The organism is Bacillus sp. DX3.1, from assembly GCF_030292155.1.
Classification (GTDB): Bacteria; Bacillota; Bacilli; order Bacillales; family Bacillaceae_G; genus Bacillus_A.
In genome coordinates, this window is record NZ_CP128153.1 from 1058187 (window position 1) to 1288872 (window position 230686).

A 230686-nucleotide genomic window follows, 5' to 3' on the forward strand; every position below is an offset into this window, starting at 1 on the left:
TTGGCCACATTTCCATTATGGTGAACGAAATTGGAAAAGCAGCAGATGAGTTGCAAATTGAAGGAGAAGAAGTATTAATTCTTCAGCATATCGTGCTTTCTCATCACGGAAAAGCAGAGTGGGGTAGTCCGAAACCACCGTTAGTGAGAGAAGCAGAGATTCTACATTACATCGATAACTTAGATGCGAAGATGAACATGATGGACCGTGCGCTTGGACGCACGAAACCAGGCGAATATACAGAGCGTGTCTTTGCGCTTGATAATCGTTCGTTTTATAAACCGACGTTTCATAACTAAATAAACTCTTATAAGGCAAGTGGTTTTAGTGTATAGCTGAGATCACTTGCCTTTGTTATTTTCAAAACTGAGGGTTGATGCAGTTTTTGTGAAGGGAAATATAAAAGCCATCTCTTATGAGGTGGTTTTTAATTGTGTCTAAACAAAAGAATATTCCGACAATTATTTTTCAATTAACTTAAAAGAGGGATTTGATATACAATTTGTATAAGTGTATTAATATTCAGAGTATTGCAGATGAAAAATAAGGAGGGGGAATCTTTATGAGCGCACATGTAGTAACGAAAGAGCAGATTCAACATTCGTTGGATAATTGGTATCGTTCGATGTTACAACAACAAGTAGAAAAAGCGACACGATTTAAAGAGGAAATTGCTGGGAAGATTGCTAAGATCGAAGAAGATCAAAAATTATTGTTATATTACGCTTTACTAGATTTTAGATATAAAGTGTTAACAGATGGTTTAAGTATCAAAAAGGAGAGTTTTAATAAAATTGAATCTTTTGATATACCAACCGATAACTTTCTATCTTACTACTACCATTTCTTCAAAGCTATTCATGCAACTCTACTTGCGAATCATAATGAAGCTAAAGAACATTATGAGAAAGCAGAAAATCTTTTAAAACCCATCTCTAATGAACTAGAACAAGCTGAATTTTATTATAGAATTGCATCTTTCTATAATATTACTTTTCATTCGCTTATGGGTATCAAATGTGCATCTAAAGCAGAAGAGATATTTTCTAAGCACACTGGTTGTGAAATTAATGTAGCTTTATGTAAGAATATTTTAGGAGGAGCTTGTGTACAGCTACAACAATTTGAATTAGCAGAAGAATATTTCACTTCTGCAATAGATATTTTACAGAAGCAAAATGAAGAAACCTTAATCTTAAGAGTTAGAAATAATTTAGGTTGGTTATATGCAAGCCAAAATCTTCCAAGTTTGGCTATTCGCCATTTGTCAGAAGTTAATCAAAAAATCCCTAACCACTTTAAAGCTATTTTCTTACAAGCAAGAGAACATTTTAAACTTGGAGAAAAAGAAATAGCAGATGAATTTATTAGAAAAGGTTTAGATGTTTGTAAAAAAATAAAAAATGAAGAATACAAGCATCACTTTGCAATTTTAAGAGGAATGAATGACAACATTCCTTTAACAGAATTAGAGACTTTAATTATTTTAGGAACTGCTTATTTTAAGCAAGAGAGGTTATTAGGGTACGTACAAGAATATGAAGAAATATTGGCAGTCAAATTTCATGAGATGGTAAACCTTGAAAAATCGGCAAAATACTTCTATTCAGCTTATAAAGCTAAACAAAAATTATCAGAAAAAGGAGCGTTAAAGTGATGAAAAAGTTTTGTTCCATTATGATAGGGTTAGCTATGATTGGTATTATTTCTTTTGGATTAAATAGTTCTGTAGAAACTTTACAGTCTGCTCATGGAGACTATCCTGCACCTGCAAAACCTGGTTATTTTAATATTAACATCGGGGATGGTGGCTCTCCTGAATATACACATGGACATACTGGTATTGTAGGAGAAGATGGTCACGCAGATTTACCAGCACCGCAAGAAAATTAAGTAAATTTACAGCAAAAACAGAAGAACGTTTATCCTCACTAAAAGGCGTTCTTCTTTTATTTTTTTCTTTATTCTTCGTCTTCAAAATCGCGTAAGCTATCAAGTAATTCCTGAAATGATGAACAAACAGGATAAATTGCTTTTTCCATATCTTCTTCGTGTTCCCAAAATACAACGGTTGGGGCTTCGGGATTATTTCGGTAATCAAAGCATAAGAAGTTTCCAAATGAATCTCTGCCAAAAGGATATACCTTATCTACTAATCGATCTTTTATGCCTTCATATGCCCGAAGAATGGAGTACTTACTTTCTGAATCTAAAGTTAATAGATAACTGAATGCATTCTTATCTTGTCCCTGTACATCAAATATTTTTGGATGAGGATAACCTCCATCATATTTCTTCACACATTCAATAAAATCATTAGGGAATTTGACACCCAAATACTGTTCTAATTGCTGAATTTGTTCATCTGTAATTTTCTTTTTTCTTACATTAAACCATGTAATATGTTCATTTTAATGCACCATACTAAAGAAGATGATCTTGTAATGCCGCCTCAATCATCGTATTGAAATCATTATATATTTCCATTACTGTACCAGATGGTTTATCAAGTTCCACATATGTACCGTCAGATAAGTTTTTACAAAACCATGCTATATCTGAATCCCCAAGAAATAGATATATCTTTTGCCACTCATTTTCATACCAAATCTCATTCGTGTCTATAAGCCCACAAATCAGTTCGTCCATTTCTATGTCTAGTAAAGAAGGGTCAACTCCATAAATCACTAGCCCGTTAAAATCTAAACCATTTACAGTTTTAAGAAACTCTTCATATTCACTCGGTAAGTCAATATTAAAACTCTCTTTAGCACGTTCTCTTAATTTCTGAACTTCAGTATCTGTTGCTGGTGTATTCAGTTTATCATTATAGCTTTTCTCTTTTTTTTCAATTTCTAAAATTAGATTTTTCCACATAAAAAACACCCCACTGATCAAATTTTCACTTTATTAAGTTTACACAATAAACTCAAGGTATTCCGGGAAATCTATATTATTCATATCTTCCATACCACCATTGTCTCTTACGTGAACATATATTTTGTGAATACATTTATATAACAAGGGAATATGTTTCTTAGGCATATCATCTAGTAAAACAAATGCTTCATCAGGGTTAGTTGCATTCTTTATAACTTTAAAATTCCATCTACTATAAAGATCTGGATCCAACATACAAGATTCAGTATCTGGACCGAAACTGTAAATTACATTTTCTTTATCCTCATTCTCTTTTGTTATTACGATTGTTGGATATCTGCCCATTGTTTTAAACACTCCTTACTTCTTGGGTAAGAGGGAATGGAAGGGATTCATCTATTCTATATAGTAGTCAGGCTGCTCATTCATTTTGATTAAAAATTCTTCTAAAGAATCTGCTATCTTTGTTTCACCATAATATATAGGACATTGACCTAATGCATTTTCCTCTTTAAATTTAATTGTTAAAAAACTCAATTCCGTTACTTCAAAAAATACGAATGATTCTTCATCGTCTACACCATCTAAGTCTGGGTCATATTCATAAATATCTTGTCTCATACGGAAATCTGCAACTGAGATCGGGTCCATAAATCTGTTGAAAAATGTTCTTTTACTAGACTTCAAAAACCCACACCCTATTTCTTGATAAAAGCAGCTCAATTCTTTTGGGAGTTGCATTTGCAATAGGCTTTCTGCTTCAGCTATTTCTTCTTGATATATAGGATAGAAAATAGGTGTTTGGTTAGAACGGACAATTCTGTCTGCTACAGCATACTTTTTCAAAAAATCAAACATCGTTTTACAACCTCCGCTTTATTTTTAACTAAGGATTAATACCTATTAATGGGGATTATATTTAGCGCGACACGAACCGTTTCTAATTTTTGAATTAATTTTTTCGCCTTACCATACGGGAAATTCGTTACTACTGTAAAAGGAAGATTTTTGAACCCTTTAATAAATCTGCTGCTGGTATATCAATTCCTAATACACTTTTTATTTTTACCAAGTCTTTCAACCCGCCATTTGGTGACTCTACTAGCACTATATTGCAAATGTCAGGAATTCTATTAGTTGTTATATTGAAACACCCAAAATTTATCCACTCACTAAAATCTAAGGTGATGATCGTAGCATGATTTGGATTCATATCTCCAGAATCAACAAGCAGAAATTCTGTGCTATCCGTACTTTGTAACATTAAGAAAACATTACCATTACCATCATCACCAATCGCAACATATCCATTCGCATACTCATTTACTTCCCAAGTCTTATTTCGTTCTACAATTTCATCTGTACCATAAATTGTTATCCCTCCATTGATTGAAAAGCCATTGGTGTATGTTAATAAATCTTTATATACATGGGGGAATTTTATTTTCATCAATTCTTCTAATTCTTGAATTTCAATATCATTTCCTGGTTTATTTTTGATGAAACCAGGAATGTTAGATAAATCTATCATTGGATAAAGCCTCCTAGATATTATCATCTTCTTCCACTAATAATGCATCAAATCGTTCTATATCCGCTGCAATTTGACGTGATAATTCAATCCCATTCATAAATCTTGTAAAAGTTATTTCTCTAATATCTTCATAAGTTTGTTTGAAAATCTTAAACAACAATTTATTTGAAGATAAATCTTCAATTAACTCTTTCATATTTTTCATTTCTTCTTTATTCCGGCGGTTAACGATCAGTATTGGAGACTTATGTTTAATATTAGATTGAATTTCAGCTAATGATAAATTTGTATACTTTTTTATTTTCATCAACAAACTTCCTTTAACATCAGATTTAAGTACGACAGAATAGATAGCCAAATTTTATCCCTCCAACAATATTTCTAAATCTATCAAATGCAAAAATGGAAATTAAATCAATAGGATGATCTAAACATTAGAAAAGTCTTTAAGGTGGTTTTTAGTAGGTAGTATATTTTTATCTCCAACGCCATGCGACCGTTGTATCTTCAATATAAACGGCTGGTATATCGATTCCTAAGTATTTCCCTTCACCTTCATCGAAAACAGACCAATTCCTATCGTCTAAAAATTCTGGATCTGCGCTTTCAAAATCAAATGCATTGTCCTCATCAATCATCCCACGAAAATATTCGTAAAATGGCTTACTATTCTCATTTAAGTGGATACTCTCGTACATCCACGGGTAGTCTGTGTACACTTCCGAAATTTCACCTAATGCAATATCTTTAAAGTATAGTTTCATATAGGCACCTGCTTACTCATGTATTTTATATACTCCTTTAGTAGTTCGGCTTTAATGAAATACTTATTATCTATTTTTATTCTACTTTTATCTAGGGGATAAGAGAGGCGCAGGTTAATAGGGAGGGGGGATATGCTAGTATGGTTCATAAAAAAGCCGAATTGTATAGATCGCCGTATATATAAATCCATTTTGATTTTTCGACATATAAGCCGCGGCTGTGGATAACAAAAGGTGACCTGCACTCGTTTTCTCTCTTTGTTTTCACTGTGTCTGGGGCAGGAAAAGGATCTGACCGCTTCTATGCATGGCCGGATGCTCTCTCACACCTAAAAAGAAGGGTTTTATGTCGGTTTTTTAATTTGTATTTATATTTTATACTTGGCTACATTTAGAGTTTTTAGAGATTTGAATGGACCACAGCATCTATTCAGTAGACTCATCACCGAACATCAACTCATCTAATTCTTCTATATCTTTTTCTATGCCTTTATTTCTTTCAATCAAATTTTTAATCATTTCTAATGAAATTATATGATTGTTTTGATAAAATCTTAATTCTGCTCCCAAGTTTATTAACTTTTCAGCAGTACGTTCTAAGGAGGTTAAACCATCAGTATCGTAACTTTCTTCTATCATTACTGGTTCTAGTGTTTCGATATTCTTTTTGATTTCACTAATTGACTGGGAAGTGACTTTTCTTAACAAAGGGATATATTTATTAATATTTTTATCAGTTACTATTATTAATTTAACGATGGCCATATTAGTCTCTCCTATAAAGACAAGATAGTATGATTTAAGTGGTCTTTTACTTTTATATTAATTAATTCATTCTGGATATTTTCTAAAGCGAGAATATTAGCTATTATTTTAAATGGTACAACTAAATTCGATTAGAAGTATGCCATTAGATTTTAAGGTTTTGGTAAATAAAGTGTGTGCTACTTCAACTATGACAATAGTTCTCTTATTCCTATACCATCTACTAACAGTGCTTTTAAAGAAGGGGATATTTTAATCGCTTCCTCAATGTCTAAATCTCCAAAATCCACTATATAGAATCCAAATCCTTCTTTTCCATCTGCATATAATAATGCTTTTCCACCCTCATCATCGCCAATTGCCAGTGAATTCGGTATATAATTTTGGACATTATGTGCTTCATTTATCTCTATACAGTCAGTTGGACCCAAAATCCGTATATATATTTCGTTATTTACATTAATTTCTGCATTTGTACTATGTTGAATTACCTCTAAATAATCAAGTGGTACATCTATTGATGAAAAAACTTGTAATTCTTGAATAGCTTCTTCAGTTGCTGGTAGTTCCTGAGTTTCTAATGTGAAGATCTCATTTAATTTTTTTAGTATATGCATTAAAAATCAACCCTTTCAAAAGCTACTCTTTTAACATACTTAAAAAACTACTAAAATTATCAGCAACTTCACTAGTTACAGGATTAAGCTCTTCTGATTCTTCATGATCCCAAACCACAACAGATGGTATTTCTTTTTCTCTAAAATCTAAGCAAAGAAAATCACCTGCAAATAAAGCTGCAAATGGGATAATGTGTACTCCTGTTACATCTTCGTCATCAGTTAAACGAGTATCAATTTGGGATAATACGACCTCTATATCATACCAACCATTTTCAGTATCTTCCTCTGGATTACTTAGCAAACATAAAAAACGTTCAATTAAAAATTCGTGGTTTTCATGTGTAAAAACGTTAGTAATAGGAATAGAACCATTATATGTCTTCAAAAAATCTATAAAATCATCTGGTAATTTTATTTCACAATACTTTTCAAATGATTGAATCAATTCGTCACTTGGTGGTTGCAGTTTACTATCATTGTTAGTCTTCATTTTAGTACCTCCAATTTTGTATCATCAATGAGTTCTATAAAAGCATAAATTTTCTATTTTGCACGACCCTCAGCATCAAGCGTTGTATATAGGATATTACCTTAATCCATTTACTTCTTTGAATTTTATTGTTAAAAGCTTAATTCGATTATTTTAAAGGACAATAGTGATTCTTCATTGTCTACGCCATCTATATTTTACGCCAAAAAATTTGGTAAATCTTCTATCCATGTTTTAAAGGTATCGCAATATTCTTTGAAACTCTCTGTATCATGATAGTAATAATAAACTTTTGATTCTAATATATGTAAGCAAAAATAGTCTCCATTTCCGATACCATAGAATGGCATCATATTTGAATCCCAATTCCCACTATTCATTTCGTGATTATATACTTCTTCTATTGTATCATTTCCGTTTGTTTTACCTTTTGACACATTATAAATATCACCTGGAAATGCCCATAATGACATTAATTCTGTAAAATACTTAAATTCGTCATTAAATGAGTAATTAAACTGATCACTTAATTTTTTCCATTCTTTATCGGTTGGCTTATCCAATGTTTCTGTTTCTCTTTCTAGAATAGTTGATAATATAGACTCTATTTCAGTATATTCCATTCTTTTTCACCTTTATTTTTAAATTTAATTTCCTTTTTCTGATAACATACACCTCATGACTACGTATTTTCAAGTGTACTAGAAACACAATTTAAAGCAGATGTACAGTGGGCGTATATTACGGGATATGAAGTGTGATGTGAAATAGATGGGGGGGCGGAACTGATGGAAGTTACACTTTATTTTAACATATTTTAGGGAGATAAAGATGTCGTTAATGCTGCAGAGGTAGAGGAGGCTAATTGATGAGAAGCTTATGGTGAATAGCTTGCTAGAATGTAAAATAAACAATTATAGTTATATTAAAAGTATATAAAGATAATCAAGGTTTAAGGTTGAGCGTATAGCGACTATTATTTATGATTTTCCATTTCCCATACTCTCTTTCTGTTAGCTAAGAATATTGCACTTGGTGGATCATCATAAAGAGAAATTTCAATTAGCGAACTTTCCTCTTTTTTTAACCAATTATATATACTACCTTCGTCATCAGTAGGAGGGACCAATGCATTATTCACTTTAATTACGGCTGCATCATATTCCATGTAATTGCTGTCATCCTCGTCTAACCCATTACTTGTTTCAAAGATTGTATCTAGTGTACCAGTAATTTTAAATCGACTATTCCATTCTATTATCAATTCTCTTTCTTTAGATACATTGATTAATGCATCTATTAAAGAATCATATCTCATGTTATATTACACCTTTTTTATTATGGAGTTGCCGGTATAATATGAGTACCATCTTTTCTATAATGTATAATTCCTTTAGTTGTTTCTATCCCAATATCTTCTTTTCAAACATTCTATCTTTGCCCTCAGAATCTAGCAAAATAGCAATTAATTATTTTCCGGTAATTCTTCTGAATCAGGTTTCCGTACTTTGTTAATAAATTTTTTTTCTGAAGCTCCGTACTTTTTGTAATTTCTTATTGCTTGGTTTAAAGAAACAGAATTGGGCCCTATCGCAATATCAGGATTATTTTGAGCTGTTAGATCATATGCCCAATAACACACTTCACAAATATCAAAATCATCTTCTATCGTAAAAAAGTCACAACATGGGCATTGTTTCATATTCACTTACCCTTTCTTTTTTTCTTTCTTAAATTCTTTTCGTTTTTCTAGCCAAATATGAATCAAATGTACTAATTCAACCGTTTCTATCTCACAAAATTCACCTTTACCATCTTCAGCTAAATTGTCTAAGACAGTAGTTGTATCTTTTCGAATTTCTAAACCACAAATGTTGCCATTTACTTCTCCATAATCCTTTTCCCCGTTTAAAACACTATGTATCTCTTCTAAAATCCAATCTCCAAATGCAGAAACTTCAACATATAAAAAGGTTCCAACAAGTTTAATTTCCTTTGGTACCCTCATGATTAATATTTCATCATCAAGCACTTCAAAACTATATTGATATTTCATTATTATTGTACTCCTTTATGCTAAAAAAATTTTATTCTGATGGGAAAGCAGAGATGATTGTCCGCTTACCATATTAAGACTAATGCTCTTAACTCAGAAGTTTCAATTATGCATTTATAATACATTCTTTATTGCTTGTTCAATCATTTCATTAAAACTATGATATTCCGCCATTATATCTCCACTTGGTTTATCTAATTCTAAAAAAAGATGACTATCAACATCAAAACAAAACCAAGCTATACATGAATCCCCAAAAAACAAATAGTTATTGTCCCACTCAGTTTCTCTCCATATTTCATTTGCTGCGATAAATCCATTATTATCATCATTAGGATTCGTATTATAGATAAATAAACCATTAAAATTTAATCCATTAGCAATCTTTAAAAAGTTTTCATATTCATTTACCCATACATTCTTTTTTACATTGCTGGATATCCAATTTTTAATGTTTTGAATTGATTCATCACTGGCAGACTGTATTATTGATTTTCCTCTTTTATTTTTTATTTTTTCTATACTTGAAAGTAAATCTAAAACCATGCTAACACCTCTATCTTTATTTTTTAATGGATAAACAAAAACATCTAGTATAAGGTCATTGGGTTGAGGGAGTAGCGCATGTTAGAAGAGAGGGTAGGGGAGTTATAAGTATAATATAGTTCAGTAAAAGCTGAATCATTAGAGTCGACTTATATATTGGTTCATATAATTAAGCTTCATATGCCATGCTATCAGGAAAGTCTTCTTTCCTTTTAATACATCGTACAATCCTAGTACATGCACAATCAAAATAATGTTTTCTCATTGCTTCTGAGTTCACTAGAGCTTGCTCTAAATCATAAAACATTCTTTCTTTTTTATTATAATACATTTTTCCTACCTTATCGGGTGATTCAGAAGGAGAGTATTGATAAACAACTATCTCTTCATCTTCAAATTCTTTAGTCATTAATAAACATACCGCCATATATAAAGGCCTCCCTTATTATATTTAATTCCATTTTTCCCCCTCAATTATTTTAATGTTCTCCCAAGAGTTTTTTTGTTTTTTCAATATTAATATTTCCATATAAATCTAACACAGCACAGAGGTTTCGTATTGAACTTTAAGAACTAAATATAAATAGACACATAAAAACCTTAAAAGACTAAAAAGCCAAACAAGGTTAATTACTTATTTTTAAATAATATCAATGGGATCCTTAATTAGGTTAATATTGTATAACTCTTAGAGATCTTCTTTTTCAATAAATTCTGCATCAATTACCTTATAACTCTTTTGGACTGGTGCTCCTATAAAAATTCCTTCAACTTATTAACATCATTAGTAAACTCTGCAATCTCATCCTTTAACTCTATTCTATGAATTTCCATTCTTTTGCTGTCAAGTAATTCATTTAAACGAGTTTTCATAAAATCAGTATTTTTATTTTTTTCAATAAGTAACAATGCAAAGCTAACGTAGATACAGTATTCCTCCGTTTCAGTATATTCTTCTGAGAGTTCATAATCATTTAGTAACGCATAAAAAGTATCTCTTATTTCATATTTTGCTCTAATATGAAGGCGGCTATATGTATCAATAACATCTTCCTTTATCTCATCATACCGTAAATTCATTCTCTCTCCTCCAAATTTCAATTTTTTGTGTGTATATTAAGCTGAATATTAGGATATTTCTTCCTAAATTCTAAAATAATATTACTACAACTTTGACAAACTATATCTTCTAGTATTTTTGCCTCTGTATCATGAAATCTATCAAATTTAGTCGCAACCGGTCTAGAAGCAGATGGCCCATAGCTTTTAAAAAATACGTTCTGATACTTTCACGACATTTTCATTCTTCTCTAGTTGTTTCATTTGCATTTCATTAAAAATAATTGTACTTATTTCCCGTACCACACTTTTATCATTGTTTACATTCTAACGGGGAATGAGTGCAAAACACACAAAAATCCCAAATCATGGCCTTTTTTAGTGTCCATGATTTGGGGTTCACTTCGCCCGTTAATCCGGGATAAATTTTTGAAAAGAATACCATGCTCCGTTTCGCCAAGACCAGAAGAATTCATGGAATATGTCCAAGCCTTTTTGAAAAACATGCTGTATCTATCGATGAATAGAATTTTTTAATCATAAAACCCACCTTCCTTTCATACAGTGAAACTAACAAGGCTTGTCTTAGGAAAGGAAGGAAACCAAGTGGAAATTTTACCATGGTGGGTTTATCTTATTATTATTGGGATTGTTGTGAGCGGTTATATGGTGTTATATACTTCAAAAAAAGAGCAAGAGATGGATAATGAGTTTATCGAAAAAGAAGGCGAAATATATATGAAGCGCTTAGAAGAAGAGCGGGAACGACGCCATCAAGATAAGGATGAGGACTCTGTTTTACTTTAATTTTAGTAAAGGGTGAGTAACTGATAAGTTATTCACCCTTTTTTATATCAGCGCTTTTTGTGATATATCGGCGCTTCGACATAGGGTATCGACCTTTCGACAAGATGCAACATTAAGGAAACTAAAAATTTCTCCTACTCGCTTTTCTTTTCCTTTAAATTGTGTACTATAAAGGATAGAGACGTTATAAAGAAGGGGAATTTTAAATGGAATTTCATGAACAAAGAATTTTACCAGCTGTTCGGCAAATAAAGGATTTAGAGAAGTTAATACATAGTTCTTATGAATATATTGTTATTTTAGACATTCATATTGGTCAATTGAAAAGTGTGGTTGCGCTAGCAAAGCAGCATTGTAAAAAAGTATTTTTACATGTTGATTTGATTCACGGGTTACAAAGCGATGGACATGCAACTGAATATATATGTCAAGAATTTAAGCCATACGGTTTATTATCTACGAAAGCAAATGTGATTTTAAAGGCGAAGCAAAAAGGTGTCGTTGCGATTCAACGGATTTTTTTAATCGATTCTAGCGCGATGGAAAAAAGTTGTGCGCTTTTAGAAAAAACGAAGCCAAATTACATTGAAGTACTTCCGGGTGCTTTAACAGGTGTGATTGCAGAAGTGAAAGAACGGACAGGTGTTCCGATTTTAGCGGGTGGTTTTATTCGCACAGTTGATGATGTTGAGAGAGCGTTAGCTGCTGGCGCAACAGCGATTACAACTTCGAAAAAAGAACTATGGAAACATTACCAGAAAAAGTGACGGAAATGTGAAAAATCTTGTTGACAACGCTTTCATTTGAGGTTAACATTATAGATAAGTTAATAAACGTGACGGAGAAAAGAAGAGATCCACATTTCATTGTTTCTATATAACTTATATAGAAACGTGTTAGTTGTGGGTCTTTTTCTTTCGAAAAAAACGAATGGCCATTCATTTTATCTCCATCACAATATAAGCGTGTAAATTGAATGTGGAGGAATGTTATGACAGCGTTTTTAGGAGAATTAATAGGGACAGCGTTGCTGATTGTTCTTGGTGGCGGTGTTTGTGCAGGTGTAAGTTTAAAGAAGTCGTATGCAAATGGTTCAGGTTGGATTGTTATTACAATGGGATGGGGCTTAGCGGTTGCCATCGCAGCATATGCAGTTGGGTCGATTAGTGGAGCACATTTAAATCCAGCGTTAACAATTGGACTTGCTTTCAAGGGAGCGTTCCCATGGAGCGATGTACCTGGATATATTGTTGCGCAAATGATTGGCGCAATCATCGGTGCAATTATCGTATATTTACATTACTTACCTCATTGGAAAGAAACAGAAGATCCTGGTACAAAATTAGGTGTATTTGCAACAGGGCCAGCAATTCCGAATACATTTGCAAACCTTTTAAGTGAAATGATTGGAACTTTCGTCTTAGTATTTGGTATATTAGCAATTGGTGCAAATAAATTTGCAGATGGTTTGAATCCATTTATCGTAGGTTTCTTGATTGTAAGTATTGGTTTATCATTAGGTGGAACAACTGGTTACGCAATTAATCCAGCACGTGACTTAGGTCCTCGTATTGCGCATTTCTTCCTTCCAATCGCAGGAAAAGGCGGTTCGAACTGGAAGTATGCATGGATTCCGGTTGTAGGTCCAATTTTAGGTGGATCACTTGCAGGTTTATTCCATCAAGTGGTATTTGAAGGTAAACAGAATGTAGCACTTATTTATGTGATAATTGCAACTGTGATTGTACTAGCAATCTCTTATATGACAAGCAAAAAGAGCGGAAATAATAAAAATAGTAGAAAAGTAGCATAAGGGGGAACCGAATATGAAAAAATATATTCTTTCATTAGACCAAGGAACTACAAGTTCACGTGCCATTCTTTTTAATAAAGAAGGAAAAATTGTTCATGTAGCACAAAAAGAATTTACACAGCATTTTCCAAAGCCAGGCTGGGTAGAGCATAATGCACAAGAAATTTGGGGATCGATTTTAGCAGTTATTGCAACTTGTTTGAGCGAAGCAGATATAAAGCCAGAACAAATTGCTGGTATCGGGATTACAAACCAACGTGAAACAGCAGTTGTATGGGATAAAGAAACAGGTAAACCAATCTATAACGCAATTGTATGGCAATCTCGTCAAACAGCTGAGATTTGCGATGAGTTAAAAGAAAAAGGCTATAGCGACATGGTTCGTGAAAAAACAGGTTTGTTAATTGATGCATACTTCTCTGGTACGAAAGTGAAATGGATTTTAGACAACGTAGAAGGTGCAAGAGAGAAAGCAGAACGCGGTGAATTATTATTCGGAACGATTGATACATGGCTTGTATGGAAATTGTCTGGTGGTAAATCGCACATAACAGACTATTCAAATGCATCACGTACATTAATGTTCAATATTCATGATTTAAAGTGGGACGATGAACTTCTAGAGATGTTAACAGTACCGAAAAGCATGCTGCCAGAAGTGCGTCAATCTTCTGAAGTATATGGTCATACAGTGGACTACCATTTCTTTAACCAAAACATACCGATTGCAGGTATTGCAGGTGACCAACAAGCAGCGTTATTTGGACAAGCTTGCTTCGGTGAAGGTATGGCGAAGAACACGTACGGAACTGGTTGCTTTATGTTAATGAATACAGGCGAAAAAGCAGTTGCTTCTGAGCATGGCCTATTAACAACAATTGCATGGGGCTTAAATGGGAAAGTTGAATATGCGTTAGAAGGTAGTATTTTCGTAGCAGGTTCTGCAATTCAATGGTTACGTGACGGAATGCGCATGTTTAAGGATGCAAGTGAAAGTGAAGTCTATGCATCACGTGTTGAATCAACAGATGGTGTCTATGTTGTTCCAGCATTCGTAGGACTTGGAACACCATATTGGGATAGTGAAGTACGCGGAGCGGTATTTGGCGTAACACGCGGCACAACGAAAGAGCACTTTATTCGTGCAACGCTAGAATCATTAGCATACCAAACGAAAGATGTATTATGTGCAATGGAAGCAGATTCAGGTATTGAATTGAAAACATTACGCGTTGATGGCGGAGCAGTTAAGAATAACTTCTTAATGCAGTTCCAAAGTGATATGTTAGATGTTCCAGTAGAGCGTCCAGAAGTGAACGAAACAACTGCTTTAGGAGCAGCATATTTAGCAGGTCTTGCAGTTGGATATTGGGAAAACCAAGAGGAAATTAGAGCGCAGTGGAATATGGATAAAAGCTTTACACCAGCAATGGAAGCGGAAACAAGCGAAGAGCTATACGCGGGCTGGAAAAAGGCAATTGCAGCAACAAAAGCTTTTAAATAATCATAGACAGTGTTATAATGATAACAAGTTAATAATTCGGTAGGAGATATGGAGAGACCACAACACGCTATAGAAGCAATTTCTATAGTGATGTTCGTGGTCTCTTTTTCGTATCAAAGGGAGGAATTACCATGAAATTTTCAAGCAAACAACGTAAAGACGTATTAAACGAAGTGAATAAACAAGAGTTAGATGTGATCGTAATTGGTGGCGGTATTACTGGTTCTGGTATTGCATTAGACGGAGCAACACGTGGATTATCAACAATTGTGTTTGAAATGCAAGACTTTGCAGCAGGTACATCAAGTCGTTCAACAAAGCTTGTACACGGCGGCTTACGTTATTTGAAACAATTGGAAGTGAAGATGGTAGCAGAGGTTGGGAAAGAACGTGCGATTGTGTATGAGAACGGTCCCCATGTGACAACACCAGAGTGGATGTTACTTCCATTCCATACAGGTGGTACATTTGGTGCATTCAGTACATCAATTGGTCTTCGTGTATATGACTTCTTAGCGGGGGTAAAACGAAGCGAGCGTAGAAAAATGTTTAACCGTGAAGAAACGATGAAAAAAGAACCGCTTGTGAAACAAGAAGGATTAAAAGGCGGCGGCTATTACGTAGAATATCGTACAGATGATGCTCGTTTAACAATTGAAGTGATGAAAGAAGCGATTGAACACGGTGCAAAAGCAGTAAACTATGCAAAAGTAGACGGGTTCTTATATAAAGATGGAAAAGTATGTGGTGTACGTGTTATCGATTTATTAGACGGAGAAGTATATGAAGTGTACGGTAAGAAAATTGTAAATGCAGCGGGTCCTTGGGTTGATACGCTTCGTGAAAAAGATAATTCGAAAAAAGGAAAAGTACTACAGTTATCAAAAGGTGTTCATTTAGTAATCGATCAAAAACGTTTCCCACTTGGGCAAGCAATCTATTTTGATACGCCAGATAAACGTATGGTCTTTGCAATTCCACGCGGTGGAAAAACGTATGTAGGTACAACAGATACATTCTATGATAAAGATGCGGCAGTACCACAAATGACAACAGAGGATCGCGCATATATTATCAATGCGATCAACTATATGTTCCCAACTGTAAAGATTACAGAGAAAGATATTGAATCAAGCTGGGCTGGTGTACGTCCACTCATTTATGAAGAAGGAAAGAATGCTTCTGAAATCTCTCGTAAAGATGAAATTTGGACTTCTGAATCTGGCTTAATTACAATTGCTGGTGGGAAATTAACAGGCTATCGTAAAATGGCAGAGATGGTAGTAGATTATGTAACGAATTTATTACAAAAAGAAGGTCATGGCTCATATCCGAAAAGTGAAACGAAACATATGCCGATCTCTGGCGGTCATGTAAGTGGATCTAAACAATTTCCAACATTCGTTGCAAAAAAAGCACAAGAAGGTACAAAATATGGTTTAACGACAGAACAAGCAGAGCAATTTGCAAAATTCTATGGCTCTAACGTTGATGTTCTCTTTAACTTAGCGAAACAACATAAAGAAGAAGCAAAAGAGTATAATATGCCATTAGACGTGCTTGTACCGCTTGTATACGCAATGGACTATGAAATGACAGCGAAACCAGTGGACTTCTTCATCCGCCGCAGAGGGGCTGTATTCTTCAACATTCATTGGGTATATGATTGGAAAGAAACAGTGATTGAGTATATGGCAGTGAAACTAGGCTGGAGCAAAGAAGAACAGATGAAATATACAGCTGAGTTAGAAAAAGCGTTAATGGATGCGGTAGTACCTGTAGATCAACAAGAACAAGCAGCAGCATTAGCATAATAAGAAGCCCCTGAAGGAAAACTTCAGGGGCTTTTGTTTATAGAGAAACTTGGTAATAAGAAAAATTCAAATTAAAAAACGATATGGATTTCATTTCTAAAATAAAAAGGCTGTCAGGAAAGCACCTGACAGCCTAAAAGACTGGTAAACACCAGGCTTTTACTTATACATTATTGTTGTGGAGCTGCTGCTTTTTGAACATCAAAAATATTTTTTAAATCTTTATCTTCGACTTTTACATCAGCCTTTTTCATTTCTTTTGCTACAAACTCACTCATAAATGCAGCATCTTGTGATTTACTTTCAGCAAGTTCTTTTTTAATTGTTTCTTTTTCTTCATTGAATGGTTTTGATTCTTTTACATCAGTTACTTTAATGATGTGGTAACCAAATTGAGATTTAACAGGCTCACTTACTTCATCTTTTTTCATTTTGAAAGCAGCATCTTCAAATTCTTTTACAAGAGTGCCAGGCTTTAATTCACCAAGGTCGCCACCGTTTTGGGCAGATCCTGTATCTTGAGATTCAGCTTTTGCTACTTCTTCAAATGATTTACCTTGTGCAAGCTCTTCTTTTACCTTTTTCGCAGCTTCTTCATCTTTTACAAGAATGTGTTTTGCGAAGACTTTTTTATCACGATAGTTCTTTTTCGCGTCATCGTCGCTAATTGTTTTTGCAATTGCAGCTTCCATCGCTAATTTGCTACGAATGCTGTTTTTGATTGTTTTTTCATCAGTTTTATATTGTTTTAATACTGATTCAAATTGATCACCGTATTGCTTTTTGAAAGTAGCAAATTCTTCATCTACTTTTTTGTCATCAACTTTGTAGTTTTTAGTAAAAACTTTTTCCATAACAAGGGTACGTAATACGTTTTCACCTTGTGTTTTTTTCATTGCATCGTAAAATTCGTCTTTCGTTACATCACCAGCTTTTGATGTGGCAACTTTATCAGATGTTCCACATGCGGATAAGGCAATCAAACTTGTTGCTGCTAAGGCAAGCATAGCTTTCTTCATTCAATAAACACTCCTACTATTATGTATTTTTAATTTATCCCGTACGAATGAGCAACTCTCTCATTTGAGATTGTGCTTACTCATAAGAGCCCGATTAAGTCTTACTGATTCAGCTCTCATGTAAGGGGATTTTCTCTCCTGAAAAGCTGATGTAACAGGGCTTACCGTAACTAGGGATAAAATCTAGCTGAAGGTAATTTTATTCTATAGTATAGGCAATATGTACAAAATTTAATATATCATATTTCGACGTCTTTTCCTATTGATAAAGAAAAATTACCCATTTGTTTGATGGAGATTGTCAGATTGGAGAAAGGTACCATTTTGGGCGGATGTGCATATAAAGGAAACAGGAGGGATATGGTGTATGAATTCGTATCTTATTTTATTACTTGTACTGTTTATTTTATTAGTTATAATAGGTATAATTTGCTTATAGAGGAAAAAAGTGAGGAAAGGACTTTCCTCACTTTGCCTGAAATAAAATTTCAATATAACTAGAAATTAATAGAATGGTAATACATACATTAATAACCCGAAAGACGCTCTTTTGGCGGTGCTCGGACATTTGTTTCCGTTCGCACAGTGTATGTGTCAGGAAATTCGTGTAAAATAGAACAATAAGTGCAAATGTGACAAAAACAATTTCTATGAGAGTCACGAGGATATACCCCCTTTTGGCCAAAATACATATACTTTTATATATTGTATCATACGATATTTTGTTCGTGTTATAAAATTCAGAAATAGAAGACTTTGTGTTAGAAAGTGAGGGGAGAAAGTGGACGTTGTAAAACGATTAGAGCAAGCTGAATATTATGTAGAACTTCTTTTCAAAATGGTCGACGAAGATAAGTGTCCATTTTATTCTTTAATTATAAAGAATAAAGTTCGAAAAAAGGATATTGAACGTGTGCTTACTCTTTGTGAAGAACTAAATAAACAATACATACTGGAAAAGCAAGAAGGTTTACTTTTGTTTGATGCTCTTTTAGAACAATTTAAAAAAGCGCTTCCACATCAGCTCGAGGTAAACGAGACTGCAGAAGCGCTAGAAAGACAAGGTTTATTTCAGCCAATCATGCAGGAATTTTTACGTATGACTGCATGATTGGTAATTTATTTCTTAATCAATTTTTGGTCTTGTTCTGTGAAATTCTCCTCAATATTGTCCAAGGACTTTTCAAAAATATCGATAAAATCTTGTCCGTAGATATTCCTTAAAATAGCGATTAATTCAATATTTTCTGGGAATTTACCATAAAAATTGCGAAGAGCAAGAGCGCCATTAAAGACGGAATTATTTTCAGGGTCATACTCCTCCATTAATTGAAGTAGTAATTCTTCCCCTTTTTCTGTAATTTCAATATACGTATTTCGCTTATCATCTTCTTTTTTTGAAAATACAAGAAAGCCGCGCTCTTCAAGCTTTTTAGAAAAGTTAAATGCTGTAGATACGTGCATAACACCAAACTTTGCAATTTCAGAAATCGAAGCCCCTTTTAAATGATAAGCAATTGATAAAATATGATGCTCATTAATATTTAAATCATATGGTTTAATCCACTGCTGCCAATCTTTTTCTACACATTTCCATAACGCTTTCGATAATTGAGCAATGCGTTGGCTGAAAATCATTGCTTCTTTTACCGAATAATCTTTTTCCCCACTTTTCATTTACTCACCCACTTTTCCATTCTTATTCATTAATATCTATTATGCCAGTAAAATAAAAATTAATAAAGTGTTTTTGTGAGAATTATTAAAATTTTTTGGTAAAACTCCACTCTTATACAAATCATGCATAATAGTGGAAACGCTTTAGTTGTGAAAACCACAAGTGTTATCTTTAAAGAAGAGGGTATAACATATATTGTAAATGCATAAAAACACGACACATCTATGTGATATGTCGTGTTTAGAGGAATATTTATAAAAAATATTTGTTATACGCAAAAACTAAGGATGTAAACTGTTTTACGCTTTTTCGGGAACTGCTTGCTGCAATTTCTCAATTGATTTTTGAATGTCTTTAATTTCTTTTTCAATATGATGTTTGTTTTGAGAAATATCTTGTTTCCATGTAGAAAGTGTATCGTGCATATCATTTTTTAATTCTTGAAAGACTTCTTTACCTTCTGATGCTGTTTCAACGATCTGACGTTGTAACAGTTTCGTATCAGCAGTAATATCCGCCAATGTCTTTTTAATGTCAGTTCCTTTTTCTTTTAGCTTGCTACGCATATCTTTTCCAGAAGAAGGAGTAGAGAAAAGAACGGCAAGTCCAGCGACAGCACCACCACAAATTACACCTGTTACAAAGGATTTAGCTTTTGACATAAAAGGAAACCTCCTTATTTTTTGTTTGTATTCATGATGTATAAAACAGTGCATATGCTTAAGACAAGGGGGGAGAAAAGTGAAACTTGTAACAACAATTTGCTTTATTGTAAGTCTTTTCTTTCTTGTACGTGCCATGCATTTACTGTTATTTGTAAAACAAAAAAGATCGTATCCTCCAGCGTTTTGGGTCAAGAAACAAGCAATGCAGTGCGTTTCTTTTGGAGGCATAGGCTTGTTATGTACGATCTTATTTTATATGTTGCAATAGGTATATTCGTCCCATTCTAATAGTGGATAGGTATAAGCTTGATTGAGTTAATTAAAAATCATGCCTTATTTTATTTTACACTATTTGCAATGGTACTCGCGATGTTTTGTAAATTTTCCGTTGTGTATTCATTTTGATGCGATTTCCAAACCGCACCAAAACCATCGTTTTCACCGTAGCGTGGAATTAAATGAAGGTGGAAGTGGAATACAGTTTGTCCAGCTTTTTCACCATTGTTGTTTAAAAGGTTAAAGCCAACTGGGTTGTATTCAGCTTTAATTGCGTTTGAAATTTTAGGAACGACAGAAAAAATATGTGCTGCAATTTCTGGTGTTAAGGCAAAAACATCTTGTTTATGTACTTTTGGGATAACAAGTGTATGTCCTTTTGTTACTTGACTAATATCTAGAAATGCGAGTACATGTTCGTCTTCATATACTTTTGAGCAAGGAATTTGTCCTTCAATAATTTTACAAAAAATACAATTATCCGCTGTATGATTCATATCTCTCACCCTTTCAGTGGTCTTAGCCGTATTTTAACATAATTACATAGGAGAACAAACACGAAAAACAGGAAGCTGACTTAGCTTCCTGTTTTCTGAAGAAGGATTGAAAAAGCATTTAGTTGATTTACCTTTAGCAGACACCTCATTTATTTAGGAAATGCGTGGTAATTCGACTGTATTCTGCTGTCGACACCCCATTTACAATGAAATGATGTTGCAATCCTTTATGAAATGAAATTGTTTATTTTATAAAACAGTATATACTCTCCTCGAGACACCCCGTTTCTAAAATAGAACAAACTATCTGACTTCTTGTAAACTGTCCTTGTCCATGATAGACACCCCGTTTCATGATGATTTCGCTAGGCTATACTCATCACTATTGGTGGTTGCTTTTTCAATGTGTTCCTTCTTCATTCATTATCATGTCCCGTTTTGTAAAAGATATGCAAAGAAATTATTTTTTTTGAAGAAATTCGATACGATATAAATCCATTTTGATTTTTCGACATATAAAAGGTGACCTGCGCTCGTTTTCTCTCTTTGTTTTCACTTGGCACGGGGCAGGGACCGCTTCTATGCATGGCTGGATGCTCTCTCCCACCTAAAAAGAAGGGTTTTATCCCGCTATTTGCGGACAGTAATACCCCCACCTCAAATTTCTGCAGAAAGCAAAGAAGTTAGGTGGGGGATAAACTGCCCATAAAAGCCCGATTGGTGAGGGCTAATAATCAGTGGGGCATGAAGAAAACCCCCACTGATTAAAGTTTCACTTTATATCGGTTTGTTAATTTGTATTTATATATGTAGTGTCTTTCATTTTTTGGTAAGATGAGTATACATAAAAATTAACAAAAGGTACGCTTGATTAAAGGCGGAAGAATATGAGGAAGAAAGTGGTGTCATATGGAACAGTTATTACGAGTGGAAAATGTCACAGGAGGATATACGAAGCGGCCTGTATTGCAAAATGTTTCATTCTCTGTCAATAAAGGAGAACTTGTCGGCTTAATTGGTTTAAATGGTGCCGGTAAAAGTACAACCATTAAACATATTATTGGTTTAATGGAACCGAGAAAAGGAACAGTAACCATTAATGGAAAAACAATTCGAGAGGATATGACAGCGTATCGCTCTAGCTTTTCATTTATCCCTGAAACACCCGTGTTATATGATGAGTTAACATTAGAAGAGCATTTAAAGTTAACAGCGATGGCATACGGCGTGGGTGAGAAGCAATATGAGGAACGTGTACAGCAGTTGTTAAAGGAATTCCGAATGACGAATCGCTTAAAATGGTTCCCAGCGCATTTTTCAAAAGGAATGAAGCAAAAAGTGATGATCATGAGCGCATTTCTTGTTGAACCATCCCTATATATTGTAGACGAGCCGTTCGTTGGGCTTGATCCGTTAGCGATTCAATCGCTCCTGCAAATGATGAATCAAATGAAAAAGAGCGGTGCGGGTATTTTGATGAGTACACATATTTTAGCAACAGCGGAGCGTTACTGCGATTCCTTTATTATTTTACATCAAGGTGAAATTCGAGCACAGGGAACATTAGCAGCACTGCAGGAACAATTTAACCTGCCTGGAGCAGCGCTTGATGACATTTATATTGCGTTAACAAAGGAAGAAGATTATGAATAGTAAGGTGTTATGGAAAGAAAGATTTAGACATTTTTTAAAAGAAATTCGTACATATAGTAAATACGTATTTAATGATCATTTGAAATTTATTTTTGTGTTTATCATTGGTGCGGGTGCATTTTATTATCAGCAATGGTTACAGACCCTGACACCTTCATTTCCCACGGCATTCGTAATTGCTGTGTTGTTTGGATTCGTATTAACAGCAGGATCGATTCAAACATTATTAAAAGAAGCGGATCTCGTGTATTTGCTTCCTGTTGAAGAAAAGTTAAAACCATATTTTACAAAAGCATTTCTATTTACGTTTATCATTCAGCTATATGCTGTAGCGATGGTGGCGGCAGCACTTGCTCCGCTCTATTTCCAACAAATGAAGCAAACAGGAGCAACTTATATATGGATTGTGCTCGCTGTTGTTTTCGTGAAGGGCTGGAATTTATTTATAACGTGGGAAAAGTCATCTATGACAGATGGACGATTTCACCGCGTTGATTGGTTTATCCGGTTTGTACTAAATGCATTTTTTGTCTATTTTCTTGTAGAACGAGCTTCTGTAATTTATGTAGGAGTAATCGTCTTTGTGATGGCGATCTATCTTGTGTTTATACATCAAAACGGAAAAGGAAAACCGTTAAACTGGGAATACTTAATTGCAGAAGAAGGAAAAAAAATGATGTTCCTATATCGCATTGCAAACATGTTTGTCGATGTGCCGGCATTAAAAGAACGAGTATCACGCCGAAAATGGCTTGATTTTATTCTTAAAATAATTGGTGAAAAGCGTACATATTTATATTTGTATACACGCACATTTTTACGGTCTGGAAACTATTTCGGGTTATATATCCGCTTGCTTGCCATTGGCGGTGTCATTCTTTACTTTATTCCATTTTTATATGGACGTTTTATTGTAAGTCTTGTGTTTTTATACTTAATTGGCTATCAGCTGTTAAGTCTTTGGAAGCATCACCGTTTGAAACTATGGCTTGATTTATATCCGGTGTCCTCAGAAGAAAAGAAAAAGGATTTTCTTAGCCTGTTAAATGCGTTACTTTGCATCGGCGGTGTCATTTTCACAATCGTATTTGCTGTCGCAACAAAAGATCTGATCATGACATGTATTTTATTTGCTGGCAGTATATTATTTAGTATCGGCTTTGTGTATCAATATGGAGCAAAGCGTATCGATCGTCTAAATTGAAGAGGATGTTCAAAAAGTCCGGTAAAGATAGCTGTCGCATTTCTTTGTTACGTTGCCAGTCCGGTACTCGTGTAGTTCCATCTACACTCCGTATCCTCCTGGCTTCCGTGCCTCGAACTGCTCGGCTCTCTTTATCCTCCTTTTTGAACACGAACTAGAGGATGTTCAAAAAGTCCGGTAAAGATAGCTGTCGCATTTCTTCGTTACGTTGCCAGTCCGGTACTCGTGTAGTTCCAGCTACACTCCGTATCCGCCTTTTTGAACACGCACTTGAAAGGAAGGAACTTATGACTGATTATGAAAAGAAGGTCATAATAGAAGTGCAACAGTGGAAGAATACCATCACGAAAGATTCTTCTATGATGACGCGTTTATCCAAAAAAGTACAAACGAAAGTGCAACAGCTTATTCCCGAAAAAGTACAAAGCGTGTTAACGGAAACGATTAAAAAAATGGTGCAGAGCATTAGTGCTGGTTCCAATTTTATAAAACCAAAATTAAAAGAAACAGATTGGTCATTGCAAAGAAGAGATGAAGAAGTGTTCAAAAAAATGGACGAGTATAAAAAGATTGCAGCGGCAGAAGGGGCAGGAACTGGAGCAGGTGGTATTTTACTTGGACTGGCTGATTTTCCGCTTCTACTTAGCATTAAAATTAAATTTTTATTTGATGCAGCTACCATTTATGGATTTGATACGAGTAAAGAAGAAGAGCGTCTTTTTATTCTTCATGTCTTCCAACTTGCTTTTTCAAGCGATGACCACCGCAGAGAGATATGGAAAGCGATTGAAACGTGGGATACAAATAAAGAAAACCATGTCGACTGGGAGAAATTTCAGCAGGAGTATCGTGATTATATTGATTTAGCGAAGATGTTACAGCTCGTACCAATCATAGGAGCCCCGGTTGGAGCTTATGCCAACTACCAATTATTGCAGCGACTGGGAGAAGTGACGATGAATTGTTATCGTGTTCGGTTGCTACAGCAACAGGGAATATCTATTTAAGGACTAAGCTTTCACAAGATGTGAAAGCTTTTCTTTCGTTTGTGATATATACAAAAATACAAACGATTGGTGAGAGCTCTCCATTCATGTGGCAAGGATGGAAGTTTCACTTGTATTTCTATATAAATCTATTTTGATTTTTCGACATATAAGCCACGGCTATGGATAACAAAAGGTGACCTGCACTCGTTTTCTCTCTTTGTTTTCACTTGGCATGGGGCAGGAAAAGGATCTGACCGCTTCTATGCATGGCCGGATGCTCTCTCCACCTAAAAAGAAGGGTTTTATATTTATATATAAAACATTTTTTCTAGTATTTTCTTGTTTTACCATTAGGGTTTTTGTATGATATTGGTATATTTTACAACAAGGTAGTAGACTACTAGATTTCAAAATTTGGAGTGATTAGATGCAGCCATTGGAAAAAGAAATTCATCCCGATATGGTTAAAGTGTGGCAAATTCGTGCATTGATTGGAGCTGGGATTGGGTTAGTTGTTGTGATTGCTTATTTTTTCTTTATGATTCAGTTTAATTGGTGGGGTTGGCTTTTTGGTGTTTTATTTATTTCCTTTATTGTATATGCACCGTTTGACTATTTTATATTTCCGAAACTACGTCAACGTTATCACAGTTATCAATTAAATGAAGAGGAACTAGAAATTCAACATGGAATGTTTGTTGTAAAACGTGTATTAGTCCCAATGATGCGTGTGCAACACGTTACGATTGAACAAGGACCAATTATGAGAAAGCACGGGTTAGCAGAATTACAAATTTCAACTGCGGCTACCTCTCATAGTATTCCAGGTTTAAGGATGAGAGAGGCAGAGCAATTAAAACAGCAAATTGCAGAGCTTGCGAAAGTGAGTGATGAGGATGTATAAGAGGCAGCATCCGATTACCATTTTGCTAGAATTAAAAATATCTCACCTATTACCAGGGATTATTCCATTAATTAGTTTAAAGGGAGAATTTCCATTTTGGTACATGATTCCCATTGCAATTTTTGTTGCAATTATTTTGTTTGCAGTTATAAATTGGTATTATAAAGTATATTGGATTGAAAATAATGTACTACATATAAAACACGGAATGTTTGTAAAAAAGGAAAGTTATTTAAATAAAGAGCGTGTGCAAACAATCAACACAAGTTCAAATGTACTGTATCAGCTATTAGGATTAACGAAGCTTAAAATTGAGACAGCAGGGGGAGGGAATGAGCCTGAAATAAGTTTAGCAGGTGTGACTCAGGAAGAAGCAAGAGAACTTATTTCTCTTTTAAATGAGGAAACAGTTGAGCAGAAAGAATATCAGGAAAGCGTAACAAATTCTACTTTTCAAGAAGAAGCGAAAACAACTGAATATAAATTAACATGGAAAGAAATCATATTAGCTTCTATCACGTCTGGCGAATTTGGGGTAGTATTCTCTGTATTATTGTTTATCTATTCTAAAGTGCAAGATCATATTCCAAAATGGATTGTGGAAAAAGCAGAAAAGTATATTATGAATATTGATGTATACGCTTGGGCATATGGTGTTGCCATATTGCTTGTGCTTTCGTGGATCTTATCAACGATTCGATATGCAATGAAACATGCAAACTTTACTGTACATCGAAAAGGGAATGAAGTTCGAATTTCGCAAGGTCTCTTTGAGAAAAAAGAAATTGTTTTAAAAACGCATCGTATTCAAGGAATAACGATTAAAGAAACGTTGTTACGCCAATGGTTGGGATACTGCTCTGTTCATGTTGAAGTCATTCAAAATGCGGAAAAAGGTGAAACAAATGTAACACTTCATCCGCTCATGAAAAAAGCACATGTATCGGGCTTATTACAATACTTAGGGCTTCCATATGAGATGGAAACAAAACTTATAGGGTTACCGAAGACGGCATTAAGACGTTATTTACTTGGAAGTTGGATTTTATTTGCCGTATTAACTGTTCCAATTGCAGGGGCAGCGATATATTTTGAAAAATATATCGCACTAGTGGTATTGCTACCACTCTTTCTTTTCCTTACATGGTTTGGATATATATCGTATACAGCCGGTGGTTACGCGCTGCATGGTGAACAACTGACCATTGTAGCGAGAAGAGTTGGCAAATATACAGGTTTAGTACGAAGAAGACATGTGCAATCACTATCGAAGAGTCAGACATTCTTCCAACGTAAGGATCAACTCTGTACATACACGTTTATTATTGCTTCATCAGGGGGCGGGCATCATTACAAGCTAGAACATACGACGATGCAAGATGCAGAAGCAATGCACAGTTGGTTTAAGCGAAAAAATGAAAAAATCACCTTATCGTAGGGGATAGCCATCAAGTTAACATAAACAAACTAGCAACTGTTTCTCTTGAGGAGTTCCTAACACGACTTATTCGCCACTATGGTGTGTATGCGAGACGGAGTCAGAAGCTGTGTAAGAAAATGATGACGGCGTGGCAACGAAAAACGGTTAGATGTGCTATATTTTAGTCACCTCATTATCAAACATTCATGATGTGCCGTTTTTGCTAAAGTAAAAAGACACCATTTCTTGTTATCTGCTACGATGAAGTGACCTTCATGTACAACAAGAGTGGTGTCTTTTTTACATATACTTAAAATTTCTAAAGGTTTTTCGTTAAGGTTTGCCGTATGGGCTTCTTGAATAGAGCGATTTAATTCAAATGAAGCTGTTTTTTCTTCGTCTGTTGCATTATAGAAACGCAATACAAATTGGTCATCCTTTTCAGCTTTTTTCAAAGTGCTTAAAACGATTTCTGGTTGTGCTTCTTGTAAGAAACTGAAATGAACGGGTGTTTTAACATCTGCATTGTTTAACTTCATTGCATTAAATGGAATCTTGTTATGCCGCAAAAACAAAGGTAAACCCGAGGGACTATCACGACTCTGTTAAGCTGTATATTGCTCTTTTACTTCAAACTCTTTAGTTTGAAGTATTTTGTTATGCATAACAAAATACTTCTCTATCCTTTGTTACTTAGTCCATTACATCTCCGCTTTTTCACCTTATAATCAAAGATAAATAAAGGAGGTCCTAAAAATGAAGGTTTTAATTGCGATAGATTCATTCAAAGGAAGTATCTCTTCAGCAGATGGCAGCAAAGCTATTTCTTTAGGAATAAAAGATGTCTATCCGAATGCAAAAATTGTAACCTTGCCTTTAGCAGACGGGGGCGAAGGTACTGTGGAAGCGTTGGTTCAAGCAACAGGCGGACAATTCATCAAAAAAGAAGTAACTGGACCGCTAAACAAAAAAGTAGATGCTGTATATGGTATTTTAGGAGATGGAAACTCTGCGGTTATTGAAGTAGCAGCAGCATGTGGTTTACCGCTTGTTCCTTCTGACAAACGGAATCCATCCGTGACAACCACATATGGCGTTGGGGAACTTATTTTTGATGCTATAGAAAAAGGGTGTCGTGAATTTATTGTTGGGCTTGGTGGTAGCGCCACAAACGATGCAGGCATTGGGATGCTTCAAGCATTAGGCTTTCGCTTCTTAGATCAACACAATGAAGAAGTAGGTTTAGGAGGTAAAGAGTTACGAAACATTCACAAAATTGATGTGACTCATGCCCACCCTGTACTAAAAGATTGTACGTTCAAAATCGCCTGTGATGTCAACAATCCTCTTTACGGACCAACCGGAGCCGCTTATGTTTTTGCTCCTCAAAAAGGAGCAACTGCAGAAATGGTAGAAGAGCTCGATAAAGAGATTGAAAACTTTGCACAAGTTGCTCTTCAGGAGCTAAATATGGATATTCATAACATTGCTGGTGCAGGAGCTGCCGGTGGACTTGGATATGCATTTGCAGGCTTCTTACATGCACGCCTTCAGTCTGGAATCCAGTTGGTTTTAGATTTAATTGGAATGGAAGAAAAAATGCAAGGTGTTGATTTTGTCATTACAGGCGAAGGAAAGTTGGATGGGCAAACTTCAATGGGGAAAGCTCCTTTAGGCGTAGCACAACTAGCACAAAAGTACCATATTCCGGTAATTGCGCTGGCAGGTGGTGTTACAGAAGAGACATCCATCTTGAACGAGCTTGGCATAACTTCTTACTTTTCTATTGTGAATGAACCGATGTCGCTTGAAAAAGCGATGGATTCGAAAGTTACTTTTAATAATTTAAGAGTAACTACAAATCAATTATTTCAATTGATTCAAGCAATTCAGCCAAAACGCTAAATGTAAACAAAAAGTATATAAATACAAAATAAAAAACCGATATAAAACCCTTCTTTTTAGGTGGGAGAGAGCATCCGTTCATGCATAGAAGCGGTCAGATCCTTTTCCTGCCCAGACATAGTAAAAACAAAGAGAGAAAACGAGTGCAGGTGACCTTTTGTTATCCATAGCCGCGGCTATATGTTGAAAAATCAAAATGGATTTATATATGTAAACAAAAGGTTTCTCCCGCAAAAGCGATTGGTGAGGGCTTTTGCGGAAGATGAACACAATTTTACTCTATGCTTGTACGTCAAACGTTGTGACAAAAGATGGTTTTGAAAAAATACTTTTTTGTGGCTCTGCACTAGCTTGTGCAGGGCGTTTTTTGTGTGCTCTTTCAAAAGACTGTGATTCCTGCCAATCTTTGAAGTTTTGTTCGCTTTCCCACATTGTCAAAATGACATATGTATCATTACTTAATGGGCGAAGGACGCGGATAGCTTGGAAGCCAGGTTCATTTTCAATAAGCCCCGCTCGGTTTTTAAAGCGGTTTTCAAAAATCGGACGGCCTTCGTCTGTAACTGAGATGTTATTACAGACGATAAATCCAGGTTGTCCTTTAAATTCTCCTACAGCATCTAATACATCATATTGAAGTAGTCCTTGCACACCTTTTTCAATGTTCTCTTTATAAAACATGTCTTTTTCATTACTTTTTGCTATGAAATGTGGTTGTTCTAGAGGTGTTTCGTATGAAATGATCGCTTTCATTTAGTTGCCCCCTTTATTATTTTGATTCTATTATAACAACTTCTGTAAAAAACTTCGAAGATTATACATAAAGATAATTGTTTTTCAAATAATAAACGTACCATCATTTGGAAAGAAGGCCGATGTATGAAGAAAGCAAAGTGGGTCCTAATTAGCGGCGTAGCAGTATTTGTAGTTGCGATCGTTTTATATAAACTGATTGTATTAGCTGGCGGTTATATGATGGATGAAAAAAGGCTTGTTTTCCACTCTTCATCACGTATTGTTGATCAGCAAGGAAAAGAAATTACAAAGCTTTACATCGAAAATAGAGAGCTTGTACCGGTAGAACAAATTCCGAAGCATGTACAACAAGCGTTTGTAGCGGTGGAGGATTCTCGTTTTTATGAACATCATGGCATTGATTTTCCATCGGTCTTCCGTGCGTTATATAAAGATGCTTTAGCTGGTGAGAAGGTAGAAGGCGGAAGTACGATTACACAACAGCTTGTCAAAAATGTTTTTTTAACACGCGAAAAAACGTTGAAACGTAAATTGAAAGAGGTAGCGATTGCTCTTCAATTAGAACAAAAATATACGAAGCAGCAGCTTCTTGAAATGTACGTAAATCATATTTATTTCGGTCACGGTGCATATGGGATTCAGGCGGCAGCAAAGCTATATTTTAATAAAGATGTACAGCAATTGACAGTTGAAGAAGGGGCGATGCTTGCTGGCCTGCCGAAAGCCCCAAATGGATATTCTCCATTTCTATATCCAGAAAAGAGCAAAGCGCGCCGAGATTTAGTGTTATCTCTTATGCATCAGCAAGGATATGTATCAGCAGAGGATACAGTCCGCTATCAAGGAAAAACAATCGCTCTTCATAACAATCAGGATGAACGTGAACTTGCCTATATGCCATACGTTGATATGGTAGTAGATGAAGCGGCGCGTCTGTATGGGTTATCGCATCAAGAGGTGCTCCGCGGCGGATATACATTTGTTGTACCTATGAATGAAAAGATACAAAAGGTAGCGTATGATCAATTTCAAGATGCACGTAACTTCCCAGGAAAAGGCGATGGTGCACAAGGTGCTTTCTTGTTAATGGATAATGAAACAGGAGGGATTAAAGCGGCGATTGGTGGCCGACAATACGTTTCAAGAGGATTTAATAGAGTGTATGCAAAAAGGCAGCCAGGATCTGTTTTAAAGCCACTCCTTGTGTACGCACCAGCCCTTGAAACAAAAAAGTATAATCCTTATTCTTTATTAACAAATGAACGGATATCGTTTGAAGGATATGAACCGCGAAATTATAATCACCAATATTCAAAAGAAGTAACGATGTATGATGCGTTGTTAGAATCCACAAATGTACCGGCTGTATCTCTGTTACATGAAATGGGTGTAGAGCAAGGAAAGCAATATTTAGAGAAAGGAAATATTCGTATTCCAGAATCCGGTTTAAGTACAGCGCTTGGTGGTTTAAAAGAAGGCGTTTCTCCTTTTGAACTTGTGAAGATGTATCGTGCTTTTTTAGCTAATGGAAAAATTATTGAACCACATGTCATTGAAAAAGTGTTCAATCGACACGGAGAAGTGATTGGAGAATCGTCTAAGAGTGAAACGAAAATTTTCTCAAAACAAACGGCTTGGTATATGACCAAAATGTTAGAAGGTGTTGTAAAAGAAGGAACAGCAAGAGCAGGACAATATAGTGGTGCGCTAGCTGGGAAAACAGGAACAACATCGCTTTCGAATCAAGATGCAGGTGCACGAGACCTTTGGTTTGTCGGGTATACACCAAGTTTAGTAGGAGCGGTGTGGATTGGGTATGATCGTACGGATAAAGAGCATCAGCTACATGATGGAAGTTCGTCGGCGACACAATTATTTAAAACGATTTTAAAGAAAGCAAATGTACAGGATAAGCAAAGTTTTAGCCAACCAAAAGGTGTTGAAACCATTGGAAGGCCAATTCGTTTACGTAAACTTGACAAGGTAGAAGTGAAGTTATCTTTTAGTCCATTTGGTTTGTTTACCGCTAAGTTACAATGGAACTCACTTTCTGATAAACGGATCGCATACCGAATTTATAAAGTAGAGCAAGGCAAGGCAGTTCATGTTGGGACAGTGAAAGGTACAGGAGAGTACGAGGTAAAGTTTATTAATGTCTTTTCTAAACCGAGCTTTTATGTTGTTCCGTACAACCCACAAACAGATCGAGAAGGAGAAAAAACAAAAGTTAAACCGTAGTTTTTGCTTATGATATAATAAGAATGTTGCGAAAAATGACAAGTTTTTTACGAACGTTTGTGTCAATTTCATGAACAACGTACATAATATTGTGCATTTTGTTTTTACAAGCTGTATAGTAAAAAAAGATAAATAGGATAGGGTTTGTTAGATGCATGGGTAAGGAAGGGAGCAAGGGTCTTGGTAAGAAATATAAATGAGACATTTTTAAAAGCATGTAAAGGGGAACGAACGGAATATGTACCAGCATGGTATATGCGACAAGCAGGTCGTTCACAGCCTGAATATAGAAAGATAAAAGAGAAATATTCTTTATTTGAAATTACACACCAACCAGAGCTATGTGCATATGTAACAAAGCTTCCAGTTGATCAATATAATGTAGACGCGGCGATTCTTTATAAGGATATTATGTCACCACTTCCAGCGATTGGTGTTGATGTTGAGATTAAATCAGGAATCGGACCGGTTATCGATAATCCAATTCGCTCTTTACAGGACGTAGAGAAGCTTGGTGAAATTCATCCTGAAGAAGACGTACCGTATGTATTAGATACAATCCGATTATTAACAACAGAAATGTTAGATGTTCCGCTAATTGGTTTTTCAGGGGCGCCATTTACATTAGCGAGCTATATGATTGAGGGTGGGCCTTCTCGTAACTACCATAAAACGAAGGCATTTATGTATACAGAGCCGAAAGCTTGGTTTGCTTTAATGGATAAGCTCGCAGATTTGGTTGTTTCTTATTTGAAAGCACAAATTGGAGCGGGAGCAAAGGCAGTTCAAGTCTTTGATTCGTGGGTTGGAGCGGTAAATGTAGCAGATTATCGTATGTTTATTAAGCCAGCAATGGAGCGTATTTTCACTGAACTTCGAGGTATGAACGTTCCGATGATTATGCACGGCGTAGGAGCAGGTCATTTAGCAAATGAATGGCATGATCTACCTCTTGATGTAGTTGGTCTTGACTGGCGCTTGCCAATTGAAGAAGCACGTGCTCGCGGTATTCATAAAGCGGTACAAGGGAATATGGATCCTTCTATATTACTTGCGCCATGGCATGTCATTGAAGAACATGTGAAAGGTATTTTAGATCAAGGAATAAAGCAGCCTGGTTACATATTTAACTTAGGTCACGGCGTGTTCCCAGAAGTAAACCCAGAAATCTTAAAACGTTTAACAGCATTTATTCATGATTATTCTAAAGGGAAACTAGCGAAATAAAGGAGAATACGCGTATGAAAAAGAAAATCGGATTGCTTGTGATGGCATATGGAACGCCGTATAAAGAAGAAGATATTGAGCGTTATTATACGCACATTCGCAGGGGACGAAAGCCGAGCCCAGAAATGTTAGAAGACTTAACGGAACGCTATCGTGCAATCGGCGGTATTTCTCCTTTAGCAACAATTACGCTAGAACAAGCGAAAAAAGTAGAAAAACGTTTAAATGAAGTACAAAATGATGTTGAATTTCACATGTATCTCGGTTTAAAACATATTGAACCGTTCATTGAAGATGCGGTACAAGAAATGTATAAAGACGGGATTGAAGAAGCGATTGCTCTTGTTCTTGCGCCGCATTATTCTACATTTAGCGTGAAATCATATGTCGGACGAGCACAAGAAGAAGCGGGAAAACTAGGGGATTTAACGATTCATGGTATTGATAGTTGGTATAAAGAACCGAAGTTTATCGAGTACTGGGTAGACGAAGTGAAAAAAATATATGATGGCATGACAGTAGACGAACGTGAAAAAGCAGTTTTAATTGTGTCTGCTCATAGTTTGCCAGAGAAAATTATTGCTTTAGGTGACCCATATCCAGAGCAGGTAAATGAAACAGCTGACTATATTGCACGTGGTGCGGAAGTTCGTAACTATGCAGTTGGTTGGCAAAGTGCAGGAAATACACCGGATCCATGGATTGGACCAGATGTACAAGATTTAACGAGAGAGTTACATGAAAAGTATGGTTATACTTCATTTGTATATGCACCAGTTGGTTTTGTAGCTGAACATTTAGAAGTATTATATGACAATGACATTGAATGTAAAATCGTTACAGAAGAAATTGGGGCAAAATATTATCGCCCAGAAATGCCAAACGCATCAGACGCATTTGTTTCTTGTCTAGTAGATGTAGTATTACAGAAACAAACAACTGTTTCGTAATTTTAGGAAAGGAGGAACCATTTTGAAGAAGAAAGTCGTTATCATCGGCGGTGGAATTACAGGTTTAACAACTGCGTATTACTTACAAAAGGAAATTCGCGAAAAAGGATTGCCGATTGATACAATGTTAATAGAAGCATCAGGCAAACTTGGAGGAAAAATTCATACCGTTCAAAAAGATGGATTTACAATTGAACGTGGTCCAGATTCTTTCTTAGAAAGAAAAGAAAGTGCAGCTAGATTAGCGTGCGATTTAGGACTTGGAAATCAACTTGTAAATAATGCGACTGGTAAATCATTCGTTCTTGTTAACAATCGATTACATGGCATGCCAAGCGGATCTATGATGGGGATTCCAACGCAGATTACTCCGTTTCTATTTTCAGGATTGTTCTCTCCGATTGGGAAGCTAAGAGCTGGTTTTGATTTTGTGTTACCTCGTTCCAAACCCGTTTCTGATCAATCGCTTGGTCAATTTTTCCGCCGCCGTTTAGGAAATGAAGTGGTAGAAAATTTAATTGAACCATTGTTATCTGGCATATATGCAGGTGATATTGATCAAATGAGTTTAATGGCGACGTTCCCACAATTTTATCAAGTGGAGCAAAAGTATCGTAGTATTTCGCTCGGCATGCGTACGCTAGCGCCGAAAAAAACAAAAGATGTAGAGCCGAAAGGGATCTTTTTAACACTGAAAACCGGCTTGCAATCGATTGTGGAAGCGATTGAAGATAAGCTCGAAGATGGGACGGTCATGAAGGGCACTCGCATTGAGAAAATTTCCAAAGTGGGCGACGGTTATAATATTACGCTTAGCAATGGAAAAGAAATAGTGGCGGATTCTATCGTTATTGCTGCGTCTCATAAAGTATTGCCGTCCATGTTTGCTCAGTATAAGCAGTTCCGCTTCTTCCGTAACATTCCATCGACATCGGTTGCCAATGTTGCGTTAGCTTTTCCAAAGGAAGCGATTCAGCGTGATATTGAAGGGACAGGCTTCGTTGTATCACGAAATAGTGACTTCACAATTACAGCGTGTACGTGGACACATAAGAAGTGGCCACATACAACGCCGGAAGGAAAAGTGCTTCTTCGTTGTTACGTAGGTCGCCCAGGTGATGAAGCAATCGTGGAACAAACGGATGAAGAAATTGTGCAATTTGTATTAGAAGACTTGAAAAAAACAATGGATATTACAGCAGATCCAGACTTTACAGTTGTAAGCCGCTGGAAAGATGCGATGCCGCAATATACAGTAGGCCATAAAGAACGCATAGCAGAGCTGAAAACATTTATGGACAAAGAACTACCAGGTGTTTATGTAGCTGGTAGCTCTTACGCTGGAACTGGTCTTCCGGATTGTATTGACCAAGGCGAGGCGGCAGTGAAGCATGTATTATCTCATTTAGAAAAAATAGATGAAACAGAATTAATTGCACAATGAGAAAAGCATCCCTATGCGTAAGGGATGCTTTTTATCTCGCTATTTGCGGGCAGTAATACCCCCACCTCAAATTTCTGCAGAAAGAAAAGAAGTTAGGTGGGGGATAAACTGTCCGTAAAAGCCCGATTGGTGAGGGCTAATAATCAGTGGGGGATGAAGAAAACCCCCACTGATTAAAGTTTCACTTTATATTGTAAGAAAATAGTTCGAGAACAATATGAAAATCTTCTACAGAAGTAGGGGATTAATTTTGTGTAAATTTTGTCAAACAAAACGTTCTTTATAACGAACTTTTTGTTATGATAATACATGTTAAGAAAATATGTTGAATTGGGGAGGTAGATGGATGTGAAGAAGATAGCAATTATTTTTTTGTCATTGGCACTGATGGTTTCGTTTACAGGGATAGTGGCCAAGGCGGAAGAAAGCGGTACACTGTCAGTAAATGAAGCGATTCAACTGTTTCAAAATCATGGGACAAGCAAAGGGATTGTAGAGGGGTATATTGTTGGATATACACAAAGTCCTTCTAAGTATACGAAAGATCCAGCAAAGTTTGGAGATACGAATGTCGCGATTGCAGATTCTCCAAATGAGATAAATCCAGATAAGATTATGCCTGTTCAATTGCCAAAAGGTGAAGTGCGAACGGCAGTCAATGTGAAAGATCATCCCGAAAATATCGGGAAGAAGGTTCGTTTAACTGGTACGCTTGAATTGTATTTTAGTAGCCCGGGCTTAAAATCAGTTACAGCATACAAATTCCAAGATGAAACGGAAAATCGTGTTAGTGATGTAGTCGCGTCACCAAACGGAGGGGAAATTGCGAAAGGAACAGCGGTCACATTAACAACAGATACGGCACAAGCAGAAATCTATTATACGTTAGATGGATCGGCTCCAACGAATAAAAGTATTCGTTATAATGAACCGATTGTTTTAAATGAAAATAGTGTCATTACAGCGATTGGTGTAAAAGAAGGGCTTGAATCGTCACCTGTGTCTACCTTCTCATTTACAGTTGTAAAATATGAGCCAATTCGTATTCATGATATTCAAGGGAAATCTCATGTGTCTCCTTATAATGAGAAGGAAGTACGAAATGTAGAAGGTATTGTAACAGCGTTAGACAAAAATGGTTTTTATATGCAAGATCCACAGCCTGATCATGATCCTGCAACATCAGAAGGTATTTATGTATACCAGAAAGGTGCCACTGTTGCGGTAGGAGATCTTGTTCAAGTTGATGGAGAAGTAGAAGAATACATTGGAGCTGGATATGCTGAGCGATTTGAAACAGATCTAGCTATTACGGAAATTAAAGCAAACCGTGTTGCAGTAACAGCGAAAAGCCAACAGCTACCAGAAGCGATTGTATTAGGGGAAAAAGGTTTGAAAATACCAGATCAAACCATTGATAATGATGCGTTTAGTATATTTGATCCAGAGGAAGATGCAATTGACTTTTATGAAAGTGTAGAAGGAATGCTCGTAACAACACCGACACCAACGATTGTTGCACCGCAGAAAAATGGAAATCTATATGTAACGGTTGCAAATGGTGGGAATAAAGTAACAACGAAATATGGAACACCGTTGCTGGAGGAAAATCAATTAAATCCAGAACGTCTGTCTTTAAAAGTCTCGCGTGACTATGTGGCAAAGGTTGGGGATACGTTTACTGGAGATATAACAGGTGTAGTCGGATATGATTACGGTGCGTATCGTATTTCTCCAACGACAGAGCTACCAGTTGTAGCAGATGGTGGATTTAAACAAACTGGTGCAAATATTCAGCCGCGTCTAGGAAAACTAACAGTAGCTACATATAACATCGAAAACTTCTCAGCGAATAAAAAGCAAACATCGGATGAAAAAGTAAAAGAGCTTGCTTATTCTATTAAATATAACTTAAAGATGCCTGATATTATTGGTGTACAAGAAATGCAAGATAATAATGGAACAATCGATGATGGAACAACGGATGCTTCTTTAAGTGCAAAGCGAATTATTGATGCCGTGCAAGAAATTCATGGACCTGAATATAAATATGTAGAAATTGCACCACAAAATAATCAAGATGGCGGAGCGCCGGGAGCGAATATTCGCGTGGGCTTTTTCTATAATGCATCACGTGTGAAACTAGCGGATAAACCAAAATTACTTGAAAATAACGTTGTACGCATCGGTCAAGATAATTCATTATTTGATAGTACGCGTAAACCGTTAGCTGCTGAATTTACATTCCAAGGACAAAACATTGTCGTTGTTTCGAATCACTTAAATTCAAAAATAGGGGATGCAACACCGTTTGGAAAAATTCAACCGCTTGTATTAAAAAGCGAAGAAAAACGAATCCAGCTTGCACAAGAAGTGAATGGTTTTGTAAAAGGTATTCAAAAACGAGATACAAATGCACCTGTTGTTGTACTTGGCGATATGAATGACTTTGAATTCTCTAAACCACTGCAAGCATTAAAAGGTGATACAATGCAAGATATGTTAGAAACGGTTTCTAAAGAAAATCGTTACACATATATTCATGAAGGCAATGCACAAGTATTAGACCATATTTTAGTTACGAATAATATTGCGCCGCATACAATTGTCGATCCTGTACACTTAAACTCAAACATTATGAAAGAACACGGTCGTGTAAGTGATCATGATCCAGTATTAGCTCAAATCGATTTGAAAAAAGCTTCTTAATTAATAAAGTAAAAAATATCCCTCAGTAATCATGCTGAGGGATATTTTTTATAGCATCATAAGCCGATAGATTGTGATTGTTGAATAGCTTTTTTACATCTCATTCTTTTTTGGAGCCTACGCATATATTTTTTTTTATCTTTTTGGATACCTTTTATATAGAGAAATAGACTGAGTCCAAAAAACAGGAGACATTCTACAGTTAAAATAGTAGGTGATACCCCTTGCAACGGTTGCTTCGGATCATATAAATGAATCGGAGCTCCAGCAACGGTAGGAAATACGATGTTTAAAATCACGTAGGGTAGTGAGCTAATGGCAAACGGAAATAAAAGTGCCATATAATCCTTTTGTGACCATATAGATGCTGCTAATCCTAAAACTGCCATAAGGCCTGCGAATAAAAAATTAATACCAATATAGAGAGAAATATAAAATAGTGGAGAACTATAATATAGTGATGAAAACATACCGTTGTTACTTACAATTCCTGAAGCGGTCGTTGGAAGACCGTCTGGTAAAGTGAGTTTACATAGTAAAAAAGAAAATAAAAATGGGAAAATATAAATAAGTCCTCCACTGATAAAAGTGACAATATATTTCGTAAATACATAAGGGCGAAGAGGAATTTCTTTACTAATAAAAGGTTTAAAGCCATCCGATTTATCAGCATTATAGCTTGTGCTAAAAGGTAATGTTGCTAATACAGGCATTAATAGTAAATAAACAGTCATCTCATTATCACGAAAGCCAATCCACTTATAGGACGTCGTAAAAAAATCATCTTGTATAATCCCCATGTACTGGATAACGTAGTAATAATGATAGCCGGAGACAAGAGCGAGTCCACTGAGCAGGATGATAAACGAAATCCGATTGAAAAAGGCATGCTTTATGTTCAAACTAAGTGCACGTACCATAAGTAATATAGCCTCCACTATTTTTAATAAAGTGAAACTTCCATCAGTGAGGTCATTCCTCAATGATGGAAATCTCTCACCAATCGAGTTCTTATGGGCAGTTAACCTTCAACTAACTTCTTTGATTTCTTAGAATTTTGAGGTGAAGATCTTACTGCTCATTAGAACGGGATAAACACATCTACTTCTATCTTACTATTAATTGTAAAAATTTTCTTGTTTTTTCATGGTGTTTATATATAAATTCATTTTGATTTTTCGACATATAAGCCGCGGCTATGGATAACAAAAGGTGACCTGCACTCGTTTTCTCTCTTTGTTTTCACTATGTCTGGGCAGGAAAAGGATCTGACCGCTTCTATGCATGACCGGATGCTCTCTCCCACCTAGAAAGAAGGGTTTTATATAAAAAAGGATTCCTTTTATTCCATGCTAATGGACAGTAAGAGCGTTCTGTCAACTAGAGATAAAGAAATGTTCTACTGATGGAAGTTACACGAATCAATTGTTTCAAAGTATGGAGCCGTAAATATATCTATTCAGCATATATGATTATTCAAGCGTTCTTTGTCTTTTCATTTTAGTTCTTTTTTTGATACAATATGACGGAATTATAGTAAAAAGTTTGCTACGAAAAAATTGCTTGTTTATCCCGCTATTCGCGAGCAGTAATCCCTCACTGATTAAAGTTTCACTTTATAGAGAGGAATTTCGTCTACTGGGAATTAATAAAAAGAGAACTTGTAAAGAATGGAAACCTGTGGTATCATCAAAAATGTACTAATTGACTGCATTGTTCATATAGTCATTTTGGAGGTGAAGATGTGGCGGTTGATCGAAAACGAGCAATTATTGAAGCTGCGACAAAATCTTTTTCAGCATTTGGTTATAAGGCAACGACAATGGATCAAGTTGCAAAATTAGCGAATGTAGGAAAAGGAACAATTTATACTTTTTTCAAAAATAAAGAAGAACTGTTTGGGGAAATTATTTCTAACTTAATTACAGAAATGAAGCAAGTTGCAAAAGAAGCAATTCGTTCAGACGTTTCATTTTTTGAAAATGTACATAAAGCATTATACAGCATCTTAGAATTTCGAAAAGAACATCAGCTTATGATTAAACTCATTCAAGAAGAGCGAGATATGGGAACAAAAGAAGTGCAAGATGTGATGCATCAAGTTGATGGTGAAATTGTTTCCGTTATTCAGTCTTATTTAGAGATTGCAATTGAAAAAGGTGAGATTAGTAAATGCGATCCGGAAATTACCGCATTTATTATGCTACGTTTATACGTATCACTTATCTTTGATTGGGAAAAAAATCATGAACCGCTAGAAAAAGAGCGGATCGCAGAACTTTTTGAACTTTATTTATTAAAAGGATTGTCAAATTAAGATAATCCTTTTATTATAGTAAAATGTGACTGGCTGAATGAAATGGTCAATAATTTAATTAGAGGGGGATATAAATCAACAACAGATAATGTATGTGAGGTTATCAGAGGATAATCTTTTTATTTTGCATCGTTTGACCAAATGGATAAATTAGTCATTTATAGTAAAAAGGAGCATAGTATAGAGATTAGAGAATGAAAGTTAGGGTTAGGTCATATGCATACCAATATGATAGCCTTTTTATTTGTTAAAAAATGACTAATTGAATAAAATGGTCAAAAATTAAGGAGGAGAAACAATGAGAGGTTTTACACTGCTTGGTAAGGAATTTAAAGAGATTATAACAAGCAAAAAAATCTTAATTCCAATTATTGCAGTATTATTTGTACCGCTCTTATATGCTGGTATGTTCTTATGGGCGTTTTGGGATCCATATGAGCAGTTAGACGATTTACCAGTTGCGGTCGTCAATCTTGACAAAGGTGTAGTTTATGATGGAAAGCCACTGGAAGTCGGTCAAGGATTAGTCGATAAATTAAAGGATAATAAGAGCTTTAAATGGGAATTTGTAAGTGAAAAAACAGCAAAAGAAGGAATGGAAAATCAAAAATACTACATGTTGGTTCGTATTCCAAAAGATTTCTCCGATAATGCAACAACGCTGTTAAAAGATCATCCAAAACCATTAAATTTAGAATATATTCCAAATGAAAGCTTAAACTTCTTATCTTCACAAATCGGTGGAACAGCTATTGAAAAGATCAAAGGTGAAGTATCTAATACGTTAACAAAAACGTATGCAGAAAAAATGTTTGATTCCATAAGAGATGTTTCACAAGGATTTGTTGATGCAACAGATGGAGCAAATAAACTACATGACGGAGCTGGAGAATTACACGATGGATCCGGTCAAGTAACAGATGGTTTGCATACATTGCAAGGGAAATCTGGCGAGATGAAGAATGGTGTTGGCCAGCTATTAGATGGATCTGGTAAAGTAACGAATGGTTTAAATACGTTAAATGGAAAAACCGGTGAAATGCAGATCGGAGTCGGGAAATTATTAGATGGCTCAGGCAAAGTAACGAATGGTTTAAATGTATTAGCGAGCAAATCGCAAGCTGGTATTGGGGAACTTTCAAATGGTTCTTCGCAAATTTATCAAAACTTACAAGTGTTAGCTAGTAAGTCGTTAGTATTTGATAATGGTTTACAAAAGGCTTCTGATGGATCAGCTAAACTAGCAATAGGGCTTGGTCAAATTTACGATGGACAAAACGAGTTAACTGGTGGAGCGCAAAATATTCAAAATGGTATCGATGAGTTACACGATGGTTTAAAAAAATCATCAGATGGTGTAACAATGATGCAAAATAAATTACCGGAATTAACAAAAGGGACTGAGGACTTCAGTTCAAAGGCTTCTGAATTTGCCCAAGGTGTATCAAAATGGCAGGAAAAAGCAAATGAGCTAAGCGAAGGTTCTAAAAAAACAGTAACAGGTGCTCAAAATATTGATGCAGGTTTAGTGGCTTTAAAAGAACAAATTAAAAATTTACCTGATGGAGAAACAAAACAGCAGTTACAAGCCACTGTAGAACAGCTAAGTGCAGGTAGCAAAGAATTAGCAACAGGTACTAAAACAGTTATGTTGGGCGTACAAGGACTTGCTGGGAAATCTGATGAAATTCAAGGTAGTGCTACAAAACTTGCTGGTGGTGCAAAAACTATACATGCTGGTCAAGTAGCACTGCAAACCAGTGTTGATACATTACAAGATGGTCAAAAGGCACTTGTAGCAGGTGCTGGCAAACTAGCGGATGGGCAGCAATTATTTATGACAGGTTTCCAAACACTTGGGACAAAGTTAGGAGAGGCACAAAAAGGTGCTACTGAATTAAATAAAGGTGTTAATCTACTAGCAACAGGTAGTCCGCAATTAGTTGATGGAGTTAATAAATTGACAACGGGTGCTGGCAAGCTCGATGGAGGGTTAGAGAAATTATCATCTGAGTTGAATAGTGGAGTAAGCCAATTAGCAGATGGCTCAAATCAAGTAACAGGTGGACTAGGTACACTATCTACCGGAGCAAACCAAATGGCAGGAGGAGTCGGACAGCTGGCAGACGGTTCTAATCAAGTAACCACTGGTTTAGGCAAAATGTCAGATGGCTCTGGACAATTAATCGACGGAGTAAACAAACTAGCAGACGGTTCTGGGAAAGTAACAGACGGTTTAGTGAAAGTAAATGATGGATCTGGTGAACTTGCTGAAAAACTTGGCGAGGGTGCTGAGAAAACAGGCGAAGTAAAAGGTAATGACAAAACATATAACATGTTTGCAGATCCAGTGAAAGTACAAACTGAGAAACTAGCAGAAGTTCCAAACTACGGAACAGGATTTACACCTTACTTCTTATCTCTTGGTTTATTCGTTGGGGCACTTCTACTATCTATTGTGTTCCCATTACGTGAAACTGTAGGTGTACCAAAATCAGGATTTAGTTGGTTTATTAGTAAATTTGGTGTTTTATTAACAGTTGGTATTATTCAAGCAATCGTTGCTGATTTAGTATTACTGTTAGGTTTAGGTGTTGAAGTACAGAGTGTTCCATATTTCATTCTGTTTAGTATTTTGACAAGTTTATCATTTATTACGTTAATTCAGTTCTTAGTAACTGCTTTCAGCGATGCAGGACGTTTTATTGCGATCTTAACATTAATTCTGCAATTAACAACAAGTGCAGGTACATTCCCACTTGAGTTAATTCCAAAACCATTACAAATCTTTAATGCGTGGTTACCAATGACATATTCTGTATCAGGATATAAAGCAGTTGTATCAAGCGGAGACTTCAGCTTTATGTGGCAAAATGCAGGTATTTTAATGATCTTTATTGTTCTGTTATCACTTGGAACAATTGGAACATTAACTTGGATGCATAAGCGTCAGTATGGAAAATTTGCAGAAGAGCAATAAATAAAAAAATCCTAGTGGGCACAGTCCACTAGGATTTTTTTATTTATTGTACAATTTCACTTTGTTTTTTACGAAAACGATAGATGCCGTACCAAATGAGGAAAGCGGTACTGATTCCCCAAACAGTAGGGCCATATTTCTCTGTGGATACATCTGCTTGCATCTTTTTAATCATCTCTTCTTTAGATGTCCCAATTAAAAGTTTTTCTCCCTTATATCCTTCAAGAGTATTGCCCTTTTTCAATCCAAAGATAAGAGCTTCTCCGTGATTCTCGATGCCTTTATAGCGGAAACCTTCTCTATTAACAACTAATAGCGTGTCATTATAATCAAAATTGTAATCAGCTGAAGTAATGTCTGATGTAAAGAGTGTAAGGGGTTCCATCAAAAACCTAGCTTCTGCAAATGATGGGAGAAACTGATCATTTATAGAAAGATGTTTAGCAACCTTTTTTTCTGTATTACTCAGCTTCCAACTATTTTTATCTTTCGTATACCTGCTTTTTTGGAAAAAAACAAATTCTTTCTTTATCTTTGTTTCATCTGTAATTGGTTGTTCGGTGGCTATATTCCCTTTCAATAAAACGACACCATCTTTAGCAGATTGAAAGAGTGTGCTTTCCTGTGTTTTATTCAGTTTGTTTACAATATCAGTATAATTGGTTTTTCCGAAAAGTACTTGCATGGTTTCTATAGTTATGAATACATATATAATGCCGATTACTATAAATTGTTTTTTCACTACAAATCCTCCCTAAATGTTTGGCGATACTAAAATTGTTTCATTTATAATAAAGTCATTTAAAAATTAATAAAGTTATTCAATTTCTTCTGACGGTAATAATAAAGTAATTTTAAAGTGAAAGTATTTGTTTGAAAAATACGGTTACTCATTTGCGGTATTTACGTACCATGAAACAACTAACTACACTGTCTACAACGGAAATTCTCTTTGATTTTGAATGTCCTACAAACAAAATATTATTACAAATGTTCGTATGAAGGTATAATTATAAGTATCTTAAAACTAAAGGAGGTCTTGCCTTATGAGTCAAAGAATTTCCTACTATGATGTTGCACCTGATGGCATGAAAATTATGATGGATATGGAGAAGTACACTAAGAAGTCTACAATTAATCGAATTACTAGAGAACTTATAAAGATTAGAGTCTCTCAAATTAACGGTTGTGCTTTCTGCATAGATATGCATACATCCGATGCTCGTAAGATAGGTGAAACCGAACAACGAATTTATTGCTTGAATGCTTGGAATGAATGTGATTTTTATACACCTGAAGAGAAAGTTGCTCTTGAACTATCTGAGCATATTACTCTAATTCCTACTAAAAGAGTTCCTGAAGACCTATATAAGCGAGTACGTGAACACTATGACGAGAAACAATATGTTGACCTTGTTCTGATAATCAATCAAATCAACAGTTGGAATAGAATTTCTATTGCCATGGGGAATACAGCAACTAAAAAATAAGTGCTCTTAACGAACGGTAAATAAGAATGAAATTAAACAACTTTATTATTCTGTAACACTAGATGCGATTAAAAATAAAAAGTGAACTATGATATGTATAGAGGTACACTTAACCTTTTTTGTAAAAATAAGAGCGGTTTTCTCTGTTAATTATATACAAAAAAGTCACAGTATTTCTACAATGGAAGCAGAGAAATACTGTGACAATGCTTTTAATTTTGAACAAAACATGAATTGGACTTTATTTGATCGGGAGCACTTCCTCCAACCTTTCCTTTTGACGAAGATGATGTGCAAAGTGCATATAAATTAGCTGAAACCATTCCACAGCGTTTAAATAACCGAGCCCAGGGTGCTCCACTTTATGATTGCTTGGAGAAGAAGATAGCGTGAGTTCAACTTCTTTCATTTGTTCAATCAACTGTAGCAAGGCTTGTTTTATTTCTTCTTTATTGGTTGGATTGTTTGGTGTGTATCCAGGGCGATTAGGTAATTTTATTTGTATTGGAGGAAAAGCGCCCATCCCATATACTTTTTCACCCATTTCTGTTTTCTTACCATCTACAGTTGCAGATTCAGTTGTACATGTCTTAATGGCACCTAACTGCATATATGCAGATGAAAGTAAATGATTATACATTTGTCCTAGAGACCATTCATCTTCGGAAGGTTTTTCTGTAAATTGTTTGAGGGAGTACTTTTCTAACTCGTTAACGTAATACATTGCTAAGCTCTCAAACTTCTCTAACATTATTTTTGTGTTCATAGGATACTTCCTTTCTTTCTTGTTTTTTGTTCTTTATCACTACTATAAAGGGGTATTGTTGACACCATTATGTCAGTAATAAAATAAAAAATTATACGTTTAACATTTTTTTAGCCTCTTCTTGAATCCTTTTGAAAAGAGCGGTTGGTTGTAACACTTTTACATAACTTCCCCAGCTTAGTACCCATGGGAATACATCCTCTATTTGTCTTGCCTTCAAAAAAACATGAAATCCATCTTCTTTTTGTTCATATGTATCTATGTAAAAATAGTGTGATTCAATGACTTTATGAGAAATAGACTGTGGAAACAACAGATGAATACGTAAGGTACGGTCATTATTTGGTTGATAGTCTGGCAAATAGAAGTCTTCTGGTTTTTGAAAGAAGTCTTGCTCTTGTCGTAAGTGACGCATTCGCTCTAAACGGAAATGGCGTAGTTGTTGCCGAAGAAGACAGTGGGCGACCATGTACCAAATTCCTGATATGTTGACTAAACCATATGGGTTGACGGTGCGATTTGTTGGCCCAGCTTGATCTTGATTTGGTTTTCGATAAGAAAAGGAAACACATTGCTGTTGTTGAATGGACTCTTGTAATAGAGAAAGTTTTTCTTCTAACTGCTCTGGATCAAAGGTTTGATGAGAAAAAGATCCTGAGAGAAAACGGAATGTTTCCCGTAGTTCCTTGACTTTTTTCTGCTGTTCAGAAGAAAGAATTGCTTCCAGCTTTTCTTTGGCAGAATGAGCGTGTACAGAATAGGTCGAGTCAAGGCTTTGTTCTACATAATCACTTCCTAATAAAAGAGTAACGGCTTCTTCTGCTTTTAGTTGAATAGGGGGTAAGAAATATCCATCCATTAATGAATAGCCTTGTCCTGGCATAGAGAATATTGGGACACCAGATTCACTTAATGCTTGCATATCTCGGTATATCGTTCTTTTGCACGTTTCAAATTTTTCAGCTAAGCTTTTGGCTGTAACAATCTGCTTTCTCTGTAATTCTATAAGAATAGAAAGTAAGCGATCTGTTCGATTCATTACGTATCATCCTTTTTCATATGGTAGGCGATCTTATATTAGGGACAGTTCGGACAATTGAGCTGTATCTCCTGCAACTATAAAAATACAAATTAAAAAACCGACATAAAGTGAAACTTTAATCAGTGGGGGTTTTCTTCATGCCCCACTGATTATTAGTTGAACCAATCGGGCTTTTACGGGCAGTTATCCCCCACCTATCTTCTTTGTTTCTCTCTGAATCTTGAGGTGGGGGTATTACTGCCCGTTAATGCGGGATAAACCCCTTCTTTTTAGATGGGAGAGAGCATCCGGCCATGCATAGAAGCGGTCAGATCCTTTTCCTGCCCCATGCGAAGTGAAAACAAAAAGAGAAAACGAGTGCAGGTCACCTTTTATTATCCATAGCCGCGGCTTATATGTCGAAAAATCAAAATGGAGTTATATAGCATTCCTAACCGAAATGCTAGTTCATATAACATGTCGTTATAATTATATAAATACAAATTAAAAAACCGACATAAACCCCTTCTTTTTAGGTAGGAGAGAGCATCCGTCCATGCATAGAAGCGGCCAAATCCTTTTCCTGCCCCATGCCGAGTGAAAACAAAAAGAGAAAACGAGTGCAGGTCACCTTTTGTTATCCATAGCCGCGGCTTATATGTCGAAACATCAAAATGGATTTATATAACGAGGAGAATACATACTTTTTCCTATGAATAATATTAATATAGTAAAATCCTAATAACTCGTATTGCAGTTTCCAATTATATACTATATAATCAAGTTAAGAAAACGTTTTCATACAAAGGGGGAGAATTTCGTGTCAACGATCGAGGACGTGGCGAAATTAGCGGGGTTATCAAGAACAACGGTTTCTCGGGTGATTAACAACCATCCGTATGTATCAGACGAGAAGAAAAAGAGAGTACAATTAGCGATGAAGCATCTTGGTTTTGTACCAAATTCTGCAGCGAGAAGACTTCGTAAACAGAAAACAGAAACAATTGCGGTGCTTGTTCCAAGGATTACAAATCCTTTTTTCAGTAGATTTATTGAAGCGATTGAGATTGCGGCTTCTGATCATAAATATAAACTGATTATTTGTCAAACGAGATATTTACCAGAAAAAGAAATGGAGTACTTACAGTTGTTATCAACGAAGCAAGTGGATGGGATTATTTTGTGTTCACTTGAGAATCCATGGGAAGAAGTAGAACCATATTTACAGCACGGTCCAATCGTGTTATGTAATGAATATATTGAGGAAGCAAATATTCCAACGGTGAAATTTGATCATGCACAAGGGGCTTACATAGCTGCAAAACATGTGTTAGAACAAGGGTATCGCAACCTTATTTTTTGCCATGGAAGAGAAACAAAAGTAGTGAGCCAGCAGCGTAAAATGGGATTTTTACGTGCAATTACAGAAAAAAGTAAACAAGTTGAAACGATAGATTTTCTTGAAAACGCTTTCTCTTGGGATGATGGAAAAAGAATGTTTCATGAAATATTAATAGACAAAAAAAATCCTACCGCTATTTTGGCAGGAGGAGATGAAGTAGCAGCAGGAATAATCGCAGAAGCAAAACGTCACGACTGGAGCATTCCTGATGATTTAGCTGTTGTTGGCTTCGATAATCAAATTTTATCGCAAATTACAGAGCCAGGTATTACGACAATTGAACAGCCAATTGATGAAATGGCCCGAAAAGTTGTCGATTTGATGATGGATAAAATCCATACGAAAAATTATAGAAAAAAAGAATTGTATGAGTTTGAATTGGAGCTCTTAGTGAAAGGGTCAACGATGAAAAACACGATGTTACTAGCCTAGTAGACGATGTCTGCTAGGTTTTTCTTATGTTTACAAACTACTATTCTTCGTGAACGCAATCGTCACATTTATTATGATATGCTTCGTGCTGTTCATCAATTTCCTTCCCGCAATGTGCACAAGTTTTCGTCGGTAAATTTCTGAAAAATTCCATTGGTTGATCTATCATGTAAATCCCTCCATTTCCATTTCTTACTAACATTGTATTAGTACAAAAATAAAAAGTCAACAACTGTTTTATAACAAAGTGAAAAATAATGAAAAAGTTTAGGAAATGAATTATAGTTAAGAATGTAAGTAAAAACCTTTCTCAATTGAGAGGAAATATTACATTTCTAGTGTGTTTAGAAAGGATGGATACATATGAAAATGACAGTTGTTGGCTTTTGGGGCGGCTTTCCAGAAGCGGGAGAAGCAACGTCGGGGTATTTGTTTGAATACGATGGTTTTCGTTTACTTGTTGACTGTGGCAGTGGTGTACTAGCACAGCTTCAAAAATATATAACACCATCTGATATAGATGCAGTTCTGTTATCACATTATCATCACGATCATGTTGCAGATATTGGGGTGCTGCAATATGCTCGATTAATTACAAGTGCTATAAAAGGGCAATTACGAGAATTGCCGATTTACGGACATGGATTTGACGAGAAAGGGTTCGCATCTTTAACACATGAACCGTATACGAAAGGAATTGTATATAATCCAGAAGAAACACTTCAAATCGGTCCGTTTTCTATTTCATTTTTAAAAACAGTACATCCTGTTATATGCTATGCGATGCGTATTACCGCAGGGAATGAAGCGATTGTATATAGTGCAGATTCTAGCTATATTCCTGAGTTTATTCCGTTTACAAAAAACGCAGATTTATTCATTTGTGAGTGCAACATGTATGCACATCAAGAAGCTGCAAAAGCAGGGCATATGAATAGTACAGAAGTAGCGGGTATTGCAAAGAATGCAAATGTAAAGGAACTCTTGTTAACGCATCTGCCGCACGCAGGAAACACAGCTGATTTAGTAGAAGAAGCAAAACAAATTTTCGGCGGCCGCATTACGCTTGCGCATAGCGGTTACGTTTGGAATTCATGAGGTGAAACAAATGTTATTTATTGACAATAAAGGAATTACAGATCCTACAATTAATTTAGCAATTGAAGAATACTGTGTGAAAAATTTAGATATTAATGAGACGTACTTATTGTTCTATATTAATGAGCCTTCCATTATCATTGGGAAAAATCAAAATACGGTGGAAGAAATTAATGCAGACTATGTAAAAGAAAAAGGCATTCATGTCGTAAGACGTTTGTCTGGCGGCGGTGCTGTGTATCATGATTTAGGAAACTTAAATTTTAGTTTTATTACGAAAGATGATGGAGATAGTTTTCATAACTTTAAAAAGTTCACAGAACCTGTTACAAAAGCACTTGGGAAATTAGGTGTAAATGCAGAGTTAAGTGGTCGTAATGATATTTTAGCTGAAGGTAGAAAAATTTCAGGTAACGCACAGTTTTCCACGAAAAGTCGTATGTTCAGCCACGGTACATTATTATTTGACTCTGAAATTGATCACGTTGTCTCTGCATTAAAAGTGAAAATGGATAAGATTCAATCAAAAGGAATTAAATCAATCCGTAGCCGCGTTGCAAACATTACAGAATTTTTAAATGAAAAAATGACGACGGAAGAATTTAAACAGCTTCTTCTTGCAACGATTTTCGAAGGAGCAACAGAAGTTCCAACGTATGAGTTAACAGAAGAAGATTGGAAAGAAATTCACAAAATTTCTGAAGAGCGCTACCGTAATTGGGATTGGAACTACGGTAAGTCTCCGAAATTCAACTTACAGCATTCCCACCGTTTCCCAGTTGGACAAGTTGATGTTCGTTTAGAAGTGACAAAAGGAACGGTAACAGAGTGCAAAGTATACGGTGATTTCTTCGGCGTAGAAGATGTTCATGATATTGAAGAACGTTTAACAGGGATACAATTCGATAAAGAAGCATTTTCTACAGTGTTAGAAGATGTAGATGTAAAACGCTACTTTGGTAATATAACAAAAGAAGATTTCTTAACTTTATTCTTTTAAAAGGGAAAAACAGTCATATTCCACATATGACTGTTTTTTATTTTAATGTAAAAAAGCGTATAAAAACAATGGATACAATCTCTTTTTGAAAAATGAATGAATGCTCATTTATATGCGGTTACTTGAATGTTACTTGCTACTTTAATTTTCTTTTAATATAATGTATTTAGAATTTTTAAATTTTCAAAATTTTATAAAGGTGGGGTTTGTGTGAATCTCGTTCAATCTTTAGCTGAAACGGCACGAAAGAAAGGAGAGAAACCGGCGTATATTTTTATGGATCAGTCGGTCTCTTATGACCAGTTAAACAAAATGGTCACAAAGTTTTCTAGTAGTTTAGCAAACATGGGCATTGGAAAAGGGGACAATGTCGCATTAATTGTAGGAAATTCACCGCATTTTTTAATTGGTTTATATGGAACGATGAAAGCAGGGGCAACTGTCATTCCAATTAATCCGATTTATACAGCAGACGAAATGCACTATATTTTACAAAATGGAGATGTAAAAACAATCATCACACTCGACATCCTTCTACCTGTTATACAGTCTCTTACAACAAGAATTCCTTCTCTCGAACATATCATCATATGTGAAACCTCATCAGAACTTAACCATACAGAAACTGAAAAAATGAAAACGTTTACGGATTTTGTGGCAAGCGGCGACTTATCTTTTGAAGGTCCTGAACTAGATGAAGAGGACGTAGCTGTTATTTTATATACATCTGGTACGACTGGAAAACCGAAAGGTGCTATGCTGACACATAAAAATTTATATAGTAATGCCGGGGATGTAGCCGCGTACTTACAATATACTGGAGAGGATCGTATTGTTGCCGCACTTCCAATGTTTCATGTGTTTTGTTTGACGGTAGCAGTCAATGCTCCAATCGTAAACGGTGCGACAATTTTAATGTTACCAAAGTTTAGCCCGAAAGAAGTATTTCGCATTTGTCGTACGTATGAGCCGACAATATTTGCTGGAGTACCGACGATGTATAACTATTTATATTTATATGAGGATGCGGGTGCAGAAGATGTTCATACGCTTCGCCTTTGTATTTCCGGCGGTGCATCGATGCCTGTTGCTCTTTTGAAAAACTTTGAAAAACGCTTTGGTGTTATTGTTTCAGAAGGGTATGGATTATCTGAGGCTTCACCAGTTACTTGCTTTAACCCGCTGGATCGTCCTCGTAAACCAGGTTCGATCGGAACGAACATTTGGCATGTGGAAAATAAAATTGTGAATGAGCTTGGTGAAGAGGTACCTATCGGTGAAGTAGGAGAGCTAATTGTTCGTGGACCAAATGTTATGAAAGGCTACTATAAGGCACCGGAAGATACAGCGGCAACGCTTCGCGACGGTTGGCTATATACAGGAGATTTAGCCAGGGCGGATGAAGAAGGCTACTTTTATATCGTAGACCGGAAAAAGGATATTGTTTTAGTTGGTGGTTATAATGTATATCCGCGTGAAGTGGAAGAAGTGTTGTATCAACATGATGCAGTCGCGGAAGTGGTTGTTATTGGGGTACCAGATGAAAGGTTAGGAGAAGCTGTACGCGCATACGTTGTTCTGAATCATACAACTGTAACAGAAGCGGAACTGGTGCGGTATTGTTCCTTACATCTTGCAAAATATAAGGTGCCAAAGAGCATCGAGTTTTTGGAGGAATTGCCAAAGAATACAACCGGTAAATTACTGAGAAGAGCGTTAAAGGAAAAGGCGATGCAATCATAATAAAAATGAACAGAATACCCTATTTCCATATATATTTAGAATAAATGTGTATTCTAGAGGAAGTAGCTGTTATGAAAATGTAAATGAACCATCTGTAGGTGATGAATCACTTTACGGATGGTTCATTTTGTTTTACTTATTCTCTACTAATACAAAATAATTGCTAGTAGTTAGAGAGACATAATATTCACAGTATGAATAGGTTAAGAGTTATAATGAAATGAACAGAAAAGGAGGCATGCCTTGAAAATACGTCGATATTTCAACATATTTACTATCTTTACAATATACACATTACTGATGTTTTACATTGGATGGAACGGATGGATTTGGCTAAGCGCGACTTTTAATATTCAAACGTGGGGATATTATGCGGTGTTGGTCGGATTATTTTCATATGCGTATTTAATTGTACAAGTTTTTAAATTCATTCCTTTCCTTAGAACAATTGGTTCTTACTGGTTTGCAGTTATACAATATGCATTGATATTGCTGCCATTAGCTGATGTAACGGTGTTTATCTTATACTTACTATCAATACCGAGAGAACCAGCTATTATTTGGACTGGAATCGTTGTTCTTATTACATTTGTTGTTATTTTTGGTTATGGAACATTTAATGCCTATAGTCCGATCGTTCGCAAATATGAGATTAACATACCGAAAGAAGCGAAAAATCGTAAAACGCTTCGCATTGCGATGGCTTCAGATATGCATTTTGGTAAACTGTCAGGATTGTCCCATTTGAAACGATTAGTGCACCATGTGAATGAAATGAAACCAGATATTATCTTGTTACCTGGAGATATTATTGACGATCATCCAAGGGAGTTTATTAAGAAGGATATGGGACAAGTTATGAAACAAATGCATGCTCCTCTTGGCGTTTATGGAGTGCTAGGGAATCATGAATACTATGGCGGAGCAATTCCTGAATTCCTGCAAGAAATGAAGAAAATTGATGTTAATATATTATTGGATGAGGTACTAAAAATTGATGATAGTTTTTATCTTGTTGGAAGAAGAGATAAGACAGAAAGAGATCGTCAAAGTTTCGAAGAGTTAATGAGTACAGTGGACCTGCGTCTTCCAATCATTGCGATGGATCATCAGCCGTTTGAACTAAAACAGGCTGAAGCGTCTGGTGTTGATTTGTTATTATCCGGACATACGCATAGAGGACAAATGGCACCGAATCACATCATTACAAGAAGAATGTATGAATTAGATTGGGGCTATGTACAGAAGGATTCCTTCCATACGATTGTATCTTCAGGGTTTGGATTTTGGGGGCCGCCTTTACGACTTGGTAGTCGATCAGAGATTATTCAAATAGAAGTTACATTTGGATAATTAGAGAAGAAACGAATAGTTATATAAATACAAATTAAAAAACCGACATAAACCCCTTCTTTTTAGGTGGGAGAGAGCATCCGGTCATGCATAGAAGCGGTCAGATCCTTTTCCTGCCCAGACATAGTGAAAACAAAGAGAGAAAACGAGTAAACGTCATCTTTTGTTATCCATAGCCGCGGCTTATATGTCGAAAAATAAAAATGGATATATATAGAAAAGAAGCTGCCATATTATATTGGCGGCTTCTTTTAATATACTGAACGACTAGCTGGACGATTCAACCAATTCCATAATTCCACATCACCAAGCGAAGCAAAACGAATGTTTTTCGCGTTTTGTAATTTTAACAGTCTTCCCCCCTCACTTATAACAACGAATTTTATTTATCCCGCATTAACGGGCAGTAAGACCCCCTCCTCAAGATTCAGAGAGAAACAAAGAAGATAGGTGGGGGATAACTGCCCGTAAAAGCCCGATTGGTTCAACTAATAATCAGTGGGAGATGAAGAAAACTCCCACTGATTAAAGTTTCACTTTATAAAAGTTACAGATTTCTGTAAAATAAAAGCAAAAAACGTCAAGAAAATAATGGTATTCTCTTTTATCATAATACATATAAGGCAGGTGAACGGAGATGGGAAGCTATGAAGTACAAATTCAAAGAGCAATTGATTATATTGAAGAAGATGTAATGGAAAAGCAAACGTTAAGCAATTTAGCTCATATTGCAGGATTTTCGGAGTATCATTTCCACCGCGTTTTTCAAACAATGGTAGGGGATTCGGTGATGGAGTATGTACGGAAGAGAAGGCTAGCCCGGGCAGCTTATCAGCTTTCTCATACAGAAGAGAAAATTCTCGATATTGCACTAGAGCACGGCTTTCAATCTCATGAAACGTTCATTCGAGCCTTTAAAAAGCTGTTTCATATGACACCGAGTGAATATCGAAAACAAGAGATACAAACACCAATGTATAACAAAGTAAATGTGAAACAACGGAAGTGGAATCCATATTTAGGGGGAATACAGATGGAATTTCGTATAGAAACAAAGCCAGCTTTTCATGTAATTGGATATGAACTCAAGACAACGAGTAGAGAAGGGCAAAATCAAAAGGACATTCCTATGTTTTGGGATAACTATTTAAAACAAAATCTTGCAGATAAAATTCCAAACCGTAAGTATACAAATGAGTGTGTAGAGCTCGGGATGTGTACGGATTTTCAGTTAGAAACAGGAGACTTCACTTATATCATTGGAATGGAAGCAACGAGTTTAGAGAATGTACCAGATGAAATGGCGTATCGTACATTTCCTGAAGCAACGTACGCTGTATTTACCACACCAAAAGTGCCGCATCAAGATATGGTAGCGTCGATCCACCAAACGTGGAATGCGATTTTTTCAGAATGGTTCCCACATTCAGAGTATGAGCATGCTGGCGTGGTAGAGTTTGAGTTATACGATGAACGCTGTCATGAAGATAAGAATGAACTTGCTCAAATTGAGATTTGGTTGCCTGTACAAAAGAAACAGTAAGAGAACTATATAAATACAAATTAAAAAACCGACATAAACCCCTTCTTTTTAGGTGGGAGAGAGCATCCGGCTATGCATAGAAGCGGTCAGATCCTTTCCCTGCCTCATGCGAAGTGAAAACAAAGAGAGAAAACGAGTGTAGGTCACCTTTTGTTATCCATAGCCGCGGCTTATATATCGAAAAATAAAAATGGATTTATATAACTTGTATGGTGCAGAAAAATAGTAAAAGAGCTTCCTAGATTTGACTAGGAAGCTCTTTTATTCCTCTATTCGCGGGCAGTAACCCGCACCTCAAGATTCTAAGGAAACCAAAGAAGATAGGTGGGGATAAGCTGCCCGTAAAAGCCCGATTGGTGAGAGCTAATAATCAGTGGGGGATGAAGAAAACCCCCACTGATTAAAGTTTCACTTTATCATTAGGAGAAGGGAATACCATGATAATGGTTGTACCTTTTCCAAGATCACTTTCAATTGAAATTGTACCGTTATGAGCGAGAACAAGTTGTTTTGTAATCGCTAAGCCAAGGCCGGTTCCAGAATCATTTTCTTCCGTATTTGTACCGCGGTAGTATCGTTCAAACAAGAGGTCTTTCGTTTGCTCGTCCATTCCTTGTCCATTATCTGAAATCGAAAGTGTAAACGAATCTTTGTCTTGTTCCAGTTTGACAATAACGTTTGTTGTTTCATTATTATGCTTCACCGCATTGGCTAATAAGTTTTCGATAATACGCTGAAACCATTTTTCCTCAATTTCATAATGGATAGCGTGTGAACTTGAGACAAATTCAATGTTTTGGTTTCGGATAGTCGGGTTGTTAATGAATTGCAATAATACTTTTTGGACAAATTGATTCATCTCAACTTGGACGTGTTGAGAGGGAATTGCTTTATTTTTTAATTGGTAGGTTAAGCTTAAATCGTCAATAAGCGTTGTCATGTATTGTGATTTTTCTCGGATAATGTGGCCGAATTTTTGAATGTCGTTATCATTCCAGTTATATTGCTTTGATTCTAATAAAAGAGAGTAACCGTAAATGGAACTTAGCGGTGTTTTTAAGTCATGTGTGAGACCAGTAATCCAGTCTTCACGTGTCTTTTCAATGAGCTGACGCATTGCTTCGTTTTTTTTGAGTGTAATTGAAAGGTGTTCTAAAGTATTTGTTACATCTTTAAAAAGACGGAATGACCATTTTTCTTTACCAGAACGTCGAAAACGAATTGGTTTTCCTTTTCGGTTTACTGGTTCTTCGTATTTTCCGCCAGCAATATTTTTGAGCCAACGCATCGTATGTAATAACGGCTTTCCAAATTTTCTTCCATACCAGATAGAGATGATGACTAAGTAAATAAACAGAACAAACAAAATAAAACCAAAGCCTGTAAACAGTTTTTTGATGAATAAGGTTTCAGTTTCGGCATCTGGATTGTAATGATCATTTTTGGCTGTCACTACAAATAGAAGTTGATGATCTGAATTGTAAAAACTTGAGATGTTTTCTTTATGATTCCATGGCTCTTTTTCAGCAAGTGCTGTTCTAATTGCTGAAAGTGGCTTTCCTTTTTTGTCTGGATAAGAAAAAATTTCTTCTCCTTGTGCATTAAACACTTGTAAAATGGCACTTTCTTCCATGATGTGTTTTTTTTCTTTTTCTGTTAAAGAAAATTCAGGTGTTAACGGGGAAGTGCGTTCTTTTTGTAATCTTTGAAATAATGCATTACTTTTCATCCTTCCACCGTAAATTACAATTACTTTCTTTTCTTCTAATTCAGTTTCCCAGTAAGTGAATTTATAAGGGCTTTGTATATGATGTTGTAAATACGCGACTAATGATGTTTTTGTATAAGAATTTGGAACATCTTCTGGTGTATTTAAGCCATATAGTACTTTTCCACTTTCATCTACAATTTGCAGCCAATCATTTTTGTCTTTAATTAATTCCTTTACGTCAGAGTTCAATGTAATGCGGCCATCTTCTGAGGAAACATATTGGGAAATGGTAAAGCTATCAGATTTTGGAATATTCGGCTCGTACAAGGTAGTACCGACAAGATAACCTAAATAACCAAAAGCAATTAATAAACCAATCAGTAAAGTGAACAAAACAAAAATATGCTGCATAATGAATTGAATAATTAATCGTCTTCGTAAGTTCATGACCACTACCTGCCCGGAAGGAACTTATAGCCAAGTCCACGAATAGTTTTAATATACTCTGGGTTACTTGGATCGAGTTCAATTTTTTCTCTTAATTTACGAATATGGACCATGACAGTATTATCATCACCATTATAGGCAGGTGCACCCCATACTTTTTCGTACAACTCTTCTTTTGAAAACACGTAATTTGGGTGCTCGCAGAAAAAGAGTAACAGTTGAAATAGTTGGGCTGAGCACTCAATAATTTGACCGTCTACTTGTAGCTCTGCTGCATTTTTATCGACTTGGAACCTTCCAAATGAAGAAATATGTGTTTCTTTCATAGGTTGCTCTATTTGTTTCATATGTCTTCGAAGTTGTGCTTTCATACGTGCGACAACTTCTAACGGGTTGAACGGTTTGGTAATATAGTCGTCCGCTCCGTATAAGAAACCGGATACTTTATCTAAATCAGATGTTTTTGCTGTCAGGAAGAAGATAGGACACTCTGTCTTTTGACGAATCAGTGGACAAATATCAAAACCAGATTGTCCCGGGAGCATCACATCGAGAATGATAAGATCATAGTTATGTTTTTCTACGAGTAATACAGCTTCTTCAGCTGATATTGCAGTTGTAATATGAGTAAATCCTTCTTTTTGGAGAATAGTAGTTAGTAATTGTAAAATTGCTGTTTCATCATCAACAAGTAAAATATTTGCATTGTACATTATAAATCGCCCCCTATTTTCATCGAATATCATATCATTTTCCTGTAATTTATGGAATTCATTAGAAATTTTAAGGAAAATTTAAGGTTTTCTTTGCTTAGAAGTAAGATTGAAATGATATGATAAAAGTAACATAGGGGAGGAGATAGCTTGAATCCATTTTGCTACATGCAAGCTCGATATTTTTTGATTATATTTGCGCTTCTTTTATTCATTGGTAGCGTTATTAAATTTTTGTTAGAAAATACATTTAATCTATCAATCCAGTTATCTTATTTTATAGATATATTTACGCTTTATATATTCCCATCTTTTTGGTTATGGTATCAATACAAACGTCATGATATCTCACTCGCTGTATTTATTAATCGAAGAGAACCATTTAAGCTATCGCAGGTATTACTGATTACAGGAATGTTGTGTATGTTTAGTTACGGATTCCTTGTTCTTTATATGTATAGTTTCTCATGGATTACACCACATTTTATTATGAATCTATTACATAAACCAATTATAGGGAGTACAGGCGAATACGTTTCTCAAATTATAATTACGATATTTGTAGCTCCGATTATAGGAGAATTATTATTTCGAGGCTTTCTCTTTCAACGGTTTGCAGCGAAATGGGGAACTGGAAAAGGCATGATTGTTGTAGCGCTTATTTTTGGTTGTTTTCATGTTGATTTTCTCAGTGCTGTTATGTTCAGTATTGTGTTGTCAATTGTATACATTCGTACAAAAAGCTTACTTATGCCAATTAGCATTCACATGTTAAATAATCTTGTTTTCTTTACTGTAACCTTTATGCTCAGTAAAGAAAAAATGGTGAGTCTAGCAGATTTTACAAATTATACGACGTTTTTCACAGGTCTTATTTTATTTATCATTGGACTGAATTTACTGCTTGTCTTTCTGTTTGCAAACCGTCGATATCTGAATAAGGGGATGCCTGGATTATATTCAGATAAAGTGAGAGAGTTGTAGAAATATCGGAATATTCAGGGGTTAGTAAGGTTTTATTTTATTTTTAGAATTTAAGGGGACGGAGGTCATGAAATAAATAAATTCAAATTAAAAAAACGACATAAAACCCTTCTTTTTAGGTGGGAGAGAGCATCCGGTCATGCATAGAGGCGGTCAGATCCTTTTCCTGTCCCATGCTAAGTGAAAACAAAGAGAGAAAACGAGTGCAGGTCACCTTTTGTTATCCATAGCCGCGGCTATATGTCGAAAAATCAAAATGGATTTATATAAATTGAAAAATAATAAAAGAGAGGGTGTGTAGTATTCTATGAATCGAACGATGCAATCAAATAAAATATTTTATTTGATTATGGTAGGTCTTATTTTCATAACGACAGTGAATGTTATTTTCCACTGGAATGAAACATACTTTTTTGTTTATTTGGCTCTTCATCTCCTTGGGCTGCTATGTATTGGTGGTGGGATTGTAGTAGAAAAAGGAGACGAAGATGGAATCAATTATATATGTGTTCTCGGTTTAATACTTCTACTTGTCGTACAAGGGATTATGAAATATAGTGTAATTTCTTTTCGAGATTTCAGTTTCTTTGTCGACATAATTCAATAGAAAGGGATAATAGAATGGAACATGCTAAAAAACGTACTGTAATTGAATTTTTCGTTATGATTGCGATGTTTGGGATAATACAAATAATTGTGAGAGGGTGTCCTGATCAACAAGTGGAATGGTTACATTTTACGACGGAATGTTTTATTTTTACAATTGGATTAGGTTTTGTTGCATTATTTACATATAAAATAAAAGAACGACAAGAACAGTGAAACTCTTCCGATGCAGAAGAGTTTTTTATATTGCCGTTTTCATGAAGCGTGATAATCACTTTTGGGCCATTTTACAATAAAAAGATTCCACTTCATTTTATTAGCTTGGTCTATTTTAGAAAGAACGAACTTACAATAATAATAGACAGGCAGCATAGAGGAGGAGATAACGTGAGAAAGGTTATTGGATGGTCACTTTTCTTGTACGTTGGTTTTGCATTATTTATATATTGGTATTTATTTGGCTGGAATCATGAAATCATTCCGGATATGTATAAAGGAACGAGTGCGGATCCACAAACGTTTATGAATGCGAAGGAACTGACATTAAGTCAAGATTACTCACGAGTGAAAAACTTACTATTTTTTTTAGCAACGCCCCTTGAATGGATCATTTTATTATTTGTTCTCGTTCTTGGTATATCAAAGCGTTTTGAAAAGTGGTCAAAGGAGACGACAAAGGTACGGATTATTCAAGTTGCGATTTATTTATTTTATTTAGCATTACTTACAACGGTACTTTCATTACCACTACAATGGATTGGCCATCAAGTGTCAATCGATTATGGTATTTCAACGCAAACAACTGCGAGCTGGATAAAAGATCATGTCATTGATTTTTGGGTGAACTTTATTATGATGTTTCTCGTTGTCTCTGTGCTCCTATGGCTCATTCATAAATTCCCAAAACGATGGTGGCTATTTGGATGGGCATTGTCTGTGCCATTTACAATTTTTTTAACATTTGTGCAACCGGTAGTGATTGACCCGCTATATCATGAATTTTCTACGCTGCAAAATAAAGATCTAGAGAAGAAAATTTTAGCGATTGCTGACCGGGCACATATCCCAACAGAGCATGTATATGAAGTGAATATGTCTGAGAAAACGACCGCATTAAATGCATATGTGACGGGGATTGGATCGAATTCTCGTATTGTATTATGGGATACGACGCTCCAGCAGCTGAAAGATAAAGAAATTTTATTTATTATGGCTCATGAAATGGGACATTATGTTATGAAACATATATATTGGGGCGTAGCAAGTTATATTGTTTTAACGTTTGTTGGTATGTACCTCATAAGCCGTATTATAAATGCGTGTGTACGAAAATGGGGAGATACACTGCAAATTTCAAAGGTGGCATGTTTTTCAATTATTCCATTGTTTTTTCTTATCTCTTCGGTACTGTCCTTTGCAGTGAGCCCGGCATCTAACTATGTATCTCGTATAGAAGAGAGGGCGGCTGATCAATATGCACTGGATATGACGAAAGATGGCCGTTCTGGTGTGAAAACATTTCAATATTTATCAAAAACAGGATTAAGTCAAGTAAATCCCCCGGCGTTAGTGAAGTTTTTCTTATATACGCATCCACCAATTTTTGAAAGAATTCATAAATTTGAAGAGTATGGTAAGCAAAAGAAGTGAGGAGCAGCACATGTGCTGCTTCTTTATTTATATCAATGCAGTTTTAAAAATGGAAATAGTTATCATTGGTTTTCATTGCGTTTTCTCCTTTCTTTAATATTTAGATGTAAATAAACAGGTTGCAAGTCTACTACACAATATACAAATTTGTTTCTCAAATTTTAATAGAAAATAAAAATATTTAGTTTTTTAAGTTGCAACCAAACTACAAAAATAGGGGTATTTTTGCAACTGATTGTAAGGGGTGGAGTATGTCACTTAGAAGAATAGTTACTTATTTGTTAGATGTTTTGTTTACTTCTTTAGTTGCTACACTGATTTTTTTAACGACATCAAAATTATTTGTGTCTACGCAATATATAGTGTGGACGAATCCGCATGAGGTTTTACATTTAATGGACACTCGTTTTATTTCAATTGGTGTAATGGCTCTAGTATTTTCGTTTCTTTGGTATTCGGTGAAATGGTTTGTGAAAACTGAAAAGCAGACAAAAGGGCAGTCTAATGAAATAAAATAAAGAATGCTATTATATTGAGAAATATTATTTAGTTAAAATTTTCAGAAAGGGGCTTTAAAATGAAAAGGATTATAACTAGCTCAATTGGGCTAATAATGACAGTTGTATTATTAAGTGGAGTAAACGTTTCAACGGATCAACAAAAGGATAGCACGACAAGCGTTATACAATATACGCATGGGGAACCGTGGGGTTGACTTGTTATAAGCCATGATTATTTAGTTAAAATATTGTTTTACTCTCACTACGAAAAACCTTGCTATCAAGAGTAAGGTTTTTTTACTTTTTTAGGAAACTTCCTTACAAATCTTATATTACAAATTTTGTCCTGGCTTGCTGAAGAAGAACGAACGAAGATCAATACCCGTCAACGTGAAGGGATTGATCTAGCCAAAAAACATGGGAAGCATTTAGGAAGATCTAAAAAAAATTACAGATGAATTTATTGTTGCCTATGCGGATTGGAAAAAGGTGATATTTCAGCGTTAGAAGCGATGAGAAGATGTAGTATGACAAGTCCAACATTTTATAGGGTTGTAAAAAGGGAGGAAGAATAAGAACTCAATGACTACCGATAACACTGATTATGTAAAAGAAAAGTACCTTCAGATCTTCTGAAGGTACTTTTCTAGGTTTCTAGATACATTGAATACCGATAAGTGGTGTTATGTTAACTCTCTATGAATACAATATTCATAGTGTAGCTTTAAAAATTAAGTTTGATTAAAAACGTTCGACAAATCCTTATTTTACGGTAAAAGAGACAAATCTATTTTGAAAAAGATTGATCACAATGGATTCGTCACTTTTTGAATAAACCATTTTGTTTGATAAAAAAGTTTGATTAAAACTCACTTAGAATTCTTTAATCGAAAAAAGCTAAAACATCACAACTTTTTTCCGAACATTGCGTCTCCTTTATAAACCTCGTGTATTTCAAATTCACATATGGGGTGGAATTCCTAATTTAACTATATTTATTTTTATTGCTGTTCTTTAAAAAATAGTAAAAGCCGGAAAGTATTTTTATACTCTCCGGCATTAATATAAAAAGATTAAGAACTTGAAACCTTATTTGCTAACCATAATTTTCTCAAGTTCATCTAACATTTTGTTAGCTGCAATTACACCGCCAGCAGTATTCCATACTGCATCACTAACTTCATATGCATTTCCATTTTTAACCGCATTTAGATTTTTCCAAAGAGGATCGCTTGTCATTTCTTTTGCTCTATCTAAAGCTTTTTGATCATTTTCTGGAGCATATGTAAAGTAAAAAAGAACATCTCCATCCATTTTAGGAATCATTTCTTTCCCTACATCTATAGCAAGATTGCCAAATTTACTGTTAGCAGTAAAAAGCTCTTTTTGCTGTTTCACACGTTTAAAACCTAATTGATCAAAAATAACTCCAGAAAAAGAATCTGTGTAATAAATACGAGAAGTTCCAGCCATGAAACGGACAACAGAAACTTCTTGATTTACTTTATCACCTAATTTTTGTTTTATATCTTCTAGGTGTGCATCAAATTTACTTAATACTTTGTTGCCTTCTTCTTCACGATTTAAAGCTTTTGCATATAATTTAAAGTTTTCCTTCCAATCGCCGCTTAGTGTATCTGAAAATACTGTTGGAGCAATTGCGCTTAATTTATCGTACACCTTTTCTTGGCGTACCTTATTACCAATAATTAAATCAGGTTTTAACGATGCAATTTTCTCTAAGTTGACTTCATGTTCAACCCCTACAACTTCAACGCCTTTCATATCGCTTTCAATATGATCGTACCATGGATTTCCTAGCCAAGATTTCACAGCACCAACAGGCTTTACTCCCATTGATAAGATCGCTTCTGTTCCTTCGTTAGTTAAAACAACAACACGTTTAGGAGTTTTTGTGATCTTTGTTTCACCCATAGCATGTTTAACTGTATAAGCTTGTTCTTTGTTTGATTTTGAATCTGTTTTTTCTTTTGACACTTCATTGCTACCACAAGCAGCTATGAACACTAAAAAAAGAGCCGACAATAAAGCAAGTGTCGTCTTGAAATATGTACGCATAATAATTCCTCCGATAGATTAGATAATGATTCTCATTATTAATAATGCTGTATAAACTAATAAACTGTCAATAATATTTTGTAAGTTAAAATCCTAAAATTAATATAATTTACTAACTTCTGATAATACTGATTATGTGAACGAAAAGCCCCTTCATATTTTGAAGGGGCTTTTCTAAGTTGGTAGATACTTTAATTAAATAGTCTTGAATTTGTATTCTAGCGGGATATATAGTAACTATGTTTTTAAGTTGAAATTAGAGTGAGATAAAAAAAGTCGAAATTATAATAATTTTGTGATTTTTTGTTGATTTATTTTATTTTTAATGTTAAACTCATAACAACAAAGAAAGAGTAAACGAAAACCCTTAGCGATTAAATTTTCTGAATTTTTAGTTTTATCGGTTGGTTTCCTCCATGTGATTTACATGTTTGTGTATTGCTTTTCCACTCTTTCTTTGTTTTTCCTTCCGTTACTTTTAACTCTTTTCTACGTTTTCGTTTTAACTTCAAAATCATATTTGTTTCTAGGTTTAATAAATCACTTACTCGCAAACCTGTATTGATCCCAATAATAAATAAGATATAGTCTCTTTTTGAACAGTGACGTTTAAGAGCCCATTTCATATCTTCAATCTGTTCTTTACTTCGGATGGGTTGGACATCAATGAGATGTGATTTTTTGTTCATGGGTTTCTAGACCTCTTTATTTATAGTGTTTTGAATGTATACTTTTCTTGCTAATTTTGAGGATATCAAGGGAATTGAGATAAAGTTAATGTTTTCGGGGATTTGAATGTAAACAAATATAGTAAAGTTTACATTCAATTATTGAAAAAAAACAACATAAAAATTGAACATATCATATAGTAAAATGAATAGTAAGCTTACTAACTAGAATGGAGGACTTGAACAAAAAATGGATGAGAAAAATCGAGACTTTTCAGAAGCTAATCTTAGTGGCCAAAATCCCTGGACTTCCTCTGGCACAATTCATAGTGATCTTCTTGCAACGAAGGATCTTGTCTATAGTCCGTGCAGGTTTGAGTGCTCTCAACCACTAATAGAAGCACAAAACGCTGAATACGGAGCTTATGTATTTAAATTGAATACTCTTTCTATTAGATTTCGTATAGCTAAAATCACTCCTACAAAGGTTGGGCAATTTGTGACTTTATGGGAGAGAATTGAAGATGGATCGATTCAACCATATGACGTATCAGATCCAATTGATTTGTTTGTTATTAGTACTCGTAAAGGTAATAACTTTGGTCAGTTTGTATTTCCAAAAGCTGTTTTATGTGATCAAAATATAGTATCTAGTAAGGGTAAAGGTGGTAAACGAGCAATACGCATTTACCCGCCTTGGGACAAGCCTACGAGTCGTCAGGCTCAAAAAACTCAGATATGGCAGCTAGAATATTTCTTAGAGATACCTGTAAATATGCCAATAGACTGTGATCGTGTTCAAATGCTCTACAGTCTAAATCAGGCAAGTCAAATAGTAAAATAATTATGTTCCCTATGAAAGTAAATAAATATCTAAAAGTTTACTTTCGGATTTGATTTCTAAAATTCACACAATTATCAATAATACAATTCTATAAATGTTAATATATGATATATACTGGAATTGTCATGTCAGTCTCTAAAGATACCTCTCCGGTATCCATGTTTAGAATATTGTCTATGTTCCCTTTTGTTAACATTATTTCAAAAAGAACTTGTAGAGATACTACAAGTTCTTTTTGTATGTAAAAACGAATGTAAACTTTTTTAATAAAGATTTACTTTATTTTTCCTTTGTAATTTCTGGATTTACCTTATATGTGTAACCTTCGTTAATCGATCTGCCATTTTCATCAACAAGTTTTACATTCCGTTTGTTCTATTGTATAATTGAAAAACTAAAAGTAAGAATATTAAGAAAAAATAATTAAAGTTGAGTCTGTTACATAAAGTGAAACTTTGATCAGTGGAGGGTCTTCATCTCCCACCTAACTTCTTTGCTTCCTGCCAAATTTTGAGGTAGGGGTATTACTGCCTGTTAATGCGGAATAAACTATTTTTTGTTTTAATGGAGGTCGTTTATATTGTTTCAAAAGAACAACACAAATATATTGTTTAATACAAAGTCGATGCCTGCTATAAAAATGATAATCTCTATGTCTATCTTTGGTTCCATTGGATTTTTCTCAACAAAAACGAATTTGCCATCATTTGAATTGGTTTTTGTACGCTGTATTTGTGCAACCATATTTTTAACACTATGTTGGATTGCAACTGGTCAGTTTAAAGAAGAAAAGTGGAACCGTAAAGAAGTGTTGCAAGTATTAGCCTGTGGTGTGTTTCTTGTCTTCAACTGGGTGTTCTTATTTAAAGCCTTTGAAGTGATGTCAGTGACAATTGCGATTTCAGTGTATCATCTCGCGCCGATTATTGTATTGATGATTGGCAGTGTGATGTTTAAAGAGAAATTAACGATATTATCTGTTATTTCGATTGTTGTTTGCTTTGTTGGAACAGCTTTAGTAGCAGGGATGGATGGAAGTGTTTCCTTTGGCAAACTCATGTCTTCCGGGATGGTCTGGGCGCTTTTAGCCGCAGTGTTTTATGCTTTTACGACTTTATTGGGAAAGGGAATTAAACATATAAGTGCATATGCGATGACATTTTTGCAAACATTTTTAGGGGTTTTTCTTTTACTACCTTTTGTTAATTTTGATGCATTTACAGGTCTTACGCAAAGTAACTGGATCGCGATTACAGCGACAGGACTCATTCATACAGGTTTTGTCTATTATTTATTTTTTGATAGTTTACGAGATTTACCAACAAGATTAATTTCCGTATTAGTATTCCTTGATCCAGGTGTAGCTATTTTACTCGATACGGTATTTACCGGTTTTCGTCCGACTCCGATACAAATTGCAGGAATTATTCTTATTTTTGTTGGTATGGCGCTGACTTTTCGAAAGTCGAAAACAGAAGTGCAAACGGAGAAAAGATTAAAAGAAGGTGCAATGTAATACAGAGCTAAGTTGTTTGGGGGAAGAAGAGAACAAAAAAGAAAAGGAGCTTATGACGTTTCATTCCGCTCGAAGGGGAATGGACGTCGGCTCCTTTTTATTTTTTATCCCGTATTAATGGGCAGTAAACCCCCCCACTGATCAAAGTTTCACTTTACTGATGAATCCTCAAGCCTTCCGTTTTTGGATGCAATTAGGTTTTTTGTAATGTAATTTTCAAATAAGCGGATATCTTATAATTGATTAAATTTTCTAAAAAGTTCTTCCTTTTCTCATTATTTGTTATATAATATAAAACATAAAATCAAATCTGTTATAAAACAGTTTAAAGAAAAGGAGATGCTAATATGTCGACACAAACTTCACGGGTTACACTCGTTGGAGAAGTATTACCGGCGTATGTAGAAATTTTGACACCGGAGGCGCTCACTTTTTTAAAAGAGCTGCATGAGAATTTTAATGAACGCCGTAAAGAACTGCTGCAAAAACGGGTGGAAAAACAAAAACGAATTGATGCAGGGGAGTTTCCAACATTCTTAAAAGAAACGGCACATATACGTACAGAAGATTGGACAATTGCACCGCTGCCGAAAGATTTAGAGGATCGTCGTGTAGAAATTACAGGACCTGTTGACCGAAAAATGGTTATTAATGCTTTAAATTCTGGAGCGCATGTCTTTATGGCAGACTTTGAAGATTCAAATTCGCCGACGTGGCAAAATGCAATGGAAGGACAGATTAATTTACGAGATGCAGCTAAGAGAACGATTTCATATAAAAACCCCAGTGGAAAGGAATATCGTTTAGGTAGTAAAACAGCTGTACTTCTAGTGCGTCCACGTGGGTGGCATTTAGAAGAAAAACATATGCTCGTTGATGGGGAAATGATGTCAGGTAGTCTTGTGGATTTTGGTTTGTACTTTTTCCATAATGCCAAAGCATTGTTAGAAAAAGGAAGTGGACCATATTTTTACTTACCGAAAATGGAAAGTCATTTAGAAGCTAGATTGTGGAATGATGTTTTTGTTTTTGCACAGAAGTATATAGGAGTTCCAAATGGAACGATTAAAGCGACCGTTTTAATAGAAACCATCCATGCTTCCTTTGAAATAGATGAAATTTTATATGAATTACGTGATCATTCAGCTGGACTTAATTGCGGGCGCTGGGATTATATTTTTAGTTTTTTAAAGAGCTTCCGCAATCATAACGAATTTTTACTTCCAGACAGAGCACAAGTTACAATGACAGCTCCGTTTATGCGTTCATATTCCTTGCGGGTTATTCAAACGTGTCATCGTCGTAATGCGCCAGCAATTGGCGGGATGGCAGCACAAATTCCGATTAAAAATGATGCAGTTGCCAATGAGGCTGCTTTTGAAAAGGTGCGTGCTGATAAAGAACGTGAGGCTTTAGATGGGCATGATGGGACTTGGGTTGCCCATCCGGGACTTGTACCGGTTGCGATGGAAGTGTTTGATCACATTATGAAAACATCAAATCAAATATACCGAAAACGAGAAGAAGTTCGCGTAACCGAAAGAGATTTGTTGGAAGTACCGGTGGGAACGATTACAGAAGGAGGACTTCGTACGAATATTAGTGTCGGTATTCAATATATTGCATCGTGGTTAAGTGGCCGCGGAGCAGCACCAATTTACAACTTGATGGAAGATGCAGCAACAGCGGAAATTTCACGGGCACAAGTGTGGCAATGGATTCGCCATGAAGGTGGAAAGCTAGAAGATGGCCGCAATATTACATTTTCTTTAATGGAAGAACTAAAGGCGGAGGAGCTAGCAAAAATAGAACAGGAGATTGGTAGCGAACAGTTTGAGAAAGGTAGATTCAGTGAAGCGACAAAGTTGTTTACTGATTTAGTTCGTAATGATGAATTTGTACCGTTTTTAACATTACCGGGGTATGAGATTTTATAAAGTGACGTTTCTTTTTGAAAATAATTAAAGTTTACCGACTATTACTGAATAAAAGGAAAAGGGGATGGAAGAAATGAAAAACGAAAGAATTGGAAAATTACAAGAGAGCTGGGCGTTAGATGAACGCTGGAAAGGGGTAACACGTCCATATTCTGCCGAAGATGTTATTCGTCTTCGGGGATCAATTGATATTGAGCATTCGTTAGCACGCTACGGGGCAGAGAAGCTGTGGAAATCGCTTCATACGGAAGACTATATTAATGCACTCGGTGCGTTAACAGGAAATCAGGCGATGCAGCAGGTAAAAGCTGGATTAAAAGCAATTTATTTAAGCGGCTGGCAAGTGGCGGCAGATGCAAATCTATCAGGGCATATGTATCCGGATCAAAGTTTATATCCAGCAAACAGTGTACCAGCAGTTGTAAAACGAATTAACCAAACGCTGCAACGTGCGGATCAAATTCAGCATATGGAAGGCAGTGGGGATACAGATTATTTCGTACCGATTGTTGCTGATGCTGAGGCAGGATTTGGCGGACAATTAAACGTGTTTGAATTAATGAAAGGTATGATTGAAGCTGGGGCATCAGGCGTACACTTTGAAGATCAATTATCTTCAGAAAAGAAATGCGGACATTTAGGTGGAAAAGTATTATTACCAACGCAAACGGCGGTACGTAATTTAATCTCTGCGCGATTAGCTGCGGATGTAATGGGCGTACCAACAATTATTGTTGCCAGAACAGATGCGGATGCAGCGGATTTAATTACGAGTGATATCGATCCTGTTGATCAAGAGTTTATTACTGGAGAAAGAACACCAGAAGGTTTCTATCGCACAAAAGCAGGGCTTGATCAAGCAATTGCACGCGGTTTAGCATATGCACCATATGCAGATCTTGTTTGGTGTGAAACGTCTGAACCATGTTTAGAAGATGCGAAGCGCTTTGCCGAAGCGATTCATGAGAAATACCCAGGGAAATTACTAGCGTATAACTGTTCACCATCATTTAATTGGAAACAAAAGTTGGATGAAAAAACAATTGCAAACTTCCAAAAAGAAATTGCATCATACGGATACAAATTCCAATTCGTAACGCTTGCCGGATTCCATGCGTTAAACTACGGAATGTTTGAACTTGCACGCGGCTATAAAGAGCGTGGGATGGCAGCGTATTCTGAATTGCAACAAGCAGAATTTGCAGCAGAAGAGCACGGCTACTCTGCAACACGTCACCAACGTGAAGTAGGAACAGGCTACTTTGATGAAGTAGCGCAAGTGATTACAGGTGGAACATCTTCAACAACGGCGCTGAAAGGGTCTACAGAAGAGGCGCAGTTTACGAAATAAGTGAGGAAGCAGGTGTCTTTTTGGAGACACTTGTTTTTATCCCACTATTCGCGGGCAATAATATTCCCACTGATTAAAGTTTCACTTTATTTGATTGTCGTTATTTTTGCTGAGAAATAGCGACAATCATAATTTTGATAATAATATAGGAGGAAATCGATAATAAATCTTGAAATTGTTATAGGTATCATTTGGTAATATGGAAGAAATAGAAAATAGATTTCAAAAAAGATTGTACATTCTATTTTAGTATGGTATGATTACTCCTAGTTGAATAATTAAATCAAGCAATCCATATATTATCAAGTGCTGAGAACGAACGAGAAAAGGTATGTGAGAACTGTTGTATTTTCGTATTTGATAATGTGTGGATTCTTTTTTTATGTATGCAGACTAAAAAAAACTTTTATTTTCTTTAGGAGGAAATTATTATGACAGTAACAGGACAAGTAAAATGGTTTAACAACGAAAAAGGTTTCGGTTTCATCGAAGTTCCAGGCGGCAACGATGTATTCGTTCACTTCTCTGCAATCACTACTGAAGGTTTCAAATCTTTAGAAGAAGGCGAAAAAGTTAGCTTCGAAATCGAAGATGGCAACCGTGGACCTCAAGCTAAAAACGTTGTAAAACTATAATTTTATAGATATAACGGAAAAAAGGATGGCATATGCCATCCTTTTTTTATTGAGTTCGTTTGTTATTTATCCCGCTATTTGTGGGCGATAATACTCCCACCTCAAAGTTTGGCGGGGGATAAACTGCCCGTAAAGCCCGATTGGTGAAGGCTAATGATCAGTGAAGGATGAAGAAAAAACCTAATGATCAAAGTTTCACTTTATTCATTGGAGCTGTTAATAAAGAAATAGGATTTCAAATAAAGCTCTTCACTATTCTAGCTGTTTGTTATGTTACAAATATTTCAAAAAGGGAAGAATGTATTTTTCTATAGCAATCCATCGTTTTATGTAGGTAAATGATTGGTTTTTGTCTAGAAATTTGCATAGAGAAATATTATGAAATTTTGAAGTTTTATAATTGTTTGTAAAATATTTGAAAATATTAACTTTTTTATTTTTCAAATGGTACAATTATCCATGTAACAGCTGTTATATATTGTAAGTTAAATAATAAAGGAGCGAGTTAAAAATGGGTGAAAAAATGGAACACTATGTCGAAAACTATGTTGTGAACAAGAAAACGATGGCCTTACTTCCAGTTATTTTAGGGGACAAACGTATTGTAACGCGAGTGATTGAAGTAGAAGATTCCTTTTTTGTGTATCAAAAACCTCTTGATATTGTAGAAAGAAGTTGCCGCCGGCATGGATCTAGTTTTTTAGGTCGTAAAGAAGGCACAAAAGAATTAGCAAATATCACGCACAAAGCACCCATTGCCATTAGCCCTACCGACCAGCTTTATTTTTTTCCTACTTATTCATATTCTAGAAAGGAATGCGCTTGGCTATCCCACTTCCATATTGCAAATAGTAAAGAACTTGCAGATGGAAATCTTATCATTCGATTTATTAATGGTTTTGCAGTGAAAATAGAAATGTCAAAGAGTAGTTTTGAAAATCAACAAAATCGAACTGCAAAACTGCGGACGGAATATGAAGATCGAAAAGATAAACAAGGGAGACTTCTTTTTAAAAAGGTTGATAAAAAAGAAGAAGCTGAACTGAAACCAGCTTATGAGCGAGTATATCTTGTAAAAGAAGAAGACTAAATATAATGTGACAGTATAAAGGATGGGTGACCATCCTTTTTTTATTTCTCAATATAATAGAGGATGTTCAAAAAGTCCGGTAAAGATAGCCGCCCTATTTCTTCGTTACGTCGCCAGTCCGGTACTCATGTAGTTCCATCTACACTCCGTATCCTCCTGACTTCCGCGCCTCGAACTGCTCGGCTCTCTTTATCCTCCTTTTTGAACAATCACTATAAGGTAGTACCAAATAATTATAGATTGCCATACAATAATAATGCAGGATTTCTAAGTGAAAACATGGAACACTAATAAATACATCTTCATATGTCATATCTACCATTTCCTCTTCACGTCAAGCAGTGATAAAGTAAGGATAGGACTATAGCAAAGGGGCAAATAGTAGAATGGATTTTCAAACGATCAAAGAGTATTTTTCAGAAGAAAATATGGACCAGATTGTGGAGAGCTATCGGGCTTTTGGACCCCTTCTTGGTATCGGACTGCCAATGGTGGAAGCTCTCATTCCGGCACTCCCACTTATTTTGTTTGTGATGGCGAATGCAGTTGCTTTTGGTTTATGGCTTGGGTTCTTGTATTCATGGATTGGATCGGTTGTTGGTGCATTAATCGTATTTTCGGTCATTCGTCGTTTTGGGCGGAGTCGCTTTTTTTCTTTTGTGAATAAGCATCCGAAAGTACGCAGCGCGATGGGATGGATTGAACGAAAAGGATTTGCGCCGATTTTTGTACTATTTTGTTTTCCGTTTACGCCGTCTGCACTTATTAATGTTGTAGCGGGTTTATCACGTATTAGTAGACGCCAGTTTGTTTTAGCATTGGCACTTGGGAAACTTGTGATGATTTTTGTATTAAGTTATATCGGATATGATTTAACCTCTTTTTTTCATAAGCCAGTGAAAACAATTATTGTAATTGGCGTCATCTTTATTTTATGGTATGTCGGCAAGAAAATTGAAGTAAAGTTAGAACTACATTGAGACTAGTCTTCACTGTGAATGCAACTCCATTATAGAAAAAAGTAAGGGGAGATGCAGATGAAGCGAACGTTGAAAAAGGAAAGCTTAGAGTGGATGAGAACCATTTTTATAGGTGTGTTATTAGCTGTGTTTTTCCGAGCGTTTTTCTTTTCAACGTATGTGGTAGAGGGGAAGTCGATGATGCCGACCCTTCAAGATGGCAATATGCTTGTCGTTAATAAAGTGAGCTACCAAGTAGGGGAATTGAATCGATTTGATGTTGTGGTGTTTCATGCGAATAAGAAAGAAGATTACGTCAAGCGGATTATTGGTTTACCAGGCGATCATGTTGCATATAAAAATGATAAGCTCTACATAAACGGTCAGTTTATTGAAGAGCCCTATTTAGAAACATATAAGAAACAAGTGGAAGGCAGACGGTTGACAGGGGATTTCACGTTAGAAGAACTAACGCGGGAAAAGGTTGTCCCGAAAGGATACATTTTTGTTATTGGTGATAATCGTTTAGGGAGCTGGGATAGCCGTCACTTCGGCTTTGTAAAAGCGGATACAGTTGTCGGGAAAGTGGACTTGCGATATTGGCCAATTAATGAGGTGCAAACTAATTTTTCCAAAGGGTAATTAGAATTGCTTTTTATAATAGAGGAAGTTCAAAAAGTCCGGTAAAGATAGCAGTCGCATTTCTTCGTTACGTCGCCAGTCCGGTACTCATGTAGTTCCAGCTACACTCCGTATCCTCCTGGCTTCCGCGCCTCGAACTGCTCGGCTCTCTTTATCCTCCTTTTTGAACACGAACTAGAGGAAGTTCAAAAAGTCCGGTACCCATGTAGTTCCAGCTACACTCCGTATCCTCCTGGCTTCCGTACCTCGAGCTACTCGGTTCTCTTTATCCTCCTTTTTGAACATGTACTTATAGGGAAAAAAAGACAAGCAGTCGCTGTTTGTCTTTTTTCTTGTCGTATAATACAATGATGACAGCAAACTAACGTTCGTTATAGGTGAAAGGTGGGGATTACATGTCGCTTCGATTTGTGATTGGACGAGCTGGAAGTGGAAAAAGTGCATTTTGTTTACGTGAAGTGCAAGAAGAACTTAAACAGTGTCCAAGAGGTGAAACAATTTTATATCTTGTGCCAGAGCAGATGACGTTCCAAACGCAGCAGGCGTTAATCGGTAATGGGGACGTAAGTAGCTCGATTCGGGCGCAAGTTTTTAGTTTTTCACGTTTAGCGTGGAAGGTTCTGCAAGAGGTTGGTGGTGCAAGTCGTCTTCATATTGATGAGGCGGGTGTGCACATGTTGCTTCGCAAAATTGTTGAGGCACGTAAAGAAGGATTATATGTGTTTCAAAAAGCCGCGGAACAAAATGGCTTTTTTGAGCACCTTGGCAGCATGATTGCTGAATTTAAACGTTATAACTTAACACCATCTAATGTATATGAAATGTGGCAGCAGTTAGATACTCATAGCAATGGCAATGAGCAAAAAATATTAGCGAATAAAATGTACGATCTTCAGATTTTGTACGATGATTTTGAACGAGCTTTAATAGGTAAATATTTAGATTCTGAAGATTATTTACAGTTGCTTGTGGAGAAACTTCCGCATTCTGATTATGTAAATGGTGCTGAGATTTATATAGATGGATTTCATTCGTTTTCACCGCAAGAATTAGAGATTATTAGGCAGCTTCTTAGATGCGGGGCAAGAATAACGATTACATTAACATTGGATGAAAAAACATTGTCTGGGCCGGTGAGCGAACTTGATTTGTTTTATCAAACAATTCTTACGTATGAAAAGATAAAACAGCTGGCACACGAGGAGAAAATTACGATTGAAAATACGATTCCGATGCGAGAGCAACCGCGGTTTCGTTCAGCTGCATTGGCGCATTTAGAAGCACAATATGAATCTCGTCCAAATGCAAAATTTCAAGGTGAACCTAATATTACACTGTATACAGCGGCTAACTTACGAGCAGAAGTCGAAGGGGTTGCCCGTGAAGTGCGAAGACTTGTTGCAGAGGAGGAGTATCGCTACCGCGATATTGCTGTTCTTCTTCGTAACGGAGAAAGCTACTATGATGTGATGAAAACCCTTTTTACCGATTATAATATTCCACACTTTATTGATGAAAAGCGTCCGATGTCCCATCATCCGCTCATTGAATGCATTCGTTCTGCGCTGGAAACCATTAGTGGAAATTGGCGCTATGATGCAGTATTTCGCTGTGTGAAAACGGAGTTGTTATATCCGTTAGATGTAAGAAAAGAAATAATGCGTGAAGAGATGGATGAATTTGAAAATTATTGTTTAGCGTACGGTGTGCAAGGAAAGAGATGGACAGCGGATGAACCGTGGACATATCGCCGTTACCGTTCGTTAGATGGAGTAAATGGAATGCAAACCGATAGCGAGCGCGAGATGGAAGAAAAAATAAATCGTCTTCGTGATGTTATACGGACACCAATTATTCGTTTGCAGAAGCGTTTAAAACGTGCTGGAACGACAATGCAAATGTGTGAAGCGGTTTATTTATTTTTAGAAGAACTGGACGTTCCGAAAAAACTGGAAGACTTACGCATGCGGGCCGAAGCAGAAGGAAACTTCTTATTTGCAAATGATCATGATCAAGTATGGGAAGAAGTGATGAAGCTTCTTGATACATGTGTGGAAATGATCGGTGAGGAAAAGATGTCATTGGCTATGTTTATCGATGTGATGACAACTGGTTTAGAGGCGCTTCAGTTTGCCAATATCCCGCCATCTTTAGATCAAGTACTAATTGCCAATATTGATCATTCTCGTTTATCGGATATCCGAGCGGCCTTTGTTATCGGGGCCAATGAAGGAATTATTCCAGCAGCGCCTTCAGACGAGGGTATGTTATCAGATGAAGAGCGAGAGGTTCTCGTTTCAGCTGGTGTAGAATTAGCACCGACAACAAGACAGACTTTATTAGAAGAACAATTTATCATTTATCAAACGGTGACACGTGCATCCGAAAAGTTATATATTTCTTGTCCACTTGCCGATGAAGAAGGGAAAACATTACTCTCATCTAGTTTTATTAAGAAAGTAAAAAGAATGTTCCCTTTTGTCAAAGAAGTATTTATAACAAATGATGTGAACGATTTGTCTCGTCATGAGCAAATTTCGTATGTAGCAACGCCGGAGGTTACGCTGTCGTATGTGACGCAGCAGCTGCAAAACTGGAAGCGATACGGATTTGAAGGGAATTTAGACTTTTGGTGGGACGTATATAATTTCTATGTTACAACACCTGCGTGGAAGCAAAAAAGTTATCGTGTGTTATCCAGTTTGTTCTATCGAAACCAAGCACAGAAATTAAGCGCGGTTGTGAGCCGAGACTTGTACGGTGATACAATTAAAGGAAGCGTTTCTCGTATGGAATTATTTAATCGCTGTGCCTATGCTCATTTCGCGCAGCATGGGTTATCGCTAAGAGAGCGGGATATTTTTAAACTAGATGCACCGGATATCGGTGAACTATTCCATGCGGCATTAAAGAAAATTGCAGACAAGTTATTGCGTGAAAATCGCACTTGGTCTGATTTATCCATAAAAGAGTGTGAGCATCTTTCTGTCATGGTAATAGAAGAAATTGCACCGCTACTACAAAGGCAAATTCTATTAAGTTCAAATCGTCATTATTATTTAAAGCAAAAACTGCAGCAAATCATTTTCCGGACGTCTCTTATCCTTCGTGAGCATGCAAAATCAAGCGGGTTCGTACCGGTTGATTTAGAGGTGCCATTTGGTATGGGGGGGACAGGATCATTACCACCGATGGAGTTTTCATTGCCGAACGGAGTGAAAATGGAAGTTGTTGGCCGCATTGACCGCGTAGATAAAGCGGAAGACGAGAGCGGTACGTTCCTGCGCATTATTGACTATAAGTCAAGTGCCAAAGCATTAAATCTAACAGAAGTGTATTATGGTTTAGCGCTACAAATGTTAACGTATTTAGATGTTGTTATTTCTAATGCAAATACATGGATGAAGAAAGATGGGACGGCATCACCTGCTGGGGTCCTTTATTTCCATATTCATAATCCAATTGTAGAAATGAAAGGCGACGCTTCTGAGGAAGAAATTGAGCGAGAAATTTTAAAGAAATTTAAAATGAAAGGACTTGTGCTCGGAGATACAGATGTTGTGCGTTTAATGGATAACAAACTTGTGACAGGAAGCTCTGATATTATTTCTGCTGGTTTGAAAAAAGATGGAAGCTTTAGTGCTCGTTCTGATATTGCAAGTGAGCAAGAGTTTACGGTCTTGCAGCAATATGTGCATCATACATTTGAAAACATCGGAAAAGACATTACAGAAGGTGTAATTGATATTGCACCGTATAAAATGGGGAATAAAGCAGCTTGTACGTTTTGTAATTTCCGCTCTGTCTGTCAGTTTGATGAATCGCTTGAAGATAATCAGTATCGTACGTTAAAAGATATGAAAGATAGTGAAGCAATGGAGAAAATGAGAGAGGAGGTTGGAGAATGATGCAAAATTGGCCAGTAAAACCAGAAGGTAGTCAATGGACCGATGATCAATGGAAGGCAGTTGTTGCGAATGGTCGTGATATTTTAGTGGCAGCGGCAGCCGGATCAGGAAAAACGGCTGTACTTGTAGAGCGGATGATCCGTAAAATTATTTCTACTGAGAATCCTGTGGATGTAGATCGCTTACTTGTTGTGACGTTTACAAACGCAGCAGCACAAGAGATGAAAAACAGAATCGGTGAAGCATTAGAAAAAGTATTGATTGATGATCCAGCGTCACAACACGTCCGTAAACAACTGAGTTTATTAAATAAAGCATCGATTTCAACAATTCATTCATTCTGTTTGCAAGTCATTCGAACGTACTATTATATGCTCGATATTGATCCGCGTTTTCGCATTGCCAACCAGACAGAAAACGAATTATTAAAAGAAGAAGTACTAGACGATATATTAGAAGAAGAGTATGGAATCGAAGGAAATGACATCTTCTTTGAACTTGTCGATCGTTATACGAGTGATCGAAGCGATGACGATTTACAGCGCATGATTTTAGCGCTTCATACAGAGTCTAGAGCGCATCCGAATCCAGCGCTTTGGCTTGATAAACTTGTAGAAGCATATGATGTAGAAGGAAAATCAATTGAAGACTTGACCTATGCCTCTTATTTATTAGAAGATGTGAAGTTTCAGCTTCGGGCGGCAGAGCAACATGTTCGAAAAGCAATTGAGCTAGCGATGCTGCCAGATGGTCCTGCACCACGCATTGAGACATTGCAAGCGGATCTTGCGCTACTCACGACGTTGTCTGCAGCGTCACATCAGTCTTGGACAAGTGTATATGAAGCAATGCAAACTATTTCTTGGCAAACATTAAAGCGCATTAAGAAGAGTGACTATAATGATGATGTTGTGAAACAAGTAGATTCATTACGGAATAAAGCAAAAGATGAAGTGAAGAAGCTGCAAGAGGAGTTATTTAGCCGTAAACCAGAAAGCTTTTTACGTGATTTTCAAGATATGCACCCTGTGCTGCAAAAGCTTGTTCAGCTTGTAAAAGTATTTACAGGGCGTTTTCAAACGATAAAGCGTGATAAAGGAATGGTTGATTTTACAGATTTAGAGCATTTTTGTTTGCAGATTTTAAGTGAACACACTGAGAACGGTGAAATGTATCCATCGCCAGTTGCGCTTCAATATCGTAATAAGTTTGCGGAAGTTCTTGTTGATGAATATCAAGATACGAACTTTGTGCAGGAGTCGATTATTAAACTTGTAACGAAAGATTCAGAGCGAGAAGGTAATTTATTTATGGTCGGCGACGTAAAGCAATCTGTTTATCGGTTTCGATTAGCAGAACCTGGCTTGTTTTTAGGAAAATATAAACGTTTTACGTCTGAAGGAATAGACGGCGGTATGAAAATTGATTTAGCGAAAAACTTCCGAAGTCGTCATGAAGTGTTAGCTGGCACGAACTTTATTTTTAAACAGATTATGGGCGAAGCAGTTGGGGAAATTGACTATGATGCGGATGCAGAGTTAAAGCTAGGAGCGAGTTATCCAGCAGGTGACGATGTCGCAGCCGAACTGTTATGTATTCATCAATCTGATAAAGAAGTGTCAGATGGAGAAGAAGGTGTGGAAGTCGAAAAAGCGCAACTAGAAGCACGTCTCATTGCACAAAGAATAAAGGCGATGGTTGATTCCGGATATGAAGTATATGACCGTAAAACAGATAGTATGCGCCCTGTGAAATATCGTGATTTTGTTATTTTACTTCGTTCGATGCCATGGGCACCGCAAATTATGGAAGAGTTGAAATTACAAGGTATTCCTGTTTATGCAGAACTAGCGACAGGTTATTTTGAAGCGACAGAAGTGAACATCATGATGAATATCTTTCGGGTGATTGACAATCCGATGCAAGATATTCCGCTTGCAGCTGTACTGCGCTCGCCGATTGTCGGATTACATGATGAGGAACTCGCGATGTTACGTGCTCATGAAAAGAAAGGTTCGTTTTATGAAGTAATGCGCTCGTTCTTACAAGGTGCACCGCTCGAGGAAGAGGCAGAGTTACACAGGAAATTACAATGGTTTTATGATCTCCTGCAAGGCTGGCGAGAATTTGCCCGTCAGCAGTCGCTTTCTGATCTCATTTGGAAAGTATATCGTGAAACAGGTTATTATGATTTTGTCGGTGGTCTTCCAGCAGGAAAGCAGCGTCAGGCCAATTTACGTGTGTTATATGATCGTGCTCGTCAATATGAAGCAACGTCTTTCCGCGGGTTATTCCGTTTTCTGCGTTTTATTGAACGGATTTTAGAGCGCGGTGATGATATGGGAACAGCAAGAGCGCTTGGTGAACAAGAAGATGTTGTCCGCATTATGACCATTCATAAAAGTAAAGGGTTAGAGTTTCCGGTTGTATTCGTAGCGGGACTAGGGCGCCGCTTTAATACGCAAGATTTAATGAAGCGCTTCTTATTACACAAAGATTTCGGTTTCGGATCGCAATTTATTGATCCGCGTAAACGAATTAAATATACGACGCTATCGCAGTTGGCAATTAGGCGGAAAATGAAGATGGAACTGATTGCCGAAGAAATGCGAGTATTATATGTTGCGTTAACACGTGCAAAAGAAAAACTCATTTTAATCGGTACGGTGAAGGATAAAGACAAAGAGATAGAAAAGTGGCTGGATGCACGGGAACATACCGATTGGTTGTTACCAGATTATGTTCGCGCGGGAGCATCTTGTTATTTAGATTGGATTGCACCATCATTATATAGGCACCGTGATAGTGAAATGCTTCTTGAACTTGGACAGGGAAACATTCCAAATGATATTTATCAGTATGACGCAAGCTGGAAAGTTGAGGCTATTGATGGTGCAAGTTTGCAGGCGCCAGAACCAATTCAAGAAGAAAAACAAGAACTATTAGAAGCACTTCGTGAGAAGAAGCCTGTTCCAGTAGAGAGCGAACGAAAAGAAGAAGTATACGCGCGGTTAACATGGCAATATGCATATGGAGAAGCAACAGCACATCGAGCAAAACAGTCTGTCACGGAAATTAAGCGAAACTATCAATCGGAAGATGGAAGTGATCATGCTTTTATTAAAAAGATACGTGCGCCTATCCAAACGCGCCCGCGGTTTATGGAGAAAAAAGGACTGAGTTATGCGGAACGTGGAACAGCTGTACACGCTGTGATGCAGCATGTGAATTTGAAAAAGCCAATTACAGCAGAAACAATTCAAGAACAAATTGCTGAAATGGTGAATAAAGAATTGTTAACATTTGAGCAGGCAGAAGAGATTGCAGCTGAGAGAATCGTTGCTTTCTTTGATACGGAGCTTGGGAAACGGGTACTGGCTGCGAAAAGTGTAGAACGCGAAGTGCCATTTACAATGATGTTATCAGCAGAGGAAGCGTATCAAAATTGGCAAGGAGAGCATGAAGAATCTGTGCTTGTGCAAGGTGTCATCGATTGCATGATGGAAGAGGAAGACGGCGTTGTATTAGTTGATTTTAAAACTGATACCATTGAAGGGCGTTTTCCAGGTGGATTTGATCAGGCAAGACCTGTTTTAGAAGATCGCTATAAAGTACAGCTTACATTGTATGGAAAGGCACTGGAGAAAAGTTTAGGTCAGCCTGTGAAGGGAAAATATTTATACTTTTTTGATGGAAATCATGTGCTACGAGTAGATGAGTAACTACTTCGTTCTTAAAATGGATTCGAAGATAGCCATCATCAAAGTTTGTTAGAATAAAAAAATCAAAACAAATAAAAAAGTAGGGGGCTTCCTCCTACTTTTTTATGCTGTTCCAATTTGATCTTGATCGGCAACGTCCGAATCAAATGTATTTGTTGCACTGACACCGTTGAATGTACTGACAACAAAACCAACATTTGATGCGCCTGATCCGTTATAGGCTTTCGTATTTTCTTTCGGGGATACGTTATAAAAATCACCTAAATTGAAAGAACCGTTGCTATTTTGAACGATAAGGTTTCCAACGACAGAGGGCATGTTTTTCACCTACTTCATCAGTCTTCTTTAACATTATTATATGATTCATTTTTATAAAGGTTCATCAGTGATGTATTGACGAATTTGAAGGAGGCGTGCGTTGTTAAAAGCATAATCAACTGAACCAATGTGAAAACAAGCGGAATTTAAAAGGGCACGAATAGTAACATCATTTACTTCAATAAAAGGGCATTCATTGATGACGTTCATTTTGATATCGGTTGATCGAGATGGAATTGTGATTTCATTATCTGTAAAGATAGCATAAGCATCTAATTTACCTTCTTGTTCTAAGAAGTAAGGAATTTCACGATGTACGGCAAGTGATCGGCTTATTAATTCCATCTGATTGGAATCACCGACTTGAAAAACTCCAGAAATCCCCATAGAGATAACAGAGGAACGATGAACAACTGAAATATGTCGAAACATTAAGAACCCTCCTTAACCTCGAGCGGTAGGAACATCGGTAACTAGAGGTACAAAAGCTCCCTCTATCACAGATTCCAAAGGCGTATCGAGAATTGAAGAAAGAATGAGAAGGTTGGCATCACCAATTAAAAATAGCGCTGAGGAAGAGATACCGTTCATTTTTATCGTACCAACTTTTATTTCACGATTTACAACAGTAAAATTCATACATACTTACTCCTTTCGGAAGTTGCTTGGTATGTGCTGAATAAAGGAAAGGAATGCTTTATCAATATCTTGTTTCATAGCTTGAATGATTACATCTTTCATATACTGGGGATCTGATGCAATGTCTTCATACGGCTGTACTTGTGATAAGTAGTAAGGAAGGCGATGCTCCATTTGTTTTTTTATATCGTCAATCATCATTTGTCGATACATATTATCCAGTGGTGTCCGTTCTTCTTGTTCAAAATGAAGAATGCGTTTATATGCTTCTTCGTCTAAATAGCGATGCATCTCTTGAATGATGTCTTGATAAAAATCAGGATTTGTTTGTGTTTCTGGATTTACTTTTAATGTTTCGGTATCTACTTGAAAATCTTCAATCTGTTGGTCTTTGCTTGTAAATGGATTTAAGCCGATGTTTAATGTACCATTTAAATTTTCTACTTTTAGTTGGTCAAATTTGTATTCTACTTTTCCTATAGAAGAGGAGGGACGGCTTTTTAGTTCATCAAGCTCTTCCGTTAATAAGCGTACTTTTTCTTCTAAAGCATTGATTGTTTCTTGTTGTTTTTGAAGAACTTGTTGGAATTGTTGTAAGTACGTGTATATATCTTGATTCACTGCGTGAAACCTCCTTTTCAACAGGGAGGGTGTGTTGAGCTGCTCTATATGTTTATGACAAAAACAGCTTAAGAAGAACTAGACGCCGGCTTAATAGAAATAATTTGTCCTTTTGCTGTAAGGGGGCGAAGTGGCTCTGTAAATCCACCAGTATTTGAGAACTTAGATAAAGCTTTAATGCTTCCGGCACTTCCAATTTGAAAAACCGATGATGTTGTAATGCTATCTATTTTTATACTGTTAATGATAATACTTTGATGTACGTAGAAATTCATTTTCCATTCGCCTCCTTTAAGTGGACCCGATGATGGCCTGATCGACTACGTCTTGATCATTGACATTTGTTGAGCTTTCATAATTGTACACAGAAACAGCTTCACCAACATTAAAAGAACCAGCTCCTGCAAAGGCGCGAGAATAACTAATCGGCCGAATCGCAAATACATCTCCTATATGAAAAATACCACTTGATCCAATGTTAGCGATATGGATATGTCCAACCATTGCTGGCATAGAAAACACCTTTCATATTAAAATTTTCATATTTGTCCGTTTTTAAAGGACTATTTTAGAATAGAAATTTCCTTATAGAGTGCGTGTTCAAAAAGGAGGTAAAGAGAGCCGGGTAGTTCGAGGTGCAGAAGCCAGAAGGATACGGCGTGTAGATTGAACTACATGAGTACCGGAGTGGCGACGTAACGAAGAAATAGGGCAGCTATCTTTACCGGACTTTTTGAACATCCTCTTATAGTATTGTATGGGCATTTTTACTAAAATGTGTCTTTTTTTAAATAAAAGACACACACAATTTAGTGTGTGTCTGTATCTGTGTTTTGAGTGGGGAGACAATATGCGTCTATAACCAGAACAACGTTTAAGAGCCTGTCCAGTTCTTGACTACAAATAACTGTTTTTTGAGAGGTTATTCCATAGCGTTCAGCAAAATACATCATTTTTTCACGCTTCTTTTCAATTGCTTGCTCAAACATAGAATCGGCTCCATCTCCTTATAGATTTTAAGAGTATCTGTAGTACATATTATACAAACTTTCCATAAAAAAGAAATACATTCGCTAAAAATAGTAAAAATTCTACATTTTTTCCTAAAGGAGTTCATGAATAAACAAAAAACGCAAAGAATATTGTGGAAACTCGAATGTGTTAGCAGGTTTTTTTTCAGGCGATGCGAATACAATTATATTGTATGAGTTTTAGGATGGAGAGTGGAAATGATGCGGTTGGTTACAGTGAAGAAAGAAGAAAAGATATTTGTCGGTGTTGTGGATGATTATGAGCACACGGTGCTGCATATAAGAGAGGCACAGAAACAAAAAGGGGAAAAGGTTACAGTTCCTATCACGATGTTAGAATGCATTGAGCAAGGAAATGCATTTATTGAAAAGGTAAATGAGATTGTAAGATGGGCAAAAGAGAATGAAACGACGGCGTATTATCTATTATCAGATGTCAAAATATTAGCTCCTATTCCTCGGCCGAGAAAGAATATTCTTTGTGTCGGAAAAAATTACCGAGATCATGCGATAGAAATGGGTGGAGAGGAAGCGGTACCTAAGGATATTATGATTTTCACAAAGGCGCCAACAACTGTCATTGGAGATGGGGAGCAGATTCATAGTCATCCACATGCAACGAATGAACTGGATTATGAGGGAGAACTTGCGATTGTTATTGGGAAACGTGGGAAACAAATCGCGAAAAATAAGGCTCTTGAACATGTTTTCGGTTATACAATTTTGAATGATGTAACGGCTCGAGATATTCAAAGAAAGCATAAACAATTTTTCTTAGGAAAAAGTTTCGATACATTTTGTCCAATGGGACCATATTTAGTGCATAAGACGTATATTGAAAGTCCAAATGAGTTAAACGTTGAGACAAAAATTAATGGGGAAGTGCGCCAATCCTCGAATACTGCAAATATGATGTTTTCTATAGAAGATATTATTTCTATCGTAAGTAAAGGGATGACGTTAGAGCCTGGAGATATAATTGCAACAGGAACACCAGCTGGAGTTGGGAAAGGTTTTACACCCCCAAAGTTCCTGCATGCTGGCGATGAGGTAATGATAACAGTGCAACATATTGGAACTCTCCACAATACAGTCAAATAGTAGCGTGCGTGTTCCTTATATTTGGCTCATCCCTATATTATTTGCATTGCATAACGCTGAAGAGTATTATTCTTTTCCTGAAATGAAATATGTACAACCAATTCGTATGGAATAAAACAAGCTGCCTCCAGTGAGGCAGCTTGTTTGTATTATGATAATACCGCTTTAATTTTTTGGAACGCCCATTCTAAATCTTCTTCAGAAATGACAAGAGGCGGTGCGATACGAATTACATTTTCGTGTGTTTCTTTACATAGTAACCCTGCTTCTTTTAATTTTTCACAGTATGGACGAGCAGATTCGTTTAATTCGATTCCGATAAATAATCCTTTACCACGTATTTCTGTAATCATCGGATTATCGATTTCTTTTAATTGTCCTACTAATTTTTCTCCTAATTGAAGAGAACGTTCTGTTAATTTTTCATCTAATAATACGTCAAGAGCTGCGATAGAAACAGCACATGCAAGTGGGTTACCACCAAATGTAGAGCCGTGAGAGCCTGGTTCAAATACTTCTAAAATATCGCGGTTTGCTGCAACACAAGAGATTGGGAACACGCCTCCACCTAATGCTTTTCCAAGTATGTACATGTCAGGAATTACGTTGTCCCAATCGCATGCGAATAATTTCCCAGTACGCCCTAAACCAGTTTGGATTTCATCAGCTACAAATAAAACGTTTTCTTTTTTACATACATCAAATGCTGCTTGTAAGAAACCTGCTGGTGGAATGTTAATTCCTGCTTCTCCTTGAATTGGCTCTAAAATAAATGCTGCTGTATTTGGTGTGATCGCAGCTTTTAATGCATCTAAATCGCCGTAAGGAATGACAACAATACCAGGAAGCATTGGTCCAAAGCCGCGTTTGTATTCCGGATTAGATGACATGGAAACAGCACCCATTGTACGACCGTGGAAGTTATCTTCACAAACAATAATTTCAGCTCTATTTTCTTCTACTTTTTTTACGTCATATGCCCAGCGGCGTGCTGTTTTGATTGCAGTTTCAACAGCTTCCGCACCTGTATTCATTGGAAGTACCATATTTTTATTTGTTAATTTCGCTACTTTTTCATACCAAGGACCTAATTGATCGCTATGAAATGCACGTGAAGTTAATGTAACACGGTTCGCTTGATCAATTAATGCATTGATGATTTTTGGATGACGATGACCTTGGTTTACTGCGGAATATGCACTAAGCAAGTCCATATAGCGATTGCCTTCAGGATCTTCTACCCAAACACCTTCTGCTTTGGCAATTACGATTGGTAGCGGATGATAGTTATTTGCCCCGTATGTGTCAGTTAGTTCGATAATATCTTTTGTTTGAATCATGATAGTTCCCCCTTTTGTTATTACAAGAAGTTTGTAAATACTCTAAATATTATATCATTTAAACTGGAAAAAGCGAAATATTTCCTGAAAAGAAATGGACATGGTATCATATAAAGTGAAAAAGTGTGAATAGAGGAGGGGGATTACATGACAACACACATGCATATTACCGCATGGGCGTTAGGGCTTATTTTATTCTTCGTGGCGTATTCAATGTATACGGCAGGAAGAAAAGGTAAAGGCGTACATATGGGGCTTCGTCTTATGTATATTATCATCATTGTAACAGGGTTCTTACTGTATCAAAGCATTATGAAAACAGCAACAGGTAATGCACATATGTGGTATGGCTTAAAAATGGTAATTGGCGTTTGGGTCATTGCTGCAATGGAAATGATTCTTGTGAAAACAAGTAAGCAAAAACAGGCAGGAGCATTTTGGGTTCAATTTATTATCGCGTTTGTCGTTGTGCTATATTTAGGCTTACGATTACCGATAGGATTTTCACCATTTGCGTAAAAGACAACCGTCTTATTTCTCTATAAAGGGGAGTAGGATGGTTTTTTTAATCTCCTGTTTAACTTGAAAAAGGAATAAAGTTGTAACTAAAACGGTTACGTGTATAGATTGATGTCAGAGGAGAGAGAAGTATGAAAACATATATTGGACGTACAGTTGAAGTGAGATATGAAAATGGCCTTGTGTTTCGAGTTACTTATCAGAATGAAACGACTTTAAGATGGGAAGCTGTAGCTGGTCCGAAAAAAGGACAAACTGGAGAGGAAATCATTACCGCGATGGAAGTTGCCTCAGGTATTTATTTCTTGAACTGGATTGAAAACGATGGCTTAACAATTAGTCAAATATTGAACTTGCATGAAATGAAAATGAATACATTTATGACGTTTGAGAATGGTGAAGATAGACAAAGTCTGTTTGAAACAGCTACAGTTACAAATGTTCCGACAAAATAAAAAAAACGCTTATTCACTTGCGAATGAGCGTTTTTTTTATTTTGTACTCAAGTTGCATCTACATGTAATTGTTCCCCGTTTGTTTTTGTGAATTGAAATATATTTTTATTACATGTAGAAAATCGAACATAGTGATGATGTAAAGCGCAAATCATTTCTTCATTATCAAATAAGAGAATATTTACGCCTTCGCAATGCTGCTCCTTCGGCTGGAACGATAAGAAATTATGACAGTATATACAGTCATATAAAGAATAACCCAGTGACTGTAATGTTTCTGTCAATAATGAAAAAGTAGTATCAGGTAGTTCTTCTAGCCACTCGTGATAACTCAGCAGCAACTTTTTGCGAATACGCACTGTTTCACCGTCTTGTAATGGGTGATGCTCATTGGCGACTTGTAAGATATTTTGTTCATAAAATCGTGCCGGTAGCCAATTGTTGTTATATAAAACTTCAAATCCATCTTCAATGATATCCTCTAATAAAAATGCCTCGTCATTTTCATCATCAAAGAATATCCATTCGTCGTTTATATACTCCACGTTTCCGATTGTATGCGCACGCGGTTGATTATACAAAATATGTTTGCGTTGTTTCATTTGTGATTTCTCCTTTTTTATAGAAGTGTCTGTTCTTGTTATAGACAGTTCCGCCTTTCTTTATAACAAAGGAACATACAATGGAATTTGGGCATAGAATAAGAACGGGTTTCGTAAAGTTATACGGATATAAGATAGGAAGGGTGATTCGCATGTGTGGGATTACAGGATGGATTGATTATAAACGTTCATTAGAGCAGGAAAGAGAAACGGTTACAAAAATGGCAGAAACACTTGCAAAACGGGGGCCAGATGATACAAATGTATGGATAAAAAGGCACGTTGCTTTCGGACATAAACGGTTAATTGTGGTGGATCCTGAAGGTGGAAAGCAACCGATGACGTGTTTGAAAGAAGAGAAATATTATACGATTTGCTATAATGGTGAGCTCTATAATACAGAAGATATTCGCAAAGAATTGTTGCAGAGAGGCTATACATTTAAAGGACATTCTGATACAGAAGTATTATTAGCTTCTTATATAGAATGGAAAGAGGAATGTGTTGATCATTTAAATGGGATATATGCATTTGCGGTTTGGGATGAGAAAAAAGAGCAAGTATTTATTGCGCGTGATCGATTAGGCGTGAAGCCATTATTTTATAAATACGATAATGGAAGGCTACTATTTGGTTCAGAGCTAAAAGCCATTTTAGCTCATCCAGATGTGAAGGCAGAAGTTACGAAAGAGGGACTTGCGGAAGTGTTTGGTTTAGGACCATCTCGAACTCCTGGACATGGTATATATGCGGGAGTACAAGAGCTTCGTCCAGGACACGTCCTTACATTTTCGAAAAATGGTTTGTGTATATGGCGATATTGGAATGTTGAGAGTAAAAAGCATGAACATTCATTTGAGGAAACAGTAGAGCAAGTAGGTTTTCTTTTGAAGGATGCGATTACAAGGCAATTGGTTTCGGATGTTCCGTTATGTACCTTTTTATCCGGCGGAGTAGATTCGAGTGCGATTACAGCTTTCGCTGCAATGGCATATGAACGAGAAGGGAAAGGGCGGCTTCATACGTATTCGGTTGATTATGAAGATAATGAAAAATATTTTAAAGCGAATGCCTTTCAGCCAAATTCTGATGCACCATATATTGATTTGATGACAGATACATTCCATACGATTCATCACCGCTGCGTGATTTCCAATGAACAATTAGCGCAGTATTTAACAGAGGCAGTACTTGTTCGTGATTTACCTGGTATGGCAGATATCGATTCGTCACTATTATGGTTTTGTCGAGAAATTAAACAAGATTTTGTCGTAGGTTTATCAGGAGAATGTGCCGATGAAATTTTTGGTGGTTATCCTTGGTTTTACCGGGAAGATGATTTACAATCAAGTGCATTTCCGTGGATGCGTTCAACAGAGGCGCGTGAACAACTCCTAAAAAAAGAATGGCGCGATAAATTACAGCTTCAAAAATATGTGCAGCAGCGCTATGAAGAATCTATACAAGAAGTACCCGTTTTAGAGGGAGAAAGTATGATTGAAGCAAAGAGACGCCAACTATTTTACTTAAATATGATTTGGTTTATGACAACGCTGCTAGATAGAAAAGATCGGATGAGTATGGGAGCAAGTCTGGAAGTGCGTGTTCCATTTGCAGATCATCGTCTTGTCGAATATGCGTGGAATATTCCGTGGGAAATGAAAATGTATAAAAACCGTGAAAAAGGTCTATTACGTAAGGCGTTAGAAGGAGTTTTGCCGAATGATGTCTTATATAGAAAGAAAAGTCCGTATCCAAAAACTCATAATCCGCATTACACAGAAGCGGTAACGATATGGTTACAGGATTTATTAACGGATAAAAACTCCATATTGCATGAGTTGTTTGATAAAGAACAATTACAAGGTCTAATTCAATCAGGTGGAAGTGCATTTCAAACACCATGGTTTGGTCAGTTAATGACAGGACCGCAATTGTTAGCGCATTTGGCACAAATTCATGTATGGTTTAAGGAATATGGTGTGAATATTAAAGAATAGTAAAAAGCGGCTTACAGTATAATTGTAAGTCGCTTTTTTTAGATTATGAATTTGTATCCTATTTAGGGCTTAAGCATATTGCACCATTTCTTGATTGCTTAGCTGAGGTTGTCATGAATAAAGTGGAAAAATCCCAATAAATATATTGACATGTAAGCAATTTTTAAAGATAATTAAATTATAATAATTTTAATTAAGTAATAAATATAAAGAACAAAGAGGAGGCTCCCCCTTTTATGAATCCAAATAATCGCTTAACAACAAACCAAGGTGCTCCTGTAGGAGATAACCAAAATTCTCGTACGGCAGGTCGCCGTGGACCGGTATTATTAGAAGATTATCATTTAGTAGAAAAATTAGCTCATTTTGATCGTGAACGTATTCCAGAACGTGTTGTGCACGCACGTGGTGCAGGTGCACATGGTATTTTCGTAACGAAAAATAGTATGAAAAACTATACAAAAGCAGCATTCTTACAAAATGAGGGAACAGGAACACCTGTGTTCGTTCGTTTCTCAACTGTTATTCATGGTCAAGGCTCTCCTGAAACAGCTCGTGACCCACGTGGTTTTGCTGTGAAATTTTATACAGAAGAAGGAAACTATGATCTCGTTGGTAATCATTTACCTGTTTTCTTTATTCGCGATGCAATTAAATTCCCTGATATGGTGCACTCTTTAAAACCAGCACCAGATACAAATATTCAAACACCAGATCGCTACTGGGATTTCATGACATTATCACCAGAGTCTACACACATGATGACGTGGGTATTCTCTGATTACGGGACACCTGCAAACTATCGTCAAATGGAAGGTTTCGGTGTGCATGCATTCAAATGGATTAATGCAGAAGGTAAAATTGTTTACATTAAATATCATTGGAAACCACAGCAAGATGTACGTAACTTCAGTGCGAAAGAAGTGGAACAAGTACAAGGAAAAGACTTCAATCATGCAACGCGTGATTTATTCGATGCGATTGAGCGTGGCGATTATCCGAAATGGGATCTTCATGTGCAAGTAATGCAATTAGATGAAATGGATTCTCTAGATTTCGATCCATTAGATCCAACAAAAGTATGGTCAGAAGAACGTTTCCCATTAATCGAAGTGGGCACAATGACGTTAAATCGTAACCCAGAAAACTTCTTTGCGGAAGTAGAACAGGTGGCATTTACACCAAGTGCGACTGTACCTGGTATTGAACCATCAGAAGATAAATTGTTACAAGGTCGTTTATTCTCGTATCCAGATACACAACGTTACCGCCTTGGTGCGAACTACTTACAAATTCCTGTAAACTGCCCGTATGCAGCTGTTCGTAACCAACAACGTGATGGTGCGATGCAAATGAACAAACAATCATCTACAATTAATTATGAACCAAGTCGTCATGCGGAAAATCCAGTTGAGGATGCTGCATACCGCGATTCAACTATGAAACTTGAAGGTTATGTATCTCGTGAAAAAATTGAAAAACCAAACGATTTCCAGCAAGCTGGTGAGCGTTACCGTTCATTCTCTAAAGAAGAGAAAGACAACTTAATTGCGAACTTAACAAATGACTTAAAAGGTGTGCATGAGCAAACAAAACTGCTTGCAATTTGCAACTTCTTCCGTGCAGACCGAGAGTACGGTATGCGTTTAGCGCAAGCGTTAAACGTTGATATTTCAGCATTTGTAGGAAATCCTAAAAAATAAAAACATTCTCAATTCCATTTTATTCTTAAATTTATTACAATGAATGTAAAAAAAGACGACTGTGAATTAGTCGTCTTTTTTCATCATACAGAGTATCTTGTTCATGAATGTTTAAAGTTGTTTTTACGATGAGTAACCACTTGTTTTGTTGCTTTAAATCTTTGCTTTTCATAGAAAGATACTAGCTTTTCACCACAAAACAAATTTACAACATCTATATAAATCCATTTTGATTTTTCGACATATAGCCGCGGCTATGGATAACAGAAGGTGACCTGCACTCGTTTTCTCTCTTTGTTTTCACTATGTCTGGGCTGGAAAAAGGATCTGACCGCTTCTATGCATGGCCGGATGCTCTCTTCCACCTAAAAAGAAGGATTTTATGTCGGTTTTTTAAGTTGTATTTATATATTTCACCTTTACACTTATATTAAAGTTATCAAGTTTAACAAAAGTAAACGACAATCACTATATTTCGGATTTGTCACCTTCATTACTGCTGGTAGTCTTTGTGCCAGTCGATTTTTTAACACCTTTGCTTGTATAAGGTTTGGCGTTCTTTTTCTTCTTGGCACTAGCTTTCCAGCGATTCCAGCCTTTACTACCTGTTCCTCTACCTGTTCCGCCTTTACCCTTGGCTTTACTCATATAATCACTCCATTATTATTGTATAGCAAATCTGCTTCCGCAGTAGTCAATACATCTGTGAAATAAAATCCTCGTCAATGAATTTCTTCCTTCCCGACAGTTGCTCATAAAAATGAACAGCAGGATATAATAGTATATCATAGAATGGACAGTAATACGCAAATCTCTCAGGTTTATTCCGCCTTAAAAGGAATAAACTTTTTTGTTATGCAAGTTATATACACATATTTACAAAATGTTAATGTAACAACAATTTTACGTACGGTAATTATTGATTTTTCATTTGAGTCTTAATGAATGGGATTGAAAATAATAAAGTGAAACTTTAATCAGTGGGGGTTTTCTTCATCCCCCACTGATTATTAGCCCTCACCAATCGGGCTTTTACGGGCAGTTTATCCCCCACCTAACTTCTTTGCTTTTTGCAGAAATTTGAGGTGGGGGTATTACTGCCCGTTAATGCGGGATAAATAGGATCTCTTACTATCATTAGCCTTTGGTTTAGCGAGCATACTAAATACTACAGTGGATAGCCTGTTTTCAAAACAAAATAATCAATAAAAAGAAAAGCTCGCTTATTAAACTGTTAATAAGCGAGCTTTTCTACTTAAGTCCTATTTTGTAAGGGTTTCATATCGTATCTCTTGAAGTATGCATATATTCCCCCTCACTCAGTGGCTTTTCACTATACTCATAAGCTTTTTCCCCATGCATGGAAATATCCAGCCCCATTTGTTCTTCGTGTTCATATGCACGAACGGGAAGGAAGAAGCTAATTCCTTTAATGATGGCGTATGTCATAACGATTGTGAAAGCATATGTTGCTCCAATTGCGGCAAGTTGTTTCCAAAGGAGTGCAGCGTTTCCGTAAAACAATCCATCAGCGCCGCCACTATTAACGGAAGTTGTTGCGAATAGTCCAGTTGCAATGCCGCCCCATGTTCCGCCGATGCCATGACAGCCAAATGCATCAAGTGCATCATCATATCCGAGCTTATGTTTTAAAAAGAATACCGATCCGAAGCACAGGACGCCGCCAATGGCTCCGATGAGAAGGGCGGAGAATGGAGTGACAAAGCCGCAAGCTGGGGTAATGGCAACGAGTCCTGAAACGGCTCCGCATGCTGCTCCAAGTACAGTTGGTTTTGATTGAAAGAACCATTCTGCTAGTATCCATGTTAAGGCAGAAGCAGCAACTGCGGTATTGGTATTAATGAATGCAGTGAGTGCGACGTCGTTCAGTGTAAGTGCACTACCGACGTTAAATCCAAACCAGCCAAACCATAATAAGCCTGCGCCTAAAATTGTGAATGGCAGATGGTGAGGGGATGAACCGTTTATGTCTTTTCGTTTGCCGAGAAAAATAGCTAATACAAGCCCAGCAACTCCAGATGTAATATGGACAACGTTACCGCCAGCAAAATCTAATGCACCGAGTTCACGGAGCCATCCTCCGACGCCCCATACCCAATGTGCAACTGGGTTATAGACAATTGTTGTCCATAGAAGGATGAAAATGAGAAAAGCAGAAAATCGCATTCTTTCAGCAAAGGCTCCTGATATTAATGCTGGAGTTAAAATTGCGAACATGAGCTGGAACATCATAAATAAATTGTGGGGAATTGTAGAGGAGTAATCTGGATTTGGTGTGAAAGTTACGTTTTGTAAACCGAACCAATCTAACGTACCGATGATTCCGTTCCAATCTGGGCCGAATGATAAAGAATAGCCGATAAAAATCCATTGAATAGACACAATCGCCATAGCGCTATAGCTATGCATCGTTGTACTTAGTACGTTTTTGCTGCGAACCATTCCTCCGTAAAAAAGTGCCAAGCCTGGTGTCATAATCATAACCATTACCGTCGCCAAAAATAAAAAAACAGTATCTTCCATATTCATTTTTATCCCTCCTGTAATGTCAGAAAACGTTACATTTAATGTTATGTTACATATCATATTCAAAAAATTAGAGAAAATCAACACAATTTTTAGAAAATTTAAAAATCAATGTAAGGAAACCTAACATTGTACTTGTAGACATGCGATGTGTAAATAAAATTGGTATACTATTCTTACAATTAGAAAAAAACTGGGGGATACATGTGAATAGAATATGGAAACGAGGCGTGTTGGTTTGTTTTTGCATGATGTTTGTACTTTTAGTACCGATGCAGGCATTAGCAGAGGAGAAAAGGAAATGGCAAGATGAAGTTGTATATTCTATTATGATTGATCGTTTCAATAACGGTGATGCGAAAAATGACAAACAGCTTGATGTGAATAATTTGCAAGCGTATCAAGGGGGCGATATACAGGGGATTATAAAGAGGCTTGATTACATACAAGAGATGGGTTTCACCGCAATTATGCTTTCGCCGCTTGTGAAAAGTGAAACGTATGATGGATATGGTGCGGGCGATTTACAAAAAGTGAATGAACATTTTGGGTCGTTGCAAGATGTAAAGCAGCTTGTCCGTGAAGCGCATAAACGAGATATGAAAGTGGTGTTTCAATTTGTAGTGGAAAAAGAGGAAGAAGCGCTTATTGATTCTATAAATTGGTGGATCAAAGAAGCGGATATGGATGGAAGTTATTTCATACATAGTGAAGAAATTTCTCCTGCTTTTTTAAATGACATGAAACAAAGTGTCCAAGTAATGAAAAAAGATTTTTTTATTATGAATGAAGGAGAAACAGATTTGTCTGCGGTACAAAATGATTACTATAAACGGATAACAGATGTGTTTTCAAAACCGAGTATGTCTATTCAACCGCTGTATGATGTGAGTTTAATAGATGAGGATAAAGTAAGAAGTACGTTTATAGACAATCAGGAAACAAAGCGATTTGTTCGTGTTGCGAAAGAAAATTTGTACTATCCGCCAGCGCGTTTGAAACTTGCGCTCACGTATTTATATACATCGCCGGGGATGCCAATTGTATACTATGGAACGGAAATCGCATTGGATGGCGGGGGAGTGCCTGATAATCGCCGTTTAATGAATTTTAAAACCGATGAAAAGTTTTTACAGTATGTAACGAAGTTAGGTGAGTTGCGTCAAAGAATGCCATCTTTACGCCGTGGTACATTTGAACTGTTATATGATAAAGACGGGATGAGTGTACTGAAAAGAACGTATAAAGATGAGACGGCACTTATTGCGATTAACAATACGAAAGAGACACAAAAAGTTTCTTTTTCCGCTAATGAAGTTGGTGATAATCGTGAATTACGAGGATTGTTGGAAGATGAAATTATAAGAGAGGAAGATGGGAAGTATTATATAGTGTTGAAGCGTGAAACGGCAAATGTGTATAAGGCGCAGGAACAAACGGGGATTAATTGGCTGTTTGTATCTATAATGGTCGGTATAAATGTTTTGTTTATTACTTTTTTAATGACTGTAAAGAAAAAGAAAAAATCCTCAAAATAGAGGATTTTTTTCTTTTAGAGGATGTTCAAAAAGTCCGGTACTCATGTAGTTCAATCTACACTCCGTATCCTCCTTTTTGAACACGCAATTTTAGCGATAGTTAATGAACTGTACGTCAATTGGTAAATCAGCACTGCGAACGGCTGCGATTACTGCTTGTAAGTCATCGCGGCTTTTTGCTGTTACGCGTACTTGGTCGTCTTGCACTTGTGTTTTCACTTTTAATTTTAGGTCTTTAATGATTGTGTTGATTTTCTTAGCGTTATCTTTATCGATACCTTGCTGCAGTGTTGCGCGTTGACGTACTGTGTTACCAGTAGCATTCTCTACTTTTCCGTAGTCTAAATTTTTGATCGGTACTTCACGTTTAACTAGTTTTGAAATAAGAACGTCTTTTACTTGGTCTAATTTAAACTCGTCATCAGAAGTTAAAATGAGTACTTCCTTCTCTAATTTAATATCACTTTTACTTCCTTTAAAGTCATATCGGTTTTGAATTTCTTTTAATGCGATGTTAATAGCATTTGTTACTTCTGGTAATTCTACTTTTGAAACGATGTCAAAAGAACTGTCTTTTGCCATGGTTAGCACCTCCAAATTAAATTCCATCTTCTACCCCGCTATTCGCGGGCAGTAATATCCCACATTAAAGTGTAGCAGAAAACACAGTAGTTAGGTAGGGGATAAGCTGTCCGTAAAAGCCCTCACTTTATTATAGTGAATTTTGGAGAGTTGGACAAATAAAGGAAAAATCGTGTTATAATGAACCTTTCTTTGGAATGATAAAAATATACTTTATATATAGAAGGGAATTAAAAATATGTATTTGCAACCAGGAGCAATTGAACAGGTAACTGTTTTGCGAGAAACAGAAATCGGATATATGGTCGGATATGATGATGAGGATGGTTATGAAGAAGTATTCTTACATAAAAATGAAGTAGCGGGGAAAATTGAAGAAGGTGATACAATTGATGTGTTTTTATATCACGATCATCAAGAACGCCTGACTGCTACGATGAAAACACCGCTTATTACAACGAATGATTGGAACTGGGTAAAAGTTGTAGAAATCATACCTCATTTAGGTGTGTTTGTTGATATCGGTGTTTCGAAAGATATATTAATTCCAGCTGATGAGTTTCCGATCTATACACCTGTTTGGCCAGTAGAAGATGACGAACTATATTGTACATTAAAATTAACAAACCGCGGGCGATTAATTGCGCTACCGGCAAGAGATTCAGATATGCAAGAGATTATCGTAGATGCAACGCCATCTATGCGTAACAAAAATGTGAACGGACGTGTATACCGCTCACTTCAAGTTGGTTCATTTGTACTAACAGATGAACATTTCCGTGCCTTTTTACATCACACAGAAAGAAAAGAGCAAGTGCGTATCGGTGAACGCGTGACAGGTCGTATTATCGATGTGAAAGATGATGGTACAATTAATATTTCCCTACTTCCACGAAAAGAAGAGGGGATGGAAGATGATGCACAAGTAGTTTATGCCTATATGGAAGAACGTGGCGGAGCAATGCCGTTTTGGGATAAGAGCCATCCAGAAGATATTCAGGAACGTTTCAGTATGAGTAAAGCAGCATTTAAACGTGCTCTTGGTAAACTGATGAAAGAAGAAAAGATTTATCAAGAAGAAGGCTGGACGTACTTTAAGAAGTAATAAAAAAAATCCGAACAAATTTAATTTGTTCGGATTTTTTATTACTGTTGTTGGGATAAGCGAGAGAACGTATCTTTTAAATCCTTATCTGTCACTTTAATATCGGCTTTCTTTAATTCGTCTAGTAATATTTCTTGACCTGCTGTGTTATCTGCTAAGCGTCGTTCTTCTAAATCTTTACGAATGGAATCTTTTACTTCGTCGTATGGTTTTAATTCTTTTTTATCGGTAAGTTTAATAATATGGTAGCCGTTTGCTGATTTGACCGGTTTGCTAATTTCACCCACATTTAATTTATAGGCAGCTTCTTCGAATTCAGATACCATTTTACCTGGACCGAAATATCCAAGATCACCACCATTTTCTTTTGAACCTGGATCTTGAGAATGTTGTTTTGCTAACTCTTCAAATGAAGCACCTTCATCAAGTTGTTTTTTAATATCATTTGCTGTTTTTTCATCATCTACTAAAATGTGGCTCGCTTTAATCTCAGGTTTATAGTTTGCTTTTACATCTTTATCCGTAATGCTTTTCTTAATGGCTTCGTTTATAGCTAATTTGAATCTGATTTGATTTTTTAAGTCGTCTTCATCTTTTAAATTATTGCTGTCCAATACCATTTGGAATTGATCACCAGCTTGATCTTTTAACTTTTTCACTTCTTTATCGACTTCATCATCAGATACTTTATATTTTTTTGTGATGATATCTTGTGCCATCATCTCATATAGCATATTTTTTCCGTAGCGATCTTTTAATTGCTTGTCAAAATCGCCTTTTGTAATGGTTGAGACCTTTGATGTTGCGATAGCCTCTGAGCTATCTTTTGGACCACAGGCAGACAGCATTAACGTTCCGAGTGCAGCTGTTGCAATCAATAATTGTTTTCTTTTCATATGAACACCCCATCTAAAAATCGTTATTGCTATTGTAAAATAGCGAAGTGAACATGAAGTGAATTTGAGATGTTTTTGGGAAGGAAAGCGTATTTGTTTCATGAAATGAAAAAAGTACATCAACTATAATGTTGATGTACAGAGTGCTTATAGTGCTTGTTCAAAAAGGAGGATAAAGAGAGCCGAGCAGTTCGAGGCGCGGAAGCCAGGAGGATACGGAGTGTAGATGGAACTACATGAGTACCGGACTGGCGACGTAACGAAGAAATAGGGCAGCTATCTTTACCGGACTTTTTGAACATCTTCTTATAGGTGATCTGTTTTTTTAGAGTAGGCACGCTTTCCTTGCTGAATATTTTTTTGTTCTTGTTCATTTTTTTGTGTGCGTTTTGCATTATTATCGCGTGCTTTTTTATCGTTGTCACTTGTATACGGCATATGTATCAGCTCCATTTCTAAACAGTTGTACGTTTATCATTTCCGTTTTCGTTAAGACTATGTATACAATGGGAGTGAACTCATTATATATAAAGGTGGGCTGGGATATGGATTTAAAATTAAATTATGCAGAATTAACGAAAAAGCTGATTGTTGTCATCGTTGCAGGTTTGTTGAATGCGATTGGAATGAACCTATTTTTAACACCGGCAAAAGTATATGCGAGTGGTTTTGCTGGATTAGCACAATTACTTTCACAAGTATTAGGGGATTTTGCATCGATTCATGTATCAACAGGGGTACTTTTTATTTTATTTAATATTCCGGTTGTTATTTTAGCGTGGAAAAAGGTAGGGAAAGCTTTTACGTTATTTAGTTTTTTATGCGTCATATTTATGACACTATTTTTAGAAATCATACCAGTAAAAGCGGTGTCGAATGATATTATATTAAATGCTATCTTTGGAGGTCTCATTTCTGCGATAGGAGTCGGGATTGCCTTGAAATGGGGAGCATCAACAGGTGGATTAGATATTGTTGCGATGATTTTATCGAAAATAAAAGATAAGCCAGTGGGGACATATTTCTTTTTCTTTAATGCTATCATCATTATTGCGGCTGGTTATGTATACGGATGGGAAAAAGCGCTGTATACGTTGGTGACATTATATGTATCGACACGGATTATTGATGCGATTCATACGCGTCACGTGAAAATTACAGCATTTATCGTTACGAAAAATGGTAAGGACGTAAGAAAAGCGATTCAGGAACGTTTAGTGCGAGGGATAACAACTATACCAGCTACTGGTGCCTTCACAAATGAAAATAAAGAGATGCTCATGATTGTAATTACGAGTTATGAGTTGTACGAGCTAGAGAGAGTTATTAAGCAGGTAGATCCCGGCGCATTTACAAATGTGGTTCAAACGGTAGGGGTATTTGGATTATTTCGGAAAGAGTAAAGAAGAGGACCGATTTTTCGGCCCTCTTCTTTTTCTTTAATGTGTGCTAGAAATGCTATGCAGTTGTTCTTGCAATTCACGCAACTGCACTTTTTCGGCAGTTGAAGAGTTGGCGTAAGCGGATTGCAAAGCGTTTTTTGCTCTATAAACGAGGTCTTGCTGTTCAGTGCCGTTTGAACATGAAACGGCTTCGGAAACAGCGTCTCGTGCTTGCCTAAATAATAAGTTCCCCATTTAAAACCCTCCGAGAGAAGAGTTGTTTCGTTCTTTTTCTGCTTCAGCTAATGTACCACGGTACGGGAATCTTGCAGCATGCTTCATAACAGCATCGGCCCCTTGTTGGGTGAAACGTTTTGATTTGTTCTTTTTACCCATTCGTAATTCCCCCTTTTTTTAGCAGAAAACAACTGACACATCGCTGTGTCTGGTTATAGTATAAGCGTTTTGTGCCAAACTATAACCAGGGAATTTTTAGATTACAATCCGAGAATTTCTTCTAGATAAAGGGCAATTCCATCTTCTTCATTTGTTAATGTCGTGTGGTTTGCTAATGATTTTAATTCTGGAATGGCATTGCCCATGGCGATTCCATGACCTGCAAACTCAATCATTTCAAAATCATTATCTTCATCACCGAAGGCAATGATGCGTTCTTGTGGAATGTTGTAATAGCTTGAAACTCTTTGGAGGCCTATCGCTTTATTTAGGCCACTTTTCACAATTTCAATAATCGGCCAAGGAGCACCCCATTTACGATGATCAATGACTTCAGCATGCATATCGGTTAAATGTTGGCGAATGGCCAATGATTGTTCATCGTGCGCATCAATTAATAAACATGTTGGATGATCTTGTAAGATGTTTAATAAATCTCCTGTGAAAATCTTTGGAGAACCAAATTCAAAAATATGTTTTTTATCTTCATCAATTTCACGAACATATACATCATCAATGACTTCAGCATAAATATTTTTGACACCAAAATCAAAGCAAGCACGAACAATTTCCTGTGCAGTAGAAAGTTCAAGAGGAGAGTGATGAGTTCCCCAGTTTACATCAAGCGGGTGATGAACATAAGCGCCGTTAAAGTTAACGATCGGCGTGTTCAAATTAAGTTCTTTATAATAGGCATGACTAGCACGAAATGGACGTCCTGTTGAGATCACAACAATATGTCCTTGTTCTTTTGCTTTTTCAATTGTTTTCTTTGTGCGTGCTGAAATAATTTTATTGTCCGTAAGTAAAGTACCGTCTAAATCTAATGCGATTAAATGTTGTTTTTTCATATTTTCACCTTTTATGAAAAATTTTTACCCCGTGTTCTATTGGCTAGCCATACTCCTTTGTGAAGTGCGTGGAAGTAAGAAGCCTAGGTAGGGGGCTTGAAAAACATCCATGAATGAATGTTTCGCTATGTATTCATCTTACGTCGCGAAACCTGTTAGTGTCCACTATTTCTCATTAGAAAACAGAAAAGTCAATATTTTTTTCGAAAGTTCAAACAATGTTTCTTTCATTTTGTACAATTTGTGAAAGGGGTTACATTACGGATGCAGCAAGACTTATAATGAAAACGTAATCTTCTCGTATATTGTTTGACTCTCCTTTGAGACTGGCCTTGGATAGGTCGGTTTCTTTTTTTTCTACAAATGATGCGCTTTTTCCTGCTTCAAGGTGTAAATTCATACATATGAAGTGGAATGAAAAATATGACTGGTTTCCTAAACATAACAGAAAAGCTTTAAAAAAAACGGGCATACTAATGGTGTAAAGATGTCATGGAAGGAGAATAAAAATGGGACAAAATCGCAGGTTTCGTTCTGGGCAGAAAGCACCAAATGATGGCATATATGTGGAAATTGGTGAAACAGGGAGCATGGTTAAGGATCCTCAAATGGTGAAATTAACTGCAGGTGAAAGGTTTCCTGAAAATTCGAATCATAATCGGCAGTGGACATATAAAAGAAAACCGTAAAGAAAACCGCAGCAAGAAAGCTGCGGTTTTTTTGTATGTTCTGCTTACTTTTTCAAAAAATAAGGTAGAAATATACAATCATATTAATTGTATAAACGAGATGATTGGCGTATAATCAAATCAAAGGTCAAAGAAAGTCAAACTATTGGAGGGACTGTGAGGATGGACCTAAATCAAATGACGACGAAAACACAAGAAGCGATTATGAGTGCCCAATCTTTAGCGGTATCTCATCATCATCAAGAAGTTGATACTGTTCATCTATTGCTCGCATTACTAAGGCAGCAAGATGGATTAGCGGTACGTATTTTTCAAAAAATGAATGTAAATATAGAACAGTTAACAAAAGAAGTAGAAAGATTGTTACAACAAAAGCCGTCTGTTACAGGAAGCGGTGTGGAGGCTGGGAAAGTATACGTGACAAATGCTTTGCAACAATTGCTTGTTAGAGCAGAAGCGGAGGCAAAGCAGTTACAAGATGAATATATTTCAGTAGAACATTTGTTACTTGCATTGTGCGGGGAAAAAGCTGATGTTAAACAGCTATTTATAACATTTCAAATTACAAAAGATACATTATTACAGTCTTTAATCGAAGTTCGGGGGAATCAAAGAGTGACTAGTCAAAATCCAGAAGTAACATATGAAGCATTAGAAAAATATGGCCGTGATTTAGTGGCGGAAGTAAGACAAGGTAAGCTTGATCCTGTTATTGGCCGGGATAGCGAAATTCGCCGTGTCATCCGTATTCTTTCACGTAAAACAAAAAATAACCCTGTTTTGATTGGAGAACCAGGTGTCGGGAAAACAGCAATTGTCGAAGGATTGGCACAGCGAATTGTACGAAAAGATGTACCGGAAGGTTTAAAAGATAGAACAATTTTTGCGCTTGATATGAGTGCTCTTGTAGCAGGTGCAAAATTCCGTGGTGAGTTTGAAGAGCGTTTGCAAGCCGTTTTAAACGAAATTAAAAAAAGTGAAGGTCGCATTTTATTATTTATCGATGAACTCCATACAATTGTCGGTGCTGGTAAAACAGAGGGGGCAATGGATGCAGGGAACATGTTAAAACCGATGCTTGCACGTGGCGAACTTCATTGTATCGGTGCAACGACATTAGATGAATATCGAAAATATATTGAGAAAGATCCAGCTCTAGAACGTCGTTTCCAACAAGTATTAGCAGAAGAGCCATCAGTGGAAGATACCATTTCTATTTTACGTGGCTTAAAAGAGCGTTTTGAAATTTATCATGGTGTAAATATTCATGACCGTGCGATTGTAGCAGCATCTGTGTTATCTGATCGATATATATCTGATCGATTTTTGCCAGATAAAGCCATTGATCTTGTTGATGAAGCATGCGCAACGATTCGTACAGAAATTGATTCTATGCCAACAGAATTAGATGAAGTAACGCGCCGCATTATGCAGCTAGAAATTGAAGAAGCAGCGCTGGGCAAAGAAACAGACCGGGGCAGCCAAGAGCGCCTGAGAACATTACAGCGTGAATTGTCTGATTTAAAAGAAGTAGCAAGTGGAATGAGAGCACAGTGGCAAAAAGAAAAAGAAGAAATTCATAAAGTTCGTGATTTACGTGAGCATCTGGAACGTTTACGTCGTGAGTTAGAAGAAGCCGAAGGAAATTACGATTTAAATAAAGCAGCAGAGCTTCGTCACGGTAAAATTCCAGCGGTAGAAAAAGAGTTAAGAGAAGCGGAAGAAGCAAGTGCTGATAACGGACAAGATAATCGTCTACTTCGTGAGGAAGTAAGTGAAGAGGAAATTGCGAATATTGTTTCACGGTGGACTGGTATCCCAGTTGCGAAACTTGTGGAAGGAGAACGTGAAAAACTGCTTCGTTTAGAGCAAATTTTATCAGAGCGTGTCATTGGACAAGAAGAAGCGGTTGGTCTTGTAGCAGATGCTGTTCTTCGTGCTCGTGCTGGTATTAAAGATCCGAATCGTCCAATTGGTTCTTTCATTTTCTTAGGACCTACCGGTGTTGGGAAAACGGAGCTTGCGAAAACATTAGCACAATCTTTATTTGATAGCGAAGAACAAATCATTCGTATTGATATGTCTGAGTATATGGAAAAACATGCCGTATCTCGTTTAATCGGAGCACCTCCTGGATATGTCGGCTATGAAGAAGGTGGACAATTAACAGAAGCAGTACGTCGTAAACCATATTCCGTTATTTTGTTAGACGAAATTGAAAAAGCACATCCGGAAGTATTTAACATTTTACTACAAATGTTAGATGACGGTCGTATTACGGACTCACAAGGGCGAACAGTAGATTTTAAAAATACAGTTATTATTATGACGTCCAATATTGGTTCAGGGTATTTATTAGAAGGTTTACAAGAAGATGGTTCAATAAAAGAAGAGTCAAGAGATCTCGTTATGAGCCAGCTTCGTGGACATTTCCGTCCGGAGTTTTTAAACCGTGTAGATGAGATTATTTTATTTAAACCACTTACAACAAATGAAATAAAAGGCATTGTTGATAAAATTGTAAAAGAGTTACAAGGTCGTTTAGTGGACCGCCATATTACAGTGGAATTAACAGAAGCGGCAAAAGAATTTGTTGTTGAATCTGGTTTTGATCCAATGTACGGAGCACGTCCGTTAAAACGTTATGTACAGCGTCAAATTGAAACGAAATTAGCAAGAGAGCTTATTGCAGGAACCATTACTGATAATAGTCATGTTGTTGTTGATGTGAAAAATGCTGAATTAGTTGTTCATGTGCAGTAAAAAAGAGTCCGAATTAGATTCGGACTCTTTTTTGTTAGTGCTGTTCTGCAGGTTCGTTTGGAATTGTTGCTCCGATAGCCATCACAAGCACTGCAAGAACAATTGAGAATTTAGACGCTAGCGCGAAATCGTATACACCGCCAGTCATAGAGCTAATTACGTAGCTCATCATGTGTACAAGCATAAACGACCAAATAAAGGCCCAAATTACACGCATCTTTTCACACCCCTATTCGTTCAATCTGTCTATATTGTAACACAATTGAAAAAAGAATATAGAAAAAATTTGTAGATTTTGCAACGCAAATTTGTATTCATTTCATACATTATAAAAGAGTAGTTTTTTACGTTTAGGAATAAGGCGGGAGAAGAATGAGTATTACGGAACGTTTTTTCTATTTAGAGCAACAGCCATGTGTTATTTATTTACCAGAGAAGCCAAATGGATTTGGTGTCATGCTTCTTGGGGATTACAATTATTTTATTGAGAATGGTACAAGTTTATGGACACAGCATGCAGGACGATCATATTTTTTAAATGAGCTCATAAATAAAGGTTACACGGTTTTTTCATCCAATTTGTATGGGCGACATTGGGGGAACGATCAAGCGGTTCGTTTAGCGAAACGGTTGTATCATGTTGTAATGAAAAAAGAAATTCTAAATGAACAAGTTCATATAATTGCAGATGGAATGGGAGCGCTTGTAGCTCTGCAAATGATGAATCAACATCCAGAATGCGTAAGATCTGTAGTGATGTTCAATCCATGTCTGGATTTACCTGCGCATGTCGAATTTGAAAAAGAGCATAAATTTTTTTATAAAAGGTTAGTGAGAGAATTATTGCTTGCGTATGATGTAAAGGAAGCTGAATTAGAAGCGAAAATTGCGAAGAAAGCATTTCCTCATCTACCCTCATGTGTGCCTGTCAAAATATACGTGTCCACGCAGGAGAAAAAAGAACGCAAGCAGTTATTGCGTGAATATGAAAAAAAACGAATATATGCACAGTGTGAAACATCACTATCGTTCCATTTACAAGATGTGAAATATAAAATGGTTCAACATACATGTTGTTTCTTTAAAAAATATGAAGAAGATTTATGAGGCTCCAATATACATAAGTAAGGAGCCTTTTGTTTAGGTTTAGAAAGGATTGATGATGTGAAGCGCGTACTGATTGTTGGTGCACTGACGTTTGTTGGCTATCATCTTGTAAATAAAATGCTTGCTGAAGAAGCCTTAGTATATGGTCTTGATTTTGATGATATAGAAAGTATGCCCAAAATAAGTGAGGAAAAGTTATTTCTAATCGGACGGAATGCTTTGTTTATGTATTCTTCTGTACGAAATGAAGACGGGTGGAAGGCAGTGGAAACAGATTACTTTGATGTGGCTTATTTTTGCTTATGTGAACCGAATCAGCAAAGTGGATTTCGGAATGAACGAATTATTTTACAGTATTTGAAGCGTGTGATTCACATGTGTGAAAGAAAAAAAGTGAAGCTAAATTTACTTTCTTCTATAGAAGTAGGCAATGTACACGATACATCGGAAAATAGACGATTATTTATGAAAGTAGAAGAAGAAGTAAAAAAAGGGAATTTAAACTATAGTATACTGCGTGTCCCAACATTATATGGTCCTTGGCAACCACCTTTTATGGTATACCATAAACTGATTTTATCGGAAATTATAGAGAAAGAATGCAGGATCCCCCAAAAAGAAGAGGAAGCTGATCTCCTTTACGTTGAGGATGTGTGTGAATATTTATGGGAAAAAGGTAATGATCAGGAAAACTTAGGTACGTATAATATGGCCAGTGGTGAAAAAAAGTTATGGGAAAAGGGAATTACTCTTTTACATGCGGAACATAAAGTGAACAAAAATGATGAAGAGGTAAAAAGGGAAGCGACAGAGACGATATATATATCAAGAAGAACACCGTTAGAATTTGGTTTACACAAACAGTTGATGCATCTAAAAAAATATAAGGAGTTATACGAGGAGCAAAACAAATGTTAAACTGGTATAGAAGTAAGGAGATGCTTCTCCTCATATTGAAAGGATGAAGAAATATGAACGAAAAAAGTATGCAATTTTTACAAATCGCAATGAAGCACTTACCAGAAGCAAAGGCAATTCTAGATAATAATGGCATTGCACTCGATATGGAAAATGCGCAGCCAGTATTAGAGTTATTAATGAAAGTGATGAATGAAGCATATGAGCTTGGAAAAGCGGAACAATAAAGTGAAACTTCTATCAGAATGGGGGGCATCCCCACACTGATGGTTAGCCATCACCAATCGAGCTCTTATAGGCAGTTGTCTCCCGCCTATCTTCTTTGATTCCATGGAATCTTGAGGTGGGAGTCTTACTGCCCGTGAGTAGCGGGGTAAAGTCGACAATGCGTCGGCTTTATTTTTTGGGGAGAAATATATTCTAGACAAAAAAACATTTATCATTTAAAATTAGTACCAAGTCATAATAATTGATATAAAGCGGAGGGTTGCGATGTGAACGTAGGCATTTTAGGGATCGGAAGATATGTGCCGGAAAAAGTAGTCACAAATCACGATTTAGAGAAAATTATGGATACATCCGATGAGTGGATTCGTACAAGAACGGGAATTGCAGAAAGACGAATTGCCGATGATACAATAAATACTTCCCATATGGCTGTAGAAGCTGCCAAAAAAGCACTTGAAGATGCAGGGATTAGTGGAGAACAAATTGATCTTATTTTAGTTGCTACGGTAACGCCAGATCGTTCGTTTCCATCAGTTTCCTGCATAATTCAAGAACAAATTGGTGCGAAGCATGCAGCAGCTATGGATTTAAGTGCAGCATGTGCTGGTTTTATGTACGGAATGATTACAGCGCAGCAATTTATTCAAAATGGTACTTATAAAAATGTGTTAGTAGTTGGTAGTGACAAATTATCCAAAATTGTGGATTGGAATGACCGAAATACGGCTGTGTTATTTGGTGATGGCGCAGGGGCTCTCATAATGGGAGCTGTTTCAGAAGGAAAAGGTATTCTTTCATTTGAATTAGGAGCGGACGGAAGAGGTGGCAAGCATCTTTATCAGGATGAATATATTACGATGAATGGCAGAGAAGTTTATAAATTCGCTGTTCGTCAACTTGGTGATTCTTGTCTTCGCGTTGTAGAAAAAGCGGGTCTTTCGAAAGAAGATGTGGACTTTTTAGTACCTCATCAAGCAAATATTCGTATTATGGAAGCTGCAAGAGAACGATTAGATTTGCCACAGGAAAAAATGAGTAAGACAATTGAAAAGTTTGGAAATACGTCAGCTTCCTCGATTCCAATTGCCATGGTAGAAGAATTACAAAATGGACGTATTCAAGATGGTGATGTAATCATATTAGTTGGTTTTGGTGGCGGATTAACATGGGGAGCAGTCGCTCTTCGCTGGGGTAAATAAGGACTGAGAGAAAAAAAAGGAGTGTATGTTGTATGGAAAAGAAGCGTGTTGTAATTACAGGATTAGGAGCTGTTACGCCGATTGGAACGGATGTTGAAACGGCTTGGAATAACATTAAAAATGGTGTATCTGGAATCGGACGTATTACACGCTTAGATCCTGATCAATTTCCTGCAAAAGTAGCAGCAGAGATTAACGACTTTGAAGTCGAAAAATATATAGAGAAAAAAGAAGCACGCCGTATGGATCGTTTTACACAATTTGCGGTAGCAGCAGCGAAAATGGCTGTTGAAGATGCAAAGTTAGAAATTACAGAAGAAAATGGCCCGCGCATTGGTGTATGGGTTGGTTCTGGTATTGGCGGTATGGAGACATACGAAGAACAATTTAAAATATTTACAGAAAAAGGACCGCGCCGCGTTAGCCCGTTTTTAATACCGATGATGATTCCTGATATGGCAGCTGGTCAAGTATCGATTGCTACAGGTGCAAAAGGGATTAATACTTGCTCAGTAACAGCTTGCGCATCAGGAGCAAATTCAATCGGTGATGCTTTTAAAGTTATTCAGCGTGGTGATGCAGATGCAATGCTTGCGGGCGGAGCAGAAGCACCGTTAACACATATGGCGTTTGCAGGATTCAGTTCAGCTAAAGCACTAACATTTAATGAAGATCCAGCAACTGCTTGTCGTCCGTTTGATAAAAATCGAAGTGGATTTGTAATGGGTGAAGGCGCGGGTATTCTTATACTAGAAGAATTAGAGCATGCATTAGCACGTGGTGCACATATTTATGCTGAAATCGTTGGATATGGTGCAACAGGTGATGCGTTCCATATTACGATGCCTGCTCCTGGCGGTGAAGGGGGCGTTCGTGCGATGCGTCAAGCATTAGCAGATGCAGGTCTTCAGCCAGAAGATATTGATTATATTAATGCGCATGGTACAAGTACGGATGCAAATGAAAAATACGAAACGATGGCAATTAAAGAGACATTTGGTGAACATGCATATAAAGTGGCGATTAGCTCTACAAAATCAATGACAGGTCATTTATTAGGAGCGGCAGGTGCTGTTGAAGCGATTTTCTCTGTTAAATCAATTACAGATGGTATCATTCCACCAACAATCAACTATGAAACACCAGATCCAGAGTGTGATTTAGATTACGTACCAAACAAAGCAAGACATCAAGAAGTGCGTACGGTATTAAGTAACTCATTAGGATTTGGCGGTCATAACGCAGTACTTGTATTTAAAGCATATAAATAATAAAAGTATGTGTTCAAAAAGGAGGATAATACCGGACTTTTTGAAATTTCTCTATAACGAGAGGGTGTTTTCAAAGGTAGCAATATAGCTACTTTTGGAAACACCTTCTTTATTTTTTTATTCCACTATTCGAGGGTAGTAATCCCCCACTGATCAAAGTTCCACTTTATCAAATTAGGAATGCCAATCGTAACTTAGGTTATTTCAATAATATATAAATTCATTTTGATTTTTCGACATATAAGCCGCGGCTATGGATAACAAAAGGTGACCTGCACTCGTTTTCTCTCTTTGTTTTCACTATGTCTGGGACAGGAGAAGGATCTGACTGCTTCTATGCATGGCCGGATGCTCTCTCCCACCTAAAAAGAGGGGTTTTATGTCGGTTTTTTAATTTGTATTTATATAGATTCTGGAATTCATAACATTTTATCCGTACCTTCTCGCAAACTCTTTTTGTTGCATATGTATAGAAGGAAAGGGGGAAGGGCGATGGGGGTTATACAAACAGCAGAATGGTTACGTCGTTACTATAGGCAACCAGAAAAATTATGTGAAAAGTTTACGAAGTATATTCCGTTGCAAAAGGAAAGGGTGTATCGTTTTTTAATTTCAAAAGGTATGTATCGTCCGGTAATTGAAGGAGAAAAAGAAATTCAACAGCTAGAGAAAAAGCGGATTTGGGAAGAACTTGCTAGGGAGTATGAAGAGCTCAAGAAGTGGTTAAACGGGCCGGATATCCCTATCTTTATTTTATTGTCAGATTCATATAATCGCACGGTGCAACAAGAATATAACGGAAAAGCCGGTTTAACAATGAGGCATGTAATCTTTCTATTCGTAAGTGGTCAAAATACAATAGAAGAATTGAAGGCATTACTTACTCACGAATATCATCATATATGTCGGCTACATCGAATTGAAAAACAAGAAATAGACTATACACTACTTGATACGATGATTATGGAGGGACTAGCAGAACAGGCGGTATATGAACGACACTCAGAAACATATTGTGCACCGTGGACGTTGTATTTTTCAAAAGAAGAAGCAGTGCGTTATTGGGAGAGAGTTGTAAAAGAAAAGCATGAAGTGAAGAGAGGGACACGAGAGCACGATTGGTTATTGAATGGGCTGCGTATGTATCCGAATATGCTTGGGTATGGAATTGGATTTCACATTGTAAAAGATTGTGTGCAGTTGGAGAAATTCAGTACGGTTTCTTTATTGTCAATGGATGCGACGAGTATATTAAATAAAGCGAGTTCATTTATCCCGCATTAATGGGCAGTAATACTCCCACTGATTAAAGTTTCAATTTATCCAGATATCACCAAAATATGGATAAATTCATTTTACTTGTAACATCAATATATAAAACGCATGTCGGGATTTTTCCGACGTCATGTAAAAAAACTTGGCATTGCCAAGTTTTTTTACATGACGAGAATGGAAGACGCGAAAAGTGACGAAATGAATAAGTAGAATATATTTCCTCGTTTGGAATAAAATTTACCAAAAATGAACATAATGAGATGTACAAACAGTAGTGAAGTGAGGGGTAAGAAATGTTATATCTACACGATGTATGGGTAAATTGGTTTGAAGGTGAAGAAAATGGGTATAACGTTTGTAATTTTTACGAGTGGCGGAAGGATGATACGATCGAATTATTAGATCAGGTGCCATTATTAAAAGTAGATTCCACATTATATCATTACATCGAGAACGAATTACTGGAACTTCCGCAAAGACTATTGGAAGACGTACATCATAAGGCATATATTCGTAAAAATCATGAGCGTTTACAACAAGAATACTGTTTTGTCGTAACAGATGGAAAAGGAATTATTGCTGTAGATTCAATTGGATACAATGTACCAATTCGAAAAAGTAGGCTCATTCCTCGTCAAGAGCAAATGGTATATGATATGGTAGAAAATGTAAAATCTGAAACATATGAGTTTCAAGTGGAAGAATCTGCAAAAGAGCATCATATTTTATCTCCATCACCGTATATCATGAATGGCTTGACTCGTAAAGAACGACAATTGAAACAATTACTTTTTATGGCGCTAGATCAACTACATACAACAAAAAATCCGGCAGAAATTCGTTATTGGTATACAGAATGGGATCCATCTGCATATGGGACTGTTCAACGTATGAAATTTGAGGACGTCTGGGAACGCCTCTATGAAGAAGCGAAATATGGCTGGTCAGAAAAACATGAGCAGCTATGCGAACGACTTGTAAAAGGGCAGCCGTTTTTTGAAAAACTATGGGAAATGGAAAATGAACAAAAGGTAAATTAAAAAGCCGCCAAATTTGGCGGCTTTTTAATTTCATCTAGCTCCAGCGGCAAGAATACTCGGAGGCTTCGCGCTTTCCTGCGAGGCAAACTCCGCCTCTACGTCAGGAGCTCCATCCGCCTCACATTCTGAACGAGCCGCTTCCGCTTTTTATGTAGTCCAGCTCCGGCTCCTAGCCCTTCGCGTCTAAGAACCTTCCGTACGAGAAAGTAAAGAGCACTTTCTGTACGAAAGAACCTTAGCCACCCAGGGCTAAACAGTCGCCTCTGCTTTTTATAGTCTAGCTCCAGCGGCAAGAATGTTCGACGGCTTCGCCCCTTCCTGCGAGGCAAAAAGCGCCTCTACGTCAGGAGCTCCATCCGCCTCACATTCTGAGCGAGCCGCTTCCACTTTTTATGTAGTCCAGCTCCGGCTCCTAGCCCTTCGCGTCTAAGAACCTTCCATACGAGAAAGTAAAGAGCACTTTCTGTACGAAAGAACCTTAGCCACCCAGGGCTGAACAGTCGCCTCTGCTTTCTATAGTTATCTACGCTTTCTGCTTAGTCCCATTGCGTTTTCTACTTTACGCAGTTGTTTCATAGCGACGCGGTTTGCTTTTTCAGCGCCTTGATCAAGGATTTCATCTAATTCAGGAGAGTTGATGAGTTCGTTATATTTTTCTTGAATTGGACGAATTGCTTCTACGACTACTTGTGCTAGATCGCCTTTAAAGTCACCGTATCCTTTTCCTTCATAGTGTGCTTCAAGTTCTTCAATTGTTTTGCCTGAGAAAGAAGAGTAGATTGTTAATAAGTTGGAAATACCAGGCTTATTTTCTTTATCATATTTTACAATACCCTCAGAATCGGTAACTGCACTTTTAATTTTCTTTTCAATTGTTTTTGGTTCATCAAGCATGCTAATCATCGATTTTGGGTTTGGATCAGATTTACTCATTTTTTTCGTAGGTTCTGTTAATGACATAACGCGTGCGCCTACTTTTGGAATGCGAATCTCTGGAATTGTGAAAATTTCACGGTAACGTTTGTTGAATCGTTCTGCTAAATCGCGCGCTAATTCAATATGTTGTTTTTGATCATCACCAACTGGCACAATTTCCGTGTTATATAGTAAAATGTCGGCTGTCATTAACGGTGGATACGTTAATAAACCAGCTGGAACGGATTCTCTACCAGATGATTTATCTTTATATTGCGTCATACGCTCTAATTCTCCAACGTATGCGATACATTGCATAATCCATCCTAGTTGACCATGTGCTGGCACTTCTGATTGTACAAATAAAGTAGATTTTTCATGGTCGATGCCACAAGCCACATATAAAGCAGCAAGGCTACGAATGTTTTTACGAAGTTGTACAGGATCTTGTGGTACTGTAATCGCATGTTGGTTTACAATGCAGAAATAACAATCATGTTCGTTTTGTAGTTCTGTAAATTGCTTCATTGCCCCTAAATAGTTTCCAAGCGTAATCGTTCCGCTCGGTTGAATACCAGAAAAAATAACTGACATAAGTAAATCCTCCTTAAATGTTTATGTATTTTGAAGAGTAGGTTTGGGTACTTCGTTTTAGTAGTTCCATAAGGATATATGGAGCTATATAAATACAAATTAAAAACCGACATAAAACCCCTCTTTTTAGGTGGGAGAGAGCATCTGGCCATGCATAGAAGCGGTCAAATCCTTTTCCTGCCCCAGACATAGTGAAAACAAAGAGAGAAAACGAGTGCAGGTCACCTTTTGTTATCCATAACCGCGGCTTATATGTCGAAAAATCAAAATGGATTTATATAGCTGCCTCTACGTCAGGAGCTCCATCCGCCTCACATTCTGAGCGCGCCGCTTCTGATTTTTAATACAAAAAGGCCCATTCATCCCAGCTGTATAGGGACGAATGGACCGCGGTACCACCCTAATTATTTCACAAATGTGAAATCTCTTTTATCCATTGTAACGTTGGATGTAACGCCAAATCCTACTCCTGAATCGTTTCGGTTTGGTGCTCAAAAGCCCATTCCATACTGTACAAGTACTTGTTCACACCGACCACAAGCTCTCTGAAATTGCCACAATATGTACTCTTCTTTCTCATCGCATACATATAAACTTATTATTATTCCGCTCCAGCTGCTAATCATTTTGAGCAAGCAGTTGCTTCGTATAATAAAATGTTTTTGCAAATTATTATATCATACGAAAAATGGTTTGCAAACTATATCAAAACAGTAAAGCTAAGGATTGTAGAAAGGAGTCCTAATAAAATACCTGTAATGCAAATTGGATATGTCCATGTAAACGAATAAGTCTTGTATATTCTTTCTTTTTTATCTATCTGTTCTTCACCTTCAATTAAAGATTCGATTTTTTTATTTGTTCCAAATACTTTTTGGAAGGCGTACATTGTAACGTTAAAAAATCCACTTTGAAATAGAAATAAAAATCCACCTAACATGATGAAAAATAATGCGATATAAAACATAATATTAACAAAATTCAACAAATAATGCGCAGAAAAGAGAAATGCACCAATACTAGAAGTGAGTATTGCCAATAAAATTAATATACAAGTATGTAAAAAAAATCTATTCAAAATGTTCCCCTCCGTCAGAATAATACTGGAATTATTATACTATAAAAGTTATAATAAGTACTAGGATTAATTGTTTGAAAATTATGCATAATGACGTATTTTGTTGCAATATGATGAGAGTGATGTTTATTTTTCCCTTTACAAAAAATAAACAATTTATTAAAAATTTTAATAAAAAAATAAAAAACTATATTCACAATTGTTATATTATATGTATAATGAAAATTGTAGAAACTTGGAGATTATTCTTTCAATTCCACTTTTTTACAAGTGAGGGTGTAGAAAATTCAAGTAGGGGAGGCAATACTATATGAAGAAAAAGATACCATTATTCGTTGCATCCACATTAGCGGTAAATATGCTAGGAGATATCAAAAAGAGGAATCCAAAGAAACTGCAAAGGGATCAAGCGGTTCGGGGAAACAAGTATTGAACTTAGTTATAGCGGTTAATTAAGCTTTAAATGAGTTGAAGTGAAAAATTAAAAGTTATTTCCATCGTTTACAAGGGTATACGCCTATGATGGGCATATACTCTATTTTTAAAAAAAGAATAGTGAGAATATTTTAAACTATCTTATTGCTTTTGAAAAAAATGGGGAGGTGCTTGACTATGGGACGTTATGCATTAAAACGTTTCGTGTACATGGTTTTGACATTATTTTTAATTACTACGCTAACATTCTTTCTGATGAAGTTATTGCCGGGTTCTCCACTTAAGAACCAAGAGAAATTATCAGAAGCACAAAAAGAGATTATTCTGGAGAAATATGGACTGAATGATCCGGTACCAGTGCAATATGCTCGTTATATGGGGAACTTGTTAAAAGGTGATTTAGGGGTGTCATTCCAATATGATAACCGTCCGGTAACAGATATGATTGTCGATCGAATTGGTCCATCGGCACAGCTTGGTTTCCAAGCAATTGTGTTTGGAACATTTATTGGTTTAATACTTGGTATTATCGCAGCACTTCGGAATAATACATGGGTGGATTACGGGGCAACCATTATTTCCGTACTCGGGATGTCGGTACCATCCTTCGTATTTGCAGCCTTGCTGCAATATTTCATAGGTGTAAAACTTGGATGGTTCCCAGTTGCATTCTGGAAGGGATTTGAGTTTACGGTCTTGCCTACTATCGCTTTATCTATGGCTGTTATCGCAACGATTGCTCGTTTCGCCCGTGCAGAGTTAATTGAAGTTATGCAGGCAGATTACATTTTAACAGCGAAAGCAAAAGGAATTAGCCAAGGCGTAATTATTATGAAACATGCGCTTCGTAACGCATTGATTCCTGTTGTTACAATTTTAGGACCGATGGTTGCGGCGTTATTAACAGGAACACTTGTTGTAGAACAAATCTTTGCTGTACCAGGACTTGGGGAGCAATTCGTTAAGTCGATTCCACTAAATGACTATACGGTTATTATGGGAACAACAATTTTCTATAGTGCAATTTTTATTTTAGTAATTTTCATTGTTGATATTTTATACGGTGTAATTGATCCTCGTATTCGTTTAGCGGGAGGGAAAAAATGATGAAAGATGTACAAAAATTATCTCCAGATTTATTTCAACCAGCAAATCAAAACAATGTTGATAATGAAGTCATTGCCCGTCCGAGCTTAACGTTTTGGCAAGATGTAAGAAGACGTCTATTTCAACATAAAGGAGCAATGTTCGGTCTTGTAATACTCATTATCATTACGCTCCTTGCTATATTTGGACCGATGATAAGTAAACATTCATATAAAGAGCAAGATTTAGGCCGTGCAAAAATGCCTCCGAAAATTCCGGTAATAGAAAACGTACATTGGCTACCATTTGATGGGACAGACCAATACGGTGTTGATCAATATGAAAAACGTGATATTAAAGAATATTTCTGGTTTGGTACGGATGACCTTGGACGTGATCTTTGGACAAGAACATGGGAAGGTACACGTGTATCCTTATATATCGCTCTTTTAGCAGCTGCGATTGACTTAGTAATTGGGGTTGCATACGGAGGGATTTCAGCGTTCTACGGTGGTCGTGTCGATAATATTATGCAACGTATTATGGAAATTATTAACGGTATTCCGTATTTAATTATCGTAATTTTAATGGTAATTATTCTGGGGTCAGGTATTTGGTCAATTACTCTTGCGATGGCAATTACGGGTTGGATTGGGATGTCACGGATTGTACGTGGACAAATATTAAAATTGAAAAATCAAGAATATGTATTAGCATCTCGCACATTAGGCGCAACTAGCACACAATTAATTGTGAAACATTTAATTCCAAACGTAATGGGACCAATTATTGTTATGACAATGTTTACAATTCCTACAGCGGTGTTTGGTGAAGCATTCTTAAGCTTCATTGGACTCGGTATTCAACCACCGTTTGCATCGCTTGGTTCTCTTGTAAATGACGGATATAAGTCAATTCAAACATACCCACATATGATGTTCATCCCTGCGGTTGTCATCAGTATGTTAATTTTAGCATTTAACTTAATGGCAGATGGATTACGTGATGCGCTAGATCCGAAAATGCGTAAGTAAACGAGGAAGGAGAGACGAAAATGAAAACATTGTTAGACGTAAAAAACTTACAAGTCTCCTTTGATACACATGCTGGTGAAGTACAAGCGGTGCGTGGGGTTACTTTCGATTTGAAAAAAGGAGAGACATTAGCAATTGTAGGGGAATCTGGTTCCGGGAAATCGGTTACTTCTAAAGCGATAATGGGCTTAATTCCAAATCCTCCAGGACATATTAAAAATGGAGAAATTGTATTTGATGGTCGTGATTTAACAAAGTTATCAGAAAAAGAAATGCAACAAGTACGTGGGAAAGAAATCGCAATGATTTTCCAAGATCCGATGACATCATTAAATCCAACGATGACGATTGGGAATCAAATTATGGAAGGATTGATTAAGCATCAAGGAATGAACAAGACGGATGCTCGTAAAGTAGCGTTGGAGCTTCTTGATCTTGTTGGAATTCCAAATCCACAAGCTCGTTTAAAACAATATCCACATCAATTCTCTGGCGGTATGAGACAACGTGTTGTTATTGCGATGGCACTAGCTTGTAATCCAAAGCTATTAATTGCAGATGAGCCAACAACAGCACTTGACGTAACAATTCAAGCGCAAATTTTAGAGCTTATGAAGGATATTCAGCAAAAAACAGAAGCAGCAATTATTTTTATCACGCATGACTTAGGTGTAGTGGCCAACGTTGCCGACCGTGTTGCGGTTATGTATGCTGGTAAAGTTGTTGAAATTGGTACGGTTGATGAAATTTTCTATAATCCGAAACATCCTTATACATGGGGATTAATTGCATCTATGCCAAGTTTAGAGGGTACAGAGGAAGAGTTATATGCAATTCCAGGAACGCCTCCTGATCTATTAAAGCCACCAAAGGGAGATGCATTTGCACCGCGTAACCCGCAGGCTTTAAAAATCGACTTTGAAATGGAACCACCATTATTTAAAGTAAGTGATACACATTATGCAGCGACATGGTTACTTCACGAACAAGCACCAGAAGTACAACCACCTGAAGTTGTTCAAAGAAGAATTCTTCAAATGAAAGCAGGTGAACAACATGACTAATAAACGTGAAAAATTAATTGAAGTGAAAAATGTAAAGCAGCATTTCGATGTAAGTGGTGGTGTTGTGAAAGCGGTCAATGATATAACATTTGATATTTACCGCGGAGAGACATTTGGACTTGTAGGAGAATCTGGTTGTGGTAAGTCAACAACTGGGAGAACGATTATCCGATTATACGATGCAACTGCTGGAGAAGTGTTATTCGACGGTGAAAATGTACATGGTAAGAAATCAAGAACACAATTAAAGAAATTTAATCGTAAAATGCAAATGATTTTCCAAGATCCATATGCATCATTAAACCCTCGTATGACAGTTGGAGATATCATTGCAGAAGGTCTTGATATTCACGGTTTAGCAAAAAATAAAAAAGATCGTATGGACCGTGTTCATGAATTACTAGAAACAGTTGGATTAAATAAAGAACATGCAAACCGTTTTCCACATGAATTTTCCGGTGGACAACGCCAACGTATCGGAATTGCTCGTGCTCTTGCGGTAGAACCAGAGTTTATTATTGCAGATGAACCGATTTCAGCACTTGATGTATCAATTCAGGCGCAAGTTGTAAACTTACTGAAAAAGTTGCAAAAAGAAAAAGGTTTAACGTATTTATTCATCGCTCATGATTTGTCGATGGTAAAATACATTAGTGATCGTATCGGTGTTATGTATCGTGGTCAAATTGTAGAATTGACGAAAAGTGATGAACTATACGCGCATCCAATTCATCCATATACGAAATCGTTATTATCAGCAATTCCACTTCCAGATCCAGATTATGAGCGTAATCGTAAACGTATTGTTTATGATCCGTCTCAGCATCAATATGGAAATGAAGAACCTGTTATGCGAGAAATTCGCCCAGGACACTTTGTTCTTTGTTCAGAAGCAGAATACAAAAAATATAAAGAAATCTATCAATAATAAAAAAGCGGCCACATGGTCGCTTTTTTATTATATATATCAGATTGGATGTATGGATATAGAAAACCCCAATTGTGGTTTTTTAAAGGTCCATAATTGGGGTTACATTTCAGTATATTTAATTTATATTAAGCTTGAATCGGTTCGGGCTTTTCTGAAGGTTCAGGGCTAACGAGTGTGTAATTTTCCCACGCCCTGCTTTTCCAGCGGAAGAACATAATAACTGCACGCGTACATTCATCAGCTGCGATGGCTAACCAAATACCAGGGAGCCCCATGTCTAAATAAAAAACAAAAAAGTAACCGAGTGGCAAACTCATTATTACCATCGAGAAGGCCCCGATTAAGACAGGGTATTTTGCATCACCAGCGGCACGCAGTGAATTAATTAACACAATATTCATCGTGCGACCTGTTTCTAAAAGGATGCTTAGTAAAAGTACTGTTGACCCTATTTGAATGATTTGAGGATTATCTGTAAAAACTCCAATTAATTGTTTACGGAACGTCATCACGAGAATAACCATACATAACGTAACACCGATTGCCCATTTCGCACTTTTCCACACACGTACATATGCTTCATCTTTCTTATTTCCACCAACTAATCGACCAACGATAATTGCGGTTCCCATTCCAATTGCAATTGCGAATAAGTAAGTAAACATCGAAATATTCATTGCGTATTGTCTTGCAGCTAATGATTCCGTTCCTAAGTATGTTGCGTAATATAAAAAGACAATTTGACATGCTTGATACATGACTTGTTCAAACGCAGATGGGATACCGATTTTTAGAATCTTTCCGATATATTCTCTTGATAAAGTGATGTAGTATTGAAGTTTCACGCGATATTCCATGACTTGATACAGTAACCAGAAAAAGACGATTAGTGCGACAAAGCGACTGAATGCTGATGAAATCGCTGCACCTTGTACACCCATTTCTGGAAAACCGAACTTCCCAAAAATTAATAAGTAGTTTCCGATAATATGAAAAATATTCATTCCTAATGAAATGAACATCGCTTGTTTTGTAAATCCGTGTACGCGAATAATCGCTGCTAGTGAATTAATTATTGCTTGAAGAAAGATTGCCCCTCCAACAATGGACAAATAATTTTGAGCGTAAACTAATACATCTCCTTGTAAGTTCATCGCTGCCATCATGCTTCGTGAAAACAAAAGAAAATTAGCGCTTATGATGAGCCCGACTCCTAAGTTTAAAGTTACTGCTAATGCTGATATTTTTGCCGCTTCGAGATACCTCTTCGAACCGAGATATTGCGATATAACAATCGCTGCACCATTTCCGATTACTTCTAACACTAATATTGCAATGTGAAGATACTGATTCGCTGCACCAACGCCTGAAACTGCGTCGTCTGACAGTGCACTTAGCATAAAGGTATCAGCGATTCCCATTAACATAAAAAGAAAAACTTCTAAAAAAATAGGCCAAGTTAAGAAAAATAAATTTAACTTTTCTCCTTGCCCTTTTGTAGACCCAATCGCTGTCATCCCATCACCCTCTTTACCGATATCCTTTTTTAACAAAGTGTATCTTAACATACTTTATTAATGCACGCATTCAATTTTTCTTGTGCCTAATAAAAATATAGAGTAGAAAGAGAGATAATGTTATGTAATAAAAAGAATAATTATACGTAAATTATTATGTAATATATAAATACAAATTAAAAAACCGACAGAAAACCCTTCTTTTTAGGTGGGAGAGAGCATCCGATCATGCATAGAAGCGGTCGGATCCTTTTCCTGCTCCATGCGAAGTGAAAACAAAGAGAGAAAACGAGTGCAGGTCACCTTTTGTTATCCATAGCCGTGGCTATATGTCGGAAAATAAGCTAAAAAGAAGCAGGGAAATTCCTGCTTCTTTTTAATACGTACGTTTCTTATAAATTCCTTTTCCTCCAACTTGATTCCAACCGGATTGAATTTCGGCACTCTTATCAACAAACTTCATTTTTTCTTTTCCACCAAATAGCTTCTCACCAATGCTATTGGTAATGACGCCAATTAATGCTGTAATTCCAATTATGAGGGCAGCGACAATTGCAAAATCAACAAAAAAAGCAATCATATGTAACATCCCCTTTGCATGTCTATATTTTCATTGTATGTGAAAAATATCAGAAAAGAAAGAATTGACAGAAAAATAAAGGGTGTCTTAAAAATTGTCTAGACAGTTCGGATGGGATTTGGTAAAATTTAAGGGAACAAACGTTCTTTTTAGCATAATCCACGTGTAGACAAGTCTTACATTTTGCCCATCTTTTACGTTCGTTTTTTTTATATTATGAACAAAATTTACTGTATATTTCTTGCAGAATCTATTGTATAATGATTATAGAAGTTACTTATTTAAAGTAATCGTTTTTTAAGAAAAAGTGCTTGCTTATGAGTAAAACTCGAAGCGATTTTTATTTTTTTGTAAGACAAGTTATAGTGGAGAATTGCTGAAAAGTAGAAATCTAAACTGTAATTATTACAGAATTTGTACTCTTTAAGGAGAGTGAGTCATGTATGGTAACACTATATAGTTCTCCAAGTTGTACGTCTTGTAGAAAGGCGAAATTATGGCTGGAGGAAAATAATATTCCTTATACAGAACGTAACATTTTCTCAGATCCATTAACGATTGAGGAAATTAAAGAAATTTTACGCATGACGGAAAGTGGAACGGATGAGATTATTTCAACTCGTTCGAAAGTTTTCCAAGAGTTAAATATTAACTTAGAATCTTTACCTCTTCCAGATTTATATAAGATGATTCGTGACTATCCGGGTATTCTACGCCGTCCGATTATGATTGATGAAAAACGTCTTCAAGTTGGTTATAACGAAGATGAGATTCGTCGTTTTTTACCACGTACGGTAAGAACATTCCAGTTACGTGAAGCGCAGCGTCTTGTAAATTAATAATAAAGTTTATTATGTAAAAACCTTCTACTTTATAGTAGAAGGTTTTTAACATAATTTCATTCGTTTCACATATATAGAAGGAACTCGGTGCTTAACTATTAATATTACGTAATCTCACATGTTGAACAACATACCCGATGAATAGCACTGTGAAAATAAATAGAAAGGGTATACTTGTTGTAAAGGTAGGATTATGATTGAAAAAATGTGCAAGTCTTATTTCGTGAGTAATCATTGTTCCGGCTGTGTAAGCAAGGACTGCCCCCCCGCAATAGATGAGAAAAGGAAAACGCTCCATAAATCGTAAGATAAGCTTGCTTCCCCAAATAATAATTGGAATGGAAATCAATAAGCCTATGATAACGAGTATGATGTTTCCGTGTGCAGCTCCGGCTATTGCAAGTACATTATCGAAGCCCATAACGAGATCGGCAAATACAATTGTTCGAATCGCTTGAAATAATGTTGTTTTTGCCTGTATAGAAGAAAGGTCATTATTATTGTCGGTGAGTAAATTTACAGCAATAAGCGTGAGAAGAATGCCGCCAATGAGTTGTAGAAAAGGTATATCAAGTAAATAGACAGCAAGTATTGTGAGAAGAATTCGTAGTACAATTGCTAAAATGGTTCCGATAAAGATGGCTTTATTGCGTTTATGTTCGGGTAAGTTTCGGCTTGCAAGCGCGATTACAATTGCATTATCACCGCCTAATACAACATCGATACCAATGATCATGAGTATAGATGTCCAAAAATCTATCTCCATCATTTTGCCTCCATTTACTCTGTTTTAATAAGCGATACATGAGATATATGTATAGAATGAAAAGCTGCCCTTGAAAGCTTGACCGGCTTTATTAACAGTTTACGGTGGGATGCGCGATTGTATGTCCAATTTTTTTATTGATGGAGGAAGGATGGGGCTTTTTAGTAATGATGATAAATAATCGGATAGGTGAATGACTGTTTTTGTAAAATCAGACGATTTTATTTCCATTCTGGAGTATCTTATCATAAAATGAAAGTACAAGAATCTATTGATTTGTCATATGAGTGGGGAATCCCTTCATAACAATTCCAAACAGGAAGGGAGAGTTGTATTTTGGATATTGAAAGAATTAATGATCATACGATGAAATTTTTTATTACGTACGTTGATATAGAAGATCGTGGATTTAATCGAGAAGAGATTTGGAACAGTCGTGAAAGAAGCGAGCAATTATTTTGGGAAATGATGGATGAGGCGCGCGATCATGATGATTTCTTTATCGATGGACCACTATGGATTCAAGTGCAGGCACTTGATAAAGGAATTGAAGTACTTGTAACGAAAGCACAGCTTTCGAAAGATGGACAAAAATTAGAATTACCAATAGGTCTGGACAAAATTATTGATATTCCTCTAGATGAACGTATTGAATCGTTATTCCAACGAGAGTTAGAGGAAGATGCGGGAACGAACTTTAACGAAGATGGAACATTTGGCTTTTTGATTAAGTTTAATGATTTTGAAGATGTGATCTCGTTAAGTCATCGTCTTATATTTGAAGACATAAAAGATGAATTATATTCGTTTGAAGACCGCTATTATGTATATGTTGAATTTGATGAAGTGCTACACGATGAAGAAGAAATCGACCGTATTTTGAGTATTATTTTAGAATATGGAGAAGAATCTACTTTAACGGTTCACCGTGTAAGTGAGTATGGCAAACTGATTATTGCTGAACATGCACTTGAGACAATTCGCAGTCATTTTCCCTCTAAGAAATAGGCCGATTTCTATATTATGAAATCGGCTTTTTATATGATGGGTATGCTAAAAATAGAAAGGGTTTGTAAGCAAGGGGGGCAGGGATGAAAAATACGTTAAAGCTACTGTTCTTTTTTCTGGGGGTATTCGTAGCATTTGTTTCGTTACGCATGTTTATTGATGTAGCATTTTATTCAGATGTTATGGGGATAAAAGATGTTTCGTTCTTAGGAATTATAAGTGTTGTATTTACCGTTTCTGCATTTTTAATCGGATGTGTCATTTTTTTAGAGAATCGGCATCCATCAAAAACGTTGACATGGTTAATTGTATTAGGTATTTTTCCTGTAGTTGGATTTTTTGCGTATTTATTGTTTGGACAAAACTTTCGACGAAAACGAATGTTTCAAAAGAAGGCTCTTTTGGATGAACAAGCTTTTTTACAGTATAAAGGGCATGAAGAGTATCAAGATCGCATTTTACAGAATCATAAACACCAAGAATTACTATTTCGTTTAGCGGATCGACTTGGGGCATTGAATATTTCATTTCAGACAGAAACAAAAGTATTAACGAATGGGGATGAAACGTTTCAAGCAATTTTAAAAGGATTACAAAAAGCAAAGCATCATATTCATATGGAATATTATATAGTTCGAGATGATAAGCTTGGAACAAAAATTAAAGAGATTTTAATTCAAAAAGCACAGGAAGGCGTCGTTGTTCGTTTTTTATATGATGCAGTTGGGAGTTTTAAACTGTCAAACGCCTATATTGATGAATTAAATAATGCTGGTGTAGAGATGGTCCCATTTTTCCCAGTCCGCTTTCCCATTTTAAATGATAAAATCAATTACCGAAATCATCGAAAAACCGTTGTGATTGATGGGAATGAAGGATTTGTAGGTGGATTAAATATTGGTGATGAATATTTAGGAAAAAATAAGTATTTTGGCTTTTGGCGAGATACTCATTTGTATTTACAAGGTGAAGCTGTACAAAGTTTACAATTAATTTTCTTGCAAGACTGGTTTTATATGACGGGTGAAGTAGTATTAGCACCAGAATATTTACAGGCGAAAGCAGTAGAAGGAGAGCATTGGGGCGGTGTGCAACTTGTTGCGGGGGGACCGGATAATAAGTGGGAGACGATTAAACATCTGTATTTTGCGATGATTTCTTCTGCTCGAAAGTCCATTTGGATTGCTACGCCATATTTTATTCCAGATGATGATATTTTAACTGCGTTAAAAGTAGCAGCTCTTGCTGGTATTGATGTACGTTTATTAATGCCAAGTAAACCGGATAAACGTACTGTATTTTATGCATCAAGGTCTTATTTCCCAGAGTTATTAGATGCGGGTGTAAAAATATATGAATACGAAAAAGGTTTTTTACACAGTAAAGTTGTGATTGTTGATTCTGATTTAGCGTCAATCGGAACAGCAAATATGGACATGAGAAGCTTCCATTTGAATTTTGAAGTGAATGCTTTCTTGTATGATACAAATAGTATTCGAAAGCTGGTACAGGATTTTGAAGATGACCTGCAAGTAGCAAGCGAAATTCATGTAGATCGCTTTCATAAGCGCCGCCTTCTTATGCGAATTGTCGAATCAACATATCGCTTATTATCACCTTTATTATAAAGTGAAACCTGATTTCTGAAACTTTTAAGGTGGAAGTCTTACGCGGGGGGAAGTGAAGCTTCCATCGTTGGGAATAGAGAAGAGGATGTTCCATAAGGACATCTTCTTTTTTGTGTGGAAAGGAATTTATAACAATTTGTAGAATAAAGAGCAGTAAAGAAAGGAAGTGGTGCTATGTTTGTCGCAAAGAGAGAAAATGGTGAGAAGATTCATCTTCTTCACAATTGGGATGAAAAGCAGCTGCTCACATTACGAAAGAATGACCGCTTTTCTTGTCCAATTTGTCATCTAGAAGTACAGCTCAAGTTAGGAAAACAAAAAAGGTGGCACTTTGCTCATAAAAAAACAAATAATTGTCTCATTGAATATGAACATGAATCTGCCTATCATATGCGTGGCAAGGAACAGTTATATAGATGGATACAGTCACAGGGTTTTCATGTGGAAATTGAATATTATCTCAGGGCCATTCGGCAAAGGCCTGATTTGTTTATTGAAATGGAAGGAAGAAAGTTTGCGATTGAATATCAATGTGCGTCTTTGTCAGCCGACCAGTTGCTAAAACGAACCTATTCTTACTGGAAAGCAGGGATACAAATCGTATGGATTCTAGGTGGAAATCAGTTGAAGCGTCACTCTGCATACTGGGTATCGCTGTCCTCGTTTCATTCGCTTTGTATGCAATCCTATCCTCAGCCATTTCTCCTCTTTTTCTGCCCAAATGATAAGGCGTTTCTGAAATGTACGCTTCTTACTCCTTTTTCTTCAAACGTTCACTTCACACACATCATTCACTTACCACTTCACAACCTTACTTTCACTTCTCTTTTTCACTCTACTGTCCTTTCTAAAGAAAGATTGCAGCAGGAATGGCGGAATAAAAAGAATTATTTTAGAACGAATATTCTTCCGATATGGAATTATAGTCATAAAGCCCTTTTGCGTATTTTATATCACTATCACCTCACGCCTTCTTGTTTTCCTTCCGAAATTGGTGTTCCTCTTCCATCTGCATTTGCATTTCGAACACATCCTTTTGTATGGCAAGCGTATCTCTTAATGAATTTCATTGAGAGACATGAAGCTGGAGAATATTTTTCATTGCATGCTGTTTTTTCTTATATGAGTCAACACAAAAGTATTCAGTTGCGCGTGCTCCCTTATTTTCCAAAAAATATTTGGAAAGAAGCAGTGAAAGAGTATTTGACATTTTTATGTGGAATAGGGATGTTAGAGGAAGTTGCTCCGCAGAAGTATCGGAAAATTGGTCATTTTGTTATACCGCAAACAGAGGCGGACATAATAAAATATGATGCAATGTGCTTATCGTACGCGCTGTCTCTTTTTGAAGCAAAGTACAACATGAGAGAAGGGAAAGTGGATATAATAAAGGGGTAACTAGAAGGAATTACATAAGAAGAATAGAATTGTACTAGAAGTGCGTGTTCAAAAAGGAGGATAAAGAGAGCCGAGCAGTTCGAGGCGCGGAAGCCAGGAGGATACGAAGTGTAGATGGAACTACATGAGTATCGGAGTGGCGACGTAACGAAGAAATGTGACAGCTATCTTTACCGGACTTTTTGAACATCCTCTAGAAGAAGATTAAGAGGAGGATCTATTTATGGCTGATCAAAAAACAGCAAAAACATTGCCTGCCCGCAGTGAGATTGAAGAATTAAATACATGGCGTTTGGAAGATGTTTTCTATACGGATGAAGAGTGGGAAAAAGAATTTCAAGCAGTAAAAGAGTTGCTACCAAAGCTGACAGAATTCAAAGGGAAGCTTGGTGACTCTGCTGATGCATTATTAGCAACATTGCAATATGAAGATGAAGTCTCAATGCGTCTAGGGAAATTATATACATATGCTCATATGCGTTATGACCAAGATACGGCAAACTCTTCCTATCAAGCACTTAATGATCGTGCAACAAACTTGTACTCTCAAGCATCAAGCAGTATGGCATATATCGTTCCTGAGATTTTAACGATTTCAGAAGAAGCGTTACAATCGTTCTTACAAGAAAATAAAGAATTAAAAGTCTATGAGCATGCGTTAGAAGAAATTACACGTCAGCGTCCACACGTATTGTCAGAAGCAGAAGAAGCGTTATTAGCGCAAGCATCTGAAGTAATGAGTGCATCAAGTAGTACGTTTGGTATATTAAATAATGCTGATTTAAAGTTTCCATCTATTAAAGATGAAGATGGACAAGAGGTAGAAGTAACGCATGGTCGCTATATTCAATTTTTAGAAAGTGATGATCCTCGTGTTCGTCATGATGCGTTTCATGCTGTATATGAAACGTACGGAAACTATAAAAATACATTTGCAAGTACATTGAGTGGTGCGATTAAACGCAACAATTTCTATGCGCGTGTTCGCAAATATGATTCTGCACGCCAAGCGGCATTAAGTAATAATAATATTCCTGAAACGGTATATGATCAGCTTGTTGAGACAGTAAATGATAACTTACATTTATTACATCGTTACATTGATATTCGCAAACGTGCATTAGGGCTTGATGAGTTACATATGTATGATCTATATACACCGCTTGTACCAGAAGTGAAAATGAATGTGAAATATGAAGAAGCACAAGATATTCTATTGAAGTCATTGAATGTTCTGGGTGATGAGTATGTTGCAATTCTAAAAGAAGCATATGAAAATCGCTGGGTAGATGTATATGAAAATAAAGGGAAACGCAGCGGTGCGTATTCATCTGGTGCATATGGAACAAATCCATACATTTTAATGAACTGGCATGATAATGTAAACAATTTGTTTACACTTGCTCATGAATTTGGTCATTCTGTGCATAGTTACTATACAAGAAAAACACAACCATATATATATGGTGACTATTCTATTTTTGTTGCGGAAGTTGCTTCTACATGTAACGAAGCAATTTTAAATGATTACTTATTAAAAACAACAGAAGATAAGAAAGAACGCTTATATTTGTTAAATCATTATTTAGAAGGATTCCGTGGTACTGTATTCCGTCAAACGATGTTTGCTGAATTTGAGCATGTGATCCATCAAAAAGTACAAGAAGGACATGCGGTAACACCAGACATGTTAACAGAAATTTATTATGATTTAAATAAAAAATACTTTGGCGATGCTTTAGTTATCGATAAAGAAATTGGTATAGAGTGGTCTCGTATTCCGCACTTCTATTACAACTATTACGTATATCAATACGCAACAGGATTTAGTGCAGCGACAGCTTTATCAAAACAAATTTTAGAAGAAGGAAAACCAGCGGTAGAGCGTTATACTAACGAATTCTTAAAAGCTGGAAGCTCCGATTATCCAATTGAAGTATTGAAAAAAGCAGGTGTGGATATGGCATCACCAGAACCTGTGAAAGAAGCACTGCAAGTATTTGAAGAAAAGTTGAATGAATTAGAAGCGCTATTGTTTGAAGATAAATAATAGGTGGATTACTTTCCTATCTGAATAAGGAAAGTAGAGAAGACGAGAGCGATGAGCTCTCGTCTTTTTTTTCGCTTATAGAAGATGTTCAAAAAGTCCGGTACTCATGTAGTTCAATCTACGCTCCGTATCCTCCTTTTTGAACAAGCACTTAAAAGCCTTTGAAACGTTTTCGATGATTGAAATAGGAGAGGGAAAGCACAATAATCAAGAATAAAAGTGGGAGTGCAATGATCTTCGGGAATACTTGTAAGAGTGAAAGGATATATAAGAAAAAGGCAATGCAGATACTAAAAATGAGAAGGAAGATATGTGATTTTTTCATAAAATACCTCCTAAAATCGTTGTTTTTATATTCTATTCATAAATGAAAACGTTTAGAATGTGACAAAAATGTGAAATTCGACAAAAAGGGTTGTCATTTGAAGTCGAATCTTGTAATATAATAGATGTGAACGAATTCACATACAAACATATACCCCTTTGTTTGAACGTGAAAATTTCTCCCATCCCCTTTAATATTTTTATAAGCCGTAAAGAAAAGACCTGGTGTTTACACCAGGTCTTTTTCTTTTGTAATCCATTTCCAATAACGCTCACATTTCACATCAATCGTCCGTACTCTTTGTTTTAACGATAATTTTTTTAGTTCCCGTTCTATTTCTTGTTGCGAACAATTATAGATAAATGCAATCTCTCGTGATGACATAAATTTTACTGTTTCTAGTAAGTGCTCTAGTGGTGGTAGAGGTGCTGGCTCAATGTCACATTTTACAATTTCCTTTAAGAGCTGTACATACACATCATAGGAATAAATACCGGCAATTTTAATACCTTCTTCATCTGAATTCCCATGAAAGAATACGAGAGAAGGTATTTCCGTGATATGCATTTCGTTTGTAAACTTTAAATCGCACTGAAATGCTTTTTTCGCACTAATTGAATGCAAATCTTTTTTAAACTCTTCTACATCAATACCGCTTTGCTTTGCACATGCAAGCAACAACTGTGTATCTGGCTTTGATACATTTTCAAGAAAGATGTATTCCTGGAGTTTTCGCAAAAATTTCGAACCTGCTTTTCTACCTTGCAACTCCGCTGCCTTAATCGCAATAGAAGCCAGATACGGTGTGGACGATTCGTCTTGCATATGTACTTTTCCATCACATGAAAAGCCATGCAAACTTGTTGTTTTTTCCCACACAAATCGAATATTAGCAGGTTTATTCCATTTGTGTGAGGAGGTCATTGCCCCTTCCACTTTGCCAGTTAAAATATGTCGAATAGAAAAATATTTTCCGTATTCGAGCCATAATTTAATCATAATTGGTTCAATATCCCAGCAATCTTTACAAAGTGGATCAATAAACAAATAAGCTTCTACAGATTTTTGTTCGCATTTGGAAAGAGAAGGAAATTGCAAATGTTTTGCTTCCTGTTTATCCATTACGCTTCACCTGTTTCGTTTGGAGTGTTGACCATATGCTGTGCTACTAATGTTAAACGTTCGAAAATAAAATCTCGAATTGGACCGTGAATGCCCGTATCTTCTAGTGCTTGCTCCATGCATGCTAACCAGGCTTTTGCTCGCTTTGGTGTAATCTCAAAAGGGAGATGGCGTGCTCTTAGCATCGGATGACCATGTTCTTCCGTATATAAACTTGGTCCGCCTAAAAACTGTGTTAAAAATTGCTTTTGCTTCCTAGCCGTTTCTGTTAAATCGTCTGGGAAGATGGGAGATAGGTCAGGGTGCCTACTGACATAGGAATAAAATGTATTGACTAATGTTGCAATGCCTTGTTCACCGCCAATTGCTTCAAATGGTGTCATCGGTTGCTTGCTCATCCTTAATAAACTCCTTTTTCCATCAAATGTATATCTATTGTAGCAATGGATTGTCACGAAGAGCAACTAAATAGCTTTCGTACAAACCTTTGTTCATTTTTTGTTCATTAAAGAGCAGTGGAGCGATTATCTTCAAGGTTCAGAGGAAACAACCAAGTTGCTGCAGCTGCCTATAAATATCCGATTGGTGAGAGCTAACCATCAGTAGGAAATGCACCTACTGATGGAAGTTTCACTTTAGCGTGCTTTGTTTTGTTTGGCAAGAAAAAAACGCTGTACTTTATTTTTTGTTTGGCGAATGGGGATATGATATTCATTTAGTAAAGCAATAAATGCGGCTTTGCCGGTTGCTTCGTCTTGTACTTCATATTCAAGTTCATAATCATCGTGATTGTAATAAAAACTATGATCAAATACAAGTGTGCCGCCTCCGAATATAGTTTCTGCTCGTTCTGTTGTTAAACTTCCCATGTAAGCTAAAGAGGAAACAGGGATTTGCAGGGTATGTAATTGATCTGCTACAGTTCCAGCAATTAGTACATTTGTTTCTATCATTAGCTTGGCTTCTTGTGCTGTTAAGGATTGATGCGTTTCTAACAGTCCAATTTCAGCCGGCTGTTTTAAAGTTAATGTATAAGCTCCGTCTTTATGGCGAATACGAAGAGCAGAGCCAGCTGCTTTTAAAGAAAAATGGGGTGTTTCAAAATAATGATTTACTTGTTTTGTAAATGTTTTGATAGAAAAGGCATTACATAATGTATGAAATTCTGCCTGTGTCACCATGTTTTTAAATTCAATTTCAATTTCTTGTGTCATCGTATAAACTCCTTTTTAAAGTAATCCTTTAAACATTATCGCTTTTTCGCAAATTTGGTTCAATGTTTTATTTGTTTGCGCCCATGTTATGATACAATAATAGTGTTTAGTAAGACAGGAAGTCGATATGGAGGAGTTAGAGCATGCAAAATAAAATTCAAGTTAAGAGCGTAGAAGAAAGAGAGAATGCTCTTATTTTTTGTGCAGAAAATACTGAAATACGTGTGGAGGAGTTAACAGTACGTAATCACGTACTTGTAGACTCAGATCATTTATCATTTTTATATATTTTAGAGGACGAATCAGCTTTCATTTATGTAAGTATTCCGCATACATGCTGGGAAGCAATGCACGATGCGATGAAAAATGATAAAAAGATATTTGTTCGTGTCAATAATATTGAAATTGAATTAGAGCAGTTGAAAGAAGAAGTGGCATACTTAATTGGAAACATCGAAGGAAATGCAAATTACGGAGAAGAGCTGGAAGCTGCAGTAAAAAAAGTGTTTCTATAAGAGGGTGTTCAAAAAGTCCGGTAAAGATAGCCGCCCTATTTCTTCGTTACGTCGCCAGTCCGGTACTCATGTAGTTCCATCTACACTTCGTATCCTCTTGGCTTCCGCGCCTCGAACTGCTCGGCTCCCTTTATCCTCCTTTTTGAACACGTACTATAAGGAAATGGATGGATTTCGGTGGTGGTTTAAATGAATCGTAATTGGGAAGAATTTTTAGCGCCGTACCACCAAGCGGTGGGAGAGCTAAAAGTGAAATTAAAAGGAATGCGTGCTCAGTTTGCAATGTTTACTGAACATTCTCCAATTGAATTTGTAACAGGAAGAGTAAAGTCGTGTGCAAGTATTATCGATAAAGCAGAAAAGCGAAATGTTCCGCTTGATCGATTAGAAGAAGAAATGCAGGACATTGCTGGTCTTCGTATGATGTGCCAATTTGTGGATGATATTAAACCTGTTGTTGAATTTCTTCGAAAACGGAACGATTTTGAAATTGTGGAAGAGCGAGATTATGTGACGCAAAAAAAAGAAAGTGGTTATCGTTCTTATCATGTTGTTATTAGCTATCCTGTTCAAACGATTCGCGGGGAGAAAAAAGTATTAGTTGAAATTCAAATTCGGACGTTAGCGATGAATTTTTGGGCGACAATTGAGCATTCCTTAAATTATAAATATAGTGGACGTTTTCCAGAAGATATTAAAATACGCTTGCAGCGTGCGGCAGAAGCGGCATTTTTATTAGATGAAGAAATGTCTTCGATTCGTCTTGAAATTCAAGAAGCACAAAAGATTTTTTCGCGCAAACAGGAAGCGAAAGAATCCGAATCATAAATTAAAGGGTGTTGGGCCATGAAATTTGCAATTATGTCAAAGGGAGATCAATCATCAAACGCACTTGCAAGTACGATGACGGAATATTTGCAGGATTTTGGGTTTACAGTGGACGAACTAGAACCGGAGATTGTGATTTCTGTTGGAGGAGATGGAACGCTTTTATATGCGTTTCACCGTTATTATAACCGGTTGGATGAGACAGCGTTTGTCGGTGTACATACCGGACATTTAGGATTTTATGCAGATTGGTTGCCAACAGAAGTAGAAAAACTTGTGATTGCGATTGCAAAGACACCGTTTCAAGTAGTGGAATATCCACTGCTGGAGGTTATTATTCGTTACGTGAATGGTAGCAAAGAATCACAGTATTTAGCGTTAAATGAAGCGACGGTGAAAAATGCTGAAGGGACGTTAGTTACAGAGGTGGAAATTCGCGGAGAATATTTTGAAACGTTTCGCGGAGATGGTCTATGTATTTCTACTCCTTCAGGAAGTACAGCGTATAACAAAGCGTTAGGCGGAGCGATTATTCATCCTTCTATTGAAGCGATTCAAATTGCAGAAATGGCATCCATTAATAACCGTGTCTTCCGTACGGTTGGTTCACCACTTGTTCTACCAAAGCATCATACATGTGTCTTAAAACCGACTGCGGGTATGAATTTACAAATTACGGTTGACCATTTAACGATGGTTCATCAAGATGTAAAATCAATTCAATATCGCGTTGCAAACGAGAGGGTACGCTTCGTTCGTTTTCGTCCATTCCCATTTTGGAAACGTGTTCGAGATTCGTTTGTTGCGGATGAGTAGAGAGGGTTTATATATTTGAAAAGATTTACATTAAAATGGCATATGACAGAAGTAGAAGAGGGCATGCTTATTCGAGAGTTCTTAAAAACGAAAGGTATTTCCAAAGCTGCTTTAACAGATATAAAGTTTAACGGCGGCGCGATTGAAATTAATGGTGAGCATGCGAATGTTCGGCACATATTACAAGTAAGTGAGCAATTACAAGTATGCTTCCCGTTAGAACAGCGAAGTGAAGGGATGCAAGCGGAGGATATTCCTCTGTCTATTGTATATGAAGATGAATCTGTTCTTGTCATAAACAAGGTCCCCTATATGTCGACGATTCCGTCAAGGGAACATCCAACGGGAAGTGTAGCCAATGCACTCCTACATCATTATGATAAACAAAATCTTGCAAGCACAGTACATATTGTAACGAGACTAGACCGTGATACTTCAGGTCTCATGCTAATTGCGAAAAATCGCTTTATCCATCATCTATTATCAAAGCAACATCAGCAAAAACAAGTGAAGAGAACATATGAAGCAATCGTTCATGGTGAAGTAATAGAAGAGTCGGGAACAATTGATGCACCAATTGGAAGAAAAGATGATAGCATTATTGAACGAGTTGTATGTGAAGAGGGTCAAAGGGCGGTTACACATTTTCGTGTTATGGAGAAATCTCCTGAAAAGACGCGGGTTGCTCTGCAGTTAGAAACAGGAAGGACGCATCAAATTCGTGTCCATATGGCGCATATAGGACATCCGCTGTTAGGGGATGACTTGTATGGAGGTAGTGCCGAACACATGAAAAGACAAGCGCTTCATAGTACGAGTTTAACGTTTTATCATCCGGTGTTAGAAAAGAGACTAACGTTTCATGCAGATGTGCCGGAAGATATGAAAGAAGCATTGAAATAAGCTGTCCTCATACGCTGAGGACAGCTTATTTTATATTTCATTATGTAATTGTACGGAATTTCTCTGGCACAAACGGCATAGAAGAAGAAACAGAAACAGTCTCCATTTCTGGATAACGAAGCGCAGTTAACTTTCCTCCAAATACGGATCCAGTATCAATATTTATCGTATGATTGACAAGACGAGGTTCTGCTACGGGTGTATGACCATATACAATCCAAGCTTCTCCGGTGTAATGCTTGGCCCAGTCACGGCGGACAGGGGAACCATCTGGATGCTTTTCGCCTGTAATGTCACCGTACAATACGAATGTTTGCACTTTTTTATCTTGTCTTCCTATATAATCTTGCCGAATACCAGCGTGACAAACGATGAGCTTTTTATCGTCGAGTACGTGATAAAGAGGAGATTTCTCGTAAAGATCGATAAACTTTTTCTTGATTGCCTGCTGTTTATTAGGAGATAAAGCCTCGTACTCTGCCACGGTCGTTTCTAAACCGTGGGCAATCGTCACATTACGTCCGATGAAAAAGCGGTACAACTTATTACAATGATTGCCGGGGGCGTAATATGCCTCTTTTTTCTTCATCACAAGCTCCCACACAATTTCAATCATGCGTAGCGATGCTGGACCACGGTCAGTAATATCGCCGACAAAAGCGAGCTGTCGTTTCTCTGGATGGACAGGAAGACCGCTATCCCAGTTATAACCAAGCTGCTTCGTTACTGCTTCAAACTCTTCTAAACAACCGTGAATATCTCCGATAATATCGTACATCATTATGAATCACCTGCTTTGTTTTTTCATTAGTATACCTCTAATAGAACGAGAAAAAAACCATATCCAAATGGATATGGTTTAATCGAACATAAATGTTTTCGTTCGTGACCGTACGTTCAGTACAAAGCCAATCGCAATCATATAGGTCAGTAAGGAACTACCACCATAACTCATAAGAGGAAGCGTAATCCCGGTAATTGGAAGTAAGCCAATTGTCATTCCAATATTTTGGAATACTTGGAATGTAAACATTCCGATTGTTCCTGCACAGATGTAACTACCGAACGGATCATTACTTTCTAATGAGATATGAATCATACGATAAATAAGTAGGAAGAAAAGTGAAATAACAACACTTGCTCCTAAAAATCCGAACTGCTCTGCAATATTTGTGAAAATAAAGTCTGTATGCGGCTCTGGGAAGTATACTTGTCCATTCTCCCAGCCTTTTCCGTGCAGTTCACCGGAACCGGTAGCTAAAACAGCCTGCCGTAATTGATACCCTTGTGTTTCATATTCATAAGGTGCTAACCAGCCGTAGAAACGGTCCAATTGATACTCTTTTAAAATATGTTCCTTAAAGAAAGCTGTATGTGCAAAGTAAATGTACGTGAGTGTGGAACCAGCTGCTGTAACAAGACCAGCTAAGCCGAAAATAAAGCGCCAACGTATACCAGAGACTAAAATCATTGCCGCTAGCATTGCTGAAATAACCATCGTATTTCCTAAGTCCGGTTCTTTCGCAATGAGAAGCAGTGGTGGTAAGCTAGCTCCAAATATTTTGCCGAGTAAAATGAGATCCTCTCGCGGCGTTCGAAATGGATATTTTTCATTGTGATTTACAATAATGCGACCCACTACAAGGATTAAAAATAATTTCATAATCTCAGAAGGTTGGAAGTTACCGATTCCTGGTAATTCATACCAAGCAGTCGCCCCTTTAATCGTTTTTGCTCCTGGGATTTTGAATTCAAGTCCAAGTAGAAGTAGCATTGCAAATCCATATAAATACCAAGCAATTTGTTTATAACGATCAAAGTCGATAATCATAACTGCAATAATTGCTATGCTTCCAATGACATACCATTGAATTTGTTTGAAAACAAAGTTTACCTGTTGTAAATAGGCTGGTAAAGATGGTTGGGCACTGGCGATAGCAAAACAGCTCACAATCGCAATTGTGAGTAAAATCAGTAGCAAGACGTAATCTATTCGATATTGAGAATTCTTATCTTTCACCGTACGTAGTCCTTTCTGTTGCTCGTTGTTTAATAAAGTGAAACTTTAATCAGTAGGGGTTTTCTTCATCCCCCACCTATCTTCTTTGTTTCTCTCTAAATCTTGAGGTGGGGGTATTACTGCTCGCGAATAGCGGGATAAAAAAAAGACGCTATTACCATATTAGCTGATTTTTAGTTGTTTGCAAATATGTTGTTTGGATTTTAAGATGGGAATGTTAGATAAGAGCATACTTAGTAGAGGAAATGAAAAATATGTTTTTATATATGTAAATACAAATTAAAAAACCGACATAAACCCCTTCTTTTTAGGTGGGAGAGAGCATCCGGCCATGCATAGAAGCGGTCAGATCCTTTTCCTGCCCAGACATAGTGAAAACAAAAAGAGAAAATGAGTGCAGGTCACCTTTTGTTATTTATAGCCGCGGCTATATGTCGAAAAATCAAAATGGATTTATATAGAAGGAAAGTGATGTACAATCTAGTATATATAAAGTGATTTTCACTTATGAGAAGGAAAGGGAAAGATCAGAATAGAAATAAAGAAACATCTATAAATAATTTTATTTTGCCTTCTTTCGTATTTGTGATATGATATAAATATATTACCAGGTACTAATAACTACTATTACTAATTTAAATTAGGGGGATAAATAAATGAGTCTTCTCAACTTAAAAGGAAAAAATATTATTGTCATGGGTGTTGCGAACCAACGAAGCATTGCATGGGGAATCGCTCGATCACTACATAGTGCAGGAGCAAACTTAATTTTCACATATGCGGGTGAGCGTCTAGAAAAAAACGTTCGTGACTTAGCAGAATCATTAGAAGGACAAAAATCTATCGTCTTACCATGTGATGTAACAAACGATGAAGATATCGCGCGTTGCTTCCAGTCTATTAAAGAAGAAGTAGGTGTTGTCCACGGATTAGCACACTGCATCGCATTTGCAAACCGTGATGATTTAAAAGGCGAGTTCGTTGATACATCTCGCGATGGATTCTTACTTGCGCAAAACATTAGCTCATTCTCATTAACAGCTGTAGCAAGAGCAGCGAAACCGTTAATGACAGAAGGCGGTAGCATCGTTACATTAACATATCTTGGCGGCGAGCGCGTTGTATCGAACTACAATGTAATGGGCGTTGCAAAAGCATCACTAGACGCAAGCGTAAGATACTTAGCAAACGACTTAGGACAGCATAACATTCGTGTGAACTCTGTATCAGCTGGACCAATTCGTACGCTATCAGCTAAAGGTGTTGGCGACTTTAACAGCATCTTAAAACAAATTGAAGAGCGTGCACCACTTCGTCGTAACGTAACGCAAGAAGAAGTAGGGAACACAGCGTTATTCTTATTCAGTGATTTAGCAAGTGGGGTTACTGGTGAGAACATTCATGTGGATTCTGGGTACCATATTTTAGGGTAATTGAATAAAATGAGCGAAAACCTCTTGAATCGTAAAAATTATGCGATTCAGGAGGTTTTTTATGAAAATAATTTGCTAGCTCATTTTTTCGCTATTCAAGTATAAAAAATATAGTATAAGATATGATACAAAGAGTACCTGAATGTAGCTGTTATAAATAATTGTAGGAGGAATTACGATGATAAATCATGGTAAAACAATTTCCTTGATTGGAAGAGAATATAGATTGAAAGATATAACTCAAGGGTGGGAATGCTGTATTTTATTTGAGGGAGAAAAAAGTATTAAATAAGACAACAAAATTTAATTAATAAGGTAGTAATGAGGCTCAGGTTTAATAATTTATAGCGGATAACTTTGATTTAGATCAATTGTAGAACTACCTTTTGTATATTTATAGTTTTCGAACAAATAATAGACTATCATATAGTGTAACATATTCGAAATTTTCATTGTTGCAAAGTTCATCTACAGCTTGGATGACTCCTGGCCAATTCTCACAATAATCATGAAAAGCTATTAATCCTCCCTTAACAACTCTCGGAGCATAATGAATAATGTCGTGCTTAACACTTGGATATTCATGGTCTCCATCTATGAATATCGCAGCAATAGAATTAGGACAATCGTCATAAGCTTCTGTACTGTATTTTTTTATTGGAATAATAAGGTTTTCACATCCATGATTCTTTACATTATCCTCAAAAAAATTACTGGGACATAAAATGAATGGGTCAATCGCGTAGATTGGACTTTTCTTGGTGCTCATTAAAGCGCTTCCTAGAGCTAATGCAATTGTACTTTTTCCTTTAAATGAACCGATTTCAACTATGTCTCCAGGTAAATGATCAACCATTGAAGGTAAATTTAATAATGCAAATTGCTCATGGTATGACAGCCACCCTTCAATACTGCCTACAATTGATAGTAGTTCATATATACTTTTCATAGTTTTCATATTAAAACGTTACCCCTTTCTTAATCTTATAATGCCACATTCGTAAATACAGCTAGATGATATGAAAATCAAACAATTTCCTCGTTTGTTAATGATATTCCTTCAAATATCTAATTCCATACAGAATTGAATCCTTATTATCAATTTGATAGTGTATCTTGAATTTTTACAGAAGACAGATTGTAAATGTAAAAATATCGAAGTATGCCACTGGTATTTGGAGGAGAAATAGCTGGGAAATGATTCATAACAAAATTTTCACCCTAAAAAATTCTAATTTTAATAAGTATATTTTGTTAATCATTTTGCTGTTTTTTTGTATCTAGTAATTTTTTGACTTCACAAATATGATATGTAAAATTATTTTTTTTGCTACTATTAATTTTATTCTTCACTTAAATATGTACTCCAGAAAAGTGATTGGCTGGTCTATGAGTACACGTATGAAAGATTCTCTCGTGATAGACGCTTTTTTACAAGGATATAAGAAAGAACATCAGAAAACAGGATTAATTATTCATACAGACCAAGGGTCTCAATATACAAGCAGTAATTTTCAAGCCACACTAAAAAAGTATGGTGCTGTTTCGAGTGTCAGTAGAAAAGGAAACCCTTATGATAATGCATTAATGGAATCCTTTTATAAAACCATAAAAAGAGAGCTCATTCAAGGTGCCAAATTTAAAACACCTGAACAAGCTCGAAAAGAAATATTTAAATATATAGAGTTGTACTACAATACCAAAAGAATACATTCTTCCTTGGAATACCTTTCTCCTATCGAGTTTGAAAAAGCCTATTCATAATATTAACCGAACTTAGTGTCCAGTAAATATCGACAAGTCCAACCTCCAATTGTTAATTGTGTCTAACAGTTGGAGGGCAGTTCAAATTGTAAAAATACAATTTAGGAGGTTTTTTTGTGATGTTTAAAAACAACTTTGAAGTTGTTGCCCTACATGTATATTTATGTGATATTTACCCAAAAAATTGACAAGATGTAACCAAAAATAGTCTTTGAAATATATTGATTAATGTAGCGAGAGAATGGTTCGTTGTAGTTACACATAACAGAGTTACTTTTTATTGTATTAGGAAATGAGGTGATCGAGTTTGATAAAAAAAGCTGTTATACCAGCTGCAGGGTATGGAACGAGAAGTCTTCCCATTACAAAGGTTATACCAAAAGAAATGTTTCCTATCTGCGGTCGCCCTGCAATTGATTACATTGTACAAGAAGCAATTGATGCTGGTATTGAGGAAATTCTTATTATCACATCTAGATCTAAAAATATGATTATGGATTATTTTGATCGTTCTATAGAACTAGAAGAGTTCTTAACAAAAAATAAAAAAGAGCATTTAATCTCTACAGTTATCCCTCCAAACGTTCATGTTCAATATATACGTCAAACTTATGCAACTGGATTAGGAGCTGCAGTGCAGCTAGCAGAGCGATTTGTAAGTAATGAGCCTTTTGCTGTATTGCTTCCCGATCAAATTTTTATGAATGAAGAAAAAGGTATGCTAAGCGAATTAATAGAGATTTATGATGAATATCAAACAAACGTTATAGGTGTTAAGGAGATGAAACAAGATGATTTAAGATTATACGGAGTAATAAAAGGAACTCAGATAGAACAAAATTTATATAAGATGACCGATATAATTGAAAAACCTCAAAGTTCTCCTCCATCTAACCTGGCTGCTATAGGGCGTTATGTTTTTACCCCTGAAATATTCTTCTTTCTTAATCAAACTATTCCTGGTGTAGGAAATGAAATTCAATTAACAGATGCAATGAAACAAATGCTTCTTACTAAAAACTATATGGCAAAAGTATTAGAGGAACACTGCTTCGATTTAGGAAAAGAGAGTGAATATATAGCACTTATAAATGAAGTGTTTAAAAAAATGGAATAGCTCCTTGCAATTTACAGGTGTTCTTTAAGGAGGAAAATATGAATATATTGGTTATTGGCACAGGATATGTAGGAACTACAACAGCTTTGATTTTTGCTGAACAAGGTCACAAGGTAACAGGACTGGATGTGGATGTAAATAAAATTGAAAATTTACAAACTGGGAAGCTACATTTCTATGAAACAGGTCTTGAAGAATTATTAAACAAGCATTTGCAGCAAAAAAATATTGCGTTTACTACAAATATAGAAGAAGGAATTCAAAATAGTGAAGTGATTTATATTTGTGTAGGAACACCTCAAAAAGAAGATGGAAGCGCCAATTTGATATACGTGGAACAGGTGGCAAAATCCATTGGGAAGCTGATGAACGGCTACAAAACTATTGTAACGAAGAGCACGGTTCCAGTTGGTACAGCTGAAAAGGTAACAGGGTGGATTAAGGAATCACTAATAGTCCCGTGCGAATATGATGTTGTATCAAATCCTGAATTTTTACGGGAAGGATCGGCTCTATATGATGCTTTACATCCAGACCGGATTGTGGTGGGGGCTTCTAGGGAGAGAGCATTTCAAAAAATGCGTGAAGTATTCGGAGATGTATCATGTCCTTATGTGGAAACGACTCCAAGAGCTTCCGAGTTGATTAAGTATGCAGCTAATTCATTTTTAGCTTTGAAAATTTCCTACATTAATGAATTGGCAAGATTATGTGACCAACTGAATATAAATATTACGGATGTAGCAAAAGGAATGGGATTGGATAAAAGAATTGGAACCAGTTTTTTAGGGGCCGGCATAGGGTATGGCGGGTCATGTTTTCCAAAGGATGTTAATGCGTTATTGGATACGGCGAATCAATATGGAGCCCCACTATCTATTCTAAAAGGCGCCGTAAACGTAAATAAAACGCAGCCTTTCTATGTTTTGGAGAAGATGCAACAGGTGCTTGGCGGTTTGAAAGGGAAAATAATTGCTATTCTAGGGCTGTCTTTTAAAGCGAATACAGATGATATAAGGGAATCACCTTCCTTGATTGTTGCTAACTATTTATTAAAAGAAGGGGTAAATATCAAAACTCACGACCCTGTGGTTACATTATCTTCTTCGTGTTTCAAACAATATCAGACAGTAGAAGAGACAGTCACAAATGCGGACGCTATTTTAATTTGTACCGATTGGTCCCAATATAAGGATTTTCCCTGGGAGACAATAAAAGATAAGATTACCAATCCTATTATTTTTGACGGAAGGAATTGTTTGAACGCTGAAAAAATTAAGCGCTTAGGATTTATCTATAGAGGTGTTGCATACCCATAACGTATATAAGAGTGGCCATGGAAGGATAAGGAATTAATAAACTAATATAGGTTGCATGCTTCACATTTAGTGGAAACAGTCCGTTCTTCTTATAAAAAAGTAAAAATCTATTTATTCACTAAATGAACAGCCCACTTTAGCATTTATTATCAATCTATTTTTGAGGAGGAGAGGGGGAAGAACATGCTAGTTTCTGTAGTAACAGCTGTTTACAACGGAGAAGAGTACCTTCGGGAATGTATTGAGAGCATTTTGGATCAAACATATACAGAGTTTGAATACATCATTGTGAATGATGGATCGACAGACAGAACAAAGGAAATTTTAGACGCTATACAAGATACAAAAGTCAGAGTGATACATTTAGAAAGAAATCATGGAGCTGCGTTCTGTCTCAATCAAGGAATCAATCAAGCAGAGGGAAAATGGATTGCTGTCCAAGACGCCGATGATATAAGTACTCCAACGAGGCTAGAGGAACAGGTTAACTATTTAAAAGACCATCCTCAAGCTATTGGGGTAGGTTCTTTCGTTAAAGGGATAGCAGGAAAGGAACTGGTTTCGGAAAATTCTTTGTATGCTCATGAGTTCTATTTTAATAAGGTAATGTCTAAAGAAGAGGTTTATACGTCAAGATTTCTGACATGTTACGTATGTCATGGTTCAGTAATGTTTTTAAAAGAAGCGTTCCACCGTGTGGGTGGATATAATCCTCTCTTTAAAATAGTGTATGACCGCGACCTATGGTTCCGCCTGTTTGAAATTGCACCATTTGAAAAGATACCTAAGGTGTTGTATCACTATCGTATTCTTCCTAATTCCCTTAGTCATGGTGATTCTATTGCGGTAGGTAAAGAATTATTATTGGCTGCCACAATGGGTATACGAGACGCCATCTGTCGCAATAAAGGCTACCTCCATAATAAAAGTCCGAATGTTATTGTATTGGCATCTCGAAATAAATGTGAATTCTTTAAGATAAATATTGCTCCTCATATCAATATGAATGTTAAAAGATATATTAGTCGCAGCGGAGAACTGAGGGAAAGGGAAATTAAAGATTTACTAAATAAAGATATCATCGATGGTGTATTTGTAATGAGTGATCATCAATCACGTCGCTTCATGAAAAAGCTTATTGGTAAAGGATTAAGGATGGATGAGCATATTTTTAAGATTGAATAGCAACATGATTCAGGAAAGCAGGTGGACTATGATACTAGTTTTAGGCGGAGCCGGCTATATAGGTAGTCACGCAGTAAAAGAATTATTAGATAAAGGGTACTATGTACTAGTTATTGACAACCTTTCGACAGGGAATCGTCGCTCATTGGATCCTAGGGCTGTATTTATTGAGGGGGAAATAGGAGACTATCCGCTGCTGGAACGGGTTTTTACTCAATACAGTGTTGAGGCCGTTATGCATTTTGCCGCGAGTTGCTTAGTTGGCGAATCTATGTCCAATCCGCTTAAATATTATGAAAACAATGTTATAAGTTCCTTTAACCTATTAAAGGCAATGGTGAACCATAACATCAAGAAGATAATTTTTTCTTCTACTTGTGCCACATACGGATTGGCGGAAAACGAATTTTTAAATGAAAAATCTCCTACATCCCCAATCAATCCATACGGGCGTTCTAAGTTAATTGTTGAGCAAATGATAGATGATTGCTTTAAAACATATGGGCTGGATTATATAATTCTTCGTTACTTTAACGTAGCGGGCGCTGATTTTTCCGGTCGAATCGGGGAACATCATAACCCTGAAACACATCTCATTCCAAATGTTCTTTTGCACCTGTCAGGAAAATCCAAATACATATCTGTATTTGGAAACGACTTTAGTACTGCAGACGGAACATGTATACGTGATTACATCCATGTGCTTGATCTGATAGAGGCACATATATTGTCGTTGCAAGAATTACTAAATTCTTCACCCACGAGAAGAATTTACAACATAGGTAATAATAAAGGATACTCAGTTAAACAGATTATTGAACAGTGTGAGAGAATAACAAAGAAGAAAGCAAACATTGTATACGAGAGAAGAAGAGAGGGGGACCCTCCTTATTTAGTTGCATCTGCAAAAAAGATTTGTGAGGAACTCGGTTGGATGCCTAAATATTCTTTGGAAGATATGATTCATTCTGCATGGCAATGGTATAGAGCCAATCCAGATGGATATAACAACTGAGATTTGGGCATGGTTTTATCATAACCTCCCCTGAGTAATTCCTTTGGTTTACTAGATTTTAAGATAAATCTATGCTAAAGACAGATATTAATATTAGGTGTGTATAATCGCTAAGAAAAGACAAAACATTCTAGTTTCGTTGGAAGTAGATAAAACGGGTTTACTCTTGTCCCATTTAATGGCGTGTTCGTTAAAGAATCAAATGTCTTCGTACCATATTCACACGTATATTTATAATATTTATATAATTTGAATTTGTTATAATTAACGGATAAAAGCCCTGTCATTCATCTTACTTAAAACATAATCTAATAAGGATATGGGAGAAGTCCTTTAGTTAATTAAAATTAAGGAGAGTTGCTTAATGTTTATATCTGTTGTAATGGCTGTTTATAACGGCGAGAAATTTATACAAGAAGCAATTGACAGTATTCTTTCACAAACATACGAGCATTACGAACTGATTATAGTTAACGATGCTTCAACAGATAATACTTCACATCTTTTAGATAAAATTGTAGATCCTAGAGTGAGGATAATACATCTTTCAAGTAATCAAGGGGCAGCTCAGGCACTTAACATAGGTATTGAGCATGCGAAAGGGGACTGGATTGCAATTCATGATGCGGATGATATTAGTGTCCCTAAGCGTCTAGAAATACAAGTTGATTATCTTTTAGAACATCTCCAACTAGTTGCGGTAGGTTCTTGGATTAAGTGTATCCCGGGCGAAAATCAACTATCGGAGGAAGATCTTTATTTTGAAAGTGGAAGAAATTGGTTTCGGACGAATTCTCAGATAGCGTCATGCTTATATCATGGTTGTCCATTAACTCATGGAAGCGTAATGTTTTCACGAAGTGCTTATGTAACAGCAGGAAAATATGATGCTAACTTAAGAATTGCTTATGATTATGATCTGTGGACTAGACTCATTACTTTAGGTCCAATAGAAAATGTCCCTGAGGTACTTTATCACTATCGAAGATATAATGAATCTCTATCCAATAAGAATATGCACGAAACAGTGAAAGAATTATTTTACTCATTTTCAAAATATGTTCGAAATACAATTTATAGAAATCGGCAGGATTCTCCAAAATTTATTGTAATTGGAAGCAGAATAGGCTGTGAATTATTTGTAGGGCAGTCAAAATCATCACTTGAAATTCCATTAATGATTTATAAGAAGGAAAGAAGTTATCTCCCACAACTCAAGTCGTGGTTCAAAAGCGGGAAATTAGACGGGGTAATTTTATTAGATAGTACCGTCCATAAGAATGTACTGATTGGGTCATTAAAAAGGTGTGGAATGGAACCTAATCGAAACATTTTCGAATTTTATAGTGGTGATCTGTAATAAAAAATGATTATTGAGGTGATTCCGTGTCATGCAATTGTCATAGTTATCAACATAAGTTTTTGAGTACTTATGAAGTACTTGCTCTTTTAGAGGAAGCGGTAAATAAGAAAGAAGCATTTTCATTGACTCGATTTTCACATGCAGAAATTTCTTGTTTAAGTTGGAAATTTAATCGGAAAATATTCAATATAATGAATGATTTCAGATCATACAATGGTTTTACTGAGTCTATTGAACCTACAGCCAGAAAAGTATTGAAATCTATGAAAACAACAAATGTGGCAGGATTTATTAGACAGGACTGTGAAAATCAAGGAGAATTTTGGTATGAGAATACTAAAAAATTATTTCATCACTTACACTATATCCCTAAAAAAATATGTTCAGTTTGGATAACACATGAAATGATAGAGGAACAAAAGTTTTGGGAACTCCTTCGAGAGAAAAAGATAGCCCTTATTGGCAGACGTGCACAAGAGGCTATACCGTATTTTCAAAAAAATCATGTGAATGTAACAATTGCTTTGCCACTAGAAGGAACACAGCATATAAAAGAATTGCATGAATATTTAGCGAAAAACAATGATTGGAACATTGCTTTACTAGCTGCAGGTATACCAGCAACTATCTTAACACCAATGCTAGCCAATTCAACAGGGCGAATCGCTATCGATTTCGGTCACGCACTTGACATGGTAATTGATGGACATAGCTTTAACTTTAGTGAAATATTTAAACAGTGGAAGAATTAGCAGGATTAGGGATGCTTCAAAGGTGTTTCAATGGAGAACCTTTTTAAATTTAGGCTATATTAAAATATAATGTTGATTTGAGAGTGTAAAAGGATGCCTTTCGTTAAAGGCATTTTTTTTATGGCTGAATTGTACTAAGCCTGCCACTTATCTTCGTCTGAAATCCACTTAGGCTGTTTTAAGTCCAAGTACCGTCCTTCATCATGGAAACAAACGTAAGAAGGTGTTTCAAATTTTATGCCTCCAGCTTCATTCCAACAGTTTGAACACCACTCTACAAAAAAAAATGTTAGAATTTACTAATTTTTTCGTCATTTGCTTCATAAAAGTCCCAGAATATATCTTCTAGTTCGTCTTCTAATGGGAAATATTCAAAGTCGTCTAGAATGCTCTCACCTCCAGAAAAGATGGTTTCCTCTTGCACTTCGTAAAAAAACTCATTGGCTCCCCTATCCATAGAATGCATTATGATGGATGCTTCAGAAGGAGGATACTATCAGAAGCTAAATACTCTCCGATAGCTTTATCTAAACGAGATTTTACGATTCTCCTCATACCTAATAAACTAGAGTATGTTGTTTTCTGACGGTCACGAGCCACAAGTACGCATACTTGTTCCTTACTAATGCCACGAAACGAAGACGAACCGTCACGCTCTCTTGATTTACGACCTACAATGTTTCGTTTTTCTTTCTCGGAATATAAGAAATATGTCTCGTCCGTCTCGACTACACCTTCAAATACGGCACAATGGATATGTTGAAGAGCAGCTAACAGCTTATGTCTCCAATAAAACAACGTAACCTATGAAATATCTCTAATGATTTCAGCAGATTTAAGAAGAGAGTATCCTTCATACATTTCATGAACTCTAACCATTGCTCATGTTTTCGAGTACGGTGCAACGGCGTATTTGTAAGATCTCTAAATGATTTACGGCAAGACTTGCATTTGTACTGCCGATGAACGATTTTTTTTCCGTTTTTCATCATTTTGTAAATCTCAAACCGTATCACGGTCTGATTTTCACAATGAGCACATACGAACCCCTTTTGGTGTTTCTCTTTGATAATTGGCTCGGTTTCTTGCATAGCGATACGCACAGACGTTTCTAGAAATGCAAATAGTCGATACTTACTTGTATCATTTAATTTCAAAATTTCATTTCGTAGTTCGCTCAGTGTCATTGTAATGCATATCGCTCCCGTTCCATGAGTTCATACCTTTAGTGTGGAATATTTATAATATCTTATCCATTATCAACAATAAAATTTAACATAACCTAAATTTAAAGTTGCTAAAAGTCACAAAATTGTCCGGGCTTCTGAAGTTTATTACGCGGTTCATTCGTCTTATACAATGGGGGCAATAGCTCATCAAAAATGTACATTCATTTAACAATAAAATTTAGATAGAAGCATTTATAAAAAGCCACTTTATGTAGACATAAGTGATCTTTCTGTACAAAACCTGCCTAAAGTGGCTTTTACTACACATAATTATAATGTTTTGGCATTATTAATTAGGAATATAAATCTAATTTCTTTTTGTAAGTATGAATGGTTAACTTTAGCCCTGCTTCTAAATTTACTTGCGGTTTCCAATCAAGTAATTGCTTTGCCTTTGCAATATCCGGTCTGCGTTGCTTCGGATCATCCTCTGGAAGCGGGTGGTAGGTAATGTTGCTTTGTGAACCTGTCAGCTTTTTTACAATATGAGCAACATCAATAATCTTATACTCTATAGGATTTCCAATATTAATAATTTCTCCATTTGCCTCCTCTTTCTCCATCATCAGCATTAGTCCGCGCACTGTGTCCGTCACATAGCAAAACGAACGAGTTTGCGAACCGTCTCCATATACAGTAATATCAGCACCAGTTAAAGCCTGCGTTACAAAGTTTGAGATTACCCTCCCATCATCATTTCGGAGTCCTGCGGAATATGTGTTAAAAATCCGAGCTACTTTAACAGAGATATTGTAAAGTGAATGATACAAGTAACAAAGCACTTCCCCCATCCGTTTCGCCTCATCATAGCAGGCGCGCGGTCCCCATGTATTAACGTTCCCCCGATATGTTTCACTTTGCGGGTGAACTTCTGGGTCTCCATAAGTTTCACTCGTACTCGTATATAGAATTTTTGCATCTGTTCGTTTCGCTAATTCCAGCATATTTTTTGTTCCTTGAATATTTACATCAATAGTTGCAAATGGAGTTGATTGATAGAATTTTGGAGAGGCGGGAGATGCAAGATGATAGATTTCATCTACTGCTGATAGGGATACTAGTTGTAAAATATCAGATGATGATACGTCAGCTTGTAGAAATTTGAAATTACTATTATGAAGTATTTCTCGCAAATTTTTTATATTTCCAGTAGATAAATTATCCAACCCTATTACGAAAGTTCCATTTGTGTTTAAGAGAGTTTTAGCTAAATAAGAACCAAGAAAACCAGCGACTCCAGTAACCACAACTGTTTTTGTCAATTTGCTCACCTCGTGCTGTTGTGTACGAAAGTATGTTTTATCCCTAAGACTCCACCTCAAAGTTATGCAGAAAGTAAAGAAGTTAGATGGGGGATAAACCGCCCGTAAGAGTCCGATTTGTTCAACTAACCTCCATTGAGGAAAGTTTCACTTTAAACTGTAAAACAATTCGCCAATAACAGTATATGAACGGCGGAATGGAACGTTCTGGGAGATTTTTGGAATATACAATGTATGTTATTCGTATGATGTTATAAGCACGGTTTGTGTAGGGATATAGGGCCCCAGAGGGGAATAAATAATAATGGGGGCGAATAAATGTTTTCAATCATTGCTGTTACAAAGCGTGAACGTCTTTTGGAGAATGTGTTTAACAATTATGAGCGTCAACGGTATAAGGAAAAAGAATTAATTATTATATTGAATGATGATGCTATGGATATAGATAGGTGGCAGAAAAAGGCACAGGAAATTGAAAATGTTCGTGTTTTTCAATTGGAAAGCAGTATTACACTTGGGGAATGTTATAACTTCGCTATTCCGAAAGCAAAATATGATTATATTGCAAAGTTTGATGATGATGATTATTACTCTTCATATTATTTAGAAGAGGCAATGAAGGGATTACAAGTAAGTGGTGCAGATCTGGTTGGGAAGAGTACCGTTTTTATTTATTATCTTAGTAATCAAATGCTTACTCTGTTTAACGAAAAGAAAGAATTTACTGAGTTATGCCTGGAAGAAGAATTGTATAAAAAATATTTATTAGGTGCCACTTTCGTTTTTAAAAAGGAAATATTTCTAGATGTGACATTTGAAAAAGTGAATGTTGGGGAGGATACGCTTTTTTTGAAGGCTTGTTTAAGAAAAGGTTTTAAATTATATAGTACTTCTAAATATAACTATGTGTATATTCGTTATCCTAACATCCGTCATCATACTTCTACATTTCAAGAATATAAACTTTTTCAAAAATCAACAGTGTTAAGGAGAATCAACAATTTTAAAGAATATATTGAGTATGATTCAAAGGACATTTTTAAGTAACTATATGTAGATGGCTGTGAAAAGGATCAGTAAGTAAGTCAACCAGGGGAGGGAAAACGATGGGAAAGGAGAAAAAAACTTCTACAGAACAACAACCACTTCTCTATATTGTTCAACCAAAAAGCTCGCAACCAGTTGGAGATATGCAAAAAGTATTTATTGTAAAACAAAATTCTATTGAACAATATCAATTAGATTTAGATAAGGAAGATAAGAGTGAAAGTTTACCAAATGTGCCTAGTTCAGAGGTGGAAAGTGTTTCAGTTGATAATGAAGCGGAAATAGAGAAAGATGTAGAAGAAAAATCTTTTTCGTTTGAAGAGGAAAGTGTTTCAGTTGATAATGAGGAGGAAATAGAGAAAGATGTAGAAGAAAAACCTTTTTCGTTTGAAGAGGAAAGTGTTTCAGTTGATAATGAAGCGGAAATAGAGAAAGATGTAGAAGAAAAACTTTTTTCGTTTGAAAAGGAAAGTGTTTCAGTTGATAATGAAGTGGAAATAGAGAAAGATGTAGAAGAAAAACTTTTTTCGTTTGAAGAGGAAAGTGTTTCAGTTGATAATAAAGCAGAAATAGAGGAAAAGAAAGTTTTTACACAAATGACCAACGTAGAAAAAATCAATTATGTATTAAATAGACCACATTACATTCCTAATATCCAGTATGCAGTTCAAACGAAGAAAAAGGTATATGTTGGATATATCGTATCATTTGAAAAAGAGGTTTTGAAAATGAAAAGTAGCATTTATTTCGATTTTGTTACTATAGCACTTGCAGATATTGAAACGATACAAATGAAAGGATTAGCGTAAATAGAAAAGCGGTAGAAAAAATTCTACCGCTTATAGTTTTTAAGTTTACATAATTAAACGCCGTTAATAACAGTATCTTCGACGCATGCAATTGCACAGAAACAATTTAAGTCAACAATGATACATTGATCTGTTTTGTTAAATTTACATATACCCAAATTTCCACTGTCTTCTAATTTTAACACTCTTAATACAGCACAGCAGTCATCTACGCTTTCTACACGGAAGAATTCTGAACTGTCTATGGTACAATTGTCTGTCAAGAAGTCTGCCACAAATATGGTAGCATCTTTGCTGTATAAAGAAAATACTCTTGTATTAGCTTTCATTCCGCTAGACGGCATACCTAGCATAGGGTTGAAGCAGTTGGAAGTACAGATAAAGTCGACGCATGCGGATTGCAATTCATCAATAAATTTTACAACATCACATACGCAGCCAAAACTTTTTTGGCCGGGTTTGTCATTACAATTCATGTATTTCACTCCTTATCATTCATTTTACTTTTCTTTAATAGAATATTGAAACGAGTGTGAATTGGTTACTATTCTAAGCTTGTCTTTTTGGAAATAGGCATGATTTCTTTTGAGAGGAGATGAGGAAGTTGTTACTGGATAGCTGGTTGTTATTTGCTGTATTTTCCTGCGCCGCGTTTCGTTTAACGCGCCTTATTGTTTATGATAAAATTACATCATTTTTGCGAACGCCGTTTATTGAAGAATTACAAATTGGTGAATCTGATGGAACAGTGACTACATATACGAAAGTAAAAGGAAAAGGATTACAAAAATGGATTGGTGAATTGTTAAGTTGTTATTGGTGTACAGGAGTATGGGTAAGTGCGTTGTTACTTTTGCTGTATTATTGGATTCCGAAAGTAGCAGAACCACTTATATTATTGTTAGCTATTGCAGGTGTTGCAGCGATTATTGAAACTGTTATTGGACGCTTCATTGAATAGCAAAATGGGGGAACAGAGCGGAAAGGTTGTTCATATAGTAATATAGATAGAATTGTACAGTAGAGGAGATGTTTGCTATGAGAGATAATCCGCAACCAAATCCATATAACCTTCATCCATGGTATCAAATGCAACAACAAGAACAGATGCAGAAACTACAGAAGCAAGGCTTTGTGAAGAAAAAGGGTTGTAACTGCGGCGGAAAGAAAAAGAGTAATACAGAGCAACAAAACGATGATAAGTAACATATAGGCTCAAAATTTATAGTTTTTTATTTTTTTGTTTAGGTCGTGTTTTAAAAACATTGATTATCTTTTAAACAATGTCATGTAATTGAAATTTAAACCTAGTGAGATGTTTGCAAGAAAAACAGTATGGTGAAAAACTTATACGTTAGATAGGTATATATAATTTGATAAATATTCCATAAAAATATGTAGAAGGAGACGCATATGGATTCATATCAAAAAGATTATTTTCAATGGTTACAAGTTGGATCGTTACGGTCAGCAAAAATTGTTATCCCGTATGTTTTAGACTTCATTAAGCCTAATTCTGTTGTGGATATAGGATGTGGGGTAGGGACGTGGTTATCCGTTTTTAGAGAAAAAGGAGTTAAAGATATAGTAGGAATTGATGGTGATTACGTAGACCAGAATATGCTTCATATACCAGAGGGTGCTTTTATAGCATTGGATTTAACACAGCCTATTAAGTTAAATAGGGAATTTGATTTAGTAGTATCGCTAGAGGTTGCTGAGCATTTACCCATTGAATGTGCTGAAACATTTGTAGAAACACTAACATCTCTTGGGGCAGTCATTCTATTTTCGGCTGCAATTCCGTTTCAGGGGGGCCATAATCATTTCAATGAGCAATGGCCAGAATATTGGGCGGCCTTATTTAAGAAATATAGATACGTAGCAATTGATTGTATAAGAAGTAAGATATGGAATAATTATGATGTAGAATGGTGGTACTCACAAAATATTTTAATGTATGTTAATGAGGATTACCTTGAAAAAAATCAGAAACTCAAAGAGGAATTTGAAAATACAAATCATTTGCGATTATCAATTGTTCATCCTGTAAAATATTTATCTAGTATAAGATGATGATGAAAATAATTCGACACTTTGTGTTAGATTTATATATGAATATTTTTATAAAATATATGTAATGCTTTTGAAAAGTCCCTCCCTAATCAGATTGTAAAGTAAAAGGAATGATTGGAATTTTAACATTTCTTTATAGTTTATTTTATTTGTGATTTTAACTATATAAATCCCGATTAATTTTTCGACATGGCTAGCGATCCGATATGCTGGAGTACCTTCCCAAAATATGCATCGAGATGCTCCATAAAGGACACGATTGATTTTCGAATGTCTTTGCGTGTAGCATGAAACTGATTTATAATCAAGCCATCCCAAAATATGCTCCACCGCGTTGAGATTTGGGGAATACGGCGGTAAAAAGAGAAGTGTCAGGTGGAGGGCACTGAAAAACTCCATATAGTTTAGACAAGCGAAGGCTTCCTTGATTTCATCGAGGAAGCCTTCGCTATTTTCATGTATAATAGTTGTACTAATTCTAGGTAGTGTCTCGGATGATCTCAAACCAACAATCTCTTAACCTTAGCCCATTCATAGCGATTTATGATATCGTCGTACCGAAAGATAATATGCTCTGTCAAATGAATGAACTGGTTGATTTTTCTTTTGTTTTAGAGGAAGTGCAGAATAAATATTGTCTCGATAACGGTCGCAATGAAGTGCCGCCCGTTCATATGTTCAAATATTTATTGCTAAACTCCATTTTTGACTTATCAGATGTAGATGTTGTCGAACGCTCACGATCCGACATGTCGTCAGAAGATGCGGTGATTAAGCCTAATTCGTTAACGAAATTTCGCAAGCTTCGCCTAAAGGATGTAGGATTACTCGACATGCTTATCCAAAAAACAGTGGGAATCGCAATAGAAACAGAGCTGATTAAAAGTAAATCCATTATCGTCAAACTTTAGCAGTTTGGAATAGACGCGTCACGTAAACATTGAATACCACAGAAACAGGTTAAATCAACAGTGATACAAGAAGGAGTTGCACGTAATTCAGCATGCGGGAGAGTTAAGTAAGTACAGACGGGATTTGGGCTAGAATCAGGTTCTTCCCGTATAACAACAATTAATGCTCGGAGTACGGCACAGCAATCTTTATCTACACTCTCTACACGAAAAATGGGGGATCGGCAATTTGAACTTTTGGAAGGAACATATGCTTCAAATGGTTTTCCTGATTTTGTGAATAAAATAAATGGACGTGTATTGGGTATCCCTGTTTTATAACGCGAGCCAAGAAAGGGAATTTCATAAGCCTTAGATGGGGATTCTTGTAATTCATGTATGAATTGGACGATATCACATACACAGCTTGCATCAAAATATGTATCGTGTTCGTCGTTACAGTTGCAACTCATTTTGTTCCCTCCTTATTCTCAGTTTACACTATTAGAATATGAGTCGAGAAGGGATGATATTACGGGAGACAAAGCTGATTTCTTTTTAGAGAAACAGGGGACTTTCTTACGAATAGAGCTGGACAATAAGCAGGATGTTGTTTGAGGGAGATGTAAAATAAAAAAGTCAGCATATTGAAGTGACCCCATAAAGTTAGACAAGTTATTTCGTTAGGCGGCTTGTTGGGCATAAATTCGGTAATGTACCGGGCTCATGCCTTTTAATTTTGCCTTGATTCGTTTGTGATTATAGTATTTTATATATTTAGCTAGTTCTTTCTTAAAGTGTTCTACACTTTCAAACTCTTTTAGATAAAGAAATTCCGATTTCATGATGCCAAAGAAATTTTCAATTACGGCGTTATCGTAACAGTTCCCTTTGCGTGACATACTTTGCGTAATGCCACGTTCATTAAGGGTATGGTGATATTTTTTCATTTGATAGTGCCAACCTTGATCAGAATGAATAAGGAGTGTATCCTCGTCTGTTAAACATTCAAAAGCTTGATCTAGCATTGTTGAAACAAGTGAATAGGTTGGTCTTGAACCAATTGTATACGTGATGATTTCTCCATTAAATAAATCCAACATCGGCGATAAATATAGCTTTTCTCCAAATAATTTAAACTCCGTAATATCCATAACCCACTTCTCATTTGGTTTTTCAACTTGGAAATTGCGTTCTAAAATATTAGGGGCAATCTTGCCAAATTTCCCTTTGTAAGAGCGATATTTTTTCATGCGGACAAGGCATTTTAATCCTAGTTCTTTCATGATACGCTGCACCTTTTTATGATTTATTTTGTGCCCGCGATTTGTAAGCTCATCACGAATACGTCGATAGCCATAACGCCCTTCATGTTCGTCATAAATGGTTTGAATTAACACTTTTAACTCTGCATCCGGATCAGGATTATCGAAGTTTTTTACCCAATAATAATACGTGCTACGCGGAATATCTGCGAACAGTAGAAGTGCTTTCACCGGAAATTCATGCCTTAATTCATAGACTACTTGCGCTTTGTCTTGTTTGGTGATTTTTCCTTGTTTTGAACTAAGACATTCAACTTTTTTAAATACGCATTCTCCATCCGTAAACGTTCTAACTCCGCTTGAAGTGCTTCAATTGATCCTTCAGCTGGTGCCTGTGTTTTTTGATTTTTATTTTTCATAACGCCCCTTTTTCTTTGATTGTAGGGCATCAAATCCTTGAGTTTCAAAAGCGATTTTCCATTTCCGAAGTGTTTCAGGAGATGGAATATTAAAAAACGCTGCTGTTTCCCTGATAGACGTCCCTTGTTCGTTCATATAATTGAGTACATCTAGTTTATATTGCGCAGGGTAGGATGTATAGCGTTTTTCAAAAGCATCGTCACCAAAAAGTTCATATAGTTTAATCCAATGGTGGAGTAAACTAGGATGTACACCGAAAGATTTAGCAATTGTTCTTTCTCCGTCATTACCATTTAAATATTCTTTTACTACTTGTATTTTTTCTTGTGAAGAAAATTTCACCATAAAAAAACTGCACCTCCAATTGTTAGTTGTGTCTAACAATTGGGGTGCAGTTCATATGTTAAGGTGTTGACTTTTTTTGTAGATCTTTTCTTGCAATATATAAAAATCGTGATATATCTAATTTTTTTCCTCTGAAAAATTTCGGAGAGGAAATGTAGAGTTCTTCTTTTGCACGAGTGATGGCAACATACATAAGTCTTCTTTCTTCTTCCAATGCTTCAGAAGTGTCAGTCACGCGGTCATTTGCATCTTTTAAAGAAGAGGAGTGAGGCAAAATGCCATCGCTTGCCCCAAGCAGGAAGACACATGGGAATTCTAGTCCTTTTGCATTATGAATGGACATGAGGGAAACGGCGTCTTGCTGTGGCATCGTTTTTAATGCTTCCATCTCTTTTTGACTTTGAATCGCAGTACTGACAAATTCTAAATAAGCAGGGATATCTGTAAAGCGATTTGCGGATTCCATCAGTTCCTCAAGCATTTCTTCCTGTATGTCTTTATGCATTGTAAAGGAAGAGCGGTCATTGCTTTGTAAGTACTCTAAATATTTTCCTTTTCCTTTAATAATTTCTTTCAGTGCTTTTTTTGGCTCTAATTCTTTAATAAACTTAATGAAATCAATCCGGTCGTTTATTTTTTTCACTTGAAATGGTTTTAAACTTGGATTGAGTAATAGAAAGTGAAGCAAGGAAGGGAATCTTCCTTCACCATATTTCCACTGTTCACGTTCAATAAATGAAATACATTCATCACGACCGATATACATCGTTGGCAATATGCTCGAGAGTGATTCAATTCGGAATGGTTCAAATGCTAAACGCAAATTGTCTAATACTGGTTTAATTAAGGAATGCTCATAAAACGATTGGCTTGCGCCGTGCTTAATAAAAGGGATTTTATGGATCGTAAGCTGATCAAGTAGAGAACGGCTTACGGAATGCGTGCGATATAGTAAACAAAAATCGCGATAGTTACGCTCGCCTCGTTCCACTTTCTCTTGTATGAGCTGTAAGATGTGATTTGCTTCTTCTAATGTTGTTTCCGGTCTTATATAGAATGGCTGAATTCCTTCTTCATGTACGGAATATAACTCTTTTTTGAAACGTTCTTGATTTAATTTAATGACCTCGTTACCGAGTCCAACGATAAATGGATTAGAACGATAATTCGTGTTCAGAGCAATAATCGTTGTATCCTCAAATTCTTTTGGGAAGGAGAGGATAATTTGGTGGCTTGCCCCGCGCCAGCCATAAATGGCTTGATCGTCATCTCCCGCGATAAATAAATTATTTCGCGGCGAAGCTAATAGCTTCACAATCTCATATTGAGCATAGGATGTATCCTGAAATTCATCGACTTCGATATAGTGGAAGCGCTCTTGCAGTTGTGTTAATAAAGGAATGTTATTTTCAAGCATATAAAATGTTTCTAGTAAGATATCATCAAAGTCTATATAGCCATATTTTTGTTTTGCGTCTTCAAAACGTTCATATACTTCGCGAAATTCCTGTTCAACAGGCGTTTTTGCTTGTACATCTTTTGGACGATTCAATTTATTTTTTTCGAGTGAAATCATTGCGAGCATTGTTTCTGCATCGTAATCGTCTTTTAAGCGTAATTCCTTCAAGATTTTCTTTATCATAATTTGTTTATGTTTTTCATTTGCTAAAATTTGCTGATTATATCCTTGACTGCGGAGCAACTTTAAAAAGACAGAATGGAATGTTCCTGCGACAACATAACGGCTTGCAGCATGATTCATTCCAGGTAAGTTTGCCACGCGATTTCGGATTTCTTCAGCTGCTTTTTGTGTAAACGTAAGCAGTAAAATATTACGTGGATGAACGTTCTTTACATTGATTAAATAGCCGACGCGAGTCGTTAAAACGGATGTTTTCCCGCTGCCAGCTCCCGCTAATGTAAGAACAGGACCTTCCGTCGTTCGCACAGCTTCTAATTGTTTTTCATTTAAATAAACACCTTGATGTTCAAGGGCACGAAAATAAGTAGCATCCGCATCTTTCTCTGGAATTAAATCGACAGAGGTTTTTGGAATATGATACGTTGCTTGTGGAATACTCGAATGTGTTAATGATTTTTGCGAAAATTTTTCTTGAGTCATAAATTCACCTTCAAAACTGTAGCATCAACTTTTAACTTTAGCGGAAGAAATGGAAAATAGCAATGTAAAAAACAGGAGGGGGTCACCTCCTGTTTTAGAAATTATAATTCTTTTATCATGACAACGTGGGGAATATCAGCTTCTATAAATATATCAGATACAGTGTGGTATCCAAGTTTTTTATAAAAGGATTCCGCTTGCGTTTGTCCATGGAGTTTCAATTTGGATAGAGACTGTTCTTTCGCATATGCCTCAAGTGCATCCATAATGATTTTTCCGACGCCTTTTTTACGATGAGAAGCGAGAACGCAGATGCGTTCTATTTTTCCGATTCCATCAACAGTGCGAAAGCGTCCTGCTCCAACAGGTATATCTTCATCATATATCACAACATGCTTTGCAATTTCCTCAAACTCATCATATTCTTCTTCAGCAGATACATTTTGTTCCTCGACAAATACTTGCTTACGTACAGAAAATGCGTCTCTTAGTTGCTCGTCTGTTTGTACGATTTGTGCTTGCAAATTAATTGTTCTCCTTTCCAAGATGGAATGTTTCATATACTGTCCACGTTTCATTCTCTAATTGATAGAGAAGGTGGAAACGGTCGATTGGTTGTTCGTAGTAAAAGTCTTTCATACGTAAGCGACCTAATACATCAGCGTGCTCCGCATCTGATAGATTTTGTCCAATTGTTAGATGTGGTACGAACGCATACTCTTGCTCTTGTGTGAAAAATTCTTTATGCATTTCTTCGTTTAAAAATGTGAGTTCAGGTGTTTTTTCTACTTTAAAGTAAATAACATTATTAACAGGTGCAAATGAGCCTACTTTTCCAACATGAAGGGTGAACGGATTTGTTTTGTTTGCGATTGTATGTAATTCTTGCACAATCGCCTCTAGTTGTCCATCTTGTGCCTCAAAGGGTGTTTTTAATGTGATATGTGGCGGAACTAATGCATAATGCGGATCATAACGCTTACGCAATCCGTTTGCTTTATCTTGAATCATTTTTGATGGAAAAATTACAATGCCTAGTTTCATCTTTAAATTCCTCCCTTTGTAAGTCTAGTTAGATTGTTTGAAAACAAATCTCTCTTTTTATTATATCAAATAATTCAGAATACTGCTTCCTGTTATTTCATTGATAGAATATGAGAAAATGCTTTTGGTAAATCTTTTTGCCAGTATTTCCAAGTATGGTTACCTTCAAATTCCTCGTAATGTGTTGTAAAGTTTTTTTCTGTGAGCAATGCATGCAATTCTCGGTTTGGCTGTACAAAATCAGAAGTTTGTCCATCTGTTCGCTTCACATCTGTTTCCTCTGTACCAATGATGTGATAAATTTCTAATGTTTGTGGCTCTGTAAAATCTTTTGCAAGGCTGAGGACGGTTTCATCGACGAATGGTGATTGCATAACGACTTTTCCAAATGTATGCGGATACATGAGTGCGGTCATAAATGACACTGTACCACCAAGAGAATCGCCAATTAATACACGGCCTTTTCCCATTTGGTATGTTGGATATTTCTCATCTATATATGGAACGAGTTCATGAGCAAGAAAGCGAATATATGCTGCGTTTTTTACGTCTTTTGGAAAATATTTTTCTTTACGATCGTGTACGTTTTTATATGGAATACCGACAATAATTGTTCGGTCAATTTCCTCATTTTCACGTAACTGTTCAATCACGCGATGTGCTTTACCAAGCTGAAAATAATCTCTTCCATCCTGCGCAATCACAATGGTGTGTTTATGCAGCGGAGTAAAATTAGCTGGTAAATAGACGAGAAGAGTAACTTCTTCTTGTAGTGATGTACTGTAAAATGAAAGTTCTTCTATTTTCCCCATTGCTTGATTCATATGTGGATCCCCCTAAATAAAAATATGCGATAAATGCCCGTAAGAGCACGATTGGTGAAGACTTTCTATCAGTGAGTGATAAAGAAAAATCGTACTGATGGAAGGTTCACTTTATATTTTACCATAATGGTATGAAGAATCTAAAAAATTAGTATTTAAGTGGACGAAAAAAGAAGCTATAATGAAGTGGGAATTTCACAGGGGAGAGGGGCGAAATAAATTTGAAACAAGAGAAATCAATTGCATTACCGTTAGCGATTTCTATTATAGCTATTTCATTTGCAGCTGTTTTCATAAAGATGTCCTCGGCGCCGTCTTCAATTTTAAGTATGTATCGGTTATGGATTATTGTGCTAATTATGCTTCCAATCGCTTGGAAAAAGCGAGAAGAGTTTCGCAAAATTCAGAAGCGAGATTGGGGATTTTTAATAGGATCGGGATTCTTTTTGGCACTGCATTTTCTTTTATGGTTTGCATCTTTAAAATATACAACGGTTGCAAGCTCAACGATTATTTTAGCGCTCCAGCCAATCGTATCTTTAGTTGGAGGTTTTTTTCTGTTTAAAGAAAGAACTACTTATTCAGCAGTTGCCACAATGGGAATTGCAATCCTTGGCGTGATGTGTATAGGGTGGGGCGATTTAGGCTTAAGTGAACAGGCAATCATCGGGGATATCTTATCCTTTTTAAGTGTAATTGCAGTTGTTGGCTATTTATTTATTGGGCAAACAACAGTAAAAAAAGTTTCTCATTGGATTTATAGTTTTACTGTGTTTGCATTTGCGGGTGTATTTATAGCAATTTATAATGTAGTACTTAGTGTGCCGTTTACGGGCTACTCTACAGAGGACTGGGGCATATTCGTTTTACTTGCAATTGTACCAACAGCTTCACATATGATTAACAATTGGTTATTAAATTATGTGAATGCGACAACGATTTCAATGAGTATTTTAGGAGAACCTGTTGGAGCATCAATACTTGCATTTTTCTTGCTCGGTGAGAAATTAAATATCATGCAAGTGATTGGTAGCGTCCTTGTATTATGTGGTGTATTTATTTTCTTATTGCAACAGCAAAAGCGCGTATACAAAGAACAGGTGGAAGGTGCTGTACATACGCAAGAATCGTAGTGCTATTGTGCACGAACAAATTTATTAAAACTTCCATCAGTAGGGAAGGAAGAAAACCTCACCTCGCTGATGGAAGTTTCGCTTTATCCCGCTATTCGCGCGCGGGCAGTGGATGATGAAGAAAGCCCCCGCTGATCAAAGTGTCACTTTATTTAGGATTTGTGATAAATGGCTGGACATGGACGACGCATAAATCACGAAATTTTCCTTCTGCACTGGTTACGATAATAACGGCTCGTCCAGCGCTTTTTCCCGTTACGATGGCTTGATTTTTTTTTGTGATAACTGTTGCAACTTTAGGATTCATACTCGTCCATAGGATTTCTTGATTTGTTGCTTGAATGGGTAGGACAGAAGCAGATAGTTCTGCGCTTTGTCCTACTTTTATTTTTAGTTTGTTTTTTTGTATATGCACACCAATTACAGATACAACAGAAGGAACAAGTGAAATTTGAGATGAGTTTGTTTGTATGTTTGGACAAGAAGCATTTGTGATAGGTGAAAATTTTTTTGGATTTTGGTGTTGTAGTGATGCCATCAACTACGAATCTCCTTTCTGTTTGTATAGTCTATACTCATACTATACACAAACAGTGTTATGATAAATTTAACGAAACATAAAGAAATTGTTAAGTTCTGTGTTTAAGGAGTACATAACAAATTTTTTTTTGTTGAAAAATGAAAAGAGCTGTCGAAACAGCTCTTTTTCATCTACGTATTATATTACCTTTTTAAAACCGGTATCCATATTTCACTTTTGAAAGTTGGTGAGGTTACATCTTTATCTGCATTCCAAAGGATTTCTGGTCCTTCTATTTGTTCATAGTTTGAGGAGGGGAACCATTCGGAATAAATGCGTCCCCACACATCTTGCAGCGCGCTAGGAAATGGTCCGATTGCTTCGAATACAGCCCATGTTGAAGCGGGAACTTCAAGCTGTGTTAGGTTATTTGGACACTCCTTAGTTGTTGCTACGCCAATATAATGATCAAGTTCTCCTTTTTCCTCCATCCTACCTTCGGAAAAATTCGTGGATGCACTAAGCAGTCCTATAGGCTCGACAGTAGAAAGTATTTTAAGTTTATTGATTGTTTCACCATCTAAACTTTCCCACATAGCGGCAATCTCTGGATTAACCCCGTTGAAAATAATAGGAACTCTTTTTTTTATACCAACGATGCGAAATGCCTCTTTTTCTTCAATTCGATAGTTCATTTCATTTCCTCCTTTAATGGATAACTGGAAGGTCATTCGTGGGTAAGCTTTAAGTGAATGACCATTATTTCTAGCGTCTGAAGGTGTTATACCATGCAATTTTTGAAAAGCTCGTGCAAAAGAATCCGGTGAGTTGTACCCGTATTTTATGGCAATGTCAATGATTTTTACATTGTTATCTTTAAGCTCAAATGCTGCAAGAGTAAGACGTCTACGGCGGATGTATTCCGATAGTGAAATACCTGCAAGGAAGGAAAACATCCTTTTAAAATGATATTCGGAGCAGAAAGCGATCCTTGCTACTTCTTTAAAATCAATATTGTTCGTAAGGTTTTCTTCAATATACTTTATCGCTCCATTCATATTCTTAAGCAAATCCATTATATGACCTCCTTTATCAATAGAATAGCAGGAGTTGAATGTATCAATCCGACATTTCGTGCACAATTATGTAGGGCCTATTCTAATTCATAAGTTTCATACACAAACATGCAAAATAACAAATTAAAGGGTAGAGAACATCTCTAATAAACAAAATCTATTCCATATATGCTCTGCATCATGTTCCGATTTATCATAATTAGTACAGTCTTCCACAATAAAAATGTTTAACACCATTTTCTGAATCTCTTTTTTTGTATGAATATCAATCATTTTTGCAAACGGCAGGAAGCAGAGGGGGATGAAGAAAATACTCACTGGTGAAAGTTGCAATTTATAAGAAAATAATATTTGGGTAAAAAAGAAGGATCCAAAATAGATTCATTTTAGGATCCTTCTTTTTTATTAATTATGCAGTTTTTTCAAATTCTTCAAATTGTTTTTCAACTTCTTTTGAAGGTTTTGTTAGTAAACTCACGATAATAATTGCAAGTAAGCTTGCTGTAAAGCCAGGAAGCATTTCATATAAGAAATCTTTTAAAAACTTAAACTGTGTCCACGTAATAACAGTTATAGCACCGGCAATCATTCCTGCTAGTGCTCCCCATTTTGTCATGCGTTTCCAGTATAAGCTCAGTAAAACGACAGGACCAAATGAAGAACCGAAGCCAGCCCAAGCATAGCCAACAAGCGCTAGGATTGTGTCGTTTTGTTTAAATGCTAATCCACATCCAATGAGTGCAATAACAAGCACTGCCATACGACCGACAAATACAAGCTCGCGATCAGATGCAGAACGTTTAAAGAATGTTCGATATAAGTCTTCTGTTATCGCACTCGAAGTAACAAGAAGCTGAGAAGAGATTGTGCTCATAATCGCAGCCAAAATAGCTGCTAATAAAAATCCAGTAATGAGTGGATGGAATAAAATGCTGCCTAGTGCAACGAAAATTGTTTCTGGATCAGAGAGGTTTAATCCCTCTTTTGAATAGTAAGCGATACCGATAAGACCAGTAAACATAGCTCCTACCACAGAAAAAATCATCCAGCCCATACCAATTCGGCGAGCGCTTTTTATTTCTTTTACAGATGAAATTGCCATAAAGCGTACGATAATATGAGGTTGTCCAGCATAACCAAGACCCCAAGCGAATAATGAGATAATGCCTAATACGGAAGTACCTTTGAAAATATTTAATAATGCTGGGTCAATAGATCGAATTGTATCGAATGCTGGCCCAAGACCATTTACATTCATAATTGTTACAATTGGGACAAGGACAAGTGCAATTACCATAATGATTCCTTGAACGAAGTCTGTCCAGCTTACAGCTAAGAAACCGCCGAATAATGTGTAAGCTACAACAACGCTTCCAACAATAAGTAGCCCAACATGATAATTTAAGCCAAATGAATTTTCGAATAATACAGCACCTGAGACGAATCCTGAAGCTACATAAAATGTAAAAAAGATCATAATAACAAGTCCAGAAACAAGACGTAGCATATGAGATGCATCATGGAAACGGTGCTCTAAAAATTCTGGAATAGTAATAGAGTTGTTTGCAATTTCTGAGTAGGTACGTAAGCGAGGAGCGACATAGATCCAGTTCGCGTAGGCACCGAGTGTTAAGCCAATCGCAATCCAGCTACTACTTAATCCAACACTAAACATTGCACCAGGTAACCCCATTAACAGCCAGCCGCTCATATCAGCTGCTCCGGCACTTAATGCTGTTACTGCGGGGCCTAATGTACGCCCGCCAAGCATATAATCTGTTAAGTTGGATGTTCGCTTATAGGCAAAATAGCCAATGACTAACATCCCTAGCATGTAAATCGAGATAGAAATTAAAATCAAAATCTGCGTATTCATGTAGTTCCCCTTCCTTATAGTAGTGTCTTTTGGTGAATTGCATAATTATAATCTATCATGATTATATCAGAAAATCCATATACAAATAAGAATTTTCTGAAATGTAAGCGTTTTTTGACAGTATATTATTTTGGGAATATATAATTTTCTGGCAAGAAGGCTATATTTTAATAGAGTATTTATTATTTTTACATAAAAATAGGTTGTTTTGTCAATATAATATTGAATGTAGCAATAAATAAAAAAATTTAAAAAGTATTGACTTATAAAAAAAGAAGGGAATATAATAGGTTCAACTTAACAAATGCAAGCGTTGATGAAGAAGAGTACATATTATGAACATGTCAGAGAGCTGATGGTTGGTGCGAATCAGTATGGAATTAATATGGAATGGCCTTCGGAGCTTCCAAACCGAACCGAAAGAAGTAGGCTTTGGCGACATGATCTCATCGATATAAGAGACACGTATTGAATTGTGATACGGTAAAGTGCGTTACGTTTGTAACGAATTAAGGTGGCACCACGGGAGTACCCGTCCTTTTTATAGGATGAGTACTCCCTTTTTGTGTTTAAGTGCTTGTTTAAAAAGGAGGATAAAGAGAGCCGAGCAGTTCGAGGCGCGGAAGCCAGGAGGATACGGAGTGTAGATGGAACTACATGAGTACCGGACTGGCGACGTAACGAAGAAATAGGGCAGCTATCTTTACTGGACTTTTTGAACATCCTCTATAAAAATAAATAAGTAAAATCGTTGAGTAAGAAGAGTACGTATATTGGAGACGTTCCAGAGAGCCGGGGATAGGTGAGAGCCCGGTGCGGTGCCATATGCGGAATGGGCTTACGAGAGGCATGCTGAACAGGTAAGTATAAGTAGGCAGCCCGGGTTCCGCCGTTACAAGGATAGGGTATATATTTGTACCTGAACAAAGAGGGATGCTCTGCATCCAACAAGAGGTGGTACCACGGTAAATTTATCGTCCTCTGCATATTTCGATATGCAGGGGACTTTTTTATTTTCAATAGAGAGGTGAAAGTTATGATAACGAAAGAACAATTTATGATGCAAAAACAACAAGGAAAAACATTTCTCGTGATTCAGGAAGAAGAAGGAGATAGTTTGACGCCAATTTCTTTATATCGCCGTATGAAGGGGAAGAAAAAATTTTTACTCGAAAGCTCGCAGCTACATCAAGATAAAGGACGCTATTCTTACTTAGGATGTGACCCTTATGGAGAAATAAAAAGTGTTGGTAGAGCGGTAGAGATTACGATACATGGTGTGACGGAAAAGGTAGAAGAACATGTATTACAGGTGTTGGAAAGGGTGCTTGCGCCATCTCAAGTAGAAAGTCCATTTCCGTTTTGCGGAGGAGCAATTGGCTATATTGGCTATGATGTGATTCGTCAATATGAAGATATTGGAGAAGTGTTGTCTGACCCAGTAAATATTCCAGAAGTTCATGTACTACTTTACCGCATGTTTGTTGTCTATGATCATTTACGACAAAAACTATCATTTGTATATGTATGTAGGGAAGATGATATGGACTCCTATGAAGAGGTTTATGAACAGTTGCAAGCATATAAGCAGGATGTATTGAGTGGGGCAGAAGAGCACGTAAAAGAAACGCATGCTTCTTTATCATTTACATCTTCTGTAACAGAAGAAAAGTTTTGTGAGATGGTTGAACAAGCAAAGGAATACATTCGAGCAGGTGATATCTTTCAAGTTGTATTATCACAGTGTTTGCAAAGTGAATTTACGGGTGATCCATTTGCGCTCTATCGCCGGCTTCGGATTGCGAATCCATCGCCTTATATGTTTTACATTGATTTTCAAGATTATGTCGTACTTGGCTCATCACCAGAAAGTTTACTTTCTGTACGAGATGAAAAAGTGATGACAAACCCGATTGCTGGAACAAGAGCGCGGGGAAAAACGAAAGAAGAGGATGACAAGATAGCGAAAGAGCTGCTTGCAAATGAGAAAGAGCGAGCAGAGCATATGATGCTTGTGGATTTAGGCCGAAATGATATCGGACGGGTGAGTGAAATCGGTTCGGTTCAATTAGATAAATATATGAAAGTCGAGAAGTATTCACATGTGATGCACATTGTATCCGAAGTTTCCGGAATATTAGGAAAACAAATGAACTGCTTTGATGCATTAGCATATTGTTTACCGGCAGGAACGGTATCGGGAGCTCCGAAAATTAGGGCGATGAAAATTATAAATGGATTAGAAACGAAAAAAAGAAATGTGTATGCCGGAGCTGTCGGATATATCGCTTTCTCAGGGAATCTTGATATGGCACTCGCCATTCGAACGATGGTTGTAAAGAATCGGAAAGCATATGTGCAGGCAGGTGCTGGTATTGTGTATGATTCGAATCCAAATGCCGAATACGAAGAGACGTTAAATAAAGCGAGAGCACTTCTGGAGGTAATGAAATGATTGTACTCATTGATAACTATGATTCATTCACATACAACTTATATCAATTGTTAGGGGCTAGTGCAGAACAGATTGTGGTGCTACGTAACGATAAAGTGACGATCAAGGAACTTGAGGAAATGAAGCCAAACGCAATTATTCTTTCACCAGGACCTGGAAAACCAGAAGGTGCGGGGATTTGTATGGAAGTGATTCAACACTTTTATAAAACGATTCCGATTCTTGGCATTTGTCTTGGGCATCAAGCGATTGTTGCCGCATTTGGCGGAGAAATTGTGCAGGCAGCGCACATTAAGCACGGGAAAACATCGCTTGTGAAACATAACGGTACATCTATATTTTCATATGTAAAACAGCCATTAAGTGCGATGCGTTACCATTCGCTCGTAGCGGAACAACAAACGTTACCTAGTTGCTTTGACATATTAGCAACAGCGATGGATGACGGAGAAATTATGGCAGTTCGCCACAACTACTATCCGCTCTTTGGACTACAGTTTCATCCCGAATCGATTGCGACTGAAGAAGGCGGAAAATTAATACGTGCATTTTTATCCGATGTGAAAGAGGTGGAGAGAGTATGAATCGTTATCTTCGGAAATTAGTAGAGGGACAGGATTTAACAGAGTATGAAATGTATGAAGCGGGTCTTGCACTATTAGGCGAAGATATATTAGAAAGTGAAATTGCTGCCTTTTTAGCACTATTAAAAGCGAAGGGTGAAACGGCGGATGAAATATACGGTCTCGTTCGTGCTCTCCGGGAAAAAGCATTGCCATTCTCTAACCATATTCAAGGGGCGATGGACAATTGCGGAACAGGCGGAGACGGTGCACAAACATTTAATATTAGTACAACATCTGCTTTCGTACTTGCTGGTGCTGGCGTAAAGGTTGCGAAACATGGAAACCGCGCTGTTTCTAGTAAAACAGGGAGTGCCGATTTATTAGAAGAACTCGGGGTAAATATCGCATGTACACCAGCGCAAATTGATTTTTTATTAGAGAAAGTAGGCATTGCCTTTTTATTTGCACCAGCGATGCATCCGGCACTTAGACGCATTATGAAAATAAGAAAAGAATTAAATGTACCAACCATTTTTAATTTAATTGGACCACTTACAAATCCGATTGACCTTGAAACACAGTTTGTTGGTATTTATAAGCGCGATATGCTGCTGCCAGTAGCGCAAGTATTGCAAAAGCTTGGCAGAAAGCAAGCACTTGTTGTGAATGGTAGCGGATTTTTAGATGAGGCATCTCTGCAAGGAGAAAATCATGTGGTGATTTTAAAAGATAACAAGATTATAGAAGTGAATGTTTCCCCAGAAGAGTATGGGTTTTCTCGGGTGAATAATGAAGAGATTCGAGGCGGAAATGCGAAAGAAAATGCAAACATTACATTGCAAGTGCTGCAAGGAGAAGACAGTGTATACCGCGATACGGTGTTATTAAATGCAGGTCTTGCCCTTTTTGCAAACGGAAAAGCAGCAACGATAGGGGAAGGAATTCGCATTGCAGCTCATAGCATTGATTCTGGAAAAGCGTTAGCTAAATTAAATCTATTGATTGCTGCAAGTAACAAAAAGTTAGAGAGGGTGAATTAAATGGAAACTATTTTAACAAAAATTGTACAGCAGAAAAAGAAAGAAGTAGAGATATTGTATGAAACATATTCACCAGTGAAGCCAAATCGTACATCATACTCTCTTGTAGAAGCACTGCAGCAATTTACAGTTATTGCTGAAGTGAAGCGTGCTTCTCCATCTAAAGGAGATATCAATTTGCATGTGGATGTCGCAAAACAAGTGAAAACGTATGAACAGTGCGGCGCAGGAGCGATTTCTGTTTTAACAGATGAACAATTCTTTAAAGGATCATTTCGTGATTTAGAGACGGCAAGAGCTAACGTTACGATTCCGCTTTTATGTAAAGATTTTATTATTGATAAAATCCAAATTGACAGGGCATATGAAGCTGGAGCAGATCTGATTTTACTCATTGTTGCTGCATTGACAGAACAAAAATTAATAGAACTATATGAACATGTAAATCAGCTTGGCTTAGAAGCGATTGTGGAAGTGCATAATGAGGCGGAGTTAGAAGTGGCGCTGGCTCTACAACCACATGTAATCGGGATAAACAATCGCAATTTAAAAACATTTGAAGTGGATCTCGGGATAACAGAAAAGCTTGGGGAACGGTTAAACGAACAAAATGTGCCTTGGATTAGTGAGAGTGGCATTCATACGGGGGAGGATATCATTCGTGTAAAACAAGCTGGTGCAAAAGGAATTCTTGTTGGAGAAGCATTGATGACAGCACCTTCTGTCGGAGATTTCTTTCAGTCGCTAAAGGTGACAACATGAAAGTAAAGATTTGCGGTATCACCGATGTAAAAACAGCAAAAATAGCCTGCGAATATGGGGCGGATGCAATCGGATTTGTTTTTGCAAAAAGTAAACGGGAAATTGCACCCGAGCGGGCAAAACAAATAATCGAGGAGCTTCCAGTGCATGTAATGAAAGTTGGCGTTTTCGTAAATGAATCGGTCGAAGTGATCCAGAAAATCGCAAAGGATTGTGGCTTAACGCATGTACAGCTACATGGGAATGAACCAAATCATCATATTAAAAGATTGAATATTACGTCTATAAAAGCGATTGGAGTAAATTCGAGCGGCGATATAGAAAGAGCACAAGACTATGAAGCTGATTATGTGTTATTTGACAGTCCAAAAGAAGCGTTTCATGGAGGGAATGGAAAAACATTTTCATGGCAGTTACTAGAGCATATGCCAAATGTAATACAGAAAAAATGTATATTAGCTGGTGGATTACATCTTGAAAATATTACAAAAGCGATTGAAATGGTTAAGCCGTATATGGTTGACGTTAGCAGTGGTGTCGAAACCGATGGCAAGAAAGATATCGAGAAAATTAGACAATTTATTATAAAAGCGAAGGAGTGTTAAACATGAAATATGCGTATCCAGATGAAAAAGGTCATTACGGTATATACGGAGGACGGTATGTTCCAGAAACGTTAATGCAGTCCGTTTTAGAATTAGAAGAAGCATATAAAGAAGCAATGCAAGATGAGGCGTTTCATCAAGAATTACAACATTATTTACAAACGTATGTTGGAAGAGAAACACCACTTTATTTTGCAGAGAATCTTACGAAGTATTGTGGTGGTGCCAAAATCTATTTAAAGCGGGAAGATTTAAATCATACAGGAGCTCATAAAATCAATAATACAATTGGGCAAGGGCTTCTGGCGGTGCGAATGGGTAAGAAAAAAATTGTGGCAGAAACAGGGGCTGGTCAGCACGGGGTTGCAACAGCGACGGTATGTGCTTTACTCGGTTTAGAGTGCGTCATTTTCATGGGAGAAGAGGATGTGAAACGCCAAAAGTTAAACGTCTTTCGTATGGAGCTATTAGGGGCGAAAGTTGAAAGCGTCGCAGCAGGTAGTGGGACATTAAAAGATGCAGTAAACGAGGCGCTTCGTTACTGGGTTGCACATGTGCATGATACGCATTATATTATGGGATCTGTTCTTGGACCACATCCATTTCCGCAAATGGTGCGCGATTTCCAAAGTGTCATTGGTAAGGAAACGAAGAAGCAATATGAGGCGTTAGAAGGGAAATTACCGGAAGCTGTTGTAGCTTGCATCGGCGGCGGTAGCAATGCGATGGGAATGTTTTATCCATTTGTACAGGATGAAGCAGTTGCTCTTCACGGCGTGGAAGCAGCAGGTAAAGGGGTTCAGACAGAGAAGCATGCAGCAACATTAACGAAAGGAAGCGTTGGAGTTCTGCACGGTTCAATGATGTATCTCTTACAAAATGAAGAAGGGCAAATTCAAGAAGCACATTCCATTTCGGCAGGGCTCGATTACCCGGGAGTTGGACCAGAGCATAGCTTATTAAAAGATATTGGCCGTGTATCCTATCATTCTATAACAGATGAAGAGGCACTACATGCTTTTCAATTGCTAACGAAAAAAGAAGGAATTATACCAGCATTAGAAAGCTCACATGCTGTTGCATATGCATTAAAACTAGCTCCTACAATGAAGCAAGATGAAGGACTTGTCATTTGTTTATCGGGCCGTGGTGATAAAGATGTTGAAAGCATAAAACGCTATATGGAAGAGGTGTAAATGATGGGAGTAGAAAGAATTACAGCAGCGTTTCAAAATGGAAAAAAAGCATTTATTCCGTATGTAATGGGAGGAGACGGTGGTTTACAAAGGTTACAACAACAAATTCGTTTCTTAGATGAAGCAGGGGCAAGTATTGTTGAAATTGGGATTCCCTTTTCTGATCCAGTCGCAGATGGACCGACAATTCAAAGAGCAGGGAAGCGAGCATTAGACAACGGAACAACGCTTAAAGGAATCTTTGAGGCATTAGCAGAAGTAAGGCAGGAAGTACAAATTCCATTTGTACTCATGACATATTTGAATCCTATTTTAGCATTTGGAAAAGAGCGTTTTATAGGAAGTTGCCTTGAAGCAGGTGTTGATGGGATTATCGTTCCTGATCTGCCATATGAAGAACAAGATATTATCGCACCGCTGCTTCGTGATGCAAATATTGCTTTGATTCCCCTTGTTACAATAACGAGCCCGATTGAACGGATTGAAAAGATTACGAGTGAGTCGCAAGGGTTTGTATATGCGGTAACAGTTGCGGGTGTCACTGGTGTTAGACGTGATTTCAATCAGGAATTGCATAGCTACTTAGAAAAGGTAAAAGCGCATGTGCAGCTTCCGGTTGTTGCAGGATTCGGTATATCAACAACTGAGCAAATAAAGGAAATGATTGGTGTATGTGATGGAGTTGTTGTCGGAAGTAAAGTAATTGAGCTGTTAGAAAAAGAAAAACAAGATGAAATTTGTGAGCTAATTGCTGCGGTAAAATAAAAAGAAGGGGCTGCCTGTTAAGGGAGCCTTTTTTCTCATATTAACCTAATGGATTTTCACCAAAACGTTCCCAAAGTTTTGGGAAACGTTTTGCTAATCCTTCTTCATCATCTTGTTCCCAATCGAACTCAATGTCAGGCATAGATGAATCATGTCCCTTTTCATCTAATAAGGAATCAAATTTATTCCAAATATCGTCGTCCCATTCTATATCCCCCGTTTCTTTTAAAGAAAAAGCTTCAAGGGCTACATTTAACATTTCTTCGCATTCAGGAATAATTTCTTCCTCTTCATAATAAGAAGGAATTAAGTTTGCTAGATTTTCATGGTTTTGCAGGACAGATTCAAACACTTCTTGTCCTTGGGCAATGAGCCAGCCTCTAAAATAATCAAATAAATCATCAGAACATCCGCCAAAAATAATATAAGCAGCTGCCCATAGAGAAGATGTATAAGATTCTTTAAGAGCAGTTTGGAAATGAATTTCATAATCTGTAATTTCATTTGCTGAGCATGTGGATAAATGATCAACTAACCATTCAGTTGATTCTTCCTGCTTATTCATTTGGGCAATAAATTGCCAAAAGTGTTCTTTGTTCATTTGCATTGCTCCTTTTGAAAAGTATAGTGTTTCTTGCAGTATAGCGTAATTTTAGGAAAGTTTTGAAAATAATGTAAGGTGAAAAACAGTCATAAAATTAATTGAATATTTTCCCATCTGATATATAATAGTGATAATTGTATTTTTCAAGAAATGAGATGATTGTATGGCAGTATTGTTAGCTCTTATTCCGATTATGATGATTTTTATTTGCTTATTTGTATTTAGGCAAACATCACTGAAAGCATCGTTAATTTCTTATGCTGTGTGTTGTGGAATCGTTTTACTAACACCGATGTTTCGCCTGCAAATGGGAGAGATTGTCCATGCAACAATTAAAGGTGGCCTTATTTGTTTTATTGTCGGATATGTTTTGTTTTTTGGTATTTTTTTATTTCACCTTATGAATAAAATGGGGTATATCAATCAAGTTGCACGCTTTATAGAACACGTTACACATGATCGTTTGCTGCAAATGCTGCTTATGTGTTTTGGAATTTGTCCTCTTATTGAATCGGTCAGCGGATTTGGAATCGGCTTTATGGTTGCCGCTCCTATTTTTCTTTCGCTCGGTTATAAACCGTTTCAAGCAGTCTTACTATCGTTTATCGGTTTATTGGCTAGTTCATGGGGAGCGATGGCAACCGGAACGATTATTGGGTCACAGCTTATCGGTATGTCGCTCACAAAAATGGGGGTAGGGACAGCCCTATTAAGCATACCTTTCTTCGCTTATTTTATAATCCTATCTTTATATGTAATTGGCGGTTGGTCAGCGGTGATGCAAAAGTGGAGAGAAGCGGCTGGATTTTTTCTATTATTCTCTTTATCCATCTATCTGTCTAATGCATATGTTAGCGTTGAATTAGCTGGGATTTTAAGCTCGATTGTAACAATCACGTTCGGTTTTATTATTATTAAAATGAAAGAAAAGCAAGGGAAGGAACTATACTCGGAACATGCAGCTACAGCGCAGCAGGAAGTGTCCATTGTGAAAATTGTAAGTCCGTACTTATTTTTAACAGTGTGTATACTACTATCTCGTATGATTCCATCGTTTCATAGTATGCTGCAATCATACGCTGTTCTTAACTTGCCAGCCTACTCTTACAAGCTAGAATTATTGTATTCACCAGGATTTTGGCTTGGGGTTACTTGTTTATTTACCATTATTTTCTTCCGTTTTCCTTCTACTATAATAAAACAATCTTTTTCTCAAACAGTGAAACAATGGATCCCATTTGCGATTACTACGACAATGTTCATTGCTATTTCGGAATTAATGGGTGCAGCAGGCATGCATTCATTGTTAGCGGAAGCAGCTGGGAATACATTTGGAATAATGTTTGTTTTTATTGCTCCGTTCATCGGTGCAATTGGGGGATTTTTAACGGGAAGTAACGCCGGATCGAACGCCATGTTTATTAAACTACAAATGCAAACAGCGCAGAATGTAGGACTTCCGTGGCAATTTGTCGCAACGCTGCAAAATACAAGTTCTTCTGTAGCGACAATTGCTTGCCCGTCACGGATTACACTTGGCGCTTATTTATGTAATATTCCGTTTCGAGAAAATGAATTACTGAAGAAGACCACGCTTATTATTTTTGGGGCTGTGTTGATTGTAGTGGGAGAAGTGATTGTGTGGTATGTATTACAATAAAACATTTGAAAGAAAATCCTCTGTTTTAGGAGGATTTTCTTTTGTTATAGGATAATTTGTAAGTAGTAAGAGCTTCGATTAAATAGATAGGAGATGAATTATATGCCCTTAAAAAACTATGGAGTCTTAAAAGGTATAGCACTACAATCTATGATAGGAAAAGGGAAAACACCTCATTATCAAGTTCATTTGCAAGGGGAAGCAGAAGTAGAATACCGTATTGCAATTAATGTAAAATCGCAAAGTTATCCATCAGAAGTATTATATTTTGCAAGTGAAAATATTCAATCGGAAGCCATTACGATTTTACCGACATTACCATTTGGTTTTACGGAAGTGAAAAATAATGAACCAAGGGTTGCGTTAGATTATGTGAGGGGGAATGTATTTGATTCGAAACAGATGATCCCTTTGCCACCTGAAAAATCAGGAGCTAACAATGATTTAAATGAAAAAATGGAACATTATATAAAAAGAGCAATACAGGAGAAGGCAATTATTTACGCGTTTGGAGAACGATGGGGTCCGGAAAATAATACTCCAGATTCATACTTTCATTTCAAACCTGGTAATGGTATACACGATATTCATATGAATCAAGGGAATGTGGAAAAGTGGGAAAAGGACAATGGAATATGGCAGGACGGCGGAATACTCATTCACTTTGAGAAAGAGCAGCAATGGGTTGGAATCTTTCTTGCATTTCAGTCGCAGTCTTGGTGTACAGATGAACAGGGGCACGCGCGTATTCCTGTTGAACATTGTAATTATAAGACAGGGGATAAATAAGAATAATAGAAAACAGCTAGTTCATTTTAGAACTAGCTGTTTTTATTTTATAAAGAGTATAGCTGATTCCAACAGAAATACATGAAAATAATATTGCAACGCTAGAAAAAGCTAGTAAGTACGTATTGTATTTTACGATATTTCCTATTAGCGTATCGCTGTTATAATGGAAAATTCCTGCTACCACATTGAAAAGAAGAAGGAACACAAATATTGTGATAAGCCCGTTTAATGCGCCTTCTATATCTGGTTTACTTAAGGAAATATGTGTAGAAATACAAATTGCTATAAAAAGAAAAAACCAAAAAGAAGGATTGAATAGGTTACTAGTAGTAAGAAGGCTTTTTAATAATATGAATGATGAGAAAAAGATATTTTGAATCATTTCACCATTTATATTTGATGCTTGGATGTTTGTTTCAAGATAACTCATAAATAATGAATAGGATTGCGGTACTAAATAATACATGGAGAGTATTAATGCTGTAATCCCTGAGAAAATAGGAGCAATACCGATGAAAAAATTGCCTATTTTTTGATACATACTTCTTGAATTATATTGGTGTTTTACATAGCCTAAATAACCGTTACTTGTATTGGTTGGGAACCACTGGATACCTATGATTTGATGTTTAAATAATACACACATAAAGGCATGTCCAAATTCGTGAATTGGAACACCAATCCACGCGGTTAAGAGAAAACCTTTTCGGCCAAAGGTTCTTGTCCAGTATGTTCGTGTAAGTGATTCTAAATAACCTAATAAAAAACCAACCAAAATGATGCTACCAATTAAAGAAAATAATTGTATAAAACTAGTAATAAATATGTTAAAAAGTGAGTTTGCAAATTCCATTCTTTTCATCCTATCTATTTGGCTTTTATTGATGTCTATTTTTCTATGAAATACGAGTTTTGTAAAGTTTTTTAAATATTGTGTATACCTATATAAATACAAATTAGAAAACCGACATAAAACCCTTCTTTTTAGGTGGGAGAAAGCATCCGTTCATGCATAGAAGCGGTCAGATTCTTTTCCTGCCCAGACATAGTGAAAACAAAGAGAGAAAACGAGTGTAGGTTACCTTTTGTTATCCATAGCCGCGGCTTATATGTCGAAAAATCAAAATAGATTTATATATATGCCGATATCAACTCATATAGGTATACAACCTTATTTCGTGAGTCATGTTTCGTCTCCTAGTACATATATTGAATCTGTGACGGCTTAGAAGATACATACTAAGGGAGATGATAGGATGACGTGTCCGAATTGTAAAATAGAGAATACCAATGAAGCGAAGTTTTGTGGTAGTTGTGGACATTCATTTACAGAGCCAGTTTTAGCGACTAGTCAAAGTGCAGAGCAGGGTGAAGAGCGAACGTATGAAGTGGCGGCACCAGTGCAAGAAAGACGTTCGAATGAAAACGTAAATCAGGCGAAGCAATTTGCTAGTGGCTACTTTCAATTTTTTAAGAATGCGTTAAAATTTCCAACTGCAATTATGAAAAGTGGGCATATTGAAGTAAGGAATGGAATTACAAGCCTTGTTCTTATTTGTTTCTTATTGGCTTGTACCTTTTACCGAATGATGAGTACGACTGTATCAATTGCAACAGGTATTATGAGTGAAACAGGAGCTGACTTTGCCCCTGAGGCAACACCATCCGTTTTTGGCGAATCATTTAAAGTCTTTTTATTTTTACTAATTTTATTTCTTTTTATCGGATTTATCGTTTTTTTAAGCGGCAAGTTCATGAAATCATCTTTTTCTTTTTTAGAAGCACTAGGCGTGTGGGGGACAGTTTCGACCCCGGTTGTCGCTTTACTTGTTGTAGCGTTCTTATTTAGTTTTGTATTAATTTTTCTACTACCACTTTTTTTAGGTTTTGCCTTAATGTGTATGAGCGTCAGTACAATTGTTTCGATACTAAAGCTAGACCGGGGTGGGGTAGATCCAGTTTACACATTGCTTATTGCCTATATATTAATGACGATTGCAAGCTATATCGTACTTGGGGCTTATATGAAAATGATTTTTGATACTTTATTGGGAGGCCTAACAAACTTCTAATGAAAGGTGGATGAATCGATGAATATTTGTACGAAGTGCGGTTTACAGTTAGATGATGGACAACAATTTTGTCAGCAGTGTGGTCATGACATATCGAATGAACCGGAACCACCTGTACCAAAGTCAAGGAGGATGAGCAAAGGAAAGAAAATATGGTTCGCGATTTTAGCCATTTGTATCATTTGTATTGGTGGGGCATATTTATATGGAGCGAAATATTATTCGGCTGAAGCACAAATTGATAGAATTGTTACCATTCTACAAGAAAGAAATACAGAAAAATTAATAGACGTCGTTAAAACAGATGATCCGCAATTTTTAGTCGATGAAGAGACTGTGAAGCCACTTTTCAATTATATAAAAGAATATCCGTCTTATATTACAGAGTTAAAAGCCTCTATTCAACAGCAAAAAAAGAAACAGAATGAAGTGGGAAAAGTAGACTTTGCACTGACAAAGGATGGGAAGTATTTCTTTTTATTTGATCGTTATAAATTAAAAGCAAAAACATATTATGTGTCACTACTTGCAGATGAAAAAGACGCAGTACTTAAAATGAATGGGAAAGAGTTAGATAAAACAAACGATAAAATGTTTGAAAAGCAATATGGACCTTTCTTTCCTGGTCTTCAAATATTTCAGTCAGAGTATAAAAATGAGTACGTGAAGTTACAGCGTGAGGAAAAGGTTTTGCTTATGAAACAGAGTCAAAATAATGTAACGGTCGATTTAGCGTTAAAGGGTCACTATATTACGATTCAAACGAATGTAACGGGAGCCACATTGTATGCCAATCAGAAACCGATTACGACGTTAATGGGGGAAGAGATAAAATGGGGACCAGTGGCTACGGACGGGAGCGTCTCTATTTATTTAGAAAAAGATGGACCAAGCGGTAAAGAACGAACAAAGGTAGAAAATGTAACGACCGGCCAATCGTATACACTCTCGTTTCAAAAAGAACCCGAAAAACAGCCGGCGCCTTCCGAGTCAACACCGCCACAATATTCATATAATGATTTTTATTTTCGTGATAGCCACCTCCGTAAACTAACGAGTGCAAACTTACGGAATTTAACAAAAGGACAGCTGCAGATTGCGAGAAATGAGATATATGCTCGACATGGGCATATCTTTGAATCAAAAGAAATGCGTGCATACTTCTTAAAGCAATCTTGGTATCGAGAAAATTCGTATTATACCGGTGAGTTAAATGAAGTAGAGACGTATAATGCTGAGCTGATTAAAAGTATGGAGTAAGGTGCGCTATGAACTATATAAATACAAATTAAAAAACCGACATAACCCCCTTCTTTTTAGGTGGGAGAGAGCATCCGTTCATGCATAGCCGCGGTCAGTTCCTTTTCCTGCCCAGACATAGTGAAAACAAAGAGAGAAAACGAGTGCAGGTCACCTTATGTTATCCATAGCCGCGGCTTATATGTCGAAAAATCAAAATGGATTTATATAGCATATTAATACTCTATCTTATTAGACATGCCACTTTACCTATCGCGTTTATATGATGTTTGAAAATAACCCAACTTCTAGGTTTTTCATACAATTGCTTGTCTTTTTATTTTTTAATAAAGAGAAAAAACTTCATGAAGAAAAGGATTTATTTACGGAGAATTTGGATACGGTAAAACAGTAGAGAGTAAGCAAAGGAGTGGTTTGGTGAATTATATAATCATCGGCGGGGATGCAGCTGGAATGAGCGCAGCCATGCAAATTATTAGAAATGATAAAACGGCAAAAGTCATTACGTTAGAAAAGGGTGAAATATATTCATATGCACAGTGTGGTCTTCCATATGCTATTAGCGGTAAAATTCCTTCTACAGAAAAGTTAATTGCGCGGGATGTTGAGACGTTTCGTAATAAATACGGGATTGATGCGAAAGTACATCATGAAGTGACACGGATTGATACAGAAAATAAAGTCGTACATGGAATCTTTGCAGAGACGGAGGAAGCATTTCAATATGAATACGACCGCTTGTTAATTGCGACGGGAGTAAGACCTGTTATGCCAGATTGGGAAGGGAAGAATCTGAAAGGGATTCATCTTTTAAAAACAATTCCGCATGCAAAGCAAATATTGGAGACTTTGCAAACGTATCATGTAGAGCAGATAACGATTATTGGCGGCGGAGCCATTGGTCTTGAAATGGCTGAAACATTTGTGGAGCTTGGTAAAAAAGTACGAATGATTGAACGAAATGATCATATTGGTACGATTTATGATGCTGATATGGCAGCATACATACAGGAAGAAGCGAAGAAACATAACATTGAAATTGTAACAAATGAAAATGTAAAAGCGTTTAAGGGGAATGGGAAAGTAGAATCCATTGAAACAGATAAAGGAACATACAAAACTGACTTTGTTTTAGTATCGGTTGGTGTACAGCCAAATACCGACTTTCTCGAAGGGACAACGATTCGTACAAATAAAAAAGGGGCAGTTGAAGTAAATGCCTATATGCAGACGAATGTAGAAGACATTTATGCCGCAGGAGATTGTGCAACGCATTATCATATCGTAAAAGAAATACAAGACCATATCCCGATCGGTACAACTGCGAATAAGCAAGGACGTATTGCTGGGATGAATATGATTGATAAACGAAGAGCGTTTAAAGGTACTCTCGGAACCGGCATTATCAAATTTATGGGGCTCACATTAGCAAAAACAGGTTTAAATGAAAAAGAGGCAAGTGGATTAAAGCTACCATATAAAACGGTTAAAGTAGATTCTACAAACATGGCGGGTTATTATCCGAGTGCAAAACCATTACATGTAAAATTAGTATATCGCTCGGACACAAAACAATTACTAGGTGGACAAGTGATTGGAGGAGAAGGCGTGGACAAACGAATCGATGTCATTGCCATGGCACTCTTTCATAAAATGAGCATTCATGATTTAGAAGATGTCGATTTAAGTTATGCACCGCCATACAATAGTGTATGGGATCCGATTCAACAAGCGGCACGACGAGCGGAATAGCAGCCTTCGTAACTAGTAAAATGCCCTCCTTGAAATATTCAAGGAGGGCATTTGTATCTTCTGAATCTATTGTTTAAAGGATCAACCTTCTAGTAATAATGATTTTGGATCTTCAAGCATTTCTTTAACGGCAACAAGGAAGCTAACTGCTTCTTTTCCGTCTACGATACGGTGATCGTAAGATAGAGCAAGGTACATCATCGGACGGTTTTCCATGCGTTCTGCATCAATCGCAACTGGTCTTACTTGGATTTTATGCATACCGAGAATACCAACTTGTGGGCTGTTTAGGATTGGTGTTGACATAAGGGAACCGAACACGCCTCCGTTTGTAATTGTAAATGTGCCACCTTGTAGTTCTTTTAATGTAAGTTTGTTATCGCGAGCTTTTTTACCAAGATTACGAATTTCGCTCTCAATTTCAGCGAAGTTTAATTGGTTTGCATCACGTACAACAGGAACCACTAATCCATCTGGAGCTGCTACAGCAATTCCGATATCATAAAATTTCTTTAAGATAAGCTCGTCGCCTTGAATTTCAGCATTTAACAATGGGAATTGTTTTAATGCTGCAACAACTGCTTTTGTGAAGAATGACATAAAGCCAAGACGAACATCATGTTTCTTTTCAAACGCATCTTTACGTTCTTTACGTAGTGCCATGATTGCAGTCATATCAACTTCATTAAATGTTGTTAACATTGCAGAAGTTTGTTGAACTTCTACAAGACGTTTTGCAATTGTTTGACGGCGGCGGGACATTTTCACGCGCTCAACTGGTTTTTCAAATTCAGTAGTTGCAGCTGGTTTAGGACTTGTTTTTTCTTGTTTTGGCTGTTCTTTTGGTGCAGCAGCATGTGCTTGGACATCATGCGGTCTTACTCGGCCAAGTGGATCCGTGCTGCGTACTTCATTTAAGTCAATTCCTAATTCTCTTGCCATTTTACGAGCAGCCGGTGATGCGATTGGGCGGTCTGTATTTGGAAGTCCTTGTAGCGCTTGTGGACTTTGAGTATTAGAAACCTCAGCCTTTGGTGCTTCAGTAACTTCTGGTTTTGGTTGTTCTTTTGGTGGAGCAGGTGTACTTACTGCAGTGCCGTTTGCATCTAAAATTGCAATAACGGAGCCAACTTCAACTGTATCCCCAGGCTCTCCTAATAGTTTTGATACAATACCTGAATCTTCTGCAATGATTTCTACATTGACTTTGTCTGTTTCAAGCTCAACAACGCTGCCACCTTTCTCAACTTTGTCGCCTACATTGATAAGCCATTGTGAGATAGTTCCTTCTGAAATAGATTCTGCAAGCTCAGGTACTTTAATTTCGATCATTTTAAATGTCCTCCCCTTATTTGCCTAACGGTGTGTTTTATCTTCTTTTTTCTTCGGTAATCTCCAGTTTTTCCAGCTTGATTGGGCAGACCCTTTTCAAAGAGTAGGAAGAGTTCTGCCCAAATGAGCTAGGGTGGTGCACTTTCATATTTAGTTGCTAAAAACTTCTATTTCCTGTTTGTCTTGGCGGAAGTTATATCTTGCATCTAATGCATGTGCCACGATTAATTCTTGCTCTGCTCGGTGTGCATGTGGATCGCCACCTGATGGACTTGAACGGTCTGGACGTCCGATATAGCCCGTTTTCACCTTGTCACCAGCGAGTTCGAATAGAATTGGGGCCATATAATGCCAAGCACCCATATTTCGTGGTTCTTCTTGCACCCATACGATCTCTTCTAAGTTTTTAAAACGTTTTATAATAGATTGAACTTTTTCAGCAGGGAATGGGTACAATTGCTCAATGCGAACAATGTGCACTTCATCTAAATTATGCTGTTGTTTACCAGATTCAATATCTGCCGCTAAATCGATTGCCATTTTACCAGTTGTTAAGACAAGACGTTTTACTTTGTTTGGTTTTGTACCAAGGTTCTCTTGTTCTAGTGCAGCTTGGAAACGCCCTTCACTTAATTCAGTACCAGCTGAAGTTGTAAGTGGGTGACGCAATAAGCTTTTTGGTGTCATGATTACTAACGGACGTACAGCCTCTGTTCCAAGAATGGATGCTTGACGGCGTAAGATATGGAAGTATTGTGCCGCACTTGTTAAGTTTGCAACAGTCCAGTTGTTTTCCGCAGCAAGCTGTAGGAAGCGTTCTGGGCGCGCACTAGAGTGTTCAGGACCTTGACCTTCATAACCGTGAGGTAAAAGAAGGACTAGACCTGATTTTTGTCCCCATTTTGCTCTTCCTGCTGAAACATATTGGTCAAATAATGCCTGTGCAGTATTTGAGAAATCACCGTACTGTGCTTCCCACATAACGAGAGTTTCTGGAGCGAATACATTATAACCATATTCATAACCGACAACAGCAGCTTCTGATAACGGACTGTTATGAACAGAGAAAGAAGCGCGTGTATTTGGCAAGCGGTGCAATGGTGAATATGTTTCGTTTGTTTCTGTATCATGTAGTACGATATGACGGTGTGCGAATGTACCACGTTGTGAATCCTGTCCTGTTAAACGAATTGGCGTACCATCTTGTAAAATCGTAGCGAATGCTAAAGATTCAGCAAGAGCCCATTCCACTTTACCGCCATCTTCAAGAGCATCTTTACGACGTTCAAGAATTTTCTTCACTTTAGGGTATACGTTAAAACCTTCCGGCCATGCTAGAAGACCATCGTTCAATGCGCGTAATGTTTCGAGAGGAAGACCTGTATCAATTGGTTGAATTCCTCTTGCAACTACGTCTGGAACTTTAACATGGATTGTTGCTGCACTAGTATCAGCAGGTGGTACTTGTGCATATTCCGCTTTTAGATGTTCTTGTACGAACTGCGTAATTGTTTCAACTTCGTCTGCATTTAGAACACCTTCAGCTTGCAGTTGATCTGCATATAACGCTCTTACAGTAGGATGTTTTTTGATTTTCTTGTAAACTTGAGGTTGTGTAACTGCTGGGTCATCCATTTCGTTATGACCATAACGACGATAGCCGATTAAGTCGATTAGGAAATCTTTTTTGAAACGCATGCGATATTGAATCGCAAGGTCAGCAGCAGCAAGACAAGCTTCAGGGTCATCAGCGTTCACATGAACAATCGGAATATCGAAGCCTTTCGCAAGATCACTTGAATATCTTGTTGAACGAGAATCAAAGCTATCTGTTGTAAAGCCGATTGCGTTATTTGCAATAATATGAATGGTTCCACCTGTTTGATATGCGTTTAGTCTGCTTAAGTTTAACGTTTCAGACACGATACCTTGACCAGGGAATGCCGCATCACCATGGACTAAAATAACAAAAGATTTAGATACGTCTTGTTCTGGATAACCAGCTTTTTGGCGATTTTCTTGTGCTGCGCGTGCATAACCTTCTACAACAGGGTTAACAAATTCAAGATGACTTGGGTTATTCGCTAAAGTAACTCGTGTACGAGCAGTTTCAGATCCGACAACTTGCTCTTTACCTAAGTGATATTTCACGTCTCCCGTCCATCCAATACTGCTGTTAATTGCAGCTTCGGATTTATCGGATTTTATTGTTGCATGTTTGAATTCAGCAAACATGTGACCATATGGTTTTTCTAATACGTGAGCAAGTACGCTAAGACGTCCTCTATGAGCCATTCCAATCATAACGTCGTTTACGCCATTAGTTGCACCTTCAGAAATAATCTCATCAAGTACAGGTACAAGCATATCAACGCCTTCGATAGAGAAGCGTTTTTGACCGACAAATGTTTTATGCAAAAATTGCTCGAAACTTTCAACAGCTGTTAAGCGTTTTAAGAGAGCAGTTTGTTTTTTGTTTGTTAATGGGTGACGCAAGGAATTTGATTCCACCATTTGATGCAACCATGCACGTTCTTCGCTATCTTGTACATGAGCGAATTCATAGGCTAAAGATTTCGTATAAACATCTTTTAATCTATTAACCGCATCAAAAGCTGTTTGAATATCTCCTGGTGCATCTGCCCAAACTGTTTTAGCTGGAATCGCTTTCAAATCGCTATCGCTTAATCCATGCATTGTTGTATGTGGTAACGATTGTCCATCAGTATGTTCTTCCATTGGATTAATGTGAGCGGATAGATGACCGAATGAACGGATACTCTCTACGATTTGTACCGCTTTAATAATGTTTTCAATGTCTGCCGTGTTTTGAGAAGGAAAATTTGTTTCCGTGTTGTTCCCCGCTGTGACATCAGTCTGAAATGGAGGAGCTCCCCAATTTGCAAAAAGCTCTTTTAATTCCGGATCAACAGAACCTTCCTCAGTCACGTAACGATCATACTGTTCAATAACATAGCCAAGGTTCGGACCATGGAATTTGATCCAAGGGTTTGTATTTGTATTCTTCCTCGTCATTTGATTAAACCTCCCAATGCATTAGGCCTCTCCTTATGATTGGAAAAGGATGCATTTTTTGCTCTTTTCATAATTGATGAACCAGTAATGAATGTAAATTTTATCTTTACTCTTATGTTATTACAATAATTTACATAATACCAAACACTATTACTTATCTGTTTTGTGGAAAAACATTCACAATTACTTATCACCCAGGTTAATCTTTTATGTTATAAAGTAATTTTGAGGAAAAAAATGGGTGATTTCAATTGGTACATCCGTACTTGAAATAAAATAGAATACAAAATTCTGCACGGGAAAATAATTGTAATTATAAGAATGTTTTGTCAAAGTGTGATTTGATTTATGTATATTAAAATAATAAGCGCTTTCAAGAATATTATACAACAATATAACGGAATATAATATAAAAAATAAAAAATTATGAATTTAGCATAAACTTTATTTCGATAGTGTTAAAGAATGAAAGAAAAAATGAAGTATTTGCTTATAAGTGATGATTATTATAAAAAATCGTCTACAAGTCGTTAGTTTTTGCAAATATAGCAGAAAATTGCTCTAATATGATGTCTTGCTTTATTCATACAGGATAAGAATTTTAGTGTGCTAAAAAATAAAGTGCATATAGCTATACTAATTTTTCTTAATGGTAAATGATTGATATAGCAAATTTGTAAATTTAGGTAAAGTGATAAACAAGCTGGTGCAACCTGGCAGGAGCTTATTTACTCATTTCATTAGTTATACTTTTCCATCCAGGTCATAAAAATAATCATGATAGCAAAAAAAGAAGATGGCGTAGTAGGGGGAAGAAGATGAGTGACAATACAATTGTTAAGTTTCTTGTTGAACGTAGCAGGTTAATTGAAGAAAAGACAAACATGTACTTTCGGAAATTTTAGTAATTATTGACAAATTCAGAAAACATTATTATTATAATTTAAAATTGAACATGAATAAGCGTTGAAAAGAAGAGTAGTTAAGGGGAAATCATTTACAGAGAGCTCCCAATAGCTGAAAAGGAGCAATAATCAACTTAACGAATAAAGCCTTGGAGCTTCTTACCAAACTAATTTTGAAATTAGGGATAGTAAGACGGGTTCTCCCGATATAGAGATAGGGTATAGATATACCTGAAGAGGTTGATATGGCGACATATCAACAAACTGAGGTGGTACCACGAAGATAAAACTCTCGTCCTCAAGATTTATATATCTTGGGGGTGAGAGTTTTTATTAATTTCGGCTATATTTCAAAAATACATGTTAATGAAATGGATGGTGACAAACTTTGAATCCTATATTATTAGAGATTCCATCTACATTAGAAACAGAAAGATTAATATTGCGAATGCCATTAACTTGAGATGGAAAAGTGGTAAATGAGGCAATTAAAGCTTCCATAAATGAATTAAGCTCCTGGTTGCCATTTGCACAGAACATCCCTATTTTAGAAGAAACAGAAATTAATATGAGAGAAGCACACATAAAGTTTTTAAAACGAGAAAGTTTCCGTTTTCTTATTTTTCATAGAGAAACACAAGAATTTATAGGGTCTTCAAGCCTTCACAATATAGAATGGGAAATTCCAAAATGTGAAATAGGTTACTGGATCAATACTAAGTTTAGTGGTAATGGCTATATGATAGAAGCAATAAATGAATTAACTAACTTGGCGATGAAAAAATTAAAATGTAGGCGATTAGAGGTTAGATGTGAGTCTACAAACATAAAAAGTCGCTCCATACTTGAAAAATTAGGTTTCAAGTTAGAGGGAATTCTTAGGAATGAAGATTTATCCGTAGACGGAAAACATCTTACAGACACATGTGTTTATGCAAAAACGGAGTAAGAATTGTAGGGGGATTCCCATCTCAGTTTAATAAAATCTAATTTTAAACGACGGTATTGTTACTAATTTTGAGTAAAATAAATACAAGTCAAAGAATAATAAACAATTATTTTAACACCGTTTGAATTTTTCAAACGGTGTTTTGCGTATTTATGGCAGCAGAATTAAACAAATGTATTGTTATTTATCAATAGAAGAAAAGCACAAAGATATATTGGAAGATTTGTTACATTATTAATAGTATGCTTTTTCATGAGAACAGATAAGACGGAGAGTTATTATGTGGTTAGGGAAAATATGGGTTAGTTATGTAAAGGAAACTTGACGTAAAGGTTCCTTTACAATTATACTGTGATTAAGTGAGGAGGGAGAAATTTCCTTGGAAAATAAATTAGTGGAATATAGAAAAAAATATGGGCTTTCTCAAGAAAAGCTAGCTGAAACACTGGGTGTTTCAAGACAAACAATTATTTCAATTGAAAAAGGAAAGTATGATCCTTCTCTTCCTTTAGCATTTGAGATTGCGAAAACATTTCATACAACCATCGAGAACGTATTTCTTTATGAGAGAAAAGCAAAGTAAATTTACATAAGGGGGAATACAGATGAACTATTCACAAAAATACTTTTTAATCATGGGGATTTTCTTTTTTGCAATGGGAGCGTTTATGGTGTTTGCAGGTATCATGACGCATTCTACACCGCCAGCGCCAACGTATACATTATTGGCAATGATGGTAATGTGCTTTTGTTTAAGTTACTTACATCCGCAGTTTAAAGAGAAAGATGAACGTATGAAGTTGATTCGTCAAAAGGGAATGTTCTATTCATACTTCGCGTTGTTGACGTATTACCTTATTTTTTCTATAGGTCTAAATTTGAATTTATTTACATTATCTGCGATTGAACTGCTTAATATATTAATGGCTTTAACGATTAGTACGGTTTTCCTATCATTTGTAGTTTTGTCTAATAGATATTAAGAACGTTTTTAAACGTATTATTAGTAAATATAAGAAGGGGGAAGGAAAATGCAATTTCTTTATACATTTGGTATAGGTCTCATTTTATTTGTAGCAATGTATTTGTTTATTCGTAAAGATATTACAAAGGATAATACGCTGACGAAGAGGGGATTTTATAAACTCATTGGCTGTTTAGTTGTGATGTTTGTGGGGATTGTTGTTTTAGTTGTGGTGATAAGTAAGGGACTGTAAAAAGAATAAATAATGAAAAACCTATTTTTGCTGATTTATAAAAATAGGTTTTTTCATTTAAATGCTCGCCTTATTTTACATAAAATGTGTTAGTGAAGAATGATCCTAAATAGTCACCATTTGTGTGAAAAACTTCAACTTTAAGACGATAAGTTCCTTTGCCATGAACTCCTCCGTTTGTTCCGTCTGTATTAATGGAGATTCCAAAATACTCTTCTGGTAATGCGTACCAGCCTTTAAATGTTTTTGTGTCAAGGTTTCCATCATTTTTCCATTTGCCGTTGACTAGTTTCTCTGGTTGAATATGAACACGAGTTTCAAAATCATCATCATTTTTGATTTTTGCTGTAATAGGATTTGGATAAGTGAAGTTTGTTCGAGTTGTATTTACAGAAACTCCGTTTAAAGAAGCTGCAGCTGCTTGTGTAGTCGGTTTAATCATTTCTACAGTTGTGAAACTTCCAAATGTTAATGCTCCGATTAAAGTTATTTTTCCTAATTTCATCATGTGTTTGTCCTCCGATATAATTAAGTAATTAGAGCAGTTTGATGACATGCTCAGCTCGTATTACAACACTGATTGTTTAGATATTTTAATTATACATGAAAATAATGGTAATCAAAGAATTTTATTCTGAATATTCATTTTTTTGAGAGTGAATAATCCTTAATTCGCTTTATCCCGCATTAACGGGCAGTAATACCCCCACTGATTAAAGTTTCACTTTATTTTGTTCTGCTTTTTCAGCGTATTCGTTATTGGAGTAATTCGCGAGTCCTTCATTTAATCCTTCATCGTGTTCGAACATGCAACATTGAAACTTCTTATTGTCTCTGTTCTTGGTAGAACATAAAAATCACATCCACTAAAGGAACAAAGTTACAAATACAAGAGAGGCATCTAATTAAAGTGAAGGTGCACACTACTTTATTTACAAAACAAACGAACGCAAATAACGATCATTTAGAGGGCTAATGGTTTTTATCTATTAAGGGAAGGGGGGGATGCTAACTCATTTTCTGTGTGTTCAAGAAATTGATTTGCTTCCTCTAATGACCAAGTTTGGACATCTTTTGTTTCAATGCGAAGTAGCTGTACGAGTGCCATCATATTTTGACTGATAAGTTGCCAAGTGACAGCTTGTTTGAAGAACTAAGCAAAGTAGAGCTAGAGGTAGTTGTAAATTCAGTAGAACCAATAAATGAATCATAAATAAAAGAATCCCCGCGGGGACAGGGATTCAAGGGGATGGATGGACGGAAAGTCGTTTATTGTCGAAAAGTAACGAACTCGACAAATTAATAGTAACACGAATTTTCGGAAAACCAGCATGATAAATGTGTCCAAATCGTATACAAATTACGTGCAAAGGAAAAGCGGTAGAAATGGAGAAACGAATCGCAAGGTTAAAAGAGGAAAACCCTACAAATAAAAACTCTACCCTCAGGATATAGAGAATAGAGTTCGCGGATGTAGTTACTGGATTATTTGAACGGTTAACGCCAGCAACAAAATAATAGAATAATTATTCAGAAAAAACTAAGTGAATGTGTCCAAATTTCAAACAAAGGGGAAATGAGAGATGGAAAATACAAATGAAATCCCAAAACTAGAAACAAAGCGTAATAATTAATGATGTGTATTGCGATTCCAAGATATATTCTCTTTTAAAACATGAATATGATAAATTCTGATAAACATCGTAAATAAAGTAAAGTTGAATAGATCAAAACATTATGAAAAATAATCATATTTCTTTGGATGAAATAACTCAACAAAAATTTTATTTTGTACAACAAAGCAGTTAGCTCAATCAGCTAACTGCTCGGTTGCCCTTAGGGAGAAGGGAAAGATTAGGTGCATAGAGTTAATAGCTGTTTAACAGCCTATCTACAGTATGGACGGAGTTTTAAATATTATTCGTTACAAGATTTGTATTTTGTAATTTACCTTAAAAGCGTTGATGAATGTACACGATAGTAACGAAAAATAAACCGGATCCTTTGACAGAACCGGTACTTTTTCTTTTATTGAAATAGTTGCGGGAATTGCTTTATTATTCCTGCAGTAAGTGCATCTGCCATTTCTAAAGCTTCCTTCTCAATTTTGTCATACAATTGAACACCTGACTGATAATCTTTACTTAGGATGGATACTGCTTCAGATTTAGTCAATGCCAGATGTTCATAAAACATTTTCCTAAATTCTTCTTTAGGTATATATGGATTTATACTGCTTAAGAATTCAACAATGTCGTCTGCATTGGCGTACCATTTTCTTTCTGCAATTGATGCGGCGTTTTGATCGCCAGCCTTTGCTGCTTTAACAAGATCCGCGGCGATTACTAAGTGATCTTTTATCAAATTACTATATTTTTCTGCTACATTTTTACCATAGAAAAGCTTGAGTGGATTTCCCATATCCGGAGCGTTTTGAAGGAGACGTGTAATAGCAAAGTTAACATCAGGCAAATTAAAAATAATGCTGATGATGGCCATCCTTGTCCAAGCAACATGTTGTTCCTATAGTAAACGCATATAACTTTTTAAATCAACTTCAGCCTTACTGATGCGATAATTCCGTGCCATCGGAAATGCAGATGGTGGATTCCAAATTACATATGGCGTATGATGTACGAAATAACTGGATTCCCAATAAGGATACATAATGATTACACCCCTTTGACCATATATACCTCACGTTATGATAAAGTCCATTACTATGTTCTCGTGTCCAAACATTTTTTTCATATGTTTAGGGTGACATCATCAAGTTACGTATTTAAATGATTCCATAGATGTAAAAAATCGAATCTTTATGTGCAAACTCGTATTCTACTCATGATAAATAGTATCGCAAATATATCATACGAAACGATAAAACTCATCAGAAGCCTACAGTGTGACTGTTAACCATGTAGTAACTGTTCAAGGCGATGTTGCTTTAGGTGGTTCTAACCAAGATCAATTCCAACAAGATATTAAACAAACAGTTGTCGAAACTGTAGGGGGAAACTCTCGAATTGGCAACGGTGACTTTATGAGAGATTTAAGACAATCAATTCGACAATACTAAGAAGCTTTACTAGGTGGGGACTGTATAATGCAATTATGATTTAGTTGGTTTTACAGAAACGACATGTTGTACAAATATTGTTGCACTTAATAAAGTTTGAAGCTAAGGAGTTTACAGTTTAGTAGCTGTGGGCTCCTTTTTCATGAATTATCGTTTTAATCCACTGTAAAAAATTCCTATGAGCAGGTAAAATATTCTTCTTTTCAATCATTCTCTCGTGGTAAAATATTCTACATAAATATTTAAAAGGGGAATGGTTATGAGTCTGATAAAAATTACTCCAGAACGTTTGGATCAGTCTGCTAAGTTGGTGCAAGATATAAAGCATACTTTAGATAATATTCACAAAGACCTTTATAATCAAACAGAATACATAGCTTCTCAGTGGACAGGTGCAACGAGTCAAAAATTTTATCAAATGTTTAACGAAGCAAAACCGAAAATTTTTAATGTCAATAACCTATTTGATAAAATTTCAGAAGAACTCAAAAATTCCGCTAAGAAATTCCGCGAAGCAGACCAAGTGGATTATATGATAGCGAAGGCACAATCTCAAAAAGATGTAGAGTATTTGAAAGGAAGTATAGAAAAAAAAGAAGGTGATAGATTCGGATTAAAAGCTGAAGGAACTTTAATGGAAGCAAACAATGCAATTACAGATAAATCAAGTCTCACCTTTAAAGCAGGAAGTGCTTCAGCAGAGTTTAATTTACCTTATAGTTTTGATGCTATTAAAGAAGACGTTTTGAAAAAAGATATGATAGGTATAAAAATTGAAGGAGCAGTAGCAGAAGAATCTATTAAAATTGATGCTCCTCCGAGATTTGGAGAGAGCCTTACTTTAACTAGTAAACAGGGGACAGCCTCTTATGTCTATGGAATTGAAGGGTATTCTTTTAAAAGTGAAACGATGATAGCGTTGCAAACATATGAAGCGGAAATTACTAAAATTAAGATACCTGATTATATTCCTGTATTAGGTGATTATGATATAAGTGTTAAAGGTGAGATTATAATAGGTGGATATGGTTATAGATTCCGCGCAGGTGAAGAATCAGGATTTGCTGCAACAGCTCCTAATGGTTATGGCGGAGGAGTTACTTTTAAATTTCAGAAAGAAGAGTGATAATGGAATGCGCAAATTTTCAAAAATAATTATATGTATTGGTGCATTAATAATGATTATACTGGGCATGGTTGTACATGATACATGGAAGGACAGGATTTACTTTTCCTTAGCTGTACTTTTTGTTACCGCACTTTCTTTATTATGGAACATAGTTGCTCATAATATTATGGATAAATTTAGAAAAAAGGAGAATAAATAATTATGAAACTTTTACCAATAGGAACAGTTGTGAAACTAGAAGATATAGAACAATTTGTTATGATTATTGGAAGAATGGTGACTTCAGCAGATAATCGTGATTTTGATTATATAGGTGTTCCTTATCCAGTTGGCTATCTAGGAGAGGAAAAAGCATTATGCTTTAATTACGATAAGATTGTGGAGGAAATGCATAGAGGTTATATGACTGAAAGTGAATTAGTACTACGTGAAAAGTTAATAGAAATGTAAGCAAAGTAATATTTATAATATGTCCTTTGAGAGGGAAGCTCCTAGTTTGTAGCTAGGCGTTGTTTTATATACACTTCAGTAGGAATAGAACAAACCACTATTATGGTGGAACTAATGGCAAACGGAGACGGTGGAGGTTGATCTCCTTAATTAAAGGACTAACAGGAACAGGGAGAAATCCTTGTTTTATTTTTTTGTGGATAATTACCGAGTGGAGTATCATTAAATTAGAAGAAATAGAGGAGGCAAAATAACATGCAGCCATTTAAAGCGGGGAAGATTATTACATATGTTGCAATTGCTATATTTCTTGTAGTTGCTATTATATCTCCTTATGAATTACCTAAAAAGATTTTCTTTATTATTAGTGTTATTATTCTAGGAGCATTCGCACTTGGTACTAATAAGTTATATGAATGGATATTTAATAAATTTAAAAATAAATAAGATTTAACATAAGGTGGAAGAATTTAAAATATGGGTAAATCGTTAAGAATTATTTCCCTTATGGTAATATGGAATCTTCCCACCACTTCTCAAAAAGAAAAGATTATCTCTACAGGTACCAAATTATCTGTGGGGATTACTTCGATAATATTGTTAGAATATATATTTAGATACATAAAAATAGGAAGAAACAATAGAACTCTATTCCTGATCAATTTAGTGGTAAAATATTATGGTGATGGTGTGTTTATGAAATTTAAAACACATAGAGAAGGTTTTTAAGCCAGTTAAAAATGAAACGTATTGTTGCTATATTTACAAAATTGTATTAGAGATAATGTCTGTTAGTGTAACTAACAAATTTAAAAAGAAGAGAGAGAAGATAAAATGAAACTTTTACCGATTGGAACAGTTGTGAAACTAGAAGAGGTAGAACCAATCATTATGATTATTGGAAGAATGGTTGTTTCAGCAGATAAACGTGATTTTGACTATGTAGGTGTTCCTTATCCTATTGGCTATTTAGGTGATGAAAAAGTATTATGCTTTAATCACGATAAGATTGTAGAGGAAATGCATAGAGGTTATATGACTGAGAGTGAATTAGTACTACGTGAAAAATTAATAGAAATGTAAAGAAGTTCAAAAAAGACATATAGATTCTAAAAATATGATAGGGGAAAATAAAATGGGAAAGATAATGAGAATCCTTGTAATCATTGGTATACTTGTTCCCCCTGTACTGATGTGGAGTGTGCCTGACATTCCTCAAAATGATAAACTTCTCTTTACAGGTTTACAACTATCTGTAGGATTTATCTCAGTAGTAGCGTTAGAGATTATATTTAGAAACCGAAAAAAGAAGAGGACAAAATAAATATGGATTTTTACATAAAGGTTATATGACTGAAAGCGAATTGTTCTTACGTGAAAAGCCATTAGAAATGTAAACAAAGTGATATTCATAATATGTTCTTTGAAGTGTGTGCTCCTAGTTTATTGCTAGGAGTTATTTTGTACATATCTCAGTAGACAATCAACAAACTATTAGTCCAGTGAAAACCATGGCAGATGGAAACAATGGAGGTTGATCTCTTTAATTAAGAATTAACAGGAGCGGGGAGAAATCCTTGCTTTATTTTTTTGTACATAATTATAGCATTTCATGAGAAGGTGGTTTACGATGAAGCAAAAGAAAAAATATAAAAATTTGTTTTTTGTACATTAATTTGATTTTCTATGGAAAGATATGTTAGTAAATATACGAATTGAATGCTCTATTTTTGAGAGTATGAAAGGAGAGTATTATATGGAAAAAATTGAAGTAGGCGAAATTTTTACCCTTAGCGATGAGAGTGATCAAGAGCAGGAAGTTGAAGTGCTAGGAACGATGAATGTCGAAGGTGCAGAATACATTGCTGTCGGCTTTGTAGAAGACGTTCAAAAGGAAACAGATGAAGACATTGATATCTTCTTTTTAAGAGTAGAACATGATGGTGAATTGTCATACATTGAAAGTGACAAGGAGTTTGAAAAAGTATCTGCTGCTTTCGAGGGAATTATGGATGAGCAAGATTGATATTGGTTGGACACAGATTTAATCCAATTCATATTCCGTGGTTGTATTCGTAAAGGACAGTCAATGCATTGTTATATACCATCTGAAAGAATGCGAAGTTTATTGAAAGATTGGGCGGATTATAAGATTTAGAAGAAGGCGGGCTAATATCATAGCTCGTCTAATTTTTTGAAAAAATCATTGGAATTATTCAAATCAAAGAAAACAACGTACACCTATATTATTTCTTCCTAAACTTTAATAAAGGACTTGTATCGCTTAATTCAACAAAGAACGGAAAAAGAAATAAAAAAGGTAAAGCATGAGCACCAAATTCAAACGTATCATCTGAAAGATACTGTCTTCCATAACAATATGGACAATCCTTGCCATCATTTTGCATGAGAAGTGACCATACATCTTTTGCTTTCCATTTTGTTTTACAATTCGTACAACGAGTCATAAAACTCCTCCTATTTGTTTTTAGTCCATTCTTTGAATTTCACTTTATTTATTTTCCAAAATATTCTATTTAATTATACATAAAGTAAATACTATAGTAAATGAAATCGTGTAGGAGTTTACAAAGGAAAAAGTACACTATTCTCCAACAAATGATGTGTTTATACTATGGAACTGCTTACAGGATGTAAGTGTGGAAAGATTATACCATAAGGTACTACATGTAATTGTAGTAAACGTAAGTCGAAAACAACTACTGAACTAAGTGAATCCGATAAGTTAATGAAGACATATCGTTGGAAGAAGTTAAGTAAAAAGATAATTCAGCGTGATGGTTACTGTTAGTGATGTTTCCGTAAATGCGGAATCATAAATACAGATGAGTTAACAGCACATCATATTAAATCAAGACATAACCATCCAGAATTAACATTCGATGAAAGCAATTTAATATGTTTGTGTTCCACATGCAACAAACAATTAGGGAAAACAAACCATTGTGATTTTTCCAGTTTTTCGTTTATGAGGTTGTCGCTTTTTTACTGTTTCTTTTTCGTTAAAGTAACTTAAGGACATAAAAAAACCTCCTTCATTCTCATTCAGAATTAAAGGAGGGGTTTCAATCAAAACTTGAGCGGTGCTCAACGTTAGTTTTGGTCAAATATTAAATTTATTAACACTTGGTACATAAGGATATGATCCCGACTGGGTTCGAACCAGCGACCTCCACCCTGTCAAGGTGGCGCTCTCCCTGCTGAGCTACGGGATCATGATATGTATAGGAAGTAATGTATGACTAATTGTAAATTAGTATAATCATAAAATCAAGTAGTAAATGATATTATTTTAAGTTTTCAGATTTTAATTTTAGGTAATATATACTTTTTACAACTCTATGGAAATAAGGTATAAAAGAATTAGGAAATAGTTTTATAAAATATGTATAAATAAAAGGAGCACTAAATGGTAAGAAAAACTTTTACAATGCGTGTACCTAGAAATAGAACGATTGCGATTAATGGAGCGATTCTTGATGTGGATGTGTCCCATGATGAGTTTATAGACGAGTTTATCGCTTGGACAGAGTCTAAAGGCTGGTCGTTTATGGGTATGACAGATGAGGTAACGGAAGAGGAAGCAGGGAATAATTTAATAGATTTATTGAGTGATGAGAAGAATAAGAAGGAGTGAATCCTTCTTATTCTTATGCAACCTATTATGTCCTTTCTTGTAAAATTATGATATAGTGAAAAATGGCGATTGATTTTCCAATTAAATCCCAATGAAATGTTTTAACAGGTAAGACAAATAGATACAGCGTAAAACAAAGTAGAAAAGGGAGAGTCACATGGTAAATTGTAAGAAGATTATGGTTTTTGTTATGGTGAGTTGTTTGTTCTTTTTAGTGCCTATGACATTGTATGCTGAAACTGGCACTGCACCAGCACCACCACATGTACCTGGGTCAGATCCAAATGTATTTGGTCAGTTTGCAGTTTCAATTGATGCGAAGACGGGGGATGTGTTGTATGACAAAAATGCATATCAACATGCATTTCCGGCAAGTATGACGAAGGTGTTGACTGCTATTTTATTAATGGAGCATGTAAAACCAGAGGAGAAACTTACGTTTTCACAAGCGGCACTAGATCAGGAGAAGAGTAATTATCAACTTGAGTTTCAAGTGGGGGAAACAGTAGATCGTAATACAGCACTGATGATTTTAATGGTGCTAAGTGCCAACGATGTTGCTTATATAATTGGTGAGCGTGTCGGAGGAAGCATAGAAAATTTTGCGAATATGATGAATGAGAAAGCGAAGCAGTTGGGGGCAAAAGATAGTCATTTTATAACGCCAAATGGCTTGCATGATCCGAATCATTATACGACTCCATATGATATGGCCATGATTGCGAGAGGTGTTCAGCAATATCCTGAGATTTTACAGGCGATGAATACGAAACGGACAACTGTTACAACATCAAGACAGACGGTATCTATTTTTAATAGAGGAAATTATTTTGAAAACCCAAATAGTATTGGTGGGAAAACGGGTTTTACAAATGAAGCACGTAATACACTTGTGTTGTTCAATGAGAAAGATGGCAACCGCATTGTGAATGTTGTGATGGCATCACAAAGACCAGAAATTTATGAAGATATGCGTCAAATTGCGGATTATTCATTTTTACAATTTACGAAGCAAATGGTGCTAGATAAAACGAATTGGCGACAGAAAACAACATATTTAAATAAAAATGTAGATGGTGAACTAGAACGAAGTGCGGAGCTTATGTTAAAGAAAGAAGAAGGAAAGAATGTTCAAACGGTATTTCGATCCGCTCCAGTTGATGAGGGAAAGCTGTATGAAAGAGGCATTCATCGTGGTGATGTCATTGGAACAGTGGATGTGAAGAAAAATAATCAAACGATTGAAAGTATTAATGTTCTCTCAAAAGAAGATGTTACATTTGAAATGCCGAAAAAGAATGTAGTGCCATCCGAATCATCTGAATCAAAGTACTCGTATGAAATGCTTGCAAGTATTGGGGGAGGGTTTATTGCTTTGCTGGTACTTGGTATATATTTAGTAAGACGGGGTAAAAAGAATACGGTTTCAGAAGAAAAATAGGCAAGTAATAATTGCCTATTTTTTATTGCGTTTTCTAAACGTTCATTATAGTATGGGAATAAGTTCTCTTTAAAGAACATTGTGAAACGTCCTTGTTTTGAGATTATATGAACAATGAAGAGAGGAAGAGACAAATGAAACTAGTTTGGAAGATTATGAGTAATGTTATCTCATTTGTTTTATTTGCGGTAATGGTTTGTTTAGCGTTTGTTGTGATTTCATCAAAAGTAAGTGGCGGAGATCCAACAGTGATGGGATATCAATTTAAAACGGTATTATCTGGATCCATGGAACCGACATTTTTAACAGGATCGGTTATTGCGGTGGAACCGACGAAAGATGGATCTAAATATAAAAAAGGGGATGTTATTACATTTAAAGAAAGTGATAAGAAACTTGTAACGCACCGTATTATTGGCGTGAAAAATGTAAATGGAAAAGTGATGTATGAAACAAAAGGTGATAATAACAATGGCCCAGATTTAGAACCAGTTCTTGCCGAAAATGTAGTTGGAAAGTATGGAGATATTACGGTTCCGTATGTTGGATATTTATTGAGCTATGCAAATTCTAAAGCAGGAGCAGCTTTACTATTAATCATTCCGGGGATACTTTTGCTTGGATATTCTGCAATTTCTATTTTTACTGCTATTCGCAGCATCGATGAAGAAAAGAAAAATAAATCTTCAGATGTAGGAGAATCTGTGTAATTTGATTATATTATCCAATTTAGAGACTGATAAATATATATAGGTGGACATGACTTTAAAGAAAAAAACATGCTTTAAGGGGACGCTATTGAATTACAATGGACGTTTGATGCGAAACAAACGGCTGGTGTAGAGAAATAATTATATAAATAGGCTATCAAAGTGATAGCCTATTTTATTTCATATATGACTTGTGACATATCATAGGATAAAGCATACAAAAGAAAAAAATTTGAGGGAGGACTCTTTTTCGTTATATACAGATGAAAATGGTGAAATGGTATGTCATAATTATGTCACTTTTTGTCTCATGGAATATATTTCTTTTTTTGGAAAAATTCTTTATAATGAAAAATAAGTTCGTTATAAAGAACAACCGCGCGTAATGGGAGAGATTATAATGTCAAAATCTTCAAAGAAAATAAAAACAATACTCATGTTACCGTGTATGTGTTCAATAGCTTTTTACTTGGGCTCTCAAGTAGTTACGTATACAGAAGCTTCTTTTGTAAATGAGACAAAAATACAATCCGCCATTTCTACAGCAATTGTATTTCCAAAAACGATCGATACATTAACGAAAGAGGCCGTGCAGCATGAACGCTCTATTTTGAATGCATATGAAGAGATGCTGCGTGTGGGAGAACCTGATTCTGTTGCAGCACTGCAGCAACAGGAAAAAGTGTGGAAGCAGCAACATGAGAAGATGAAGCCTGCGTATGAAGCATTGCAAAAGATATATACAGAAATAGAAGGCCACTATAACCAAGCGGTAGAAAGTACAAAAAATAATAAAAGTGAATCAAGTCAACAAGTGCTTCAATATGTACAAGCTGGTTTTACAGCGGTCAAGAGTATTCGTGACAATGTGGACAAGCAAGTGAACCTACAGCAAATTGACGAGAAAATTGTTTCCTTACAAAAGCAAATTGAAGAAGAAGCGAAGAAAGCAAGTAAAGAGCAGCAGGAAGTAGAAAAGAAAACACAAGCTGAACAAGTAGCATCTTCTTCGCAAACAAAAGAAGAGATCCAGCAACAGACAAAATCTAGTTCCGAGTCAATTAAACAATCCCAGAATACAGAACAAGACACGCCAGCAGTTCAACAAAAAGCAGAGAAAAAAGAAGAAATCGCTGTAAAGGAAGTTCAGTAATATTTATGGGTTATACCTTCTACAATCGTGGAGGTTAACATAAAAAAATGAATTTCAGGGGGAATATGGAATGGGAATTAAGAAAAAATTAGGAATGGGAATTGCATCTGCGGTATTAGGGGCATCTTTAATCGGTGGAGGAACATTTGCATATTTTAGTGACAAAGAAGTAACGAACAATACGTTTGCTGCAGGTACGTTAGATCTTTCTGTAGATCCAACGACAATTATTGATGTTGATAATATCAAACCGGGAGATACGATGACACGTGATTTTCAGCTTATCAATAACGGTTCGTTAGATATCAAAACTGTGAAATTATTAACGGATTATAAAGTAATAGATGCAAATGGTAATAACCAAGAAGATTTCGGTAAGCACATTCGTGTAAACTTCTTCTGGAACTGGGATAAATTAAGTGAGCCTATTTTCTCAACAACATTGGCTGACTTGAAAGGGATGTCTCCAGATGCAGTTGAAGAGAGCATCTTTGCTGGCTGGTTTGCAGAAAATGGCGGTTTACAACATGGTGATTCTGATTACTTATGGGTACAATACGAATTTGTTGATAATGGACAAGACCAAAATCAATTCCAAGGTGATAAACTTGAATTGCAATGGACATTTGAAGCAGAGCAAACAGAAGGTGAAGAAAAATAATAGAATTACTATCAAAAAGGTGGGATCTCCCACCTTTTTTTATAGTAATTCTCATTTATATGAGGGATATAGATGAAAAAAATAAGTGGTTATATGTGTTAGTTGTGTATAGTGTTATAGCATTGCTCATTGGTATTACAACGAACATTGAGCAAGTGCGTGCGGAGGAGAGACAAGAAATAGATATAAGTCTTACACCAAAAGAAGTACTATTTCATGTGTCGGACATGAAGCCAGGAGACTGGGCAAATCGAAGTATCCGTGTTAACAATGAAGGAATAAGCAAACTAACATATATAATGAAAAGTGAAGCTGTTGACGGATCTAATGAATTATATGAAGCTCTTAAAATTGCTGTAAAAGATAAAGAAAAAATCTTATATGAAGGGAGTTTAAGGGATTTTGGAAAAATGAAAGGGCGTACACTGGCAGTAGGCCAAAGTGATGAGCTTACTTATACGGTGCGTGTTCCGGAAGAACTTGGCAATGAGTATCAAGGTTTACAAACGAAAGTGAAGTTTATTTTTTATGCTGAAGGGGCTAATGGAAGTGGTGGAGAAATAGGAAACGGAAATGGAACGGGAAACGATCAATCTGGATCTTCTACTGTGAATCCGGGTAATGATTGGCAATTACCACGTACAGGTATGCAGCAGACTAATATGATTTTACTAGGGATCGGACTGATATTAGTTGGATTTTATTTGTATAGGAAACATAGGAAGAGTTAAGTTGCGAAAAGACTAAATTACTTCTCCGAAAAAGAGGAAGGAGAAGTAATTTAGTCTTTTTTATTTGGAACGAACGGACAATAATGCCTAGAGAAATAACAAAAATTCATCCCGCTATTTGCAGGCAGTAAGACCCCCACTTCAAGATTCAGAGAGAAACAAAGAAGATAGGTGGAGGATAACTGCCCGTAAAAACCCGATTGGTGAAGGCTGATTATCAGTGGGGGATGAAGAAAATCCTACTGATAAAAGTTTCACTTTATTGAGGGTGTTTTTCATTTTAGGTTATATTCAAATAAATCAACTGTATAAATTAATAGATAAATAGAGTAAACTTATGAAAAATAAAGAAAATGGTTTTAAAATGTCTTTAAATTCCTTTAAAACATAAAATTAAGCTGATTTTGTTGTTTCGTTTATAGGTGTTTGTTCTTTATAATGAACACAAGGTAGCTTTTTAAAGAACGAAGATAACCAGGGATATTGCACTTATATTGATCATAGCAAAGAGAGAGAAATTCTATTAGTTAGACCTCTTATTTCTTACATAAGAGATAACAATAAAAACAGCTAGGGGGAATATGAAGTGAGCTTAAAGAAAAAGTTAGGAATGGGAGTCGCATCAGCGGCATTGGGGTTATCTTTAATCGGTGGAGGAACGTTCGCATACTTTAGCGATAAAGAAGTATCAAATAATACATTTGCAGCGGGTACGTTAGATCTTGCGGTTAATCCAAAAACAATTATTGATATTGATAACTTAAAACCTGGTGATACTGTAAAGAAAGAATTCTTATTACAAAACAAAGGTTCTTTAGCAATTAAAGATGTAAAGTTAGCAACTAAATATTCAGTAACTGATGCTAAAGGTGATAATGCTGGTGAAGACTTTGGTAAGCATATTAAAGTGAACTTCATTTGGAACTGGGATACACAAAGTGAGCCTGTATATGAAACAACGTTAGCAGAATTACAAAATTTAGATCCAGACCTTGTAGCAAAAGAAATCTTTGCTCCAGAATGGGGTGAAGAAGGCGGCTTAGAAGCTGGAACAGAAGACTATCTATGGGTACAATTTGAATTTGTAGACAATAATGCAGATCAAAATATCTTCCAAGGTGATAAGTTGAATTTAGAATGGACATTCAATGCAAACCAAACAGAGGGTGAAGAGAAGTAATAAATTAGGAAACAAAACCAAAAGCGGGGATTCCCCGCTTTTTCTAGTAAATGAAAAAAGAGTGCTCCCCAGTATGCACTCTTTTTGTAATCTATTATTTCTGGTTTTTCTTCCATTTTGTAAATTCTAGAAATTCGCGGAACTGTTCTTTTGATACACCAGAATTCATCGCTTCTTTAACAAGAGTTGTCCATTCAGAATCTAATTGATTTTCAGATGTTGTTTCGTCATGAAGGAGTATATCAACCGGAATCTGCAGAACATTAGCAATCTTTTCGAGAAATTGAATGGAGGGATTTTTTTGTAAATTACGTTCGATGGAACTAATGTAAGATTTAGCGACACCCGCTTTTTCAGCAAGTTCTGTTAAAGAAATCCCTCTTTGTAGACGAAGGCGTTTTATACGTTCTCCAATCATTTTTGCGCACCTTTCTTCTGTATGTAGTCAGCTTATGATGTCATTATTATAACACAATTTTCGTTAAAAAGAACAACGCTGTTAGTTTCCAGAAGGGTGTTTCACATGGTGGAAAAAGTGTTCGATTTCTTGAATAGCAATTCCTGCATCTAGAGCTTCAAGCATTAAATCAATCCATTCTTGATCTAGTTTTTCGGTATTCTCTTTGTACAAAGTGTATTCCTCCCTAATTGTCCATCGTAATAAATGATGCGAAATAATCAATCTTTTAAACTTATTATAATGTTTTAAAAGGTTAATATGGTAAAATTTGTGTTAAGTTATTGTGTATTTTGTAGGTGAAATGCCCGGTTTTGTCGTTCTATACAGAAATTGTAATAGTTTTATCAAACTTTATCAATATTTTCTGAAAAAAACGATAAATTAAGATATATTTTTATATAAGATATGGAATTTTTACAAAAATATTAAAAAAGTTACAAAATAAAACAAATTGTTGAAATTTTATTGAATTTTTATTATTATCTAAATATTAATACAATTTGTTATTAGGGGAGGAAATAGGGATGAGAAAGAAACCTTTTAAGGTACTGTCCACGCTTGCTGCGGCAGCCGTGCTTAGTTGCACATTTGGGGTTGGAAGTCAGTCTGCTTATGCAGAAACACCAGGTAAAATTGTGACTTCAAGCCCAGTTGATGATCATTTAATTCCAGAAGAGCGTTTAGCAGAAGCTCTTAAGAAACGTGGGGTTATTGACAAGTCTGCTTCAAAAGAAGACACGCTAAAAGCTGTTGAAAAGTATGTAGAGAAAAAGAAAGGTGATAACCCTGGAAAAGACCCAGCAGCGGGGGATAGCGTGACGCAAGAAGCTTCAGACTTTATGAAAACAGTAAAAGATGCAAACATGAAAGCGAAAGAAAAAGTAGATCAACCAGCTAATGGTAGTGCTGGTCAACCAAGTAGTCCTAAAGGGAATTTAAATGGGAAAGTACCAACTAATCCAGCAAAAGAAGCTCCGTATAATGGAGAAGTTCGTAAAGATAAAGTGCTTGTGTTACTTGTTGAGTATGATGATTTTAAACATAATAACATTGATCAAGAGCCAGGTTATATGTATTCAGATGACTTTAATAAAGAGCATTATGAAAAAATGCTCTTTGGTGATGAGCCGTTCACGTTATACGATGGTTCAAAAATTGAAACATTTAAACAATACTACGAAGAACAATCAGGTGGTAGTTACACGGTAGATGGAACAGTGACACAATGGTTAAAAGTTCCTGGTAAAGCGGCTGACTACGGTGCTGATGCTGGAGAAGGTCATGATAACAAAGGACCAAAAGGACCACGTGATCTTGTAAAAGATGCATTGAAAGCGGCGGTAGATAGCGGATTAGACTTATCGCAATTTGACGAGTTTGATCAATATGATGTGAATGGTAATGGAAATAAAAATGAGCCAGATGGGCTTGTAGATCACTTAATGGTACTCCATGCAGGTGTAGGGCAAGAAGCTGGTGGCGGTAAATTAGGAGATGACGCAATTTGGTCACATCGCTGGACAATTGGACCAAAACCATATCCAGTAGAGGGTACAACAGCAAAAGTTCCATATTGGGGCGGTAAAATGGCAGCATTTGATTACACAGTTGAGCCAGAAGATGGAGCAGTTGGTGTATTCGCACATGAATTTGGTCATGATTTAGGTCTTCCAGATGAGTATGATACGAAGTATTCTGGAGGCGGAGAACCAGTGCAAGCTTGGTCTATTATGAGTGGTGGTAGCTGGGCTGGTGAAATTGCTGGAACAACGCCAACAAGCTTCTCTCCGCAAAACAAAGAGTTCTTTCAAAAGAACATGGGCGGAAACTGGGCGAACATTGTAGAAGTAGATTACGAGAAATTAAATAAAGGTATCGGTTTAGCAACATACTTAGATCAAAGTGTAACGAAATCTAATCGACCAGGTTTAATTCGTGTTAATTTACCAGATAAAGAGGTAAAAGGAATTGAGCCTGCATTCGGTAAGAAATATTACTATAGTACAAAAGGTGATGACCTTCATACAACAATGGAGACACCACTGTTCGATTTAACGAATGCAACAAATGCGAAATTTGATTTCAAATCATTATACGAAATTGAAACAGATTATGATTTATTAGAAGTACATGCAGTAACAGAAGATGGAACAAAAACATTAATTGACAAGATTGGCGATGAAAATGTAAAAGGTGGCGCAGATACAACTCTTGGAAAATGGGTAGACAAATCGTATGATTTAAGCCAATTCAAAGGTAAAAAAGTGAAACTTGTATTTGAATATATTACAGATGGTGGTTTAGCGCTTAATGGCTTTGCACTTGATAATGCATCTTTAACAGTAGATGGACAAGTTGTCTTCTCTGATGATGCAGAAGGCGATGCAAAATTGAAATTAAATGGATTCGTTGTATCAAACGGATTTGATAAGAAAGATCATCATTACTATTTAGAGTGGAGAAACTATTCTGGTTCTGACGAAGCGTTAAAACATGCACGTGGGCCTGTATATAACACTGGTTTAGTTGTATGGTATGCTGATGAAACCTACCTTGATAACTGGGTTGGTGTCCATCCAGGAGATGGTTTCTTAGGAGTCGTAGATTCACATCCTGAAGCAATCGCTGGAGTTTTAAATGGAAAACCAACGTATAAAGATAGCACACGTTTCCAAATTGCGGATGCTGCATTCTCATTCAACCAAACACCAGCTTGGAAAGTTGTACATCCAACACGTGGCACATTCGTATATGATGGATTACCAGGTGTAGCGAAGTTTGACGATTCTAAAGCTTATATCAACCAACAAATTCCAGATGCAGGACGTAACGTACCGAAGCTTGGCTTGAAATTTGAAGTAGTTGGCCAAGCAGACGATAACTCTGCAGGAGCAGTTCGCTTATACCGTAAATAATGAAGAAGCTGTTGAGAGGTTTTCCTTTCAACAGCTTTTTTTATCCCGCAATAACTGGCAGTAAAACCCCCACTGATTAAAGCTTCACTTTATGAGCAAATATATTTTCAGTTAAGTAAAAACTCATATATAATGAAACTTCACATATAGTAATCTTTTATCAAGGTGATCTATATAAATACAAATTAAAAAACCGACATAAAACCCTTCTTTTTAGGTGGGAGAGAGCATCCGGCCATGCATAGAAGCGGTCAAATCCTTTTCCTGCCCCATGCCAAGTGAAAACAAAGAGAGAAAACGAGTGCAGGTCACCTTTTGTTATCCATAGCCGCGGCTATATGTCGAAAAATCAAAATGGATATATACATAAAAGTGAGGTAAGAGTGATAAAAATGTTTTATATAAATAGAAGGAGTGTGTAGCTGATGAATATCACTTCTATTGTGAAAAGACAAAAGGCATATTTTTATAAAGGAAACACAAGAAATATAGAAGAGAGAAAAAAGCATTTACAAAGATTATATGAAGGAATTCAACATTTTGAATCGGACATTTTCCAAGCATTGAAACTAGATTTAAATAAGTCGGATCATGAATCGTTTACGACAGAAGTCGGGTATGTATTAAAGGAAATTTCATTTCTAAAAAAGCATCTTTCTTCATGGAGTAAGCCGAAGCGTGTTCGAACAGCATTAACACATTTTGGTTCAAGAGGAAAAATAGTTCCAGAGCCGTACGGCGTAACACTTGTGATGGCTCCGTGGAATTATCCGTTTCAACTTGCCGTAGCGCCACTTGTAGGTGCCCTTGCGGCTGGAAACACAGTTATACTAAAACCGTCTGAATTAACACCTAACGTCTCTAAGCTGCTTGCAAAGATGCTACAGGAGTTATTTCCAGCAGAACTTGTTGCGGTTGTTGAAGGCGGAGTTGATGAGAGTACAGCCTTATTAAAAGAGCCATTTGATTACATTTTCTTTACTGGTAGCGTTGGAATTGGAAAAGTTGTGATGGAAGCAGCGGCCAAAAGGTTGACGCCGCTCACGCTAGAACTTGGTGGTAAGAGTCCATGCATTGTACATAAAGATGCAAAATTAGAAGTAGCGGCACGGCGCATCGTATGGGGGAAGTTTTTAAATGCTGGACAAACCTGTGTCGCACCGGATTATATCTATGTTCATTCTTCTGTGAAAGAACAATTTATAGAAGCATTACGAACTGAAATACGAAATCAATATGGTGAACAACCGTTACAAAATGCAAAATATGTTCGGATTGTAAGTAAGCGTCATTTTGAGAGACTATGCTCTTTTTTACAGGATGGTACGCTAGAAGTTGGTGGGAAATATAATGAGGATGCTTTGCAAATTGAGCCGACAGTTTTAACAAATATAACTTGGCAGGATACAGTCATGGAGGATGAGATTTTCGGACCGATTTTGCCCCTTATGGAATATAACAAAATAGAAGATGTCATTACAACGGTTCAACAGCATCCAAAGCCACTGGCCTTATATGTATTTTCAGAGAATAAAGAAATTCAGAAACAAGTTATACGGAACATCTCATATGGGGGAGGCTGTATCAATGATGTTGTGTATCATCTTGCTACGCCATATTTACCCTTTGGCGGGGTGGGAAATAGTGGGTTAGGCAGCTATCATGGTGAACAGAGTTTTCGCACATTTTCTCACTATAAAAGCATTTTGTTGCAATCAACGGCATTCGATATGAAAATTCGCTATTCTTCTACAAAAAGTGCTTTAAAATTTATACGAAAGTTGTTAAAATAGTGATGGTGTTTATCAGTTGGCGTAGCCGTATGATAAAAACCCCTTCAACGTGAAGGGGTTTTTCTGTTCAACATGTATATCATGAAAAAATGAATCAAACATACTATATGGAATAGGAAAGAATGCTGTTAAACAACCATTTTTGTTTGGCTTGAAACAAAAAATAGTATATATAAAACCAATACGTATTCATCAATATAAAAAAATAAAAATTTGAGGTAGATAGGACGAGAAAATGAAAAAGATTATTAAAGTTGAAGCGGTAGAAAAACATTTTGGAGAACAAGTGATTATTCCACCTCTTTCTTTAGATATTAAAGAAGGGGAATTTTTAACGATTCTTGGACCGAGTGGTTGCGGTAAGACGACTTTACTTCGTATGATTGCTGGGTTTGAAACTCCTACAAAAGGTGATCTTTTACTTGATGATGAAAAAATCAATGATTTGCCACCTTATAAGCGTCATATGAACCTAGTGTTCCAGCATTACGCATTATTCCCACATATGACAGTTGAGAAAAACATCTGTTTTGGTATGAAAATGCAAAAGGTATCGGCCGCAGAACAAAAAGAGCGTGCGGAAGAAGCGATGCGCTTAACACAGCTACTTGAATTTCGTAATCGTAAGCCTTCAAAACTTTCGGGTGGACAGCAGCAACGTGTAGCGATTGCTAGAGCGATTGTAAACAATCCTCGTGTGTTATTACTGGATGAACCACTCGGAGCACTTGACTTCAAGTTAAGAAAAGATTTGCAGCGTGAATTAAAGAGCTTGCAGCGTAACTTAGGAATTACGTTCATTTATGTGACGCATGACCAAGAAGAAGCGATGAGTATGAGCGACCGCATCGTTGTTATGAATAAAGGACATATTGAGCAGATCGGTACGCCTAAGGAGATTTATAAAGAGCCGAAAACAATGTTCGTTGCGACATTCATCGGTGAAAATAATATTATTCAAAATGGGGAAACCTACGTAGCAGTACGCCCAGAAAATGTAAAAATACGCTCGGTTGAGCAACCGGTTATGCAAGAATATCACCTTGGACATATTGAAGATATTGAGTTTGTTGGAAATATGGAAAAACTTTATGTACGTGATGAAAAAACATCAGAATTATTAATGGCGTATCAAACTGCCGAAGAATCAGCGCAGTGGAGCATTGGAGATAATGTATATGTAGGCTGGGTGCAAGAGGATGAGGTGACCTTAAATTGAGAAAAGGGAAACTACTCGCATTACCTACAGTTACATGGTTGCTCATCTTCTTTTTATTTCCACTCTTATTCGTATTAGCATTTGCGTTCTTGCAGCGCGGAGCATACGGAACAGTAGAGATGAAATTTACATTAGATAACATATCGCGCGTGTTTGATCCATTGTATATGAATACATTATGGGAAACAGTGAAAATTGCGTTTATTACAACGGCTCTTTGTTTATTCATTGGTTATCCATTTGCGTATACGATCACAATTGTGGACCGAAAATATCGTTCCATTTTACTGCTATTAGCAACAATTCCGTTTTGGATTAATTTCCTTGTACGTTCCTATGCATGGATTGTCATTTTACGTTCACAAGGCCTTGTAAATACATTATTACTGAAGTTAGGTATTATTACTGAACCGTTAAATTTATTGTATAATACACCTTCTGTTGTATTAGGTATGGTATATTCTTTACTACCATTTATGATTTTACCGGTGTATGCATCGATTGAACAACTTGATAAACGAAAGCTAGAAGCAGCATATGATTTAGGGGCAACACCATTTAAAGCATTTTGGCATGTAACAGTGCCAATGACAATGTCAGGGATTGCAACGGGTTCGATTTTAGTATTTGTTTCATCTATTGGAATGTTCGTTGTATCCGACGTAATGGGCGGATCAAAAGTAGCATTAATCGGAAACGTCATTCAAAACCAATTTTTAGGTGCGCGTGATTGGCCATTTGGATCAGCGTTATCTATCATTGTTGTTCTGTTCTCCGTTCTGTTAATTTACTTATATTATCGTGCTACGAAAGTATATAAATACGGAAACGGAGGGGAATAGACAAAAATGAAGAAGTTTTTAGTCTCTTATTCTTGGGTTATTTTATTGTTCTTGTATTTTCCGATGATGGTATTAATGGTATATTCCTTTAATGATTCCCGTATAAATGCGGAATGGGAAGGATTTACGCTTCATTGGTACACGGATTTATTTCAAAAGCAAGACGTAATTGATGCGTTTATTAATAGTATTACCATTGCGCTTATTACGACAGTTGTAACAACAGTTCTTGGCGTGCTTTTCGCAGTGGCACTGCACCGTTATAAGTACCGTTTTGAAGGTGCGATTAATGGACTGGTATATTTACCAATCTTAATTCCTGATATTTTAATGGGATTGTCGTTACTTATTTTATTTAGCCAACTTGGCATGGAATTAGGGCAAACAACAATTATCATTGCACATATTACATTTAGTATTTCGTTCGTCGTTGTTATTTTGGCAGCACGTCTTTCCGGTATGGGGCGTGATTTAGAGGAAGCAGCAAATGATTTAGGGGCAACGCCTTGGCAAACGTTTCGTTATGTAACGCTGCCTGGAATCGCGCCTGGTATTATTTCAGCGGCATTATTAACATTCACATTATCAATTGATGATTTTGTGATTAGTTTCTTCGTATCAGGTCCAGGATCAACAACATTGCCATTATATATTTATAGTATGGTGAAACGTGGGATAACACCTGAAATTAACGCCCTTTCTACAATTTTAATTGTTGTAATTGTTGGGTTAATGATTGCATCAGAAATATTCCGTAATAAAGGTGCAGACGGTGAAGAAAACTCTGGAGGACATCTTCCACTATAAGAGTGTATGAATTACAAAGAAAGAGGAGGTAATAAATCGATGAAATGGATGAAAACAGTAGCTGGTGCAGTACTTAGCTTCAGCCTTGTTGCCGGTGTATTAGCTGGCTGTGGTGAAAAGAAAGAAGAGTTAAATATTTATAGCTGGGCTGATAATTTTGATGAGCAAGTGTTAAAGGATTTTGAAAAGAAATATAACGTAAAAATTAACTATGATAAGTATGCAAGTAACGAAGAAATGCTTGCGAAGTTACAAGCGGGCGGTGCAAAGTATGATTTAATTCAACCGTCTGACTACATGGTTAAAACGATGACGGAAATGAAATTACTAGAACCGTTAGACAAGAAAAACATTCCAAACATAGAGAATCTTGTTTCTAACTTTAAAACACCTCCGTTTGATCCGGAAAATAAATATTCACTTGTGTACACTTGGGGTGTAACAGGAATTGCTTACAATAAAAAATATGTAAAAGAAGCGCCAACAAGCTGGAATGACTTATGGAACGAGAAATATAAAGGACATGTTACTTTATTAAATGATTCTCGTGAAGTATTAGGAATGGGTCTGAAAAAGAACGGATTCTCAAACAGTACAACAAATGATGCAGAGTTAAAAACAGCGGCTAATGATTTACAAAAGCTACTTCCTAACTTACTTGCGTTTGATACAGATAACATTAAACAAAAGTTCATTACAGAGGATGCTTGGATTGGAACGGTATGGTCTGGGGATGCAGCTTTCATCGCAAAGGATAATAAAGATGTAGGGTATGTTGTTCCAAAAGAAGGTGGTACAATTTGGGCGGATACATTAGCGATTCCAAAAGGTGCAAAAAATAAAGAGCTTGCAGAGAAGTTTATGAACTACTTACTAGATGAAAAAGTAAGTGTGAAAAACTATGAATCCATTGGATATAGTAATCCAAATGAAAAAGCTCGTGATCTTCATAGTAAAGAATATCGTGATAATCACATGATTTTCTTATCACCAGAAGAATTAAATCGTACAGAATGGCTTGTTGATGTAGATAATAAATTAAAAGATTATGACCGTTACTGGACAGAGCTAAAAACAAAAGGAAAATAAGTAATGAAAATGCGGTTTCTGAATAGAAATCGCATTTTTTTCATAGTAGGAGGACATGCTTTGAAACGAAAATTACATCAATATGAGATGTTTTGTATCATCTTATTACTAGCTTTATTTAGTCTCATTGCTTGGAAAGTACAGGCAGGTGGTGTGACAGCAATTGACGAATATGTAAGAGGACTTGTAAAAGGCTTGCAAACAGAAGGGTCGCTTTCATTTTTCTCCTTTTTTACAAAGCTTGGCTCTGCAATTGGGATTATTAGTATCGTTTTGATTAGTCTCATTATTTTTTTAAAGAAGCGTTATTACGTAGCCATGTTCGTTTATCCCGTTGCTATACTTATGACGCATCTTGTTAATAAAGGAATAAAAGAAATTGTGAAAAGGGATCGTCCGAGTTTAAATGCGGCGCTAGATGCCCTTGGATATAGCTTTCCAAGCGGACATGCTATGCTATCGATTATGACGTATGGATTCCTCGCTTATATTATTGCTGCAAATGTAAAAAACGTAGCCGGAAAGATTGTTATTACGATTGCTATGGCGATAGTAATTCTATGGATTGGATTAAGTCGTATTATTTTATCTGTCCATTATCCGACTGATATTTTAGCTGGGTATTGCGCGGGTGGAATTCTTTTAATCATAGCTATTTATTTTCATCGATTGTTGTCAGAGCGATTTCAAATGAATCAAGAGAGGTAAAGGGTGTCCGAAAAGACTGGTATAACGGTTTTTTTCGGACATTTTTTTGTAGAATATATGCAACAAAATCAAAACGCGACTATTTCGTAATAAGCGATGTGATAAAATGTATGCAGATTCATTAATTATATAAAGTAGGTGATGGTGTGTGAAAACAAATGTACATAAGGTAGACAAATGGGGAAGAGTGGGTATCCTTCTCTATCAATTTCGCTATACAGTCATAGCGGCCTTGCTTGTGCTAGCGGTAGCACTTGGCATTTTTGCACCAAAGCTCCCAGGTGTATTAGGGGGAGATGGCTTTCAAACAAAGGGAGACTATCAAACGACAAAAGCGATTTTAGATAAAGATTTTAAGCAGTCACAAGATACGCTTCTGCTTGTTTTTCAAAAGGAAAAAGGAACTTCAAAAGAACAGTTTCATAAACGAATAGAAGAAATCGTAAAACAAGTTCAAACGAAAGAAACATACGATTCGTTTCATCATCCGTTAGAAAATAAGGAAATGTTACAAGACGATATTGCTTATGCGACTATTTTATTTTCCGGAAAAACAAGTAAAGAACGGAATGAAAAGACATTACATTTTGCAAGTGAAGTGAAAAAGGAAAGCAGCGATGCTGTGAAGGTATCCCCAACTGGCTTTCCCATGATTAATGATGAAATTAATGAACGAACACAAAATGATTTGAAAGTAGCAGAAATGATTGGCTTACCAATTGCATTTCTTGTTCTACTATTTTCATTTGGTAGCTTGATTGCATCGATCTTACCGATTATAAACGGGGCTCTTAGCGTTATTAGTACAATGGGTATTCTATATTTTATCGGCGTGGATAAAGAACTATCGATTTTTGTATTGAATGTAGCGCCTATGATTGGACTTGCTTTGTCGATTGACTTTGCACTGTTGTTTGTCAATCGTTTTCGGGAGGAGGTAGCACATCGTACGGTAAAAGAAGCGATAGCCGTTACGTATCAAACAGCTGGTCGGGCAATTATATTTTCAGGCTTGTGCGTATTTGTTGGGTTATCAGGATTGTTTTTCTTTGAAATTGATTATATTCAATCTGTCGCGATTAGTGGGATGATTGTTGTTGTAATGAGTATTTTATTTTCATTAACGCTTCTTCCAGCACTGTTATCCTTAATCGGAAAGCGATTATTGAAAAAGAACCAAGCTGCACCCCGTACATCAAATATGTGGCGAAAATTTGCCCAGTTTGTTATGAAGCATCCGATTATGATGATCGTAGTTGTTACTCTTTTTATCATCGTATGTTTATTGCCGCTGCGTACTGCAAACCTTCAGTTTCCAGGAGTAGAAGCATTGCCAGAGAAAAGTGATACACGAACTGCTTATGAGAGCTATGAAGAGTCATTCCATAAAATTGTAAAGAAGCATGCAGATGTTACTCTGGTACTAGAAACGAAAAGCGATGTAACGAAAAAAGAAAATTTACAACAGATAGAGGATGTTGTTCAAAAACTGAAAAAAGATAAACATGTATACAAAGTAAAGAGTATGTATGATGAGCTAAACGGTATGACGGCAGAGCAGGTTACTGGATTGTTACAATCACCGCAGCGTGCGCAAGTAGAACCTGTACTTGAAGCATATACAAAAGAAAATAAAACAACCGTTCAAGTTTTCTTACATACAAAACCACGAACGGAGACAGCAAAGCAATGGGTTCGTGATTTTAAAGAAACGTATAAAGATGATGGCATGACTTATTATTTAGGGGGTATGACAACATTTCAACAAGAGCTAGAGGATGAAATTAAAGATAAAGTTGTCATTGGGATGTCTGTTATATTTGGTTCAACCTTTCTTATTTTATTAATTGCATTCCGCTCCGTACTAATCCCAATTAAGGCTATTATTATGAACGTTCTTAGTTTAAGTGCAACAATCGGTATTGTAATCTGGCTTTTTGAAGGTGGCCATTTTGGATTAGAACAGAGCCCTGTGCTATTCGTGTTGCCAATCTTTATTTTTGGACTTGTTTTTGGCCTAAGTATGGACTATGAAGTGTTCCTTATTTCTCGTATTCATGAATTGTATGAAGAGACAGGAGATAATGATACGGCAACATTAGAAGGGCTTGTCTCAACGAGCCGTATTATTACGTCAGCCGCTCTCATTATGATTGTCGTAACAGGTGCATTTGCGTTTACTGATATTCTACCAGTGAAGCAAATGGGGCTTGGCGTTGCACTTGCTATTTTTCTTGATGCAACGATTATTAGGCTCATGTTAGTACCAAGTTTAATGAAAATGTTCGGAGATTGGAATTGGTGGTTGCCGTTTCGAAAGAAGAAAGAGAAAAAAATGGATTGAAAAAAAGCGTTCATCTTGTAGATGAGCGCTTTTTTCATGAATAGCATCGCCCTCTTTTTGCAAATAGTATGTGATAAGAACATTACATACATATAAAAGCAGGTGAAGACAATGTTTCGCTATTTTAAATTTAAGTTAAATGATACTGTACAGTTTGCAGAAAATGATGGGCATATGTATCGCATTGTCGGCTATAGGCTAGAAAAAGGGTTTTATCCAAAGGACGAATGGACACATATTATTTATGAATTGTTGCGAGAGTTTGATGGATATACCATAGATGCAGAAGAAGAGGAACTTGTAAAGGTGATTCAAGTGGAGGAAGAGTTTTATAAAATACATGAAATGTCGGGTTATCGGTACCCGATTAAAATGAAACAAAAGCTGAAGTTACCTTGTCAAGAAGCGATTGATGAACTATTAGATGCTTATAATGACTATAAGCGATTAGCTGATTTTTTCAAGGACCTATCATATGAGCAAAAAGCAGAGGAAATGCTACAAGAAATGAAGAGGCTACGCGCTTAGTAGACAGTCTGTTATATAGACTGTCTTTTCTTTTGAACGGTGCATAACGAAGCATTTTCCGGTACAATAGAAGAATGAATAGAAATAAGGTGATAGGTATGGAAACAAAGAAAAAGGGAGAATGGTGCGAAATTATAGTTCCTGCTAAATGGGATAGTATGATTATTGATTCGCTTTTAAAGGAAGAGTGGGGCGTCCCTAAAAAATTATTGCATCAACTTCGTATGGAAAAAGGAATTGTTGTGAATGGAGAACGGAAACGGTGGAGCGAGCCTGTAAGAGAAGGAGATAAGCTGCAAGTTCATATGTTTTCCCAAGAAGAGTATGGCGTTCAGCCAGAATTTCATGATCTTGATGTATTATTTGAGGATGATCACGTATTAATTGTCAATAAACCTGTGCAAATGGACACACATCCCTCAGATAAAGGTGGAACAGGAACACTTGCAAACTGTGTTGCCTTTCATTTACAAATACAAGGATTAGAGACAAAAGTGCGTCATATTCATAGGTTAGATAAAGATACAACCGGTGGTGTCGTATTTGCAAAGCATGCATTAGCCGGTGCAATTATGGATCGATTGTTAATGGAGCGAAATATTAAAAGAACATATATGGCATTGGTTGAAGGAAAAGTAAAAAAGAAGCAAGGGATTATTGATGCAGCGATTGGAAGAGACAGGCATCATGCAACAAGGCGCCGTGTTTCTCAAAAAGGTGATCACGCTGTAACGCATTATAAAGTAGAACAATATTTTAAAAAGCAAGATGTGACGCTTGTGACATTGCAATTAGAGACAGGAAGAACCCATCAAATTCGTGTTCATATGAGTCACATGGGTCATCCGCTTGTTGGAGATACGTTATATGGCGGGAGAACAACATATATGTCTTGCCAAGCATTGCATGCGGTACGTATTGCTTTGTTACATCCAATTACAAAAGAAAAGATTACAGTAGAGGTTCCGCCTCCTCAAAATCTAAATCATATTATGCAGTCTTTCCAAAAGTCGAACAGGTAAAGTTTGGCTTTTTTTATGGAGAAATCTTTTTCTCAGCAGGAAATCGTTTATGAGAATAGAAGCTCGTAAATAGAAAAGAGAGGTGAAGGTCATTTGGCAAGATACAGGTTTATTATGGGGATATTTTTGGCGTGTCTTCTAATTACGTTAGTTGTATATCCATACTTACCAAATTATGTAGCGGTGCATTGGAACCAGAGTGGTAAAACAAATGAATTTGTAAGGAAACAAGTTTTTGTATTATTTATTCCATGCCTCATTATTTTGTTACACAGCATATTATATATAATCTCACAATACATATATAAGTTTCGGGAAGCAGATCAATACATTGTAAGGGGATTTGAGAAAAGTGTGTTTGTATTTTTGCTGTTTATTCATATGCTTGTTCTCACCATTGGTATCGGAATCAATATACAGTTTCAAACTTGGCTTACAATGGGGATTAGTGTGTTCCTATTTATGATCAGTAAAGGATTTCAAAGAGAAACAAGGAAGGAAGAGGAGCCGGTTGTGTTACAGAAAATACGTTTGTATAGTCAGCGTATTTTTCAAGGGATGGCAATTATGATTTGGGGTTGTTTATTTTTGAAACAAGAGTGGGGCTTTTACTTGTTAATTAGTGTAATTAGCTGTGGGTCAATTTCTTTTATGTTCTATATTTTATATGCGTATACATTAGAAAACTATGAAACATAAAAAGAGCCTTCTATAGTAGAAGACTCTTTTTCTATTTACTTCGTAATAAATTGTTGTGTCCAGTAGTTTCCGCTTTCTACATATCCAACACCGATATGAGTGAAACCGCTATTTAAAATGTTTGCACGGTGACCTTCACTGTTCATCCAAGCTTGTACAACTTCTTCTGGTGTACGTTGGCCTTGAGCAATATTTTCACCTGCAGATTTATAAGAAATACCAAACTTCTTCATCATATCAAATGGAGATCCGTATGTTGGGCTGTTATGATCGAAGTAGTTGTTTTTTTGCATATCTTCAGACTTAATACGTGCAACTTTACTTAATTCAGCGTCTACTTTTAATGCTGGTAAGCCTTGTTTTGTACGCTCAGCATTTGTTAATTCAACAACGCGTTGTTCAAACTCACTTAAAGAGCCTTTTGCTTCTTCTGCTGGTTTGTTTTCAGCAGGTTTTTGTGTTTCGTTGTTGTTAGTATTGTTATTGTTTTCAGCAGGCTTTTGTGCTTCTGGTTTTGCAGTTTCTTCATTTTCAACTGGTTTTTGTGTTTCTGGTTTCGCAGTTGGAGGTGTTACTACTACATTTTCATCAGGTACTGTTACGTTTGGTTGCTCACCAGGAATGAAGCAGTTACCTTGTTGAAATTGAATTTGATTCCATTGTACTTGTGAGTTAATCCCCATAGATTGTAAGTAATTTTGCAATTCTTGTTGATTCATATGTTGCATAACTACTTTAGCTTGCTGAATATTTTGAACCTTTATTGTAGCTGGTTGCGGCGTTGCAGCCTGTGCATCTAGCGTTGATACTCCTAGAGTAAGTGCAGTTGCTGCTGCTACAGATAATAAAACACGTTTTTTCATGACATGTGTCCCCCTATGTAAAAGTTTTTTAACTGTTATCGCACAGATTTATGTTTGTCTGTCTGTCCGACTGACAAATTCATCGTAGCATACAAATTGCAGAAAAAATGATGGAAAAAAATACATAGACTCTGAAATTTCCTTTTTTATCCTAGATTTAAAAAGGAGCTAGAAAGAGAGAAAACTAGATTATAAAAGGAATTTTCAGCATGTTCTGCTTCACATGTAAGGGGTCTGAATTGGGTATACTTACCTATTGGTGAAAGGGGGAAGGTAATCATGGCAAGGGTTTAATCATTTTTTTGAGGAATATAATGGATGCTTTTTAACAAAGCTGTAATCTTTTTGTTGTTCTTTTTCATGAGACAGTAACATATTTTTAATGTTGTAGCGAATAAAAAAGCGGCTATCCCTTTACATAGAAGAAAGAGATAGCCGTTTTCATATTGTTACATATATTACGAGTTGTATTCAATTGCTTCTAATAACACATCTACAATATGAACACCTCTCATTTTATGAGAAATGTTTTCTCGTTCAATTCCGAGTTTCATTTGTAGTAAGCAGCCTGGATTGGCAGTGACAATGGTTGCTGCATCTGTTTCGTGAACGCGTTCCATTTTATAATCTAAAAATTCCATAGATAGTTCAGAATGGACAATATTATAAATACCAGCAGAACCACAGCAACGATCTGCATCTTTCATCTCGCGATATGTCACGCCTTGAATGGCTTGCAAGAGCATACGTGGTTCAGATGATGTCCGCATCACATTGCGTAAATGGCAAGAATCTTGATAAGTGATAATTTGCGGAGGAAGACGTAAATCATTTCGTTTATGGAAATCTAGTTCTACTAAAATAGCAGTGATATCTTTTATTTTTGCAACAAACTGTTGTGCGCGCTCAGCCCATTCTGGATCATCTTTTAATAAATAGTCATAATCTACTAAATAAGCACCGCAACCACCGGCATTTGTAATGATATAATCGATTTTTAAATCTTCAAAGGCTTGAATGTTTCTTTTTGCAAGTTCTTTTGCTCCGCCTTTTTCTCCAGCATGACCATGTAGTGCTCCGCAACAGCTCTGTTCTTTCGGAATAACAACATCGCAGCCAGCAAGCTGAAGCAATTTCATCGTAGCATTATTTGTTTCTAAAAACATCGTATCCATTAAACAACCAGTAAAGAAAGCAACGCGTTTTTTCTTCGTTGTTTCAGCTGGCAAAAATTCAGGGCGGTCTTTCATTTCTTTCATTTTTGGTACTTTCGGTAAGACAAGATCCATTGTTGCTAACGTTTCAGGGAACAGCTTCATAATTCCTGTTTTATGCGTTAACGTTTGTAAACCAGAACGTTGATAAAAACCGATAAGCCCTGTTAATGTTCGCATCCGGTTTTGGTGAGGGAATAAACCTTCAAATACGACTTTACGAACAACTTTGACTGGCATGGAAAACTTCTTGTTTTGGTTAATAATATCCCGTGCTTCTTCTAGTAAATGTCCATAGTTGACACCGGATGGACAAACGGGTTCACAAGCGCGGCAGCCAAGGCAAACATTTAATGTGTTTTCAACATCTTCATCGGGTTCAATTAAGCCATCAACGACTCCCTTCATAATCGCAATGCGACCACGCGGGGAGTGTGATTCTTTATACCCAGATTGAATATAGGTTGGACAAGTTGGTAAACAAAATCCACAGCGCATACAATTTAATAATTCATCTTCACTGAGACGGTCTTTAAATTCTTTTTGAATTTGGATTTTGTTTAATGTTGTCATCGCTGGGCCACCACTCTTTTGCGAGAGTCTTTTGCAAACATTTTTCCAGGATTCATAATGTTATGCGGGTCAAACGCTTGTTTAATGCCTTTCATGGCAGCGATGCCTTCTTTTCCTAATTTTAATTCTAAATAAGGAGCCTTCATGGCACCAACGCCGTGTTCTCCTGTAATTGTGCCGCCAAGTTCAATTGCTTTTTCGAAAATTTCTGCAAATGCTTGTTCAGCACGGTGCATTTCTTCTTCATTACGTGCATCTGTCATACAAGTTGGATGTAAGTTACCATCGCCAGCATGACCAAATGTACAAATGGAGATGTTATATTTCTTTGCTATTTCATTAATTGCTTCAACCATTGCGGCAATTTGCGAACGTGGTACAGTTGCATCTTCTAAAATTGTTGTAGGCTTGAGTCTTGCTAAAGCAGAAAGAGCGCTGCGGCGTGCTGTGCGGAGCGCATCAGCTTCTGTTTCATCCTTGGCAACACGGACGTCAACTGCATGCATAGAACGACAAACTTCGGCCATTTTTTCAATATCACGGTTTACAACTTCTGGAGAACCATCTTGTTCGATCAGAAGAATGGCTTTTACATCTGTTGGTAAACCAATTTGTGCAAACTCTTCTACAACTTCGATTGTTGGTTGATCTAAAAACTCCAGTGTTGCTGGAATAATTTTATTTGCGATAATTGCTGAAACAGCACGAGCAGCTTCATTGATGTCTTGGTATAATGCCAGCATTGTTTTCTTTGTTTCAGGCATTGGAATAAGTTTTAAAATCGCTTCTGTTACAACCCCAAGTGTTCCTTCAGAGCCGATAAACAGACGAGTTAAATCATAGCCTGCTACATCTTTTGCTAATTTCCCGCCAGTGCGAATGATGTCGCCATTTGGGAGAACAATCTCAAGACCCATAACATAGTCACGTGTTACACCATATTTTAAACCGCGCAATCCACCGGAATTTTCATTAATGTTGCCGCCAATTGTAGAAATTTTCATGGAGCTTGGATCTGGTGGATAAAATAGTCCTTTTTCTTGGGCAGCCTTAATAATATCAAGAGTAATGACACCTGCTTGCACCGTAATTGTTAAGTTTTCTTCATCAATTTCTAAAATACGATTCATATAGCGGAAAATAAGAACAACACCGCCTTCAAGTGGACATGTTCCTGCACAAAGGTTTGTTCCAGAGCCACGAACGTAAACAGGAACTTTATGATCATTACATACCTTTAATATTTCGGCTATTTCATTTGTATTGCGAGGTGCGACAACCGCATCCGGCATCGCTTGGAAATTTGGAGTCGCATCGTAACTATACGTTAAACGCCCCATATTGGACGTATCGACATTATCTTGGCCAACAATGGATACGAATGAATCAATAATACGCTGTTCTAACATTAAAAAAATCCCCCTCAAACTGTTATCTTGCTTATCCTACTTTCAACTGATTTATTTCGTAAAAGCTTGATTGATGAAAGCTAATCATGGGTGGAGAATGAAGAAAACCGCCACTAATGAAAGTTTCATATTATAGGAAAATAAGGATATTAATTTTGTAACAGTGTTTTCATTACAATCATAAGAAAGTGGTGGATTTCTTTCTATGTATAAACAACTGAAGATTAACCGGTTTTACCTTCTTTTTTTTGTTTGATTATCTAATAAGAGAAGAGCGAAATATAAAATGATTAAATCTTTAAATTGTTTTGGGTCTAATTCTGTGTAATCTTCTATTTTTTTTAATCTGTAATGCAATGTATTAATATGAATATGTAGCATTTCAGCTGTTCGTTTATATGATTGATTGTTTTCGATAAATAATCGCAGTGTTTGCATCAGTTCAGTTGCTGGCAGTAAGTGATAAATGGTACGGTGGAGAAACTCTTCACGTGTTTCAGCTGTAATATCTTGCAAACACATTTCTAAACGTAAATCTTCATTAAATATAATACCTTTCGTTTCTAATGCAACAGCAAGGGCACGCAATGCTTGTTCATATGAAACGTGCATTTCATTGGGCATAACGGTTTGTCCAACACCAATATACAGTGTAATAGGAAATAAAGTTTCGCAATCTTGTTTTAATCGTTTTAAAAATTGAAAGGTCTTTTTCTTTGTTTCCGTGGCTGTAAATAAAATAAAACGGTCATTTCCCCAACGTACAAAGAGTTCTTCCTTTGCTAATAAGTTTCGTATATGTTGCCAAATTTTTCGCTGTAGCATTGTGTCATCTTGATCGAATGAAAATAAAATGAGTTGTTTTTTCTTATGTAAATCAATGCCAAGTGTCTTGGCGCGGTCGAGAAAGCTAGGAGACCAGTCGTTGCTTTGTAGCCAATCAAAAACAAATGCTTCATAGGAGCGTTGTTCGAGTTCTAATTGCTCTAAAAAATAATTTTCATGAATTAATAGTTCAGTCATTTTCCGCAATATTTCTCCATACTGAGAAATGTTTTCTGGTTCTCCTGTTATACCAATGACACCGATCACTTCATCATGGAAGAGAAGGGGGAGATTCACTCCTGCCTTTACTCCTTGTAAATGTAGTTCGTCTTCATTTGTAATAATGACTGTTTTCTTTTGTTTCGCACAACGAAGGGCTCCTTCGTGAAATTGACCAATTCGTGCCGCATCTGTACTAGCAATGATTGTACCCTGTATGTCGATAATAATAATATTTTCAGTAATTAGCCTCCGAACTTCACGTACAATTTTGTTTGCTAAATCAGGAAAAAGCATAATTTACACACCTCTATTTCTATTTGTTGTACATTATATATGTATATAAATACAAATTAAAAAACTGACATAAAACCCTTCTTTTAAGGTGGGAGAGAGCATCCAGCCATGCATAGAAGTGGTCAGATCCTTTTCCTGCCCCGTGCCACGTGAAAACAAAGAGAGAAAACGAGTGCAGGTCACTTTTTGTTATCCATAGCCGCGGCTATATGTCGAAAAATCAAAATGGATTTATATAGTTGTGCAAAGTAGAAAGATTTCACACTTTCCTCACAAATATTTGCTATTTTACAATTATAACGAAATCATTCGAAGATGGAGGGAATCTTTTGAGAAAATGGTTTTTTCTACTATGCTTTATGTTTTTATTAACAGGGTGTCAGTCAGATTTATATACACCGATTGCGAAAAATAAAAACTTAATCATAACGACAAATATAAAGGAAGGCAGTATTAGTTTTATTGATATGCAGTCGAAAAAAACAGTCGCAACATGGTCTTTACAGGAGCCTATTACAGGCATTGCAATGCTTCCGGGTGGAGAGAACATGCTTGTATACGGTAAGCAGTTAGAATATATATATGTATACTCATTAACAGAAGGAAAGCAAATTGAGAAATGGAAGACGGGAAAAGGGATTGCGAATGTGATTGTATCGAATGATAAAAAAGAATTGTTTATAGCTGATCAAAATGAGCAAAAAATACGTATATTTACGATAAGAGGGAAAGAAACCGCCAGTATACCTGTAGGAAAAGGCCCGCTTACAATGGTGCAACATGATACGCAATTACATGTGCTGAATTTTTATGATACGCAATTATCTACAATTGACATAAAGGAAAAGAAAGTGACTCATTCCTTTATGGTGCCCCCTGCATCAACTGGGGCATTTGTAAGTGGAGACGGAAAAGAGATATGGATTGGCGGACATGGAGACGGGAAGCAAGTAAATGAGAAAGTATTGGTTTATTCGTTAGAAGATGGACAAATGGTTCGTTCTTTACATGCACCATTTATGCCGGTTAGTATCGCAGGAAATGAAACGTTCATTTATGTATTAAGTCACGGATCAAATACGCTGCGAAAATTTGACGCTCGTACGTATCAAGAAGTAGGTGCAGTTGAAGTAGGATCCAATCCATTTGCTTTTTGGAAAAATGGAAAAGAAGGTTATGTAGCTAGCTATGATAGTGATGAAGTGTATGTGATTGATATAGATGAAATGAAAATGAAACAAACGATTGCGGTTGGAAAAGGTCCATTTCAACTCACGCAGCGGGAAGGGAGAGGACAATGAACAAACATAAAGTATTACTTGTAGATGATGAAAGTGATATGAGACAACTGGTCGGCATGTATTTAGATAACTTTGGATATGAGTGGGGAGAAGCTGAAAATGGCAAAGATGCCCTTCAGATGTTAGGAGCGGATCATTATGATTTTGTCATTTTAGACATTATGATGCCAGAGATGGACGGGGTTTCAGTCTGTAAAGAAATTCGTAAAACTTCTGATGTTCCAGTTATTTTTTTAACAGCAAAAGGTGAAGAATGGAATCGGGTTAATGGCTTGCGCATTGGAGCGGATGATTATATTGTAAAGCCGTTTAGTCCTGGAGAACTTATTGCTCGTATGGAAGCAGTATTAAGACGATATATGAAACATGAGCAACAAGAAGAACTGCAATATGGATCCATTATAATTAATGAAAAGTGTCGCCGTATTGAAATCGAGAGTGAGCCGATTTCCCTTACTGTAAAAGAGTTTGATTTACTGTATTTTCTGTGCCAGCACCATGGACAAGTGTTTAGCCGTGAACAATTGCTTGAAAAAGTATGGGGATACGATTATGCAGGAAGTACGAGAACGGTAGATACACATGTAAAAACGATGCGCTTAAAGCTTAGAGAATATGGGAATTATATTCAGACAGTTTGGGGCGTAGGCTATAAATTTGAGGTGTAATATGCTTACGATGGTACAGAAGCTTTGGCTTACAGTAGTTTGTGCAGTATGTGTAACAGTTTCTTTTCTATATTTTGTTTCCTTATATTCGTATGAAAAGCTATATGTACAAAATATTGAGGATTCATTAACAATGGAAGGAAAGCGATTAGTTTCTCAATATAAAAAGGACGAGGATATAACGGTATTTGAAGAGAAAGTGAAAACTTTTGATAGTATCTCAAGTGCGGATTTAATCTTTGTGAGTAACCCTCGTGATTTAAGTGCTTGTTTACCTTTCGAAGTACATTATGACTCTCTTATTAGTGAGAATGATAGACAGACGTTATTGGATGGAAAAATAATTAAAAAGGTTGGATACGAAGAGCGTTTTAATCGTAACATTATGGGAGTTGTCATTCCTGTTTTAGAAGGAAAGAAGCTAGTTGGGGTTGTTTACTCTTATATCCCATTAAAGAGTATTAAAGATTTAATATATGATATGGGATTTATTTTGGCGCCATTAGCACTCGTTATGGTTTTACTGACAATATGGATTGGTAGAAAAATTATTATCGCGATCACCAAACCACTGTCACAAATGGAGCGCGTCGCCAATCATATGGCAAAGGGAGATTTTTCAGAGCGTATTACGATTACGTCAGAAGATGAAATAGGTAGTTTAGGAAAAGCATTTAACAAAATGGCAACTGCATTGGAAACAGAAGATGCTAAACGTAAGGAGTTTTTAGCGAATGTTTCGCATGAACTAAGGACACCGCTCAGTTATATTAAAGGATATAGCGAAGCAATTCTAGATGGAGTGGCAAAGGGACAACAACAGTCAAAATTTACACAACTCATTCATAAAGAAGCCGGTCGTATGCAACGGCTTGTTCATGACTTATTGGATTTGGCACAGCTTGAAGGTGAACATTTTCCACTTAAAAAACAACCGATTGTATTCGCTCAGCTTATTGAAGATGTATTAGAAACGTATGAATTGAAATATATAGAAAAACAACTGCGGATTTCAGCAAATCTTGATCCTGACATTATTGTAATGATTGATGAAGACCGGATGCAGCAAATTCTTCATAACTTACTAGACAATGCGATTCGCTATACAGATCATAATGGGAGCATTGATATACAATTAAAGAAAAAAGATAAACACTGCGAATTGAAAATAAAAGATACAGGAATTGGTATTGATCCTGAGCATTTAGAACAGCTTGGAGAACGTTTTTACAGAGTTGATAAAGCGCGAAGTCGCCAGCATGGTGGAACAGGCCTCGGTCTTGCGATTGTAAAACAAATTGTGCATATCCATGATGGATCATGGATTGTTGAGAGTGAAAAAGGAAACGGAACAACGGTTATCATACAGTTGCCAATAAAGTGAAATTTTGATCGGTGGGGGTTTTATCCACCACTGATCATTAGCACTCACCAATCGGGCTTTACTGATCAGAAATAGCGGGATAAAGGATGTATGTTTTTATCTTGATTTTTAAGAGATGAAGCATGCTTTTTTTCTGTTGCGCTCATGAAAATATAACAAGTGGTGAAGAGGGAACATGTAAATGGAAAAGAAAGGTGACACCGGTTAATGGGATTTATAACCATTACTTTCCTTCATATAACAAAAAATTGACGATTTTATGAACAAAACGTTTGTACTTCTTTCTAATTCGTTCTAAAATAGTTATGGATGCTAAATTCTTATAAATCGTTATCATTGTTGTTTGGATGATACTGGGGTGATACAACTGGAGTATAAATCTATCAAGCCGAAAAAAATTTACGAAGAAGTATCGGAAGCTATTTTAACAATGATTAAAAATGGTACCCTAAAGCCTGGTGACAAACTTCTTCCTGTTCATCAATTAGCTGAGCAGTTTCAAGTTGGCAGATCTGCTGTTCGCGAAGCATTAAGTGCACTGCGAGCAATGGGCTTAATTGAAATGAAACAAGGAGAAGGAACATATGTGAAGAATTTTGATGCTTCATCATTGACAACACCATTAAATAATATGTTGTTAATGAAACAAGAAGACATTGTGAATTTATTAGAAGTGCGTAAAGTACTTGAATTAGGAGCAGTTCGAGCTGCTGCAGTAAAGCGTACGGAAGAGAATTTACAAAATATGAAGCATTGGTTATATGAAATGGAAAAAAGTATTGGAGATGAAAAAGCTGGTGAAAAAGCAGATTTTCATTTTCATATGGGTATAGCAGAAGCTTCACATAATAACATTCTGTTAGAACTCATGAATCATGTTTCAGAAATGATTGCTGAAACGATTGGTGAGACGAGACGTATTATTTTATATGGTGAACAAACGACAGCGGAACGACTTTTAGAAGAGCACCAAAATATTTATGATGCAGTGTTGCAACAAGATGTGGAAGGTGCACAACAAGCAATGCTAGAGCATTTAATAAATGTAGAACATATGGTCACAGGCAAAAAAGAGGCGAATTCGTAATTTTCACTTTCAAAATTTTATTTTTCTGATAAAATAGAGAAAGGTTAAGTAAGCGTTTTCTTTAGGAAAGGGAAGATCAGGCATAGGGGGTTATGCCTAGCTTCTCCTTTTTATTAAGTCATCTGATGACCATATGATTGTTGGCTGCATTGAAATGAGGGGGAATCATAATTATGAAAGTTACTCTGTTTGTTACTTGCTTAGTCGATATGTTTGAAACAAATGTCGGTAAAGCAACTGTTGAAGTGTTAGAGCGTTTAGGTTGTGAAATTGAATTTCCAGAGGCACAAGTTTGTTGCGGACAGCCCGCTTACAATAGTGGTCATGTAGAAGCAGCAAAAGAAGCGATGAAGCATATGATCGAAACTTTTGAAGATGCAGAATACATCGTTACACCATCTGGTTCTTGTGCGACAATGTTTCACGAGTATCCACAAGTTTTTAAAGATGACCCAAAATGGGGACCACGTGCAAAAAAAGTGGCAGCTAAAACTTATGAACTGACACAATTTATTGTCGATGTGTTAAAGGTTATAGATGTTGGTGCTCATTTAGAGGGGACAGCTACTGTTCATAAATCTTGCCATATGACACGTTTACTAGGAGTAAAAGAAGCGCCAGGTATTTTACTATCAAATGTAAAAGGATTAACTGTAAAAGAACTACCAAACGTACAAAATTGTTGTGGTTTTGGGGGAACGTTCTCAGTTAAGATGACGCAAATCTCTGAGCAAATGGTAGATGAAAAAGTAGATAGCGTGATGGAAACAGGTGCTGATTATTTAATCGGTGCTGACTGTGGGTGTTTGTTAAACATTGGCGGACGTATGGAGCGTTTAGGTAAAGAGGTAAAAGTAATGCATATTGCTGAGGTATTGAATAGCCGCTCATGAAGGGGGAACATAAGCTATGTCTATGAAAATCAGTGAGAAAAAATTTAATGATCGTGTTGACGATGGGATTCAAGATTCTTTTATGCGCGGGGCAGTATCTTCTGCACAAACACGTTTATATACAAATCGATTAAAAGCAGCTGATGAATTAGGAAACTGGGAAGAGTGGCGTGACCTCGGTGAACAAATTCGTCAGCATACGTTAGAAAACTTAGATTATTATTTAATGCAACTGAGTGAAAATGTATCAAAACGGGGCGGACACGTTTTCTTTGCGAAAACAAAAGAAGAAGCAGCAAAGTATATTCAAGAAGTAGCGAAAAAGAAACAAGCAAAAAAAGTTGTAAAATCAAAATCGATGGTAACAGAAGAAATTAGTATGAACCATGCACTTGAAGAAATTGGATGTGAAGTGTTAGAGAGTGACTTAGGAGAATACATTTTACAAGTGGATAATGATCCACCATCCCATATTATTGCACCTGCACTTCATAAAAATAGAACGCAAATTCGCGATTTATTTAAAGAAAAGCTTGGATATGAAAATTCTGATGATCCATACGAAATGACGAAGTTTGTTCGTAAACAACTTCGTGAAAAATTTATGGATGCTGAAATTGGTGTAACAGGATGTAACTTTGCTGTTGCAAATACAGGTTCTCTTTGTTTAGTAACAAACGAAGGGAATGCTGATCTTGTTATGTCTGTTCCAAAAACGCAAATTGCGGTGATGGGTATGGAACGTATGGTTCCGACTATGGAAGAGCTGGATGTTCTTGTTGGTTTACTGTGCCGTAGTGCAGTTGGTCAAAAATTAACAAGTTATGTAACAGTAGCTGGTCCAATTCAAGAAGACGAAGTAGATGGACCAGAGGAATTTCATTTAGTTGTTGTTGATAATGGACGATCTACCATTTTAGGTTCTGAGTTCCGTCAAGTGCTGCAGTGTATTCGCTGTGCAGCATGTGTAAACGTATGTCCTGTTTACCGTCATGTTGGTGGACATTCTTATGGTTCTATATACTCTGGACCAATTGGTGCTGTTTTAACTCCGCTTTTAGGAGGATATGATGATTATAAAGAGCTTCCTTATGCATCAAGTCTGTGCGGGGCATGTACAGAAGCTTGTCCGGTTAAAATTCCATTGCACGATCTTTTATTAAAACATCGTCAAGTGATAGTAGAAAAAGAAGGACGTGTACCACTTGCAGAAAAATTAGCAATGAAGATGTTTAGTATGGGTGCCTCTTCTGCATCTTTATACAAAATGGGATCAAAAATGGCTCCGGCTGCGATGAGTCCATTTACGTCTGGTAATCGTGTAACGAAGGGTGTAGGACCATTGAAAAACTGGACAGACATTCGCGAATTCCCAGCGCCAAGTAAAGAGAGATTCCGTGATTGGTATAAAGATCATAAGAAAGGCGGGAATGAATGATGGCGGGAATGATTCAAAACCGTGATTCCTTTTTAGAAAACATTGCGAAAGAACTTGGACGTGAACGTAAAACAGAAGGAGTGCAGCGTCCAGTATGGAAAAATAATGTCAATGTAGAAACATTACAAGATTATTCAGAAGAAGAATTGTTAGAAGTATTTAAAAGACAATGTACAAACATTCATACAACTGTAATTGAAACGTCAAAAGATGAGCTAGGTGCAGCAGTTCGAAAAATAATTGCTGAAAACGGCGGTGGGCCTGTTTTATTATCGGAAGATGAGCGTTTTGATACGTATGGTTTAACGTCTTTATTTCGGACTGAGCTACCAAGTCAAAATGTTGAAGTGAACACGTGGGACCCAGACAAAAAAGAGGAAAATATCCGTTTAGCGGAAAAGGCAAACATCGGTATTGCATTTAGTGATTACACATTAGCAGAATCCGGTACAATTGTGGTGCAAAGTCATAAAGGACAAGGGCGTTCTTTACACTTCTTACCAACAATTTATTTTGCAATTATTCCACGTGAAACACTTGTGCCGCGTATTACACAAGCAGTTCAAGATATGAATGCTCGTGTAGAGGGCGGGGAAGCAGTAGCATCTTGTATTAACTTTATTACAGGACCAAGTAACTCAGCTGATATTGAAATGAATCTTGTTGTAGGTGTACATGGACCATTAAAAGCATTTTATTTTGTCGTATAAAAGAGAAAACAGGCCTGCAAATGGCCTGTTTTTTTATGGATAAATAGCTGTAATAGAAAATAGGAAAGGTTCTCTTTTTTTGCTATATTTTTTGAAAAAGGAGAGGATGACATGTTTTTTTATATATATGCTTTCATAGTAGGAATCGTACTAGGTTCTTTTTATGGAGTGGTTGCTTCCCGTATTCCTATCGGACAATCTATCATTACACCTCGTTCTCATTGTTCGCATTGTCAACAAACACTTCAACTAAAAGAACTCATCCCAATGATTTCATTTTGTTTACAAAAGGGTTGTTGCACCCATTGTAAAATGAAAATACCACGTATTTATTTAGTGTTTGAGATTATCACAGGGGTAGCATTTCTTTTTTCTGCACTTATCATTGGGATAGACAAACAACTCATTATCATATGGACGTTACTTTCTTTACTCATCATTATCACCATGACAGATCTTTTCTATATGGTGATTCCAAATGTTGTGTTACTCTTTTTTTCTTGTTTATTTATAATAGAACGTATTTTTATTCCGCTGAATCCGTGGTGGGACAGCTTACTTGGTGGTGGAAGTATATTTCTTGTATTATATGCCATTCAAATCGTATATCCGAATGGACTTGGAGGAGGGGATGTGAAGCTGCTAGCATTACTTGGATTTGTAATCGGGACGAAAGCAATTTTTCTTTCTCTTTGTTTTGCATCTTGTTTGAGTCTATGTTTTTTTGGAGTAGGCATGTTGCTACAGCGTATTACACTTCGGCAAGCGCTACCGTTTGGGCCGTTTATTGCGGTGGGAACGTTTTGTTCTTTAATGACGATATATTTATTGAAATGAAGCAGGAGAAATTACATATACAAGTGAAATGTGCCGATAGCTAAAAACATTCCAAGGAATCCCTTGGAATGTTTGCTAATGTTTCATATGTGCTTGTAAAGGAATGATTTCTTCTGGTTGAATTACTTCTAATTTATCTTCCGCAATTTTCGGATCAGTATTTGTTTTTGTTAAATAGTGATAGACCATACCAACGAATACAGAGCCACCAATAATATTACCGATTGTAACTGGAATTAAGTTATGGATTGCACCAGCAATAGAAATTGTATCAGGATGCGGTGATACTAAAGATAGTGCAAATAGTGACAAGTTTGCGATGCTATGTTCATATCCAGATAAGAAGAAAGTAAAGACTAGAAACATCATAACAAGTATTTTGGCTGTGTCTCCTTTTACTTGAGAAGGAAGGAAACAAGCAAGACAAACGAGCCAGTTACATAAAATTGCTTTGAAAAATAAATGCATTGTTGATGTACCCATTTTTATTTCAACGACTTCACTTAAAAGATGGTCGTTATTAATTTGTTCAAAAATACCAGTTGCATAAAACAGTAATGCAAAAAATATTGCTCCCACTAAGTTACCGAAATAACAAGCGCCCCAATTGCGAAGTGTATCGGTAATTGTTGTTTCTTTTCGTAAAGTTGAGACTGTAAAATACATTGTATTCCCTGTAAATAGCTCAGCTCCGCCATATATAATTAAAACAAGTGCAATTCCAAAAAACATAGAAGCTGTTAAATATGTTGCAGGTGAATTTGCGATGTGAAAGAAATTTCCTAATTTGAAACATAGTACAATAATAAAACCAATATAGATGCCAGCGAGAGCAGCACGAATGAAATATTGCATTGGGTTTATGTCCAACATTTGTTTTTTCTTCTGCGCAAGCTGTACAACGTAAGTTAATCCTTGTTCTAGCATAAATAATACGCTCCTTTAGTACATCGTCTGTAAAACCTTCTCTATATGAATAAATTACACGTATTTGTTCTTACTTTCAATAAGTTTGTGCAATATTTCACAAAAAGGACATACCTGTTTCATTGAAAGCGTTATCATTTTATTGTATAATAAAATGATATTTGTATAAGGTGGTATTGCAGTTATAGAGATTAGGAGTCTATCTTCTATGCTTGTATATAAATCCATTTTGATTTTTCGACATATAGCCGCGGCTATGGATAATAAAAGGTGATCTGCACTCGTTTTCTCTTTTTGTTTTCACTATGTCTGGGCAGGAAAAGGATCTGACCGCTTCTATGCATGGTCGGATGCTCTCTCCCACCTAAAAAGAAGGGGTTTATGTCGGTTTTTTAATTTGTATTTATATAGAATAAAAGAAAAAGCGCTGTAAT

228 protein-coding genes, 1 tRNA gene, 8 pseudogenes and 4 other annotated features (2 of these 241 only partly in view) are annotated in these 230686 nt (G+C 36.4%); of the genes and pseudogenes, 143 read left to right on the forward strand and 94 right to left on the reverse strand.

What is annotated here, in order from left to right:
- From yhaM to QRE67_RS05235, 3 genes are all read left to right on the forward strand, one after another.
- On the forward strand, positions 1–299 hold the 3' end of the coding sequence (gene yhaM, locus QRE67_RS05225; protein ID WP_286123840.1) for a 3'-5' exoribonuclease YhaM. Its footprint begins 646 nt before the window's first position; the window shows 299 of its 945 coding nt (coding positions 647–945); its start codon lies beyond the left edge, outside the window; the stop codon is at positions 297–299.
- Positions 300–562: 263 nt separating this feature from the next.
- Positions 563–1657 (forward strand): Rap family tetratricopeptide repeat protein, encoded by a 1095-nt coding sequence (locus tag QRE67_RS05230; RefSeq protein WP_286123841.1) that lies wholly within the window; start codon positions 563–565, stop codon positions 1655–1657.
- Positions 1657–1893 (forward strand): Phr family secreted Rap phosphatase inhibitor, encoded by a 237-nt coding sequence (locus QRE67_RS05235; RefSeq protein ID WP_286123842.1) that lies wholly within the window; start codon positions 1657–1659, stop codon positions 1891–1893. The genes QRE67_RS05230 and QRE67_RS05235 overlap by 1 nt, the downstream gene beginning before the upstream one ends.
- A 68-nt stretch (positions 1894–1961) precedes the next feature.
- Here QRE67_RS05235 and QRE67_RS05240 read toward each other — a convergent pair whose 3' ends face one another.
- The 18 genes and pseudogenes from QRE67_RS05240 to QRE67_RS05320 all read right to left on the reverse strand — a co-directional run bounded on the left by QRE67_RS05240 (position 1962) and on the right by QRE67_RS05320 (position 10735).
- Entirely contained in the window at positions 1962–2402 is a 441-nt protein-coding gene (locus QRE67_RS05240; RefSeq protein ID WP_286125195.1) for an SMI1/KNR4 family protein, read from the reverse strand.
- A gap of 22 nt (positions 2403–2424) precedes the next feature.
- On the reverse strand, positions 2425–2877 hold the full coding sequence (locus QRE67_RS05245) for a YrhA family protein (protein WP_286123843.1): 453 nt from the start codon (positions 2875–2877) through the stop codon (positions 2425–2427).
- 39 nt (positions 2878–2916) lie between these two features.
- On the reverse strand, positions 2917–3225 hold the full coding sequence (locus tag QRE67_RS05250; RefSeq protein WP_286123844.1) for a hypothetical protein: 309 nt from the start codon (positions 3223–3225) through the stop codon (positions 2917–2919).
- Positions 3226–3276: 51 nt separating this feature from the next.
- On the reverse strand, positions 3277–3738 hold the full coding sequence (locus QRE67_RS05255; RefSeq protein WP_286123845.1) for an SMI1/KNR4 family protein: 462 nt from the start codon (positions 3736–3738) through the stop codon (positions 3277–3279).
- A 35-nt stretch (positions 3739–3773) separates the two neighbouring features.
- Positions 3774–4411: pseudogene (locus QRE67_RS05260) on the reverse strand (SMI1/KNR4 family protein).
- A gap of 13 nt (positions 4412–4424) precedes the next feature.
- Entirely contained in the window at positions 4425–4772 is a 348-nt protein-coding gene (locus QRE67_RS05265; RefSeq protein WP_286123846.1) for a hypothetical protein, read from the reverse strand.
- A 118-nt stretch (positions 4773–4890) separates the two neighbouring features.
- Positions 4891–5178 carry a hypothetical protein gene (locus tag QRE67_RS05270; protein WP_286123847.1) on the reverse strand — a complete coding sequence of 96 codons (288 nt, stop codon included), beginning with the start codon at positions 5176–5178 and terminating at the stop codon, positions 4891–4893.
- A 426-nt stretch (positions 5179–5604) separates the two neighbouring features.
- Positions 5605–5943: a hypothetical protein gene (locus QRE67_RS05275; RefSeq protein WP_286123848.1), complete on the reverse strand. Its 339-nt coding sequence runs from the start codon at positions 5941–5943 to the stop codon at positions 5605–5607.
- A gap of 188 nt (positions 5944–6131) precedes the next feature.
- Positions 6132–6560: an SMI1/KNR4 family protein gene (locus QRE67_RS05280; protein ID WP_286123849.1), complete on the reverse strand. Its 429-nt coding sequence runs from the start codon at positions 6558–6560 to the stop codon at positions 6132–6134.
- A gap of 22 nt (positions 6561–6582) precedes the next feature.
- Positions 6583–7053, reverse strand: a complete 471-nt coding sequence (locus tag QRE67_RS05285) for an SMI1/KNR4 family protein (protein ID WP_286123850.1) — start codon at positions 7051–7053, stop codon at positions 6583–6585.
- A 197-nt stretch (positions 7054–7250) separates the two neighbouring features.
- Complete coding sequence (locus QRE67_RS05290) at positions 7251–7676, reverse strand: SMI1/KNR4 family protein (RefSeq protein WP_286123851.1); 426 nt, start codon at positions 7674–7676, stop codon at positions 7251–7253.
- Between the two features lie 353 nt (positions 7677–8029).
- Positions 8030–8371, reverse strand: coding sequence for a YxxD family cognate immunity protein YxxD (locus tag QRE67_RS05295; RefSeq protein ID WP_286123852.1), 342 nt, complete (start codon positions 8369–8371; stop codon positions 8030–8032).
- Positions 8372–8391: 20 nt separating this feature from the next.
- Positions 8392–8466, reverse strand: a complete 75-nt coding sequence (locus QRE67_RS28590; RefSeq protein WP_353507068.1) for a polymorphic toxin type 50 domain-containing protein — start codon at positions 8464–8466, stop codon at positions 8392–8394.
- 52 nt (positions 8467–8518) lie between these two features.
- Positions 8519–8755, reverse strand: coding sequence for a CPCC family cysteine-rich protein (locus QRE67_RS05300; protein WP_286123853.1), 237 nt, complete (start codon positions 8753–8755; stop codon positions 8519–8521).
- Between the two features lie 6 nt (positions 8756–8761).
- On the reverse strand, positions 8762–9109 hold the full coding sequence (locus tag QRE67_RS05305) for a hypothetical protein (protein ID WP_286123854.1): 348 nt from the start codon (positions 9107–9109) through the stop codon (positions 8762–8764).
- Between the two features lie 114 nt (positions 9110–9223).
- Complete coding sequence (locus QRE67_RS05310) at positions 9224–9655, reverse strand: YrhA family protein (protein WP_286123855.1); 432 nt, start codon at positions 9653–9655, stop codon at positions 9224–9226.
- A gap of 169 nt (positions 9656–9824) precedes the next feature.
- Positions 9825–10082: a hypothetical protein gene (locus QRE67_RS05315; protein ID WP_286123856.1), complete on the reverse strand. Its 258-nt coding sequence runs from the start codon at positions 10080–10082 to the stop codon at positions 9825–9827.
- 326 nt (positions 10083–10408) lie between these two features.
- Positions 10409–10735, reverse strand: coding sequence for a hypothetical protein (locus QRE67_RS05320; RefSeq protein WP_286123857.1), 327 nt, complete (start codon positions 10733–10735; stop codon positions 10409–10411).
- Positions 10736–11320: 585 nt separating this feature from the next.
- Between QRE67_RS05320 and QRE67_RS05325 the strand changes: the two genes are divergently transcribed.
- The 5 genes from QRE67_RS05325 (at position 11321) to glpD (ending at position 16652) form a co-directional block, all read left to right on the forward strand.
- Positions 11321–11521 (forward strand): sporulation YhaL family protein, encoded by a 201-nt coding sequence (locus QRE67_RS05325; RefSeq protein WP_286123858.1) that lies wholly within the window; start codon positions 11321–11323, stop codon positions 11519–11521.
- 206 nt (positions 11522–11727) lie between these two features.
- Entirely contained in the window at positions 11728–12288 is a 561-nt protein-coding gene (locus tag QRE67_RS05330) for a glycerol-3-phosphate responsive antiterminator (RefSeq protein ID WP_286123859.1), read from the forward strand.
- Positions 12289–12512: 224 nt separating this feature from the next.
- On the forward strand, positions 12513–13334 hold the full coding sequence (glpF, locus tag QRE67_RS05335; protein ID WP_286123860.1) for a glycerol uptake facilitator protein GlpF: 822 nt from the start codon (positions 12513–12515) through the stop codon (positions 13332–13334).
- Positions 13335–13347: 13 nt separating this feature from the next.
- Entirely contained in the window at positions 13348–14838 is a 1491-nt protein-coding gene (glpK, locus tag QRE67_RS05340) for a glycerol kinase GlpK (RefSeq protein WP_286123861.1), read from the forward strand.
- Between the two features lie 131 nt (positions 14839–14969).
- Positions 14970–16652: an aerobic glycerol-3-phosphate dehydrogenase gene (glpD, locus tag QRE67_RS05345; RefSeq protein ID WP_286123862.1), complete on the forward strand. Its 1683-nt coding sequence runs from the start codon at positions 14970–14972 to the stop codon at positions 16650–16652.
- Positions 16653–16822: 170 nt separating this feature from the next.
- On the opposite strand, the gene prsA (QRE67_RS05350) is transcribed toward glpD, so the two are convergent.
- Positions 16823–17671 (reverse strand): peptidylprolyl isomerase PrsA, encoded by an 849-nt coding sequence (gene prsA, locus QRE67_RS05350; protein WP_286123863.1) that lies wholly within the window; start codon positions 17669–17671, stop codon positions 16823–16825.
- 466 nt (positions 17672–18137) lie between these two features.
- Entirely contained in the window at positions 18138–18332 is a 195-nt protein-coding gene (locus QRE67_RS05355) for a hypothetical protein (RefSeq protein WP_286123864.1), read from the reverse strand.
- 120 nt (positions 18333–18452) lie between these two features.
- Here QRE67_RS05355 and QRE67_RS05360 point away from each other — a divergent pair, with 120 nt between their 5' ends.
- The gene (locus QRE67_RS05360; protein WP_286123865.1) at positions 18453–18782 is read left to right on the forward strand and encodes a DUF1878 family protein; all 330 of its coding nucleotides are present in this window, start codon (positions 18453–18455) and stop codon (positions 18780–18782) included.
- 8 nt (positions 18783–18790) lie between these two features.
- On the opposite strand, the gene QRE67_RS05365 is transcribed toward QRE67_RS05360, so the two are convergent.
- A complete protein-coding gene (locus QRE67_RS05365) occupies positions 18791–19348 on the reverse strand; it encodes an HTH-type transcriptional regulator Hpr (RefSeq protein ID WP_286123866.1) in 558 nt (185 codons plus the stop codon).
- A gap of 300 nt (positions 19349–19648) precedes the next feature.
- Positions 19649–20011 (reverse strand): YtxH domain-containing protein, encoded by a 363-nt coding sequence (locus QRE67_RS05370; protein ID WP_286123867.1) that lies wholly within the window; start codon positions 20009–20011, stop codon positions 19649–19651.
- Positions 20012–20090: 79 nt separating this feature from the next.
- Here QRE67_RS05370 and yhzF point away from each other — a divergent pair, with 79 nt between their 5' ends.
- Positions 20091–20282, forward strand: a complete 192-nt coding sequence (gene yhzF / locus QRE67_RS05375) for a membrane protein YhzF (RefSeq protein WP_286123868.1) — start codon at positions 20091–20093, stop codon at positions 20280–20282.
- A 70-nt stretch (positions 20283–20352) separates the two neighbouring features.
- On the opposite strand, the gene QRE67_RS05380 is transcribed toward yhzF, so the two are convergent.
- Positions 20353–20787: an HIT family protein gene (locus tag QRE67_RS05380; RefSeq protein ID WP_286123869.1), complete on the reverse strand. Its 435-nt coding sequence runs from the start codon at positions 20785–20787 to the stop codon at positions 20353–20355.
- Between the two features lie 909 nt (positions 20788–21696).
- On the opposite strand from QRE67_RS05380, the gene QRE67_RS05385 reads away from it, so the two are divergent.
- The 5 genes from QRE67_RS05385 to QRE67_RS05405 all read left to right on the forward strand — a co-directional run bounded on the left by QRE67_RS05385 (position 21697) and on the right by QRE67_RS05405 (position 26975).
- Complete coding sequence (locus QRE67_RS05385) at positions 21697–22440, forward strand: ABC transporter ATP-binding protein (RefSeq protein WP_286123870.1); 744 nt, start codon at positions 21697–21699, stop codon at positions 22438–22440.
- Positions 22433–23644 (forward strand): ABC transporter permease, encoded by a 1212-nt coding sequence (locus QRE67_RS05390; protein WP_286123871.1) that lies wholly within the window; start codon positions 22433–22435, stop codon positions 23642–23644. Before QRE67_RS05385 ends, QRE67_RS05390 begins: the two co-directional genes overlap by 8 nt.
- A gap of 287 nt (positions 23645–23931) precedes the next feature.
- Positions 23932–24651 (forward strand): EcsC family protein, encoded by a 720-nt coding sequence (locus QRE67_RS05395; protein ID WP_286123872.1) that lies wholly within the window; start codon positions 23932–23934, stop codon positions 24649–24651.
- A gap of 409 nt (positions 24652–25060) precedes the next feature.
- Entirely contained in the window at positions 25061–25537 is a 477-nt protein-coding gene (locus tag QRE67_RS05400) for a PH domain-containing protein (RefSeq protein WP_286123873.1), read from the forward strand.
- Positions 25530–26975 (forward strand): PH domain-containing protein, encoded by a 1446-nt coding sequence (locus QRE67_RS05405; RefSeq protein WP_286123875.1) that lies wholly within the window; start codon positions 25530–25532, stop codon positions 26973–26975. The genes QRE67_RS05400 and QRE67_RS05405 overlap by 8 nt, the downstream gene beginning before the upstream one ends.
- Positions 26976–27142: 167 nt before the next feature.
- On the opposite strand, the gene QRE67_RS05410 is transcribed toward QRE67_RS05405, so the two are convergent.
- A complete protein-coding gene (locus tag QRE67_RS05410; protein WP_286123877.1) occupies positions 27143–27496 on the reverse strand; it encodes a glycosyl hydrolase-related protein in 354 nt (117 codons plus the stop codon).
- 217 nt (positions 27497–27713) lie between these two features.
- On the opposite strand from QRE67_RS05410, the gene QRE67_RS05415 reads away from it, so the two are divergent.
- Positions 27714–28862, forward strand: coding sequence for a glycerate kinase (locus QRE67_RS05415; protein WP_286123878.1), 1149 nt, complete (start codon positions 27714–27716; stop codon positions 28860–28862).
- A 279-nt stretch (positions 28863–29141) separates the two neighbouring features.
- Here the strand turns inward: QRE67_RS05415 and QRE67_RS05420 are convergent, their stop codons facing one another.
- On the reverse strand, positions 29142–29615 hold the full coding sequence (locus tag QRE67_RS05420; RefSeq protein WP_286123880.1) for an antibiotic biosynthesis monooxygenase family protein: 474 nt from the start codon (positions 29613–29615) through the stop codon (positions 29142–29144).
- A gap of 126 nt (positions 29616–29741) precedes the next feature.
- Here QRE67_RS05420 and QRE67_RS05425 point away from each other — a divergent pair, with 126 nt between their 5' ends.
- From QRE67_RS05425 to QRE67_RS05445, 5 genes are all read left to right on the forward strand, one after another.
- Positions 29742–31856 carry a transglycosylase domain-containing protein gene (locus QRE67_RS05425; RefSeq protein ID WP_286123881.1) on the forward strand — a complete coding sequence of 705 codons (2115 nt, stop codon included), beginning with the start codon at positions 29742–29744 and terminating at the stop codon, positions 31854–31856.
- A gap of 180 nt (positions 31857–32036) precedes the next feature.
- Positions 32037–33083: a uroporphyrinogen decarboxylase gene (gene hemE / locus QRE67_RS05430; RefSeq protein ID WP_286123882.1), complete on the forward strand. Its 1047-nt coding sequence runs from the start codon at positions 32037–32039 to the stop codon at positions 33081–33083.
- Positions 33084–33097: 14 nt separating this feature from the next.
- Positions 33098–34033, forward strand: coding sequence for a ferrochelatase (gene hemH / locus QRE67_RS05435; protein WP_286123884.1), 936 nt, complete (start codon positions 33098–33100; stop codon positions 34031–34033).
- Positions 34034–34055: 22 nt separating this feature from the next.
- Entirely contained in the window at positions 34056–35477 is a 1422-nt protein-coding gene (hemY, locus tag QRE67_RS05440) for a protoporphyrinogen oxidase (RefSeq protein WP_286123885.1), read from the forward strand.
- A 342-nt stretch (positions 35478–35819) separates the two neighbouring features.
- Positions 35820–38186, forward strand: coding sequence for a DUF6359 domain-containing protein (locus QRE67_RS05445; protein WP_286123886.1), 2367 nt, complete (start codon positions 35820–35822; stop codon positions 38184–38186).
- Between the two features lie 56 nt (positions 38187–38242).
- On the opposite strand, the gene QRE67_RS05450 is transcribed toward QRE67_RS05445, so the two are convergent.
- Complete coding sequence (locus tag QRE67_RS05450) at positions 38243–39106, reverse strand: hypothetical protein (RefSeq protein ID WP_286123887.1); 864 nt, start codon at positions 39104–39106, stop codon at positions 38243–38245.
- Positions 39107–39930: 824 nt separating this feature from the next.
- On the opposite strand from QRE67_RS05450, the gene QRE67_RS05455 reads away from it, so the two are divergent.
- Together QRE67_RS05455 and QRE67_RS05460 are read left to right on the forward strand one after the other, a co-directional pair.
- Entirely contained in the window at positions 39931–40503 is a 573-nt protein-coding gene (locus QRE67_RS05455) for a TetR/AcrR family transcriptional regulator (RefSeq protein ID WP_286123888.1), read from the forward strand.
- Between the two features lie 298 nt (positions 40504–40801).
- Positions 40802–43483, forward strand: coding sequence for a YhgE/Pip domain-containing protein (locus QRE67_RS05460; RefSeq protein ID WP_286123889.1), 2682 nt, complete (start codon positions 40802–40804; stop codon positions 43481–43483).
- 43 nt (positions 43484–43526) lie between these two features.
- On the opposite strand, the gene QRE67_RS05465 is transcribed toward QRE67_RS05460, so the two are convergent.
- On the reverse strand, positions 43527–44225 hold the full coding sequence (locus QRE67_RS05465) for a hypothetical protein (RefSeq protein ID WP_286123891.1): 699 nt from the start codon (positions 44223–44225) through the stop codon (positions 43527–43529).
- 304 nt (positions 44226–44529) lie between these two features.
- Between QRE67_RS05465 and QRE67_RS05470 the strand changes: the two genes are divergently transcribed.
- Entirely contained in the window at positions 44530–44973 is a 444-nt protein-coding gene (locus tag QRE67_RS05470; RefSeq protein WP_286123892.1) for a carboxymuconolactone decarboxylase family protein, read from the forward strand.
- A 241-nt stretch (positions 44974–45214) separates the two neighbouring features.
- Here QRE67_RS05470 and QRE67_RS05475 read toward each other — a convergent pair whose 3' ends face one another.
- Entirely contained in the window at positions 45215–45739 is a 525-nt protein-coding gene (locus tag QRE67_RS05475; RefSeq protein ID WP_286123893.1) for a DinB family protein, read from the reverse strand.
- Positions 45740–45830: 91 nt separating this feature from the next.
- Positions 45831–46778 (reverse strand): helix-turn-helix transcriptional regulator, encoded by a 948-nt coding sequence (locus QRE67_RS05480; protein WP_286123894.1) that lies wholly within the window; start codon positions 46776–46778, stop codon positions 45831–45833.
- Between the two features lie 802 nt (positions 46779–47580).
- Here QRE67_RS05480 and QRE67_RS05485 point away from each other — a divergent pair.
- On the forward strand, positions 47581–48594 hold the full coding sequence (locus QRE67_RS05485; protein WP_286123895.1) for a LacI family DNA-binding transcriptional regulator: 1014 nt from the start codon (positions 47581–47583) through the stop codon (positions 48592–48594).
- A 40-nt stretch (positions 48595–48634) separates the two neighbouring features.
- Here the strand turns inward: QRE67_RS05485 and yhfH are convergent, their stop codons facing one another.
- Complete coding sequence (gene yhfH / locus QRE67_RS05490; RefSeq protein WP_000567010.1) at positions 48635–48763, reverse strand: protein YhfH; 129 nt, start codon at positions 48761–48763, stop codon at positions 48635–48637.
- 194 nt (positions 48764–48957) lie between these two features.
- Between yhfH and QRE67_RS05495 the strand changes: the two genes are divergently transcribed.
- From QRE67_RS05495 to QRE67_RS05515, 5 genes are all read left to right on the forward strand, one after another.
- On the forward strand, positions 48958–49692 hold the full coding sequence (locus tag QRE67_RS05495) for an MBL fold metallo-hydrolase (protein WP_286123896.1): 735 nt from the start codon (positions 48958–48960) through the stop codon (positions 49690–49692).
- A gap of 10 nt (positions 49693–49702) precedes the next feature.
- Positions 49703–50692 carry a lipoate--protein ligase gene (gene lplA, locus QRE67_RS05500; protein ID WP_286123897.1) on the forward strand — a complete coding sequence of 330 codons (990 nt, stop codon included), beginning with the start codon at positions 49703–49705 and terminating at the stop codon, positions 50690–50692.
- 210 nt (positions 50693–50902) lie between these two features.
- Entirely contained in the window at positions 50903–52435 is a 1533-nt protein-coding gene (locus tag QRE67_RS05505; protein ID WP_286123898.1) for a fatty acid--CoA ligase family protein, read from the forward strand.
- A 243-nt stretch (positions 52436–52678) separates the two neighbouring features.
- The gene (locus QRE67_RS05510) at positions 52679–53788 is read left to right on the forward strand and encodes a metallophosphoesterase (RefSeq protein ID WP_286123899.1); all 1110 of its coding nucleotides are present in this window, start codon (positions 52679–52681) and stop codon (positions 53786–53788) included.
- Positions 53789–54425: 637 nt separating this feature from the next.
- Positions 54426–55331 carry an AraC family transcriptional regulator gene (locus tag QRE67_RS05515; RefSeq protein ID WP_286123900.1) on the forward strand — a complete coding sequence of 302 codons (906 nt, stop codon included), beginning with the start codon at positions 54426–54428 and terminating at the stop codon, positions 55329–55331.
- A 400-nt stretch (positions 55332–55731) separates the two neighbouring features.
- Here the strand turns inward: QRE67_RS05515 and QRE67_RS05520 are convergent, their stop codons facing one another.
- Positions 55732–57489, reverse strand: a complete 1758-nt coding sequence (locus QRE67_RS05520; RefSeq protein WP_286123901.1) for a sensor histidine kinase — start codon at positions 57487–57489, stop codon at positions 55732–55734.
- A gap of 5 nt (positions 57490–57494) precedes the next feature.
- Positions 57495–58202: a response regulator transcription factor gene (locus QRE67_RS05525; protein WP_286123902.1), complete on the reverse strand. Its 708-nt coding sequence runs from the start codon at positions 58200–58202 to the stop codon at positions 57495–57497.
- A 150-nt stretch (positions 58203–58352) separates the two neighbouring features.
- Between QRE67_RS05525 and QRE67_RS05530 the strand changes: the two genes are divergently transcribed.
- The 7 genes and pseudogenes from QRE67_RS05530 to QRE67_RS05560 form a co-directional block, all read left to right on the forward strand.
- Entirely contained in the window at positions 58353–59186 is an 834-nt protein-coding gene (locus QRE67_RS05530; protein ID WP_286123903.1) for a CPBP family intramembrane glutamic endopeptidase, read from the forward strand.
- A 307-nt stretch (positions 59187–59493) separates the two neighbouring features.
- Entirely contained in the window at positions 59494–59793 is a 300-nt protein-coding gene (locus QRE67_RS05535; RefSeq protein WP_286123904.1) for a hypothetical protein, read from the forward strand.
- A 14-nt stretch (positions 59794–59807) separates the two neighbouring features.
- Positions 59808–60008, forward strand: a complete 201-nt coding sequence (locus QRE67_RS05540; protein ID WP_286123905.1) for a hypothetical protein — start codon at positions 59808–59810, stop codon at positions 60006–60008.
- A gap of 171 nt (positions 60009–60179) precedes the next feature.
- A complete protein-coding gene (locus QRE67_RS05545) occupies positions 60180–61442 on the forward strand; it encodes a M48 family metallopeptidase (RefSeq protein WP_286123906.1) in 1263 nt (420 codons plus the stop codon).
- Positions 61443–61693: 251 nt separating this feature from the next.
- Complete coding sequence (locus QRE67_RS05550) at positions 61694–61960, forward strand: hypothetical protein (protein WP_286123907.1); 267 nt, start codon at positions 61694–61696, stop codon at positions 61958–61960.
- 59 nt (positions 61961–62019) lie between these two features.
- Complete coding sequence (locus QRE67_RS05555; RefSeq protein WP_286123908.1) at positions 62020–62157, forward strand: Phr family secreted Rap phosphatase inhibitor; 138 nt, start codon at positions 62020–62022, stop codon at positions 62155–62157.
- 90 nt (positions 62158–62247) lie between these two features.
- A pseudogene (locus QRE67_RS05560) lies at positions 62248–62517 on the forward strand (recombinase family protein); the annotation flags it as partial.
- 514 nt (positions 62518–63031) lie between these two features.
- Here QRE67_RS05560 and QRE67_RS05565 read toward each other — a convergent pair.
- Entirely contained in the window at positions 63032–64021 is a 990-nt protein-coding gene (locus QRE67_RS05565) for an ABC transporter substrate-binding protein (RefSeq protein ID WP_286123909.1), read from the reverse strand.
- Positions 64022–64404: 383 nt separating this feature from the next.
- Positions 64405–64710: pseudogene (locus QRE67_RS05570) on the reverse strand (site-specific integrase); the annotation flags it as partial.
- Positions 64711–64939: 229 nt separating this feature from the next.
- Here QRE67_RS05570 and QRE67_RS05575 point away from each other — a divergent pair.
- The 10 genes from QRE67_RS05575 to addA all read left to right on the forward strand — a co-directional run bounded on the left by QRE67_RS05575 (position 64940) and on the right by addA (position 81293).
- Complete coding sequence (locus QRE67_RS05575; RefSeq protein ID WP_286123910.1) at positions 64940–65533, forward strand: MepB family protein; 594 nt, start codon at positions 64940–64942, stop codon at positions 65531–65533.
- 580 nt (positions 65534–66113) lie between these two features.
- On the forward strand, positions 66114–67049 hold the full coding sequence (locus QRE67_RS05580) for a DMT family transporter (protein ID WP_286123911.1): 936 nt from the start codon (positions 66114–66116) through the stop codon (positions 67047–67049).
- 347 nt (positions 67050–67396) lie between these two features.
- Positions 67397–68986, forward strand: coding sequence for a malate synthase A (aceB, locus tag QRE67_RS05585; protein WP_286123912.1), 1590 nt, complete (start codon positions 67397–67399; stop codon positions 68984–68986).
- A gap of 73 nt (positions 68987–69059) precedes the next feature.
- The gene (gene aceA, locus QRE67_RS05590) at positions 69060–70337 is read left to right on the forward strand and encodes an isocitrate lyase (RefSeq protein WP_286123913.1); all 1278 of its coding nucleotides are present in this window, start codon (positions 69060–69062) and stop codon (positions 70335–70337) included.
- 431 nt (positions 70338–70768) lie between these two features.
- Positions 70769–70972, forward strand: a complete 204-nt coding sequence (locus QRE67_RS05595) for a cold-shock protein (RefSeq protein WP_003195857.1) — start codon at positions 70769–70771, stop codon at positions 70970–70972.
- A 511-nt stretch (positions 70973–71483) separates the two neighbouring features.
- Entirely contained in the window at positions 71484–72062 is a 579-nt protein-coding gene (locus tag QRE67_RS05600; RefSeq protein ID WP_286123914.1) for a competence protein ComK, read from the forward strand.
- A gap of 386 nt (positions 72063–72448) precedes the next feature.
- Entirely contained in the window at positions 72449–73042 is a 594-nt protein-coding gene (locus QRE67_RS05605; protein ID WP_286123915.1) for a TVP38/TMEM64 family protein, read from the forward strand.
- A gap of 57 nt (positions 73043–73099) precedes the next feature.
- A complete protein-coding gene (lepB, locus tag QRE67_RS05610) occupies positions 73100–73663 on the forward strand; it encodes a signal peptidase I (RefSeq protein ID WP_286123916.1) in 564 nt (187 codons plus the stop codon).
- Between the two features lie 395 nt (positions 73664–74058).
- Complete coding sequence (addB, locus tag QRE67_RS05615) at positions 74059–77571, forward strand: helicase-exonuclease AddAB subunit AddB (RefSeq protein ID WP_286123917.1); 3513 nt, start codon at positions 74059–74061, stop codon at positions 77569–77571.
- Positions 77568–81293: a helicase-exonuclease AddAB subunit AddA gene (addA, locus tag QRE67_RS05620; RefSeq protein ID WP_286123918.1), complete on the forward strand. Its 3726-nt coding sequence runs from the start codon at positions 77568–77570 to the stop codon at positions 81291–81293. The genes addB and addA overlap by 4 nt, the downstream gene beginning before the upstream one ends.
- A gap of 102 nt (positions 81294–81395) precedes the next feature.
- Here addA and gerPF read toward each other — a convergent pair whose 3' ends face one another.
- The 7 genes from gerPF to QRE67_RS05655 form a co-directional block, all read right to left on the reverse strand.
- Entirely contained in the window at positions 81396–81611 is a 216-nt protein-coding gene (gerPF, locus tag QRE67_RS05625; RefSeq protein WP_286123919.1) for a spore germination protein GerPF, read from the reverse strand.
- A gap of 51 nt (positions 81612–81662) precedes the next feature.
- Positions 81663–82043 (reverse strand): spore germination protein GerPE, encoded by a 381-nt coding sequence (locus QRE67_RS05630; protein ID WP_286123920.1) that lies wholly within the window; start codon positions 82041–82043, stop codon positions 81663–81665.
- Positions 82044–82055: 12 nt separating this feature from the next.
- Positions 82056–82250, reverse strand: coding sequence for a spore germination protein GerPD (locus tag QRE67_RS05635; protein WP_286123921.1), 195 nt, complete (start codon positions 82248–82250; stop codon positions 82056–82058).
- Between the two features lie 6 nt (positions 82251–82256).
- Positions 82257–82871, reverse strand: a complete 615-nt coding sequence (locus QRE67_RS05640) for a spore germination protein GerPC (RefSeq protein WP_286123922.1) — start codon at positions 82869–82871, stop codon at positions 82257–82259.
- A 68-nt stretch (positions 82872–82939) separates the two neighbouring features.
- On the reverse strand, positions 82940–83146 hold the full coding sequence (locus QRE67_RS05645) for a spore germination protein GerPB (protein WP_286123924.1): 207 nt from the start codon (positions 83144–83146) through the stop codon (positions 82940–82942).
- Positions 83147–83162: 16 nt separating this feature from the next.
- Complete coding sequence (locus tag QRE67_RS05650; protein ID WP_286123925.1) at positions 83163–83384, reverse strand: spore germination protein; 222 nt, start codon at positions 83382–83384, stop codon at positions 83163–83165.
- Positions 83385–83680: 296 nt separating this feature from the next.
- Positions 83681–83860, reverse strand: a complete 180-nt coding sequence (locus QRE67_RS05655; protein WP_286123926.1) for an aspartyl-phosphate phosphatase Spo0E family protein — start codon at positions 83858–83860, stop codon at positions 83681–83683.
- Between the two features lie 243 nt (positions 83861–84103).
- Between QRE67_RS05655 and QRE67_RS05660 the strand changes: the two genes are divergently transcribed.
- The gene (locus tag QRE67_RS05660; protein WP_286125196.1) at positions 84104–85003 is read left to right on the forward strand and encodes a fumarylacetoacetate hydrolase family protein; all 900 of its coding nucleotides are present in this window, start codon (positions 84104–84106) and stop codon (positions 85001–85003) included.
- 149 nt (positions 85004–85152) lie between these two features.
- On the opposite strand, the gene rocD is transcribed toward QRE67_RS05660, so the two are convergent.
- Positions 85153–86343 carry an ornithine aminotransferase gene (gene rocD, locus QRE67_RS05665; protein WP_286123927.1) on the reverse strand — a complete coding sequence of 397 codons (1191 nt, stop codon included), beginning with the start codon at positions 86341–86343 and terminating at the stop codon, positions 85153–85155.
- Between the two features lie 147 nt (positions 86344–86490).
- Here rocD and QRE67_RS05670 point away from each other — a divergent pair, with 147 nt between their 5' ends.
- The gene (locus tag QRE67_RS05670; RefSeq protein WP_286123928.1) at positions 86491–86862 is read left to right on the forward strand and encodes a YisL family protein; all 372 of its coding nucleotides are present in this window, start codon (positions 86491–86493) and stop codon (positions 86860–86862) included.
- A 131-nt stretch (positions 86863–86993) separates the two neighbouring features.
- Positions 86994–87317, forward strand: coding sequence for a phenolic acid decarboxylase (locus tag QRE67_RS05675; protein WP_286123929.1), 324 nt, complete (start codon positions 86994–86996; stop codon positions 87315–87317).
- A 47-nt stretch (positions 87318–87364) separates the two neighbouring features.
- Here QRE67_RS05675 and QRE67_RS05680 read toward each other — a convergent pair whose 3' ends face one another.
- A complete protein-coding gene (locus QRE67_RS05680; RefSeq protein WP_286123930.1) occupies positions 87365–87919 on the reverse strand; it encodes a DUF2777 domain-containing protein in 555 nt (184 codons plus the stop codon).
- A gap of 152 nt (positions 87920–88071) precedes the next feature.
- Here QRE67_RS05680 and asnB point away from each other — a divergent pair, with 152 nt between their 5' ends.
- The gene (gene asnB, locus QRE67_RS05685) at positions 88072–89919 is read left to right on the forward strand and encodes an asparagine synthase (glutamine-hydrolyzing) (RefSeq protein ID WP_286123931.1); all 1848 of its coding nucleotides are present in this window, start codon (positions 88072–88074) and stop codon (positions 89917–89919) included.
- 236 nt (positions 89920–90155) lie between these two features.
- Positions 90156–91622 (forward strand): catalase, encoded by a 1467-nt coding sequence (locus QRE67_RS05690; RefSeq protein WP_286123932.1) that lies wholly within the window; start codon positions 90156–90158, stop codon positions 91620–91622.
- A 101-nt stretch (positions 91623–91723) separates the two neighbouring features.
- On the opposite strand, the pseudogene QRE67_RS05695 reads toward QRE67_RS05690, so the two are convergent.
- From QRE67_RS05695 to QRE67_RS05705, 3 genes and pseudogenes are all read right to left on the reverse strand, one after another.
- Positions 91724–91843, reverse strand: a pseudogene (locus QRE67_RS05695) (GNAT family N-acetyltransferase); the annotation flags it as partial.
- Positions 91844–92090: 247 nt separating this feature from the next.
- Entirely contained in the window at positions 92091–92270 is a 180-nt protein-coding gene (locus QRE67_RS05700) for a DUF3934 family protein (protein WP_286123933.1), read from the reverse strand.
- A gap of 630 nt (positions 92271–92900) precedes the next feature.
- Entirely contained in the window at positions 92901–94172 is a 1272-nt protein-coding gene (locus QRE67_RS05705; protein ID WP_286123934.1) for an ammonium transporter, read from the reverse strand.
- Positions 94173–94312: 140 nt separating this feature from the next.
- Between QRE67_RS05705 and QRE67_RS05710 the strand changes: the two genes are divergently transcribed.
- Positions 94313–95707: an alpha-amylase family glycosyl hydrolase gene (locus QRE67_RS05710; protein WP_286123935.1), complete on the forward strand. Its 1395-nt coding sequence runs from the start codon at positions 94313–94315 to the stop codon at positions 95705–95707.
- Between the two features lie 90 nt (positions 95708–95797).
- Here QRE67_RS05710 and QRE67_RS05715 read toward each other — a convergent pair whose 3' ends face one another.
- Positions 95798–96289: a YajQ family cyclic di-GMP-binding protein gene (locus QRE67_RS05715; RefSeq protein ID WP_286123936.1), complete on the reverse strand. Its 492-nt coding sequence runs from the start codon at positions 96287–96289 to the stop codon at positions 95798–95800.
- A gap of 238 nt (positions 96290–96527) precedes the next feature.
- On the opposite strand from QRE67_RS05715, the gene QRE67_RS05720 reads away from it, so the two are divergent.
- Positions 96528–97394 carry a CvfB family protein gene (locus QRE67_RS05720; RefSeq protein WP_286123937.1) on the forward strand — a complete coding sequence of 289 codons (867 nt, stop codon included), beginning with the start codon at positions 96528–96530 and terminating at the stop codon, positions 97392–97394.
- Positions 97395–97435: 41 nt separating this feature from the next.
- On the opposite strand, the gene prsA (QRE67_RS05725) is transcribed toward QRE67_RS05720, so the two are convergent.
- Positions 97436–98290 carry a peptidylprolyl isomerase PrsA gene (prsA, locus tag QRE67_RS05725; RefSeq protein WP_286123938.1) on the reverse strand — a complete coding sequence of 285 codons (855 nt, stop codon included), beginning with the start codon at positions 98288–98290 and terminating at the stop codon, positions 97436–97438.
- A 306-nt stretch (positions 98291–98596) separates the two neighbouring features.
- A complete protein-coding gene (locus tag QRE67_RS05730) occupies positions 98597–98728 on the reverse strand; it encodes a DUF3941 domain-containing protein (RefSeq protein WP_286123939.1) in 132 nt (43 codons plus the stop codon).
- A gap of 107 nt (positions 98729–98835) precedes the next feature.
- On the opposite strand from QRE67_RS05730, the gene QRE67_RS05735 reads away from it, so the two are divergent.
- Positions 98836–99693, forward strand: coding sequence for a YitT family protein (locus QRE67_RS05735; RefSeq protein WP_353507054.1), 858 nt, complete (start codon positions 98836–98838; stop codon positions 99691–99693).
- 36 nt (positions 99694–99729) lie between these two features.
- Here QRE67_RS05735 and QRE67_RS05740 read toward each other — a convergent pair whose 3' ends face one another.
- The 3 genes from QRE67_RS05740 to QRE67_RS05750 all read right to left on the reverse strand — a co-directional run bounded on the left by QRE67_RS05740 (position 99730) and on the right by QRE67_RS05750 (position 100979).
- A complete protein-coding gene (locus tag QRE67_RS05740) occupies positions 99730–99927 on the reverse strand; it encodes a DUF3813 domain-containing protein (protein WP_286123941.1) in 198 nt (65 codons plus the stop codon).
- Positions 99928–100068, reverse strand: coding sequence for a competence protein (locus QRE67_RS05745; RefSeq protein WP_286123942.1), 141 nt, complete (start codon positions 100066–100068; stop codon positions 99928–99930).
- 101 nt (positions 100069–100169) lie between these two features.
- Complete coding sequence (locus QRE67_RS05750) at positions 100170–100979, reverse strand: Cof-type HAD-IIB family hydrolase (protein WP_286123943.1); 810 nt, start codon at positions 100977–100979, stop codon at positions 100170–100172.
- 509 nt (positions 100980–101488) lie between these two features.
- Between QRE67_RS05750 and QRE67_RS05755 the strand changes: the two genes are divergently transcribed.
- A complete protein-coding gene (locus QRE67_RS05755) occupies positions 101489–101668 on the forward strand; it encodes a YjzC family protein (protein WP_286123944.1) in 180 nt (59 codons plus the stop codon).
- Between the two features lie 162 nt (positions 101669–101830).
- Complete coding sequence (clpB, locus tag QRE67_RS05760) at positions 101831–104431, forward strand: ATP-dependent chaperone ClpB (protein ID WP_286123945.1); 2601 nt, start codon at positions 101831–101833, stop codon at positions 104429–104431.
- Between the two features lie 34 nt (positions 104432–104465).
- Here clpB and QRE67_RS05765 read toward each other — a convergent pair whose 3' ends face one another.
- The gene (locus QRE67_RS05765) at positions 104466–104648 is read right to left on the reverse strand and encodes a YjzD family protein (RefSeq protein WP_286123946.1); all 183 of its coding nucleotides are present in this window, start codon (positions 104646–104648) and stop codon (positions 104466–104468) included.
- A 155-nt stretch (positions 104649–104803) separates the two neighbouring features.
- Here QRE67_RS05765 and QRE67_RS05770 point away from each other — a divergent pair, with 155 nt between their 5' ends.
- The 7 genes from QRE67_RS05770 to QRE67_RS05800 all read left to right on the forward strand — a co-directional run bounded on the left by QRE67_RS05770 (position 104804) and on the right by QRE67_RS05800 (position 111469).
- Positions 104804–105538 (forward strand): alpha/beta fold hydrolase, encoded by a 735-nt coding sequence (locus QRE67_RS05770; RefSeq protein ID WP_286123947.1) that lies wholly within the window; start codon positions 104804–104806, stop codon positions 105536–105538.
- Between the two features lie 57 nt (positions 105539–105595).
- Entirely contained in the window at positions 105596–106456 is an 861-nt protein-coding gene (locus QRE67_RS05775; protein WP_286123948.1) for an NAD-dependent epimerase/dehydratase family protein, read from the forward strand.
- 53 nt (positions 106457–106509) lie between these two features.
- Positions 106510–106683: a ComZ family protein gene (locus QRE67_RS05780; protein WP_286123949.1), complete on the forward strand. Its 174-nt coding sequence runs from the start codon at positions 106510–106512 to the stop codon at positions 106681–106683.
- 267 nt (positions 106684–106950) lie between these two features.
- Positions 106951–107883, forward strand: a complete 933-nt coding sequence (locus QRE67_RS05785) for a beta-ketoacyl-ACP synthase III (protein ID WP_286123950.1) — start codon at positions 106951–106953, stop codon at positions 107881–107883.
- 32 nt (positions 107884–107915) lie between these two features.
- Positions 107916–109154, forward strand: coding sequence for a beta-ketoacyl-ACP synthase II (fabF, locus tag QRE67_RS05790; RefSeq protein WP_286123951.1), 1239 nt, complete (start codon positions 107916–107918; stop codon positions 109152–109154).
- Between the two features lie 492 nt (positions 109155–109646).
- Positions 109647–110438 carry a DUF2268 domain-containing putative Zn-dependent protease gene (locus QRE67_RS05795; protein WP_286123952.1) on the forward strand — a complete coding sequence of 264 codons (792 nt, stop codon included), beginning with the start codon at positions 109647–109649 and terminating at the stop codon, positions 110436–110438.
- 284 nt (positions 110439–110722) lie between these two features.
- On the forward strand, positions 110723–111469 hold the full coding sequence (locus QRE67_RS05800; protein ID WP_286123953.1) for a YjbA family protein: 747 nt from the start codon (positions 110723–110725) through the stop codon (positions 111467–111469).
- A 519-nt stretch (positions 111470–111988) separates the two neighbouring features.
- On the opposite strand, the gene trpS is transcribed toward QRE67_RS05800, so the two are convergent.
- Complete coding sequence (gene trpS / locus QRE67_RS05805) at positions 111989–112978, reverse strand: tryptophan--tRNA ligase (RefSeq protein WP_286123954.1); 990 nt, start codon at positions 112976–112978, stop codon at positions 111989–111991.
- Between the two features lie 371 nt (positions 112979–113349).
- Positions 113350–113567: a binding site (T-box leader), on the reverse strand.
- Positions 113568–113678: 111 nt separating this feature from the next.
- Complete coding sequence (locus QRE67_RS05810) at positions 113679–114056, reverse strand: DUF3899 domain-containing protein (protein WP_286123955.1); 378 nt, start codon at positions 114054–114056, stop codon at positions 113679–113681.
- 310 nt (positions 114057–114366) lie between these two features.
- Between QRE67_RS05810 and QRE67_RS05815 the strand changes: the two genes are divergently transcribed.
- The 5 genes from QRE67_RS05815 to QRE67_RS05835 all read left to right on the forward strand — a co-directional run bounded on the left by QRE67_RS05815 (position 114367) and on the right by QRE67_RS05835 (position 118603).
- Complete coding sequence (locus QRE67_RS05815; RefSeq protein WP_286123956.1) at positions 114367–114489, forward strand: hypothetical protein; 123 nt, start codon at positions 114367–114369, stop codon at positions 114487–114489.
- 179 nt (positions 114490–114668) lie between these two features.
- Positions 114669–115598: an oligopeptide ABC transporter permease gene (gene opp3b / locus QRE67_RS05820; protein WP_286123957.1), complete on the forward strand. Its 930-nt coding sequence runs from the start codon at positions 114669–114671 to the stop codon at positions 115596–115598.
- Positions 115595–116611, forward strand: coding sequence for an oligopeptide ABC transporter permease (gene opp3C / locus QRE67_RS05825; protein WP_286123959.1), 1017 nt, complete (start codon positions 115595–115597; stop codon positions 116609–116611). Before opp3b ends, opp3C begins: the two co-directional genes overlap by 4 nt.
- 20 nt (positions 116612–116631) lie before the next feature.
- Entirely contained in the window at positions 116632–117675 is a 1044-nt protein-coding gene (locus QRE67_RS05830) for an ABC transporter ATP-binding protein (protein WP_286123960.1), read from the forward strand.
- A complete protein-coding gene (locus QRE67_RS05835; protein WP_286123961.1) occupies positions 117668–118603 on the forward strand; it encodes an ABC transporter ATP-binding protein in 936 nt (311 codons plus the stop codon). The genes QRE67_RS05830 and QRE67_RS05835 overlap by 8 nt, the downstream gene beginning before the upstream one ends.
- A gap of 128 nt (positions 118604–118731) precedes the next feature.
- Here the strand turns inward: QRE67_RS05835 and QRE67_RS05840 are convergent, their stop codons facing one another.
- Both QRE67_RS05840 and QRE67_RS05845 read right to left on the reverse strand, forming a co-directional pair.
- Complete coding sequence (locus QRE67_RS05840; protein WP_286123962.1) at positions 118732–120174, reverse strand: MATE family efflux transporter; 1443 nt, start codon at positions 120172–120174, stop codon at positions 118732–118734.
- A 325-nt stretch (positions 120175–120499) separates the two neighbouring features.
- Positions 120500–120703, reverse strand: a complete 204-nt coding sequence (locus tag QRE67_RS05845) for a hypothetical protein (RefSeq protein ID WP_286123963.1) — start codon at positions 120701–120703, stop codon at positions 120500–120502.
- 443 nt (positions 120704–121146) lie between these two features.
- Between QRE67_RS05845 and spx the strand changes: the two genes are divergently transcribed.
- Positions 121147–121542 carry a transcriptional regulator Spx gene (gene spx / locus QRE67_RS05850; protein ID WP_286123964.1) on the forward strand — a complete coding sequence of 132 codons (396 nt, stop codon included), beginning with the start codon at positions 121147–121149 and terminating at the stop codon, positions 121540–121542.
- Between the two features lie 94 nt (positions 121543–121636).
- Here the strand turns inward: spx and QRE67_RS05855 are convergent, their stop codons facing one another.
- Positions 121637–122311: a TerC family protein gene (locus QRE67_RS05855; RefSeq protein WP_286125197.1), complete on the reverse strand. Its 675-nt coding sequence runs from the start codon at positions 122309–122311 to the stop codon at positions 121637–121639.
- Positions 122312–122647: 336 nt separating this feature from the next.
- On the opposite strand from QRE67_RS05855, the gene mecA reads away from it, so the two are divergent.
- The 4 genes from mecA (at position 122648) to pepF (ending at position 128395) form a co-directional block, all read left to right on the forward strand.
- Entirely contained in the window at positions 122648–123319 is a 672-nt protein-coding gene (gene mecA, locus QRE67_RS05860; protein ID WP_286123965.1) for an adaptor protein MecA, read from the forward strand.
- A gap of 83 nt (positions 123320–123402) precedes the next feature.
- The gene (gene cls / locus QRE67_RS05865; RefSeq protein WP_286123966.1) at positions 123403–124947 is read left to right on the forward strand and encodes a cardiolipin synthase; all 1545 of its coding nucleotides are present in this window, start codon (positions 123403–123405) and stop codon (positions 124945–124947) included.
- A 174-nt stretch (positions 124948–125121) separates the two neighbouring features.
- Positions 125122–126345 carry a competence protein CoiA gene (locus QRE67_RS05870; protein WP_286123967.1) on the forward strand — a complete coding sequence of 408 codons (1224 nt, stop codon included), beginning with the start codon at positions 125122–125124 and terminating at the stop codon, positions 126343–126345.
- A 223-nt stretch (positions 126346–126568) separates the two neighbouring features.
- Positions 126569–128395: an oligoendopeptidase F gene (gene pepF / locus QRE67_RS05875; RefSeq protein WP_286123968.1), complete on the forward strand. Its 1827-nt coding sequence runs from the start codon at positions 126569–126571 to the stop codon at positions 128393–128395.
- A gap of 553 nt (positions 128396–128948) precedes the next feature.
- Here pepF and QRE67_RS05880 read toward each other — a convergent pair.
- The 3 genes from QRE67_RS05880 to QRE67_RS05890 all read right to left on the reverse strand — a co-directional run bounded on the left by QRE67_RS05880 (position 128949) and on the right by QRE67_RS05890 (position 131056).
- The gene (locus QRE67_RS05880) at positions 128949–129842 is read right to left on the reverse strand and encodes a ClpXP adapter SpxH family protein (RefSeq protein WP_286123969.1); all 894 of its coding nucleotides are present in this window, start codon (positions 129840–129842) and stop codon (positions 128949–128951) included.
- Positions 129842–130240: a globin domain-containing protein gene (locus tag QRE67_RS05885; RefSeq protein WP_286123970.1), complete on the reverse strand. Its 399-nt coding sequence runs from the start codon at positions 130238–130240 to the stop codon at positions 129842–129844. The genes QRE67_RS05880 and QRE67_RS05885 overlap by 1 nt, the downstream gene beginning before the upstream one ends.
- Before the next feature lie 237 nt (positions 130241–130477).
- Positions 130478–131056 (reverse strand): CYTH domain-containing protein, encoded by a 579-nt coding sequence (locus QRE67_RS05890; protein ID WP_286123971.1) that lies wholly within the window; start codon positions 131054–131056, stop codon positions 130478–130480.
- Positions 131057–131199: 143 nt separating this feature from the next.
- Between QRE67_RS05890 and QRE67_RS05895 the strand changes: the two genes are divergently transcribed.
- The 4 genes from QRE67_RS05895 to QRE67_RS05910 all read left to right on the forward strand — a co-directional run bounded on the left by QRE67_RS05895 (position 131200) and on the right by QRE67_RS05910 (position 134118).
- Entirely contained in the window at positions 131200–131571 is a 372-nt protein-coding gene (locus QRE67_RS05895) for a UPF0738 family protein (RefSeq protein ID WP_286123972.1), read from the forward strand.
- A 189-nt stretch (positions 131572–131760) separates the two neighbouring features.
- Positions 131761–132399: a GTP diphosphokinase gene (yjbM, locus tag QRE67_RS05900; protein WP_286123973.1), complete on the forward strand. Its 639-nt coding sequence runs from the start codon at positions 131761–131763 to the stop codon at positions 132397–132399.
- Between the two features lie 18 nt (positions 132400–132417).
- On the forward strand, positions 132418–133215 hold the full coding sequence (locus QRE67_RS05905; RefSeq protein WP_286123975.1) for an NAD kinase: 798 nt from the start codon (positions 132418–132420) through the stop codon (positions 133213–133215).
- 15 nt (positions 133216–133230) lie between these two features.
- Positions 133231–134118 carry an RluA family pseudouridine synthase gene (locus tag QRE67_RS05910; RefSeq protein ID WP_286123976.1) on the forward strand — a complete coding sequence of 296 codons (888 nt, stop codon included), beginning with the start codon at positions 133231–133233 and terminating at the stop codon, positions 134116–134118.
- A 40-nt stretch (positions 134119–134158) separates the two neighbouring features.
- Here the strand turns inward: QRE67_RS05910 and prpE are convergent, their stop codons facing one another.
- Positions 134159–134899: a bis(5'-nucleosyl)-tetraphosphatase PrpE gene (prpE, locus tag QRE67_RS05915; protein ID WP_286123977.1), complete on the reverse strand. Its 741-nt coding sequence runs from the start codon at positions 134897–134899 to the stop codon at positions 134159–134161.
- Positions 134900–134977: 78 nt separating this feature from the next.
- Positions 134978–136138 carry an FtsW/RodA/SpoVE family cell cycle protein gene (locus QRE67_RS05920; RefSeq protein WP_286123978.1) on the reverse strand — a complete coding sequence of 387 codons (1161 nt, stop codon included), beginning with the start codon at positions 136136–136138 and terminating at the stop codon, positions 134978–134980.
- 656 nt (positions 136139–136794) lie between these two features.
- Between QRE67_RS05920 and fabI the strand changes: the two genes are divergently transcribed.
- Positions 136795–137571 carry an enoyl-ACP reductase FabI gene (fabI, locus tag QRE67_RS05925; protein ID WP_286123979.1) on the forward strand — a complete coding sequence of 259 codons (777 nt, stop codon included), beginning with the start codon at positions 136795–136797 and terminating at the stop codon, positions 137569–137571.
- 394 nt (positions 137572–137965) lie between these two features.
- Here fabI and QRE67_RS05930 read toward each other — a convergent pair whose 3' ends face one another.
- Positions 137966–138529: a class I SAM-dependent methyltransferase gene (locus QRE67_RS05930; RefSeq protein WP_286123980.1), complete on the reverse strand. Its 564-nt coding sequence runs from the start codon at positions 138527–138529 to the stop codon at positions 137966–137968.
- Between the two features lie 404 nt (positions 138530–138933).
- Between QRE67_RS05930 and QRE67_RS05935 the strand changes: the two are divergent.
- The 7 genes and pseudogenes from QRE67_RS05935 to QRE67_RS05965 form a co-directional block, all read left to right on the forward strand.
- Positions 138934–139335, forward strand: a pseudogene (locus QRE67_RS05935) (IS3 family transposase); the annotation flags it as partial.
- Between the two features lie 307 nt (positions 139336–139642).
- Entirely contained in the window at positions 139643–140452 is an 810-nt protein-coding gene (locus tag QRE67_RS05940; RefSeq protein WP_286123981.1) for a UTP--glucose-1-phosphate uridylyltransferase, read from the forward strand.
- Positions 140453–140490: 38 nt separating this feature from the next.
- A complete protein-coding gene (locus QRE67_RS05945) occupies positions 140491–141771 on the forward strand; it encodes a UDP-glucose dehydrogenase family protein (protein WP_286123982.1) in 1281 nt (426 codons plus the stop codon).
- A 183-nt stretch (positions 141772–141954) separates the two neighbouring features.
- Entirely contained in the window at positions 141955–142956 is a 1002-nt protein-coding gene (locus tag QRE67_RS05950; RefSeq protein ID WP_286123983.1) for a glycosyltransferase family 2 protein, read from the forward strand.
- Between the two features lie 28 nt (positions 142957–142984).
- Positions 142985–143971 carry a UDP-glucose 4-epimerase GalE gene (gene galE, locus QRE67_RS05955; RefSeq protein ID WP_286123984.1) on the forward strand — a complete coding sequence of 329 codons (987 nt, stop codon included), beginning with the start codon at positions 142985–142987 and terminating at the stop codon, positions 143969–143971.
- 364 nt (positions 143972–144335) lie between these two features.
- Positions 144336–145331 (forward strand): glycosyltransferase family 2 protein, encoded by a 996-nt coding sequence (locus tag QRE67_RS05960; protein WP_286123985.1) that lies wholly within the window; start codon positions 144336–144338, stop codon positions 145329–145331.
- 26 nt (positions 145332–145357) lie between these two features.
- A complete protein-coding gene (locus tag QRE67_RS05965; RefSeq protein ID WP_286123986.1) occupies positions 145358–146086 on the forward strand; it encodes a GT-D fold domain-containing protein in 729 nt (242 codons plus the stop codon).
- 465 nt (positions 146087–146551) lie between these two features.
- Here the strand turns inward: QRE67_RS05965 and QRE67_RS05970 are convergent, their stop codons facing one another.
- Positions 146552–146884, reverse strand: coding sequence for a hypothetical protein (locus tag QRE67_RS05970; RefSeq protein ID WP_286123987.1), 333 nt, complete (start codon positions 146882–146884; stop codon positions 146552–146554).
- Between the two features lie 724 nt (positions 146885–147608).
- Positions 147609–148577: a GDP-mannose 4,6-dehydratase gene (locus QRE67_RS05975; RefSeq protein ID WP_286123988.1), complete on the reverse strand. Its 969-nt coding sequence runs from the start codon at positions 148575–148577 to the stop codon at positions 147609–147611.
- A 318-nt stretch (positions 148578–148895) separates the two neighbouring features.
- Here QRE67_RS05975 and QRE67_RS05980 point away from each other — a divergent pair, with 318 nt between their 5' ends.
- Complete coding sequence (locus QRE67_RS05980; protein WP_286123989.1) at positions 148896–149624, forward strand: glycosyltransferase family 2 protein; 729 nt, start codon at positions 148896–148898, stop codon at positions 149622–149624.
- Positions 149625–149683: 59 nt separating this feature from the next.
- Positions 149684–150433: a CotO family spore coat protein gene (locus QRE67_RS05985; RefSeq protein WP_286123990.1), complete on the forward strand. Its 750-nt coding sequence runs from the start codon at positions 149684–149686 to the stop codon at positions 150431–150433.
- 53 nt (positions 150434–150486) lie between these two features.
- Here QRE67_RS05985 and QRE67_RS05990 read toward each other — a convergent pair whose 3' ends face one another.
- The gene (locus tag QRE67_RS05990) at positions 150487–150909 is read right to left on the reverse strand and encodes a CotY/CotZ family spore coat protein (protein WP_286123991.1); all 423 of its coding nucleotides are present in this window, start codon (positions 150907–150909) and stop codon (positions 150487–150489) included.
- Positions 150910–151037: 128 nt separating this feature from the next.
- Between QRE67_RS05990 and QRE67_RS05995 the strand changes: the two genes are divergently transcribed.
- The 3 genes from QRE67_RS05995 to QRE67_RS06005 all read left to right on the forward strand — a co-directional run bounded on the left by QRE67_RS05995 (position 151038) and on the right by QRE67_RS06005 (position 152509).
- Positions 151038–151394, forward strand: a complete 357-nt coding sequence (locus QRE67_RS05995; protein WP_286123992.1) for a DUF1360 domain-containing protein — start codon at positions 151038–151040, stop codon at positions 151392–151394.
- A 77-nt stretch (positions 151395–151471) separates the two neighbouring features.
- Positions 151472–151639, forward strand: coding sequence for a cytochrome C oxidase subunit III (locus QRE67_RS06000; protein ID WP_286123993.1), 168 nt, complete (start codon positions 151472–151474; stop codon positions 151637–151639).
- 207 nt (positions 151640–151846) lie between these two features.
- Complete coding sequence (locus tag QRE67_RS06005; RefSeq protein ID WP_286123994.1) at positions 151847–152509, forward strand: class I SAM-dependent methyltransferase; 663 nt, start codon at positions 151847–151849, stop codon at positions 152507–152509.
- A gap of 48 nt (positions 152510–152557) precedes the next feature.
- Here the strand turns inward: QRE67_RS06005 and QRE67_RS28595 are convergent, their stop codons facing one another.
- Complete coding sequence (locus tag QRE67_RS28595) at positions 152558–152908, reverse strand: hypothetical protein (RefSeq protein WP_353507069.1); 351 nt, start codon at positions 152906–152908, stop codon at positions 152558–152560.
- Positions 152909–153003: 95 nt separating this feature from the next.
- Between QRE67_RS28595 and QRE67_RS06010 the strand changes: the two are divergent.
- Positions 153004–153411, forward strand: a pseudogene (locus tag QRE67_RS06010) (transposase); the annotation flags it as partial.
- Positions 153412–153416: 5 nt separating this feature from the next.
- Here QRE67_RS06010 and QRE67_RS06015 read toward each other — a convergent pair.
- The 6 genes and pseudogenes from QRE67_RS06015 to QRE67_RS06040 form a co-directional block, all read right to left on the reverse strand.
- The gene (locus tag QRE67_RS06015) at positions 153417–153872 is read right to left on the reverse strand and encodes a CotY/CotZ family spore coat protein (protein WP_286123995.1); all 456 of its coding nucleotides are present in this window, start codon (positions 153870–153872) and stop codon (positions 153417–153419) included.
- A 210-nt stretch (positions 153873–154082) separates the two neighbouring features.
- Positions 154083–155429: pseudogene (locus tag QRE67_RS06020) on the reverse strand (IS3 family transposase).
- A 58-nt stretch (positions 155430–155487) separates the two neighbouring features.
- Positions 155488–157551, reverse strand: a complete 2064-nt coding sequence (locus tag QRE67_RS06025) for an ATP-dependent helicase (RefSeq protein ID WP_286123996.1) — start codon at positions 157549–157551, stop codon at positions 155488–155490.
- Between the two features lie 101 nt (positions 157552–157652).
- The gene (locus QRE67_RS06030) at positions 157653–158075 is read right to left on the reverse strand and encodes a GNAT family N-acetyltransferase (protein WP_286123997.1); all 423 of its coding nucleotides are present in this window, start codon (positions 158073–158075) and stop codon (positions 157653–157655) included.
- Position 158076: 1 nt separating this feature from the next.
- Entirely contained in the window at positions 158077–158595 is a 519-nt protein-coding gene (locus QRE67_RS06035; RefSeq protein WP_286123998.1) for a YjcG family protein, read from the reverse strand.
- 92 nt (positions 158596–158687) lie between these two features.
- On the reverse strand, positions 158688–159419 hold the full coding sequence (locus QRE67_RS06040; RefSeq protein WP_286123999.1) for an alpha/beta hydrolase: 732 nt from the start codon (positions 159417–159419) through the stop codon (positions 158688–158690).
- 221 nt (positions 159420–159640) lie between these two features.
- On the opposite strand from QRE67_RS06040, the gene QRE67_RS06045 reads away from it, so the two are divergent.
- Complete coding sequence (locus tag QRE67_RS06045) at positions 159641–160552, forward strand: DMT family transporter (RefSeq protein WP_286124000.1); 912 nt, start codon at positions 159641–159643, stop codon at positions 160550–160552.
- A gap of 148 nt (positions 160553–160700) precedes the next feature.
- On the opposite strand, the gene QRE67_RS06050 is transcribed toward QRE67_RS06045, so the two are convergent.
- The 3 genes from QRE67_RS06050 to putP form a co-directional block, all read right to left on the reverse strand.
- The gene (locus tag QRE67_RS06050; protein WP_286124001.1) at positions 160701–161093 is read right to left on the reverse strand and encodes an Ig-like domain-containing protein; all 393 of its coding nucleotides are present in this window, start codon (positions 161091–161093) and stop codon (positions 160701–160703) included.
- A 182-nt stretch (positions 161094–161275) separates the two neighbouring features.
- Positions 161276–162148, reverse strand: a complete 873-nt coding sequence (locus QRE67_RS06055) for an AraC family transcriptional regulator (protein WP_286124002.1) — start codon at positions 162146–162148, stop codon at positions 161276–161278.
- Positions 162149–162557: 409 nt separating this feature from the next.
- Positions 162558–164024, reverse strand: coding sequence for a sodium/proline symporter PutP (gene putP, locus QRE67_RS06060; RefSeq protein ID WP_286124003.1), 1467 nt, complete (start codon positions 164022–164024; stop codon positions 162558–162560).
- Between the two features lie 304 nt (positions 164025–164328).
- Positions 164329–164567 (forward strand) — a binding site (T-box leader).
- A gap of 199 nt (positions 164568–164766) precedes the next feature.
- Positions 164767–165009, forward strand: a binding site (T-box leader).
- 51 nt (positions 165010–165060) lie between these two features.
- On the opposite strand from putP, the gene trpE reads away from it, so the two are divergent.
- The 7 genes from trpE to trpA are packed head-to-tail and all read left to right on the forward strand — an operon-like array spanning position 165061 to position 171413.
- Positions 165061–166479, forward strand: coding sequence for an anthranilate synthase component I (gene trpE / locus QRE67_RS06065; protein WP_286124004.1), 1419 nt, complete (start codon positions 165061–165063; stop codon positions 166477–166479).
- Complete coding sequence (locus QRE67_RS06070; RefSeq protein ID WP_286124005.1) at positions 166476–167063, forward strand: anthranilate synthase component II; 588 nt, start codon at positions 166476–166478, stop codon at positions 167061–167063. The genes trpE and QRE67_RS06070 overlap by 4 nt, the downstream gene beginning before the upstream one ends.
- Positions 167060–168085, forward strand: coding sequence for an anthranilate phosphoribosyltransferase (gene trpD, locus QRE67_RS06075; RefSeq protein WP_286124006.1), 1026 nt, complete (start codon positions 167060–167062; stop codon positions 168083–168085). Before QRE67_RS06070 ends, trpD begins: the two co-directional genes overlap by 4 nt.
- A complete protein-coding gene (gene trpC, locus QRE67_RS06080) occupies positions 168086–168847 on the forward strand; it encodes an indole-3-glycerol phosphate synthase TrpC (protein WP_286124007.1) in 762 nt (253 codons plus the stop codon).
- Positions 168844–169452: a phosphoribosylanthranilate isomerase gene (locus QRE67_RS06085; protein WP_286124008.1), complete on the forward strand. Its 609-nt coding sequence runs from the start codon at positions 168844–168846 to the stop codon at positions 169450–169452. The genes trpC and QRE67_RS06085 overlap by 4 nt, the downstream gene beginning before the upstream one ends.
- A gap of 2 nt (positions 169453–169454) precedes the next feature.
- A complete protein-coding gene (trpB, locus tag QRE67_RS06090) occupies positions 169455–170648 on the forward strand; it encodes a tryptophan synthase subunit beta (protein ID WP_286124009.1) in 1194 nt (397 codons plus the stop codon).
- A gap of 3 nt (positions 170649–170651) precedes the next feature.
- Positions 170652–171413, forward strand: a complete 762-nt coding sequence (trpA, locus tag QRE67_RS06095) for a tryptophan synthase subunit alpha (RefSeq protein ID WP_286125198.1) — start codon at positions 170652–170654, stop codon at positions 171411–171413.
- Positions 171414–171453: 40 nt separating this feature from the next.
- Here trpA and QRE67_RS06100 read toward each other — a convergent pair whose 3' ends face one another.
- Positions 171454–172014 (reverse strand): DUF4240 domain-containing protein, encoded by a 561-nt coding sequence (locus tag QRE67_RS06100; RefSeq protein WP_286124010.1) that lies wholly within the window; start codon positions 172012–172014, stop codon positions 171454–171456.
- Between the two features lie 166 nt (positions 172015–172180).
- Between QRE67_RS06100 and QRE67_RS06105 the strand changes: the two genes are divergently transcribed.
- Both QRE67_RS06105 and QRE67_RS06110 read left to right on the forward strand, forming a co-directional pair.
- Positions 172181–173677: an L-lactate permease gene (locus QRE67_RS06105; RefSeq protein WP_286124011.1), complete on the forward strand. Its 1497-nt coding sequence runs from the start codon at positions 172181–172183 to the stop codon at positions 173675–173677.
- Positions 173678–173779: 102 nt separating this feature from the next.
- Positions 173780–174466 carry a DUF2278 family protein gene (locus QRE67_RS06110; protein WP_286124012.1) on the forward strand — a complete coding sequence of 229 codons (687 nt, stop codon included), beginning with the start codon at positions 173780–173782 and terminating at the stop codon, positions 174464–174466.
- Positions 174467–174482: 16 nt separating this feature from the next.
- On the opposite strand, the gene QRE67_RS06115 is transcribed toward QRE67_RS06110, so the two are convergent.
- Positions 174483–175331, reverse strand: a complete 849-nt coding sequence (locus QRE67_RS06115; protein ID WP_286124013.1) for a hypothetical protein — start codon at positions 175329–175331, stop codon at positions 174483–174485.
- A 394-nt stretch (positions 175332–175725) separates the two neighbouring features.
- Here QRE67_RS06115 and QRE67_RS06120 point away from each other — a divergent pair, with 394 nt between their 5' ends.
- From QRE67_RS06120 to QRE67_RS06130, 3 genes are all read left to right on the forward strand, one after another.
- Positions 175726–176541 (forward strand): DUF6574 domain-containing protein, encoded by an 816-nt coding sequence (locus tag QRE67_RS06120; protein WP_286124014.1) that lies wholly within the window; start codon positions 175726–175728, stop codon positions 176539–176541.
- Between the two features lie 18 nt (positions 176542–176559).
- Positions 176560–177801: a TcaA 3rd/4th domain-containing protein gene (locus tag QRE67_RS06125; protein ID WP_286124015.1), complete on the forward strand. Its 1242-nt coding sequence runs from the start codon at positions 176560–176562 to the stop codon at positions 177799–177801.
- 417 nt (positions 177802–178218) lie between these two features.
- The gene (locus QRE67_RS06130) at positions 178219–179553 is read left to right on the forward strand and encodes an FAD-dependent oxidoreductase (RefSeq protein ID WP_286124016.1); all 1335 of its coding nucleotides are present in this window, start codon (positions 178219–178221) and stop codon (positions 179551–179553) included.
- 81 nt (positions 179554–179634) lie between these two features.
- On the opposite strand, the gene odhB is transcribed toward QRE67_RS06130, so the two are convergent.
- On the reverse strand, positions 179635–180885 hold the full coding sequence (odhB, locus tag QRE67_RS06135; protein WP_286124017.1) for a 2-oxoglutarate dehydrogenase complex dihydrolipoyllysine-residue succinyltransferase: 1251 nt from the start codon (positions 180883–180885) through the stop codon (positions 179635–179637).
- A 150-nt stretch (positions 180886–181035) separates the two neighbouring features.
- Positions 181036–183921: a 2-oxoglutarate dehydrogenase E1 component gene (locus QRE67_RS06140; protein ID WP_286124018.1), complete on the reverse strand. Its 2886-nt coding sequence runs from the start codon at positions 183919–183921 to the stop codon at positions 181036–181038.
- A 957-nt stretch (positions 183922–184878) separates the two neighbouring features.
- Positions 184879–185129: a binding site (T-box leader), on the forward strand.
- An 85-nt stretch (positions 185130–185214) separates the two neighbouring features.
- Between QRE67_RS06140 and QRE67_RS06145 the strand changes: the two are divergent.
- From QRE67_RS06145 to QRE67_RS06160, 4 genes and pseudogenes are all read left to right on the forward strand, one after another.
- Positions 185215–185775, forward strand: a pseudogene (locus QRE67_RS06145) (GNAT family N-acetyltransferase).
- 379 nt (positions 185776–186154) lie between these two features.
- Entirely contained in the window at positions 186155–186358 is a 204-nt protein-coding gene (locus tag QRE67_RS06150) for a helix-turn-helix transcriptional regulator (RefSeq protein WP_286124019.1), read from the forward strand.
- A gap of 22 nt (positions 186359–186380) precedes the next feature.
- Positions 186381–186758 carry a permease gene (locus QRE67_RS06155; protein ID WP_286124020.1) on the forward strand — a complete coding sequence of 126 codons (378 nt, stop codon included), beginning with the start codon at positions 186381–186383 and terminating at the stop codon, positions 186756–186758.
- Between the two features lie 48 nt (positions 186759–186806).
- On the forward strand, positions 186807–186992 hold the full coding sequence (locus tag QRE67_RS06160; RefSeq protein WP_286124021.1) for a DUF3976 domain-containing protein: 186 nt from the start codon (positions 186807–186809) through the stop codon (positions 186990–186992).
- A gap of 70 nt (positions 186993–187062) precedes the next feature.
- Here the strand turns inward: QRE67_RS06160 and QRE67_RS06165 are convergent, their stop codons facing one another.
- The 3 genes from QRE67_RS06165 to QRE67_RS28835 all read right to left on the reverse strand — a co-directional run bounded on the left by QRE67_RS06165 (position 187063) and on the right by QRE67_RS28835 (position 189659).
- Positions 187063–187500 (reverse strand): DUF5065 family protein, encoded by a 438-nt coding sequence (locus QRE67_RS06165; protein ID WP_286124022.1) that lies wholly within the window; start codon positions 187498–187500, stop codon positions 187063–187065.
- A 1520-nt stretch (positions 187501–189020) separates the two neighbouring features.
- A complete protein-coding gene (locus QRE67_RS06170) occupies positions 189021–189491 on the reverse strand; it encodes an acetylglutamate kinase (RefSeq protein WP_483298663.1) in 471 nt (156 codons plus the stop codon).
- A gap of 24 nt (positions 189492–189515) precedes the next feature.
- Positions 189516–189659 carry a hypothetical protein gene (locus tag QRE67_RS28835; protein ID WP_483298664.1) on the reverse strand — a complete coding sequence of 48 codons (144 nt, stop codon included), beginning with the start codon at positions 189657–189659 and terminating at the stop codon, positions 189516–189518.
- Positions 189660–189894: 235 nt separating this feature from the next.
- Here QRE67_RS28835 and QRE67_RS06175 point away from each other — a divergent pair, with 235 nt between their 5' ends.
- The 8 genes from QRE67_RS06175 (at position 189895) to QRE67_RS28840 (ending at position 193805) form a co-directional block, all read left to right on the forward strand.
- Entirely contained in the window at positions 189895–190068 is a 174-nt protein-coding gene (locus tag QRE67_RS06175; protein WP_286124023.1) for a hypothetical protein, read from the forward strand.
- Positions 190069–190327: 259 nt separating this feature from the next.
- Entirely contained in the window at positions 190328–191194 is an 867-nt protein-coding gene (locus QRE67_RS06180) for a WXG100 family type VII secretion target (RefSeq protein ID WP_286124024.1), read from the forward strand.
- A 204-nt stretch (positions 191195–191398) separates the two neighbouring features.
- Complete coding sequence (locus QRE67_RS06185; protein WP_286124025.1) at positions 191399–191647, forward strand: DUF4176 domain-containing protein; 249 nt, start codon at positions 191399–191401, stop codon at positions 191645–191647.
- A gap of 255 nt (positions 191648–191902) precedes the next feature.
- On the forward strand, positions 191903–192094 hold the full coding sequence (locus tag QRE67_RS06190; protein ID WP_286124026.1) for a hypothetical protein: 192 nt from the start codon (positions 191903–191905) through the stop codon (positions 192092–192094).
- A 387-nt stretch (positions 192095–192481) separates the two neighbouring features.
- The gene (locus QRE67_RS06195; protein ID WP_286124027.1) at positions 192482–192730 is read left to right on the forward strand and encodes a DUF4176 domain-containing protein; all 249 of its coding nucleotides are present in this window, start codon (positions 192482–192484) and stop codon (positions 192728–192730) included.
- Positions 192731–192782: 52 nt separating this feature from the next.
- The gene (locus QRE67_RS06200) at positions 192783–192971 is read left to right on the forward strand and encodes a hypothetical protein (RefSeq protein WP_286124028.1); all 189 of its coding nucleotides are present in this window, start codon (positions 192783–192785) and stop codon (positions 192969–192971) included.
- Positions 192972–193403: 432 nt separating this feature from the next.
- On the forward strand, positions 193404–193673 hold the full coding sequence (locus tag QRE67_RS06205) for a DUF1292 domain-containing protein (protein WP_286124029.1): 270 nt from the start codon (positions 193404–193406) through the stop codon (positions 193671–193673).
- Between the two features lie 6 nt (positions 193674–193679).
- Positions 193680–193805 (forward strand): YonV C-terminus-related protein, encoded by a 126-nt coding sequence (locus QRE67_RS28840; protein WP_502874002.1) that lies wholly within the window; start codon positions 193680–193682, stop codon positions 193803–193805.
- Between the two features lie 88 nt (positions 193806–193893).
- Here the strand turns inward: QRE67_RS28840 and QRE67_RS06210 are convergent, their stop codons facing one another.
- Together QRE67_RS06210 and QRE67_RS06215 are read right to left on the reverse strand one after the other, a co-directional pair.
- A complete protein-coding gene (locus tag QRE67_RS06210; RefSeq protein ID WP_017149849.1) occupies positions 193894–194115 on the reverse strand; it encodes a hypothetical protein in 222 nt (73 codons plus the stop codon).
- 695 nt (positions 194116–194810) lie between these two features.
- Positions 194811–194883 (reverse strand) — tRNA-Val (locus tag QRE67_RS06215).
- Between the two features lie 194 nt (positions 194884–195077).
- On the opposite strand from QRE67_RS06215, the gene QRE67_RS06220 reads away from it, so the two are divergent.
- From QRE67_RS06220 to calY, 7 genes are all read left to right on the forward strand, one after another.
- Entirely contained in the window at positions 195078–195305 is a 228-nt protein-coding gene (locus tag QRE67_RS06220; protein WP_286124030.1) for a hypothetical protein, read from the forward strand.
- Between the two features lie 157 nt (positions 195306–195462).
- Positions 195463–196746: a D-alanyl-D-alanine carboxypeptidase family protein gene (locus QRE67_RS06225; RefSeq protein WP_286124031.1), complete on the forward strand. Its 1284-nt coding sequence runs from the start codon at positions 195463–195465 to the stop codon at positions 196744–196746.
- A gap of 134 nt (positions 196747–196880) precedes the next feature.
- Positions 196881–197456 (forward strand): signal peptidase I SipW, encoded by a 576-nt coding sequence (sipW, locus tag QRE67_RS06230; protein ID WP_286124032.1) that lies wholly within the window; start codon positions 196881–196883, stop codon positions 197454–197456.
- A 400-nt stretch (positions 197457–197856) separates the two neighbouring features.
- A complete protein-coding gene (locus QRE67_RS06235; protein WP_286124033.1) occupies positions 197857–198609 on the forward strand; it encodes a DUF4047 domain-containing protein in 753 nt (250 codons plus the stop codon).
- Between the two features lie 70 nt (positions 198610–198679).
- A complete protein-coding gene (locus QRE67_RS06240; RefSeq protein WP_286124035.1) occupies positions 198680–199270 on the forward strand; it encodes a CalY family protein in 591 nt (196 codons plus the stop codon).
- Positions 199271–199365: 95 nt separating this feature from the next.
- Positions 199366–200001, forward strand: coding sequence for an LPXTG cell wall anchor domain-containing protein (locus QRE67_RS06245; protein ID WP_286124036.1), 636 nt, complete (start codon positions 199366–199368; stop codon positions 199999–200001).
- 586 nt (positions 200002–200587) lie between these two features.
- A complete protein-coding gene (gene calY / locus QRE67_RS06250; RefSeq protein WP_286124037.1) occupies positions 200588–201181 on the forward strand; it encodes a biofilm matrix protein CalY in 594 nt (197 codons plus the stop codon).
- A gap of 94 nt (positions 201182–201275) precedes the next feature.
- On the opposite strand, the gene QRE67_RS06255 is transcribed toward calY, so the two are convergent.
- The gene (locus tag QRE67_RS06255) at positions 201276–201599 is read right to left on the reverse strand and encodes a helix-turn-helix domain-containing protein (RefSeq protein WP_286124038.1); all 324 of its coding nucleotides are present in this window, start codon (positions 201597–201599) and stop codon (positions 201276–201278) included.
- 81 nt (positions 201600–201680) lie between these two features.
- A complete protein-coding gene (locus QRE67_RS06260) occupies positions 201681–201812 on the reverse strand; it encodes an anti-repressor SinI family protein (protein ID WP_286124039.1) in 132 nt (43 codons plus the stop codon).
- Between the two features lie 353 nt (positions 201813–202165).
- Between QRE67_RS06260 and QRE67_RS06265 the strand changes: the two genes are divergently transcribed.
- The 11 genes from QRE67_RS06265 to QRE67_RS06315 all read left to right on the forward strand — a co-directional run bounded on the left by QRE67_RS06265 (position 202166) and on the right by QRE67_RS06315 (position 215607).
- The gene (locus tag QRE67_RS06265) at positions 202166–204556 is read left to right on the forward strand and encodes an immune inhibitor A domain-containing protein (RefSeq protein WP_286124040.1); all 2391 of its coding nucleotides are present in this window, start codon (positions 202166–202168) and stop codon (positions 204554–204556) included.
- Between the two features lie 425 nt (positions 204557–204981).
- Positions 204982–206349 (forward strand): aldehyde dehydrogenase, encoded by a 1368-nt coding sequence (locus QRE67_RS06270; RefSeq protein ID WP_286124041.1) that lies wholly within the window; start codon positions 204982–204984, stop codon positions 206347–206349.
- Between the two features lie 235 nt (positions 206350–206584).
- Entirely contained in the window at positions 206585–207568 is a 984-nt protein-coding gene (locus tag QRE67_RS06275) for an ABC transporter ATP-binding protein (RefSeq protein ID WP_286124042.1), read from the forward strand.
- Entirely contained in the window at positions 207565–208410 is an 846-nt protein-coding gene (locus QRE67_RS06280; protein WP_286124043.1) for an ABC transporter permease, read from the forward strand. Before QRE67_RS06275 ends, QRE67_RS06280 begins: the two co-directional genes overlap by 4 nt.
- 6 nt (positions 208411–208416) lie before the next feature.
- Complete coding sequence (locus QRE67_RS06285) at positions 208417–209217, forward strand: ABC transporter permease (RefSeq protein WP_286124044.1); 801 nt, start codon at positions 208417–208419, stop codon at positions 209215–209217.
- 39 nt (positions 209218–209256) lie between these two features.
- A complete protein-coding gene (locus QRE67_RS06290; protein WP_286124045.1) occupies positions 209257–210306 on the forward strand; it encodes a polyamine ABC transporter substrate-binding protein in 1050 nt (349 codons plus the stop codon).
- A 60-nt stretch (positions 210307–210366) separates the two neighbouring features.
- Entirely contained in the window at positions 210367–211014 is a 648-nt protein-coding gene (locus QRE67_RS06295) for a phosphatase PAP2 family protein (RefSeq protein WP_286124046.1), read from the forward strand.
- Between the two features lie 148 nt (positions 211015–211162).
- On the forward strand, positions 211163–213358 hold the full coding sequence (locus QRE67_RS06300) for an MMPL family transporter (RefSeq protein ID WP_286124047.1): 2196 nt from the start codon (positions 211163–211165) through the stop codon (positions 213356–213358).
- 111 nt (positions 213359–213469) lie between these two features.
- Positions 213470–213886: a YodN-related protein gene (locus QRE67_RS06305; protein ID WP_286124048.1), complete on the forward strand. Its 417-nt coding sequence runs from the start codon at positions 213470–213472 to the stop codon at positions 213884–213886.
- Between the two features lie 98 nt (positions 213887–213984).
- Positions 213985–214908: an RluA family pseudouridine synthase gene (locus tag QRE67_RS06310; protein WP_286124049.1), complete on the forward strand. Its 924-nt coding sequence runs from the start codon at positions 213985–213987 to the stop codon at positions 214906–214908.
- Between the two features lie 93 nt (positions 214909–215001).
- Positions 215002–215607, forward strand: coding sequence for a DUF1648 domain-containing protein (locus tag QRE67_RS06315; protein WP_286124050.1), 606 nt, complete (start codon positions 215002–215004; stop codon positions 215605–215607).
- Positions 215608–215642: 35 nt separating this feature from the next.
- Here the strand turns inward: QRE67_RS06315 and QRE67_RS06320 are convergent, their stop codons facing one another.
- From QRE67_RS06320 to QRE67_RS06335, 4 genes are all read right to left on the reverse strand, one after another.
- The gene (locus QRE67_RS06320) at positions 215643–216470 is read right to left on the reverse strand and encodes a CAP domain-containing protein (protein ID WP_286124051.1); all 828 of its coding nucleotides are present in this window, start codon (positions 216468–216470) and stop codon (positions 215643–215645) included.
- A gap of 458 nt (positions 216471–216928) precedes the next feature.
- Complete coding sequence (locus tag QRE67_RS06325; protein ID WP_286124052.1) at positions 216929–218257, reverse strand: (Fe-S)-binding protein; 1329 nt, start codon at positions 218255–218257, stop codon at positions 216929–216931.
- Complete coding sequence (glcD, locus tag QRE67_RS06330; protein ID WP_286124053.1) at positions 218254–219666, reverse strand: glycolate oxidase subunit GlcD; 1413 nt, start codon at positions 219664–219666, stop codon at positions 218254–218256. The genes QRE67_RS06325 and glcD overlap by 4 nt, the downstream gene beginning before the upstream one ends.
- A gap of 234 nt (positions 219667–219900) precedes the next feature.
- Positions 219901–221007: a CdaR family transcriptional regulator gene (locus QRE67_RS06335; RefSeq protein ID WP_286124054.1), complete on the reverse strand. Its 1107-nt coding sequence runs from the start codon at positions 221005–221007 to the stop codon at positions 219901–219903.
- Positions 221008–221336: 329 nt separating this feature from the next.
- On the opposite strand from QRE67_RS06335, the gene QRE67_RS06340 reads away from it, so the two are divergent.
- The 8 genes from QRE67_RS06340 to QRE67_RS06375 all read left to right on the forward strand — a co-directional run bounded on the left by QRE67_RS06340 (position 221337) and on the right by QRE67_RS06375 (position 229325).
- Entirely contained in the window at positions 221337–222308 is a 972-nt protein-coding gene (locus QRE67_RS06340; RefSeq protein WP_286124055.1) for a YncE family protein, read from the forward strand.
- The gene (locus QRE67_RS06345; protein WP_286124056.1) at positions 222305–222976 is read left to right on the forward strand and encodes a response regulator transcription factor; all 672 of its coding nucleotides are present in this window, start codon (positions 222305–222307) and stop codon (positions 222974–222976) included. Before QRE67_RS06340 ends, QRE67_RS06345 begins: the two co-directional genes overlap by 4 nt.
- 1 nt (position 222977) lies before the next feature.
- Positions 222978–224360, forward strand: a complete 1383-nt coding sequence (locus tag QRE67_RS06350) for a sensor histidine kinase (protein WP_286124057.1) — start codon at positions 222978–222980, stop codon at positions 224358–224360.
- 397 nt (positions 224361–224757) lie between these two features.
- Positions 224758–225447: a FadR/GntR family transcriptional regulator gene (locus QRE67_RS06355; RefSeq protein WP_286125199.1), complete on the forward strand. Its 690-nt coding sequence runs from the start codon at positions 224758–224760 to the stop codon at positions 225445–225447.
- Between the two features lie 173 nt (positions 225448–225620).
- Complete coding sequence (gene lutA / locus QRE67_RS06360) at positions 225621–226340, forward strand: lactate utilization iron-sulfur protein LutA (protein WP_286124058.1); 720 nt, start codon at positions 225621–225623, stop codon at positions 226338–226340.
- Between the two features lie 16 nt (positions 226341–226356).
- Entirely contained in the window at positions 226357–227778 is a 1422-nt protein-coding gene (locus QRE67_RS06365; protein WP_286124059.1) for a LutB/LldF family L-lactate oxidation iron-sulfur protein, read from the forward strand.
- Positions 227778–228488, forward strand: coding sequence for a LutC/YkgG family protein (locus QRE67_RS06370; RefSeq protein WP_286125200.1), 711 nt, complete (start codon positions 227778–227780; stop codon positions 228486–228488). Before QRE67_RS06365 ends, QRE67_RS06370 begins: the two co-directional genes overlap by 1 nt.
- A gap of 111 nt (positions 228489–228599) precedes the next feature.
- Positions 228600–229325 carry a prepilin peptidase gene (locus QRE67_RS06375; RefSeq protein WP_286124060.1) on the forward strand — a complete coding sequence of 242 codons (726 nt, stop codon included), beginning with the start codon at positions 228600–228602 and terminating at the stop codon, positions 229323–229325.
- A gap of 75 nt (positions 229326–229400) precedes the next feature.
- On the opposite strand, the gene QRE67_RS06380 is transcribed toward QRE67_RS06375, so the two are convergent.
- Positions 229401–230252 (reverse strand): formate/nitrite transporter family protein, encoded by an 852-nt coding sequence (locus tag QRE67_RS06380; protein WP_286124061.1) that lies wholly within the window; start codon positions 230250–230252, stop codon positions 229401–229403.
- Between the two features lie 433 nt (positions 230253–230685).
- A protein-coding gene (locus QRE67_RS06385; protein WP_286124062.1) for a TerC family protein crosses the window boundary here: on the reverse strand, position 230686 shows a 1-nt sliver of it. The gene runs 797 nt beyond the window's last position; just 1 of its 798 coding nucleotides falls inside the window; its start codon lies off the right edge, out of view — the gene reads right to left on this strand; only part of the stop codon is in view: it crosses the right edge, with 1 base visible at position 230686.

Coding starts and splice junctions, on each gene's coding strand:
- QRE67_RS05230 (WP_286123841.1), top strand. CDS start 563: ATGAGCGCACATGTAGTAACGAAAGAGCAGATTCAACATTCGTTGGAT.
- QRE67_RS05235 (WP_286123842.1), top strand. CDS start 1,657: ATGAAAAAGTTTTGTTCCATTATGATAGGGTTAGCTATGATTGGTATT.
- QRE67_RS05245 (WP_286123843.1), bottom strand. CDS start 2,877: ATGTGGAAAAATCTAATTTTAGAAATTGAAAAAAAAGAGAAAAGCTAT.
- QRE67_RS05250 (WP_286123844.1), bottom strand. CDS start 3,225: ATGGGCAGATATCCAACAATCGTAATAACAAAAGAGAATGAGGATAAA.
- QRE67_RS05255 (WP_286123845.1), bottom strand. CDS start 3,738: ATGTTTGATTTTTTGAAAAAGTATGCTGTAGCAGACAGAATTGTCCGT.
- QRE67_RS05270 (WP_286123847.1), bottom strand. CDS start 5,178: ATGAAACTATACTTTAAAGATATTGCATTAGGTGAAATTTCGGAAGTG.
- QRE67_RS05275 (WP_286123848.1), bottom strand. CDS start 5,943: ATGGCCATCGTTAAATTAATAATAGTAACTGATAAAAATATTAATAAA.
- QRE67_RS05280 (WP_286123849.1), bottom strand. CDS start 6,560: ATGCATATACTAAAAAAATTAAATGAGATCTTCACATTAGAAACTCAG.
- QRE67_RS05285 (WP_286123850.1), bottom strand. CDS start 7,053: ATGAAGACTAACAATGATAGTAAACTGCAACCACCAAGTGACGAATTG.
- QRE67_RS05290 (WP_286123851.1), bottom strand. CDS start 7,676: ATGGAATATACTGAAATAGAGTCTATATTATCAACTATTCTAGAAAGA.
- QRE67_RS05295 (WP_286123852.1), bottom strand. CDS start 8,371: ATGAGATATGATTCTTTAATAGATGCATTAATCAATGTATCTAAAGAA.
- QRE67_RS05300 (WP_286123853.1), bottom strand. CDS start 8,755: ATGAAACAATGCCCATGTTGTGACTTTTTTACGATAGAAGATGATTTT.
- QRE67_RS05305 (WP_286123854.1), bottom strand. CDS start 9,109: ATGAAATATCAATATAGTTTTGAAGTGCTTGATGATGAAATATTAATC.
- QRE67_RS05310 (WP_286123855.1), bottom strand. CDS start 9,655: ATGGTTTTAGATTTACTTTCAAGTATAGAAAAAATAAAAAATAAAAGA.
- QRE67_RS05315 (WP_286123856.1), bottom strand. CDS start 10,082: ATGGCGGTATGTTTATTAATGACTAAAGAATTTGAAGATGAAGAGATA.
- QRE67_RS05320 (WP_286123857.1), bottom strand. CDS start 10,735: ATGAATTTACGGTATGATGAGATAAAGGAAGATGTTATTGATACATAT.
- QRE67_RS05330 (WP_286123859.1), top strand. CDS start 11,728: ATGGAATTTCATGAACAAAGAATTTTACCAGCTGTTCGGCAAATAAAG.
- glpF (WP_286123860.1), top strand. CDS start 12,513: ATGACAGCGTTTTTAGGAGAATTAATAGGGACAGCGTTGCTGATTGTT.
- glpK (WP_286123861.1), top strand. CDS start 13,348: ATGAAAAAATATATTCTTTCATTAGACCAAGGAACTACAAGTTCACGT.
- glpD (WP_286123862.1), top strand. CDS start 14,970: ATGAAATTTTCAAGCAAACAACGTAAAGACGTATTAAACGAAGTGAAT.
- prsA (WP_286123863.1), bottom strand. CDS start 17,671: ATGAAGAAAGCTATGCTTGCCTTAGCAGCAACAAGTTTGATTGCCTTA.
- QRE67_RS05365 (WP_286123866.1), bottom strand. CDS start 19,348: ATGAAAAGTGGGGAAAAAGATTATTCGGTAAAAGAAGCAATGATTTTC.
- QRE67_RS05370 (WP_286123867.1), bottom strand. CDS start 20,011: ATGTCAAAAGCTAAATCCTTTGTAACAGGTGTAATTTGTGGTGGTGCT.
- QRE67_RS05380 (WP_286123869.1), bottom strand. CDS start 20,787: ATGAATCATACAGCGGATAATTGTATTTTTTGTAAAATTATTGAAGGA.
- QRE67_RS05385 (WP_286123870.1), top strand. CDS start 21,697: ATGGAACAGTTATTACGAGTGGAAAATGTCACAGGAGGATATACGAAG.
- QRE67_RS05390 (WP_286123871.1), top strand. CDS start 22,433: ATGAATAGTAAGGTGTTATGGAAAGAAAGATTTAGACATTTTTTAAAA.
- QRE67_RS05395 (WP_286123872.1), top strand. CDS start 23,932: ATGACTGATTATGAAAAGAAGGTCATAATAGAAGTGCAACAGTGGAAG.
- QRE67_RS05400 (WP_286123873.1), top strand. CDS start 25,061: ATGCAGCCATTGGAAAAAGAAATTCATCCCGATATGGTTAAAGTGTGG.
- QRE67_RS05405 (WP_286123875.1), top strand. CDS start 25,530: ATGTATAAGAGGCAGCATCCGATTACCATTTTGCTAGAATTAAAAATA.
- QRE67_RS05410 (WP_286123877.1), bottom strand. CDS start 27,496: ATGAAGTTAAACAATGCAGATGTTAAAACACCCGTTCATTTCAGTTTC.
- QRE67_RS05415 (WP_286123878.1), top strand. CDS start 27,714: ATGAAGGTTTTAATTGCGATAGATTCATTCAAAGGAAGTATCTCTTCA.
- QRE67_RS05420 (WP_286123880.1), bottom strand. CDS start 29,615: ATGAAAGCGATCATTTCATACGAAACACCTCTAGAACAACCACATTTC.
- QRE67_RS05425 (WP_286123881.1), top strand. CDS start 29,742: ATGAAGAAAGCAAAGTGGGTCCTAATTAGCGGCGTAGCAGTATTTGTA.
- hemH (WP_286123884.1), top strand. CDS start 33,098: ATGAAAAAGAAAATCGGATTGCTTGTGATGGCATATGGAACGCCGTAT.
- QRE67_RS05445 (WP_286123886.1), top strand. CDS start 35,820: ATGGATGTGAAGAAGATAGCAATTATTTTTTTGTCATTGGCACTGATG.
- QRE67_RS05450 (WP_286123887.1), bottom strand. CDS start 39,106: ATGGTACGTGCACTTAGTTTGAACATAAAGCATGCCTTTTTCAATCGG.
- QRE67_RS05460 (WP_286123889.1), top strand. CDS start 40,802: ATGAGAGGTTTTACACTGCTTGGTAAGGAATTTAAAGAGATTATAACA.
- QRE67_RS05470 (WP_286123892.1), top strand. CDS start 44,530: ATGAGTCAAAGAATTTCCTACTATGATGTTGCACCTGATGGCATGAAA.
- QRE67_RS05475 (WP_286123893.1), bottom strand. CDS start 45,739: ATGAACACAAAAATAATGTTAGAGAAGTTTGAGAGCTTAGCAATGTAT.
- QRE67_RS05480 (WP_286123894.1), bottom strand. CDS start 46,778: ATGAATCGAACAGATCGCTTACTTTCTATTCTTATAGAATTACAGAGA.
- yhfH (WP_000567010.1), bottom strand. CDS start 48,763: ATGATAGATCAACCAATGGAATTTTTCAGAAATTTACCGACGAAAACT.
- QRE67_RS05495 (WP_286123896.1), top strand. CDS start 48,958: ATGAAAATGACAGTTGTTGGCTTTTGGGGCGGCTTTCCAGAAGCGGGA.
- lplA (WP_286123897.1), top strand. CDS start 49,703: ATGTTATTTATTGACAATAAAGGAATTACAGATCCTACAATTAATTTA.
- QRE67_RS05515 (WP_286123900.1), top strand. CDS start 54,426: ATGGGAAGCTATGAAGTACAAATTCAAAGAGCAATTGATTATATTGAA.
- QRE67_RS05520 (WP_286123901.1), bottom strand. CDS start 57,489: ATGAACTTACGAAGACGATTAATTATTCAATTCATTATGCAGCATATT.
- QRE67_RS05525 (WP_286123902.1), bottom strand. CDS start 58,202: ATGTACAATGCAAATATTTTACTTGTTGATGATGAAACAGCAATTTTA.
- QRE67_RS05535 (WP_286123904.1), top strand. CDS start 59,494: ATGAATCGAACGATGCAATCAAATAAAATATTTTATTTGATTATGGTA.
- QRE67_RS05540 (WP_286123905.1), top strand. CDS start 59,808: ATGGAACATGCTAAAAAACGTACTGTAATTGAATTTTTCGTTATGATT.
- QRE67_RS05550 (WP_286123907.1), top strand. CDS start 61,694: ATGTCACTTAGAAGAATAGTTACTTATTTGTTAGATGTTTTGTTTACT.
- QRE67_RS05555 (WP_286123908.1), top strand. CDS start 62,020: ATGAAAAGGATTATAACTAGCTCAATTGGGCTAATAATGACAGTTGTA.
- QRE67_RS05565 (WP_286123909.1), bottom strand. CDS start 64,021: ATGCGTACATATTTCAAGACGACACTTGCTTTATTGTCGGCTCTTTTT.
- QRE67_RS05575 (WP_286123910.1), top strand. CDS start 64,940: ATGGATGAGAAAAATCGAGACTTTTCAGAAGCTAATCTTAGTGGCCAA.
- aceB (WP_286123912.1), top strand. CDS start 67,397: ATGTCGACACAAACTTCACGGGTTACACTCGTTGGAGAAGTATTACCG.
- aceA (WP_286123913.1), top strand. CDS start 69,060: ATGAAAAACGAAAGAATTGGAAAATTACAAGAGAGCTGGGCGTTAGAT.
- QRE67_RS05595 (WP_003195857.1), top strand. CDS start 70,769: ATGACAGTAACAGGACAAGTAAAATGGTTTAACAACGAAAAAGGTTTC.
- QRE67_RS05600 (WP_286123914.1), top strand. CDS start 71,484: ATGGGTGAAAAAATGGAACACTATGTCGAAAACTATGTTGTGAACAAG.
- QRE67_RS05605 (WP_286123915.1), top strand. CDS start 72,449: ATGGATTTTCAAACGATCAAAGAGTATTTTTCAGAAGAAAATATGGAC.
- lepB (WP_286123916.1), top strand. CDS start 73,100: ATGAAGCGAACGTTGAAAAAGGAAAGCTTAGAGTGGATGAGAACCATT.
- addB (WP_286123917.1), top strand. CDS start 74,059: ATGTCGCTTCGATTTGTGATTGGACGAGCTGGAAGTGGAAAAAGTGCA.
- addA (WP_286123918.1), top strand. CDS start 77,568: ATGATGCAAAATTGGCCAGTAAAACCAGAAGGTAGTCAATGGACCGAT.
- gerPF (WP_286123919.1), bottom strand. CDS start 81,611: ATGCCCTCTGTCGTTGGAAACCTTATCGTTCAAAATAGCAACGGTTCT.
- QRE67_RS05630 (WP_286123920.1), bottom strand. CDS start 82,043: ATGTTTCGACATATTTCAGTTGTTCATCGTTCCTCTGTTATCTCTATG.
- QRE67_RS05635 (WP_286123921.1), bottom strand. CDS start 82,250: ATGAATTTTACTGTTGTAAATCGTGAAATAAAAGTTGGTACGATAAAA.
- QRE67_RS05645 (WP_286123924.1), bottom strand. CDS start 83,146: ATGAATTTCTACGTACATCAAAGTATTATCATTAACAGTATAAAAATA.
- QRE67_RS05650 (WP_286123925.1), bottom strand. CDS start 83,384: ATGCCAGCAATGGTTGGACATATCCATATCGCTAACATTGGATCAAGT.
- QRE67_RS05655 (WP_286123926.1), bottom strand. CDS start 83,860: ATGTTTGAGCAAGCAATTGAAAAGAAGCGTGAAAAAATGATGTATTTT.
- QRE67_RS05660 (WP_286125196.1), top strand. CDS start 84,104: ATGCGGTTGGTTACAGTGAAGAAAGAAGAAAAGATATTTGTCGGTGTT.
- rocD (WP_286123927.1), bottom strand. CDS start 86,343: ATGATTCAAACAAAAGATATTATCGAACTAACTGACACATACGGGGCA.
- QRE67_RS05670 (WP_286123928.1), top strand. CDS start 86,491: ATGACAACACACATGCATATTACCGCATGGGCGTTAGGGCTTATTTTA.
- QRE67_RS05675 (WP_286123929.1), top strand. CDS start 86,994: ATGAAAACATATATTGGACGTACAGTTGAAGTGAGATATGAAAATGGC.
- QRE67_RS05680 (WP_286123930.1), bottom strand. CDS start 87,919: ATGAAACAACGCAAACATATTTTGTATAATCAACCGCGTGCGCATACA.
- asnB (WP_286123931.1), top strand. CDS start 88,072: ATGTGTGGGATTACAGGATGGATTGATTATAAACGTTCATTAGAGCAG.
- QRE67_RS05690 (WP_286123932.1), top strand. CDS start 90,156: ATGAATCCAAATAATCGCTTAACAACAAACCAAGGTGCTCCTGTAGGA.
- QRE67_RS05700 (WP_286123933.1), bottom strand. CDS start 92,270: ATGAGTAAAGCCAAGGGTAAAGGCGGAACAGGTAGAGGAACAGGTAGT.
- QRE67_RS05705 (WP_286123934.1), bottom strand. CDS start 94,172: ATGAATATGGAAGATACTGTTTTTTTATTTTTGGCGACGGTAATGGTT.
- QRE67_RS05710 (WP_286123935.1), top strand. CDS start 94,313: ATGCGATGTGTAAATAAAATTGGTATACTATTCTTACAATTAGAAAAA.
- QRE67_RS05715 (WP_286123936.1), bottom strand. CDS start 96,289: ATGGCAAAAGACAGTTCTTTTGACATCGTTTCAAAAGTAGAATTACCA.
- QRE67_RS05720 (WP_286123937.1), top strand. CDS start 96,528: ATGTATTTGCAACCAGGAGCAATTGAACAGGTAACTGTTTTGCGAGAA.
- prsA (WP_286123938.1), bottom strand. CDS start 98,290: ATGAAAAGAAAACAATTATTGATTGCAACAGCTGCACTCGGAACGTTA.
- QRE67_RS05730 (WP_286123939.1), bottom strand. CDS start 98,728: ATGCCGTATACAAGTGACAACGATAAAAAAGCACGCGATAATAATGCA.
- QRE67_RS05735 (WP_353507054.1), top strand. CDS start 98,836: ATGGATTTAAAATTAAATTATGCAGAATTAACGAAAAAGCTGATTGTT.
- QRE67_RS05740 (WP_286123941.1), bottom strand. CDS start 99,927: ATGGGGAACTTATTATTTAGGCAAGCACGAGACGCTGTTTCCGAAGCC.
- QRE67_RS05745 (WP_286123942.1), bottom strand. CDS start 100,068: ATGGGTAAAAAGAACAAATCAAAACGTTTCACCCAACAAGGGGCCGAT.
- QRE67_RS05750 (WP_286123943.1), bottom strand. CDS start 100,979: ATGAAAAAACAACATTTAATCGCATTAGATTTAGACGGTACTTTACTT.
- QRE67_RS05755 (WP_286123944.1), top strand. CDS start 101,489: ATGGGACAAAATCGCAGGTTTCGTTCTGGGCAGAAAGCACCAAATGAT.
- clpB (WP_286123945.1), top strand. CDS start 101,831: ATGGACCTAAATCAAATGACGACGAAAACACAAGAAGCGATTATGAGT.
- QRE67_RS05765 (WP_286123946.1), bottom strand. CDS start 104,648: ATGCGTGTAATTTGGGCCTTTATTTGGTCGTTTATGCTTGTACACATG.
- QRE67_RS05770 (WP_286123947.1), top strand. CDS start 104,804: ATGAGTATTACGGAACGTTTTTTCTATTTAGAGCAACAGCCATGTGTT.
- QRE67_RS05780 (WP_286123949.1), top strand. CDS start 106,510: ATGAACGAAAAAAGTATGCAATTTTTACAAATCGCAATGAAGCACTTA.
- fabF (WP_286123951.1), top strand. CDS start 107,916: ATGGAAAAGAAGCGTGTTGTAATTACAGGATTAGGAGCTGTTACGCCG.
- QRE67_RS05795 (WP_286123952.1), top strand. CDS start 109,647: ATGGGGGTTATACAAACAGCAGAATGGTTACGTCGTTACTATAGGCAA.
- QRE67_RS05800 (WP_286123953.1), top strand. CDS start 110,723: ATGTTATATCTACACGATGTATGGGTAAATTGGTTTGAAGGTGAAGAA.
- trpS (WP_286123954.1), bottom strand. CDS start 112,978: ATGTCAGTTATTTTTTCTGGTATTCAACCGAGCGGAACGATTACGCTT.
- QRE67_RS05815 (WP_286123956.1), top strand. CDS start 114,367: ATGAAGAAAAAGATACCATTATTCGTTGCATCCACATTAGCGGTAAAT.
- opp3b (WP_286123957.1), top strand. CDS start 114,669: ATGGGACGTTATGCATTAAAACGTTTCGTGTACATGGTTTTGACATTA.
- opp3C (WP_286123959.1), top strand. CDS start 115,595: ATGATGAAAGATGTACAAAAATTATCTCCAGATTTATTTCAACCAGCA.
- QRE67_RS05830 (WP_286123960.1), top strand. CDS start 116,632: ATGAAAACATTGTTAGACGTAAAAAACTTACAAGTCTCCTTTGATACA.
- QRE67_RS05835 (WP_286123961.1), top strand. CDS start 117,668: ATGACTAATAAACGTGAAAAATTAATTGAAGTGAAAAATGTAAAGCAG.
- QRE67_RS05840 (WP_286123962.1), bottom strand. CDS start 120,174: ATGTTAAGATACACTTTGTTAAAAAAGGATATCGGTAAAGAGGGTGAT.
- QRE67_RS05845 (WP_286123963.1), bottom strand. CDS start 120,703: ATGATTGCTTTTTTTGTTGATTTTGCAATTGTCGCTGCCCTCATAATT.
- spx (WP_286123964.1), top strand. CDS start 121,147: ATGGTAACACTATATAGTTCTCCAAGTTGTACGTCTTGTAGAAAGGCG.
- QRE67_RS05855 (WP_286125197.1), bottom strand. CDS start 122,311: ATGGAGATAGATTTTTGGACATCTATACTCATGATCATTGGTATCGAT.
- cls (WP_286123966.1), top strand. CDS start 123,403: ATGAAAAATACGTTAAAGCTACTGTTCTTTTTTCTGGGGGTATTCGTA.
- QRE67_RS05870 (WP_286123967.1), top strand. CDS start 125,122: ATGTTTGTCGCAAAGAGAGAAAATGGTGAGAAGATTCATCTTCTTCAC.
- pepF (WP_286123968.1), top strand. CDS start 126,569: ATGGCTGATCAAAAAACAGCAAAAACATTGCCTGCCCGCAGTGAGATT.
- QRE67_RS05880 (WP_286123969.1), bottom strand. CDS start 129,842: ATGGATAAACAGGAAGCAAAACATTTGCAATTTCCTTCTCTTTCCAAA.
- QRE67_RS05885 (WP_286123970.1), bottom strand. CDS start 130,240: ATGAGCAAGCAACCGATGACACCATTTGAAGCAATTGGCGGTGAACAA.
- QRE67_RS05890 (WP_286123971.1), bottom strand. CDS start 131,056: ATGACACAAGAAATTGAAATTGAATTTAAAAACATGGTGACACAGGCA.
- QRE67_RS05895 (WP_286123972.1), top strand. CDS start 131,200: ATGCAAAATAAAATTCAAGTTAAGAGCGTAGAAGAAAGAGAGAATGCT.
- yjbM (WP_286123973.1), top strand. CDS start 131,761: ATGAATCGTAATTGGGAAGAATTTTTAGCGCCGTACCACCAAGCGGTG.
- QRE67_RS05905 (WP_286123975.1), top strand. CDS start 132,418: ATGAAATTTGCAATTATGTCAAAGGGAGATCAATCATCAAACGCACTT.
- prpE (WP_286123977.1), bottom strand. CDS start 134,899: ATGATGTACGATATTATCGGAGATATTCACGGTTGTTTAGAAGAGTTT.
- fabI (WP_286123979.1), top strand. CDS start 136,795: ATGAGTCTTCTCAACTTAAAAGGAAAAAATATTATTGTCATGGGTGTT.
- QRE67_RS05930 (WP_286123980.1), bottom strand. CDS start 138,529: ATGAAAACTATGAAAAGTATATATGAACTACTATCAATTGTAGGCAGT.
- QRE67_RS05945 (WP_286123982.1), top strand. CDS start 140,491: ATGAATATATTGGTTATTGGCACAGGATATGTAGGAACTACAACAGCT.
- QRE67_RS05950 (WP_286123983.1), top strand. CDS start 141,955: ATGCTAGTTTCTGTAGTAACAGCTGTTTACAACGGAGAAGAGTACCTT.
- galE (WP_286123984.1), top strand. CDS start 142,985: ATGATACTAGTTTTAGGCGGAGCCGGCTATATAGGTAGTCACGCAGTA.
- QRE67_RS05960 (WP_286123985.1), top strand. CDS start 144,336: ATGTTTATATCTGTTGTAATGGCTGTTTATAACGGCGAGAAATTTATA.
- QRE67_RS05980 (WP_286123989.1), top strand. CDS start 148,896: ATGTTTTCAATCATTGCTGTTACAAAGCGTGAACGTCTTTTGGAGAAT.
- QRE67_RS05985 (WP_286123990.1), top strand. CDS start 149,684: ATGGGAAAGGAGAAAAAAACTTCTACAGAACAACAACCACTTCTCTAT.
- QRE67_RS05990 (WP_286123991.1), bottom strand. CDS start 150,909: ATGAATTGTAATGACAAACCCGGCCAAAAAAGTTTTGGCTGCGTATGT.
- QRE67_RS06000 (WP_286123993.1), top strand. CDS start 151,472: ATGAGAGATAATCCGCAACCAAATCCATATAACCTTCATCCATGGTAT.
- QRE67_RS06005 (WP_286123994.1), top strand. CDS start 151,847: ATGGATTCATATCAAAAAGATTATTTTCAATGGTTACAAGTTGGATCG.
- QRE67_RS28595 (WP_353507069.1), bottom strand. CDS start 152,908: ATGGAGTTTTTCAGTGCCCTCCACCTGACACTTCTCTTTTTACCGCCG.
- QRE67_RS06015 (WP_286123995.1), bottom strand. CDS start 153,872: ATGAGTTGCAACTGTAACGACGAACACGATACATATTTTGATGCAAGC.
- QRE67_RS06025 (WP_286123996.1), bottom strand. CDS start 157,551: ATGACTCAAGAAAAATTTTCGCAAAAATCATTAACACATTCGAGTATT.
- QRE67_RS06035 (WP_286123998.1), bottom strand. CDS start 158,595: ATGAAACTAGGCATTGTAATTTTTCCATCAAAAATGATTCAAGATAAA.
- QRE67_RS06040 (WP_286123999.1), bottom strand. CDS start 159,419: ATGAATCAAGCAATGGGGAAAATAGAAGAACTTTCATTTTACAGTACA.
- QRE67_RS06055 (WP_286124002.1), bottom strand. CDS start 162,148: ATGGATTTGCTTAAGAATATGAATGGAGCGATAAAGTATATTGAAGAA.
- putP (WP_286124003.1), bottom strand. CDS start 164,024: ATGAATACGCAGATTTTGATTTTAATTTCTATCTCGATTTACATGCTA.
- trpE (WP_286124004.1), top strand. CDS start 165,061: ATGATAACGAAAGAACAATTTATGATGCAAAAACAACAAGGAAAAACA.
- QRE67_RS06070 (WP_286124005.1), top strand. CDS start 166,476: ATGATTGTACTCATTGATAACTATGATTCATTCACATACAACTTATAT.
- trpD (WP_286124006.1), top strand. CDS start 167,060: ATGAATCGTTATCTTCGGAAATTAGTAGAGGGACAGGATTTAACAGAG.
- trpC (WP_286124007.1), top strand. CDS start 168,086: ATGGAAACTATTTTAACAAAAATTGTACAGCAGAAAAAGAAAGAAGTA.
- QRE67_RS06085 (WP_286124008.1), top strand. CDS start 168,844: ATGAAAGTAAAGATTTGCGGTATCACCGATGTAAAAACAGCAAAAATA.
- trpB (WP_286124009.1), top strand. CDS start 169,455: ATGAAATATGCGTATCCAGATGAAAAAGGTCATTACGGTATATACGGA.
- trpA (WP_286125198.1), top strand. CDS start 170,652: ATGGGAGTAGAAAGAATTACAGCAGCGTTTCAAAATGGAAAAAAAGCA.
- QRE67_RS06100 (WP_286124010.1), bottom strand. CDS start 172,014: ATGAACAAAGAACACTTTTGGCAATTTATTGCCCAAATGAATAAGCAG.
- QRE67_RS06105 (WP_286124011.1), top strand. CDS start 172,181: ATGGCAGTATTGTTAGCTCTTATTCCGATTATGATGATTTTTATTTGC.
- QRE67_RS06110 (WP_286124012.1), top strand. CDS start 173,780: ATGCCCTTAAAAAACTATGGAGTCTTAAAAGGTATAGCACTACAATCT.
- QRE67_RS06115 (WP_286124013.1), bottom strand. CDS start 175,331: ATGAAAAGAATGGAATTTGCAAACTCACTTTTTAACATATTTATTACT.
- QRE67_RS06120 (WP_286124014.1), top strand. CDS start 175,726: ATGACGTGTCCGAATTGTAAAATAGAGAATACCAATGAAGCGAAGTTT.
- QRE67_RS06125 (WP_286124015.1), top strand. CDS start 176,560: ATGAATATTTGTACGAAGTGCGGTTTACAGTTAGATGATGGACAACAA.
- odhB (WP_286124017.1), bottom strand. CDS start 180,885: ATGATCGAAATTAAAGTACCTGAGCTTGCAGAATCTATTTCAGAAGGA.
- QRE67_RS06140 (WP_286124018.1), bottom strand. CDS start 183,921: ATGACGAGGAAGAATACAAATACAAACCCTTGGATCAAATTCCATGGT.
- QRE67_RS06155 (WP_286124020.1), top strand. CDS start 186,381: ATGAACTATTCACAAAAATACTTTTTAATCATGGGGATTTTCTTTTTT.
- QRE67_RS06160 (WP_286124021.1), top strand. CDS start 186,807: ATGCAATTTCTTTATACATTTGGTATAGGTCTCATTTTATTTGTAGCA.
- QRE67_RS06165 (WP_286124022.1), bottom strand. CDS start 187,500: ATGATGAAATTAGGAAAAATAACTTTAATCGGAGCATTAACATTTGGA.
- QRE67_RS06170 (WP_483298663.1), bottom strand. CDS start 189,491: ATGGCCATCATCAGCATTATTTTTAATTTGCCTGATGTTAACTTTGCT.
- QRE67_RS28835 (WP_483298664.1), bottom strand. CDS start 189,659: ATGTATCCTTATTGGGAATCCAGTTATTTCGTACATCATACGCCATAT.
- QRE67_RS06180 (WP_286124024.1), top strand. CDS start 190,328: ATGAGTCTGATAAAAATTACTCCAGAACGTTTGGATCAGTCTGCTAAG.
- QRE67_RS06185 (WP_286124025.1), top strand. CDS start 191,399: ATGAAACTTTTACCAATAGGAACAGTTGTGAAACTAGAAGATATAGAA.
- QRE67_RS06190 (WP_286124026.1), top strand. CDS start 191,903: ATGCAGCCATTTAAAGCGGGGAAGATTATTACATATGTTGCAATTGCT.
- QRE67_RS06195 (WP_286124027.1), top strand. CDS start 192,482: ATGAAACTTTTACCGATTGGAACAGTTGTGAAACTAGAAGAGGTAGAA.
- QRE67_RS06200 (WP_286124028.1), top strand. CDS start 192,783: ATGGGAAAGATAATGAGAATCCTTGTAATCATTGGTATACTTGTTCCC.
- QRE67_RS06205 (WP_286124029.1), top strand. CDS start 193,404: ATGGAAAAAATTGAAGTAGGCGAAATTTTTACCCTTAGCGATGAGAGT.
- QRE67_RS06210 (WP_017149849.1), bottom strand. CDS start 194,115: ATGACTCGTTGTACGAATTGTAAAACAAAATGGAAAGCAAAAGATGTA.
- QRE67_RS06220 (WP_286124030.1), top strand. CDS start 195,078: ATGGTAAGAAAAACTTTTACAATGCGTGTACCTAGAAATAGAACGATT.
- QRE67_RS06225 (WP_286124031.1), top strand. CDS start 195,463: ATGGTAAATTGTAAGAAGATTATGGTTTTTGTTATGGTGAGTTGTTTG.
- sipW (WP_286124032.1), top strand. CDS start 196,881: ATGAAACTAGTTTGGAAGATTATGAGTAATGTTATCTCATTTGTTTTA.
- QRE67_RS06235 (WP_286124033.1), top strand. CDS start 197,857: ATGTCAAAATCTTCAAAGAAAATAAAAACAATACTCATGTTACCGTGT.
- QRE67_RS06240 (WP_286124035.1), top strand. CDS start 198,680: ATGGGAATTAAGAAAAAATTAGGAATGGGAATTGCATCTGCGGTATTA.
- QRE67_RS06255 (WP_286124038.1), bottom strand. CDS start 201,599: ATGATTGGAGAACGTATAAAACGCCTTCGTCTACAAAGAGGGATTTCT.
- QRE67_RS06265 (WP_286124040.1), top strand. CDS start 202,166: ATGAGAAAGAAACCTTTTAAGGTACTGTCCACGCTTGCTGCGGCAGCC.
- QRE67_RS06270 (WP_286124041.1), top strand. CDS start 204,982: ATGAATATCACTTCTATTGTGAAAAGACAAAAGGCATATTTTTATAAA.
- QRE67_RS06275 (WP_286124042.1), top strand. CDS start 206,585: ATGAAAAAGATTATTAAAGTTGAAGCGGTAGAAAAACATTTTGGAGAA.
- QRE67_RS06285 (WP_286124044.1), top strand. CDS start 208,417: ATGAAGAAGTTTTTAGTCTCTTATTCTTGGGTTATTTTATTGTTCTTG.
- QRE67_RS06290 (WP_286124045.1), top strand. CDS start 209,257: ATGAAATGGATGAAAACAGTAGCTGGTGCAGTACTTAGCTTCAGCCTT.
- QRE67_RS06305 (WP_286124048.1), top strand. CDS start 213,470: ATGTTTCGCTATTTTAAATTTAAGTTAAATGATACTGTACAGTTTGCA.
- QRE67_RS06310 (WP_286124049.1), top strand. CDS start 213,985: ATGGAAACAAAGAAAAAGGGAGAATGGTGCGAAATTATAGTTCCTGCT.
- QRE67_RS06320 (WP_286124051.1), bottom strand. CDS start 216,470: ATGAAAAAACGTGTTTTATTATCTGTAGCAGCAGCAACTGCACTTACT.
- QRE67_RS06325 (WP_286124052.1), bottom strand. CDS start 218,257: ATGACAACATTAAACAAAATCCAAATTCAAAAAGAATTTAAAGACCGT.
- glcD (WP_286124053.1), bottom strand. CDS start 219,666: ATGTTAGAACAGCGTATTATTGATTCATTCGTATCCATTGTTGGCCAA.
- QRE67_RS06335 (WP_286124054.1), bottom strand. CDS start 221,007: ATGCTTTTTCCTGATTTAGCAAACAAAATTGTACGTGAAGTTCGGAGG.
- QRE67_RS06345 (WP_286124056.1), top strand. CDS start 222,305: ATGAACAAACATAAAGTATTACTTGTAGATGATGAAAGTGATATGAGA.
- QRE67_RS06350 (WP_286124057.1), top strand. CDS start 222,978: ATGCTTACGATGGTACAGAAGCTTTGGCTTACAGTAGTTTGTGCAGTA.
- lutA (WP_286124058.1), top strand. CDS start 225,621: ATGAAAGTTACTCTGTTTGTTACTTGCTTAGTCGATATGTTTGAAACA.
- QRE67_RS06365 (WP_286124059.1), top strand. CDS start 226,357: ATGTCTATGAAAATCAGTGAGAAAAAATTTAATGATCGTGTTGACGAT.
- QRE67_RS06370 (WP_286125200.1), top strand. CDS start 227,778: ATGGCGGGAATGATTCAAAACCGTGATTCCTTTTTAGAAAACATTGCG.
- QRE67_RS06375 (WP_286124060.1), top strand. CDS start 228,600: ATGTTTTTTTATATATATGCTTTCATAGTAGGAATCGTACTAGGTTCT.
- QRE67_RS06380 (WP_286124061.1), bottom strand. CDS start 230,252: ATGCTAGAACAAGGATTAACTTACGTTGTACAGCTTGCGCAGAAGAAA.